Genomic DNA, 228,615 nt, shown 5'->3' on the forward strand with positions numbered 1-228,615 from the left:
CAGACCCATAAAGGTGATGGTTACAACGAACTGCGTTTCGAGGACGAACTGGGCAAAGAGGAAGTGTTCATCCATGCCCAGCGGGACAAGAACAATGTGGTCGGCAATGATGAGACCACGCGTGTGGGGCGCAATCGTGTCGAGCAGGTCGGCAATGATGAGCAACTGAGCATTGGCAACAACTTCCGTCAGGAAACGGCATACAACCATACCCAGGTTATTGGGCAAAACAGCCTGTTGGACATCAAGCGTGACCTGGTCGAGAACGTGGCCAACAACCGCACTGAGTCAACGGGTGGCAATCACCGCGTTCTCACTGGGAGCAACTGCGAGCTAGTGGTCAAAGGGGCTCAGTCGATAAGCGTCGGGCAGGGCGTGCAACAACGCACGACAGTATTCCAGTTGCTGGCCAGTGAGCGCATCGAATTGAGAAGCCCTGGCGGCAGCATCGTGCTGGATGCGCAGGGCATTACCATCAATGGCCTGACACTCGACTTGAAAGGGCAGACCAAGGCCGTTGCGAAAGGGGATGGCGATAGCCCGTCTTTTGAGCTTACGCCTGACGCCAGCAGCAAGTGCGAGGTCAAGGCATGAATGTCGAGAGCCTGATCAGCCGCATCGAAGGGCATCATGCGGCGCACCTGCATTGCCATGTATTGGTCGACCCGCTCGCGATAGCTGGCCAGAGTGACCATGCCTTGCTTGCACACCTGCGCGAAGCGTTGGGCGAGGCGGCATTGATGCGCGTGGACAGGGCCGATCTGGCCCATGTGCCCCACCTGCATCCCGTGTTGGCTTGCCTGGCTTCACCCGGAACGTTGCCCAGCCGTGAGTTGCTGGCGCTGACTGCGCGCGCAGCGTATAGAGGGCTGCACCACCCTCGGCGCTACCTGAGTGGCTGGCTGTTCAGTGAAGCAGCTTCGGCCACGGTAGCCGCCCATCTCACGGCCATGTGCCGAATACCCGATGCCAAACGGGCGTTCAGCTTCTATCCGGTGTACGAGCCGGTTCGCCTGGAGCTGCTCGCGGCGACGTTCAAGCAGGTCGAGCATGGCCCATGGTGGCCGATCAACGACTGGTTGTTCCTGAGTAGCGGTGGCAGGTTGGCGCACCTGAAAGGGCAGAGCGGGCAGCGGCATGCTTTGCCGGAGCCTGCCCAGCGTATTCAGGAAGATGTGGCGTTGATCGAGCGCGTGCTGGCTGTCTGGAGAGTGCTGCGTGCGGCCTCGGAGGACGCGAGACAGTGCCAGATACCGCCGTTTGCCGCCGTGCGGGTCTCCAACCATATCGACGATGCACGAGCGTTGGGCTTGAGCGCAGAGGAAGACATCACGGTTTTTGCCCTGCATCACCTGTGCATCCACCCCAGGCTGAATACCGTTGCTGCGGTGCGCAACATGGTTGATGCGGCCGTCAACGATCACCGTCCTCTCGCCCCGATGCTCACTCGCTATTCCGAGGAACACTGGTGTCGCCTGATCGATCCCCTTCCAAGAAACGAGAGGCGCCTATGACCCTCAGTCAACGTATCGCCATTGCGACAGCCGAAGCCGGGCTCCCTTCTGACCAGTGCATGGCCTGCGAACGCCAAGGCCTGCCGATCCTGCCCCTGCGTCGCGCCCTGGTGCCGGACACACGCCCACAGGGCCTCAGCACCGTGGCCGGCAGCCTGCATGTCTCGGCGAAGCTAGGCGTGCGCACCTTGCGCATGGGCTACCTGTACGTGCTGCTCGACCAGCAGGTCTGGCATGCCTACGAAGTGAGCAAGCAGGGCCACCTGCGCCGCTTCAACCCCTACGAGCCGTCGGAGGGCCTCCCCGCATCACTGCCCGAAAAATGCGTGAATGAAAACCACGACATTCCTTCGTCCTTCCTCAACATCGACACCGACCGCTATGGCAGCGCTTGGCTGGCCTTCTCCAGCGACCCTTGGCCGGTCAGCGTGTTGAATGCCTACAAGAAGGGCCAGGCGCCTGCCCATCGCTTCGAAGGGCTGGACCTGACTCAGGCGCGCAACAACCCCGAGTTGCTGGGCATCGCCATGACGCCGGACAATTTGAGGGTCGACAAGGAGGTGCTCGAGTACGCGCAGCATGGGTGTTCGCCGTTCGACAGTGCGCATGGCTTTCACACCCGCTGGCTGCGCCGGTTTGCCCTGAAGGGGTATCTGGTCAACGCGATGAACCGGCACCAGCTGGAGCACGGTGTGCTGGCGGTAGTGCTGGACGATACCGTGGGTTTGATTCAGGAGTTCAACCATCAGCGGTTGAGCTGGGTGGTGAAGCGCCAGGTCTGGCGCGAAGAGCCCATGCGGGCCTACCAGCTGCAAACCTCGCAGATCCTGCAAGTCATTCGCGCCACGCACCGGGAGTGGGCGGCGCAGAAAGTGCCGTCGCTGGAGCCCATGACCGGCGACGGACCACCGGTGTTCACCGACCCGGCGGTGGAGCGCCAGCGGTTGGTAGAGCGAGCACAGCTGGAGAGTGATGAGCGGCTGGAGGAACGCTACGACGAAGCGAAACGGGCAGCGTTCCAGGCCGAGTATGACCAGCAGGAAGCGGAATTTCGGGGTTACATCGACAAGAACGCGCGTGCTTATGTTGCGCTGTTCGACACACCCATGTTCAAGGTGGCCGAGCAGTACGACTACGACGGCGATCACCGCGAGTCTGGCGTGGCCTATGCCAAGACCATGGCGCTGTGCCTGGGGGGTGGCATTACCGAGGCGGTGGCGCCCGGAACGAGTCCCACGGCCGGCACCAGCGAAACGCTCTGGCTGAAATGGCTGCAGGATCCTGATAGTCCCCCTTACCGCGCGTTGCTGATGCGCGACCGTGCGTTGTTGGCCGGTTTGCTGCCCAGCTTTTCCGCCACCGACGTTATCAACTGGAATGACAGCGACAAGTTCTACGGCATGCTGAGCAAGATCATCGCCAGCGACGACGCCGGCTTGCGCATGCGCAACACCCTCAAGCAGGCCATCGCCGAAATCCAGGGTGCCCTCAACGCCGCCAGCCAGCGCTTGGCGCCCAGCCTGCCGTCAGGCATTCAGAACGCCGTGCGGCACCTGAACAGCGCGACGCAGTATCTGTACAACGGTGTGCACCTGATCGAGCTGGAAGTGAAGATGAAGCTGGGTGAGTACTACGCCTTGCAGAGTGCCCACTTGCGCGAGTTGCAGCACAAGGCCAATGCCTCGATTGCCGAAGCCAGGGACCGGATGCATCGCAATGTCGATGACTTCGACCTCCATTCAACCAAGGCCTGGAACAAGGTGCGGCCGATCATGCAGCACGGGCTGATGAGCCTGGCCGTGCTTGATCCACGGTTTACCCACACCATGATCAGCGTAACGGTGTGGGTGGAGGGTACGGCTGAAGAGGTGCGTGGTTGGCTGCTTGAGGGAGCCAGCATGAAGGTGACCCAGGCGAGCAGTGCGGCACAGATTGCCTTGGTGGATATCTCGGTGGCGGCGGGGACGCTGGAGGCGAATGCGCGCAAGTTGCTCCAAGGGATGAGGATCACTGCGCAGCAGGCGGCGAAGCTTGTGCGGACCGGCTTTAGCGGCTTGCGGGGTGTGGCAGGTAGCTGGGAGTTACTGTTGGCGATAGGCGGGTTGTATTTGCAACACGACAGCCTGAGCAGAAACCAGGATAAAGCAGAAACCGAGATTGGGCCCAAGGCACATGAGGCCAAGCTGGCGCTGCAAGGGTCGCAATTGGGATTGTTGGGAGGGCAAATTGAACTAGTTGGGCTTGTGATTAGATCAAGTGCTGGCCACATGGGAACGTCTTGGGCTAAGGGTGCGACGGGGGCAGGCGTCTCGTTTATAAAAATCGGTGCCATGATTAGTGCAATGGCCGGTATGTTTGATGCGGTACAGGCATTTGTCGCAGCAAAGCGCGCGTTGGCAGCAGGAGACAATAAGGCGGGAGCAGCTTATGTTGGCGCGGGTTTTGCGTATACCGTTTCAACCGGGGCGTTCGTGTATGCAGTGTTCAAGCCCCTAATAATAGGGCCTTTAGGTGTCGCAGTGATACTGGCGCTCACGGCGTACGCAGTAAGCAAATGGGCTGAAGGAAATGAGCCTACAGCTTTGGTGCGTTGGGCTCGACGCTGTTGCTTTGGAAAGGCTGACGAAAAGCTGGTTGTATATTGGGGGAGTCCTGAATATGCGGATATTGCGTTTGCAGAGCTTAACGCAGCTGCGTTAGGTGTTTGCACGGCGGTCAATTTCGAATCCAGGCTGTTAAGTGATCAGTCCGGCCCCAAAATAGGAGGGTTGGTCAGCTTGGAGTTGGAGCATAAACTCAAGTTTAAAGTCGTATTGCCTGGCTATAGTGATGAACGCTCGGCTCTTCGTGTGACCCTCATAGTGCATCGGAGTGGTGATGGTGAATTCCCCGATTTCATTGGCGGGGAGACTGTGTTTGTAGATGAATATCAAGCCCTCCCGATCGAGGCTCTCACTAAAGCGGTAAAATTCCCTGGTTTTTCTCAGCCAAAATTGCCCGACTATAGACGTAAAGTTTCAGTGGGTAGAAAACGTAAGTCGCCAAGCTTAGAGGGGGCGACAATATCCTGGCTGGAAATAACTGGATCTGTAGAGTTGCTGGCGACTATCGGACCACACACAATTTGTGCTGCGACGCTGCTAGTAATGTACTGGCCCGATAGATCGCTGGTGAATGCTTATGCTGAAGCTTGTGTCAGGGAAGTTAATGAATGAAAGTCAGAACTGGACCTCTTTGGAAGCGAGCTTTATTTTGGAGTTATGACCTGCCAGGTGTCAGTTCTCAGGAAGTGTCACGTTTCAGTGTGGAGGATATAAAGCCAGCGCCAAATTATTTTAATGACGTGTATCTAGAATTGCCTCGGTCTACGGTCAGTTTGCGTGGTGTGGCAGCGCTGGTAGGAGGGGCGACTTTGGTCCTGTCTTTTGGTGCGGCTATATATCTGTATTCGCTCTTACTGAATTTTAGCTGGTCGCGTGATTGGTTTATGGGTCTTGTTCTGTTGCTCCTGCCACCATTCGCTATGTGGGCTGTTGCGTGCCATGTAAAAATTGACCTAATGCTCCCAAGAGATGAGCCAATCCGTTTCAATCGCCAGCGACGAAAGATATATTTCTATCAATACAGATTCCATTACGTCTACCTGTTCAGCCGAAAACACTGGGGCGTCAAACCGGTCGCCTACAACTGGGACGACGTAACCGCGGAGGTCTACCGCGTCTACGCCCCCGGCCACGGCGGCCTGATTGAAAACGTCATGCTGTCAGTCCGTAGTCCCGAAACCGGCGAAGTCATTGATCGTGTCTTCTTCACGCATACCCTGCACCAAGGTGAAGCCTACTGGGCCATCGCCCGTCTGTTCATGCAACAAGGCCCCGAAGCCTTGCCAAAATTCGTGCACCCACCCCGCGACTGGAACGACGACGACGGCCTCAGCCACATGCATTGCTTGGCCCCAAAGGTTGTGTGGCCAGCAGACATTGACCGTGAATCCCGTACAGCACCGTCTGAAGGAGAAACCCAATGAAGCCGGTTGTACTTGTAGGCCACCGACATGAATGCCCGCTGCATGGCGTCAATCAGGTAGAGAGCGGCAGTGCCACCTATACCTTCAACGGCAGGGCAGTTGCGAGGGTAGGTGACCGCACCACGTGTGGTGCGGTTATCGAGAGTGGGGCAGAGCATTTCCTGATCGAAGGCGCGGCGGTGGCGCGCAAAGGCGACCGAACGGATCATGGCGGTGTGCTGGATGAGGGCGATGTCGGGTGGTTGCTGTAGGACTGTGTGGGTTTACTGATCTGTTTGCCGGCCTGGGAGGCCACTTCAAGGGCTTGGCCGTCCCGTTGCTTGCCTTGGCGAGCAAGGCCTTCAAGCTGCGGTATCAGCATGCCTTCCGGCAAATGCCGCCAGAAACGCCCGGGCATGTGCAGGCGCAAGGCATCCGGGTTGAGGCGGGCAGGGTTGAAGGTATGGCGATAATAGGTGCGCCACAGTTCGGCGCCAGGGTCGTCGGCGTTGCGTGCCCATTGCTGCCAATCCTCAGGGCAATGGCGTTGGTAATCGAACTGCTGGCCGTCAAAGCGAATGCCATCCTGTGGGGTGGCGATCAACCAGCGTAAACGCCCCAGACGGTCGGCAAAATGGGGGCTGGCACTTTCCAGAACGTCATGCGCCGGTTCGTGATAAGCCACCAGATCAAGTTGCAGGCGATCGGCCAACGCCTCTGGCAGCGGTACGAAGCGCACAAAGGCATGCAGGTGATGCGCCTCCCGGGTGACTTGCTTGATGCGCCGTTGCAACTCACTGCCCAATCGGTCACCTGCCAGCATCGCCGTGCGGTCGCCATGGGCAACACGCCAGAGCACTTCATACAGCAGGTTCCAGCGCTGTTCGCCACGATAACGGGCAGCCTGCTCCAACTGGCTCAGCAGCACGGCCGGGACTTTGGCACGAAAGGGGCCTGGGCCTTCCGGGGGCGCTGCCGGTGCTGCCAGCAGGTCGGCCATCGGGCCTTGCGACCAGGTGACCTCGGCGGGGTCGATGCCATGCCCCAGCAACACCCGGGCCTGATCCCGCCAAGTGGCGAACTGGTCATCACAATCGAGCGCGATCATCCCCACAACCCCATCTGCACGGGCGCCTGCGGCTCACGCAAACGCGCCCTTAGCAGGCCGCTGCGCAGCTCGGCCTGGGCCGGGCGATAATCGCTGGTGACGATGAACGGCCGTGCCTTGTCCAGCACGCAGCGCAGCTGAATGAGGTCGTCATAGCGAATGCGCCGCTCTCGGCGCAGTGCGACCAGGCGTTGCACGCTACGCAGGCCAATGCCGGGAATACGCGCCAGCAGCGCGGGCTCGGCGCGGTTCACGTCCAGCGGGAATACCTCCCGGTTGGCCAGCGCCCAGGCCAGCTTTGGGTCGATGTCCAGCGCCAGGTTGCCGCTCTGGCCCAGCAGTTCACCCGCCTTGTAGCCGTAGCCACGCAGCAGGAAGTCGGCCTGGTACAGGCGGTGCTCGCGCAGTAGCGGCGGGGCAGCCAAGGGTACGCTGCCCGGGCTGTCTGGGATCGGGCTGAACGCAGAGTAATACACGCGTTTGAGGCCATAGCCTTGATACAGCGACTCGGCATTGCGCAGCAGGGTGCTGTCGTCGGTGCTGTCGGCACCGACGATCACTTGGGTGCTTTGGCCGGCAGGGGTGAAGCGCGGGGCCTTGGGTTCATTGGCCACCGCTTGCTGGCCCAGGTGAATCACGCCCATTGCCTGGCGGATGGTATGCGCCTGTTTTTCCGGTGCCAGGCGCTTGAGGCTGGCGTCGGTGGGCAGCTCGATGTTGACGCTGAGTCGGTCGGCCAGGCGGCCGGCTTCTTCGATCAGCAGGGGGTCGGCATCCGGGATGGTCTTGAGGTGAATGTAACCGCGGAAGTTGTGTTCTTCGCGCAGCAACCGGGCTACGCGGATCAACTGCTCCATGGTGTAGTCCGCCGAGCGGATGATGCCGGAGCTAAGGAATAGGCCGCTGATGCAGTTCCGCCGGTAGAAGTCCAGCGTCAGGCGGACCACCTCTTCGGGGGAAAAGCGCGCGCGAGGTACGTTGCTGGAGCGGCGGTTGACGCAGTACTGGCAGTCGTACAGGCAGAAGTTGGTCAATAGCACCTTGAGCAGCGACACGCAGCGGCCGTCGGGGGTGTAGCTGTGGCAGATTCCCATGCCGTTGGTGGCGCCCAGGCCATCACCGCCGCGTGAATTACGCTTGGGCGCGCCGCTGCTGGCGCAGGAGGCGTCGTACTTGGCGGCGTCGGCGAGGATGCCGAGTTTGGCGATGAGCTGCATGTGACTGACTCGCGATACTGAATATTCATACAGTATTTTGAGAATTCATGAATTGCAAGGGGCACGAAGCTCCGCCTTGAACATACCCGAGTAAATCCATCAGCTAAGCTTGTGCCGGACTAACGGACAGCAACGAGGCACGGGAGAGGTTATGAAGATCACCATCAAGCCGGAACTGGCGCTGGCCGGGCTGGCGCTGGCATTGAGCATGCTCAATGCCCAGGCAGCGGAAACCAGAAAGGTGGACGTGATGCTGGTGGGCGGCGGCATCATGAGTTCCACGCTGGCCGTTTGGCTCAACGAGCTGGAGCCAGGCTGGTCGATGGAGATGGTCGAGCGCCTGGACAAGGTGGCCGAAGAAAGTTCCAACGGCTGGAACAACGCCGGCACCGGCCACTCGGCCTTGGCCGAACTCAACTACACGCCGGAAAAAGACGGCAAGATCGACATCAGCAAAGCCGTGGAGATCAACGAGTCGTTCCAGGTCACCCGCCAGTTCCTCGCCTGGCAGGTGAAGCAGGGCGTGTTGAAGAACCCGCATTCCTTCATCAATACCACGCCGCACATGAGCTTCGTGTGGGGGGACGACAACATCCGCTTCCTGAAAAAGCGCTATGAGGCGCTGCAGGCCAGCCCGTTGTTCAAGCCCATGCAGTACTCCGAAGACCACGAGCAGATCCGCAAGTGGGTGCCGTTGATGATGGAAGGGCGCGATCCCAACCAGAAACTGGCCGTGACCTGGACGCCAATCGGCACCGATGTGAATTTTGGCGAGATCACCCGGCAGTACGTGGGTTACCTGCAGACTCGGCCCAACTTCGACCTCAAACTGTCCACCGAGGTGCAGGACATTACCCGCAACGGTGATGGCTCCTGGCATGTCGAATACAAGAACCTGAAAGACGGCAGCAAGGCGGCCACTGACGCCAGGTTCCTGTTTATTGGTGCCGGTGGTGCGGCGTTACCGCTGCTGCAGAAGTCGGGTATCGACGAAGCCAAGGACTATGCCGGCTTCCCGGTCGGCGGCTCGTTCCTGGTCACCGACAACCCGGCCATCGCCCAGCGCCACATGGCCAAGGCCTATGGCATTGCCGCGACCGGTGCACCGCCGATGTCGGTGCCGCACCTGGACACCCGGGTGCTCGATGGCAAGCGGATGATTCTGTTCGGGCCGTTCGCCACGTTCTCGACCAAGTTCCTCAAACAGGGCTCGCTGCTTGACCTGCTTGCCAGTACCAGTGTGCACAACGCCTGGCCGATGGTGCGGGTGGGCGTACGCGAGTTTGACCTGGTGCAGTACCTGATCGGCCAGGTGCTGCAATCCGACAATGACCGCTTCGAAGCGCTGCGCACCTACTTCCCCGGGGCGAAGAAGGAAGACTGGCGGCTGTGGCAGGCCGGCCAGCGGGTGCAGATCATCAAGAAGGACGAAGCATTGGGTGGCGTGCTCAAGCTCGGTACCGAGGTGGTGACATCCAAGGACGGCAGTATCGCCGGCTTGCTGGGGGCTTCGCCGGGTGCCTCGACCGCACCACCCATCATGCTCGATGTGCTGAACAAGGTGTTCAAGGACAAGGTGGCAACGCCGGAATGGCAGGCCAAGATCAAGCAGATCATCCCGTCCTATGGCATTCGCCTCAATGACCACCCGGACCAGGTACAGAAGGAATGGGCATACACCAATGAGGTGCTGCAGCTCAATCCGCCAGGCAGTAATGCTGCACCGTAAGTGGCTATGGCCGGCTGCTTGAAAGCGGCCGGCCAAGGTTCACTGCTGGCTGGCTGGCGGCACTTGGCCACGTCCAATACCGTAGTATGTCAGGCCTGCAGAGGCCATGTGGTCAGGCTCGTAAAGGTTGCGGCCATCGAATACCACTCGGTCTGCAAGCAATTGGGGCACCGTCTCCAGGTTGAGCACACGGTAGTCTTGCCATTCCGTCACGATCACCAAGGCATCAGCGCCTTGCAGGGCAGCTTCCTTGGAAGGCACAAGCTGCAGGTCGGCGCGTGGGCCGTAATGCCGCAGAATTTCCGGCATCGCCTGAGGGTCGTGCGCCTGTACTCGTGCCCCGGCAGCCCACAGCGCCTCAAGTACCACCCGGCTGGAGGCTTCGCGAATGTCGTTGGTATTGGGCTTGAACGACAGTCCCCACAACGCAAAGACCTTGCCACGCAGTCCGCGTGAGTAGTGACGCTGGATCTTGTTGAACAGCCGGCCTTTTTGCTGTTCGTTGATCGACTCTACCGCGCGCAGCAGCAGCGGCTCGAAGCCTTCGGCTTCGGCGCTGCGGCGCAGGGCTTGCAGATCCTTGGGGAAGCACGAACCGCCGAAACCGCAGCCGGCGTAGATGAAGTCGTAGCCAATGCGCGAGTCTGAGCCGATCCCGCGACGTACCATTTCGATGTCGGCACCTAAATGCTCGGCCAGATTGGCGATTTCGTTCATGAAGGAAATCTTGGTGGCCAGCATGCAGTTGGCTGCGTATTTACTGAGCTCGGCGCTACGCGCATCCATGACCATGAATTTTTCGCGATTTCGGTTGAACGGCAGGTATAGCTCGCGCAGCAACTCTACCTCGGCTGGCGTGGCGCCACCGATAATGATGCGCTCCGGGCGCATGCAATCGTCCACGGCCGAGCCTTCCTTGAGGAATTCGGGATTACTGATTACCTGAAAGCGGTTGGTGTCGGCCACAGCCTGTGCAATACGCTCCTTTATACGGTGCACGGTGCCAACTGGCGCGGTAGATTTGTTGACGATTAACTTGGCACCTTCGGCATGTTTGAGAATGTTGTCGACCACGGTGAAAACCTGTTTCAGGTCAGCACTGCCGTCGGCCTGTGCAGGGGTTCCGACCGCAATAAACAGCACTGTGGCGAAATTGGTGGCTTCGTCGGTATCGGTGGTGAAGCGCAGGCGTCCGCAGGCCAGGTTTTTTTCCAGCATCGGTGCAAGGCCTGGCTCGAAGATAGGGCAATGGCCTCTATTGAGTGTGGCGACACGCTCGGCGTCGACGTCCATGCACAACACCGAATGCCCCACATGGGCCAGGCACGCTGCCTGGGTGAGGCCGACATAGCCAGTACCGAAAACCGTGACTTTCATCTGACAGCTCCTTGGCAAGAACGCTGACGAAAAATGTCACAGTGGTATTTAGATTTTGTTACCTGAACGGGCTGCTACTTCCTGCGCGACTGCCCATAGTTGCTGGCGGAACCACTGGCGCAAGGGATCGGCATGGGTGCGTTCGTGCCAGATCTGCATTACCTCGATTGCAGGCAGTACCAGCGGAAGTGGGTACATGAGCAGGTCGTCATCACGTTTGACTGCTTCAATAGCCAGCGAGCGCAGGCAGGTAAGCAGAAGGTCTGTGCCTTGTATCATGCGCATGGGGGCTATGAAACTCGACAGGCCTGCCACTACTCGCCTGTGCTTTCCTTGGGCGCGCAAGGCGCGGTCGACCAAACCATCAAGGTCGCCGGTGAGGGTGGTGAGCAGGTGGTCGCATGCCAGGAAGGTGTTGAGGTCCAGGCCATTTCCAAGGCGAGGATGACTGCGAGAGGCCAGTACTACGAAGTCATCGCTGAGCAGGCGCTGCTGGTGGAAGCTATCCGCCAGGTCAGTGAAGAATCCGGCGACGGCAAGGTCGCAAGTACCTTTCTCCAAGGCTTCCCGCGGGAGCTGGCCACGGGTGTTATGGGTGACCAGTGTCAAGTTTGGCGCCTGGTTACGCAGGATCGGGAGCAGCCCAGGTAGTAGCGTCTGCTCTACATAATCAGTGCTGTACAGGTGCAGGCGGGCAGGGCGTAAAAGAAAATCCTGCCCTTCGCAGCGTTCGTAGAAACTTTCCAGGCCCATGATCAAGCGCTCGACTTCGGCAGCCAATTCGTGAGCGCGTGGCGTGGGCGTCAAGCCCCTCGGGGCGCGTACGAACAATGGATCACCGAACTGATGGCGCAGCTTGTTGAGCTTGTGACTGAGTGCAGGCTGGCTCAGGGCCATGCGCTGCGCGGCGAGGGTGAGGTTGCGCTCTTGATAAAGCACATGAAACAGATGCAGCAGATTGAGATCCTTGCGGGTGATATTCATTTTATGGATCACAGGTATGCGAGCATTCGAATTATCGAATTCTAGCCTGGTCGTTAGGATGTGCCCATCCCGCCAATGTAAGACGGCGCTTAGATCAGGAGATTGATGCATGACCAGGTTGTCCTCGCTCGCCCTCACTATTGCCACCGCCTTACTGACCAGTGGCGCCCATGCCTCGTCCAAGGGTGAAGTTCTTGTGCTGCTCTCCAGCGAGAACCAACTGGCGCTACAGGACGGCAAGCCCTATGCCACCGGCTATTACCTCAATGAGTTCGGCGTGCCTGCCGACCAGTTGCTCCAGGCCGGTTACACGGTGGTGCTGGTGACACCCAAGGGTAACGCCCCGAGCGTTGACCCACTTTCGATCGATCCTCAGTACTTTGCGGGTGATGCGAGCGAAATGCGGAGGATCGAGAAGGTGGTCCAAGGCTTGGCGGACATTGGCGATACCTTGTCGGTGAAAGAGGTGCTCGCCAGTGACATGGGGCGGTACGCCGGTTTGTTCATTCCCGGCGGCCACGCCCCCTTGATCGACCTGGCCAACAACCCGGACGTCGGTGCCTTGCTGCGGCATTTTCATGAGGCTGGCAAGCCTACGGCCGCTATTTGTCATGGCCCCATCGCCTTGCTCTCGGCGCAGCGGGACCCGGGAAGCTATCAACGGATGTTGGCTCGTGGTGAAACACCGGCCGCCACCGACTGGTTGTACAAGGGGTACAGGATGACTATTTTCTCCGACCCGGAAGAGCAAGTGTTCGAAGGTTCGCTCAAGGGCCAGCGGCTGTTGTTCTACCCGGCCAAGGCCATGGCGACGGCCGGTGGCGATATGGCTTACGCCAAGGCCTGGCAGCCCAATGTGGTAGTGGACCGCGAACTGATCACGGGGCAAAACCCATTTTCGGACAAGCTGCTGGCCAAAGCGCTACTGGAAAAGCTTACTGAGCAGGCCCAAGGCGCTGAGCAAGCCAACTAGACTTACACAGGGTCTGTTTTGCGAGCGTTATGGCAGGCCCATCCAATAACCCCGACCACCGCCTCCCCGGAGCGGATGTCCCTCGCTGGCGATGGCCTTCTTGCAGAGGAGGGCAGGTCATGGACGAGGCAAGGCTTCATGATTTCATGGGCAAGCTGGTGGGCGACATGGGCGCCGCAGCGACGCTGGCAAATGTCATCCTGGGTGACGAGCTGGGCCTGTACCGGGCCCTGGCCGACAGCCAGCCGACCACGCCCGAGGCGCTGGCGGCCAAAACCGGCTGCCACCCTCGGTTGGTGCGCGAATGGCTGAACGCCCAGGCGGCATCGGGCTACATGACGCACGACAAGGGCCTTTTTGTGTTGCCCGAAGAGCAGGCCATGGCTTTGGCGCTGGAGGACTCCCCGGCTTACATGGCGGGTGGTGCTGCAGTGATCGCGGCATTGTTCCATGACAAGGACAAGCTGGTCGCGGCCATGCGCGGCGATGGCGGGCTGGCCTGGGGCGACCACCACCCGTGCATGTTCAGCGGTACCGAACGGTTCTTCCGGCCGGGTTATCGGACGTTCCTGGTGGCTGAGTGGCTGCCGGCGCTGGAGGGTGTGGTGGCCAAACTGCAGGCGGGCGCCAAGGTGGCGGATGTGGGGTGTGGGCACGGCGCCTCCACGCTGGTCATGGCCCAGGCATTTCCGGCGTCGACTTTTGTAGGTTATGACTACCACGGTCCCTCTATCACCACCGCCAACGAACGGGCGCGCGAAGCGGGGCTGTCGGAGCGGGTGAATTTCCAGCAGGCAAGTGCCAAGGATTACCCGGGGCATGACCATGACCTGGTGTGCTTTTTCGACTGCCTGCACGACATGGGCGACCCGGTGGGGGCCGCCAGGCACGCCTACCGTGCATTGAAGCCTGACGGTACGGTGATGCTGGTAGAGCCTTATGCCGAGGATTCGCTGGACGGCAACCTGAACCCGGTCGGGCGGTTGTTTTATGCCGCGTCGACATTTATCTGCACGCCGAATTCGTTGTCGCAGGAAGTGGGCTTGGGGCTGGGCGCGCAGGCCGGGGAGGGGCGGTTGCGGGCGGTGTTCGAAGCGGCGGGGTTCAGCCGGTTCCGGCGGGCGACGCAAACGCCGTTCAACCTGATTCTGGAGGCCCGGAAGTAGAGGCCTGGCCTGGAAAAGCAGAAGGGGCGCCATGTGGCACCCCTTCTGTTTGCTACTTAGGCTTCAGCGTCCCAGGGACGATCACCTTTTTCATCTTTAACGCGGGTCGGCAGGCCCATCACGTCCAGCGCCTTGAGGAACGGCTCGGCTGGCAGCTCCTCGACGTTGACCATGCGCTTGGCATCCCACTCGCCACGAGCTACCAGCAGGGCGGCAGCCACTGGCGGTACGCCGGCAGTGTAGGAAATACCCTGGCTGTCGGTTTCGGCGTAGGCCTCTTCGTGGTCAGCCACGTTGTAGATGAACACTTCGCGCGGCTGGCCATCCTTGGTGCCTTTGACCAGGTCACCGATGCAGGTCTTGCCGGTGTAGCCTGGGGCCAGCGAGGCTGGGTCCGGCAGCACGGCCTTGACCACTTTCAGCGGTACCACTTCCAGGCCTTCGGCGGTTTTCACCGGTTGCTCGCTGAGCAGGCCCAGGTTTTTCAGCACGGTGAACACGTTGATGTAGTGCTCGCCGAAGCTCATCCAGAAACGCACGTTCGGCACGTTGAGGTTCTTCGAGATCGAGTGAACTTCATCGTGACCGGTCAGGTACAGGTTTTGCGAACCTACCACCGGCAGGTCGTCAGTACGCTTGACCTCGAACATGGTGTTGCTGGTCCACTGGCTGTTCTGCCAGCTCCACACTTGCCCGGTAAACTCGCGGAAGTTGATTTCCGGGTCGAAGTTGGTGGCAAAGTACTTGCCATGCGAACCGGCATTGACGTCGAGAATGTCGATCGAATCAATGCTGTCGAAATACTGCTGCTGCGCCAGTTTGGCGTAGCTGTTCACCACACCCGGGTCGAAACCGACGCCGAGAATGGCAGTGATGTTCTTTTGTTGGCACTCTTCGAGGTGTTTCCACTCGTAGTTGCCGTACCACGGCGGGGTTTCGCAGATCTTGCCCGGCTCTTCGTGGATGGCGGTGTCCAGGTAGGCGACACCGGTATCGATGCAGGCGCGCAGCACCGACATGTTGAGGAAGGCGGACCCCACGTTGATCACGATCTGCGATTCGGTTTCGCGGATCAGTGCCTTGGTTGCCTCGACATCGAGGGCGTTGAGCGAGAAGGCCTGGATGTCGGCGGGTACCTTGAGGCTACCCTTGGCCTTGACGCTGTCGATGATGGCCTGGCATTTGGAGATGTTCCGTGACGCGATAGCGATACGACCCAGTTCGTCGTTATGCTGCGCGCACTTGTGGGCCACCACCTTGGCGACACCTCCTGCACCAATGATAAGAACGTTCTTCTTCAATTTACCCTTTGCTCCTTACTTGAGTAGCCAGTCTTACGACAGGCTGGAAACGTAGTCTTCGAAACCGAACTCGCGGACGACTTCGACGCTGCCGTCGAGTTGCTTGACCACGATGGAAGGCATTTTCAGACCGTTGAACCAGTTTTTCTTGACCATGGTGTAACCCGCCGTGTCGACGAACGACAGGCGATCACCAATGGCCAACGGACGATCGAATTGGTACTCGCCGAAAATGTCGCCGGCCAGGCACGACTTGCCGCAGACCATGTAGGTGTGCTCGCCGTCATTCGGGGCCATCTTGGCGTTGAGGCGGTAGATCAGCAGGTCGAGCAGGTGCGCTTCGATGGAGCTGTCGACCACGGCCAGGTGCTTGCCGTTGTACAGGGTGTCGAGCACGGTCACTTCCAGCGAGGCGCTGTTGGTGATGGCCGCTTCGCCCGGCTCCAGGTACACCTGTACGCCGTATTTCTCCGAGAAGGCCTTGAGGCGCGCGCAGAAGGCGTCTACCGCATAGTCTTCACCGGTGAAGTGGATGCCGCCACCCAGGCTGACCCACTCGACCTTGTGCAGCAGGTGGCCGAAACGTTCTTCGATATGCGTGAGCATCTTGTCGAACAGGCCGAAGTCGCCGTTCTCGCAGTTGTTGTGGAACATGAAGCCGGAGATCTGCTCGATCACCTGTTCGATCTTGGCCGGGTCCCATTCGCCCAGGCGGCTGAACGGGCGCGCCGGGTCGGCCAGCAGGTAGTCGGAGCTGCTGACTTGCGGGTTGACGCGCAGGCCGCGTACCTTGCCTTCGGACTGTTCGGCAAAGCGCTGCAGTTGGCCGATCGAGTTGAAGATGATCTTGTCGCAGTTCTCCAGCATTTCCTCGACCTCATCGTCGGCCCAGGCCACGCTGTAGGCGTGGGTTTCACCGGCGAACTTCTGGCGGCCGAGCTTGAGCTCGAAGAGGGAGGACGAGGTGGTGCCGTCCATGTACTGCTGCATCAGGTCGAACACCGACCAGGTGGCGAAGCACTTGAGGGCAAGCAGCGCCTTGGCACCGGAGTGTTCACGCACGTAGGCGATCTTCTCCATGTTGCTGAGCAGCTTGGTTTTGTCGATGAGGTAATACGGCGTCTTGATCATTTAAAGGCCCCCGGCCAGGCCGGCCAAAAAAAGGACACGCATTGTGCCTTCACTTGCCGCAGACCGAAAGGGTGCGATACGCATTTCGTCAGGGGTGACGCCGTTGCGAGGGCATTTTTCCGGTTGCGGCGGGCTCAGTAGAACAGACGCATGTGACTATCGTAATCACCACCGACAGGTGGCAGCCTCAATCAGCTTGCTGCAACCACGCCTTAATCTGCGCCAGCGTTGCGGTAGCACCGCCACAAACCACCACCAGCACGCTCTGGTATTGCGCCAGTGCGCCCGGCGCATACGCCAATGCCAACGCGGCCCCGCACGCCGGTTCGACCAGCAGGCGATGGTCCAGCAGGAACCGCTCGCAGGCCTCCAGCGCTGCGCGATCGCTGACCAAGTGGCTGTGCACCGGGTGCTGCTGCGCGCAGATCAGCGCCTGATTTGCGACGCGCTTTGCCCCCAGCGACGTTGCCACGGAAGCAATACGCTCCAGTTCAACCGAATGCCCCGCCTGCATGGCCGCATGCAGCGAAGCTGCACCGTTGGTTTCCACTGCCAGCACCGGTACCTCGCCCCACCCGTTGCGCTGCAACCCTTCGACCACGCCGCTGAGCAAGCCGCCGCCACCTACCGACAGCACCACAGCGTCGGGCTTCACGCCGGCTTCGGCCACTTCATCGATCAGGCTGGCATGCCCGGTCCATAACAGCGGGTCGTCAAACGGGTGGATAAAGGCGTCATCCGGGCCGACGAGGGTCTGTGCCAGGGCGTTGGCTTCTTGCCAGGAGCTGCCATGCACCACCACCTTGGCGTCTTCCAGACGCAGCAATTCCTTGGCTCGCTCAGTGGTGGTTTCGGGGACTACTACGGTTACCGGTACGCCCAGCTTGCGCCCGGCGTATGCCACCGCCAGGCCGGCGTTGCCCCCCGAGGACGAGATGAACTGTTTGGCGCCGCGGGCCTGATGCACTTCGCAGGCATGGCCCACCCCGCGCAGCTTGAACGAGCCGCAAGGTTGCAGGGCATCGAGTTTGAGCCAGACATTGCAGCCGGCGGCCAACGACAGCGGTCGGGATTCGATCAGGGGTGTTTGGATATGCAAGGTCATTGGCTGGCTCCGCGCAATTGTTCAAGGTAGTTGTAAATGGTGTAGCGGGTCACGCCGAGGGCACTGGCAGCCTTTTCCACGCCGCCTTTGACGATGAACAAGCCACGCTCCTGCATGACTCGAACAGCCTCGACTTTGGCCTGTTTGTTCATTCGCCCCTGGCCGCTGCGCTGAAGCGAGGCCTGGATGATTTCACTCATCAGCAGTTCCATGTCGGCAGGCTCGCTTACCGCGGGTGTGGCACCCAACGGTTGCAACTGCTGGAGAAAGCTCATGGCTGCGTCCAGGCCGGTGATGTCGGTGTTGACACAGAGGCTGGCGAAGGGGTGGCCGGTGCTGTCTCGAAAGATAGCGGTGGCGCTGCGCAGGGTGCGGCCCTTGAGCGTGGTGGGGTAGTCGGGGAGTACCACGGGCTCGCAGCCGCGCTGATCGGCCGAGGCCTGCATCAATGCTTTGAAGCCTTGGTCCTGTTCCGGGGCTGCAATAATCGGGCTGCCGACGCTACGGCCGGACAGGTGGCCGTTGACGATCGCCACCACGGAGTGCTCCGGGTGGTCGAGGTCGTGCAGGAGGATTTCCATGTTGCGTGCGGCAACGCTACCCAAGGCCTGGATGGCGGCCTTGAGCACAGAGAGGGTGAGGTGGCGTTCTTCGCTGGGGGAGATGGGCATGGCAGATCGCACAATTCAACTTTTTGTGTATTTTTACACATTAAGTTGAATTGTGCGATCTTCGCTGCAAAGCAGCCCCAATAATCAGCTCAGGGCTGGGGTGCGTGGCGGGATCATGCGGCGCGAGCCGGTCGCCTCGAAGGCTGCACCGAAGCTCAACAGCGCATTGTCGCTGTAAGCCCGCCCGGCAAAGGTCAGCCCCACCGGCATGCCGATGTCGGCCATCACGCCCATCGGCACGGTGACGGTTGGCACACCCAGGTGACGGATCGCCAGGTTGCCGTTGGCCACCCAGATACCGTTGCTCCAGGCGATGTCGGCCGAGGCCGGGTTGACATCGGCGTCGGCCGGGCCCACATCGGCAACGGTCGGGAACAGCACCGCGTCCAGGCCCAGATTGTCCATCCAGTCTTCCAGGTCCAGCTTGCGGGTCTTTTCCAGGCCGCGCAGGCCGTCAGGCAGGGTCTCGATCTGGTCCCAGGTTTTCAGACCACGCTTGGCCATGTTGACGTATTCGTCCATGCCGGCAGCCAGGTCGTCTTCACGGTTGGGCAGGGTACCCGGGTCGTGGGGGAAGATCTGTGGGCCATCGACATCGGCCAGGCGGTTGAGCTTGGGGTCGTCGTTGGCGCGCAGGAAGTCGTCGAAGGCCCAGCCCGAAAGCTCCCACAGTTCGTCGTGCAGGAATTCCTTGCTGACAATGCCACGGTTGTAAACAGTCGGGGCACCCGGGCGGTCGCCCTCGCAGTTGGACACCAGCGGGAAGTCCACTTCCAGTACTTCGGCACCGGCCGCTTCCAGGGCCTGGCGCGCCTGCTGCCACAAGGCGATCACCGTGGCGCGGGTGTTGATGCGCTGGCCGGTCGGGCCGCCGATGCCCGGCTTTTCGGAGGTGCCAGCTTCGGCATCCGCATTGATGTACATGCGTGGCACACCAAAGCGCTTGCCTTTGAGGGCACCGGCATCCACGGCCAGATCCAGGTAAGACGCAGGGCGCACCGTCGACGCTGCCGGAATCGGCACCCAAGGCTGCAAGCGCCACAGGTCGCCGCGCTTGTCAGCGTCATCGGCTACCACCACATCGAGGATTTCCAGCAAGTCGGCCATGGTGCGGGCGTAAGGCACCACCACGTCCATGGTCGGGGTCAGCGGCCAGTTGCCACGCACCGAAATCACCCCGCGCGATGGGGTATAGGCGCACAAACCGTTGTTGGACGCCGGGCCACGGCCACTGGACCAGGTTTCTTCAGCCAAGCCGAAGGCGCTGAAGCTGGCGGCGGTGGCGGTGCCGGCACCGTTGGAGGAGCCCGAGGCGAACGGCGCGGTCAGGTAGTTGGCGTTGTACGGGCTTTCGGCGCGGCCATACACGCCGCGCTGCATACCACCGTTGGCCATGGGCGGCATGTTGGTCTTGCCCAGGCACACGGCACCGGCGGCGCGCAGGCGCTCGATGGTGAAGGCGTCGCGCTGGGCGACCAGGTCCTTGAAGGCAGGGCTGCCGGAAGCAGCGGTCAAGCCTTTGACCAGGTAGCTGTCCTTGGCGGTGTAGGGGATGCCGTCCAGCGGGCTCAGCACCTGGCCCTGTGCGCGGCGGGCGTCGGAGGCCTCGGCTTCTTTCAGCGCCTCCGGGTTGCGCACCACCACGGCGTTCAGGGCCGTGGCGGTGTCGGCGCCATCGTAGGCGTCGATACGCGCCAGGTAGGCCTTGACCAGCTCGACCGCCGTCGTGCGGCCCGATTCGAGCGCGTCGCGCAGCTCGGCAATGGAAACCTCGGTTACCTCGATCATGCGTTCACCAAAAAAATGTGCAGGTGGGGGCTAATGCGAGGAGTGTACAAGAAGGGCTTGACGGACGCAGGTTTGCGCGCGGGCAAACGGTTTTATGCAGGCGGGCATTGTTGGGGTCGCGTAGCGACCCCGGCTAGCCCTCAATCCAGGTCCGCCGCGCAATGCCGCTCGGGCACCTGGCTGTCTTCATCTCCCCAGGTCCGGTTCACCCGGGTGCCGCGCTGCACCGCCGGGCGCTGGGCAATTTCTTCGGCCCAGCGCTGCACGTTGGGGTATTCGTCAACCGCCAGGAACTCCGCCGCGCCATACAGGTTGCCGCGCACCAACTGGCCATACCATGGCCACACGGCGATATCGGCAATGCTGTACTCGTCGCCGCCCAGGTAGCGGCTTTCGGCCAGGCGGCGGTCGAGTACATCCAGCTGGCGCTTGGCTTCCATGGTGAAGCGGTTGATGGCGTACTCGTCCTTCTCTGGTGCATACACGTAGAAGTGGCCAAAGCCACCACCCAGGTAAGGCGCTGCGCCCATCTGCCAGAACAACCAGTTCAGGCTTTCGGTGCGTGCAGCCGGCGATTTCGGCAGCAGGGCACCGAACTTGTCCGCCAGATACAGCAAGATCGATCCCGATTCGAACACCCGCACAGGTGGCTCGACACTACGGTCGAGCAGGGCAGGGATCTTCGAGTTGGGGTTTACCTGGACGAAGCCACTGGAGAACTGGTCGCCCTCGCCGATGCGGATCAGCCAGGCATCGTACTCGGCACCGCTGTGGCCCAAAGCAAGCAGCTCTTCAAGGGCAACGGTGACCTTGACGCCATTGGGCGTGGCCAGGGAATACAACTGCAGCGGGTGTTGGCCCTGCGGCAGGTCCTTGTCGTGCGTCGGGCCTGCAACCGGGCGGTTGATGCTGGCGAACTGGCCGCCGGATGCTGCGTCGTTGCGCCAGACCTTAGGTGGCACATAGGCGGGCTTGCTCATGCATGAATCTCCTTCAATGGCGCGAAACGGTCACGTAAAGACGTGGACCTGCATCTATGCCACGGGTTCGATGCCATGCGCAAATGCATAGGGCGCGCACGCCACATGCATGACGACGGTTTCATCCAGTTTTCATGCTGTGCCGGCCAGGCCGGTTCTATGCTGGGCTATCACTTCGCCCTGCAAGGAACCGCCGGCCGATGACCCTTCCACGCTGCATGTTGGCACTGGCCCTGCTCGCCGGCCTGCTGGCCCACGCCGAGGCTGCGCCATGGGTGGCCGGCCTGCACCACATGACACTGGCCGACCCGGTCGATAACCGGCCAATGCAAGCCCTGGCTTTTTATCCGGCCGTTGGGTCAACCCATCGCAGCCGTATAGACGGCTACCCAGTCGAGGTGGCTGAAGAGGCACCCGTTGCCATGGGCCGGTTCCCGTTACTGGTGTTGTCTCACGGCAACACCGGCAGCCCGTTGGCCTTGCATTACCTGGCCACGTCCCTGGCGCGCCAGGGGTTCGTGGTGGTAGCTGTCGTGCACCCGGGGGACAACGCCCGCGACCACACTCGCCTGGGTACCCTGAGCAATCTTTATGGCCGGCCACTGCAAGTCAGCGCTGCCATTGGTGCTGCCCGTGACGATGCATTGCTCGGGCCTTACCTGAATGAAGGCAAGGTCGGTGTGATCGGCTATTCGGCCGGCGGCGAAACCGCGTTGATACTGTCTGGCGCGCGCCCCGACCTGGACCGCCTGCGCCAGTACTGCCTGGAACGTCCGAACGACGCCGACGCCTGCAAAACCCACGGGATTCTGATTGCCGACCGCAGCGAGCTGGCGCCCCAGGCAGACCAGCGGGTGGGGGCGGTGATGCTGATGGCCCCGTTAAGCTTGCTGTTCGGGCGCCATGCCCTGGCCGGAGTGCAGGTACCCGCCCTGATCTACAGCGGAGACAGCGATCAACTGGTGGCCGTGGACCGCAACGCCGAAGCACTGGCCCGCAAACTGCCGGTCACACCGGATTACCGCTTGCTGGCCGGCGCCGGCCACTTTGTGTTCATGGCCCATTGCGACGCCGAGCAATACACGCGAATGCCCGTACTGTGCAAAGATGCCGAGGGCGTGGATCGACGCCATATTCATCATTCGCTGGAGCGCGAAACGGCGGCGTTCTTCAGCCAGGCGCTGGGTGCACCGCAACCGGGCGAGCGGTCAGCCGAGGCGGGCGCGCCGCGACAGCAACAGCGTTAGGCCCACCCCGGCCAGGGCCAACAGGGCCGCCACGCAGAAGATCGAGGCATAGCCGAAGTGCACGGCCACTGCGCCCATTACCGGCCCGGCGATGGCCAAGGCCATGTCAAAGAACACCGCATAGGCGCCTAGCCCCGCGCCACGGCTGCTGCTGGGGACCTGCTTGATTGCCTCTACGCCCAGCGCCGGGTACACCAACGACAGCCCGAAACCGGTAAGCCCAGCGCCGACCAGCGCCCAGGCCGGGGAAGGTGCCAGCCATAACAAGCTCAGGCCAAGCACTTCGGTGGCCATGCAGGCGACCGCCACGTTGTAGCCACCAAAGCGGTTGACCGCATTGACGAACAGCAGCCGCGAAATGATGAAGCACACACCAAACGCACTCAGGCACCAGGCAGCACCGGCCCAGCCGCGCTCCAGGTAGTAGAGGGTGACAAAGGTGGTCAGGGTGCCATAGCCGATCGAGGCGAGGGTCAGGCCCAGGCCACACGGGGCCACACGGCCGAACGCGGACCAGAAGGGCAGGCGCTTGCCGCGCACCACCACCACGTCAGGACGTTTGCGCAGCACCAGCAGGGCAGCCACGGCCAGCACCAGCAAGGCGGGCCCCAGTACGCTGAAGTCCAGCCCGTCCACGGCCAGTACGCCCAAGGGGGCGCCTATCGCGATAGCACCATAAGACGCAATCCCGTTCCACGAGATCACCCTGGCGGTGTGTTCGGGGCCGACCTGGCTGATGCCCCAGCTCAAGGTGGCTACACCAATCAACCCCTGGGCGATGCCCAGCAGCAAACGGCCTGCGAGCAGCAACGCGAGGCTCAGCAGCGGCAGCGTCAGGGTCCAGGCCGACAGCAGGGTCAATACCCCGCAGCTGGCAATCCCCAGCAGGCCGAAGCGGATGGCCCGCTTGCCCCCAAGCGTATCGGCAACGCGCCCGGCAAACGGGCGGCTGAGCAAGGTGGCCAGGTATTGCAGGCCTATGGTCACCCCGGCGATCACCGCGCCAAAGCCCAGCTGGTCGTGCACATAGCCGGGCAGTACCGCAATCGGCAGGCCGATGCAGAGGAAGGCAATGAAGGTGTAGAAAACGATCGACAGGATCTGCAGGGTGATATGCAGGGTATTGCGGGTGGGGGCGGGTTGTTGAGCGGTCATGGGCTCTTTCGCGGGCGGGCGTTTGGGCGTAGTTCCATGATGGCTGTTACAGGAGGGAAATGAAAGCAGGCTAACGAATTATTCGTCGGGGAATGCCAGCCTGAGAGACTGGCGGTGGATTCTTCGCGGGCTCGCCCGCTCCCACAGCTACCGCACAGTATTCAAGGCCTGCGCAGTACCTGTGGGAGCGGGCATGCCCGCGAAGAGGCCGGCTCAGCCATGTAGATGGCCATGCCGCCCCATCAGTCAGACCAGCACACCCTGGCTACGCAGGTAGTCGTCATAGGTACCGCTGAAGTCCACCACGCCATCGGCCGACAGCTCGATGATGCGCGTGGCCAGCGACGATACGAATTCGCGGTCGTGGCTGACGAACAGCAGGGTGCCCGGGTAGTTTTCAAGCGCCAGGTTCAGCGCTTCGATCGATTCCATGTCCAGGTGGTTGGTCGGCTCGTCCATCACCAGTACGTTCGGCTTCTGCAGGATCAGCTTGCCGAACAGCATGCGGCCTTGCTCACCACCGGAAATCACCTTCACCGACTTGAGAATCTCGTCGTTGGAGAACAGCATGCGCCCCAGGGTGCCGCGGATTACCTGCTCGCCAGAGGTCCACTGGCCCATCCAGTCGAACAGGGTCATGTCGTCTTCGAAGTCGTGGGCGTGATCCTGGGCGTAGTAGCCCACTTCGGCGCTGTCGGTCCACTTGACCGAACCTGCATCCGGGGTCATCTCGCCGACCAGGGTGCGCAGCAGCGTGGTCTTGCCAATGCCGTTGGGGCCGATGATGGCGACGCGCTCGCCCGCTTCGACGGTGATGTCGAAGTTCTTGAACAACACCTTGTCGTCGAAGGCTTTGGCCATTTTTTCGACGACCACGGCCTGGCGGTGCAGTTTCTTGGTCTGTTCGAAACGAATGAACGGGCTGACACGGCTGGACGGCTTGACCTCGGCCAGCTGGATCTTGTCGATCTGCTTGGCGCGCGAAGTCGCCTGCTTGGCCTTCGAGGCGTTGGCCGAGAAGCGGCTGACGAAGGTCTGCAGCTCGGCGATCTGGGCTTTCTTCTTGGCGTTGTCCGACAGCAGTTGCTCACGCGACTGGGTGGCTGCGGTCATGTACTCGTCATAGTTGCCCGGGAACAGGCGCAGTTCGCCGTAATCCAGGTCAGCCATGTGGGTGCAGACGCTGTTGAGGAAGTGTCGGTCGTGGGAAATGATGATCATGGTGCTGTTACGCGCCGTGAGGATCGTTTCCAGCCAGCGGATGGTGTTGATGTCCAGGTGGTTGGTCGGTTCGTCGAGCAGCAGCACGTCCGGGTCCGAGAACAGCGCCTGGGCCAGCAGCACGCGCAGTTTCCAGCCTGGTGCCACTTCGCTCATCGGGCCGAAGTGTTGCTCCAGTGGGATACCCAGGCCCAGCAGCAGTTCACCGGCGCGGGATTCGGCGGTGTAGCCGTCCATTTCGGCGAACTCGGTTTCCAGCTCGGCGACGGCCATGCCGTCTTCCTCGGTCATTTCCGGCAGCGAGTAGATGCGGTCGCGCTCGGCCTTGACCTTCCACAGTTGACCGTGGCCCATGATCACCGTATCGATCACGGTGAATTCCTCGTAGGCGAACTGGTCCTGGCGCAGTTTGCCCAGGCGGGTGTTCGGCTCGAGCATGACCTGGCCACCGGATGGCTCCAGGTCACCGCCGAGGATCTTCATGAAGGTCGACTTGCCGCAACCGTTGGCGCCGATCAGGCCGTAGCGGTTGCCGTTGTTGAATTTGACGGAAACGTTTTCGAACAGCGGCTTGGAGCCGAACTGCATGGTGATGTTAGCGGTGGAGATCAAAGGGCTTACCTATCAGTAACTTACGACGCTGGGCTTTCAGCTGATACCGATTTGATACCAATCTTGAGTTTTTCCAGCTCGCTCCAGTCGGAGCTTGAGTTAAGCCAACGGGCATACGTCGACAGCAGCATCTGCACGCTGTGACCCAGCTGTTGGGCGATAAATGCGGGGTTGAGGCCGGACATTAAGCATATTGTCGCATAGGTGTGACGGCAGTTATATGGGGGGCGACGCCTGATCCCCAATTCATTCAGCACCGGCACCCACTGTTTGTGTAGATCGGAGGTCTGTTTCACGTACTCGGCGTTCTTCGACGGCGGGAACACGAATGGTGTTTCGGTTACCGCTCCCTTGCCATCCCGGCGGCGATCCGCGTACTGCCTGGCAAACTGGATCGCCCGCAACGCCCGATCGTTGAGCAGCACAAAACGATCCCTCCCAGTTTTCGTCCTTTCTTCAACCTCGCCCAGGGCGACGGTCCGCTTGACGTGTACTGTCTTCCTTTCCAAGTCGATTACGTCCCACCGCACCGCTAGGGCCTCCAACAGCCGGAGCCCGGTGAAGAACATGAATTCGAACAGAGCGGCGTAAATCAGGCTCGGCCAATGCTTGTGCTGGTACAGCTTGTCGATGATGGTATTGGCTTCTGCCAAGGTGAATGGATCGATCTCCTTCTTCGATCGCTTCGGCAGGTCAATCAGTTCGGCGGGGTTCTTCGAAAGCAACCCCTCTCGGGTCGCGGCTGCAAGGATGGTCGACAACCTAGTGATTGCATTGCGCTTCACATTCGATGAAGCCCATTCAGTTTCGGCGATGACGCGACGCAGCAGGTTGGTCGTGATCAAGTCGACACGGACCATGGCCAGTCGGGGTACCCAGTAGAGGTTCAGGGCGCTTTTGTAGTTGTTGTGCGTGCCCTGGGTGATTTCCCGGCCGTCGAGCCAGAGCTGGGCATACTCGCCGAAGGTCGGCTTACCGCCGACTGCAGGGAACAACTCTGCGTACTTGTCCTGGTCAAGGAGGCCGAGCTTGTTGAGGCTGGTTACCTGATCGCGAAGGTTGGATGCAGCCTTGATCCCTTTTTGTGTCGGGGGATAGGGGAGCGTTTCGCATCGACGGATACCGTCCCATGTGAAACGAATGCGGAGGGAGTTGCGGAAGATTTCGACCCCACGGGGTAAACCCATTGGCTTTCCAGCCATTCGTCATACCTCTTTTTGCTGTAGATGATCCGGCCGCCATGCTTCATCCAGACGCCCTCGGGAATCTTCCCATCCAGGCGCCGATGCTCCAGGGAGCGTTTAGTGCAGCCGATCAGTTCGGCTAGTCGTTGCTCGGTGACTTTGTCGACGTCACCGGTGGTTTCGATATCCATGGGATGGTCTCCACGCCGCCGGTGGCGGCAGGTTGGTAGTCAGTCGACCTGGTAGTAGACGTAGCAGTCGACGCCTTGGTCCTTCAGCGACTTATGCATGGCTTGCACGCCGGCGCTGTGCTGATTTCCCTGTCCCGGCCAAGGCGTGTCCAGATGGATGCCTTGCTGGTGGTAGCGGCTTTTCTTCTGCACATAACCCTACAGGCCGGGCAACTGGTTAGGGCGCAGGCCCGGTACCGGAATAACAACCCGATCCAGGTTTGCACTGCCGCCGTCATCGGTGCAGGCAGCTGCTGCGGCCTTTCCAGCTTCTATGGCAATGCGCACCTTCGCCGGCAGGCCGGCCAGTTCTTCTTTCGTCATGGCAATAGCTCTCCATGTCCGCGCATTTCGGCGGGCTTGAGTTATGTGGATTGGATCTTTGCTTCAGCTTGGAATAGCGCTTTAATGCCCCCTCACCATATGAAGAGGGATCTTGACGTGAATGATTGGGTAGATTTTTTTGAGGATTATCCGGAATACAACCCGGCCAACTCCGACCCGAGGGGCAACGACAAGAAGCCTGCTTTGGATCGAGAACAGCTCCAGCAAAGGAAAAAAGCGAGGGATGAGATTCAAGCAATGCTGAATGCTGCTCTTCTTCAGAATCCTCTGAAGAAACGACGTTAGTTCGACTTGGTCGGCTGAATTAACCACTACGGCCGCGTCGAGCGTTTCTTCGTTCAGCACCAAGTTGTCTGATGTTATGCCAGCGAAAACTCCGCCTTGACTGATGGTCTCTAGATTCCGAGGCGCAGCCACCGGTAACGCTCAGCATCCTTGCGCAGCGCCTCGTTCTCGGTCTTGAGCTGTTCGTATGCCTCAGCCATCACGACAAAAGGGCCGTGAGGGTCGTAGCTGATGCGGCTCCCGCCTCGGAAAGCATCTTGACAGCTTTGTAACGGTGAATTTCGGTCATGACATCAGCTCCTTCGGCACCTGGACGGTATCGCCGAGCGTCAACGCAACCACCACTCCGCAGGCCGCTATGGTTTCAGTGACCCCGCCCATGAGCACGTCCTTATCATCGATCGTTCTCCAGGCTGCCCAGCAGTCCGAACCGTGCTGAGGGGCGTGGAGGCTGATGTTGTGCTTGCGTATCAGGGCGCCGGCCAGCGACCAGTTCTCGTGTGGGTCATATCGCACATCGCGGATGGTTACCTCGCCGGTGTACCGGACGAACACCCGCCACGGGTTGCCGTAGATGGGAGGTGCGAGCAATACGTCCAAGCCCTCAGCCTTGCCCACCGCCCAAGCCAGTTGCTCGCCGACCAGGTCAGCAGTCTTCACTTCGATCAGGTCGGTCATGGCTGCACCTCCTGCGCGGCGAGTCGCTCCCTTCGTTGTTCCTGGCCCTGTCGCTCGCGCGCCGCGTAGACCCGCAGGCACTTCTTGCAGGTCACCTCTTTCGGGCGGTCAGAGCCGTCCATGTCTTCGCCGGCCTGGTTGCATGCGATCTGGCAATCGTGATCGTCGAAGCAGCCAAAGTGCGAGACCAAGTGAATTACCTTGCTCACAGCTGATACCTCTCATCAATCCAGCGCCCAGGCGCCAGAGCGGGTGTAGGTTCGGGTTTGGTTTCGTGCGGGGAGAGCTGGCGCTCGTTGCCGGCCTGCAGCTGGCTGTCGGGGATGCAGTCGATAGCGGCGCCACTGCCGGCAAAAATCACCCAACATGTAACGTTGCGCTTATCGTCATGAACGACCCTGACCCAGTCGCCAATGGTTTCCCCCGCGCTGGCGCCGGTGGCCAGCAGCAGTAGGCAGAGGGCGAAGCGGGTCATAGCTGCGCCGCCGGGCTGTCCTTGTCGAGTTGGCAGCCTTTGGTACAGCCACCACAGGCGCCACATTCCTCGGGTTCCGGTTGAGTGCCAGGCGCCGGGAACTCAATCAGAGTCGTGCTTCCTTCCTCCGGGTATTCATCGGTCGCGATGTGCAGCCCGTGGACTTTGTTCCCATCGTCGTCCAGCACGTAGCCGACCCACAGTCGGCCATCAGTGTACTGCCCGAACTGGCCACCTTCTTCCTGGTCGGTGTCGCCGCAGTGGAAATTGATAACGCCGATGACGTCCTTGCTGAGCAACATGCTTTTCGGCACCAAAGCGAAGCCGTCCGGTACTCGTGGCTGCTGCAGCATTTGGCGCAGGTTTCGTACCTCTTCGATCATGGACAGAACCACGACCGGATCGGCCAGGACCAGGTAGCGTTCATCGGTTCCCAGCAGGTCGGCGTCTTCGACCATTCCCTTCCAGCCGTGGGAGCGGATCACATCCTCGGCTGCGGCCTTAGCGGCGACCTGCAGGGCGTCCAGATCGGTGGAGTCGAGGGCAGATTTTTCTACAGGCACGGTCGTTCCTTGGCCGCCATATCGCGGCAGTGAATAGAGGGGAGAGGGGTTGAAGCTGGTGGAGTACAGGTGTACTCCCCCTGGATCTTGAGCATCAACGGCTGAGGACGGTAAGCAACAGCCAAGCCTGGGGTAACGGCATTGGACAGCAGTGATGCCAAATTGATATCTTTTGAAACAATTACCCTACGCGCTAAGGAAGCTCTATGGCTGTCACATGTCCCAAATGTGGTTCCGACAAAACCCAAAAAAGAAACACTGGAACGAAAGTCGCGGCAGGTGTTGGCGCCGTCGCGGGCGGGGTCGGTGCTGTTGCTGGAGGAGGCGAAGGGGCAGCAATGGGGGCCGCTATTGGTAGTGCTCTTTTTCCTGGTGTCGGGACAGTGGTTGGGGGTGTTATTGGCTTCCTAGGTGGATTGGCAACCGGGGCCGCTGTTGGCGCGGCAGCAGGTAAAGTTGTCGATGAAACAATCCTAGACAACCACCTATGCCACGATTGCGACCATACGTTCAGCATCTAGCCGCTTGGGGCTCAGAATTCAAAGCGGCTTCTACAGCGCGAGTTCGGTCTGTGTCTCGCGCTGCCAAGTCGGTGCGCTGGTATGTGCTTCGATCCGATCTGCAATCACGCTTGCGCGCTGACCGGCCGATGGCGGGGTGTACATGCCGAAGCGGCTGACGCAGCCGCCGTTTACCGCAGCGTTCGTGCTGTCGGCAGATGCCAGTGGCAGATTCTGGAAGATCGTCGGGTCAAGCATGCGCAGGCCGTGCAAGCGGCACAGTGGGCGCCCTTGGTCGTCGCAGATGGCATCCATCGCGGCGCCCATGCGCTTCCACCAGGCTGCGGTGCCGGGTGATCGCCACTGACCGGAACTGCCCAAGGCGACCGTTCGCCAGGCCTGGGCCAGGCGCTGCAGCCGCTCAATCGACTCATGCATGTGCCAGACCGGTACGCCCGCCAGGTGGCTGGGCCATTGCTCTAGCAAGCGATCGTTGGCGTCTTCGTCGCCGTCGATCACGTCAGGTATTAGCGCCCAGTCGAAGCCCGGATGCCGGTGCCAGTCATCCACCCAGCGGGTGTATCCATCGACATCGACCCGGCCGCCTTTCTTCCAGACCGTGAACGCGCCGTTGTCGAAGACGAAGGACTGACAGGCCTCGGCGACGATGCCCATGTCGTCCTGACGTGGGAACGGCACCAAGGCATGCCGGCCTGCCAGCAACCGCGCTGCATCCTGCCGGGCGCCGCCGATTGGCGTGCCGTGGTAATGGATCATCCGCTAAGCCTCGATGTTTCCAACTCAACCGGTGCGCTTGGCTCTGCGCTGGCGGATAGGGCGGCGTCGATTTCTGCCATCAGCGGTACAGGCAAGTCGAATTCGGCTTCGTCTTCGGCGCAGTGCTGCTCACGAACAGCCATCAGGCATTTGCGCAGCAGCGCGTCTCGCGCGGCCAGCTGGGTGCGCTGATTCGAAATGCGCATGCTCTGCCGCATGATCTGTCCGTCAGAGTGCTTGATGACCTCGCGCAGCTGCCCAACCTCGGCGCTACCAGTCAGCGGGCCAACCGGAATCATCGGCAGCCCAGTCGCCGCCGCATCCCTCTCAGCCTCTTCTTTGGTCCACCAGAAGGCAGTACCAACCATCCAGGCAATAGGCTCGGGGTGTTGTGGCGCTGGTCCGGCTGCTGGGTGGTGCCAGCTATCGACTTCAAACTCTGCCGGGCGTAGGCCAAGGCGGGTGCCGTCCTGCATTACCGCTGTGACGGCGCCGTGGCTATTCGTCCACACGGGGTAGGTTTGACCCTCCTTAGCAACCGGCGCAGCGCCCTCGACGTAGGCGATCCCGATGCCTGGCATTGGGTCGGCGGTGACAGTCTTCAGCATCCGGACCGTGCGCGGCACCCGGTCGCCAAACGAATAGATATCGCTGCGCTGGTGGAGCGCTGGGTAATCGATTTTGTTTTCTGTGGGCATGGGGATACCTCGCTGCCTATACTTGGCGGCAGAAAATAGGGGGTTAGATGCTTAACGATTATGGTAAAAGCCTGCTAAAGCCGTGGTTCTCAGTCCAGAATGTGGTTTGGTTGATCGCTCTTACATTTGTCATTTTCTTAGTCATAAGGACGAATGACATGAAGAGTAGCGATATCGCTAGTTGGGTCCAAGCTATCGGCTCCATCGCAGCCATTATCGGGGCGCTTGCAGTAAGCCGAGCACAAGTGTCAGCTCAAAATGCTTTGGCTTTCGATCAAATACAACATCAGATAGAAATGAAGAGTGAGTCTGATCTGAGGCGGGCAGAGGCATTCTTAGCAGTTGTCGACTGCGCTGCGAAAACATGTGATGCGATCTACGTGACGACAGAAAAGGATAAATCAATAGTTGGCTTGAAGGGCGGCTGGTCGTCTCACATGCGTGAGGTCTGCCAGGCTAGCTTGGCAGCTCTTAGAAATCTTCCTGTTCATGAGTTAGGGTCTTATGAACTGGTGGTTGCTCATGGTACGGTATTAGCAGCATTTGTAGAGTTTGTCGCGGAAGTTGATTTGGTGGTAAACGACGAGAGAAGTGTAAAAGTACCCGAGTCTCATGGGATATTGGGGGGTATCAAGTTTCAGAATGACCTACTTCAAGGAGGGTTTGCAGTCTTCGAAAAGGCACATGTGGACCGGTATGGCCCCCTACGCGAGCACCAATGATTGCTCCAGGCGCCGCCCTCGCCGGGGAGGCGTTATCGTTGAATAGGGGAAGGCGCTGGCTGATGGCACGGCGCCACGTTTTGCGGGAGGGGTGGATCTTTGTTATAACGCCCGGCCATTTCACAGGAAGGAACCTCATGAAACGAGCCATTGCTCCGTTCTTCGTTGCCGCACTCGCCATTGGCTTGCCCGGCTGTAAAGAAGACGCCGCCGACACTGCGGCCTACGAGCCCACTGCAGAACACTGCCAGCCCGACTACCTCAAAACGCTTCCAGACAACAAGGCTCGCGAAGACCTGGTCGAGAAGTGCATGACCGGTGGTTCGTACAAGAAGTCAGAGCCGAAGACCTGGTAGCACTTGCTGTCAGTCGTTTAGCGCCGCCGATCAGGGCGGCGTTTTCGTTTGCGGGGAAGGCGCTGGCGGGCAGCGCCGAATTGGGCTATTTCTTCGATCTCGGTCAATCCGCTCAAGGAGCGTTGGATGAAGCGACTAATGATTGGTGCTTTGCTGGCGGTGTCGGGCGCGGCTCAGGCTGGTATTCCGCTGGTGAATGCCACGTGCCCAGGCAACATCGAGGTACACGCCGACAAGGGCGGCCCGATTTACATCAATGGCAAGGAAGGCAAGCTGAAGAAGTTCAACGAAAACTACTTCGAAGCCAAAGGCAGTGGGGTGACAATCTCATTGTCGATCAACCCGGATGGCTCGCCTGATGTCTCGTATACCGGGAAGAACCGGGCCAACGGGATTTGCCAGGTGAAAAGCGAAGGCTCCTGAGGCGCTGGCGGGCAGCGCCAGTTTGTTCAGGTAGTTGGGGTGTGCTATTCCGATATGGTTGAACCAGGAGAACTCCAATGAGATTTCTCATCGTTTTCGGAATTGCTCTAGCAGCCGCCCAGTTGGTTGGCTGCGGTGAAAAGGTGGAGGCGCAGCCGCAGGCCAACGTTGCTCCTAGTGCTTGCGGATGTTCTGACCAGGCAAACCTGATTGCGAATAAGCACGCCGTGTACAATTGCAATTGTGGTGCGATGCAATGCGTCGTCGCATTTTCAGCAAATGGAACTGGCGGCCCCTTGGGAGAAGTGGCCTTGCAGTGTAAGTAGATCGTTATTGTGCCGCTGATTGTCCGGCAGCGCCGGAGGGTCAGGCTGCAAGGCGCTTCTTATCGGCGCGGCCCTTGGCTTGGTGCAGCCGAAGCGCTTCTTTGTAGCTGGCCTTGGCCGCTTTCATGGTCGGCGCCCACTCACCGGCGACCTCAAGAGTTTCGTAGGGCGACCAGTGCGCGAAACGTGTAGGCCGGCGATGCTCGCGGTAGGCACTTCCGCGTGGGTATCTGACCATACGGTATTCGTAGTTCCCCCAGTTGCCGCGCTGCTGGATTTGCGGTTGGTTGACGCCGAGGAAGTGGGCGAAGCCGTCGTAGTACTCGCACTCGTCCAGGTAGGCGTCGAACTTGGTGCGCTTAGCCGGCGGAGGGAGCGGTGGCAGCTTGTCCAGGGCGAACAGCTTTCCCTCGTCCGTGGCGCGATACACCACCTCGTCCTCGGAGCAGAAGGCCGGGGCCTTGCCGCGTGTCATCAGGCCGGCCGCCACCAGCAAATCCAGGTTGTTCGAGTCATCGTAGCCTGGACTAGTGAGGAAGTAGTTGCGACTGATGCTGCGGCGGTCAGAGCGCTCAGCCCACAGGCCCAGAGTGTGCCAGAGCAGGTCGAGCTGCTTCTCGGTGGCTTCGATCATGGCTTTCTCCATGCATGCGCCGCCCTCCGTGCTGGTGGCGGCATCGTGGCAATTTGGGTTGGGATGGTGTTTCATTCGCCTCGATTTCATTCGAGGACTGTTAAATGCGCTACGCAATAGCCGCTGTATGGATCGCACTGTCATTCATCACTTCAGTGAGCGCGGCTGAAAGCAACAAGGCGCAGCGGGAAAAGATTGATCGGTGCTCAAACGCGGCCTTTCTCGCAGTTTCTGTGATTGAAATGAATGCTGATGCCAGCAAGCACCCTGACCTCCTGCTGGAAGCCTTCAAAGCGCTTAAGGCGAACCCTGCTCTCGGAGGCACAATGCCCTATGAGGGTGAAGTAGTTGGGGCCTACACGGTTGCACTGAAAGTGGCCGAGGGGATGCAAAGACCATTCGATTCCCGCAAGCATGATTGGCTCATTGCGCAATCCGCTTCAGCCTGCACCTTGTGGGTTCCTTACCCGAAGGAAGGCTGAATCAGCTCATCACCCGGATCCTGCTGAATCATCAGCATGCTCTTCCGGTCGAAGGCCAGGGCCAGGCGCGGCGATATGCTGATCTCGTGCCGCGGAGGAGTGAGAAACTTCGCCGCGTGCAGCCGGCCCAGGGCGTGAATGCCGTGGATCAGCGCTTCAATCATCTGGCTGGCCGAGGCGTCTGCCCAACCGCAGATCGCTCGCAGGTGCTGGCCGGTTCGCTTCCTGGCTGACAGCCGCAGCGGCTCAGTCCGCGCCACAGATCGGTGAGCTTCGATTTCGTGGCGCGGGATCCTGAATAAGGCGTGATACCCGAGCGCTTCTACGTGATGAATCATAAGCGTCATCGCCTCGCCCTTTTCCTCAATCCCGGCCCACTCCATAAGTTCCAGCAGGGCCTGCTTATTCCCTGGTCGAACCTTCAAGCGCAGGTCCTCTTCCTGCAGGCGTTCGGCCTTTGCCCTGCGCTTCTCGTCGCGGGCCTGCTGAGACATCGCCAGTCGTGGTGGTGCAGAGCAGAATGATGGCCGGGATACCGCAAGCATGGATCGATGAACTGAACGACCGATTTGCCTTGGTTACAGATCCCGATGGGCGCGCTGCCGTGCTCGACCAGATGGCCTATGCCGCCCATCGTCGTCGAGAGGTTGGCGACGATAACCTGGTCGATATGCTGGAGCTGGCGGAATCGGCACGGGCGTGGGCGCTGCTCGAGCACGAAGAAGCTTGGCACTTGGGCCTTTTCGAGTATGAGGGTTGGGTTGAGCGCGAGCCAGGAAGGATCGCCGTCGGCAGAACGCCGGGAAGGGGTTAGAACGCTGTCTAAAACTTAGCTTATATATCTCGGTTTTGCTGGGCGAAAGTCGGTGAAAATGGCCGAACCGTATTAGACAGTTGCGATCCGCAGGCCACTAGCGGCGCGGCCTACGAATCGATTCTCACGCTACTGCTGCAGTACTGGAAGGACAAGAGCCTGTATTTGATCCGGTATCAACTGGTTTCAGGCGCGCTGCGGCGTTTTGCATTTCGCTTTTTCTTCGATCTTGAATAAAGCTGCGCGGCGCTATTGAGTGCGGCGGCACCAGCCACCACGGCCAGGATCACCGGTAGGGCCCTGACGAGGAAGGGAGGGCTGACCACACCAAGGTATACACCGACTGCTCCTAGGCCGGTAGGTATTGAAAGCCAGAAACCAATGGTCGCCAAAAACGACAAAACCCTCGTCGTATCGGCGACGGTTGCTGTCTTTTCTGCAATCAGCTCATGCTTGTCGCTGGCAACTTGTATCGCTTTTATGCCCAGCGACTTTGCCTGCTTGGCTTTCCGGAAGATCGTTTTTTTGAGTAGTTTCCAAACCACCAGTAGGAAAACTGCGGTGCACAGCATCAGGACCAGTATGTTCATGTTGTCCTACAGAAGGGGCAGATCCAGTAAAGTCTAAGGGATGATAGCAGCATGCCTTCCCTGTCCGCGAGAGCCTGAGATTGCTCGCTGAAACGGCCGTCATAGAGTGTGAAAATCGATTCCAAAAACTGAAACGGCCCCCCTTTTGGTATACGGCCTGTAGCCGTGCCGTTTCGTCTTTGTTCTGGAATCGATTTCGCCCCTGACGCCGCATGGATAGGGCGCTTGTACCACGGTCTTGAAAACCGCTGCTAAGAAAATGATTTCCCGGCGTATCAGGGAAGTTTCACCACCCGATACTCCAACGGCAATTCGAAGCGAGTACGCAGGTAATTGAGATAGGCCCGATCCACTTCATTAAGCGCAATCCTACCTACTATGACCAGCCTCAAGGTCCGTTTGTCTTCGACCGGAGCCCGGAATGCGTATTCTAGCAATTGCCCAATTGCTAATCGCATGACCGCCTGCGCTGAGAGGTCTGACTTAATCTCATATAGGACTCGTTCCTCGTCGGTTAATAACATGACGTCTATGAAATTTGACTCAACCAGAACCTCACCCAGCGGAAACTCCCGCCTAAGCTGACTGGCCAAGAGGTTTTGCATCATCTTGTGTTCAGGTGTGCACTCTCTACCCTCTGAGCCGCCGCGGTGATAGCTCTGAGTATTTAGGTCTCCCGCGCTAGGTTTTCTCTTGGAGAGTTGGCGTCCTGGATTGGGAACAACGATGTCTGTTGGGACCGTGTTCATCTGGTAGCGTTTGAGATTGTGAATATAGTCGTCAGCGCTCGCGAAGCTTTGTGGTGGGAACCATTCCACCTGGGCAAGACGGAAGCGAACATTTAGCCATTCATAGGAGGCGATCCCCGCATTTAAGCCGCCCGCTTCCTCGACTTCCTTTTGCATCTGCGCGATCCACCCCCTTTTCTCAAACTCACCGAAAACGGCCTCGGATTGTTGAAGGCTCAAGCACTCAAGGTCCCGAATCACTGCCACATAGCGGCGGCCTTCTGGGGTTAAGGTAAACAGAGTCACGTCGTTGAGCTCATCACTGCCCTCGAAGCGTGCACGGCTGTTATTGACGCCCTGAAGGAACCCGTACTGCCAACCGCCTAACTGCCATTCGCTGCGGAATAACCACTCTTCGTGACCGTGACCGTGTTCAGCGTAGAAGGTATTGATCTCCATTCCTGCGGCGCTGCCGTCTGGGCGGGTCCAGCCGCTTTGGTTGAAACAGATTCTAGAAAGGTAATCCATGGCTTCGCCCGCTCGCTCCATCGAAATAAGAAGGCATTAGGCTACCATAGGGAATGCAATGAAAGCTGCGCTCAAGGTTGGCAGCTATTCTCACTCAGCGGACAGTGAGCGGCGATACCAATTCTGATACCACTGACGGGGAAATGAGGGGGCAGGAGGGGTGTTTTGCCGAATAAACTCAACCCCTTAGCACCGCCAGACACCCCTAGGAAACCGCATGGTGATGTTAGCTGTGGAGATCAAGTGCTTGTCCTGCGGGGGGGCCAGAGGTGTATTTAGGCCCTCTCGTCATTCTTGGGCCAATTTTGGACCAATTCGACGCGGGGCGGCAGCTTCTCCAGCTCCCTCCAGTCCGAGGAGGAGCTGATCCATTTCGCGTAGGTAGAGAGCAACATCTCAACGCTGTGGCCGAGCTGGTTCGCGATGAACGCGGGGTTCATCCCAGGCATCAAGCACATGGTTGCGTAGGTGTGGCGGGTGTCGTACTGCCGGCGTTCACGGATGTTCAGCGCCTTGAGCGCCGATTTGAAGTGGCGGATTGTAACACTTGGCTCGTTGATCCACAGCCCACCTTTGCTCGGCTGGAACACAAAAGGGCTCACAGGGTGCGCAGACCTTGATGCCATGCGCCGAATTTTCGACATTCGCTCGGCCTGGTGCGCCCGTAGAAAGGATTTGCTGCCTCTTCACCGAATCGGCCTTATCAACTCGGCGCCCTGATTGCGTACATTCCCCACTGCCTTGCCCACCGGGTACCACCTGAAATCCTCAGCCTGGCGGCATCCCGTTTCCACGATCGCTGCAGCGCGCTCAGGCGATGTGGTAGGGGCCAACCACTCTAGAGCGGTCTTTGGCGTGAGCACTAAGGGCTTTCTGTCATGGATGTCGATCAGCCCCTCGTCCGCCGGCGCCGTGATGATCACGAACCCGTCGCGCTCATCCGGTTCGAGGCTCTGGTGCACCTCAGCAAGTGCGGCGAAGTAAAGCGGGGCTCCGTCGGCGCCTGTGATGTAATACGGCTGCTTGCGCTTTGGATCTGTTGGGTCAGGTATCCATTCGAACCAGCCATTGGCAGGCGCTAAAGCCCTACCTCCTGGCCACAACCCCTTGAAGAACTTTCCCGTCACCACTGTCTCGGCCCGAGCATTGATTGGATCAGGACGTTTCCCCTTCGCCCATAACGGCGACCATCCCCACTTGACCCTATCCACAGTCAGCTCATCACCGCTCTGGCGAATGACCTCGACTCGGGTCGATGGCGCCACGTTGTATCGGTTTATTGGCTCGTGGTCATAGCCATTTATCACGACCAGATCCAACGACAGCTGGCGCAAGTAGTGATCCATCGACGCGTAGATCGAGTACCGTCCGCACATTTTCCACCTCTCGCCCGTCAGAATTTTTACCGGTCAGGATTGACCGGGCAACCGATGCCAGATCTACTGTATATGCATACAGCTTGCATTGGACATTCCATCATGACCATCACATTTTTGGGCGCGCCAACCGGCGGAACCGAACTACTTCCTCTGTATTCGTTTCACGTTCCGGCCGGTTTCCCTTCACCCGCTGCGGACCATCTGGAAGGTCATATCTCCCTTGATGAGCTATTCGACCTCCGCGCGCCCCATGTGTATCTGGTGAAAGTGGAGGGCGACAGCATGCAAGGGGCAGGGATCTACTCGGGTGACATCGTCATCGTAGACCGCGGGCGTGAAGCGGAGCATGGGGACATTGTCATCGCTGCGGTCAACAGCGAGCCCGTTTGCAAGCGTCTGCACCGCCGTGAAGGGGTGGTGATTCTCAAGTCGGAGAACCCGGCATATCCACCACGGTACATCATGGAAGGCGATGAGCTCGTCGTTTGGGGCGTTGTCCGTTACAGCGTTCGCGACCATGCGCAGTGACCAGGTCTTCGCGCTGATCGATTGCAACGCGTTCTACGCGAGCTGCGAGCGCGTCTTTCGGCCCGACCTGGCCAAGACCCCTATTGTTGTGTTGAGCAACAACGACGGCTGCGTGATCGCCAGGTCATACGACGCGAAGCCCTTTGTGAAGATGGGCGAGCCGTACTTCCTGGCGAAGGACAAGCTACGCCGCCATGGTATCAGGGCCTTCAGTAGTAATTACGCGCTGTACGGCGACATGAGTGAGCGCGTCATGACCTTGATCGAATCAATGGTTCCGGCCACCGAGATCTACAGCATCGACGAATGCTTCGCTGAATTGTCCGGTATTCAGGAAAACCTGACCCAGTTCGGGCGGAAACTTCGGTCCAGAATCTTTCAATGCACCGGCATCCCCGTGGGTGTCGGGATCGCCGGCACCAAGACGCTCGCCAAGCTGGCCAACCACACCGCCAAGCGCCTGCAGGCGCAGACGGGCGGGGTGGTCGACATTACCGATCCGTTCAAGCGCGATTGGGTGCTGCGCAATACTGGAGTGAAAGAGGTGTGGGGTGTGGGCCGCCGTATGACTGCCCACCTCGAAGCGATGGGCATTCACACGGCGATGGATCTGGCCAAGGCGGATGCCTGGACGCTGCGGCAGAAATTCAGTGTGGTGATCGAGAAGACTGCCCGCGAACTGGCTGGCACGCCATGCCTGGAGCTGGACGAGGCCGAGCCTGCGAAACAGGAGATCTGTTGCAGCCGGATGTTCGGCAAGCGCCTCACTGAGCTGGCGCCCATCAAACAGGCAGTGGCCACCTACGTTGGCCGGGCTGCAGAAAAGCTTCGGGCCCAGGGCTCAGTATGCAAGCGTATGCGCGTGAGCATCCGCACCGGCATGTTCAACCCGGACGAGTCACACCACGCCCAGGGCGCATTGGTAGAACTGCCATACCCTACCTGCGATACGCTGCTGATGACCCGGTTGGCCGCAGAAGCGGTCGACCGAATCTTCAGGCCCGGTTTTCGGTACAGCAAGGCTGAGGTGCTGCTGATGGACTTGCGGCAGCCAGGTGAGTTTTCAGAGGACTTGTTTGCGCTGAAGCAATCGGTGGCATGTGACCGACTGATGCAGGTGATGGATGACATCAACGTGCGCTGGGGGAGGGGGACAATGCGCGCCGCCAGCGTGCCGGCTACACCGGACTGGGGTATGAGGAGGGAGATGATGAGTCAATCCTATACGACGCGGATTGACCAGCTGTGGACGGTCAGATGTTGAGCCTTCGAGCCGTCCGGTATGACGCAATCATCATGCGTCGATGAACACAAAGAAAAATGGAGCTTTTGGTCGTGAAGCCAGGCCCGGCGAATCGATGTACCGGTCGCAGGCCTGGGGCATTGACCGAGCGCGTCAAGTTGTTGATGGGTACGCCCACACTGCGAACCCTGATGTGGCTTCTGAATAATCCAGCCTTCGGTCTGCAGGGAAGGTAATCTGCCAGGCAGGCTACCCACCGGGTGCTTCAGAGCTTGTACTGAATGGTGTAGGACGCATCGGTCCTCGGCTCTATCGCAATCGGAATGCCAAAGAGCTTCCCCCGGCAATCACTGACAACACAGCGATAGACTGTCCCCTGCCGGAGCTGGGCCCACAAGCCTTCGTCATGTATCGCAATCCGCAACACACGGTTGTTCGGATCCTCTCTGACCTGAGCAATGTGGTAGTCCAGGTCGCAGCCAAAGTCTGCACTGGTAAATTCCGGGTCGTAGCCGATCAGCACACCGTGCCTTTTCAGATCGTCCCGTATACGCTCAATCACGTCGTCTGCTTCTTGTTTTAGCATGATCGTTATCTCGCGGTGCTTGTACCCAATAAAACTCTAGCTGACCCTGAGTGTTTTCGTGGATTATCGGTATTACCACTGCCTTCCCCTTGTTCCTCTCGTTCCCCGCTTGCCTACCGGGTACCGCCAGTAAGGTACGAGCAACCAACGCAGCATGGCTTTACCTCTGCACTGGAACAGGAATTGCTGAAGCCCTGAGACATTGATCATGCGGGGTACGCAGAAATGACTCAGGATGACCGCTATTACATGATTTTCAGCGTGGTGGCTGTGCTGGTACTGGACCTGGCGGCGACTTATGTGTTTCTCAATGCCATATCCTGACCCCGATTGTGGGGCACGCCATACGCGTAATCGGGCCAGCCGCTACATGAAACCTGGCGGGGAAGATGACCAGCGGCGTGCGCCAGCCTGAACATCCCGATTGAGTGCGGTCCAACGTAAGCAAGCCTTGGCTTCGCTTGTCGGAGGTGCGCACATGAAACGCAAGACTGCATGGGTTGTGGTGTTGTCCGGTTCGCTGCTGTTCAGTGGCTGCTGGCCATACTGGCATGACGGGCGGCATCATCGCCATTATTACGACGGTGATCATGGTGGGCAGGAGTATCGTCGCTACTGATGGCGGGCGCGAGAAGGCGCCCCGAGGTCCATATAGCCAATAAGCCTGATACCGGGTTGCCTTCAAGCAGTAACATGGGCACACGAGGTTGCTGGACGCCGCACTGATGTGTTCCAAGGCATGAGGGTTAGCACTGGAAAACACAAAAAGCCCGCTGTTGAGAGCGGGCTTTTTGCATTTGCTGGCCACGGCCGCAATAATCCGCCTATTTAGAAGGAGAATCTCGGGTGCAAGCAAGAAGCGTTGTCGCCGAAATGTTCATTGGGATCCCGACGCATTTCTGGGTGTTGCCCGTTGCCGGCCTGGTTGCGTACTACGGCTTGAAGTGGTCTGCCAAATCCAGGAATCGCGCTACCTTACTGCAAACCTTGACTTACCTGTTGCTGCTGGCGCTGGCGGTGCTGCCCAACGGTTTTTATGCGCTGTTTCCCCCGGCGCCCGACCCGGATGTGTTGTTGAATAACGCGCCGTTGCCCAACTATGCAGGGCGCCTCTACCTGGATGTGTTCTACGTCTTCGGGGGGTGGGCGCTGAGCAAAGTGGTGAAGCTCAAGTTCAGCTGAGTCGCTGCCCGAATATCTGATGCGCCGACTGGAACGCATATTGCTCTTACCCTTTCAAACCGGCGCATTTGGGGGATACGGCAATGCTTCCTGAAGACCTGTATGTCATGTTTCTGTTTGTCGCCATCGTGCTGGCCCTCGATGTAGCGGCCATCGTGCTGTACCGGGGAGCCAAACCCTGACCCCCGTTTTGGGGGGGCTGGCACCCTGAACCGGGTATGTAGTCGCGGTCAGGAATGGATTAGCCAGGCAAACCAAGGCGATTTCCAGACCGTGAAGTCAGTCAACAAGCGCCTTCCATGTCGTCGATTCTTGCGGCGACAGAGCGCAACTCGTCCGCAACCACATCGATGGACTTGATGTGCGCAGCAACATCCACCTCGCTTTGCGAACTACCGCGCGCCGCCATGAACCTGGCATGACCACTCATGGCCTGACTGAGCTGGTCCAGGTGATCGGCTGTTCTGACCAGGTCTGACTTGATGCTATGAAGGGTTTCCATGGTGTTAAAGGCCTTCCTTGTCAGTTGCTTCAACGGGCCTGTGAGCATCGCCGCAGGGCAGGGTGAAACGCAACCGATTTGTAGAAGGCGCTTTCTCGCCCAAACCCGGAAGAGCTTACGCGATCATTGCTCGGGCGCCGGAGAGTGCCCAGGTTTTTCAGCGGTCTGTTTCCACCTGAAGTACCGAACCTTTATCGTCCGTTACCAACAATCCGATGGACTGGTTACCGTCTGATTGTTGCTCGGCAAGTGGCACGTCCGAGTGGCGAAAAATGCTACGGTTCTGTTCACCGGTTTTAAGGGTGATGAGTTTGCCATTCTGGTAGAAAAGAAGGGTTTTGTTGGCGTTATTTTGCATTGTGGAATTCCTTGCCGACTGGTGGGTTGACACCTTTACTGTCGCAGCCTCCACCTGCTCACGCTACTGGCAGAATTATCAGGTGCCCCAGCGCCTATGGCCGTGTCAATTGCGCGAAAACTGCAGCCAGACCTTGGTTGATTAGTAACTCGGCGCAACCCCCGTTAGAATGCAGCGTATCCCTAATGGCCAATTGCAAATGCCTACCTTTCGTATCCTTATCACTTCTGCGTTAGTTGCCAGCCTTGCCGGCTGCGCAACCCCCGGCAAACCCACGGCCAGTAAACTGACCAAAAAATCGCCGCAGCAGTACGCCGCGTGCGTCCTGCCTAAGTGGCAGGCACTAGCGCCCCAGGCTACGCAGAAGTCGATAGCCCACGGTTATCGGCTGACGGCGCCCAGTGCCGTAGCGAGCGACGATGTGCTGGACGTGGTCGATTCTCGCGATGGCAGCCGCGCTACGTTCTACAAGGGCAGCTTCCTGTCGGGCGACAAGTTGCGCCAGGCTGCCAGAGAGTGCCTGGACTGAGTCAGTAACCCGAGCCGCTCGAACCGCCCATGCTGGGCAGGCGGGCCTTGTGCTCGCGAAGCAGGGTCACTGCCACGGAGACCGCTTAGGGCTTGGCATATTGATCAACCCACGTCCCCGCGCTTGTTCATCTGCTCGCACTGAACCTGCGCATCCGTCCTGCTCGGGTAGCTCGGTTTGAGCCGCTCCTTCACCTGGTTATCGTAAATGTCGAACCCTCCACAAACGGTAGCGGCGTAATAGCGGCTGCCCATGCGGAACGACTCCTTTTCGATCGGCACAGCGGGAACGATAACGAATCTTGGTTGCATGTTTCGTGCCTCCCCAGGCAGAGACTTAAGTATTAGTCTCGCCATGGATAAGCATCAAGCAGGCTCATCAATAAAACAGCGTTCATGCAGGGCAGGGTGCCGATCGCGCTGTCATCAAATGAAAACCCGCTGTCGTCCGATGCGAAGCATCCTGAAAGCCAAGGGCATACAGTCCAGTCATCCAGAACTGACGCTAGGCGTCCAGATCGATGAGTGGAGAGACAAGCATGTCCAAAGTCGTACGTTTCCATCAGACCGGTGGCCCCGAAGTGCTGCGCTACGAGGATGCCGAGGTGGGCGAGCCTGGCCCGGGCCAGGTGCGTTTGCGCCAGGTGGCGGTGGGCCTGAACTACGCCGACACCTACTTCCGCAATGGCACCTACCCGATTCCGTTGCCCAATGGTATCGGCGTGGAAGCTGCCGGGGTGGTAGAGGCCGTGGGCGAGGGCGTGACGCAGGTGAGGGTCGGTGACCGTGTCACCTATACCGGCTTCCTCAATACCCTGGGTGCTTATTGCACCGAGCGGCTCATACCCGCCGCGGCACTGATAAAACTGCCGGAAACCATTGCCTTCGAGACCGCTGCCGCCATGACCATGCGCGGCCTGACCTCGGCCTACTTGCTACGCCGGCTCTATGACTTCAAGCCCGGTGACAGCGTGCTGCTGCATGCCGCTGCTGGCGGGGTGGGCCTGATTGTCGCGCAGTGGGCGAGGCTGTTGGGGCTGAACGTGATCGGCACCGTATCCACCGAGGCCAAGGCTGAAGTGGCCCGCGCCCATGGCTGTAACCACATCATCAACTACAGCGTCGAGGACGTGGCCAGCCGCGTGCGTGAGCTGACCGACGGGGTAGGGGTGAACGTGGTGTTTGACAGCGTTGGCAAGAACACCTTCATGGGCTCGCTCGATGCGCTCAAACGCCGTGGCCTGATGGTATGCGTTGGCACGGCTTCGGGCACCATCCCGCCATTCGACCCGCAATTGCTGGCGATCAAGGGTTCGCTGCAGCTCACCCGGCCGGCACTGGCCGACTTCATTGCCGACCCGGCAGAAAAGGCCGACCTGGCCGGTGAACTGTTCGACCACGTCAGCAGCGGGCGCATCCGGATCGAAATCAACCAGCACTACGCCTTGCAGGATGCCGCTCAGGCCCACCGTGACCTGGAAGCTCGCAAAACCACCGGCTCGTCGATCTTCGTCATCTGAAGAGGGCAACAGCATGCACATCGAACAACTGACCTGCGCGATCGGTGCCGAGGTAAGTGGCGTCAACCTGGCCGACGCGATTCACGATGATGACCTGTTCGCCCAACTGCGCCAGCAGCTGCTTCAACACCGTGTGCTGTTCCTGCGCGACCAGCACTTCAGCCGTGCCGAGCATGTGGCCTTCGCCCGTCGCTTCGGCGAATTGGAAGACCACCCGGTGGCCGGTAGCGATCCTGAGCACCCAGGGCTGGTGCAGATCTACAAGCGCCCGGACCAGCCCAACGACCGTTATGAAAATGCCTGGCACACCGACGCCACCTGGCGCGAGGCGCCCCCCATGGGCTGCGTACTGCGCTGCGTCGAATGCCCTCCGGTGGGCGGCGATACGATGTGGGCGAACATGGTGCTGGCCTATGAAAACCTGCCCAGCGACGTAAAGGCCAAAATCGAAGGCCTGCGCGCCCGCCACAGCATCGAGGCCAGCTTCGGCGCCGCCATGCCGCTGGACAAACGCCTGGCACTGAAGGCGCAGTTCCCCGATGCCGAGCACCCGGTGGTGCGCACCCACCCGGAAACGGGCGAGCAGGTGTTGTTCGTCAACGCCTTCACCACCCATTTCAGCAACTACCACACCCCGCAACGGGTGCGTTTCGGCCAGGACGCCAACCCAGGTGCCAGCGACCTGCTGCGTTACCTGATCAGCCAGGCGTACCTGCCCGAGTACCAGGTGCGCTGGCGCTGGAAGCCTAACAGCGTGGCGATCTGGGACAACCGCAGCACTCAGCATTACGCCGTCATGGACTACCCGCCGTGCCACCGCAAGATGGAGCGCGCCGGGATCAAGGGCAGCCGCACGTTCTAAGCCTGTTGCCGTCACTGGCGGCAACCGCACAATAACAATAGCGAGGACTACAGCATGCAATTCTTCGACGATTCGTTGCACCCGGAAAACATGGAAAAGGTGGTGATCACCGTGGCTCCCTATGGCCCGGAGTGGATGCCCGAAGACTTCCCTGAAGACATTCCACTGACCATGGACGAGCAGGTGCAGAAGGCCGTCGACTGTTACGAGGCAGGCGCCACCGTGCTGCACTTGCATGTGCGTGAACTGGACGGCAAAGGCTCCAAGCGCTTGTCCAAGTTCAACGAGCTGATCGCCGGTGTGCGTGAGGCGGTTCCGGACATGATCATCCAGGTGGGGGGGTCTATTTCCTTCGCGCCGGAGGGCGAAGGCGAGGCGGCCAAGTGGCTGTCGGACGATACCCGACACATGCTCGCCGAACTGACGCCGCGCCCCGACCAGGTGACCGTGGCGATCAACACCACACAGATGAACATCATGGAGCTGTTGTACCCTGAGTATCTCGAAGGCACCTCGCTGGCCAGCCCCGCAATCCATGCAGCTTACAGCGAGATGACCGTGCCGGCCGGCCCGGCCTGGGTCCGCGAACACCTGCGCCGCCTGCAGGCCAGCAATATCCAGCCGCATTTCCAGCTGACCGGCATGCATGCCCTGGAAACCCTTGAGCGCATTGTGCGCCGGGGTGACTACATGGGCCCGCTGAACCTGACCTGGATCGGCATTGGCGGCGGTTTTGACGGCCCCAACCCGTTCAACTTCTTCAACTTCATCCACCGCGCACCGGACGGCTGCACGTTGACCGCCGAGTCGTTGCTGAAGAACGTGCTGCCGTTCAATACCATGGCCTTGGCCATGGGCCTGCACCCGCGCTGTGGCAACGAAGACACCATCATCGACCAGCACGGCAAACGCTTCACCTCGGTGCAGCAGGTCCGGCAGACCGTGCGCGTGGCGCATGAACTGGGTCGTGAGATTGCCACTGGCAAAGAGGCCCGCGCCATTTACCGCATCGGCCAGCAGTACGACAGCATCGAGCAGACGCTGAAGGCCAACGGCATGGCGCCAAACCGCCAGTCGGGTGTGAAGGGGGTGCCGCAGCGTACCTGAAAGGCAGGCCCGACCCTTTCGCGGGCTTGCCCGCGAAGCGGCCCGCAAGCGCAACATCAGTTCTGGCTGTTACCCATAACAACAAAAACAACACCCAAGCCCTACACCCAAGGAGGCAACATGGCCACCTACCTCGCCAGCGCCGAAGACGCCGGCAGCGAATCCGCCCACAGCGTGCCCCGGCGTTATGCCTGGGTGGTCTTTGCCCTGACCTTTGGTCTGTTGATCTCCGACTACATGTCGCGCCAGGTACTCAACGCGGTGTTCCCGCTGCTCAAGGGCGAATGGGCGCTCAGTGACAGCCAGTTGGGCCTGCTCAGCGGCATCGTCGCGCTGATGGTCGGCCTGCTGACGTTCCCGCTGTCACTGTTGGCCGACCGTTTCGGCCGGGTACGCAGCCTGGTGTTGATGGCGGTATTGTGGAGCCTGGCGACGCTCGGCTGCGCCTTGGCAGAAAATTACCCGCAAATGTTCATTGCGCGTTTTCTGGTCGGGGTCGGAGAGGCCGCTTACGGCAGTGTCGGCATTGCCGTGGTGGTCGCCGTGTTCCCCCGCGACATGCGCTCGACCCTGGCCGGGGCATTCATGGCCGGTGGCATGTTCGGCTCGGTGCTGGGCATGGCCCTGGGCGGCGTGTTGGCTCAGCACCTGGGTTGGCGCTGGGCATTCGCCGGCATGGCACTGTTCGGCCTGGTGCTGGCGATGCTGTACCCCATGATCGTCAAGGAGGCACGCATTGCGCCCAAGTGCGCGCAGCAGGCGCTGGGCAAAGTCAGCCGCCCGCTGGGCAGCTTGTACAGCAGCCGCTCGGTCATCGCCGCCTATGTCGGCAGCGGCCTGCAGTTGTTTGTTGGCGGCACCTTGATTGTGTGGATGCCTAGCTACCTGAACCGCTATTACGCCATGGGCACTGACCGCGCCGGTGCGGTCGCCGCTGTCATCGTGTTGTGCAGCGGCGTCGGCATGATCCTCTGCGCCATGCTCTGCGACCGCCTGGGCCGGCAGCGCCCGGACCGCAAGATCAGCCTGGCCATCGGTTACTGCATGGGCAGCTGCGTGCTGCTGAGCATGGCCTTCGCGTTGCCCGCTGGCACCGCACAACTGGTGCTGATCTGCCTGGGCATGATGATTGCCGCCGGCACCAACGGCCCGTCCAGTGCCATGGTTGCCAACCTTACCCACGCCTCGGTACATGGCACCGCTTTCGCCACCCTGACCCTGGCCAACAACCTGCTGGGCCTGGCGACCGGGCCGCTGATTACTGGCCGGGTATCCGACCTGATCGGCCTGCAGGCCGCATTACAGCTGGTACCGCTGACAAGCATCGCGGCGGCGGCTGTGTTCTTTTTCGCTAAACGTCATTACCACCGCGACATGGACTGTCTGCGCTCCAGGAGTTGAAACCGTGAAACAGCTGTTGTCCGTCGAGGTGTTCTTCGATTTTGTCTGCCCTTGGTGCCTGATTGGGCAGCGGCACCTGCAGGCGGCCCTGTTGTGGTTGCAACGTGAGCAACCTCAGGTAGAGGTGCAGGTGCACTGGCAGGGCGTGCAGCTGTTGCCTGGGCTGCCTGCCAATGGGGTGTCGTTCAGTACGTTTTACCTGCAACGCCTGGGCAGTGAACAAGCCGTACGCGAGCGCCAGGCCCAGGTGCGCGCCGCTGCCAGCGTGGTGGGCGAGGATATCGATTTCTCGCGCATACGCCGCATGCCCAATACCGGCAATGCTCACCGGTTGATGCAACGGGCCGGCAGCCTGCTCGGTGCACCGCAACAGGAGGCGTTGCTGGCGCAGTTGTTCATTGCCTATTTCCATCAGGGCCGTGACCTGGGGGACAGCGGCACCTTGCTCGGTATTGCCCAGAGCTGCGGGCTGCAGGCCGCACAAGTGGTCGACTGCCTGCGTGACGACGGTAGCCCGTTTCTCGATGGGGCAGGGCGCGCAGGCAGTGCCGTGCCGCGCTACCGCTTCAATCAGGGGCCGTTGATTGCAGGCGTGCGGCCGGCCGAGGCACTGTTCGCGGCCATGAAAGACGCCTTGCAGGAGGTGGTGCAGGCATGAAACGACGTATGGCACTGGCCCCCGATCAAGTACCCGAACGCAACGGGCGGGTGCTGTTGGACCTTGAAGGCCACAGTGTGGCCTTGTTCAACATTGCCGATTCGTTCTATGCCGTCGATGACAGTTGCCCGCACCAGGGGGCATCGCTGTGCGGTGGTCGCCTGGAGGGTCGCGTCATCCAGTGCTGTGCCCACGGATTGCGTTTCGACCTGGCCAGCGGTTATCTGCAGAACTCCACCGCGCTCAAGCTGAACACGTACCCTGTCGAGCACGAGAAGGGTGAGGTGTTTATCGTCATCGATGAGCCCGCAACGGGCGGTTAATGCAACTGCCCATTGTGCTGTGCGCGCCAGTTTGCCGGCGGCATGCCGTACTGGGCAATGAACCAACGGGTGAATGAGCTGGGCATCGAATAACCGAGCATGTCGGCAATGCGCCCCAGCGAATAGCTGGGGTTTTCCAGGTAGCGCATCACCAGGTCACGGCGCACGCTGTTGATCAGGTCCTTGAAGGTCAGCGCGTTCTCTTCCAGCCGCCGCTGCAGGGTGCGCACGTTCATGCCTTGGGTCTGCGCCACTTGCTCGATGGTGGCACGGCCCATGGGTAGCAGCAGGTAGATGGTCTTGCGTAGCTCCAGTTCCAGCGACGGCACGCCGCTGGCCGGCAGCGTGTCCAGGTAGCGCCGCGCCAGCCGGGCCATGGCCTCGTTGGCCTGCGGGCTGGCGCTGTCGAGGTCGGCGGCGGGGCAGACGATGCCATTGAATTCGCTACCGAACACCAGTGTGCAACCGAAAATGCGCCGGTGAATGGCGGGGTCGGCAGGGGCCGCGTGGGTGAAGTTGGCACTGATCGGGTGCCAATGGGCACCCAGCAGTGCCGCGCACAGGCGCATCATCACGCCGATGGCCAACTCGGTGGCCTGGCGGCTGCACGGCGCTCGCTCGTTGATCACCTCTTCACGAATAACCACGGTCTTGCCGGCTTCCTCGATATGGATGGCCAGCGCGTCGTTGAGCAGGTGGCGGTACTGCACGATCACTTGCAGCGCATCGCGCAGGTTGCGTTGGTGGCTGAGCAGCAGGCTGATTTCGCCGAAGTCCGACAACTGACGCAATTCGGCCATGCGCAAACCGAAACTTTCGCACTTCGTGGCGCTGGCAGAGGCCTCCAGCAAGCTGATGACGCTGGCCACCGGGATACGCCGGTTGGGGTCGTCGAGCAGCGCGGCGCTCAGGCCAACCTGTGCCAGCAGTGCATGGGGATTGAGGCCCAGGTGGCGGGACACTTCCAGGTAGTTGGTCAAACTGGCGGCACGGACTAGAGCAGGCATTTTTTATTGTTGTCCCTGAAGTACGGGGGTTGCAGGTCCACTGGTTTTATAGCGTGCGTGTCATCAATTGAAAAGCAAAGCCCTGTTTTGACCGTTGTCATCAAATGAAAAGCGCCTGACGCCCAATGTAAAGCACCCGGGGGGAGGCCTGTTTACTGTGACCTTCAAGCGCTACATCGCACATGAGGTTCACCGTGGAAAAATTGCAAACCACAGCCACCGTGCTGATTGTCCCTGGCCTGCGTGACCACGTCGCCGAACATTGGCAAACCCTGCTGGCCGGCCGCCTGGCCAAGGTGCGCAGCGTACCGCCGTTGCAGGTTGACGGCCTGTGTTGCAACGCCCGGGTCGAGGCGATCCAGCGCGAGCTCGATCAGCTCGAAGGTGAGGTAATCCTGGTCGCGCACAGTGCTGGCGTACTGATGGTCGCCCATTGGGCGGCACGCTACCGGCGGCCGATCAAGGGGGCTTTGCTGGCGGCCCCGCCAGACCTCAATGCCCACTGGCCGGCGCATTACCCAAGCCCGGCCAGCCTGGCCGAGAAGGGTTGGTCACCGCTTCCGCCGACGTCGCTGCCATTCCCAAGCATTGTCGCGGCCAGCAGTAACGACCACCTCGCCAGCTACGCCGCCGCCGGTGAACTGGCCCGGCGTTGGGGCAGCGAACTGGTTGGCCTGGGCGCTGTTGGCCACCTTAACCCGGCTTCCGGTTTCGGCCCTTGGCCGCTGGCCGAGGCCCTGATCCGCCGACTGGACGGCGCAAACCTGCAGTAACGCATGGACGCCCCAGCCACGCCCGCAGCAGACGGGCGGCGAAAAAAACAATAACAATACGTGGAGCCATCGTAATGCCAGAACACCGCATTCACCGTGCTGTGAAGCCACAGCGCTGCCTGCTTGCCTGCGCCATCGGCCTGCTCACGCTGCCTGCCGCCCAAGCCTTCGAAGTCGATACCGGCAACGAAGACTGGGCCGTGCGCTTCGACAATACCGTCAAGTACAACTACGGCGTGCGCACTGAAAGTGCCGACAAGCGCCTGCTGGGCACGCCCAACAGCAACGACGGCGACTACAACTTCCGCAAGGCGGGCACCAACGTCACCAACCGGGTCGACCTGCTGACCGAGCTGGACGTGGTGTACCAAGGCAACACCGGTTTTCGCGTCAGCACTGCCAGCTGGTACGACAAGGCCTACGACAACACCGGCTCCAACAGCAACCCGTTCGTCAACGGTAATGGTGACCAGTCAGGCATCAACCCCAGCCTCAATGGCCTGCCGGGCACCGGCATACCGCTGGGCAGTCCGCACCTGAGTAACTACGCCCAGCGTTACTACAGCGGCCCCTCGGGCGAAGTGCTGGATGCCTTCGTGTTCATGAGCCGTGACGTGGGCGAAGCATCACAGGTCAGCGCCAAGCTGGGCCAGCACAACCTGTTCTGGGGTGAAACCCTGCTCAACCCGGTGCATTCGTTGAGCTACGGCCAGTCCGGCCTGGACCTGGCCAAGCTGGCGGCATCGCCGGGCACCGAGGCCAAGGAGCTGTTCGTGCCCCGTAACCAGCTGTCCACTTCGTTTCTGGTCAATTCCGAGCTCACCCTGGGCGCTCAGTACTTCTTCGACTGGGACGCGGCCCGACTGCCCGAGGCGGGTACCTACTATGGCGGCTCCGACGTGGTAGGCGAGGGCGCGCAGAGCTTACTGCTGGGCCATACCGGCACCCCGGGGCTGATCCCGGTGCGTGGTGCGCTGACCACCCTGCGCCGTGGTCATGACCTTACCCCTGGCAAAAGCGGCGACTGGGGCGTCATGGCCAAGTGGTCGCCGGAGTGGCTGGGCGGCACCCTGGGTTTCTACTACCGCAAGACCTCCGAAATCCTGCCCCAGGCCTGGCTCGATGCGCGTGGCATGACCGTGGCCAACGGTCCGTTCGGCAACCCGCCGGGCAGCCGCCAGGGCGCGGTCGGCAACCTCTACAACTCACTGCAAAGCACCACCTACCAGTTCGCCTATGCCGACAACATCGACATCTATGGGCTGAGCCTGTCCAAGGATGTGGCGGGCATCAGCGTCGGCAGCGACTTGAACATCCGCCACAACATGCCGCTGGCGAGCATCCCGGCAATCGTCAGTGCCCCCGGCCAGGCAGGCCTGGGGGGCGGCTTCGGCCTGCTGCCGGCGCGCCTGCCCAGCAGCGGGGTGATCTACGACGTGCCCAAGGATGGCGACAGCCTGAGCGCCACTGGTGACACCCTGCACTTCACCCTCAACGGGCTGATGACCATCGGCGACACGCCGCTGTTCGACTCGGCAACCCTGCTCGGCGAGCTGTTCTACAGCAACTTGCTCAAGCTCGATGGCCACAACGAGGCCTTGTACAAGGGCAAGAGCAGCTACCGCGGTATCGACAAGGCCACCCGCGATAACTGGGGCATTGCCGTCAACTTCACCCCCACCTGGTACCAGGTGGTACCGGGCATGGACTTGAGTATGCCGCTGTCGGTCAACGTCGGCATCGACGGTGTGTCGCCGGTGCAGGGCGGCGGTGCCGAAAACACCGGCAACTATGCGCTGGGCGTAAGCGCCGCGATCTACAACCAGTACTTCGTCGACCTCAAGTACGTCGACAGCTTCGGTGAGACCAAGGCCTGCAAGGATGGCCAGACCGACGGCAGCACCCCCAATGCCCTGGACGGCGAACAGGATTACACCTGCTACGGCGGCGGCTATGCCTCCTTCTCCGGTGGTGGTGCCACCACCGAGGACCGTGGCGCCCTGTACCTGACCGTCAAGACGACCTTCTGACTCATGTTTCCTACCGCCTACACAGGAAGACAACCATCATGAATTTCGTACGTACCCTGCTGGCCTCGTGCCTGTCGCTGGCCGCGCTCAACGCCGCCCAAGCCGCCGTTTCCCCTGACCAGGCTGCCCGCCTGGGCACCAACCTGACCGCCATCGGTGCCGAAAAGGCCGGCAATACCGACGGTTCGATCCCGGCTTACCAGGGGGGCCTGCAGACGCCGCCTGCCAACTTCCAGAGCGGTGCCAGCATGCGCCCCGACCCGTTTGCCAGCGACAAGCCGCTGCTGGTCATCGATGGCAAGAACGCCGACCAGTACAAGGGCCTGCTGACTGCCACCACCCTGGAACTGCTCAAGCGCTATCCCAGTTACCGTGTCGACGTGTACCCGACTCATCGCAGCGTAGCGCTGCCGCAGGCGGTGCTGGACAACACCCGCAAGAACGCCACCGCTGCCAAAAGCCTGGAGGGTGGCACGGCGGTGGACAACGTGCTGCCCGGCATCCCGTTCCCCATTCCGCAAAACGGCGCCGAGGCCATGTGGAACTTCCTGCTGCGCTACCAGGGCGTGAGCATGACCGCCAAGTACGACTCATGGAACGTCGATGCCGCCGGCAAAGCGTCACTGTCGACCACCGGCCAGGCCAATATCAGCTACCCGATCTACGAAGACATGGCCAAGCCGATCGGTGCCAAGGACACCTATTACCAGATGAAGCTGGTGTACACCGGGCCTGCGCGCCGTGCCGGCGAAGCCATGATGCTGCGCGATGCCGCCAACCCGCTGGTGCAGCCACGCAGCGCCTGGCAGTACCTGCCGGGGCAGCGCCGGGTCAAGCTGGCACCCAACCTGGCCTACGACACGCCCAACCCGGGCACGTCGGGCTCGGGCACCTACGATGATGTGTTCGTCTTCAATGGCGCCCTGGACCGCTACGACTGGACCTTGGTCGGCAAGCAGGAGATGTACGTGCCGTACAACACCTACCCGCTCACTTACAACACCGACGTCAAGCAACTGATCACCCCCAACCACCTGGCCCCGCAGTTCGTGCGCTGGGAAAAGCACCGCGTGTGGGTGGTGGAGGGCAAGCTCAAGGACGGCGCACGCCACATCTACCACAAGCGCCGCTTCTACCTTGACGAAGACAGCTGGATCGCCCTGGCCTCGGACCAGTACGACGCCCGTGGCCAGCTTTATCGCGGCTCGTTCGCCTTCCTCACCCAGAGCTACGACAAACAGACCCCGGACGCCACGCCTTTCATGATCTACGACCTGATCGGCGGCACCTACAACCTCAACGGCGTTGTGGGTGCCTACGGCGGTATCCGCTACATCGACCCATTGTCGAAAACCCAGTGGTCGCCCGAGTCGCTGGCCGGCAATGGCATTCGCTGAGCGCACGGAGCAGAGGTTGCCAATGTCTGTCTTCAAACGATGCAGCGCAGTGATGCTGGCCCTGGCGGCGCTGCAGGGCACGGCGCACGCCGTGCCCTTCACCGACGTACTGGAGGTGCCCGCCATGCCCAGTGCCCTGGCCAGCAGTAGCGCCCTGCGTGACGTGACCTTGGCCGGGCCGCGCCTGGTCGCGGTCGGCCCGCGCGGGCACATCCTGTATTCCGATGACCACGGCGCACACTGGCAGCAAGCCCAGGTGCCCGTCAGCGCCGACCTGAATGCGGTGAGCTTCGCCACGCCCGAACTGGGCTGGGCGGTCGGCCATGACGGTGTGGTGCTGCACAGCCGCGATGGTGGCGTGCACTGGCACAAACAGCTGGATGGCCGCGCGCTGGCCGAGCAGTTGCCCGCGGCGGCCACCGACAATGCCTTGCTCGACGTGTGGTTCAGCGATACCCGCAACGGCTATGCGGTGGGCGTGTTCAACCTGCTGTTGCGCACCACAGACGGCGGCGAGCACTGGCAACCCTGGCTCGACCACAGCGACAACCCGCAAGGCCTGCACCTGACCAGCCTGGCGGCGGTGGGTGACGACCTGTACATCACCGGCGAGCAGGGCCTGCTGCTGAAGTGGAGCGGCGCACGCTTCAGTCGCGTCGACACGCCCTATGCCGGCACCCTGTTCGGTGCCGTCGGCAAACCCGGTGTGCTGCTGGTCTACGGCCTGCGCGGCCACGCCTACCGCAGCACCGATGGCGGCCAGCAGTGGCAGCCGGTGAATACGGGTATCAACACCAGCCTCACCGCCGCCGGCATCGACCGTGACGGCCAGCTGTGGCTGGCCAGCCAGGCCGGCGACCTGCTGCTCAGTCGGGATGACGGTGCCAGTTTCAGTCAGGTGCCGCAAAGCGCCCGTGGCCCCGTGACCGCGCTCGTCAGCGACACCGGCAATGGCCTGGTGCTGGTGGGCGAGCGGGGCGTGCGCAACCAGGCCGGTAACCCCACGCAACACCCATAACAAGAGAAGACCCTGATGGCCGCTACCCGCCAAGATACCCTTCCGGTAATCCGCAACCTTGCCGACTTCGATCCACATTCGGGCAACGGCCTGGAGCGCCTTGTGTTCAACCACCGCCTGCCATTTCTGCTGTGCATGCTGGTGGCGACGCTGGTGCTGGGCTTCATGGCGCTGACACGCCTGGAACTGCGGCCCAGCTTCGACAAGATGCTGCCGCAGAGCCACCCCTACATCCAGCATTACCTGGAAAACCGCGCCTCGTTGCGCGGCCTGGGCAATGCGGTGCGGGTAGTGGTAGAGCACACTCAGGGCGACATTTTCGACCCGGGCTACCTGCAGGCCCTGCGTCACATCAACGACGAGCTGTTCCTCAGCCAGGGGGTGGACCGGGCCTGGGTGAAGTCGCTGTGGAGCCCGGCGGTGCGCTGGACCGAGGTCACCGAAGAAGGCTTCCAGGGTGGCCCGGTCATGCCTGACGGCTATCAGGGTGCAGCCGGCGACATCGAGCAGCTACGGCAGAACATCGAACGTGCCAACATCGTCGGCAGCCTGGTGGCGCGCGACTTCAAGTCGAGCATGCTGGTGGTGCCGCTGCTCGACCAGGATTCGGCCACCGGCAAAGGCCTGGACTACCATGCCTTTTCGCAAAAGCTCGAACAGCTGCGCAGCCAGTACCAGGCCAGCGGCCAGTACCGTATTCATGTGATCGGCTTTGCCAAGCTGATGGGCGACCTGATCGACGGCCTGATCGAGGTAATGGCGTTCTTTGCCCTGGCGGTGTTGACCAGCCTGGTGATCATCTACTGCTATACCCGCTGTATACGCAGCACTTTGCTGGTGGTGCTGTGTTCGCTGACGGCGGTGGTATGGCAACTGGGTATCGTCGCCTGGCTGGGCTATGCCATCGACCCGTATTCGATCCTGGTGCCCTTCCTGATCTTTGCCATCGGCGTGTCGCATGCGGCGCAGAAGATGAACGGCATCCTTCAGGACATCGGTCGCGGTACTCATCGGCAGATCGCCGCTCGCTATACCTTCCGCCGCCTGTTCGTGGCCGGGGTGACCGCCTTGCTGGCCGATGCAGTGGGCTTTGCCGTGCTGATGATCATCGATATTCCGGTGATTCAGGACTTGGCGATTACCGCCAGCATTGGCGTGGCAGTGCTGATCTTTACCTCATTGCTGTTGATGCCGGTGGCCCTGTCCTATGTCGGGGTAGGCCGCAAGGCCGCCGACCGGGCGCTGCGTATCGATGCCCGCGCGGCTCGGCACCGAGGCTTCGGTCGGCTGTGGGACCTGCTCGACCGCTTCACTGAACGCAAATGGGCCAGCGCCGCTGTGCTGGCAGCCCTTGCCCTGGCCGCCCTGGGCATCTGGGGCAGCTTGCAGCTGAAAATCGGCGACCTCGACAGTGGCGCCCCCGAGCTTCGCGCTGATTCGCGCTACAACCTCGACAATGCCTACATCACCCAGCATTACGCACTGTCCAGCGACACCTTCGCGGTCATGGTCAAGACCGCCCCCGAAGGCTGCCTGCAGTACCCGACCTTGATTCTTGCCGACCGCCTCGCCTGGGAGCTGCAGCAACTGCCGGGTGTGCAGACCACTGTGTCGCTGGCCAACGCTGTGCGCCAGATCACCGCTGGTACCTACGAAGGCAACCCACGGCTGAACAGTCTGCAGCGTAACCAGGACGTGCTCAATTACGCCGCCCAGCAGGCTTCGGTCAACGCCCCGGAGCTGTTCAACAACGACTGCTCGCTGATGCCGGTGATCGCCTACCTCAAAGACCATCGCGCCGACACGCTGGCCGAGGTGGCTGCCGTGGCCGAACGCTTTGCCCAGGCCAACAGCAGTGCCGAGCACCAGTTCCTGCTGGCCGCCGGCAGCGCCGGTATCGAGGCCGCCACCAACGTGGTGGTACGCGAGGCCAACCACCGTATGTTGTTGCTGGTGTACCTGGCGGTCACGTTGTTCTGCCTGGTCACCTTCCGCAGCTGGCGCGCAACGCTGGTGGCGATCCTGCCGCTGATGCTCACCTCGGTGCTGTGCGAGGCGCTGATGGTGGCCATGGGTATTGGCGTCAAGGTTGCCACTTTGCCGGTGATCGCCCTTGGCGTGGGCATTGGCGTGGACTATGCGCTGTACCTGCTTAGCGTGCAGCTGCACTACCAGCGCGCCGGCCTGAGCCTGGCTCAGGCCTACCAGAACGCCGTGGCCTTCACCGGCCGGGTAGTGGGGCTGGTCGGCATTACCCTGGCCGCCGGTGTGGTTGGTTGGGCCTGGTCGCCCATCAAGTTCCAGGCCGACATGGGCCTGCTGCTGACCTTCATGTTCCTGTGGAACATGCTCGGCGCGCTGGTGCTGATACCCGCGCTGTCGCACTTCCTCCTGCGTGGCCAGGGCGCCCCGGCGGCTGCCGGAACCCGGGCCGTAGCACTTTCGCAAACCCAAGAAACCGAGTGTTCGCCTCATGTCTGATTACCTTCCGCCACTGCGCGACATGGATTTTCTGTTCAACGACGTGTTCGACATCCCCGCCTGGTGGGCGCAAACGCCCGCACTGGCCGACGTGGTCGATGGCGACACTGCCCGGGCCATACTCGAGCAGGCCGGCAAACTGATTGCCGAGCAGGTGGCGCCGCTCAACCGCAGTGGCGACGAGCAGGGATGCCGTTGGGAGGCTGGCCAGGTTCGGACACCCGACGGTTTCGCCGATGCCTACCGGGCATTCGCCGCTGACGGCTGGGTCGGGGTGTCCGGTGCGCCGGAATACGGCGGCATGGGCATGCCGAAAGTGATCGGCGCCCAGCTCGAAGAAATGCTCAATGCCGCCAACCTGTCATTCGGTTTGTACCCGATGTTGACGGCCGGCGCCTGCCTGGCACTGCTGAACCATGCCAGCGAGGCGTTGAAGGCGCTGTACCTGCCGCCGATGTACCAAGGGCGGTGGAGCGGATCGATGTGCCTGACCGAGCCCCACGCCGGCACCGACCTGGGCCTGATCCGCACCCGCGCCGAGCCCGTTGCGGATGGCGGCTACCGCATCAGCGGCACGAAGATTTTCATCACCGGCGGCGAGCAGGACCTGACCGAGAACATCATCCACCTGGTGCTGGCGAGGCTGCCGGATGCCCCTGCTGGCCCCAAAGGTATCTCGCTGTTCCTGGTACCCAAAGTGCTGGTTGGCGCCGACGGCACATTGGGCCAGGCCAATGCGGTGGGCTGCGGCTCGATCGAGCACAAGATGGGCATCAAGGCGTCGGCCACCTGCGTGATGAACTTTGACGGTGCCATCGGCTACCTGGTCGGTGAGCCGAACAAGGGGCTCAATGCGATGTTCACCATGATGAACTACGAGCGCCTCGGCGTGGGTATCCAAGGCCTGGCCTTGGGCGAGCGTTCGTATCAGGGGGCCATCGCCTATGCCCGCGATCGCCAGCAAGGCCGCGCACCGACGGGGGCTGAAGAGCCGGCGCAGCATGCCGACCCGATTATTGTCCACCCGGACGTACGCCGCATGCTGATGACCATGAAAGCGCTGAACGAAGGTGGTCGGGCATTTTCCACCTACGTGGCATTGCAGTTGGACCTGGCCAAATACAGCGGCGACCCGGTTGCGCGCGCCCAGGCCGACGCCAAGGTGGCGTTGCTCACGCCGGTGGCCAAGGCCTTCCTCACCGACATGGGGCTGGAGACCACCGTGCACGGCCAGCAGGTGCTGGGTGGCCACGGCTACATCCGTGAATGGGGCCAGGAGCAGTTGATCCGCGACTGCCGCATTACCCAGATCTACGAAGGCACCAATGGCATCCAGGCCCTCGACCTGGTGGGGCGCAAGCTGTTTGCCGATGGTGGCGAAGCGTACCTTGCTGTGTCCGCTGAACTCACCACCTTCGCCGAGGCGCTGCCGGCCGCATTTGCCGAGTTCAGCGCACCGTTGCTCGCTGCCGTGCGCAACCTTGACGAACTCAGTGCCTGGCTGCTCGACCGTGCCCAAGGCAACCCGCGCGAGCTTGGCGCGGCGGCGGTCGAGTACCTGCAGGTGTTTGGCTACACCTTCTACGCCTACCTGTGGGCACGCATGGCCGTGGTGTGCCAGCGCCAAGCGGCACTAGAGCCGTTCCACGTGAGCAAGCTCGGTACCGCGCGCTTCTTCTTTGCACGCCTGCTGCCGCGCATCCATTCGCTCAGTGCCAGTGTCAGGGCCGGCAGCGACAGCCTGTACCTGCTCGAGGCCGGGCAACTGTGATGGCCGCGAACATGACCTCGACCCGCATCATGCCTGCGGCCGAGCAGGCGTATGCCTACCCGCTGCTGATCAAGCGCCTGCTGCTGTCGGGGGTGCGCTACCAGCCCAATCAGGAAATCGTCTACGCCGACCGGCTGCGCTACACCTACACGACGTTGCTGGCGCGCATTCAGCGGCTGGCCAATGCGCTCACCGCCGCCGGGGTGAAACCCGGCGATACCGTGGCCTTGCTCGACTGGGACAGCCATCGCGCACTGGAGTGTTTCTTTGCCGTACCGATGCTGGGGGCGGTGCTGCATACGGTAAACGTGCGGCTGTCCACCGAGCAGGTGAGCTACACCATGAAACATGCCGAGGACCGGTGGGTGCTGGTGCATGACGACTTCCTGCCGCTGATGCAGCAGCTACAGGCCGACCTGCCGACAGTCGATGGCTTCATCCGCCTCAGCGATGGCGCCCCTGCCGCGCAGGTGGTGCCTATGCTGGGCGAGTATGAAGCCATGCTGGCGGCTGCCGAGCCCCAGTTCGAATTCCCGGACTTCGACGAGAATTCCCTGGCCACGCTGTTCTATACCAGCGGTACCACCGGCAACCCCAAAGGCGTTTACTTCAGCCACCGGCAACTGGTGCTGCACACCTTGGTCGAGCAGGGCACCCTGGCCGCGTGCGGCGACCTACCGCTGCTGCGAACGGGCGATGTGTACATGCCGATCACGCCCATGTTCCACGTACATGCCTGGGGCGTGCCCTATGTGGCCACCGCGCTGGGCATCAAGCAGGTCTACCCCGGGCGCTACGAGCCCAATCGCCTGGTGCGCCTTTATCGCGACGAGGGTGTGACCTTCTCCCATTGTGTGCCCACGGTGCTGCAGATGATGCTCGACAGCGAGCAAGGGCGCTGCACCGACCTGGCTGGCTGGAAGATGCTGCTGGGCGGCAGCGCGTTGACCTTGGGTCTTGCCCAGCGGGCCAGCGAGCGGGGCATCAGCGTGCATTGTGGCTACGGCATGTCGGAAAGCTGCCCGCTGCTGAGCATCACCCACCTGAGCGCCGACCTGCTGGCACAACCCATGGCGCAACAACTGCCTCTGCGCATCGATGCCGGCGTGCCGATTGCTTTGGTGGACCTGCGTATCGTCGACAATGAGGGCAGGGCGGTGCCGCACGATGGCGAAAGCCTGGGCGAAGTGGTAGTGCGCGCGCCGTGGCTCACCCAGGGCTACCTGCACGAACCGGAGCAAGGCGCGGCGCTGTGGCTGGGGGGCTGGATGCACACCGGTGACCTGGCCTGCATCGACGCAGCCGGCGTGGTGCGCATCCGTGACCGGATCAAGGATGTGATCAAGACCGGTGGCGAGTGGGTGAGCTCGGTGGCGCTGGAAAACCTCATCAGCCAGCACCCGTCCGTCGCCTCGGTGGCGGTCATCGGTATTCCTGACCCACAGTGGGGGGAACAACCGTTGGCGCTGGTGGTCTGTTGTGACGGTGTGCAACTGGACCAGCCAGCATTGGCCAGGCACCTGCAGCCGTATGTCGACAGCGGGCACCTGAACAAATGGGCGATACCACGGCAGCTTCGTTGTGTGGACGAGATCCCCAGGACCAGTGTCGGCAAGATCGACAAGAAGCGCATTCGCCAGGCTGAAATCTAGGTTTGGCGTGCGACTTTCAGGGGCGCAAAGCGCCCCAAATCCCCGCCAGGCAAGGGAACGGCGGTTTGCTCATGTTCAGCCAGGTAAAGTTAGGTAAAAGCGGCCACGGCATATACACGGATCAGTATTGTGGTTTGTACTGTTCGGTCAAAGATGCCAAAGATGAACACACTTCCGTCGCAGCCAAGCGCTGAACGCGGGGCGTTCTCCAGTTTCGAGGCGTGTCGCAACACCCAGCAGGGCCCCGTGGTGATCCTTGCCTCCGGCGCTTCTGCCAGGCATTTTCCGTTGGGCGAGTTCGCACATTTGCCCATCATTGCCATGAACGGCTCGGTCGCCATGACCGCCGAACACGGTATCCACCCCTTCTTCTACGTGTGCACCGACAAAAGCTTTAGCCAGCAGCAGCCGGCCTTGTTTGCCACTGCCTTGCGCGACAGCGAACGCCTGGCACTCTGGCCCGAGCAGTACGAAGGTGCCGATGTGCCGGCGAGTACCGAGTGTTATGCCCTGCACAAAGCCGACACACCGGGCCTGCTGGACGGTTTGCGCGGCCATGGTGACAGTTGCGTGTGCAACCGCGCGCTGTGGAGCAAGCGCAGCCGCTCGATTGCCTTCAGCAAAGACCTGACACATGGTTTTTTCGATGCCCGCACAGTGGCCTATGTGGCCTTGCAGCTGGCGTATCACCTGGGCTTTGAAGAAGTGCTGCTGGTCGGGGTGGACCTGGACCAGACCGTGGGGCGCTTCTATGAAAACGGGCAGGGCCAGTGTTCGCCGTGCGGGCTCGACCAGCACTGGGACAGCCGCATCCTGCCGTCGCTGACGCTGATGGCGCGGGAGGTGGTGAGCGCGCATTTTCACGTCTACAACCTGTCGGCCACCTCACGCATCCCCGCCGAACTGATCCCCAAGGTCAACCTCAACGAAGCGCGGCGGATTGCCGGTTGTGCCATTACCTGAGCAAGAAAGCGGATGCGCACGGGGCTGTGGATGCGTACAGTACGCCCATCGCAAACAGGCAGGTTCACGCTTATGTCCAGCGCATTCACCCTCATGCAGTCGCCCGTCGGCACCTTGACCCTGGTGGCGCGCGGCGAATGCCTGGCAGCCGTATTGTGGGAAGAGGAGCGGGAAAACCGCGTTCGCCTCGGCGAGGTGTACCGTGACGACCAGTGCCCGGTGCTGCGGGAAACTGCACGACAGCTGGGTGAGTACTTTGCGGGTAAGCGGCAGCGCTTCGAATTGGCGCTGGATTTTGCCGGCACCGAGTTCCAGCGCCAGGTATGGGCCGCGTTACTGGCGATACCCTTCGGTGAAACCCGCAGCTACAGTGACATCGCCCGGCAGATCGGCAACCCCGACGCGGTGCGCGCAGTAGGCGCCGCCAACGGCCGCAACCCGATTTCGATCATTGCACCGTGCCACCGCGTGATCGGTGCTTCAGGCAGCCTTACCGGCTTTGCCGGCGGCCTGGCGGCCAAGCAGTACCTGCTGGCGCTGGAGGGCCGGCAAAGCCTGGCACTGGACCTGTAACGCGTCAGCTGAACCAGCTGGCGACCACGCAGGCCAGTATGGCCAACACCGACCCGGCCATCAGGGTGTAGTGCCGGTGGGCCCGCCGTGCATGGGGCTTGACCTCGCGCAGGTACTCGCCGGGTGTCGGCGCGTGCGGCCTATGGCGTAAGCCTTCGGCCACATCGGCAAGCTGGCCCTGGATCAGCAGGCCGACCAGGTAGTAGGTGCAGGCGTAGCTCAGCAGCGCCAGTAACAGGTAGATCATGCCGGGTGTAGGTCCAAGGGCAGGGCCACGGCGCTGGTGTTGCCGGTGTCCAGCAGGATCAGCCCTTCACTGTGGTCATCCAGGCTCGCCAGCAAGCGCCCCTGGCTGTCCCACGCCGCCGAGCCGCCGGCGCCGATGAACGTGTCGGCCGGCCCCACGCAGTTGGCCATCAGCACCGGCATGCCCAGTTCACGCGCCACTGCCGGGTAATGCAGGTAGCCTTCGCGGATGCCCTTGGCGGTTTTCGCCACACTGACCAGATACAGGTCGGCGCCGTGCTCGCGGGCGGCGGCAGCGTGGGCCATGAACATCGACTCGTAGCAGATTGCCGGTGCCACTCGGTGCTCACCGACCTGCAGCAGCAATGCCTGATCGCCCGGAGTGAAGTAAGGCAGCTCGTCTTCATGAAGGCGCCGTTTGGCATAGGCCTGGCGCGCAGCCATGGGGCTGAGAATCGGCATGCCGATGCGGATACCTTCGGGTGTCGGCAACGGCAAGCCAGCCGCAATGGTGATGCCCAAGCGGTCACAGGCGGCTTGCAGCGGGTCCAGCCGTGCGGAGCTGACCGGCAGGGCGGCCTGGCGCGCCAGGGTGGGCTCGTAGCCCGTCAGCGAGAGTTCGGGGAAGACCACCAGCTCGGCACCCAGTGCCGCCGCCTGCTCGATGCAGGCCAGGTGACGTTGGACGTTGCCTGGTACATCGCCCTTGAGCGACGCCAGTTGTACGGCACACAGTTTCATCTAAACCCTTCCCTGGTAAAGGTTGAAGGGCCGAGCATACTACCGGCACCAACACCTGCACCAGTGAAGGGTTTTTCAGGTTGCGGGGTGCGCGGCGAAGCGTTGGCGGAACCAGTCGTCGAGCATGGCCTTCTCGGCATACAGGCGGTCGTTGCTGCTGGTGACCCGGCCCGGGCGGCTGAGGTACATCTTGTCGCTGACCCGTTCCTCCGCTTGCCGGGCGGGTTTGCCTGGCTGGTTGAGGGTGTAGGTCAGGTCAATCGTCGGCCAGGTGATCTCGCGCATGAAGCGCACATCGTAGGCCTGGCGGTGCCAAGGCTCGAAGCGCCCGGCCAGGTCGATGTCGCGGATGTCGATGACCAGTTGCTGGCCCGGTTGCAGGTAGCGTTGGCCGAGCTTCTGCAAGTACTGGGTGAGGGTTTTCATCACATAGTCATCGGCGCCACGCTCATAACCGTGGCTGTCCAGGCTGGCATCGCGGAATTTTTCAGGGTGGTCGAAACGCACCTTGACCTGAGCGGGCGGGGCACCTTGTGCCATGCTGTCCAGTGACAGCGCCATGAGCACGGCACACACGAGGGCGGTACGCATGATGCACCTCCGGGGTAGAGTGGGGGTGCTTCCATTTTACGCCTGCCATGGCGCCACCAGCAGAGGAAGATTTTAATGGGACGGTTTCGGCGGTTGCTCGCCAACATCCGAGGGCGGGACCTGGCAGTGGGCGATATCCATGGTCACTTCCAGCGGCTGGAGAAGTGCCTGGAAGCGGTAGGGTTCGACCCGGCCGTGGACCGCCTGTTCAGCGTAGGTGACCTGGTGGACCGTGGGCCGCACAGCGAGGCTGCTCTGGAATGGCTTGCGCAACCATGGTTTCATGCGGTGCAAGGCAACCATGAGGCGCTGGCAATCACCCGCGTGCGAGGGGGGCGGCTTGACCTGGAAATGTACCGTGCAGCGGGTGGGAGCTGGTTCCTCGACCTGCCGCGGGCCGAGCAACTTCGCTACGTGGAGCGCTTCGAGCAGTTGCCGATTGCGATAGAAGTGGAAAGCGCAGATGGCCTGGTAGGCCTGCTGCATGCCGACAGCCCGTTTGCCGACTGGGCAGCCTTGAGGCGTTGGCTGGAGCTGGAACTGGATGACGACCCCAAAGTGCGGGAAGTGTGCCAGTGGTCGCGGCGGCGGCTGAAGGAAGGCAATACCCAGCCGGTGCAAGGCCTGCGGGCCTTGCTGGTGGGGCACACGCCGGTGCTGGAGCCCAAGCTGCTGGGCAATGTGTGGCACCTGGATACCGGCGGTTGGGCCAGCGGCCACTTCAGCTTGATGGACATGCGGACGCTGAAACTGCTCAGCGCCGCGCCAGATGCAGCAGCAACGCCAACGCCAATGCCACCAGCATGACGCCCGAGGCTCGCTCCAGCCACGGCAGGCTACGGGCGAAACGCCGCAGTACCCGCTGGTTACCGATGGCCACGGCAACCAGCAAGTCCCAGAGCAGCACGATGCTGAACATCCACAAGGCATACGCCGTTTTCCAGCTGCCGCTGGCACTGGCGACCATGCTGGCCAGGCTGGCATAGAACAGCGCGTTCTTGGGGTTGAGGATGCCGGACAAGAAACCCATGCCCAAGCCCCGCCACCAACCCGGTACCGCCGACTCACCCGCGACTGCGCCCAGGCGGGTTCGCCCGGCATGGCGTAAGAACAGTACGCCGATGTACAGCAGGTAGCTGGCCCCGGCCAGTTGCAGGGCGGTGAACAGCAGGCTGCCTTCCTGCAGCACCGACAGGCCGGTGAACGCCATGGCGATGAACGCGCCATTGGCCAGGGCGATGCCCAGGCAGGCACCGCTGGCGATGCGCCAGCCGCTGTTGATCGAGGTACGCGCCACCAGGAAGAAGTCCGGGCCAGGTGATAGCAATGCGAGGAAGTGGGCGAGGGCGATGATCAGGAACTGTTGCATGGGTGGGGCTGCTCTGCGGAAAACCGCAGTCTGCTGCAGGGCCTGTCAGGCGTATTGAACAATATTGCAAGCCCAGGCGGCGGGCGTTCAACGCCCTCGGTACTGCCCCGGCGTCACCCCCACATGGGCCTTGAACACCCGCTGGAAGTGGCTCTGATCGGCAAACCCGAGCTGGTAGGCCACCTCCGCCAGCGCTGCCCCTTCAGCCAACAGCTGCCGCCCGCGATTGACCCGGGCATTGAGCAGGTAGGCATGTGGTGTAAACCCGGTGGCCGAACGAAACGCACGGATCAGCTGATAGCGCCCAAGCCCGGCCTGATGGGCCAGTGCTTTCAGGTTCAAGTGCGCCGGGTCCTGGCCTTCGATGCGTGCGACCAACCCGCTCAGCGCGCTTGCCTCCAGGGCGGGGGCTGCAAATAGTGGCGGCTGTGCCGAGTAGTCCAGGTCCCCCAGAAAGGCAATCAGCGCTGCATCCTTCTCCCCGTTGCTGGCGCAGGAGAACAACAGGCTGTTCAACTCGCAGAATTGCCGATACACCTGTGGTGCCCGGCAGATACGCGCCGGTTCGCCTGCCCCGGCACCGCTCAGCCCCGACTCCAGGCGCAACTGCGTCAGCCAGTCGGCGTCCACATGCAGCATCTGGTAGCTCCAGGCTTGCCCGGGTGCGGGGTTGCAGGCATGTACGCGGTGGGCCGGGACAAACACCAGCGTGCCGGGCCTCAGGCGTTCCTGCCCGTCGGCAGCCCCGGTGAAATGGCTGTGGCCAGCATCCACCGCGCCGATGGAAAACGTGGGGTGGCTGTGGGCCTTGTAGCAAGCCCGGCTATGGCAGGCGCGGCGACTTTCCACAGGCGCAAGTGCCGGGTCGCGCCATAGCGCGGTGTGGGGGCGGGGCATCACAAGGTCCTCGGTTTTGCCAGCAGGGTAACAATTGCTGCGTACCCGTACAGTTTTTAACGCTGACTGTAACTTGACCGCAAGGCCCGGCAGCCGCCGAAATAGACGCCTGTTACCAAAGGAAAACAACAATGGACCTTTCCAGCCTGCTGCTTTTCATCCCCGCCTGCTTCGCCTTGAACATGGCACCCGGGCCAAACAACCTGCTGTCGCTTCATAACGCCAGCCGCTACGGCCTGCGCACCGCCTGCGTGGCGGGTGGCGGGCGTATCCTGGCCTTCAGCGGTATGATCGCCCTGGCGGCCATGGGCCTGGCGGTGGTGCTGCACACCAGCGAATACTTGTTCCTGGCCATCAAGGTGGTGGGCGCGGCCTACCTGTTCTACATCGCCTGGCAATTGTGGCGCGCACCGGTGGGCGAAGCCGTGGTGGCAACTGACCACCCCAGTGGCACGTGGCGCCTGGCGCGCCAGGAGTTCTGGGTGGCGGCCGGCAACCCCAAGGCGATCCTGATCTTCACCGCCTTCCTGCCGCAGTTCGTCACGGTCGGTAGCGCCACCCCGGTGAGCGAGCAGTTCCTCTGGCTGGGCGTGTTGTTCCTGCTGCTGGAGTGGGCGGCCATTGCCATTTATTCAGGCCTGGGCGCCTACATGCAGCGTTGGTTCAGCCAGCCTGGCCCGCGCCGCCTGTTCAACCGGGTCAGTGCCTCCCTGCTGGGCTGCGCCGGCCTCGGCTTGCTGGCGGCACGCCGCTAGAACTGCCAGCGCACGCCCAGGTTCACGCCGCTGGCTTCCTGCTGGCGGCTGTCCAGGTTGGCGGTGTACTGCACGCCGCCATGCAGGCTCAGCGCCCCACTGACCTGCGCCACCACGCCGCCTTCCAGTTGTGCCGAGGTGTAGCGGTAGTCGGTCTTGATCTTGTCGACATCATCGAAGGTCAACGTATCGCGGCCACCGTCGCCGTGCCACAGGTTGACCTGTGCATAGGGCTGCAACAAGCGCCCGCTGCTACCCGTAAACGCACCTTCCAGGCGTACCCCCAGCCGGCCGGTCAGTTCAACCTGTGCGTCATGACGGATGCGCGAGACACTGTCGCTTGCGCTGTCGAGCGAGACCTTCTGTGCAATCAGCTGGGCTTGTGGCTCCAGGGTCCAGCGCTCGGACAGGGCGATGGGGTAGCCGGACTCCAGCGAAGCCGTCCAGGCATGGCCGTCGATGTTCAGCTTGTCGCCACGGTCCGAACGGGCACGGCCATCGAGGCGGGTGTACTGCAACACGGTATCCAGATAAGCACCTTGTGGCCCGACCAGCGTCCAGTAGGTGCCGACGCTATCGCCATCAAGCCTCAGATCGCCGACGCTTCGGTTCTCCTCGGCCAAAGCGAATCCCTTGACGTCGGCCTCCAGGCGGCTGTGACTGACGTAGAGGCCAACATGCTGCCGATAACCGTGGTCGCCAACCTTGGCGTACAAGTCCTGCCCAACCTTGAAACCGTACAGATCGCCATCCAGGCTCGGGCTGACCGTGCCGCTCCATTGCTGGCGTAGCGCGCCGCCGTAGGCCTGGCCCCAGCTGGCGGGCAGGGCGCCTTCACCTTTGAGTAGCAGTTGGTCGCCCTGGCGCTGGTGGAATGTGCCCAGTGCCTGGCGGGCGATGATCGCAGCGCCACGTGGAGCGGCGGCATATACGGGAACTTCCGGGCGATACAGCGGCAGGCTTTCACCTTGCACCGGGGCCGGCAGATCCACCTGACCGGGTGCCGGTGCCGCAACAGGTGGGGTTGCAGCCGGGGTAATGACTGGCGGCTCGCCAGGTTCGGTTGGCTGCGTCGGCTCGCCTGGTTGCGGTACAGGGGCCGGAGCGGGTGGCGCGACCACGGTTGAACGCAGGAACCAGCTGTTTTCGCTGCCAGCGGTCACGCCACCTTTGAACAGGCGATAGTCGTAGGCGCCAACCGACAGCGTCTGTGTCTGCACGAAGGCAGTGGCGGTACTGGTGGCGCCGTCACGGGCTTCGACGACCTGGATGCCATTCAGAGCGGTCGCTGCACCCGCGCCATTGAGGTTGTTGATGAGCAATTGGGTAGAACCGCTGATGGCACCACGGCTGACCACCAAACGGTCGGAGGCGGCGCCATCACCCGCCAGCACGCTGTTTAGGCGCAGGTTACCGTTGTTGCCGGTGTAATCGCCCTGTATGGTCAGGCGGCCCTGGGCGTCGTTGCCACGGCTCAGGTCGATGGTGCCGGCGTTTACAACCGATACCATGTTGCCACTCTGGATACTGACGATGCTGCCCTGGCGGCTGATCAGCGAGCTGCTTGCATCAATTTGCAAGGTGCCGGTGCCCGTGGCAGGGATTACGCGTGGTTGGTCGGCGCCCAGATCTCCCAGGGTGAGGGTATCGTCGAGGGTCAGCTGGCTGCCTTGTTTGAGGTTGATGCTTTCCCAGTTGGCGTACAAGGCACCTTTGCCGACCTGACTCTGCTCGAACGAAAGCGTGTCCGTGCCGGTGCCGCCGTCCAGGATAACGGCCGAGTTGCCGAGGTCGAGGGTGCGGACAGTAGCCGTGTCATTCCCATTCTCCAGGATGACTCGTTTGCCGATCTGACCGCCAGTCCAGGTAAACACATCATCGTCATTGCCAGTGCGTATTTCGCCTTTGAGCGTGCCGCCACTGAGGGTGATCTTGTCTACGCCGCTACTGGTGCTGATGTCACCGCCGATGGTGCCACCGGTCATGGTGATCGTGTCATTGCCAAGCCCACTGACGACATTGCCGACAACGAGGGTTTCAATCCCGAGACTTTGGGAAATATTGAGAATGTTGTCAGCAAGCTTGAGATCTATCCGGCCAATGCTGCCGCCCTGGAAGTCGGCGATGTCACCATCTTCAAACGCGCCCGTAATAGTTCCGCCGGTCATGGTGAACGTGTCCATGTCACCGCCCTGGTTCAGCGAGCCCAACGTACCGCCAGACATGGTGTACGTGTCTTGGCCATTGCCTTGCTGCAATGACAGAACCGTGCCGCCACCGATAGTGAACGTGTCAGCCGCATTTGTCTGCACGAGGGCACCCAGATTGTCACCGGGTGAAACGGTCAGGGATTCAGCGTGAGCCAGCAAAGGCAGGGTAAGCAGGGGGAATGCGGCAGGCAGCAGCAGGCGAGGGCAGCGCATAGGCAGGTCTCCGTGTCCATTGAAGGGTCCACTACCTGAAGCGTCGCTTCGGCCCTGCCTGTGTTTTATGTAATGCGCAGTGACGGGACAACTGGCAGAAATGTCAGGTGGCCCGCTGCCATCAATCGCGGTAGAAGGTTTGCACCAGGTGGTAGCCGAACTTGCTCTTGATCGGCCCGTGCACCACGCGCAGCGGCTTTTTGAAGATTACCTGGTCAATGGCGCCGACCATCTGGCCCGGGCGGATTTCGCCCAGGTCGCCACCGCGCTTGCCTGATGGGCAAATGGAGAACTTTTTGGCCAGCACGTCGAAAGCCTCGCCGTTGGCGATGCGCTGCTTGAGCTTTTCGGCTTCGTCAGCGGTCTTGACCAGGATGTGGCGGGCTTGGGCTTTCATGGGGTACCTGTGCTTCGGGGAAAAGGGCGGCATTATGCCTGCTCGCGCAACTCCACGCGATCTCGAAACTGCTCCAGCGCTTGCGGGTTAGCAAGCGCGTCGGTGTTCTTCACCGGTAACCCATGCACCACATTGCGAACCGCCAACTCCACAAGCTTGCCGCTGATGGTACGTGGTATGTCACTGACCTGGGCAATCACCGCCGGCACGTGGCGGGGGGTGGTGAATTGGCGTATCACCTGGCGAATGCGCTGACGCAGGGCTTCATCGAGCAGCAGGCCGTCTTGCAGGCGTACGAACAGCACCACGCGCACATCGCCTTGCCAGTCCTGGCCGACGACCACGCTTTCCAGCACCTGTTCGACTTTCTCCACCTGGCGGTAGATCTCCGCCGTGCCAATGCGCACGCCGCCCGGGTTGAGCACGGCATCCGAGCGGCCGTGAATCACCAGGCCGCCATGGGTGCGCTGTTCGGCATAGTCGCCTTGGGCCCAAACCCCCGGGTACTGGCTGAAATAGGCGTCGCGGTAGCGGCTGCCGTCCGGGTCGTGCCAAAACCCCAAAGGCATGCTGGGAAAGTTGCGGGTACACACCAGCTCGCCTTTTTCGTCCTGCACCGGCTGGCCGTGCTCATTCCACACTTCCACCGCCATGCCCAGGCCCTTGCACTGGATTTCGCCACGGCGCACTGGCAGGGTCGGGTTGCCCAGCACGAAGCACGAGACAATGTCGGTACCGCCGGACATGGACGCCAGGCACAGGTCAGCCTTGATCTTGCTGTACACGTAGTCATAGCTGTGGGGTGACAGCGGCGAGCCGGTAGACAGCAGCAATCGCAGGCTGGCCAGGTTGTGGCTGGCTGCAGGCTCAAGGCCCGCCTGTTCCAGCGCTGCCAGGTACTTGGGGCTGGTCCCGAAGGCGTGGATGCCCTCGGCGTCGATCAGGTCCAGCAGCCGTTCGGGGCCGGGGTGAAACGGCGAGCCGTCGTACAGCACCAGCGTGGCGCCTATTGCCAGGCCGCTGGCCAGCCAGTTCCACATCATCCAGCCGCAGGTGGTGTAGTAGAACAACACGTCATCGGCTTTCAGGTCGTTGTGCAGGCCGTGTTCCTTGAGGTGCTGCAGCAACACGCCACCGGCGCGGTGGACGATGCACTTGGGCACGCCGGTGGTGCCGCTGGAGTAGAGGATGTACAGCGGGTGGTCAAACGGCAGCGGGGTGAAGCGCGGTTCGCCACCGGGCTGGTAGACGTCATCCCACAGGCTCACCCGGGCTGCATGGAACTCGTCGAGGCGAGTGCCGCTGCGGGTATGAGGCACTACGATCAGTTGCTCCAGGCTCGGCAGCTGCTCGCACACCTGGTTGATCTTGACCACCTGATCGATGTCTTTTCCAGCGTATTGATAGCCGGCACAGACGATCAGCAGTTTGGGCGCAATCTGGCCGAAACGGTCGATGATGCCATGCACGCCGAACTCGGGCGAAGAGGTCGACCAGATCGCGCCCAGGCTGGTGCAGGCAAGCATGGCCACCAGTGTTTGCCAGGTATTGGGCATCACGGCAGCCACACGGTCGCCTGCGACGATGCCTGCGGCCTTGAACGCCGCTTGCAACCCCGCTACATGGGCGGCCAGCTGGGCGTGGGTGAACGCCTGGCGGTGGCCATCCTCGCGTATGGAAACGACGGCCGGGCGGTCGTCGCGACGGCGCAGCAGGTGTTCGGAGAAGTTCAGGCTGGCGTTGGCGAACCACTGCGCTTCGGGCATTTGTGGCCCTTCACTCAGCACTTGGCTCGGCGGGGTGTGCCAGCGCACGTGGAAATAGTCGGCAAGGGTCTGCCAGAAGGCGGCCCGCTGTTCGATGCTCCAGCGGTGCAGCGCCTGGTAGTCGGTGAGTTGCAGGTTGTAGCGCAGGTTGACCCGTCGGCGGAAGGCATCCATCCGGCTGGCCTCGATCTGCGCCGTGGAGGGGCGCCAGAGCACATCGTTCATGCGGTTCCTCCCGTTACTGCCAACTGCGGGCTTGTTCTTTGTGGGACAGGTATCCGCTATCCCCTGTGGGAGCGCAAGCTTTCAGATGCCGAGCAAGGCCGTGCTTACTCTACTTTAGCCTTTTGCACGTCCTGCGATGCCGACCACACGCGGTAGCGGACTTCGACATCCTTGGGCACATACACCACCACTGGCAATTTGCTGTTGTAGCGCAGCAGGAAGCCGTCACCGACCACCGGCACGAAGGCCTCGGTCTTTTTGCCATCCGGGCAGGCCATCAGCGTGCTGGCCGGGCCGCTGACCTTGTCCAGGCGGTAGTAGTTGTAGCCCCAGCCTTCCAGGGTGCGTTCTTCCAGGTTGCCGCCCAGGCGTTGGCGATTGCAGTCCACCTGCAGCGTCATGCCGGCGAGGATTTCCAGTTTATAGGCCGACTCATCGGCCTGTGCCGGCAGGTGGATCACCTGCCGGGTGAAGCCTTTTTCTGCCTCGGGGTAGGGGGCGACGTCCTTCAGGCTGGCAGCCATCACAGGGGCTGCGGCAGCCAGGGTCAGGGCCAGAATCGCGGTCATCGGGGTAGGGCGCATAAGGCCTCCTTGCAAATAATCGAATGCGAGACCACCGCCAGGCCCAGGCTGCCCGTCACTGGGCCAACCAGCCACCATCGACGTTCCAGGCGGCGCCGCGAACCTGGCTTGCGGCCTCGCTGCACAAGAATAGTACCAGCTCACCCAGGTGTTCGGGGGTGACGAACGCCAGCGATGGTTGTTTCTCGGCCAGCAGATCATGCTGTGCCTGCAGCGGATCGCCACCGTTGGCAGCACGGTCGTCGATCTGCTTCTGCACCAGCGGGGTCAGCACCCAGCCTGGGCAGATGGCATTGCAGGTGACATTGCTGGTGGCCGTTTCCAGCCCGACCACCTTGGTCAGGCCGACCACACCATGTTTGGCCGCCACATAGGCTGCCTTGCCAGTCGAACCGACCAAGCCATGTACCGAAGCGATGTTGATGATGCGCCCCCAGTTGCGCGCGCGCATGCCCGGCAGCGCCAGCCGCGTGCCATGGAACACGGCCGACAGGTTGAGGGCGATGATCTTGTCCCAGCTTTCCTGCGGGAACTGCTCCACCGGCGCTACATGCTGGATGCCGGCATTGTTGACCAGAATGTCGACACCACCGAATTCGCGTTCGGCCAAGGCGAACAACGCTTCGATCTGGGCCACGTCCGACAGGTCGGCCGGGTGGTGAACGGCCTTCACCCCGTGCCGGCTGATCTCGGCCAGCGCCGGTGCCGGGTCGCCAAAGCCGTTGAGCACGATATCGGCGCCCGCGCGGGCCAGCACCTGGGCGATGCCCAGGCCGATGCCGCTGGTGGAACCGGTGACGAGTGCAGTCTTGCCTTTGAGGGTCATGCATAGCTCCTTAGACGATGCCAGTGGCGTAGAACGTGGCGATGACCACGAACACCGCCAGGGTCTTGATCAGGGTAATACCGAAAATGTCCTTGTAAGCCTCGCGGTGGGTCAGGCCGGTCACCGCCAGCAAGGTGATCACCGCGCCGTTGTGTGGCAGGGTGTCCATGCCACCGCTGGCCATGGCGGCCACCCGGTGCAGTACTTCGAGCGGGATGTTGGCGGCATGGGCGGCGGCGATGAACGTGTCGCCCATGGCCGCCAGGGCGATGCTCATGCCGCCCGAAGCGGAGCCTGTGATGCCGGCGAGCAAGGTCACGGTGATGGCTTCGTTGACCAGCGGGTTGGGGATGCCACGCAGGGCATCGGCCAGCACCAGAAAGCCTGGCAGCGAGGCGATCACTGCACCAAAGCCATATTCAGAAGCGGTATTCATGGCCGCCAGCAAGGCACCACCCACTGCGCTTTTGGTGCCTTCGGCAAGGCGCGCGCGGATGGCGCCAAAGGCACACACCAGCACCATGAGGATGCCCACCAGCAATGCCGCCTGCACTGCCCAGATGGCCGTGAGCTTGGCCACGTCGCTTTGCACTGGCGCGTTCATGCCGGGCAGTTGCAGGCTGTGGCTGGGGCCGTACCACTGCGGGATCCAGTGGGTGAACAGCAGGTTCATCACCCCCACCAGCAGCAGTGGCGCCAAGGCCAGCCAGGGGTTAGGCAGGGCCAGGTCGGCAGCGGTTTCCGGCTCATTGCGCAGGTCGGTGCCATAGCCTTCACCCGCACGCTGGGCTTTGTTGCGTTGGCGTTGCAAGTAGGCCATGCCGGTAAAGAACACGAACAACGTGCCGATCAGGCCCAGCCATGGCGCCGCCCAGGCGGTGGTGTTGAAGAAGGTGCTGGGGATGATGTTCTGGATTTGCGGGGTGCCCGGCAGGGCGTCCATGGTGAACGAGAACGCGCCCAAGGCGATGGTGGCGGGGATCAGGCGCTTGGGGATGTTGCTCTGGCGGAACATTTCGGCGGCGAACGGGTACACCGCGAACACCACCACGAACAGCGAGACACCGCCATAGGTGAGCAGGGCACAGACCAGCACGATTACCAGCATCGCCTGACGGGTGCCAAGCAGGCGGATGGCGGCGGCGACGATCGATCGGGAAAAGCCGGACAGTTCGATCAGCTTGCCAAATACTGCGCCCAGCAGGAACACCGGGAAATAGAGTTTGATGAAGCCCACCATTTTCTCCATGAACACCCCGGTGAACGCGGGGGCCACGGCAGAGGGGTCGGTGAGCAGGACGGCGCCGAGGGCGGCGATGGGGGCAAAGAGAATTACGCTGTAACCGCGATAGGCAGCCAGCATCAGCAGGGCCAGAGCGGCGAGGGCGATGAGCACGGTCATCGGGGTGGGTCTCCTGGGTGAGTCTTGTTTTTATCGGTGTGCAGGAGATAGCGGGAATCGTGCCAACATTTAAGTCATTGATTTATAGATGTTTTTTGTTTTTTCTAAAATATTTGTCTCTAATTCGAGATTTTTTTTCGCTTTGCGTCACTTCGAGGCACAAGGGCAAAGCCCTTGCCATAGTCTCAATATAGAAACTAGAGTCTCTAATCAGAGACTGAGTGCAACCATCTTCTTGTACAGGGTCGACCGTCCTAGCCCCAACGCCTTAGCAGCCTGCGGTACATTGCCCTCGCATTCTGCGAGTGCCTCGCCAATCAGCTTGCGCTCGAATGCCTCGCAGGCCTCCCGGTATGTCTGTCGCACCGGCCCGCCCGCTACCGGGCTCAACGGCCCCAATGCCGCACGCAAGTCCGCCCCCCCCAACCGTGGCTGATCCGCCAGCAATGTCGCGCGCTCCAGCACATTGCGCAGCTCGCGAATGTTCCCCGGCCATGCATGCCGCGCCAGCAGTTGTTGCGCTTCGGCCTCCAGCTCGTACTGGCTGCCCAGTTCACCCAGTATGGTCTCGCACAGCGCTGGCAAATCCTCCAGTCGCTCCCGCAGCGGCGGCACGTCGATCGGCAGCACATTCAGCCGGTAATACAGGTCGGCGCGAAACGCCCCACGGGCCATGGCCGCCTGCAGGTCGATGGAGGTGGCGGCAATGATGCGCACGTCGCTGCGCAGCATCTGGTTCGAGCCAACCGGCTCGTATTCCTTTTCCTGCAGCACGCGCAGCAGCTTGCTCTGCAGGGCTAGCGGCATGTCGCCGATCTCGTCGAGGAACAGCGTGCCGCCTTCGGCCAACTGCAGCTTGCCACTGCGGCCCTTGCGGTCGGCGCCGGTAAACGCACCCGGCGCGGTGCCGAAAAATTCGGCTTCCAGCAGCGTTTCAGGGATCGCTGCACTGTTGATGCTGACGAAGGCTTTGTGCGCCCGCGCCGAAGCCGCGTGGATGGCATGGGCCAGTAGCTCTTTGCCCGTACCGGTTTCGCCCAGCAACAACACCGGCGAATCGCTGCCCGCACCGCGCCGGGCGCGGCGCTTGGCTTCCAGGCTGGCAGCGCTGCTGCCCACGAACTGGGCGAAGCTGTACTTGGCTTGGCGGGCGCGCAGTTGCGAGCGGGTCGAGGCCAGTTCCTGCTGCATGCTGGCGTAGCGTTTAAGCAGTGGCGACAGGCTGCGCAGTTCGTCGAACAGGGCAAAGCCGATGGCACCGATCAGAGCGCCCTGGTCGTCGTGGATCGGCAGGCGCATCACCACCAAGGGCTCGTTCGGGGTGTCGAGCATGTCCAGCAGGATTGGCCGGCCATTGCTCACCACCTCGCGCATCAGGCTGCCCGGGATCACCGCTTCGCACGGCTGGCCGATGGCACTGGCGGCATCGGCCAGGCCAAAGCGCCGGGCGTAGCGTTCGTTCATCCAGACGATACGTGCATTGCGGTCAACGATGACCGTGCCTTCGCTGGACTGCTCGATAATCTCGAACAGCGAGTGAATTGCCAGTTGCCGTACCTGGGGGTAGTTCTTGAGGCTGTCGCTGTCGTGCATGGGGCAAATTCCGAATCATGTGAAGGCCGGGCCTGTAAAACCTAACCTCTGGGGTCGAATGCTTCGCGCAAGGCGTCCCCGATAAACACCAGCAACGACAAGATCACCGCCAGCGCGAAAAACGCGGTAAAGCCCAGCCATGGCGCCTCCAGGTGTTGCTTGCCCTGGGTCACCAACTCACCCAGCGAAGCACTCCCGGCCGGCATGCCAAACCCGAGGAAATCCAGTGCGGTCAGGGTCGTGATCGCCCCGGTCAGCATGAATGGCACGTAGGTCAGCGTGGCATTCATGGCGTTGGGCAAAATATGTCGCAGCATCACCTGGCTGTCCGGCAGGCCCAACGCCCGGGCTGCCTTTACATACTCCAGGTTGCGCCCACGCAGAAACTCGGCGCGTACCACATCGACCAACGTCAGCCAGGAGAACAGCGCCATGATCCCCAGCAACCACCAGAAATCCGGTTCGACAAAGCCGCTGAGGATGATCAGCAGGTACAGCACCGGCAAGCCTGACCACACTTCCAGCAGGCGCTGGCCGAGCAGGTCGACCCAACCGCCGTGGTAGCCCTGCAACGCGCCGGCTATCACGCCAATGAGCACGCTAACGACGGTCAGGGCAAAAGCGAACAGCAGCGATACCCGCGTGCCGTACAGTACCCGCGCCAGCACATCGCGCCCTTGATCGTCGGTACCCAACCAGTTGCTTGCACTTGGCGGGCTGGGGGTGGGTACTTGCAGGTCGTAGTTGGGGGTGTCAGCGCTGAACGGGATGGGCGCGAACAGCATCCAGCCGCCTTGTTCCGCGATCAGTTGGCGCACATACGCACTGCGGTAATCGGGCTGGAACGGCAATTGGCCACCAAACTGCTGCTCGGTGTAGCGTTTGAGTGCCGGCATGTAGAGCTCGCCCTTGTAGCCCAGCAGCAGGGGTTTATCGTTGGCCACCAGCTCTGCGCCCATGCTCAACAGCAACAGGCCGGCAAACAGCCACAGCGAGACCCAGCCCAGGCGGTTGCGGCGAAAGCGTTGCAGGCGACGGCGCGAGACGGGGGAAAGCATCAGTGCGCCCTCGTATCGAAGTCGATGCGAGGGTCGAGCAACGTGTACGACAGGTCCCCGATCAGGCGGATCAATAGGCCCGCCAGGGTGAAGAGGAACAGTGTGCCGAACACGACCGGGTAATCCCGCGACACTGCTGCGTCATAGCTCATGCGGCCCAGGCCATCGAGCGAAAAGATCACTTCGATCAGCAAGGAACCGGCGAAAAACACCGTTATCAGTGCCTGCGGCAAGCCCGCTACCACCAGCAGCATGGCATTGCGCAATACATGGCCATACAGCACCCGGCGTTCACTCAGGCCTTTGGCCCGGGCGGTGACGACGTATTGGCGGGAAATCTCGTCGAGGAAGGCGTTCTTGGTCAGCAACGTGAGGGTCGCGAAACCGCCAATCACCAAGGCGCCGACTGGCAGCACCAGGTGCCAGAAGTAGTCGGCAACCTTGCCCAGCAGGCTGAGTTCGTCAAAGTTGTCCGAAACCAGGCCACGCACCGGGAACCAGTTGAGCGAGGTCCCTCCGGCGAACAGCACGATCAGCAGCAAGGCGAACAGGAACGAGGGCAGGGCATAGCCGACCACGATCAGCGCGCTGCTCCAGGCATCGAACCGGCTGCCGTGGCGCACCGCCTTGCGTATGCCCAGCGGGATCGACACCAGGTAGGTGATCAGCGTGGCCCAGAAACCCAGCGACAGGGTGACCGGCAACTTGTCCAGGATCAGGTCCGTGACCTTGGCACCGCGGAAGAAACTGTTGCCGAAGTCCAGCCGGGCATACTGGCCCAGCATGAGCCACAAGCGCTCGGGGGCGGATTTGTCGAAACCGTACTGGCGCTTGATCTCCTCGATCAGTTTCGGGTCCAGGCCTCGTGTGGCGCGGGACTCACCGTGCACCACTTCGGCCCGCGCGCCGGGTGCACCGCCGCCAAGGCCTTGCAGACGCGCCACGGCCTGTTCTACCGGGCCACCCGGCGCAGCCTGGACGATGGCGAAGTTGACCAGCAGGATCGCCAGCAGGGTCGGGATGATCAACAACAGACGGCGCAAGATGTAGGTGGTCATCGCAAGGCCTTCTGGCGTTCGGCCATTTGCGCGTTGGTCAGCGGAGTGGGGCTGATCTCCCACCAGGTGTCCAGGCCTTCGTCATAGGCCGCCTGGACCTTGGGCAGGCCAAAGCGGTTCCACCAGGCGGTGGAGCTACCTGGCGGGTAGTAGTTGGGAATCCAGTAGTAGTTCCATTGCAGCACCCGGTCCAGGGCGCGGGCGTGCTGCAGCATGTCGGCCTGGGTGTCGGCCCGCACCAGGCCGTCGATCAGGCGGTCCACGGCCGGGTCTTGCAGCACCATCAGGTTGCTCGAGCCAGGGTCGTGGGCGGCTGCCGAGCCAAAGTAGTTGTACAACTCGGCACCCGGCGACAGGGTAACCGGGTAGCCGGTGACGATCATGTCGTAGTCGCGCGCCATCAGCCGGTTGACGTACTGGGCAGCGTCGACATTGCGGATGTTCAGGGTGACGCCGATCTGGGCCAGGTTGCGCTTCCACGGCAGCAGCAGGCGCTCCATGCCCGCCTGGCCGTTGAGGAAGGTGAAGGCCAGCGGTGTGCCGTCGCTGTTCACCAGGCGGTCGCCTTCGGGGTGCCAACCGGCTTGTTCAAGCAGGGCCAGGGCCTGCAACTGTTGTTTGCGGATGATCCCGGACCCGTCGGTGACCGGGGCGCTGAACACCGTGGTAAAAACTTCGCCTGGTACGTGGCCGCGCAACGGCTCCAGCAGCTTCAGTTCGCCGGCATCCGGCAACTTGCGGGCCGCCAGCGGGGTGTTGGAGAACACGCTTTGTTGGCGGATGTACATATTGCGCATCATCTGCCGGTTGCTCCACTCGTAGTCCCACAACATGCCCAGCGCCTGGCGCACCCGGCGGTCCTTGAACTGTGGCTGGTCGAGGTTGAACACGAAGCCTTGGGCCACTTGCGGTTTGGCCGGGCCAAGGTGGGCGCGTTGCAGGCGACCATCCTCCAGTTGCGCACCGTTGTAGCCCAGGGTGTAAGCGGTGGCGGAGAACTCACGGTTGTAGTCGTACCCCCCGCCTTTGAGCACCTGCCGGGCCACCTCGGTATCGCCGAAGTACTCGATGCGCAGCTTGTCGAAATTGTAGCGGCCACGGCTGGCGGGCAGGTCGCGCGCCCACCAGGTGGGGTCGCGTTCGAAGGTGATGCTGCGGCCGTTGTCGATGCGCCCGATGCGGTACGGGCCGCTGCCGACTGGCTTGTCAAAACCGGCACCGTTGACGAAGTCGCGTTGCTGCCAGTCGTGTTCGGGCATTACCGGCAGGCTGGCGAGGTCAAGGGCCAGGGTGCGGCCGTGCCCGGGCTTGAAGTCGAAGCGTACGCTGTGCGGGTTTTCCACGGTCACACCAGTGACGTCGGCGAACTGGGTGCGGTACTTGAGGCTGCCCTTGTTCATCAGCAGCTCGAAGGTGAAACGTACGTCTTCGGCACGCACCGGTTTGCCATCGGCGAAGGTGGCACGCGGGTCGATATTGAAACGTAGCCAGGCATCGTCGGGGCCGCGCTCCATGCTGTGGGCGATCAGGCCATAGACGGTATAGGGTTCATCGAACGAGCGCACGGCCAGTGGCGCATACAACAGGCCATCGACTTCGCTGACGCCAATGCCTTTGTCGATGTACGGCAGGATATGGTCGAACTGGCCGATCTCGATGGCCGAGCGGCGCAGGATGCCGCCCTTGGGGGCGTTAGGGTTGACGTAGTCGAAGTGCTGGAAGCTGGCGTTGTAGCGGGGAGCTTCACCGTAGACGGTGAGTGCGTGGGTGGGGGCGGCTTGGGCATTGAAAGCCAGACAAAGCAAGAGCAGGCCCCACAAACCCTGTGGGAGCGGGCGTGCCCGCGAATGCGTCGGCTCAGGCAACGAGGTTGTCTGGTCTGGCCTATTCGCGGGCACGCCCGCTCCCACACGGACTTTCATCGGCTGCGAGGACTTAGTCCTGGCGGCTGGTCACTTCCAGCAGGTGGTAGCCAAACTGGGTTTTCACCGGGCCTTGCACGGTGTTGACCGGAGCGCTGAACACCACGGTGTCGAATTCCTTGACCATCTGGCCTGGGCCGAACGAGCCCAGGTCACCGCCCTGACGGCTGGACGGGCAGGTGGAGTTGGCTTTGGCGATTTCAGCGAAGTCGGCGCCTGCTTCGATCTGGGCTTTGAGTTCGTTGCATTTATCGATGCTGCTGACCAGGATGTGGCGGGCGGTTGCACGGGCCATGGGTACTGCTCCTTGGGGTAAAAAGGCAAGCCTAGCGCACTTGCTTGGGGTATGTCTCGCCAGGCTTGCATCCTTCGTCTTACAGTTTTTGTGCCGCTTCGCGCAACAGGGTTTCGGTCGAGGTCCAGCCCAGGCAGCCGTCGGTGATCGACACGCCGTACTTCAGTACACCCTTGCCCAGCGCCTGACAGCCATCGAACAAATGCCCCTCGATCATCACGCCAACGAGCGAGCGGTCGCCGGCCAGGCGTTGCGCCAGCACATCGTTGAACACCGCTGGCTGGCGAGCCGGGTCCTTGCCGCTGTTGGCGTGGCTGCAATCGACCATGATTCGCGCCTGCACGCCAACCTTGGCCAGTGCCTGGCGGACCATGGCGATGCTGTTGGCATCGTAGTTGGGGCCTTTGTGGCCACCGCGCAGTACCAGGTGAGTGTCCGGGTTGCCCAGGGTTTCGATGATCGCCGGGTGGCCCTGCGCATCCATACCGAAGTGGCGGTGTGGGTGGGCGGCGCTGCGCATGGCGTCGCTGGCGATGGCGATGCCGCCGTCGGTGCCGTTCTTGAAGCCGACTGGCAGCTCCAGGCCGCTGACCATTTCCCGGTGAATCTGCGATTCGGTGGTGCGTGCGCCAATCGCGGCCCAGGCCAGCAGGTCGTCGAAGTAGCCGGCGGCCATCGGTTGCAGCAGCTCGGTGGCGATCGGCAGGCCGCGTTCGATCATGCTCAGCATCAACCCACGGGACAACGCGATGCCCGAGTGCATGTCGTCACTGCCATCGAGGTGCGGGTCGTAGGCGAGGCCTTTCCAGCCCACGGTAGTACGGGGTTTTTCGACGTAGGCGCGCATCACCAGCAGCAGCTTGTCGCTGACTTCACGGCTGAGAGCTGCCAGGCGGTCGGCGTACTCCAGGGCTGAACGAGGGTCGTGGATCGAGCAGGGGCCGACAATCACCAACAGGCGCGAATCGCGGCCTTCGAGGATGTCGCGGATGGCCTGACGGTGGGCATGGACTTGCTGGGTGAGTTCGCTGGACAGCGGCATTTGCTGCTTGAGCAGGTGCGGGCTGGGCAGGCGCTTGCTGACGGTGGTGTTGGCCGCTTGCGGCTGGGTCAGGGGCAGGGCGAGGCTGGAAGCTTGCATGGCGTTTTTCCCTGGGCGGACGGCGGGTTCTGGCCCGCGAGGTCGGCCCTATCGAGGTGTTCGACAGATCGTTGAATTCGTATTGGCTGTTGCATTGCCACCTGTGGAAGACCGGACGGAGGCGGCAGGCTGGCCCGAACGGGATTGGCTAAATCGCCAGGCATAGGTGTTTGCGTAGTAATAAGTGGCGTAGTTCATGAATCTGTCCTCAATGTGAATCGGTGTTGTTCAAAGGCCTGAAAAGCAAAACCCCCGGTCGGGGAGCCGACCGGGGGTTTGAGTATTCTCATGTTCGGCGGCCCCTCGAAGGTGGGCGCCGTGTGGGTATCGGCGCCTAGTGGCTAAACCAATACCCAAAGTAATAGCTGGCAGGTGCCACGCAGCCGGCAACGGCCAGCACAGGGCGCAGGGTGCGACCGGTGTGGTTGGCGTGGTTGCGGGTGTGTTTCGGCATGTTGCTCTCCAGTGAATGAGCCCGAGCTTACTTCAGTTCGGCCGGGCCATTCAATGGATGAATTAAATCTTTTGACTCAGAGTCGCTGCAAGCCCCGTAAATCAAGGGTTTCAGCCGTATATGAGGCATTTGCCCACACCGTGCGCATCCGACGTGTGGTACATCCAGAACGCCTTCAGGCCTCCAACTCGTATTGCTCAGCCCCGGTGCACAGGGCTTGCTCAGTCCCCAACAAATCCAAGGGTGTTCGCTCTGCGCTAGCACGTCCGCATTGCCTCGCCCGGTGCACAGTGGTGCGGGTGTCGGGCGGGGCGTGCACGGTCGTTTACGTCATGGCATCAGACAGGTGAGCCCGCTACCGCATTCCAATGCCGCTTCACAGTAGCGAGGCTGATACCTAGCGAGGCTGCTGCTGCCGATTGACTCAAGCCTTCGGCCTTTGCTGCCTGAACTTGTGCGGTCGTACCGGTAGCGGCGGGGCGCCCCAGCTTCTTGCCTTGAGCCTTGGCACGTTCCAGGCCTGCGGCGGTGCGCTCTATGAGCAGATCGCGCTCAAACTCAGCTACGGCACCCAGCACCTGCATGGTCATCTTGCCTGCTGCGCTGGTGAGGTCTACGCCCCCAAGGGCGAGGCAGTGCACCCGGATACCAGCCTGTGCGAGGCTCTCGACGGTCTGGCGTACGTCCATGGCGTTCCGCCCCAGGCGGTCCAGCTTAGTGACTATGAGTACGTCGCCACTCTCCATGCGCTCCAGCAGCTTCTTGAAGCCAGGGCGGTCGGCAGCCTGTGTACTACCCGATACTGTTTCAGTGATTACCCGCTGAGGCTCTACTGCAAAGCCAGCGGACCGTACCTCAAGGATTTGGTTATCGGTCGTCTGCTCTGCGGTACTCACTCGGGCGTACAGGAAGGTGCGGCTCATGGCGAATCCTCAGTGGTGTCATGTAACGTGGTGTCACTGCAGGATTGGCTCATAAACTCGTCAAGCATGTTTTATGATACCAGTAACGCTACCCGACCAGCGGTGTCATTTAACGGACGATTGATGACTCCTTGATGTTGGGCGTGGCAGGCACGCCCAATTGGTAGCCTACTTCTTACCCTTACCCTTACCTCCTTTGCCACCACCTGTAGGTTTCTTCTTATCCGTTTCCTTCACCGATTCCCGAGGGTTGCGCTTCGCCTGCTCCTCGGTGATGTATGTGCCGGATACTGCATCCCTATATCTCGTTGCCATACCTGCTCCTAGATCATTAAGCGCCACCATGGCGCCATCATTAAACCTAGACCAGAACGGGTGGTTCTTCATCCAGGCGCGGGCGCACGCTTGTGCACCCGCACGCGGGCAGGGGCACGGGGGCATGCGCGGGTGACAGTCACAGAGACCGCCTCGCCTGAGCACAATATTTTTAGGTTGCCAGTGCAGGCGGTGCGGCCAGGGCAGTGGGGCTACGCAGCAGGCAGAAAAGGGAAGCAGCCGCTAGGCCGCTTCCGATTCAGGGAGAATTCCCAGGTGCCGCTCCAGCGCTTCGATCAGCCGCACTTCCTCGGCATGCTCTTGCAGGATCTCGCGCAGCGTCCAGGCGGGAACACACTGCATGACCATATCCCACTTCGTGAACCCGCCGAGGTCTGTACCTTCCCAGTCAACCTGCACGTACACGCTGTAGTTCCGCGGCCAAATGCAGTGGTGCGCCATGCTCCTGTCATACGGCCAAGTCGGCTCGTTCGGGCTTCCGGCTGGCACGCTGGGGACGCCATTCACCAAGTGCCGCAGGCCACTCGCTGAGGTGTCACTGAGCACATACTCCTCATGCCATGGCTTGATCGCAGGCTTCGCATTCCGATCCACAACCGGTCTAGCGGCTGCGCCGCGTGCCCGGCTCATGACCGCGCCTCACGGTGGGCTGCTCGGTGTAGTGCCGCCATCGCTTCAGCAGCAAGGTATTTCTCGCCATTAAAGCCAATCACGTACACCCCTGCGTTGGTCTTGCTGCCAGCTACTTCGCCTGCGTCTCGACTGAACGTACCGCGCGCTCCATTCCACCGCTTCCAGCGCAGACCGCTAGGTGAGTCGAGGTCGAGGTAGAACGCCTCCTGCATTGCTGCCAGGACGGGCTTAGTGATCTTCGCTTTCATAATTCCTCCAGGCCCGCCCAGAGGGCAAGCATCAATGTTTGTTCGGTTTCAGATTCGATACGGCTTGGGCCACTGCCCGGACACACACGGCGAGGTCTCGGTCTTGCTGGAGCAGCGGGGCCATAACCTCACGGGCTTGGGCTGGATCACCGGACAGCAGTGCATCAACCGCCAGCATCAACGGCTCGGTGTCGAGCACCACGCTGCCAGCCCCGAGCACGCGACCGCCGACCAGGGTGTACCGGCCCACGGCGATGCTTCCCAGGCGTGACAAGGTGAGGGCTTGGTCTTGCAGACGCTGAGCTCGCAAATGTCGTTGCTGCCAGTTCTCCGATGCCGCTTCATCGGTGGGGATGTACACGGTGCCCACGCCAGGCACAGGCTTGAACACACGCTCAGGCCGCTGCACAGCGCAGCCGCGGCACGCAAGGTTCCGGGTGTACCGCTCGCTGCCACCGCACTCCGCGCACCGCCAATCGGCATCTGTGAAGGTCCTAGCGCCAGCCAGCACCGCCTCATATCGAGCAGGTTTCAGGCGCCGCATGCTGTCCAGCCGCCCTTGGTAGCCGGGATATCCGAGCCGCATCCGATCAAGGTCAGCTTGAGTTGGGTGCTGCCCACGCCGAAGCGCGGGCTTTTCGGTTCTCACAGTGCACTCCGAAGCTCATCAGCGAATACCACGCCGGTGTACGGGGCTGGCTTCGCTGCCTCCGACCGGGTGAGCATTACGTGGGCACGGGCAGCGATTGCGCGGGCCTTGCCCTTCTCGGATGCCTGGATCGGCAACCATTGCTGATCGACGTACACGCTCAGCACCCAGCCTTCATCAGGCTGCACGTCCAAGCTGTAGCTGCACCAGCCCGCTGCGTTCTTCCCGGCCTCGAATGTCACAGCGCCACGGGTGCGGCAGGCACCGGCCCAAGCATCAGCCAAGGCACGCCAATCGGTGCCACGGCCTTTGGCCAGCGCGGACACATCCACCTTATCCCCGGCGAGGTTCTGCGCCATTCCGCAGCGGTTCGAGTCCACCAGTTCCAGCAAGAACTTGAACTCCTCGCCGGTCAGTTGGCCCGCAGCCTGGATCGCTGCCACTTCACCCTGTACAGCGGTCAGCACGTTGCCCTGCCATTCGGTGTGTGCTTCCTCAGCTGCAAGGCGCTCTTGTGTCATCAGGTTGCGGAAGCGGTTGCCGATCAAGCTATCTACGGCATGGGCGGCAAACACCCGCAGGGAATAGCGCAGGTCATCGGCGGTCTTGATGTGTTCGCCCACGGCGTCATACAAGGCTCTGCTCAATCGCCCGCCGTTGCTGCGCAGCAGACCGGATACAGACTCGTCGGCAGGCACACCGCCCACACGGTACTGGCGAGCAGGCAGGGCGGCAGTGCTATCAATCCCGGCGATGCTGTCGGCCTGCGCCAGCAGCGTGTCCAGATCGGGCAGAACAACTGTCGGAGCCAGGGGGGCGGTGATCGGTAGCGCTGGAGTTTCATCCAGGCCCGACTCATCAAGGGCCAGTGGTGCCAGCAAGTCAGCATCGGACAGGTTCGCCAGTACGGCGAGGTGTGCAGCGGATGGGGTGAAATCAGTCATGGTCGTTCTCCTTTAAGCGGTTCGGGATTACTCGGCGGGTGTGGCGCGGTACAGGTCAGCGAACTCTTGACCTGTCGCCTGCGCGTCAGCATCGATGCCGGAGTTCCTGAAGTAGTAGGCAGCCAGCGCAATGTCGCCACGGGTCAGCTCTTTGCCTTCAAGCAGTTGCGCAATCTCTTGTTCGTACCGTGCCTTCACGGATGGGCGTGCGCCGCTGCGCAGATGCGAGGTCAGGAACTCCAGGCGCTGGCGGTCCTGATAGGTAAAGCTGGTTTTCTTGGCCATGGTTGGGCCTCCTGTTCTGATTCTGGATGGGTCTCGGACTACGCCGAAATCGAGGTTTCGGCCCACGGAATACGCGGGCTACAGAGGTGCGAAATTGGTGACTGGTACATATGCCTCAATCACCACTTTCATGCGCTTGGAGAGGCCATTACAGGCGCTGTGCGTGCCGGTCGAGGTACGCCCTGGCAGCGGTAGTACCGCATTGGAACTGCTCGTGCAGGTCGTGAACACCTGCGCCGGGATGCTCGGTGATGAAGGCTGCGATTGCCGCAGCACGGTCAACGGGCTGGGCTGGGGCTGGCTCTCGATACCGGTGGTTCAAGTTATCGGTGCGAGGCTTCGACTGGGGTTTACGGGTGCCGGTGATGAAGTCGAGCACAGCCGCACTACGGGCAGCTATCTCGCCCAGGTCTGGGCACAGGCCGGGGTTCTTCTCGCGCCAGTTGTAATACGCGCCCAGCGCCTTGGCGCTCGCTGGGATAAATCGAACGTTGCCGGTATCGCTGGGCGTGCAGCTGCATGCGATTACGCGATGCACGAGATTGGATGCTCGGTGGATGGTCAGAAAGTTCATGCAGTCCTCCTTGAGGTTGAACCGCAGGCACGGGCGAGCGCAGCCGGACACCGGAAGGTGGGCTGTCGCTGTACTGGGTTCGGGTTGAGGTGATCAGCCGGACGGCTAATCGCGGAGTAGGTGCTGGCGCCCAGCGAAGGAGAGGCGCTGTCGCCAGCGGCCATAGGCGGGGACCAACCAGCCTATGGCAGGGAAATCAGCCGATGCTGTCGGCGGGTTATTCTTCGTCGTCGAGGTGGGTGCCAGCGTGGTATCGGCGCAGCCAGTACGCCTCGGGCGATTCATACGGGACTTCCAGCCACCGCTGCACATCCTCCAGCGGCACCTCCAAGGCTTCGGCTATCTCGACTGCGGTGCTGCCTTCGTGCGCCATGCGCCGGGCTTCGAAGTCCGGATTCAGCTCGGAGTCGTCGATGATGAAGGTGCCGTCTGGCAGGGTGATGGTGGTCATGCTGGCTCCGGGTAGGCTGGCGTTGTTCAGAATTACAGTAGCAGGCTGATTCACCCAGTATGTTTTACCCTTAGGTTTTTTATTCGATTCAGGGGGTACATGTACCCCTTTCTGTACCCCGTCAGCGGCTTCGCTTGATGAACTGTTTAACAGTGTTCAGCTTCTGGCCGGTGGCATTGGCAATGGCAGTTGGGCCATCCCCATCGGCACTCATGCGCAGGGCGATGTCGTGCCAGTGCTCTCCAGTCTCAGTAACCGTCTGACGAGTTTCCAGCGCGGCCACCTGGGCCTTGAGTTTAGCCACCTCATCTTCCACCGCACTCAACCGCTGCCGGTCTTTTGTGTGGTCTGCGAGGCTGTATAAAGCGGCGACGGTTCCGGCAAGGGTGCCACCTGTAGCGGCATTTTCTTTGCGACGGGTCAGCACGCCTTGCTCGCGCATTGCTGCGCGGGCTGGGTGCTGCTCCTGTGCTCTCCATTCCGGGGCAATGTTCCGATTACTCTTGCTGGCAAGGCGGGTCGCTTCTCTGGCCGGGACACCAGCGTCACGCAGCATGGCTGCTGCACTTGGTCTTGTCCCGTCCAACATACAGGCGTCGTGGGCTGTCTTCATAACGTGGCGCACCTCGGGGACTGTGGCATAACGGGGTTTGAATCCAGCTGCTTGGAACACGGCCTTACGTTTGGCGGCAGCTTCTCGGTCGATACGGGCAAGATCAGAACCGACCGCATGGCGTTTGGGGCTCCAGCCGTCAAGGGTGCCGTGTTTCTCGAAGTGAGCCTGGGCGCTTTTGAGGGTGGCCGTAGGTACATTGCCGTTCATGCTGGGGAACGCATCTTGGGCTATCTTGATCGCTCGCATCTGCATCGCCCCGGACCACACTGCACTGCCCGGCTGGGCGAACTGCTCTGGCAAGTCGTCCACGTTTATTGAGTGGGTCCGATCTTCAAATATCGGTTCGCCATCAAACATTGGCTCCAGTACATCCAAGGCGTCTGATAAATCTGTCATTGGTCGTCTCCTTGTTCGTCGCCCTCCAATAGGCTATTAGCGGGAAGCTCCGCATCCTGTGCCGTTAGCCTCTCCCCCTCCTGCGCCAAGTGTCCTTCTATTACTCACCGGCACGGGTTCCCAGAGAAAGGTCATTGCGGGTGCTTGCCTGAGCAGGCACAGCACTGGCGTCTCTCCTTTCACATAAGTGTCTTTCTATTGCAGATTCACCTATTCACTAAGGGCGGAACTATTGCGAAGGCTCTAGATCAATGGCTCAAAGGGTGCTGTTTCGGCGCTGAGTTACCCCGGCAAGAATTCCCGAACCTTCGCCAGCAGTTCACGCGGGCGGTCCAGCGGTTGGCTCCCGCCGTAGATACTCGTGGCCTTCGATCCGGCAGGGGCGTGCCCAAGGATGCCGCCCACTTCCTCAGTGGTGGCGCCAACCGCTCGCAGCAGGTCCGCGCATGAATGCCGCTGGCTGTACAAAGTGAGGGCAGGGGTGTCGCCCAGAAATCGACGAAACACACGGGATAGCTGGTGTACACGAAGCCGTACACGCCTATTCCGGACAGTGCGCGAGCAGTCCGCTGCAAGGTCGAGGCCTGCCAGCACTGCCTTGAACAACGGCGCGTCGTCGGGGTGTACTGGCAGGTCGCGCCGGGATGCAGCGTTCTTACCGCCGCTCAGTGCCGCTTTAAACACAAGCTCCCGCTTACCCAGGATATCCACGCGCTCGCACAACGCGGCAGGCCCTTCCTGTAGTAGCTCGCCAGGGCGCAGGCCGTACCGGGCAAGGAGGATCGCAGCAGGGTAATGCGCTGGCACCTGCTCTTTGATGGCCTTGTGGATTTCTAGCATCTGTTCAAGTGGGATTGGGTCGCGCTGGTCTTTGCTCATCCCAGCGCCTGCACGTACAGCTTTGGCTACGGAGCCAGTCTTGGGCAAGGCCAGCCCACTCCAACCGGGCAGGCGTTTCAGCACCGTTACCAGCGCTGCGGCATCGACATGCACCGACGATGCGCGGCCACCTGCGGCTAGCTTCTCCGCGCAGTGCTGCATAATCCGCTCTAGCTGGGCATCGGAGGTGCTGGGCCACGCGAGCACACGTACGGCGAGCCCTCGCACTTTGCTGGCGCGACCAGGGCCAACTCCGGTGCAGTATTCTGTTAGGACTTCTTCAAAGGCCTCAGCAGTATGACTGCCGTCCTGCGATGTGGTGTCCGCTACCGGGGTTGGAGTGGGAACGCGCTCGACTCGGACGGGCATCGGGTCGCCCGCTAGCACGCGCTCCACTGCGTTTAGAGCGGCTTTCGCTACCATAGGGTGCATCTGGACGCCCGGAGGCATTCTGCCTTGTACATGCGCTCTCAGAGCTATCTGCTGCGTCTCAGCGTGGGCCTGCCAACCCGGCCTCTGCATCCTTTCCACGAGGTCTAGCGTCACAGTCCGCACTACAGAGTCCAGGCTGGCCAGTACATCGGTGGCGGTGGGCTGGCCCGGTGCAGGGGTGGGGACGCCCTCGGTTTCTCGGGATGCGCTCGATGCCAGTGCCTCTTCGCAGATACGGTCGAACTCGACGGACAGCACCCGTGCCAGCTTCGATGCCTCGGTGCGGTCGGCAGTGCCCAAGGCTTTACGGTACTCAGATCGGCCAATCAGGCTCGCTACTTCGCTGGGGAATCTTCTGCGGTAGCTGTACCTGCCGTCGCGGCGGGATAGGTAGGACATGCTTGTAGCTCCGGGGCACGTGGCACAGGCACGAGTACGCTGCACAGGGCAGGGAAACGTGCATGAGCAGGGGCGCGTGTGTCACAAGGGAACACGCTGTAAGGCCCTGAATATAGGGCCCCGGAGGCTGGGCCGCTAGATCAGTGTGTCACGCGGCTTCAATGGATAAATGCTATAGGGTTGATCATTTGTTTTTGTACTGGCTGGTTCAATGACCGTAACGCCCGACCTAGTGGCTGTCTTGGTCCTCTGCAGTGCCTCCGGTGTGCCCCGCACCGGAGCCGGTAGCCTCGCCGGTGCTGTTGGAGCCGCCGCTGGCGCCGTCGGCGGCATCGGTGTTGTTGCCGGCGTCGCTGCTGTCGTTGCTTTTACCACTGCCGGGGCTGTTGACGCTGCTGCCCTCACCAGCCGTCTTGCCGCCAGACTGATCGGTCTGTGGGCGACTGTCGGTGTTGGTGTGTGTGTCGGTGTTGGTGGCAGCGAAGGCGGTGCCGGTGAGGCTGGTCAGGGCCAGCGCGAGGTACAGGGAAAGCGGACGAATGCGGATCATGGGAAGTCTCCTTTGCGGATGATCTGTCATTCGTTTGGCCAAGTGCGGGGAGCGGGGTGCGCTTTGGGCGACGAGCGGTAACTTCAGGGGCCGCACTGCGGCCCCTGGGATCAATGAGATTCCGAGCGCTGTGCTGGTGCCGGGTTTTCTACCGGCTCCAGCGGCGGATGCTCCTGCGCGGCGTGCATCAGGTCTTCGGTCACGCGCAGCTCGGCGCCGGTTGGCGAGAAGGTGGTCGAAGCCGTAAACGGTGCCGGGTGCTCCGCCGCCGGGCGTTTGCCACGGCGCCACATGAAGAAGCACACCATGCCCAGGTTGACCACGGCAAAGGCCCAGAACAGGCCGGCTTCGCCAAACTCGGTCATCATCGGCGACATGGCGACCGGCGCCATGGCAGAGCCCAGCGAGTTGATCAGCAGCAGGCCCTGAATCATCGGTACCAGCGCATCGGACGGCGCCCGGTCGGCGGCATGGCTGACCGCCACCGGGTACAGGGTGAACACGCCACCACCCAGCAGGAACAGCATGGCTGGCAGCAGGAACGAGTCCGACGGCAGGAACACCGTGACCAGCGACAGCACCACACACAGCGCAGCCAGGGCGATCAGCACATCCTGGCGGTCCTTGCGGTCGGACCAGCGCCCGACCGGGTATTGCAGCAGCATGGCGCCGAGGATCACCCAAGCCATCATGTTACCGACCTCGCCCACCTCCAGGCCGATGCGTTGCAGGTACAGCGGCAGCAGGGAATAGATCCCGGCAATGGCCACACCCGAACCGAAGCAGCCCACCAGGCCCGACGGTGCTACACCCAGCAGCTGGCGGGGTTTGAGCGGTTCGACCTGGTCCAGCAGGGGCGATACCCGCGGCAAGATCACGATAGGCAGCACCGACAGCGCAGCCAGTACGCCAGCCAGCATGAAGGGGGCGGTGTCACCCAGTTGGGTGATTTCGCCAAGGCCGGCCTGGGCGATTACCCCGGCGCCGTAGAAGGCGATCATGTACAGCGCGAGCAGGCGCCCGCGAATCTTGGCGTCGCCGGCCAGCAGCAGCCAGCTTTCGATCACCAGGAACACGCCGACCGCTGCCCAGCCGTTGATCAGGCGCAGCACAGACCACCAGGTGACGTCGTAGAACAACCCTTGCAGCAGGATGGTCGCGGCGATCAGCGAAGCGAAGCTGGTGTAGGCGCGGATGTGGCCGATGCGCAAGATCAGCCGGTCGTTGAAGATTGCACCCAGGGTCAGGCCGATGAAGTAGGTCGACGAGACAATGCCGATGGTGGTGGCTGATTCACCGGCAGCGCCCAGGCGCAGGGTGGTCAGGGAAGACATGAAGCCGTTGCCCAGGGCAATGATGAACAACCCGAGCAGGGGCGCCAGCGCCATGGCCAGCAAACGCGGAGACATACGTACCTCTAGTTGGATGAGCGGAATGAGCGCCTTCTCGGACGCGCACGCCGGCCCGACCCGGCAAGGGGCGAGTGGCTACACGGATGCGACCTGGGCAAGACTCAACCGCTGGGCCCTTTGGGAAATGGGCCGTGCGGGGAGGGTTGAGCCTATTTCACATGTGCGTTCATGTGTTCAGGCACGGACTCTGTCATTGCTGCCGGTTGCCACCGTTCAAGGCGACGGGCGAAAAGGAGGCGCGATTCTACGGGCTTGCGCGGTTTTGCCCAAGGGGCATTGGCGTGCGACGAGACGCCGCAGTCTGTGGGCGACATGAATGTGTCTTTGGCAGACAAGCCAGTGCTGCAGGGCAAACCCGGTAATCCACTATCTGTCCCGCAGTTGCCATCCTTGATGGGTCAGCACCATGGCCCGGGTATCTTTGAGCGGCGTCGCATGACTGGCCACAGCCTTGCCCAGTTCGGCAATGCTGGCTTTGACCTGTTCATCACCGGCCCATGCCGGTAGCTCGGTAATTGTGTAGGCATAGGTCACATTCGATGTCTTTTGTCCCGTGGCTTCGCTTGGCGCGCTGAACTGTTCGATCGCTGTTACCTGCGCCTTGCCAAAGCAAAGGCCGTGGTCCGCCTTGTAATACTTGCGGCCTTCGTCGGTAAGCGCATAGGCATAGTAAATGTCCGTACGTGCCGGTTGCCACAGCCGGGCAGGCACCTCGGTGCGCGAGATTTCCTTCTCACTGACCACGCCCACCTTGGCCAAGGCATGCAGCGCCTTGTTGGTGCCGTGCAGGTCGAAGTCCTGTGTCTTGGTGGGGAATGAGCTGATGACGAAGCAGTGCGGATACTGGGTGTCGAGGTAGGCCTGGGCGGCTTTCTTGAAACTGGCCTCGGAGGTGTCGTTGCTGTCGGAGCAACCTGCCAGGGTTGCCAGCAGCGCCAGCGGCATGATCTTCCTGTACATGGTGAAACGTCCTTGAATGGCGAAGATAAAACCGATGGCTGCAGATTAGAACCCACGGGTTAGAGCGGCGCAATCGTGGCAAGACGGCATCGCTATGGCTCACCTCGGGTATCGATACTGACGACCACCGACATGCCTGGGCGCAGTCGCCTGGCGTCGTCCTGGCCGGCATCCACAGTAATGCGCACCGGAATCCGCTGGGCGATCTTGACGAAGTTGCCAGTGGCATTGTCTGCCTGCAGCAGGGCGAACTCCGAGCCGGTGGCTGGCGATATCTGCTGCACGTGCCCCTGCAACTTCAGGTGGTTCAGGGCATCCACGGTGAACGTCACCGGCTGGCCGATGCGTACATTGGCCATTTGGGTTTCCTTCATGTTGGCGATGACCCACAAGGTGTCGGGTACCAGCGCCATCAACTGCGCGCCAGAGTTCACATAAGCCCCCAGGCGTGTGCCGATTTGCCCCAGCTGGCCGTCGCGCGGGGCAGTGACGCGGGTATTGTCGAGGTCGATGCGCGCCAGTTCCACGGCCGCCTTGGCATTCTCTACCGATGCTTCCAGCGCTGCCCGGTTGACCACCACCGTTTCACGGTCCTGGCGGGCGATTTCCAGCGCTGCCTTGGCCTGGGCCAGGCTGGCGACCGCTGCCGCTTCGCTGGCACGGGCCAGGTCCAGGTCGCGCCGCGACACCGAGCCGTCGTTGACCAGCGCCTGGTTGCGGCTCAGGTCGGCTTTGGCCTTGATCGCCTGGGCCATCGCATCGCCGATGGCCGCCTGGCGCTGGGCGATGGTGGCTTCGGCACTGTTGCGCTGCTGCAGGTTGTTGGCCAGGGCTGCCTGTTGTTGCTGCAGTTGGGCGATGGCCTGGGCCAGGCGCTGTTTGTAGATGCGGTCGTCCAGTTGCACCAAGAGGTCACCGGCCTTGACGAACTGGAAGTCGTGCACCGGCACGTCGACAATGTAGCCACTCAGTTGTGGGCCGATGATAGTCACCTGGCCGCGTACCAGCGCATTCTCGGTACTTTCGATGGCGCTGCCGAACGGTGGCAGGCGCCAGGCATACAGCACCAGCAGGATGCCGGCCAGGACCACGCAGGCGAAACTGATTGACGAGAGGATGCGTACCCGCCGCGAACGTACCGGGCTGGTCGGCTCGCTGGGCGGTGTGGCACCTTCCGGGGTTTCGGCAATGGCAGTGGTGGTCGTGGTGCGGGTGTCGTCGGTCATCGGTTGGGCGCGCCGGGGGTGGAGTCGGTGAGGGTGGCCTGGCGTTTTGCGTACCAGAGCCAGGTGCTACGGATGCAGATCCAGACCATAGTCAGGATAGCGATACTGCCAATCAGCACGAACACGTCGTTGTACGCCATGATGTTCGCCTCGCGGGTGGCGGCGCTGGCCAGCAGGCGCATGCCGGCTTCGCTACGCAGGGCCGGGTCGGCGATGATGCCGCCGTAACCGCTGCCGCCGCTCTGCACACGCGCATTGACCAGGGGTTCGAGGTAGCTGAGGCGGTCCAGCAGGTGGCTGGAATGGAATTTTTCCCGCCAGATCTGGAAGGTGCCCAGCAGCGCCGCGCCAATCAGGCCGCCGAGGTTGTTGCAGATGCCGAACAGTACCGAAAAGCTCACCAGGTTGCGTGGGTTGGCGCGCACATGGCTGATGCCCAAGGCCATCGACGGGCCAAGAAAGAAGGTGCTGCCAAAAGCCAGCAGAAACTGGCTGAAGTACATTTGTGCCGGACGCGTGAGGTTGCTGGAGCTGCTGTCCATGAAGGCGCCGGCAGCCATGGCCAGCAACGAGACGAACAGCGGAATCACCAGGTGGTTGGGGTTGATGGTGAGGGCGCTGCTGGCCAGGCCTGCCACGGCACCCAGCAGCATGACCCAGTACAGCGTGCGCATTTGCTCGCTGCCCATGTTCAGCGCCTGCAAAAAGCCGACTGCGCCCGTTGACTGTTCGGATGTGACCATGCGGATCAACACCACGCACAGCGCCAGGCGAATGACTGCACCGCTGCCCAGCCAATGGGTCATCAACAACGGGTTCCGCCGGTTGTGCTCGATGGCCAGGCCGCTGAAGAGCAGGCCGATCGAGGCCGCCAGCGCCACGCCGATCCACGGCGCCTCCAGCCACCAGTCGATGCGCCCCAGCGACAGCACGGCGCAAAGCAGGGCTGTGCCACTGGCGATCAGGGTGAAGGTGAGGAAGTCCAGGGGCTCGAAGGTCTTGAAGCGGTCACCGGGTGGCAACTTGAGCATCAACACGCAACCCAGCGCGGCCAGCGCCAGGCCCAGCTCGAACAGGTACAGGCCACGCCATTCGGCGATTTGCAGCAGGTCTTCGGAAAAGATGCGTGCCAGCGGCAGTGCCAGCTGCGAGGCGCCCAGGCCCAGCACCATCGCCTTGAGCCGCCATTGCGCCGGGAACGCCTGGATCATGTAATACAGCCCCAGCGAGCTGAGCGCGGCGCCGACCATGCCGTGGGCCGCCCGTACCGCGATGGCCGAGTTGAGGTCGTTGACCAGCAGGTGGGCGAAGGTGACCAGGGCATACAGCACCAAGAACACCTCGGTGAAGGCCCGCAGGCCGAACTGTTGGCGAAACTTCACCAGCAGCAGGTTGATGGACACGTTGGTCATGACGTAGGCGGCAGGCAGCCAGGCCATTTCTGCCGTGGTCGCGCCCAAGGCGCCTTGCAGGAACACCAGGTTGGCGGTGACCAACGCGTTGCCAAGGCCGCCGGTGATTGCGACCAGCAGGCCGACCACGCCATAGGCCAGGCGCTTGGCTGGCGAATGCAGGGGCGTGGAGGGGGAGCCCGGCAGGCTGGGCTTTTCGTGGGGAAGCCACTGGCGTGGGGCGTACTTGTCCATGGGCAGACTGTACTTGAGCGGCGGTTGCTGCTGCTAGGTGCATGCCTTGGTTTTTGTGGTGGCATTGAGATCGTGTGCATGAACATCGCACCGGTCAGCAGCCGCAGGCCGTCCACCGGCTCACCGAACACATTCAGCTCCACCCCCTTGTTGACCTGTTCGCCGTCCATGTTGAAGGTGTCCTGCTGCGAACGACACATGTTCCCAGGGCTTGATCACCAGGCCATACACCGGGGTAGTGATGGATTCGTCGTAAGGCGTGTTGCGCGCACCGGTGCCGGTCGCCCAGCTGTCGACGCTGATCGATTGCCGCCGTACGCCCACGGTCAGCGGTGCCCTACTGCAACTGCCCTAGCCAACCCTGCAGCCAGCCGTGGTGCTCGGTGTACAGCGTCTGGACCTGCAGGTTGAGGGTAGGTCGGCGGGCGGCATGGCAGGCGCGAGGTTCCGGGAGAGGGGTGCAATCAAGAATTGATCGCAATCTGTGGCCCTGCCTGGAACCTGGCAATGCGCGCTTTTACAGGGCCTTGGCCAAAAACGCTGCTGTACGGCTTACCGCACACCCAGCCACCACCTGCGGCGTGCCACTGACCACCACCTTGCCCCCGGCATCGCCGGCACCCGGCCCGATATCGATCACCCAGTCGCTTTGCGCTACCACACGCATGTCATGTTCAACCACCACCACGCTGTGCCCGCCGTCGACCAGGCGGTTCAGTTGCACCAGCAATCGGTCGATGTCTTGCGGGTGCAAGCCGTTGGTGGGCTCGTCCAGCACATACAGCGTTGCCCCGCGGGCCGTGCGTTGCAGCTCGGTCGCCAGTTTGATCCGTTGCGCTTCACCACCGGACAGTTCGGTAGCCGGTTGGCCCAGGCGAAGGTAGCCCAGGCCGATGTCCTGCAACACTTGCAGGCAACGCCGCGCCGGTGGCTGTTCGGCAAAGACCTGCAGGGCTTGCTCGACAGTCAACTGCAGCACTTGCGCAATGTTCATGCCTTGCCAGCTCACCGCCAGGGTTTCAGGGTTGTAGCGGTCGCCATGGCAGGTGGGGCAGGGGGCGTAGACACTGGGCATGAACAGCAGCTCAACGCTGACGAAGCCTTCGCCTTCGCAATTGGCGCAGCGGCCCTTGGCAACGTTGAAGGAAAAGCGCCCCGCGTCGAAGCCCTGTGCCTTGGCCTGCTCAGTGGCCGCGAACAGCTTGCGCACGTGGTCGAACAGGCCGGTGTAGGTGGCCAGGTTGGAGCGAGGCGTGCGACCGATCGGCTTCTGGTCGACCTGTACCAGGCGCTTGATGCTATCCAGGCCAGTGCTGACATGCCCACTGCCGGTCTGCTCAGGCGCGTCCTCCAGGCTTGGTTCTTCGGGCTCGCTGCGTTGCTCGGCATGGCCCAGGTGCGCACCGACCAGCTCCAGCAGGGCCTGGCTGACCAGGCTGGACTTGCCCGAGCCGGAAATGCCCGTAACGGCGGTAAAGCAGCCCAGCGGGAATGCGGCGCTAAGGTTGTTGAGGTTGTTACGGGTAATGCCTTCAAGCGTGAGCCAGTTTCGGGCCTGGCGTGGCGCACGTGTGGCCCGGGACTGTGCATTGAACAGATAGGTGCGGGTGCAAGATGGCTCGACCTCGGCTAGGCCTGCGGGCGGCCCGCTGTAGAGTATGGTGCCACCATGCTCGCCGGCAGCCGGCCCTACATCCACCAGCCAGTCGGCGCGGCGCATGGTGTCCAGGTCGTGCTCCACCACATATACCGAGTTGCCCGCGTGCTTCAGGCGTTGCAGGGCTTCCAACAACGCCTCGCTGTCGGCCGGGTGTAAGCCGGCCGAGGGCTCGTCAAGCACGTAGATCACACCGAACAGCTGTGAGTTGAGCTGGGTGGCCAGGCGCAAGCGTTGCAGCTCACCCGAAGACAAGGTGGGGGTGCTGCGCTCCAGGGCCAGGTAACCGAGGCCAAGGTCGAGCAGCGTGTCGATGCGCTCCAGCAATTCCTTGGCGATGCGTTGTGCCGCCAGGCGCTTTTCCAGGGTCAGGTCGTCTTGCGGGTGCGCCAGATAGTCAGCTGCCGACACTTTGCGGAACACCTCGGCCAGCGCCTGCAGCGACAAGTGCGACAGTTCGGCGATATCCATGCCGGCGAAGGTCACGCCCAGCGACTCGCGCTTCAAGCGCTTGCCTTGGCACAGCGGGCAGGGGCTGGGGCGCATGTACTGGGCCACGCGTTTACGCATCTGTGCGCTCTGCGAGTGCATGAAGGTATGCAGCACGTAACGCCGGGCACCCATGAACGTGCCTTGATAGCTAGGCTCCTGCTTACGCTTGAGTGCGGCGCGGGTCTGCGCGGGCGTCAGGCCGGCATACACCGGCGCGGTGGGCGTTTCTTCGGTGAACAGGATCCAGTCGCGTTGCGCCTGGGGCAAGTCGCGCCAAGGGATATCGACGTCATAGCCCAGCGTTACCAGAATGTCGCGCTGGTTCTGGCCCTGCCAGGCCATCGGCCACGCTGCCACCGCGCGTTCGCGAATGGTCAGTGACGGGTCGGGGACCATGGTCGCTTCGGTCACCTCGAAGACCCGGCCCATGCCATGGCACTCCGGGCATGCGCCCTGGGGCGTGTTTGGCGAAAAGTCTTCGGCATACAGCATCGCTTGCCCGGCCGGGTAGTGGCCGGCGCGTGAGTAGAGCATGCGGATCGAGCTGGACAAGGTGGTCACGCTGCCCACCGAGGAACGCGCGCTGGGTGTGCCACGTTGCTGCTGCAGGGCCACGGCTGGAGGCAGGCCTTCGATCGCATCTACGTCTGGCACGCCAACCTGGTCGATCAGGCGCCGGGCATAGGGTGCCACTGATTCGAAATAGCGGCGCTGGGCTTCGGCATACAACGTGGAGAAGGCCAGTGACGATTTGCCTGAGCCGGATACGCCGGTAAACACCACCAGCGCATCGCGGGGGATATCGACATCGATGTTCTTCAGGTTGTGCTCGCGGGCACCCCGCACACGGACGAAGCCGTTTGGGGTGGTTGGGCGTGGAGGCATGACGCAGTCCTTGGCTGTTTCGGAACAGTGCGCCCAAGGTAACAGCAATTGCAGCCATCGTGTGTGGGGGATGTTTCCGCTCAGCAAATCTGCGAGTTATTGATTAAGGGTGATGGGGTTAGTGTGAAGGGGCAAGTAACACTAACAGGAACTGAAAAACATGCGAACTTCATATTTATTGGCCATTGACCAACAGGCCTCCGTGCACGCAAGTAATAACTTCCCGTTACAGCCCTATACACCCTATGGCTATCAGGGGGGCAAGGGCTGCCCGCTGTTGGCCTTTGCCGGAGAGGCCGGCGCGCTTCTGCCGCAGGGTTATCTACTTGGCAACGGCAAGCGTGCCTATCACACCGGGACAATGCGCTTTCACAGCCCGGACGTATTCAGCCCGTTTGGTCGTGGAGGGCTTAATGCCTATGCCTACTGCATGGGGGACCCGATTAACAAGGTCGACCGTGATGGTCATTCGCCCACACGGGTAGTCGGGCAAGCAACAGGACTTGTTTGGGGAACGGTAGGCATGTTGTCTTCACTGAACAAGGCATCCAAAGCAATCTTCAAACGTTCAATTGCCAAGGCTAACGGAACGCCAATACCCAAGGAGTTCAACAATTCAAGCCGTACCAATAATGCAATGATATTTATGGGCGGCCTGGCGGGTACCATCGTCAAGGCACCCAGTGCGGTGTTCGCTTTTTCAGCGCCCTTTGAGTCAGTGGGGGCTGAACTGGTGACCGGGGCCGGAATAGCCGCAGGGTCTCTCGCCGGAGTGGGCAAGCTGAGGCAGCTGTTCAACGATGTAAAATCGACTTATCAGGAAGCCACAGCGAATAGATTGCCACTTGGCAAGTTGGTAATAGAGTCCATCAAGGAAGCCACCGGCTGGAACCGATTACGCGGCCGGGAATCGGCCATTCTCGAACCCTTGCCAGAACAAATATTATTGGTTCGCCTCCCCGCCATGAAGTAGTGCTTGCCGTTGCAAGCAATGGCGGCCCTGATCGGCGCTTTCGGTTCCACGCTGTGAAACCAGATTCGATTGTGCTTCATCGCTCCTCGCGCTTATCTGTTCGCAAGCACGACCTGCCTCAGCCGTCGTGACCTCAAGGCGAACAACAAGAACGGGAAACCACCCGCGCGAGGAGACTCCACATGTCCCGACATCAGCACATCCTGGCCTGGCTTGACGATGTGGCCAGCGAGCTGCACGCGATCCGTCACGATATCCACGCTCACCCGGAACTGGGTTTTGAAGAAAACCGCACGTCTGCACTGGTCGCCCAGTTGCTTGAGGCGTGGGGCTATGAGGTGCACACCGGCATCGGCAAGACTGGCGTGGTCGGCGTGTTACGCAATGGCAGCAGCTCACGCCGTCTGGGCCTGCGCGCCGACATGGACGCGCTGCCCATCCACGAGGCCACGGGCGCGACGTACAGCAGCCAGCACCAGGGTTGCATGCACGCCTGCGGCCATGACGGTCACACCACCATGCTGCTCGGCGCCGCGCGGTACCTGGCGGCGACCCGGCAGTTCGACGGCACGCTGACGCTGATCTTCCAGCCGGCCGAGGAGGGCCAGGGCGGCGCCGAGGCGATGCTGGCCGACGGCCTGCTGGAGCGCTTCCCTTGCGATGCCCTGTTCGGCATGCACAACATGCCGGGCCTGCCAGCCGGGCACCTGGGTTTTCGCGAGGGCCCGATGATGGCCTCGCAAGACTTGCTGACGGTGACAATCGACGGGGTTGGCGGCCATGGTTCGATGCCGCACCTGACCATCGACCCGCTGGTGGCGGCGGCCAGTGTGGTGATGGCACTGCAAACCGTGGTGGCGCGTAATATCGATGCGCAGGAGGCGGCTGTTGTCACGGTGGGTGCGCTGCAGGCCGGTGAAGCGGCCAACGTGATCCCGCAGCAGGCGTTGCTGCGCCTCAGCCTGCGCGCTCTGAACGCCGAGGTGCGGGCACAGACCCTGGAACGGGTGCGGGCGATCATCGTCAGCCAGGCCGAAAGCTTTGGCTGCAGTGCCAGCATCGAACACCGTCCGGCTTACCCGGTGCTGGTCAACCATGGCGCAGAGAACGCCTTCGCCACGCAGGTCGGGGTGGAACTGCTGGGTGCCGAGGCGGTGGATGCCAACACCCGCAAGCTGATGGGCAGCGAAGACTTCGCCTGGATGCTGCAACGTTGCCCGGGTGCCTACCTGTTCATCGGCAATGGGGTATCGCGGCCGATGGTGCACAACCCGGCCTACGACTTCAACGACGACATCCTGCTGACCGGCGCCGCCTACTGGGGCGCGCTGGCAGAGCGCTGGCTCGCACCCGCCTGACTTTCCCATTTACGACTGCCGCTGGAACCCGGGTGCGACCGTGCCCGGGTGATCACCCAATCATTGTGTGGAGTGTTCCCCTATGCAGACTTCGAGCACTGGCGTGTCGCGTACCCGGCAGGTGGTCGCTGCCGTTATCGGCAACGCCCTGGAATGGTATGACTTTATCGTGTATGGCTTTCTGGCCAGCATCATTGCCCGGCAGTTTTTCCCGTCCGACGATGAGTACGCCTCGCTGCTGATGGCCCTGGCCACCTTTGGCGTCGGCTTTTTCATGCGCCCGGTGGGTGGTGTGTTGCTGGGCATGTATTCCGATCGCAAGGGCCGCAAGGCGGCCATGCAGATGATCATCCGGCTGATGACCGTGTCGATCGCCATGATCGCTTTTGCCCCCGATTACCTGGCCATTGGCATGGCCGCGCCGATGCTGATCGTGGTGGCGCGTATGCTGCAGGGCTTCGCTACCGGTGGCGAATACGCCAGCGCGACAGCGTTTCTGGTGGAAAGCGCGCCGGCCCACCGCAAGGGTCTGTATGGTTCGTGGCAACTGGTGGGGCAGTGCCTGGCGGTGTTTTCCGGGGCGGCAATGGTCGCCCTGGTGACGCACCTGTGTTCGCCTGAGGCACTGGACAGCTGGGGCTGGCGCATTCCGTTCGTGCTCGGCCTGCTGATCGGCCCGGTGGGGCTGTGGATTCGCAAGCATATGGAGGAGCCGGAAGAGTTCGTCGAAGCGCGCCGCCAGGCCAAGGGCCACTCGCCCAGCCTGTGGCAGGTGTTGCGTGAGCACCGGCGCAGCCTGCTGGTGTCGATGGGCCTGGCCTGTGGCGCGACGGTGTCGTTCTACGTGGTGCTGGTGAACATGCCGACCTTCGCCCACAAGAACCTCGGGCTGCCGCTGGACCAGGTGCTGCTGGTGCAGATGCTGGCCGTGGGGCTGATGACCGTTGTGATTCCGTTGTCTGGCGCGCTGTCGGACCGGCTGGGCAGGCGCCCGGTTCTGATGGCCTTCACCTTGGCGTTCTTCGTGATGGTCTACCCGCTGTATGTTTGGGTGGCCGCAGCGCCGTCCGTGGAGCGCCTGCTGATCATGCAACTGCTGCTGTGCACCACCATCGGCGGCTTCTTCGGCCCGGCACCCACTGCATTGGCCGAGCAGTTCCCGGTCGAGGTGCGCTCCACCGGTGTGTCGGTGGCCTATAACGTGGCAGTGATGGTGTTCGGCGGCTTTGCCCCGTTGATCGTGACCTGGCTGAGCAAGGTGCTTGGCACCCCGGTGGCGCCTGCGTTCTATGTGCTGTTCGCCTGCCTTCTGACACTGCTGGGTACCTACTGCCTGAAAGAAGCACCTCGGGTGGCCAAGTCTGCCAACTTCAACCTTGGAGTGAAACCGTGAAGCCGCTAGCCATCGACCCCATCGTAGCCCTCGATGCCGATGCATTGTCCCAGGCTATCCATGCCCGCCAGGTGTCGTGTCGGGACGTGATGCAGGCCTACCTGCTGCACATTGAACGCTGCAACCCTGTAGTCAATGCGCTGGTGTCACTGCGCCCGGCCGAAGCGCTGCTGGCCGAGGCCGATGAGCGTGACCGTGAACTGGCCCGTGGCCATTCACGAGGTTGGATGCATGGCATGCCGCAGGCGATCAAGGACCTGGCAGCCACTGCCGGGCTGCGCACCACCCTTGGCTCCCCCTTGTTTGCCGAACAGGTACCCGAGCAGGACGCGATCAGTGTTGCGCGGGTGCGGGCGAGCGGGGCGCTGATCGTGGGCAAGAGTAACGTGCCCGAGTTCGGCCTCGGCTCGCAAACCTACAACACCCTGTTCGGCACCACCACCAATGCCTACGACCCGCAGCGTGTGGCCGGTGGCAGCAGTGGCGGGGCGGCAGCGGCGCTGGCCATGCGCCTGCTGCCGGTCGCCGACGGGAGCGACATGATGGGCTCGCTGCGCAACCCGGCGGCGTTCAACAATGTGTTCGGCCTGCGCCCCTCACAGGGCCGAGTGCCCCATGGGCCGGCGCCCGAACTGTTCGTGCAGCAGCTGGCCACCGAGGGGCCCATGGGCCGCAGCGTGGTTGACGTGGCGCGGTTGCTGTCGATACAGGCTGGCGTCGACGCACGGGTACCCCTGTCGCTGAGCGAAGGTCGGCGGGATTTTGCTGCCGGTTTGCAGCGTGATTTCCGGGGTGTACGGGTCGGCTGGCTGGGTGATTACAACGGCTACCTGCCCATGGATGACGGGGTGATGAGCCTGTGCGAGTCGGCGCTGGCCGACTTTGCCGAACTGGGCTGTCGGGTGGAGGCTTGCCAGCCGGCATTCGACCTCGCGCGGTTGTGGCAATGCTGGCTGACCCATCGCCACTTCCTGGTGCACGGCAACCTCGGCGTGGCCTATGCCAACCCGAACAAGCGCGCACGGCTCAAGCCTGAGGCACAGTGGGAAGTGGAAGGGGGTTTGCAACTGAGTGCGGCAGCGCTGTACCAGGCTTCGCTGGACCGCAGCGACTGGTACCGAGCTTTGGCCCATCTGTTCGAACGTTACGATTTTTTGCTGTTGCCATCGGCCCAGGTGTTCCCTTTCGATGCACGCCAGCCATGGCCGACGGTGGTTGGGGGGCGGGCGATGGACACCTACCACCGCTGGATGGAGGTGGTGATCGGACCGACCCTGGCCGGCTTGCCGAGCATCAGCGTACCGGTCGGGTTCAGTGCTGCCGGGTTGCCCATGGGCCTGCAAATCATAGGCCCGGCCCAGGCTGACCATGCGGTGTTGCAGTTGGCGTATGCCCACGAACAGCTCACCCGGTGGGTGGAGCGTTGCCCACCCCAGTGCCTGCAGGCGTCATGAATGCACCGGGCAGGCGCGGATCTTGCTGGCTATGCTGACCATCCCGCTACAAGGAGGTCAAAACCATGGGCATCACGGCAGACAGTGGCGGCGTGCGTTCCGTGGAACGGGCGTTGGCCATTGTCGACCTGTTGGGCGAACACCAGGCGCTGGGCCTGGAGGAACTGCATTACCTGACGGCGCTGCCCAAGGCCACGGTATCGCGCATGCTTGCCACCTTGCAGGAGCAAGGCTGGGTGTACCGTGGCCTGAGCGACCGGCGCTACCGGCTGTGCGCGCGGCGCCTGTTCGGCGACCGCCAGTTGCGTTTCAAACGACGCCTGGTGGAAAGCGCTGCGCCCATGCTGCTGGAGCTGAGCGAACGCACCGGGCTGGTAGCAGACCTGTCGTGCTTTGACGGCGAACGGCTGGAGGTGATGGAGAGTGCCATCCCCCAAGTGTTGCGCAAGCGCTACCCGCACACCTGCCAGATTGTTGGGCACCATGCCAGCCTGTTCCATTCGGCGATGGGGCGGGCCTGCCTGGGTGAGCTGGCGGAGGACGAAGTGCAGCGCTTGGCGGCCCATGAGCGGCTGCGCGATGACACGGTGCTGCGCAATATCGAGGAAGACGCACACAACGGCTTTGGCCAGCGGACTGAAGGGCACTGGGAGTATCCGGTGCGGTTGCCGTTCCTGATTCGCGCCATCGCCTTGCCGGTGCATGCCGAAGGGCGCCTGGCCGGGAGCATTGCCTTGCACTGGCCACTGGACCAGGCGCCGGTCGAGCGGGTGTTGAACCTGCACCTGAACAGTCTGGCGACTACCGTGGGCGAGGTGCAGCGGGCATTGTCGGTTTGAGGTTTCGGCGTTGGTGCCGTGGCAGCAAGGTCGGCATGCCGCACACTGGCTTATCGCTCCAGGCTGTACATCCGGCACTCCGCCAGCAACGCCAGCAGGTTCGGCTCCCGCTCCCGGGCTTTCAGAAACACCACACCGATATGCTGCTGCAAGCGATATTGCGGCTTCAAGGCAATCAACCTGACGCGGTTCTCGTATACCGCGGCGATGCGCCCGGGCAGCAGGGCAAAGCCCACTCCCGAGCTGACCATGCTCAGCAATGTGAAGATATCGTTCACCTGCATGGCCACCTTCGGTTCAAAGCCGGCCTGCTGGAACACCCGTGCGCCATCGCGGTGGGTGGCGAAGCCCTGGGTCAGGGTAATGAACGTGGAGTCGGCCAGGTCGGCCAGGTCCACCTCGGCTTGCTCGGCGAAAGGCGAGTCGGTGGGGACCGCGAGGAAGATATCGTCGGAGAACAGCGGCAACTGCTCGCAGGCCGGGTCGCTGACGCTTTCATCAAGGGAGACCAGAATGGCCTCCAGTTCGTGGTTCTTCAGGCGTTGCAGCAAGTCGATGTTAGAGCCCAGGGTCAGGTCTATGTTCAGTTCGCTGCGGCGCAGTTTCAGGCCCATGACCAGCTTGGGCACGGTCTTCACGGTTAGCGAATAGAGCGCGCCCAGGCGGAAGCGCTCTGCATAGAAGCCGGCGGCCTCACGGGTCTGGCGCACCATCTGCTCAGCGTCCTGGATCAGCTGTCGGGCCTTCTTTTCCAGCACGTAAGCACTTTCCAGCGGGATCAGTTGGCGGCCTTCGTGCTTGAACAATGGGCAGCGCAGGGCGCTTTCCAGTGAGTGGATGGCGCGATGCACACTGACCGCACTGGTGGACAGCTCGGCAGCGGCGCGGCCGAGGTTGCCGCTGCGCATGAAGGCGAGGAAGGTTTCCAGCTTTTTGAGGGTGAGTTCTTCGTCGATCAGCATGGGCGGCCTTGGGCGGTCACTGCATGGATTCGATCAATGCCCACAACGCCGGGTCATCGAAGTCATTCACAACCAGCCTGGCACCCGCCGCGAACAAGCGCTCCGGCGTCTGCGTCGTGGCCACGCCTACGGTGAAGATGCCTGCGCCACTGGCCGCAGCCACGCCTGGTAATGAATCCTCGAAGGCCAGTGCTTGCGTGGCTTCGGCGCCCAGCCGCTGCAGCCCGGTAAGGTAGGGCAGCGGGTCTGGCTTGGGCCGCGCCAGTTCCTCGGCCACCAGCACATGCGCGAAGCGCTGGCCAAGGCCCATGGCATTCAACATGTGCTCGGCATTCAGCCGTGGTGCGTTGGTGACCACGCACATGCCGATGCTGCGCGCCTGGGCATGTGCCAGCAAGCGCAGCAGGCCCGGCATTGGTTCAAGGGAAGGCGACATGTTGCGGAACAGCGCTTCCTTGCGGTCGGCCAGCGCCTTGCACTGTTCGGCGCTGGCGTCGCTGAACAGCTCGGCGAACAGCTCGCCGTTGGCGCGGCCGCTGACCTGGGCATCGAACTGCGCCTGGCTAAGCTCGCGGCCATCCTGCTCACGCAGCAGCTGACGGAAGGCCTGCAGGTGCAGGGTATCGGTGTCGGTGAGGGTTCCGTCGAGGTCGAACAGCAGGGCGGTCAGCATGAAATATCCAGATCAAAAAACACAAGCCAGGGCAGTCATCTTAGCTAAATCTTGCAATGTCTGGGCTGGGATGCTCGGCGTCCGCCATCAGGGTTGTTTTAGCCAAGCCTTCACAGCACCTTACCCGAGAGACCGAAGCTTCGCGATATCTCGGCTCGGTGGGGCCCCAAACATCCGGCTGTATTCACGGCTGAATTGTGACGGACTTTCATAGCCCACCTTGAATCCGGCTGTAGAAACATCCAGACCCTCTGAAATCATCAACCTGCGTGCATGCTGCAGGCGAAGTTGTTTTTGATACTGCAAAGGACTCATTGCGGTGACAGCCTTGAATCGGTGGTGAAGCGTCGAATTACTCAAATTGACATAGCTCGCTAGCTCATCAATGTGCAATGGCTGTGCATAATTGTTGTTCAGCCACTCAATGGCCCGAGTAACGCGATGGGTCTGGCTATCGGTAATGGCTATCTCATGTAAACGCTGACCCTGCTGGCCTTTGAGCAGTCGGTAGAAAATTTCTCTTAGTGCTAGCGGCGCCAACGCTGGGATATCCGATGGCACATCCAACAGACGTACCAATCGCAGCACTGCATCAAGCAACGAGCTGTCGATCTTATCCAGATATAGTCCTCGGTGGGGCTGTTGGCTCGGCACGCCGATAGGACTGACGTCTGCGACGAGCTGAGCGATTTCTGCTGGATCGATATCCAGGCGGATGCAGAAATAGGGCGTTTCTGAGGATGCCTCTGTCACTTGACCCGCTAGAGGCAGGGTTACCGAGACGACCAGATAGTTCAAAGGGTCGTAGACATAGCTTTCTTCCCACAACTGCACCTGTTTACGGCCCTGCACAACGATGCATAGCCCCGGCTTATGTACAGTGTGGATCACATCGGTGGGTGTATCACTGCGTATGAAATGCAGCGGAGCAATGCCCGTCTGAAACACACCGTAGGTGGGAGCATAACGATGCATGGTTGATGCTAGCTCGGCCCTCAGACGCGTCAGCTCTTCGTCCCTATCATCCACTGCCATTACCTCCCGTCAGGCTTGTTCTATTGCAGAGAATAAATGGGTCTGCAGCCTTTTGGGTAGATGCTAATGGACACCCTTCAAATGCGAGAGCCCGCCGGGCCGGGCTCTCGGTAGGGTGGTTTACGTTCGATGAGATAGATAAGCATGTTTGCCTTTTGCCCGCTGACATCGCATGACCTCTACCGCCGACCGCTTACGCAGGATCGTGCATGTTGACCGCAGGAATCGGATAACCCAGCCCAGCCAAGGCTTCTTACTCTTGCTTCACCACCTGCCTGTCGGCGGTGGCCCCCTCAAGCCAGAAACAGGAGTACGAAAATGCACGGCATCGAACAAAAAGTCATCGTGATCACCGGCGCCAGCAGTGGTATCGGCGAAGCGACAGCCCGCCTGCTTGCCAGCAAAGGCGCTCGCGTGGTCCTGGGCGCCCGCCGCACCGATCGCCTGGAAACGCTGGCCAGGGAGATTCGTTCAGCAGGCGGTGTCGCTGATGTCCTGGCGCTGGATGTTACCAACCTGGATGACATGCAGTCCTTTATCGACTTCGCTGTCGAACTGCACGGACGCGTCGACGTGCTGATCAACAATGCCGGCGTCATGCCGCTTTCGAAACTCGAAGCGCTCAAGGTAGATGAGTGGAATCGGATGATCGATGTGAACATTCGCGGCGTCCTGCACGGCATTGCCGCAACGCTGCCGCTCATGCAAGAACAGCGCGCCGGTCAGATCATCAATATTGCCTCGATTGGAGCCTACGCGGTGAGCCCGACCGCTGCGGTGTACTGCGCCACCAAATATGCCGTACGAGCCATTTCCGAGGGCTTGCGTCAGGAGGTGGGCGGTGACATCCGGGTCACCGTCATTGCCCCAGGCGTCACCGAGTCCGAACTGGCCGACAGCATTTCCGATGAGGGCGGGCGTGCCGAGATGCGCGAGTTCCGCAAGATCGCGATTCCAGCCTCGGCGATTGCCCGGGCGATCGCCTACGCCGTAGAACAGCCTGCGGATGTCGATGTCAGCGAACTGATCGTGCGTCCAACCGCAAGTCCATTCTGAATGTCCGGTCGACAGCGAGGAAATGCCATGGGTGAACCACTTGGAGATCAGGACAAATACGTTGGCATGTGGGTGACGGCTGACGGACGCATTCGCCATGAGCTCCTGCCTGGCGGCCGCTATGACGAAGCCCGCGGAGCACAACAAAGCGCGTACCAAGGTCGATACTGGCTAGAGGGTGATCACATCGAGTATGTGGATGACACCGGATTTACTGCCGACGGGGAGTTTCGAAGCAACGTGCTGTATCACGCAGGGATGATTCTCTATCCCGAGCGTTGAGGGGCCGGCCGGAATGGAGACATTCCGGCTTTTTTTTCGACATTTACCTTTCAGAGCACGCAGCCAGAGCGGATTTTTACATCCCCTACGGGGCCGTGAACGGCCTTCACTGTTGAAAGCCCAGGCTTGAACTTCAAGTCCACCCTGTGAGACCAATGCCCGAGATGGCTCGTGTGTGCCGGCGTACTGACTGAGGTGACGATTCCCATGGATGTCATAGAGCGGACTTCAGCCCACGGTTTGGAGGCTTACATTCGGGGTGAGCGGCTTGCCGCCTCGGACGTTCTGGCCGATAGGGATATGTTGGTGCAGATCTTTAACCGGGAGCGTAAGGAAGAGAGCTTTATCGTGCCCGCCGTAGCTGAGCCCTTGCTCGTGTGGATCATCTCCGGGAATGCTGCCGTTCAGGAGCGTGAGCTTGACGGCGACTGGCAATGTAGCCAGGTGTCCAAAGGTGATTTCTTCTTGACTACCTCGGCACAGCCTTACGAGATGCGCTGGAACGTAGTCGGTGCAGAACCATTTGAAGTCATGCATATCTACCTCGGCATCCCGCTTTTGGAAAAAGCCATCCATGAGGTGTTGGGCGGGTCTGTGGAAGCGGTTCGACTACGTGAGGTCTCAGGCGGGCGTGACGATGGGTTGTCCGTTCTACTGGAGCAAGTTCGCCTGGAGCTGACGGGGCACAGGGCTAGTCCTCTTTATCTGCAAGGTCTGGCCCAGTGCATCGCCATTCACCTTGCCCGCAGCTACCTGGACAGCTCAGCGGACGATATCGTGTGCCGCAACGCATTGCCTGCTTACAAGCTGCGCCGCGTGCTGTCGGCGATGGAGGCGAATCTGGCTGAGGAATTCAATCTCGGGCACTTGGCCGAAATAGCTGGGATGAGCGAGTACCACTTCAGCCGGCTGTTCAAAAAAGCCGCTGGTTATTCCCCGTCGCAGTTCTTTATCAGACTGAGGATGGCACGCGCCCGGCAGCTCCTGGTCGAAACGGATCGGAGCGTGATCGATATAGGCTTGGAGATCGGATACAGCAGCCCAAGCCATTTTTCGCAGGTGTTCAAACGTGAGGTTGGCGTCACGCCCACTCAATACCGTAAATAGTGAGTGGGCTACGCCAGTCAGAGGTTCTGGGGACGAAATTGCTGGCGAAAATCCAAGGTTTCCCCAGCCACCATGAATTGACCGCCTCCCCTGTAGTGCAGCGTTCTGGGCTGCTCCACGGAGCGATCTACGTGCGCTTTGACGACTTCCCAGATGAACAAGCCGTAATCGCCAATCAGCTTCGAGTCGTACAGCTGGCATTCGAAGCTGGCATAACATTCGCCTATCAACGGCGCTGCAACCCGCGTCGCTGCTGTCGCGGTAAGACCGAACTGACCAAACTTGTCCACGTCACCGCCCGTACTGTTGCCCACCGCGACTACCTGATCAACCAGCTCCAGAGTGGGTACGTTGATCACGCATTGCTGGCTGTTGCGAATCAGTTCATAGCTATGGTTCCCCGACCAGATGTAGCAGCCAAAAAGGGCTGGATCGAATTGCATCATCATGTGCCAGCCCATGGTCATGATGTTGCTTTCGCCGTTCCAGGCTGAGGTCACGAGCACTATGGGCCCGGTTTCAAGATGCTGGCGAACGTCGATGAGAGGGAAGTCGGATTTTCGAAGTGCGGTCATGACGGCTCCGTTGAACAGGTCTGGTAGCAAGAAAACGCGTTGTGCTGCCAATGCAGCACAACGCGGACAAGGCGAAGGATTAACCTACCGGGACGCTCATGCCGCCATCGGCCATGACCACCGAACCGACAATAAAGCTGGCGCGCTCGGAAGCCAGGAAAGAGACTATCTCGGCGATCTCTTCCGGTGCTGCAGCTCGACCGATCGGCGCGGACTTGCCATGCTCTTGCAGGAACCCTCGACCGTCTTCCATGAAGTGGTTCAACAGGTTGGTAACCACATCCCCCACGCCAATGGCATTGACCCGGATGCCGTGCTCAATCGCTTCGAGCGCCTGGGTACGAGTCAACTGTGCCAAGGCGCCTTTGGACGCGGTATAGGCCGCGATACCGGGAAATGCGAAGTAGGACGCGTAGGAGGCGATGTTCACGATCGCGCCGCTCTTGTTCTTCATCATCTCCTTCATCGCCTCTCGGGAGTGAAGAAACGCCCCCGTCACGTTGGTTTGCATCTGCCATTCCCAATCTTCACGGGTCATTTCGACGAGCGGCTTGTACAGGATGCGACCGGCGTTATTGACCAGGACGTCCAGCTTGCCAAACTTCTCTACCGCCAACGCCACCGCTTGCTCGGCAGAACCGTCAACGGTGATATCGGCGACGAAAGGAACCAAGCCGGGACGCTCAAGCGCGTTGACTTTCGGGTCGATATCCTCGGCAATGACTTTCGCTCCACGGCTGTGAAGGAGCTCGGCGATGGCCTTGCCGATGCCGCTAGCCGCGCCGGTTACCAGCACCACTTTGCCTGCCACTTCGTTTGGGGTTGGGATGAAGTCACTCATTTTGATGTCTCCAAGTCAGGAATTGGTTGTCGCTTTCGACGGTGCCAATTTCTCTCTTTTTGACATGCGACTCTTTGGTGACCTTGCTTTGCCTGTCGGAGTTTTGCTTCTTTCGTGCAATCGGCAGCGCGGTAGCCTGTCGCAACACCCGAAATGCCATTTCGCTATTGCTAAAGAAGGGTGCGCTAACGCACTGACGGCTGCCCCAATTGCTGACAAAGTACCTACTCCGACCGCTACGAGTACGGTGTGTACCGGTTCCACCATCCAGCGGCCGTTCATTCTCGTTACCGTTGGCGCGTGCCCCATGAACGAAGATCAAGTGAAAGGCAAAGTCAAACAGGTTTCCGGCCAAATCAAGGAAAGCACTGGGAAGCTGCTCGGAAACAGATCGCTGGAGAACAAGGGCAAGATGCAAAAGGTGATCGGAGAGTTCCAGGAATGTACTGGTGACATCAAGGAGGAAATCAAGAAGGGAGGCTAGCCATGACTTTATGGCAGGAGCAGGCCAGCAGGTATGCGATGAGGTAACGAGCAGGTTCCGACCCGCGCCCCATGATCCCTGTGGGGCGGAGGTCGTCAAACACCCTATAGCGCGCTTGGTGAGGCACAACAGTGCCACATCCGAGCGACCAGGAAATCAGCCCATGATCACTCACTTCAAAGTCGACGGCCACTTGGCCTGCGGCCGCCATGGCACCAACCTCCTTTGCACTGACCAGCCCGGCCGCGTGAAGTGCCGCAACTGCAGAGTCACCGAGGTATTCCAGAGTGCCCGTAAGGACATGCGAAACGCTGCGCGCAGAGCCGCCCGGAAGTTGCTGAAACCCCATGAGAAGCTTGGCTGGCGTGCTTTTTGGTTGGAAAGACTTGCTAAAATGCCCGGCCTGCAGCGCCTCCCAAGAGGCTTCAGTGGCCAGCCGTACATCTAGTCCATGAGTACAGCGCAGCCAGGCCTGGCTACGCTGTACTGGCTTACCTTGCTTTTCACGTCGGCTCAGTTCGAAATCCCCGGATCCATGATCTTGCTCGCAAGCCATGACGAAGCGTCACACTGCTCAGCGCTTGATTCTGGATATCTTGGTTCCCTCGATGCTGACTCCGGCCATAAGCCCCTGCTGGTCGAAGATGAAGGCATAGGCGTCACCCCGCCGAGACGAGCGAGAAGAAGGCAAGCATGATTTCCCGCGGACAGGGTTTGCCGACGGCGGCCTCGCTGTTGTCACGGAAGGAATAACGTTCAGCAGCCGATTCACGTCGCTGTGCCAGAGGAATACGCGCCGCCGCGTCGGTGCCCGGGCGCACAGACGCAGGCCCACCGCCGGCTGTCAAATGGCAGGGGGCTCGGGCGACAGGTAGGGCAGCAGCCGTTCAGTTTCTTTCTTCACCACGGCATAGCATTCGCAACTGAGCCGCTCCAGGTGTGCTCTGTCCAGCACCCTGATGTTTCCCCGGCTGTACTCGATCACACCTAGACGCTGCAATTTGCCCGCAGCATCGGTCACCCCTTCACGGCGTACGCCTAGCATGTTGGCGATGAGTTCCTGGGTCATGCACAGGCGGTCTCCCGGCAGGCGATCTAGCGACAGCAGCAGCCAGCGGCACAGTTGCTGGTCGATGGAATGATGGCGGTTGCACACCGCTGTTTGAGCCATCTGGGTAATCAGTGCCTGGGTGTAGCGCAGCATAAGCATCATAAGTTCGCCATGGCGATTGAACTCGTCCTTGAGTCGCTGCCCCGGCAGGCGATAGGCATGCCCTGCGCTTTGCACGATCGCTCGGCTGGGCGTGCTTTCACCGCCCATGAACACCGCAATCCCGACCAGTCCTTCATTGCCCACTACCGAGATTTCGGCCGAGGCGCCGTTCTCCATGACATAAAGTAAAGAGACAATTGAGTCGGTAGGAAAGTAGACATGGCGCATTGCGTCGCCAGACTCGTAGAGTGCCTTGCCCAGTGGCAGGCTCACCCGTTCCAAGTGAGGCTCCAGCCGGCTGAACGTCTGCACTGATAATGCAGCCAGCAGATGATTCTGTTGTGGGGGGGGCGAGGGTTGCATGTTCGGGACCGTCGAGGGCAGGTTTTGTCAAAACAAGATTAGCCCAGCAGGACTGCAGTTTCTCACCCAGGTCCGCGCGCTGTCGAACGGTTCAGTTCGTAGGCAAGAGGCAGCTTTGGCACTGGGCGATTACCTGATGCAGCTTTCCATCATCCTTCAGTTGCAGTGTGGCATGGGCAAGCAACTGGCCATCCAGGCGGAGGGTCCGTTCGGCGCTGGCGCTGTTGCGCACTTCAATGCGGTAGTAGGTATTTCCATAACGGTAGTGCAGTACACAACCTGGCCAGCCTGCCGGTAACAGCGGGCGTAGCCGCAGGGTGTCACCGCTACGTTGCAGGCCCAGCAGGCTTTCGGTTATTAGGCGATACATCCAGCCCGCGGAGCCCGTGTACCAGCTCCAGCCTCCCCGCCCTGCGTGGGGGGTTATGGCGTAGACGTCGGCGGCCATGACATAGGGTTCTACTTTGTAGGTATCGATCAGTGCGCTACAACCCTGGCGTATTGGGTTAATCAAGCGCAATAGCTCCCAGGCCCTGTCTGCGTCTCCTAGGTGGGCATATGCCATGCTCGCCCAGATCGCCGCATGGGTGTATTGTCCGCCATTCTCACGCACGCCAGGCAGGTAGCCCTTGATGTAGCCAGGGTCCAGATCGCCCTGGTCGAAGGGAGGATCGAGCAGTTTCACGATACCGATATCGCGTCTTACCAGGTGGTGATCCAGCGCCCCCATGGCGGCGCGTGCGCGCTCGGCCGACGCGACCCCGGACAGCACCGCCCAACTTTGTGCGAGCGAGTCTATGCGGCACTCCTGATTGCTTGCCGATCCCAGTGCCTGGCCATCGTCGAACCATGCGCGGCGGTACCAACCGCCATCCCAAGCGTGCTGCTCAAGGTTTTCGGCAAGGACGGCGGCTTGCCTGGTGCAGTGCACTGCGAAGCCAGTGTCACCATGGCGTAGAGCGAGGTCGCCGAACGCCCGCAACACCTCATGACCGAAGAAGCCCAACCATACACTTTCCCCCCGACCTTGTTCGCCGATGCGGTTCATACCGTCATTCCAGTCGCCGCTGCCTATCAACGGCAGGCCATGGACTCCACACTGTAGGGCGTGCCCGAGGGCACGCTGGCAATGCTGGTACAGGCTCTCGACCAGGTGCGAGTGGGCTGGCAGGTCGTAATAGGATTCTTCGCCGACATTGAGTTCACGCCCTTCCAGGTAGCCGACCGGCTCGTCCAGTACCGCTTGGTCTCCCGTGATCTCCACGTAGCGGCTGGTCGCCAGCGGCAGCCAGAGCAGGTCGTCCGAGCAGCGGGTACGGACACCGCGCTGCATGGGTGGGTGCCACCAGTGCTGGACATCGCCTTCGACATACTGATGCGCGGCACACGCAAGGAGGTGCTCGCGCGCCGCCGCCGGGGCAGCGTGCAGCATTGCCATACTGTCCTGTAACTGGTCGCGAAAACCGATGGCACCACCGGACTGGTAGAAGCCGCTGCGCGCCCAGAAACGGCAGGCAATTACCTGGTACATCAACCAGCCGTTGGCCAAGACATCCAACGAGGGTTCGGGGGTTTCGATCCGCAGGGCGCCCAGGGTCTGGCGCCAGTAGATCTGAACCTTTTCGAACGCTTCCATGGCTGCCCGTAGGCCGCGGTATTGCTGCACACACCGGGTAGCGGTCTTGGCATCCTGCTCGGCCCCCAGGCGGAACACCACCTCACGGCTTTCGCCGGCCTCCAGCAGCACGCTGACCCGCAGCGCCGCGCAGGGATCCAACCCTCCGCCCGTGCGCCCCGACAACCGCGCCTGGCGCATGCCGGCCGGCGCTTGAGAATCGCCGTTGCGGCCGAGGAACTCGCTGCGATCGCAGGTGATGCTATCAAAAGGCAGGTCGCAGTCGAGAAACGCCACATGTCCGCAAAACTCTACGGCATAGGTATTACGGGCGAACAAGGCACCGCTGACCGGGTCGGTCTCGCTGACCACATGCATAGCAGACTTGCTGCGCAGGTCGCCAAGAACCCACTCGGCGAAGCAGGTCACAGATAACCGTCGTACTCGCCTAGAGTGGTTGTGCAATTTGAGTCGGCTGAACTTGACCGGGGCATCCAGCGCTACATGCACCCAAAGCTCACTGCGCAGGTCATCCTCGGTATACTCGAACACGCTGTAGCCAAAGCCATGCCGGGTGCAATAACGGCCAGGGCCAGGACAGGGCTGCGGAGTCGGCGACCAGTAGTGCCCGCTGTCCTCGTCACGCAGGTACAAGGTTTCGCCGCTGGGGTCGGTGACGGGGTCATTGTGCCAGGGCGTCAACCGATACTCGTGTGCGTTCTCGTACCAGGTGTAGGCGCTGCCAGCCTCCGAGACCACGCTGCCGAACCGTGGGTTGGCCAGGATATTGACCCACGGTGCCGGTGGCGGCTTGTCGGGGATCAGAGGGATGACGTACTCGCGACCATCGGCACTGAACCCCCCGTAGGAGTTGGCAAGCATCAGCGCGAGCTGGCCCGTTGGCAGGTGGTTGGCGGGCTCGGGTCGGGTGTAGGCCGGGTTCGGCTGGAAGGCGGGTGGTACAGGAGGCTGACGGCGCCGATGCAGTTGCTCGGCCAGCGTGCCATGGCTGTCGTTGAGCACCAGCCGCGCTACCGAAAGCGTCAGGATCCTGTCCTCTTCGGACAACTGTTGTGCAGGGCGTACGAATATCCCACCGGGGCGATCGAGCAGGGCTGCCTCGCTGCCGGAGGCGACAATACCCATGATCAGCTCCTGCAACTGCTGACGGTAGCCGGCCTGGTCTTCGTTCCAGATCACCAGGTCGAGTGTCAGGCCCTTCTGACGCCAGTAGGCATGGGCAAGCACCATCTGCTTGACCAATTGAAGGTTGGCGAGGTCGCCAATCTGTACCAGCACGATTGGTAGATCCCCCGACAGTCCCTGGCTCCACAGGCCGGACTGGTTGCGCCCGTTGCTGGCCAGCAGGGCCCCGCTAGCGCGTAGGCCGGCATTGGGGTAGATCACCGATGCGGCCATTTGCTCGAACAGTCGCGCATCGGCCACCGAACCATTGAGTTGGCGCAACAGGACCTGGCTATGCGGCCAGGCGAGGTCGAAGGCCCGGTCGGCCAGGTGGCGGTCGCGGTACTTGGCGACTTGCTGAAGGCAGGCGTCGCGGCTGTCGGCGACGCCAGTGACCAGGTCGACTGTTACTGTCTGGCCTGGCGTCAGGGTTATGCGGCAGCGGATCGCCACGATCGGATCGAGCACCGCCCCCGCACTGCCGGATAACGTCTCAGTGTCATAGTCCAGTGCTGCCGGTGCCACGAGGGTACGGCCGCGGCCTATGAAGCGGGCCCGATCTGTCTCATAGGATACGGCATCGATATCGGCGCCATGCACGGCCAGAACATGACACATCCACGGCACGGCGTCCTGCAGCGAGCGGGGCCGCCGGGTGCAGAGGATGGCCTGCAACGGCTGAATCAGTTCGGTCTGGATGAACAACTTGCTGAAGGCCGGGTGCAACGCATCGCTCAGTGCCGGCGCCAGCACCACTTCGGCATAACTGGTCAGTTCCAGGATGCGGCGCTCGTCGCCATGGTTGGTCAGGTGCAGGCGACGTAATTCGATGTCGTCTTCGGGGGAGACGGCAATTTCAGTATGGCAGTCGAAGTTTCGTTCGCGAATGCGGAATTCCGCCCGGCCGTCGCTGAAAATTGCCTCCTGGTTTCTGGTTCGGTGGTGGGTCGGCTGGTAGGTGTTGGACCAGTACGCGCCGCTGGCGACGTCGCGCAGATAGCAGAAGTTTCCTAAGTCGTCGTGGCTGGCGTCCTCGCGCCAACGGGTGACCGCCAGGTCGTTACGCCGACTGTAGCCACTACCCACGTGATTGACCATTACGTGGTAGTGGCCATTGGAGAGCAGTTGGACGGCGGGGTGTTGCCGGTTCGGTTCGCTGAATAGGCGCAGTCGTGTTTCGGCGGTGCAGTCTGCGGCCACCACGGCCGATGCCTGAAGTGAATGAAGGTACGGGGCTGCCGTTTTCGGGACTCGCTCTTGCAACAGCAGCATGCTGGCCTGGAACTGTGGGTCCGAGGCGAAGCGCCGTTGCATGGGCTTGCCAAGTAGTAGGGAGGTCAGGGCGAGAAAGCTCATGCCTTGGTGATGGGCCATGAACGAGCGGATCACCACAGAGTCCTGCCCGGGGGGTAGCCGTGTCTCGCTGTAGTCCACCGCCTCGTACAGCCCGAAACGTCCGGCAAGTCCGAGCCTGCCAAGGCGCTGCAGGTTATGGCAGGCGGCAGTGGGCGCCACCATCAAGGCGAGCGCGCTGGCGTAAGGGGCAACCACGTGCTCTTCGCCCAGACCGCGCTTCAGGCCAAGGCCGGGAACACCGAATGCACGGTATTGGTAGTTGAAGTGAGCATCCAGCGCATTGTAGGCCGACTCTGAAACCCCCCAAGGAATGCCCAACAGGTTGCCATGTTTGATTTGCCGGTCGACGGCGGCCTGGCAGGTTTGGTCGAGCAAGGTCCCCTCATAGCTGGGCATCACCAGCAGAGGCATCAGATACTCGAACATCGAACCGGACCAGGACAGCAGAACCGGTACGCCAGCATTGCTGGTGAGTAGTCGGCCAAGGGCGAACCAACTGTCCTGGGGTACCTGTCCCTGGGCGATGATCACGAAATTGGTCAGGCGCATCTCCGACGCCAGCAGGTCGTAGAATGCTGAATCCAGTCGATGCTCATCGGCGTTGTAGCCGATGGCGAAAAGATCCCGGTGGGTGTCGTAGAGAAAGGTGAAGTCCATGGTGGCCAAGGTTGTAATGCGCCTTGCCAAGGCTTGCGCTTGAGCGATGCGCTGGCGGGCCAGCGCTCGAACGTTGGTCACTGCCAGCTGTTCGGAGAGCGGCCATTGGCCCGGATCGAGCTCTGCCAATTGTCGCCAACTCAACGGTGTCTGGGGCGCTAGGTTGTTGCCAGGGGGTAATTGGAAACCCTGCAACTCCGTGCACAGGTCGAGGCACTGCGTATGCAGGGCCTGCAACCAGAACACACAGTCATCGGTTTCCTCGGCCCCAGGTGATGGGGGAATCAAACCTGGCAGTTGCTCGGCCAGCAGCGACATCTGGGTGACTGGCAGGTTGCCTGATCGCTCATGGGCTTGCTGCACCTGTTCACGCAAAGCTTCTATCTCCCTTGCGTCACGGCCTGAGCGGCTGAAGGCGTCGAGCAGGGTGTCGAAGGTGTCGAGCAGCCCCAGGGTCAGGCGCTGGTCCAGCATGGGGGTATCTGCCATTTCCAGAAGCCCGGGTCTCAGCGTCAGGAGCAGAGCGGCCAGGTTGCCGCTGTCCACCGCCGAAACATACTGTGGTGACAGTGGTTTGAGGGTCTGGGTGTCGTACCAGTTGTAGAAATGCCCCCTGTAGCGCTCCAGGCGGCTCATGCTGTCGAGTATATGCGCCAGGCGTTCGAACAGGCGGCCGGCACTCAGATAACCGAAGTCATGGGCCGCCAGGTGTGAGAGCAGGGCCATGCCCATGTTGGTCGGCGACGTGCGGTGAGCGATGCTGGCGAAGGGCGGCTCCTGGAGGTTATCGGGCGGCAACCAGTTATCCTCAGGGCCGACATGACGGTCGAAGAACGCCCAGTTGCTGCGGGCCAGCCGATGCAGAAAGCGCAGATCCTCAGCCAACGGTGTGAACGTGACCTGACCACGCGGACGGCTGAGCCACCAGGCCAGTGCCGGCCCGAGCAGCCAGAGGGCGAGGATGGGTGATGCAAGCAGCAACACCCTAGGCTGCATCGACAACACGCTGGCCAGCACCAGTACCAGGGCTGGTTGCATCCATTGCTCGCGATAAACCGCCTGGAGCGTATCGGCGCTTGTGCGCTCCTCCTCCCGCGAGGGGTTCCATTGAAGCAGTCGATGTTTGCTGACGACCAACCGCCAAAGGGTGCGCAGGATGGCATCCAGGCTGTAGTTGGTCTCGAACGGTAACCAGGCCAGTGACAGACCGGCACGAACGAAGAAGGTGCCCGAGGTGCGCAGGGCCGCAAGCAAGTGTTCGGAAAATGGTACATCGGTAGTTTTGCGCAACACCTCGAGCAATGAATCCAACAGTGGGCGAGTCAGCAGCAACCCCAGCAGTGCAAGCGTCCAGGGCAATGCCGAGGCGCTGGCCAGCCAGCCCCACAGCAGCACCGTTAACAGGGCTGCCGGCTCCAGGCTGCGGCGCAGATTGTCGAGGATTTTCCAGCGCGACAGTGCGCTTAGCGGACTTTGCGCGAGACCGTGGGTGCCTGTGCGCAGCCACGGTACAAGCCACGGCAGCAGTTGCCAGTCCCCCCGTATCCAGCGGTGGCGGCGCTTGATATCGACGCTGTAGCGCGCCGGATATGCTTCGAATAACTGCACGTCGCTGAGCAGGCCGGAGTGGGCATAGCAGCCTTCGATCAGGTCATGGCTGAGCACGCGATTGTCGGCAAAGCGGCCATCCAGTGCCTGTTCGAAGGCATCCACCGCGTAGATGCCTTTGCCGATGAAGGAACCGCTCAAGAACAGGTCTTGGTAGACGTCAGAAACGGCCTGGGTATAGGGATCGACACCGGCCTCGCTGCCGAACAGCCGAGCGTAGGTCGAGCGCGACACACTGGGTAGGCTGATACCTACCCGCGGTTGCAGGATCGCGTACCCAGAGCGCACGCGACCGGTCTGTGCGTCGAAGCGTGCGCGGTTCAATGGATGCTGCATGGCCCCGACGAGCTTCTGGGCTACACCGCGCGGCAACTGGGTGTCAGTGTCCAAGGTGATGACATAGCGCACGCGCTCGAGCTTTTGCAGATCGCCGACGATGCGCATGAAGCACCCGTCCCCGTGGCCACGCAGGAGGGCATTGAGTTCGGCAAGTTTGCCGCGCTTGCGCTCACGCCCCATCCAGCACTGTTCGGTTCCGTTCCACGCGCGTGGCCGATGCAACAGAAAGAAGCGTTCGCAGCCTGGGCTTGGGTATTTGTGGTTCAGCGCCCGGATACCTTCGCTGGCCAGGTCGAGGAGGGCCATGTCTTCAGGGCATGTCTGTTCAGGGGCATCCATGAAATCGCTCAACAGCGCGAAATGCAGGTGCTCATCACGGTTTGCCAGAAAGCGCACTTCCAGCCCCTCGACCAGTTCTTCTGCATCGCTGGCAGTGGCTAGCATGGTGGGCACCACGACCAATGTCCTGGCGTCAGCAGGAATCCCGGACGAGTAGTCCAGCCGTGGCAGGAAGGAAGGTTTCACGGTCAGGGTCACCAGCCAGTTAACAAGGCCAATGGCCAGGCGGCTGGTCGTCAGCACTATCGGTAGGGCCATGACCGTGAGTACCCATGTGGGCCAGCCCTCAACGTCAATGGACCGTATGAAGCCCCAGGCCAACAGGCACGACAGCAGAATCACAGGCACCAGGTAGAATACCAGCGGCGCTCGGTGCAACAGGCGTTGCCACCGCTCGGCAAGTGGAATATGGGCCGCGAGCCGTCGCTCCAGCGATGGCAGGCCGCCCCCTGCCAGGTAGAAACCAACATGCTCGGCCTGGTCTCCAGGCCGGGGGGCTGCGGCCTGAGCGAGCTCGATAGCCGCCTGCGCCACTTCTTTCTCATTGAATGCGCTATGGCGTGCCACCTGTTCGACCACATGCCGATAGTGATCACGGCTGGCAAAGTCCATCGCTGGGTATACCGAGGCCGGGTCCTGACGCAGGATCTGTTCGACATGACTCAGGTTTTCGACGAACAGCTTCCAATCGATGGTCGACAACAGCCGCAAGCTTCCAATGCTGTTGCTGATGGACACTTGGTCGATGGCCTGCTGCTGGGCATCGAGTTGCACATTGCGTTCGATGCTGAGTGCTGACTCGCTGAGCATCTGTTCGACCCAGGCAAGCGGTTGCGTCAGTAGAGTGCTGTGGCCTTGAAGACGCCTTGCCAGTTCGGCAACAAAGGCGGGGGTCATCGGTGGTTCCGAGCGGGCCATGTCCGCCACCACCAGCACTACGCTCTTGGCGTCGCGCTCGGCGGTTTCCCCGAGCTGGTCGGCCCAGGCATTGGCCAGATCGCGGTCAGCCCAGTTGGCCATGACCCGTGCTGCCACCCGGCGCAGATTTTCGATCAGCGCCAGCCGTAACATAATCGGGATTGCCCAGAGTTCTCCAAGGGTCAGTGTCCCGACCTGCTGATAGGCCTCGACAAAAAGGCTGAGACTCTCGGCGTCGACCCGGCCATCGCCGTGGGAGATGGTTTCCAGCGCGATGTCGTAGACCCGTGGCAGGCCGGCCGAGGGGCCGTTGTCCAGCCGCGGCAGTTGCAGGCTGTAGTCTGTCGGCAGATGACGTTTGGCGATGCGGATATGGGTCTCGACCAGGTAGAAGTTGTCGAGCAACCATTGCGCCGCTGGCAGCGCTGGGCGCGAGCTGGGCAGAGCGCCAGCAAGGGAGGTACAACAGGTGGAGAGCATCCGCTCGTTGTCAGCCAGACGGTCGAGCAGCGAATCATCTGCGGGCAGTTGGCTCAAACGATGCTGGCTAGCAAGCCAGGTGCCGTGTTCCGCCATTTGCTTGGCGCTATACAGCTCAGACCGGAGCAGGCTCTCGTAGGTGAACGAATGGCGGGGCGATCGCCAGGGTCGCGCATGGCCAGGCAGGCGTTTAACGAAGGCGAGCGCGCGAAGCCAAGGATTGTCCATGGTGTCCTGGAGTACCGAGATCTGGCCGGTCAGCACTCAGTTTGAGGGGAGGCGCAAAGGAGGTCTGTTCGGTAGCGAACAGACCTGTCATGGCATCGCGCTCATCCTGCTCCTATGCACCGCTCCAAAACCTGGAAGGGTGCTATCACCCCTCCCTATCCGGCAGGGGCGTGGTGTTTGATCGCAGGAGCTTGAGTATTGAACACTCTTTGGAACCCTACCGCTATATCGACCTGCAGAAAGAGCCCTGACCTTGCTTCGCAAATATATTCGGACGAATCCGATCATGGCGTGCTGTTGACGGCAGAAAGCGGGCGCATCGAGAGCGCCAACCCTACGTTTTGTCGGTGGATCGGTTACACATTCGAAGAACTCCACGGTATGCGAATTCAGCAACTGTTGAGTGTGGAGGCCAGGACCTTTCATCAGATGTACTGGCAACCCTTGATGGCGCTCCAGGGGGCGGTGGCGAATGTCAAGTTCGATCTCGTGCACCATGCGGGCTTCATACTGCCGATGATATCGAGTGCCATTACCTGCACGCATTCAAAGGCCATCGTTCATGAGCTGACCTTGTTCAACACCGAGGAGCAAAGGTACATACGTGAGCTGCTCACTGCCCGGCTGCTGGCTTATCCAGTCTGGGCGAGGTGTTCCCATTCACCCTACAGTCTCGGATCTACCGAGCGCCGTGGAAGGATGCCTGGAGGAATTACGTCTGGTATTTCCCCGTCATCAATTAACATACAATCACGTTGGCCAGCGTCTCGCCCTGTTCGATAAGGACCGCCTTTTCCAAGTCATTGGAAACCTTGTCGCCAACGCCATTGCGTATGGCGACCCACAGTCACCGGTGAGTGTGAAATCTTGTAACCAAGATAAGATCGTCGTCATCACCGTCCACAATATGGGCGCTCCAATTCCCGCTGAACTTTTAGAGCGTTTATTCGAGCCTCTGGTACGTGGGCAGAAACAGCCTGTTGAAATGCGTCATGCAGGGCTTGGGTTATTCATAGTCAGCCAAATAGCAAAGGCCCACGCGGGAGGCGTATCAGTCATTTCGACACAACAGGATGGCACCACTTTCAGTGTGACATTTTCTCAAATCTATGCAGGCACGAACCCAGATCACCCTCTATCAAACACCTTTGCTTGCGCTTTGGACTTTCTGAAGGCGCAAGCGCGACCGACCAGCTAGGCCTATCGACGCTCAGCTACCTTCTCGAAGGCCAGATGATTCACCGCGACAGTGAGGGGCATACGGAGAAGCATAAGCGACGCAAGCTGCCATCGAAACCGCAGATGCAAAAGCTTCGCAAGGTGTTCCGCTCGGCGTGGTGGGTTCGATCTCACATGCCCAGAACCTCGCCCTAGCCTGTGCTACAGATGCCCAGTACTACGCAGGTGTTGGCGTAGATGCCGAGCCATAGCCTTGTATCCGGAGTTATGGGGGATGGCCGAGCAGATCGTGACGAGCCACGAACGGGCATGCCTGGAGGGCGTGTTAATCACAATTTGCATGGCTATTTGCAATTAACGAGCGTAATGATGCGGCTCACCCCTTACTGGGGCTGGAGAAAAACCCTTGAATACCGAACCGACCAATCAAGAAGTCGCTGCAGCAGTTGGAATTGGCGAGGCTCAAGTTGAGCGGTACCGAAGGGAAACGGTTCGACTTAACGAGGGCGCCTGGCTTGTTCACTTTTCCTATGAAATGCCCAGGGAGCTTCGTTATGGCTTTACCGGCAGCTTCACAGCGCTGATAACGGATACACGTCAGCGTAACGACGCTAACCCTCGTGGCTAGATGCTTTACCCAGCGTGTGTCGCACGCTTTCTTCATCCTGAATGAGGACGATGAGTGAAATCTCTCTATCGAGCAGCTGACGCGCACCCAATCAAAACTCAGGAGCGCTGGAGGAGAGACATCCTGCGCGCTCTGGAGCTTGAGGTAGAGGCCGCGTTGCTGGAAGCGCAGCACATTCTCGACCATGAAGGCCATTGGGTCGCAAATGTCGGTTGACTGCGACTGAACCAATAAGCCAATGTGCGTTCATCCTGTCATTCCTGCGCATGTTGAGGCGTGATAAACAAAACCCGGCCACCGAGCCGGTTTTTTTGCCCGAAGAGGGGCTCAAGCGTCCCAACGCTGCGCCAGTCTTATTAATTGTCCCGGTGGTCTGGTATTTCACCCTGTGGCAAACTTAGGGCGCATACTCGATTTAGCTCAGATTTTCTGAGTTATTGAGAGGTACTTATGTCTAGTGACACTACCAAGCCAGATGGATCTCCGGGGCTTGAATGGGAAGTTGAATCAGGTACAGAAAAGCGTGAGGGGTTGGATAAAGCTAGCCCAGAGGATAGGGACGATTATATCGATCCCGACGCTACGCCTGAACAAAATCCTGAGCCCCCTGAACGTCAAAAAGCTTCAAATAAGGAAACGTTCAGTAATCAGCAGGCTGGTTGGACTTATCCTGGGCGTCGTTGGTAGAGGCGCCCAACCAAAGACCGCTCTTCCGCCCCATACGCGCATTGAAGCTGATGATCCTCTGGGCTAGACCCCAGATGATGACGAGCCAGGCCTTGATAAAGGTCCGGAGAGTGACCGGAGGCAGAGGCGTACACATGATGGATCATTCGCTGAGTAATTCATTTATTTGAGCTCGGATACCGGGCTCATCAGAGGTTTATATGACAGATAAAACATCGCACCAAGGTGAAAGAAGTTCTGGCGAAAATACACCTCCCCAAGGCCCAAGGACGGAGGGTAGTAAGGGTGCCAACACCGAGCGGGCTTCAAAGGCAGAGCTCTATAGTCGGCACGACAAGGTTGCTGAGAAAGATGTCAAAAATGATCCGCGAAAGTCGTGAAGTAGAACATTTGAGCTGATTGAAGCGCCCAATGAATTGGGGAAGCGCTCATAAATCACTGGCTAGCCGCCTTCGGGCGGCTTTTCTGTTCAGGTCACTCAAAGCTGGCGACAAAGGGGGCTGTTCAGCGTGCTCCGAAAGGAGTACAAATGTGCTCCATGGACAATCTAACCCCCAAACGCCGCGCCATTTTCGAATTCATTCGTGAGCGCATTGCCGACCATGGCCAGCCGCCAAGCCTGGCCGATATCGCCACGCGCTTCGGTTTTGCCTCGCGCAGCGTTGCGCGCAAGCACATCACTGCCCTGTGCCAGGCCGGCTATATCGATGTCACGCCGAACCAGGCGCGGGGCATCCGCCTGGCTGAACCGTTGCGCCGGCCCGAAATCCTCGAAGTACCGGTGCTGGGCCAGGTGGCAGCAGGTGCTCCCATCGGCCCGGACCTGGGCATTCACGAACAATTGCTGCTCGACCCCAGCCTGTTCCGCCGTACACCGGATTACCTGCTGAAGGTGCGTGGCGACTCGATGATCGACGACGGCATTTTCGACGGTGATCTGGTCGGCATTCTTCAGCAGGCCGACGCCCGCGATGGCCAGATCGTGGTTGCACGCCTGGACGGTGAAGTCACCATCAAGCGCCTGCAACGCAAAGGTAGCCATTACCGGCTGTTGCCCCGCAATCCGGCCTACGCGCCCATCGATGTTAAGCCTGAACAGGAGTTCTTCATCGAAGGCGTGTTCTGCGGCCTGCTGAGGCGTGACTGATGGGCGCGGTGGTCGACCTCGACAGGCTGCTCGACCAACGCCGGGTATGGCGCGGGCGGCAGGCCCAGGCGCGGCCACTCGGGTTGCAGCCCACCGGCCATGCGGCCCTCGACGAGCGCTTGCCGGAAGGTGGCTGGCCAGCGGCCGCACTTAGCGAGCTGTTGCTGGCCAGCCCCGGTTGTGGCGAATTGCAGTTGCTGTGGCCAACCCTGGCCCGGCTAAGCGCTGACGCCAGCCGCGTGGTGCTGGTGGCACCGCCGTTCATTCCGTATGCACCGGCCTGGCAGGCGGCGGGGGTGGACCTGCGCTGGCTGGTACAGGTGGATGCCGAGCCCGCCGATGCCCTGTGGGCCGCCGAACAGTGCCTGCGCTCGGGCAGTTGTGCGGCGGTGCTATGCTGGCCTGAACGTGCCGATGACCGCGCCCTGAGGCGCTTGCAGGTGGCTGCTGAAACCGGTCAGGCACTGGCATTCGCCTGCAGGCCGCAGCAGGCGGCGCACAACCCTTCACCTGCAGCATTGCGCATTGCCGTTGACACGCGCCCGGCGCAATGGCGTGTGCTGAAGAGCCGTGGCGGCATGCCGCCAGCGCTGCCCATCGCCTGCCCGGGCCGGGGCTGATGCACCATGCTCTGGGCCTGCATCCTGCTGCCGCAGCTGGCGCTGGACACCGTCCTGCGTGAGCGTGACGACCCTGATACGCCGCTGGTGCTTGTTGGCGGGCCTACCCAGCGGCGTGTGGTGCAGGCCGTCAATCCGGCTGCCGCGGCACTTGGCTTGCGGGCCGGGCAAACCCTGACCGCAGCGCGTGCCCTGGCGGATGGCTTCATCTGTGTCGAAAGCGACCCCAAGCGCATCGAGCAGGTGCAGCAGTTGCTGGCGGCCTGGGCCTACCGTTTCAGCGCCCAGGTCAGCGTGCATTACCCTCGGGCGCTGTTGTTGGAAGTAGGCTCCAGCCTGCAACTGTTCGGCCCGTGGCCCTTGTTCGAGGCGCGTCTGCGCCAGGAACTGGCAAACCTGGGCTTGCGCCAACGCATTGTCCTGGCCAGCAACCCGGTGGCGGCGCGTATGCTCGCCAATGGCCACGACGGTTTGGCGGTGAGTGATGCCCAAGCAACTCGCGCAGCGTTGCTGGCCATGCCCATCACGCGAGTCGGCTTGCCGGCAGAGGCTGCCGAAGCCTTTGCCCGCATGGGCTTGCGTCAGTTGGGCCAGGTACTGGCCTTGCCGCGCGATACCTTGGCCAGGCGCTTTCCGGCCCAGGTACAACTGCACCTCGACCAGTTGCTCGGCCTGCGCAACCTGGGGCTGGACTTCTACCAGCCACCGGACCGTTTCGAAACCCGGCTGGAACTGAATTTCGACGTTGAATCACACCAGGCGCTGCTGTTCCCGCTGCGGCGCATGCTCAACGACCTGGCTGCATTTCTCGCCGGGCGCGACTGTGGCGTACAGCGCTTTTGCCTGCATCTGGAACATGCCGAAGGGCCGGATACCCTGCTCAAGGTGGGCCTGCTGGCGGCTGAGCGCGATGCCGCGATGCTGTTCGAGCTGGCCCGTGGGCGCCTGGAGCCACTGCGTATACCTGCACCGGTGCGCAACCTGCGGTTGGTCGCCGAAGACCTGCCGCCCTTCGTGCCGCAGCATCAGCCTTTGTTCGACCCGCGTGCTCAACAGGCGCAGCCCTGGGCGCAATTGCGTGAGCGGCTGCGCGCCCGCCTGGGTGATGAGGCCGTCAAGGGGCTGAGCGCGGCTGCAGATCACCGCCCTGAATGCGCCTGGCAACTGGCAGAGCAGGGCGCACAAGGCAACATGCCGGTTGCCCCGGGCAGCCGCCCAGGCTGGCTACTGCCTGCACCGATGGCGCTGGATGATGCCGGCTATCGGATGCAGGGGCATGCCGAACGCATCGAATCGGGTTGGTGGGATGGCGGCGATGTGCGCCGCGACTACTACCGCATCGAAACCCGTGAGGGCCTGCGTGGCTGGGCCTACCGTGACTTGGGCCAGGCCGGCCCGCTGTGGTTGCAGGGCTGGTTTGCATGAGCACGCCGGGTTATGCCGAGCTGCATTGCTTGTCCAACTTCAGCTTCCAGCGCGGTGCCTCGAGTGCCGAGGAGCTGTTCCGCCGCGCAGCTGAACAGGGTTACCAGGCGTTGGCGATCACTGACGAATGTACCCTGGCCGGTATCGTGCGCGCCTGGCAGGCCGCCAAGGCGCATGGGTTGCGGCTGATCGTCGGCAGCGAGGTGCAGTTGCACGACGGCCCCAAGCTGGTGCTGCTGGTCGAAAACCTGGCCGGCTACCAGAACTTGTGCGCACTGATCACCCGTGCCCGTCGGCGGGCAGAAAAGGGTGAGTACCAGCTTTTTCGTGACGACCTGCAGCTGCACGGTCAGGGCCTGCTGGCCTTGTGGGTGGCCGATGACAGTGACGATACGGCCACCGGAAAGTGGCTGCGCGATGTGTTCGATGAGCGCCTGTGGCTGGCGGTGCACCTGCATCGGGGCCACGACGATGCCATGCGCCTGCAACGCTTGCGGGCACTGGCGGCTGATGTGGGGATCCGCGCCGTGGCCTGTGGCGACGTGCACATGCATGTGCGCGGCCGCCGTGCCTTGCAGGACTGCATGACTGCCATCCGCCAGCATTGCCAGGTGGCCGAAGCCGGGCGTTTTCTGTTTGCCAATGGCGAGCGGCACTTGCGTAGCCTGGCGCAACTGGGCGAGCTGTACCCGTTCGACCTGTTGGCCGAAACCCTGGCCATTGCCCAGCGCTGCCAATTCGACCTCAGCGAGTTGAAGTACCAGTACCCCCGCGAATTGGTGCCCCAGGGCCACACCCCGGCAAGCTGGTTGCACGCGCTGTGCGAGCAGGGCTTGCCGTTGCGCTGGCCGCAGGGGCCCAGTGACAAGGTACGTGATGTGCTGGCCAAGGAACTGGCGCTGATCAAAGCGCTGGGTTACGAGAGTTACTTCCTGACCGTGCACGACATTGTCGCCTTCGCCCGCAGCCAGCGCATCTTGTGCCAAGGGCGTGGCTCTGCTGCCAACTCGGTGGTGTGTTTCGTGCTGGGTATTACCGAGCTCGACCCCATGGAGCACCACCTGTTGTTCGAGCGTTTCCTGTCGCGCGAGCGCAACGAGCCACCCGATATCGACGTGGACTTCGAGCACGACCGGCGCGAAGAAGTGATCCAGTACGTATTCCGCCGCTATGGCCGGCACCGTGCCGCACTGACTGCGGTGGTCAACACTTACCATGCAGCGGGTGCGGTGCGGGATGTGGCGCGGGTGCTGGGTTTGCCGATGGATCAGGTGGATGCCCTGGCCAAATGCTGTGGCCGCTGGAGCGACCGCATACCCGACGACCAGCGACTGGCGGAAGCCGGCTTCGAGGCCGGCAGCCCTTCGCTACGCCGGGTGCTGGTGCTGGCGGGTGAGCTGATCGGCTTCCCTCGGCACCTGTCGCAGCATCCGGGTGGTTTCGTCATTTCCCAGCAGCCGCTCGACCAGCTGGTGCCGGTGGAGAATGCGGCAATGGCCGAACGCACGGTGATCCAGTGGGACAAGGACGACCTGGACATGGTCGGTTTGCTCAAAGTCGACGTGCTGGCACTGGGTATGCTCAGTGCCTTGCGCCGTTGCTTCGACCTGCTGCAACACCACCGTGGCCGGCAGCTGACCCTGGCGACCATCCCCAGCGAATGCCCGGCCACCTACGCGATGATCAGCCGCGCCGAGACCATGGGGGTGTTCCAGATCGAGTCGCGTGCGCAGATGGCCATGCTGCCTCGGCTGCGGCCCCGAACGTTCTATGACCTGGTCATCGAAGTGGCCATTGTTCGCCCCGGGCCGATCCAGGGTGACATGGTGCATCCCTACTTGCGCCGGCGCCTGAAGCAGGAGCCCGTGACCTACCCGTCGCCGCAGCTCAAGGCAGTTTTCGAACGGACCTTGGGCGTGCCGTTGTTTCAGGAACAGGTGATGGAACTGGCCATGGTCGCAGCCGACTACACGCCGGGCGAGGCCGACCAGCTACGTCGCAGCATGGCGGCCTGGAAACGCCACGGTGGCCTGGAGCCGCACCGCGAGCGGCTGCTGCAAGGCATGCTGCGCAATGGTTACGAACTGGCGTTCGCCGAGCGCATCTTCGAACAGATCAAGGGCTTTGGCAGTTATGGTTTCCCGGAGTCGCACGCGGCCAGTTTTGCCTTGCTGTGTTATGCCAGCAGCTGGCTGAAGTGCCATGAGCCGGCAATTTTCACCTGCGCGCTGGTCAACAGCTGGCCCATGGGCTTCTACAGCCCGGACCAGTTGCTGCAGGAGGCGCGCCGCCAAGGTATCGAGGTGCGACCCGTCGACGTTTGCCACAGCGACTGGGACTGCACCCTCGAACCTGATGCTCAAGGTGCGTTGGCCATTCGCATGGGCTTGCGGCTGGTGCGTGGCCTGGCCGAAGCCGATGCCAGGCGCGTGCAGCAGGCGAGGGCGCAACGGCCGTGGCGCGACGTCGAAGACCTTTGCCTGCGTGCTGGCCTCGACCAACGCGCCCGTGCCCGTCTGGCTGATGGCGGGGCGTTGCGTACCTTGGCCAGCGACCGCCATCAGGCACGCTGGCAGGTGGCGGCGGTGCAGCCGCAGCTTCCCTTGTTCGCAGAGGTGGAAGCGGCGCCTGAAGCCGCAGTTGATTTGCCTGTGCCAAGCGTGGGGGAGGACCTGATGGCCGATTACCAAACCTTGGGCACCACGCTCGGGCCGCATCCGCTGGCCTTGTTACGTTCACGCCTGAGGGCGTTGGGGTGTCGCAGTTCGAGTGAGCTGCAAGGTGTCGCGCATGGCGACACGATTGCCGTAGCCGGGTTGGTAGTCGGGCGCCAGCGGCCGCAGACGGCCAGTGGGGTCACCTTCGTCACGCTGGAGGATGAGCACGGGATGGTCAACGTGGTCGTGTGGCGGGAGCTCGCCGAGCGGCAACGGCGGGCGCTGGTGGGGTCGCAGCTACTGAAGGTCAGTGGGCGGCTGGAGCAGGAGGAGGGCGTGAGGCACCTGATTGCGCGGCGACTGGAGGATGTGAGCCCACTGTTGCAGGGGCTGGATGTGCGCAGCCGCGACTTCCATTGAATGATCGGGGCCGCAAAGCAACCCCAGGATGCTCAAGGCTGGCTGCTTACACCATCGCCAACCGCTGCTTGCGCGTCGGTGTCGGGAACGCCCGGTCTATCGCTCGCAGGTCTTCACTGTTCAAGGTCAATAAACCCGCAGCAGCATTCAGCCGCACATGCTCAGGTGTCACGGCTTTGGGGATGGCGATCACCCCGTCGTTGCGGGTCACCCAGGCCAGGCTGACCTGGGCGGGTGTAGCACCATGGCGCTCGGCGATTTCTGCCAGCACGGGGTGCTGCAACAGGCGCCCGGCCTGAGCCAGCGGGCAGTAGGCCATGGTCGGCAGCGCACGTTTTTCGCACCACGGCAGCAGGTCGAACTCGATGCCACGCTGAGCCGGGTTGTACAGCACCTGGTTGGTGGCACAGTCAGGGTTGTGCAGTTCGCGCAGGTCGTCCACGTCGAAATTGGACACGCCCCAGCGTTTGATCTTGCCTTGCTCGCGCAAGCGCTCGAAAGCATCGACCGTTTCTTCCAGTGGGTGCTGGCCACGCCAGTGCAGCAGGTACAGGTCAATGCAGTCAGTCCCCAAACGAGTGAGGCTGCGCTCACAGGCAGCTGCCATACCGCGCGCACTCGCATTGTGCGGGTATACCTTGCTGACCAGAAACACCTGATCGCGACGCCCCGCAATGGCCTGGCCAACCACGGCTTCTGCCCCGCCTTCGGCATACATCTCTGCCGTGTCGAGCAGGGTCAGGCCCAGCTCGATGCCCTGTTGCAAGGCCGCCACTTCTGCCGCTTTGCGGCCAGGGTCTTCCCCCATATACCAGGTGCCTTGGCCAATGGCCGGAACGCTCGAACCTGCCAGTTTCACGTAACGCATGTCACCTCCGGGATCCGGGTATTGGAATGCAGAACCTCAAGCAGCGCCTGCGCTGCGGTGGAAAGCTTGTGTTCGCTAAGGGCAATCACGCCGATACGCCGCTCGACCGTGGGCTCCACCAAGGTCACGCAACGGGCGCCCAGCTCTTGCATCTGGTTGATGCACAGCGCCGGTACGGCACTGACTCCCAGGCCGCTGGCGACCATGCGGCCGATGGTCGCCAACTGGTGGCTTTCGAAGGCCACGGCCAGTTTGCCGTGCTGGGGGGCCACATTCTGCTCCATCAGCAGGCGCACTGCCGAAGGACGTTGCAGGGCGACGAAGTCTTCGGCCATCAGCTGTGCCCAGCTCACCTCCGGCAGCAGTGCCAAGGGCGAGTCGGCAGGTACCACCGCAACGAAACGGTCCATGTACAACGGGTGGAAGTCCAGCCCGTCGATGTTGTCCGGCTCGAAGCCGATGCCCAGTTCGACGCGGCGATGGCGCACCAGTTCCTGCACCTGTTCATTGATCACGTCATGCACGGTGACGTTGACCTTGGGGTAGCGTTGGCGAAACACCTTGAGCGAGTGGGGCAACAGGTTGCCGGCGAAGGCCGGCATGGCTGCCACCGCCACGCGGCCCAGTTGCAAGGTGAAGCGCTGGCGGAGCATCTCCTCGGTGTCGTCCCAATCGGCCAGAAGCCGCCGTGCCAGTGGCAGCAGCACTTCGCCTTCGGCGGTCAGGCTGACACTGCGCGTGGTGCGGCTGAGCAGGGCACCGCCGAGGTTTTCTTCCAGGGCCTTGATAGTCAGGCTGAGGGCGGGCTGTGAGACATGCAGGTGCTCTCCGGCCTGGGCAAAGCTCTGGTACTTGGCCACGGCGACAAAAGCACGCAGTTGCTTGACGTTCATGACGGGCCTATTTTTTGTTTTGTAAAAGTTATCAATCGATGACGAAAACAAAATTAACAAATCAGTCGCTTGCGGTGAAGATGTCTGCACACGCTCACCGACAGCTTCGTCGGTTCAACAACTACAAAAGGCGGATCAGCATGGCCGGACTGGACAAGCGCGTTGCAACCTATGAACAGGCCCTTGAAGGCCTGACCGACAACATGACGGTACTGGCCGGTGGTTTCGGCCTGTGCGGCATCCCGGAAAACCTCATTGGCGAAATCAAGCGGCGCGGCGTCAAGGGCCTGACCGTGGTTTCCAACAACTGCGGCGTCGACGGCTTTGGTCTGGGCGTGCTGCTGGAAGACCGGCAGATCCGCAAGATGGTCGCTTCCTACGTGGGCGAAAACGCCGAGTTCGAACGCCAGCTGCTCAGCGGCGAGCTGGAGGTGGAGCTGACTCCGCAGGGCACCCTCGCAGAGAAAATGCGCGCAGGAGGTGCCGGTATTCCGGCGTTCTACACCGCCACCGGGTACGGCACCCCGGTTGCCGACGGCAAGGAGGTGCGCGAGTTCAAGGGCCGCAAGTACATCCTTGAAGAGTCCATCACAGGCGACTTCGCCATCGTCAAGGGCTGGAAGGCTGACCACTACGGCAACGTGGTGTACCGCAACACGGCGCAAAACTTCAACCCGCTGGCAGCCACCGCCGGCAAGATCACCGTGGTCGAAGTGGAAGAAATCGTCGAGCCAGGCGTCCTGTTGCCCAGCGAAATCCATACCCCGGGCATCTATGTGGACCGGGTTATCGTCGGCACCTTCGAAAAGCGTATCGAAAAGCGCACCGTCAAGGCCTGAGTGCCATCCACCAGAACAACAAAGAGATCCTGATCATGGCACTGACCCGCGAACAGATGGCGCAACGCGTTGCCCGCGAACTGAAGGACGGCTACTACGTGAACCTGGGTATCGGCATTCCGACCCTGGTGGCCAACTACGTCCCCGCCGACATGGATGTGATGCTGCAATCGGAAAACGGCCTGCTCGGCATGGGCGAATTCCCGACCGAAAGTACGATTGATGCCGACATGATCAACGCCGGCAAGCAAACCGTCACCGCCCGCCGCGGTGCCTCGATCTTCGATTCGGCGCAGTCGTTCGCCATGATCCGAGGCGGCCACGTCGACCTGACCGTACTGGGGGCCTTCGAGGTGGACGTGCAGGGCAACATCGCCTCGTGGATGATCCCGGGCAAGCTGGTCAAGGGCATGGGCGGTGCCATGGACCTGGTGGCTGGCGCCGATAACATCATCGTCACCATGACCCACGCCTCCAAGGACGGCGAGTCCAAACTGTTGCCGCAGTGCAGCCTGCCACTCACCGGCGCTGGCTGCATCCGCAAGGTGCTGACCGACCTGGCCTACCTGGAAATCGAAGACGGCGCCTTCATCCTGCGCGAGACCGCACCAGGGGTGAGCGTGGAGGAAATCATCGAGAAAACCGCCGGCAAGCTGATCGTGCCGGATGATGTGAAGGAAATGACCTTCTAATCACTCGCTTTACACCGCCCCCTGTAGGAGCGGCCTTGTGTCGCGAAAGGGCTGCAAAGCAGCCCCGCGATTTCGGCCTCGACGCTGAGATCAGGGGCCGCTTTGCGGCCCTTTCGCGACACAAAGCTGCTCCTACAGGGGTTTTGTGTTTTTGCTGTTTTATCCGATAAAACCAATAAAAGGAATTCAACTGTGGCCGCTGAAATCCAAGACAGCCGCTCCGCCCGCTTTGCCTTGCGTTGTTCCAACTGGGCGGAACGCTGGTTCCCCGATTCCTGGGTGTTCGCCGCGCTGGCGGTGCTGCTGGTGTGCATCGGCGCGCTGGCCATGGGGGCCAAGCCGACCGACACCGCCAAAGCCTTTGGCGATGGCTTCTGGAGCCTGATTCCGTTCACCATGCAGATGGCCTTCGTGGTTATCGGCGGTTATGTGGTGGCCAGCTCGCCGCCTGCTGCACGGCTGATCGACCGCCTGGCGCGCATCCCTGGCAATGGTCGCTCGGCAGTGTGCTGGGTCGCGCTGATCTCGATGTTGGCCTCTTTGCTCAACTGGGGCCTGTCGCTGGTATTCGGTGGCCTCCTGGTACGCGCCCTGGCACGGCGCACCGAGCTGAAAATGGACTACCGTGCCGCAGGTGCTGCTGCCTACCTGGGCCTGGGCGCGGTATGGGCTTTGGGCCTGTCGTCATCGGCTGCTCAACTGCAAGCCAACCCGGCCAGCCTGCCCCCTTCGATCCTGTCGATTACCGGGGTCATCCCGTTCACCGAAACCATTTTCCTCTGGCAATCCGGCGTAATGCTGGCGGCGCTGGTGGTGGTGTCGCTGGTGATTGCCTACGCCACGGCCCCTGGGCCAAACAGTGCACGCAGCGCCGAAGACTGCGGTGTCGACCCCAGTTTCACCGCGCCACCGGCACCGCAACGTACGCGCCCGGGGGAGTGGCTGGAGCACAGCCCGATCCTGATTCTGCTGCTGGTGGCCCTGGCTGCTGGCTGGCTGTACCAGGAGTTCGCCACTAAACCTGCGATCACGGCGATTTCCGGGCTGAACACCTACAACCTGTTGTTCATCATGCTGGGTGCCTTGTTGCACTGGCGCCCGCGCAGCTTTCTTGACGCCGTAGCGAGAGCGGTACCGACCACCACCGGGGTGCTGATCCAGTTCCCGCTTTATGGCTCGATTGCTGCCATCCTTACCCAGGTCAAAGGTGTGGATGAGCAGACCCTTGCGCACCACATCTCGCTGTTCTTCACCCAGATCGCCACCCATGACACCTATGCGGTGCTGATGGGCGTTTATTCGGCGGTGCTGGGCTTCTTCATCCCTTCGGGCGGTGGCAAGTGGATCATCGAAGCGCCTTACGTGATGCTGGTGGCCAACGACCTGCAGTACCATCTGGGCTGGGCGGTACAGATCTACAATGCTGCCGAAGCCCTGCCGAATCTGATCAACCCGTTCTACATGCTGCCGCTGCTGGGCGTGCTAGGGCTCAAGGCGCGCGACCTGATCGGTTTTTCCTTCGTCCAGTTGCTGGTGCATGTGCCGCTGGTGCTGGTGTTGCTGTGGGCGCTAGGTACGACGCTGCAGTATGTGCCGCCGGTAATGCCGTAGTTAAAGGGGCTCTCAGGCTTGGCGTCAGCTTTCAGACGCGTATCATGGCTGCCTCAGCCTGGGAAACCCGCGTCACATGTCTATCCGATTGAAACTGCTGCGTAAGAAACTGGGGATGACTCTGGAAGTGCTGGCCGAAAAGACCGGCATGACCAAAAGCTACCTGTCCAAGGTCGAGCGTGGTCTCAACACACCCTCGATCGCAGCCGCGCTGAAGCTGGCGCGGGCGCTGAACGTCAATGTTGAAGAGCTGTTCGCCGAAGAACAGACAGGGCCGAGCCGCTACAGTCTGGTGCGCCATGGCGAACGCCAGGCTTTGGTCGGCGATGGGCGAGGGCCGGGGTACGCGGCCCTCACCAGCCAGGTGGGGCAGCGCAGCCTGTTGCCGTTCCTGATCCAGCCGCCTTCCGAATTCAGTGACCCCACGTTCAAGGAGCATCAGGGCGAGGAGTTCCTGTTCGTGCATGCCGGCCAGGTCGAGGTGGACTTCATGAACGAGCGGGTGCTGCTGGCACAGGGCGATGCCCTGCATTTCAACGCCCAGACACCCCACCGACTGCGCTCGGTGGGTGCGCAACCGGCGCAGCTGCTGGTCGTGGTTCACCACGCGGACGAATGAAAAGCCAGGGGCGTGTGGCACGACCCCATGCCTTCTCGACCGTGATGCACAGCCTCCATTCCGACAGTGTACGGTTGCACATTCTGCATGTCGGTATTTTGACGATAGCGCCCATCGTCCATTGAATTTTATTATGGTGTCGGATCATTGACGTAGTGTCATTGTGCCCATAAGCTCAATTCAACAGCGAAACAACTCCCGCCACACCACGCAAATAACTAATTGATTTTCCTGTTTTTTGGAGGGGCGTATGCGCACGACTCTGATTATCAAATCGATGTTTTTGCTGGTGTTGCTGAGTGGTGCCGCTCGCGCAGCAGATTCGTATGTAAATCAAAACAGTATCATTCCTGTTTCAACCGCAGGCTGGTTGTTGGCTTTTGCTGTTGTGGGTTTTGTGCTGGTGGCTAACAGAAGAAAGATTTGAACCTGCTCGGCACGTTTATAAAGTACAACGCGTTGCCCCAAGCCTTGGGCCTGGCTTGTGAATTCCCCAACCGTTGCTATATTCCCATTAGCCCATGAGGCCCACGGTTGCAGCACCTTGCAGCCCTCGTATACAGCGTCAAGGTAAAGGCCTCCAGGAAGGTAGGGGCCATCGCGGCGGATGTCGGTCGCGAAGCGGAGCGAGAGTTGGTGTGCTGTTCTCATTCAGTGCTCTTTGTCGGGCCATTTGGCCGGAGGGACCCTCATGAAGCGTTCGTTGATTGCCGCATTCTGCATGCTGACTGTGTGGTCTGGCGTGGGCAACGCCGACCAGAGCAGTGCGACTTACCTGCTCAGCCCCGGCGATGTCGTCATGGTTTCGGTGTGGCAGGAAGACAGCCTGCGTCAAGAAGCCACCGTACTTCCGGATGGCAGTATTACCTTCCCCCTGGCCGGGCGCATCAATGTTGCCGGGCTGGATGTCACGGCGGTTGAAAAGCAAGTCGCTGCCAAACTCGAAAAGTTCCTCCCCGACCCGAACGTCAGCGTTGTCGTCAAGAGCATCGCCGGCAACCTGGTCTATGTCCAAGGCAAAGTGATCAAGCCGGGCCCTGTACAAATGGCAGGTCCTACGGCGGTGCTTCAGGCCCTGAGCATGTCGGGCGGCCTGGACAAGTTTGCGGACGAAAGCGAAATCAAGGTGGTCCGTGGCACTGGCGCTTCCCAAAAGATCCTGCCCGTGCGATATAAGGACCTGGTGTCTGGGCGGGACATGTCCACCAACATCCAACTTCAGGCTGGCGACACGCTGGTCGTTCCTTGATCTTGCCTTTAATAAGAACATTTAATGCATCTTCTTAAAACAACACGCATTGCAACGGCAATTCTGGTGTTGCCGTTCACGGACGCGGTCCTGGCGGCAAATTGGCAGTCCACGGTGGTGGTACCGACATCCGTCGAATACGACAGCAACCCTTTGTTGCTCACGTCGGGGGAAAAGGGCATAACGCGCACGATCATTGCGCCGGACTACACCCTGATCGGTACCTTCGACCGCGACGAACTGAGGTTGGGCTTGGGCATGCATGTGTTGCGCTCATCCGACACGGACATAGTCGATGACCGGGAAGACCCTGACCTGAGCCTGGGCTGGCAGCGCACGACCGAGCGTGGGCGTTTTGGCCTGGTGGCACGCTATAACGAAAGCTCGACCCTGTCGGGAACCGTGCTGGACACTGGCGTGATCACCACCGACGGTACGCAAAAGCTGTATACGCTGACCGGCAACTGGAGCCAGGCGGTTACCGAACGCAGCACCCTGAGTAACGAAACCACGTACAGCCGCGCCCGTTATGACATCAGTACGCTGACGGGTTACGACGAATTGGCGAACGTCTTTACCTGGACGTACGCCTGGAGCGAGCGGGCCGACCTGTACACCCGTTTCGGCGCGCGGCGGTATGAGCCCGAGCAAGACCTTACCGCGACAGCCTCCAACAGCTACACCCCGGCGGTGGGGATCAAGTACCAGCTTTCGGATCGCCTGAGCGCCGACGCGCACGTAGGCGTCAACGAAGTATCCGGTGATGAAGGCGGCCGGCGCGGGGAGGGTGGCGTGTCGCTGCTTTACACCGGTGTGCGCGCAGATGCCAGTTTTACTGCCGAACGCAGCACGGTGGCCAGCGCCGAAGGTGGCTTCGCCGAGTTGGACCAGGTGCGCGGTGTGTGGAGTTATGCGGTCAGCGAGCTGAACCGGGTGGGCGCGGACGCGGCCTGGCAAGACAGCAAGGGGCAGAGCCCCAACACGTTACAGACTTACAGCGTATGGGCCAGCCGCCAGTTTTCGCCGTACTGGGACCTGCGCCTGTCGCTGATGTACAAGGAACGGCAGCAGGACCATGTAGCGGATGCAACCGCGACGATCGTTGGTTTGACGTTGACGTACAGGTACCCCGACATCTGAACTTCAGGCAGGTGGCCCCATGAAGTCTGACTACGAACTCTCCCTCAGGGATTACATCGCCATTATCAAGGACAGGGCCCTGGTGTTAGGGGTGAGTGCCGCAGTCATTCTTGCCGCGACCGTGGCCGTCGCGTTGATGGTGCCGCCGATCTACCAGTCGACCGGCACTATCCTGGTGGAGTCGCAGCAGATTTCGCCCGAGCTGGTGTCTACCAACAACACCAGCTTTGCCGATGAGCGCATCGAAGTGATCCGCCAGCGGGTGATGACCCGTGGGAACCTGCTGCGCATCATCGGCAAGTACGACCTGTTCGCCGACAAGCGCCTCAGCGAAAGCGACAAGATCGACCAGATGCGCAATGCCATCGTGGTCGAAACCCTCACCACCTTCGTGCGCGGGCGGGGTGAAGCCACCGTGGCGTTCAATGTGTCCTTCGAGCACAAGCAGGCGCAAGTGGCCAAGGAAGTGGCTGACGAACTGGTGACGCTGTTCCTCAACGAGAACCTCAAGCAGCGCACCGAACGGGCCAACGAAACCACCGAATTTCTCACCCAGGAGGCCAACAAGCTGGGCGCCGAGTTGGCCAGCCTGGAAAACCAGCTGGCCGACTTCAAGCAAGCCCATGCCAACGCCTTGCCCGAGCACCAGACCCTGCGCATGAACATGCTGTCGCGCTCGGAGCTGGAATTCCGTGAAGTCGACCGTGACTACAAGGCTGCCCAGGAAGAGCTGCGCTACCTTGAGCTGGAATTGTCCGCCGCCAATGCTGGCCTGGCCACCAAGGCAACCGAAGGCAGCAAATCAGCGAGCGCCGACCAGCCCGAGGACCTGCCGAGCCTGAAGGCTGAATACGCCCGCTTGCTGACTCGCTACAAAGACGCTCACCCGGATGTGGTGGCGATCAAACGCAAGATTCAGGCGCTCGAAGCCACGGGCGGTCGCACGGCAGCGGCTTCCACGGTGGGCCTCGATGTTGCCCGCGTGCGCGCCAAGATGAGTGCAGCCCAGGAACGTATCAGTTCGCTGGCCGAGCAGAAGCGCGAACTGACCAAAAAGATGGAAGGCTATGAGGCCGAGATCCTCGAAGCACCGCAGGTCGAACGTGGCCTGGTGACCTTGATGCGCGACCACGACAACGCGCGCAAGAAGTACGAAGAAATCCGCGCCAAGGAAATGGGCGCGAAGATTACCGAAAGCCTGGAACAGGAAAACAAGGCCGAGCGCTTCGTGCTGCTGGAGCCACCGTTGATGCCAGAGAAGCCGATCAAGCCCAACCGCAAGAAAATCGCGGCTCTGGGGCTGGTGCTGGCGCCGGCAGGCGGTGGTGCGCTGGTGATGCTGCTGGAAATGCTCAACCAGCGTGTGCGCGGCGTCGGTGCCCTGGAAAACCTGCTGGGCAAACGCGTGTTGGTGGCGGTGCCGTACATCGATACCAAAGCGGATGTGGCCAGGCGTAAACGCTGGCGGAACGGGTTGATCCTGGCGGCACTGGCACTGGCGGCTATCATGGTAGTGCTGGTGCACGTGTTCTACATGCCACTGGATGTGCTGTTGTTCAAAGTCATGTCTCGGTTTGCATAGGGAAAGCAGTGATGGACAGGATCAAGCCGGCTATTGGCAATAACGTTCACCCGGTGACACCGGGAACTCCCCAGGCCTTGTCACCTGCCCCGGGGACGGCACTGGCGGAAGTGCCTGGCCAGTTCGACTACGTGAACACCAAGGTAGTGCCGCTTCGCGCGGAGCACCTTGAACGTCACCGCATCGTGGCCTACAACAAGAACTCCAGCATGAACGGGCCGATCGACCTGCTGCGCACGCAGGTACTCAGGCTTATGGACGAAAACGGCTGGCGCACCTTGGCCATCACCTCACCCACACCTGAAGCGGGCAAGACGGTGCTGGCGATCAACCTGGCCATGAGCATCGCCCACCACACCACCAAGACTGCGCTGCTGGTGGACTTCGACTTGCGCCGGCCCAAGGTCGGCAGCAGCCTGGGCCTGCCCATGGAACAGGCGCTGAACGAGTTTTTGACGGACAAGGCCGAACTGCAGGAGTGCCTGGTCAACCCGACCCTGCCGCGTTTTGTAGTGTTGCCTACGCGGGTACCTGTGCCGTTGTCGACCGAGATGCTGTCGTCGCCCAAGGTGAACAACCTGATCAGCGATTTGCGCAACCGCTACGAGTCGCGCATCTGTATTTTCGATTTGCCTCCGTTGCTTAGCTCTGATGATGCGATCACCGTGATACCCAAGTTCGACTGTGTATTGCTGGTGGTGGCCAACGGGATGAACAACAAGAAGGAAATCGAGGATTGCCTGCATCACCTGGGGCAGGTGAACCTGATCGGGACCGTGCTGAACAAGGCTGACGAGCAACCGCGGACCTATTATTGAGGCCTGAAATCCAACCATTGGGGCTGCTACGCAGCCCCGAAGATGTCAGCCTTGCCGCGTAGTCCAGGGATACTGCAACTCCCAATGCCACGCATGCCTCACAATCTGCTCCAGCGATACAAACTCCGGCCGCCAGCTCAACACACTCAGCGCCTTGCCGGCATCAGCCACCAGGCGGGGCGGGTCGCCGGCGCGGCGTGGTGCGTCGAGTACGTGAATCTGCCGCCCGGTCACTGCGCGTGCAGTATCGATCACCTGCTGCACTGAAAACCCATGGCCGTTGCCCAGGTTGAATGCCGTACGTTCCCCACCCGCCAGCAGATAGTCCACAGCCAGCGCGTGCGCCGTCGCCAGGTCGGCCACATGGATGTAGTCGCGTATACAGGTGCCATCCGGCGTGTCGTAATCCCGGCCAAACACCGTCACCGCCTCACGTCGGCCCGCGGCAGCCTGCAGGATCAGCGGGATCAGGTGGGTTTCGGGCTCGTGGCGCTCTCCCAGCTGGCCTTCCGGGTCAGCGCCTGCTGCATTGAAATAGCGCAGGCAAACCGATTTCAAGCCATAGGCCCGGTCGAAGTCCTCGAGAATCTGCTCGACCATCCACTTGCTCAGCCCATACGGGTTGATTGGTCCTTTGGCATGCGCTTCATCGATTGGAATATAGAGCGGATTACCGTAAACGGCCGCGCTGGAAGAAAACACCAGATGCTTGATGCCGGCATTCACCATGGCCTGCAGCAGGCTAAGGGTGGCCGCGACATTATTCTGGTAGTACTTGCCAGGCGCGCTGACCGACTCGCCTACCTGAATGAACGAGGCAAAGTGAAAGACGGCATCAAAGCGGCACACACCAAACAACACATCCAGTGCGGCCTCGTCGGCGATATCCAGCTTGGCCCATTGGACGCCAGGTGCAGGTGCAACCAGGTCAGCCACCACCACCTCGTGGCCTGCAGCGATCAAGTGCTTGACCATATGCGAGCCGATGTAGCCGGCGCCACCGACAACCAGGAACTTCATCCGCACCTCCTGTGACCTGCTGTTTTACAAACGCGGTGAACCGTCCCTGAAAAGTTCAGGTGAATTGGCCAGCTACAGGTGACTTGAGCGTAGATGGCCAGATGCCCTATTTCAAGAACAGCCAGTTGGACATGTAGTTGCCGTCGAACGTAATCACGTAATGCCCGTCCTTGTACGTTGCCGGCAGGGGCTTGAGTTGGATCTGCGCATCGTGTGCGAACAGCTTCAGCCCGGCAGGTGCCTCGATGGTCAGGCTGCCCTCGAAGGGTTCGACATTAAATGGCGTCTTGTCATCGGCCTTGGGCATGGCGCGGGTACCCAGTGACAGCAACAGCTCCCGTGACTGGCCCAGCGGTTTGCCGTCCAGGCTCTGTACTGCGACGCTGGCGTAAGGCGTTTTCGTTTGCAGCTGAATGGCCCCCAGGCTGATCGAACGACCTCCCAGCCAGCCGGTGGCGGCCTGGCTCAGCGGTGTATCGATGGTGTAGATGCCTTGTTGCCAGTTGCGCTTGAGCTCGCCGGTGTCGGTCACCGATTCGGTAGCATCGGTGGCCAGCAGCGATTGCCCTGGGTCTTGCAGCACTTGCGCACCTGCGGGAATGGCGGCCGGTTTCAACCACGGCAACTCCGGTGTTTGCGGCAGGGCAATCTGCAGTTGGCCCTTCTCCATGGCTGTGCGCAACAAAGGCGAATTTCGTGGGGTGATCTCTTGGTTGTAAAGGGTGGTGGGCGTCGGTGCGAAAACGTAATGGGTGGTTGCAGGCTTCACATCGGCACGGCGATAGAGCAGGGCAGCAGCGGGCAGCGTGGCGATCATCGCGGGGTCGTTGTAGGCGTGCCAGTTGTCCGCCGTGCGCCAGCCCGGGTTGAAGGCCTGCTGGCTGTAGGCATATTGCATCAGTGCGTCCCAGCCCTGGTGGCTGGCAGTGCCGGCCACGTACAGCGGCAGCGAGTGGCGGTCGGGCAGTGGGAAAGGCTCGGCGTTCCATTCGGTGACGGTCAGCGGTTTGCCCACGACCTGGGCGGCGGCGATCCAGTCGATCATGCCGTCGCTGGTCAACGGGTTCTTCTCCAGTTGGCCGATGGCGCCGTAGCTGTGGGCATCGACGACGTCGCCTGCGGTCAGGGCCGGCAATGCGCTCAGGCCATTGCCGCCCCAGGTGCTGGTGGTGGCGATCGGCACCTTTACCCCCACGCTGCGCAGGTGAGTGATCATGTCGACGTTGAAGCGCTGTTCCAGGTCGTTGAGGAGCAGCTTCGACGGGCCGTGCTCCCACGCACGCCAGGTTTGGTCGACGGGCAGGTTGTACTGCCTGGCGAAGGCTTTGGCCGCTGCCATGTAGCGCTCACTGTGGCGCGGTACATCCTTGTTCGGCATCAGGGCGTTGCCGTAATGCTGGGTAAGGTCGTTCTCGTTGGTGATCAGCACGGCGGCGATGGCCGGGTCGTCCTTGTAAGCAAGGCCCGTGTACTCGTTCACATGGGTCAGGTACTGCTCGGCAAAGCGCTTCATCGCCGCCTGAATACTGTTGTTCACATAGGCATAGCCCTTCAGGTCGACGCGGTCATCCTTCTTGGGCAGCTCATCGAAATCGTCTATGTTGTCGTTGGCGGTAAGTGCGCGCTGTACGTGCATGTCCAGCCAGATGTAGATGCCTTCGTCCTTGAGCGCCTTGATCCACAGGTCGAGCTTGCGCAGGGACTCGGCACTGAGCTGCTGGGTGTCGCGCACCAGGGTACCGTCGCCGAACACGTTCGGGCTGACCCAGGGCGAGTCGTGGTGGTGCAGGCGCACCAGGTTGAACCCCAGTGCGGACAGGCGCTTGGCCTGTTGGCGAATTTCGTCGTCTGGGCTTTTGAACAGCGAATAGGCAGACAGGTTGGTGCCCCAGAAACGCACGGGGGTGTTGTCTTCGAACATCAGCTGTTCACCGACCGCCTTGACGAACCCACGTTTGCCGGCGGGCTTTTCCGCCGCGTTGAGGAACGACAGGTCCACCGGTGAAGTGCGCCAGTCGAGCTGATCATCGGGCCAGCTGGCGGGATCGGCCAGGCCGAAGCGCTCAGTGGGCGTGGGCCCCAGCTCGATGTCGCCGGTCACGTTGAGTACAGCCTTGAGTTGTTGCTTGCCGGCGTTGATCGGGTCTTTGTACAGGAACGCACGCAATTCGGACGGGTTGCCACGCTCGAAATACACCTTGGCCAGTGGCGGGTCGAAGCGCATTTCGATGCGCCGGCCTTGGTCAGCCTTGCCCCAGGACCAACCGCGATTGTCGGCCAGCAGTTGTGGCGCACCCATATCGCCGGCGATTTGCGCCGGGTCGAACTGGAACACCATGCCGCCACCCATCACCCCGGTCTGGCGGCTATGGGCGTTCAGGTCGAAGGCCCAGCTCAGGGTTTGTGCTTGCGCTTTGCGGATATCAGCCGCCAGGTCGAAGTCCAGCTCTTTGTTCTTGCCCCGCAGTGTGTACTGATAGGGGCCATTGACCTTGAAGTCGGTATAGAAGCCGGTCCAGCTCCAGTTGGCAGCCCAGAAGTCGAACTTGGCCTTCATCACCGGGCCACCGCCGTGTGTCACGGTGGGCAGCCCATTCTGTTCATCGACACTGACCTGCCAGCCGGAGCCCCAGCCGGCCAAGGGCAGCAAGGCCAGGCCGGCAATGGCCCAAAGTCGTACGAAAGGACGCAGGGATAGCACGTTCATGTACATTACCTGGGTTGTAGGCCGGGTTCGGCCAGTTCCATGGCCTGGCTGTCGTGCAGCCGGCGAACCATCTGGATGTAGGCCACACCCAGCCCCGCGATGGACCAGTAGACCACCGGGATGAAGGTGATGCTGCTGACGGTGAAGATGATCACCAGAATGCCCATCAGTGTCGCCAGCAACACCCGGCCGAGTTGTCGTCGTTCATCATCCTTGTCAGCGAAGCTGAGCATGGCCCTGCGGATCCCGTGCAGCACCACGGCAAAGAACGCCACAAACAGCCCGAGCCCCACCAGCCCGACCCGCAGCGCCAGGTTGATGTAGGTGTTGACGATGTCGATGATGCCTTCGCCCTGGATCATCGACTGCATTTCAGGTGTGTTGCGGAAGTCGAATGAGCCGAACAGCGGGTTGCGCTGGATGACGATCCAGGCGTTGTCCATCAGCCGCTCGCGGTAGGTGATGTTCTCTTTTTCCAGGTTGCCAATGAAGGGCAGCAGGTCCAGTACCTTTTCACCGCCGGGCACGATCGTGAGCAAGGGCAGGGCCAGCATGCCGGCTGCCCCCAGTAGCGCCAGGCGCTTGACGGCTCCTTTGCCCAGGGCAATGAACACCACCACGATGACCACGACGCCGATCCACGGGCCGCGTGACAACGGTGCGAACAGCCCGGCGGCCAGTAGCAGGGCGCCCAGGGCTTTGTGCAGCGGGCGTTGCACATAGCCCTGGACGAACAGGAACAGGCCGATGGCCACGCTCATCACATAGCCCAGGGCAATTGCCTGGCCGGTGGTGACGCTAGCCCGCAGCGCGCCGCCGCGGCTGAGGTAACCCGACATGCTCCAAGGCACGCCCATGGCATCGACCAGGGCGCTGTACAGCAGCCAGTGGCGTACATATTCGGCCACGGCGATCAGTGCCATGACGAAGGCGGTGAGCACAAAGGCCAGCATGGCATCCTTGAAGTCGCTTATCTGGCGCAGGCCGCGGCTGGCCACGTAATACGGCAGGAAGACGTCGACATACAAGTACAGCGCCTGGCGCAGGGTGTCGGTGGGGGTGGTTTCGCGCAAGTACAGCACACTCATCAGCACCAGGCCGGCCGCCAGCAGCTTGTCGGCCCAGGTGCGGCCAAAGCGCAGGGTGCCTGCCTGGCGGCTTAGCTGCAGCGCGGCGGGCAGCAGCACACACAGGGTAAGCAAGCGGATATGGTTCAGGTCGACCAGGTAGTTGACCACGCCAAATCCGGGCACCTGCACCGACGCAGGCGGGATGAGGAACAGCAGCATGTAGAACAGTGCCATGGGGTTGTGTTCGCGGCGCCCGGCAATCAGCAGGATGACCGCGCCCGCACCCAGATACAGCCAGAAGCTGTGCGAGACGAAAGCCAGCACAGTCAGCAGGAACCACAAGTTGCGCCGGCGCTTGAAGTCAGCGAGCGGAATCAGCTCGGTGGCAGGGCGCCGCGCAAGCAGGAAGACCACGCTCGCCAAAAACAGGATGACGATCAACGCACGAAAATGTTCAGGCATCGGCTATGTACACCTTTCCCTCGGTGGGCAACGGCTAGCATCGTGGCTAATTGAAACTATAGTGACTTTTAGCCAATCAGTCAGAGATTGAAGTCATGCCGTCGATTGATGTGTCAGCCACCGCAAGCCTGCGCCAGCGGGCCATGAGGGCCGGGTCCTGGAACCTGGTGTCGCAGGTGGCGTCACAGGTCATGCGCCTTGGCGGCAACCTGATCATGGCCCGCTTGCTGCTGCCGGAAATGTTCGGGGTGATGGTCATTGCCACCACCGTTTCGGTACTGCTGCACCTGCTGTCCGATGTCGGCCTGCGCCAGAACATCATCCAGAGCCAACGGGGTGACGACCCGGATTTTCTCAATACCGCTTGGACCGTGCAGATCATCCGCGGCTTCGTGCTGTTCGGCCTGACCCTGTTGCTGGCTTTGTGTGCCTGGGTGGCGCAGTTCGAAGAACTGTGGCCGGCAGACTCCACCTATGCCGCGCCCATATTGCCGATGGTGCTGGCGGTTACCGGGCTGTCGGCGGTCATCTGGGGGTTCCAGTCCACCAAGATAGATGTGGCGGTACGCACTTTCCAACAGAAGCGTGTGGTACTGGTGGACCTGGCGTCACAAGCGGCCGGCCTGGTGGTGATGCTGGTGCTGGGCTTGCTGACCCATTCCATCTGGGCCTTGGTCATTGCCGGCCTGGTGTCTGCCGTGGCCTGGACTGTGCTGGGCCACACGGCGTTGGAGGGGCCGCGCAACCACCTGCGCTGGGACCGTACGGCGCTTACCGAACTGATCGTGTTTGGCCGCTGGATCCTGCTGTCGTCGATGGTGGGCGTGCTGGCCATGTACGGCGACCGCATCCTGTTCGGTGCCAGCATGTCGGCGGCGCAGCTGGGGGTGTATTCGATTGCCGTGCTGATCCTGGGCGCGGTGCAGACCGCACTGATGAAGATTGTGGGCGCCGTGGCGCTTCCTGCTTTCAGCGAAGCGGCCCGCGCCGACGACAAGGCGCGGCTGAAAGCGCTGTATCACCGTTTCCGCCTGCTGGTCGACCTGCTGGTGCTGTTCATCTGCGGTGGCTTCCTGACCGCCAGCCCTCTGCTGATCGGCTGGATGTACGACGAGCGATACAGTGAGGCAGGCTCGATGCTGGCGATTCTTTCGCTGTCGTTCATCGTATTGCGCTATACCTTGGCTCATCAGGTGTGGATCGCCTTGGGCCTGACCAAGTATCAAGCCATGGACAACATCATCCGCCTGGTCTCGCTGTGGGGGCTGCTACCGCTGCTGTTGGCGATTGGCGGTGTGGAATGGGCCATCTGGGGTGTTGCCCTGCATACCGTGCCCACGCTGGTGCTGGTTGTGTACGTGAATTGCAAGCTAGGTATCTTCAGCCTTAAACGTGAGCTGGTGGTGCTACCGATGCTACTGGTCGGGGCGCTGTGCGGGGCGCTGTTGACGGCCTTTTTCAACTGGCTGTGATGCAGCGTGCTGGGTGTAAATTCAACGGGTACAGGTCACGGGATCATGGGGAAGCTTACTTTTTGTAGTGCGCAGCTGGGGCGTAGGGGCTTTCTCCAGAGTTGTGTCTTGCTGGGCGTCGGTGGCGCTGTATTCGGCGCTTTTGCCCCCGTTGCTGGCAAACCTGTCGAAAAGCCCGGGTTCGTGGTGATCAACGGCTGGGTATTGCCGTCCCGTTACTTCCGGAACGAGCCAGCATGATCAAGGACTATCAGCAGCAGAAGGCGCTGCGCGATCATTACGATTTTTGCATCATTGGCGCCGGCCCGGCAGGTATTACCCTGGGCCTGCGCTTGGCCGCTGCGGGCTGGAGCGTGTTGCTCGCCGAGGGCGGCGGGCGTGAGTATGCGCCGCACTCGCAAGGCTTGTATGCTTGCGCGTCCACGGGCCTTGAACTGTACGCCGAGGAAACCCGCCTGCGTTACCTGGGCGGCACTTCCAACCATTGGGCCGGCCGTTGTCGCCCCTTCACGCCCTCCGACTTTTCTATCTCCCCGCCAGGCGACCTGCCTGGCTGGCCCATCGCCTATTCGGAGATCGAGGGTTACCTGCCTGCAGCCATGGAGATCGTAGACCTGCCGGCCGGGTCGGATTTTCGTGCGATGAATACCGGCCTCAAAGGCGGCGATTTCGAACCCGATCGTTTCCTGCTGAGCACACCCACGCGCTTTGCGCAGAAATACGCCACGGCCCTCGAACAGACCAAAGGCCTGGACGTGTTCATCAATTGCAACTGCGTGGACCTGGAGTTCGACAAGGCGTCCGGGCACCTGGCCGCCGTGATCCTGTCCGACTACGAACGCAATCGGCAGCGCCTGGTGGCAGGCAACTTCATTCTGGCCACCGGTGCCATCGAGAATGCCCGGCAATTGCTCAACAGTGAGACCTTGGTGGGCGCGGGCGTGGTGAACAAGGACGGGCTGGTTGGCGGGTGCTTCATGGAACACCTGAACATCGACCTGGGGACCTTCATCCTCAAGTCCGGGCAGGACCCGGAGCCACGCCAGTACTACACCACCGATGCCTTCGTCGATGAGTACAAGGCCGGCAAAGGCAACGTCACCGCCGCCTTGCTGGCCGATGTGCAAACTTATGGTCGTACCGCCGAGGTCAAACATTTTCTCGAAAACCTGGCCTGTGATTGGGGCTTCGCCAGCAAGGTAGCGTTCGTTGCCAAGTTCAGCTGCCCCGGTGATGGCGTGATCAGTACGATGATCGAGCAATTCCCGAACCTGCACAGCCGTATTTCGCTGCTGGACGAGAAGGACGCACTGGGCGTTGCCAAGGTCAATGTCAACTGGGCACTGACTGCCGATGACCGGCACACCATCAAGTGCATTGGCAGCGAGCTGGCCAAGCAGTTCGCCAACATGGACCTGGGCTTCGTCAAGCTCAACGACTTTGTCTACGACACGTCGATCCCGCTGAAGATGGCCCCGCATGCCCATCACATGGGCACCACGCGCATGGCCGCCTCGCCGCAGTACGGCGTGGTCGATACCAACTGCAAGGTGTTTGGTACCGAAAACCTGTACATCGCCGGCAGCAGTATTTTCGCCAAGGGCGGCGCCTCCAACCCGACCATGCCGCTGCTGCAGTTTGCCGTGCGGCTGGCCGACCACCTCAATGCCAAGATGACGGCGGCCAGGGGCGCCGTGGCGTGACGCTTGTTGTACATGGGTTGAGTGCGCTGCGGTCAGCAACCAGAAGAACGAGACCGGAACGCCTCAGGAACATTCCAGACGGATTTGATTGCGAGGCCAGGCAGTATGAAGGGATGGATACGCAAGGCAGTGGCGCATTATGCACATGCAACCGGGCGGGGCGGCACGTTCTACAGGCGGTTCTGCAGGCCTTCAGGGCTTGAATGGGGCGCCTACCTCACCCGTTGGGGCAACTTTCACTCGGTCGGCACCAACTTCTTTGTCAATACAGGCTGCAAGTTCCTCGACCCGTCGCTGGTGCGCATTGGCAACAGTGTGGGCCTTTCCGACTGCACGCTGATCGGTCATGACGGGGTGGTATTGCTGATCGAGCATCGCTTCGGCAAGCACCTGGATTCAGTCGGGTTCATCGATATCAAGGACAACTGCTTCATCGGCCACGGTGCGATCATCATGCCCCGTGTGACCATCGGGCCGGAATCGATCGTGGCTGCCGGCGCGGTAGTGACCAAGGATGTACCGCCTGGCACAGTCTACGGTGGCAACCCGGCTGAATTCATCTGTACCACCGAACAGCTGATCAAACGGGTCGAGGCGCGTTGCGAAGCGTACCCGTGGATCGACCTGGTCAAGCAGCGCAATGGCGCCTACGACCCGGAAGTGGAGCCGCTGTTGATGGCGCAAAGGCGTCAGTATTTCTTCGGGGACAGCAAAAATGGCTAGCAAACCTGTGGATGTCATGGTGGTCAACTTCAATACCGCCGGGCTGCTACAGCCGATGTTCGACGCCCTGCGCCGCGCCGACGGCGAGCGGCTGGCCAGCTACCTGGTGGTGGACAATGCATCACGCGATGACTCGGTGCAGCGCATGGCCCAGGTGTGTCCCGAAGCACTGCTGTTGAGCAACAAACAGAATGTGGGCTTCGGCCGGGCCAACAACCAGCTGCTGGCACACCTGAAGGGCAAGTACGCCTTGCTACTCAATACCGATGCCTTTGTCGCCGCCGACTCCTTGCAGAAAACCCTCGACTACATGGAGGCCCACCCGGAGTGCGGTGTGCTGGGGGTGCGCCTTGAGGGCCGAGACGGTGACCTGCAGCCCAGTTGCCGCTACTTCCCCACACCGCTCAACGTTTTTGTCGCGCGTACCGGGTTGGGGCGGTTTTTCCCCGGGCTGAAAATGGTCGACGAAATGAACTGGGACCACGCATCGGTTCGCGAGTGTGACTGGTTGCCCGGCTGCTTCTACCTGGTACGCCGCGAAGTGCTGGACAAGGTAGGCCTGTTCGACCCTCGCTACTTCCTTTATTACGAAGAGGTGGACCACTGCAAGCGGGTGAAGGAGGCGGGCTGGAAAGTGGTGTTCTATCCGCATACAACCGTGGTGCACATCGGGGGTGAAAGCTCCAAATCGGTGGCCGAGCTGGAGGCGGCAAGCCGGCAGATCTCGGCGTACCAGATCGAAAGCGAGTTGCTGTACTTCCGCAAGCACCACGGGCTGGCGGGGCTAGCCCTGCACATGCTGCTGGTCACCTTGGGTGACCTGGTGCTGGCACTCAAGGCGCTGTTGAAACGACGCGGCTGGGGCGCGATACAGGCCTGCTGGCGTCATTGCCAGGCAACCTGGTCATTGTTGTTCAAGACCCGGTACGCCAGCCAGGCGACAAGGTAGGTGGAGCCATGTTCGAGAATATTCGTGCTGACCTGCGGGCCCACGGCGGTGACTGGGGCGCCCAGGGGTTCTGGGTACTGCTGGTGTATCGCTTTGGCCGCTGGCGCTATACCGTGCGCCCGGCGCTGCTGCGCAAGCTGTGCTCGTTGATCTACAAGGTGCTGTTCAAATTCGTGCAAATCATCACCGGCATCGAACTGCCGTGCGAAGTGGTGATTGGCCGCAACTTCGTCATCGACCATTTTGGCGGCATCGTTGTCAGCGGCTATGCCCGCTTTGGCGATGATTGCCGCATCCGCAACGGCGTGGTGGTGGGCTTGAAAAATGTCGACGAGCCGATTGCCCCGGTGTTCGGCAACAACGTCGATGTCGGCACCGGCGCCAAGGTGCTGGGGAGTATTCGTATAGGCAACAACGTGATCATCGGCGCCAATGCCGTGGTACTGGTGGATGTGCCGGACAACTCGTTGGCGGTAGGGGTGCCGGCCACCATCAAGACCAGGCAGCCGGCTAGCACCGCGCCCGTTGAGTGAGGCTTATGGCAACGGTAATCGGTGTGGTGGTCATCGGCCGCAATGAAGGCACACGCCTGGAGCGTTGCCTGCGTTCGCTGATGCAGGGTGTGGGCAAGGTCATGTACGTCGACTCGGGCTCCACCGACGGTTCGCCGCAGCTGGCCCGCAGCCTGGGGGTGGAGGTTCTGGCGTTGGACATGCGTGTTCCGTTCACTGCCGCGCGCGCCCGCAACGAAGGCTTTAGCGCCTTGCAGCGGCTGTTGCCGTCGATGCAGCTGGTGCAGTTCGTCGATGGTGACTGCGAGGTGGATGCCCGCTGGCTGGCTACGGCGCAGGCATTTCTCGACCACCATCCCGAGGTGGCAGTGGTGTGCGGCCGCCGCCGTGAGCGCTTCCCGGAACGATCGGTGTACAACCTGTTGTGCGATCTGGAATGGGACACCCCCATCGGTGAAGCCAAGGCTTGTGGCGGCGATGCGTTGATGCGCGCAGACGCCTTCGCTGGCGCTGGCGGCTTCCGCGCTGACCTGATCGCTGGCGAGGAGCCCGAGCTGTGCGTGCGCTTGCGAGGCAATGGCTGGAAAGTCTGGCGCCTGGACGCCGAGATGACCCTGCACGACGCGGCCATGACCCGCTTCAGCCAATGGTGGCGGCGCAGCCTGCGGGCCGGCCATGCCTATGCCGAGGGGGCTTACCTGCATGGGCAGCCGCCAGAGCAGCACTGGATACGCGAGTCACGCCGGGCCTGGCTGTGGGGTTTGGGCATTCCTGTTGTGATTGTGCTGGCTTGCCTGCTGCTGGGTGGCTGGGGCCTGTTACTGCTATTGGTTTATCCGCTTCAGGCTGTGCGCCTGGCCCGTCGTGGTGCCAAATCGGCGCGCGAGAACTGGCTGCAGGCGGTGTTCCTGGTGCTGGGCAAGTTCCCGGAAATGCTCGGCCAGCTGAAATTCATGCGCCACCGCTTCGCGGCCGGCAAATCGGCTTTGATCGAGTACAAGTGAGAAACCCCATGATGCTCGGCGCCCTCGTCAAAAGCGTGTTTACCCTGCAACCGGGCTACTCGTTGCGGGCATTGAACAACAAGTACAAGTTGACCCGAGAGATTGTCAGGCAATGGCCTGAGCTGAATGCCTTCATGCAGCGCATGACGGCGGCGCTGGGCCAGCAGGGGCTGCAGCGGCTGGGTGTGGATTGCATCGGCGTGGTGCAGTGGCCTTACCTCAGCAAATGCTGGGAGGCCCCGCAGCGCCTGGAGGTGGTGGCTTCGCACTTTGAAGTGCTGGCCGGGCAGTTTCCGGCGCTGTTGCTACTGGGGCGGGACGAAAGCCTGACGCTGTGCGAGCTGGCCAGTTATTCGCCGGGCTGCCGCCTGGTGCTGGACCGGCCGATCTGGTTCAAGCGCGAAGGTGAACTGGTACTGAACCTGTTCCAGGGCGACCTGCGCGTGGCGTCGTTGGCGTTTAGCCTGTGCCGTGATCAGGGGGGGCTGTCGATGTTCATCGGTGCCGTCCAAGGCATTCACAAGGGCATCGACAGTGACACCTCGCTGGCCATCTACCGTGACCTGACCAAGGACTTCGAGGGGCTGCGCCCGCGCAGCCTGCTGCTCGAAGCGTTGAAGTGCCTGGCACGCATGCTGGGCGTTGCGCACCTGTATGCCGTCAGCGATGCCTGCCGGCACCATCGCCACCCGTACTTTGGCAGCGACAAGGCCCAGGATCTGGCGGCCAATTACGACGTCATCTGGCAGGAAAATGGCGCTACGGCGTCGAACCGCGACGACTTCTTCACTATCCCCTTGGCACCGGCACAACGGGCCGAGCAGGACATCCCGGCCAAAAAGCGCGCGATGTACCGCCGCCGCCAGGCGCTGCTCGACGATGTTTTTATTCGCCTGCAGGCCGCATTGCCGGGCAGCGGTCACAACCTTGGACTACAAGGAAAACAGGGGGATGCATTTGCTTTGAGTGCATCGGCAGTAGACAGACCACCGGTAGTCGACAGCCTGAAGTGAAGGTTGCCAGGGCAGGCCGGTCATCAAGCGGGTTGGGATCTGGATTCGTATGCGCATTGCTTACTTCATCAATCAGTACCCGAAGGTCAGCCACAGTTTCATCCGCCGCGAGATCCTGGCGCTGGAGCGTCAGGGCGTAGAGGTGCAACGCATCGCCCTGCGGGGATGGGACGCCGAGTTGCAGGATGCCGAGGATACGGCCGAGCGCGACAAGACCCGCTATGTGCTGCGGGCTGGTGTAAAGGGCTTGCTGAGGCCCACGTTACAGGTGCTGCGAGCACAACCCGGGCGGTTCTTCCAGGCCCTGTGGCTGGCCATGCGCCTTGGCCTGCGCGCCGACCGCGCCTGGCCCTACCACTTGGTCTACCTGGCCGAAGCTTGCCTGGTGCTGCAGTGGCTACAGGCCAGTGAGGCGAAACACGTGCATGCCCATTTCGGCACCAACTCCACCGAGGTGGTCATGCTGACCAACCAACTGGGCGGACCGGCCTACAGTTTTACCGTGCATGGACCGGAAGAGTTCGACAAACCGCAGTTCCTGCACATGGGCGAAAAGGTGCGGCGAGCCGCCTTTGTCGCAGCGGTCAGTTCCTACGGGCGCAGCCAGCTGTTCCGCTGGGTGGCGCACGAGCATTGGCCCAAGGTAAAGGTGGTGCATTGCGGCCTGGAGCGGGGTTTCCATGAGGTGGCGCCGGTCGATGTACCGTCAGTAGCACGGTTTGTTTGCGTGGGGCGCCTGTGTGAGCAGAAAGGCCAGCTGCTGTTGCTTGAGGCGGCGCGTCAGCTTGCTGCACAGTCGATTGACTTCGAACTGGTGTTGGCGGGTGACGGTGAAATGCGCCAGCAGATCGAGGCCCTGATTGCCCGGCATGGCCTGCAGCAGCACGTGCGCATCACTGGCTGGATCAGCAGTGCACAGGTGCGCGAAGAAATCCTCGCCGCCCGTGCGCTGGTATTGCCCAGCTTCGCCGAAGGCCTGCCGGTGGTGATCATGGAGGCCATGGCCTTGCGCCGGCCCGTGCTGACTACCTATGTGGCGGGCATCCCCGAGCTGGTGCGCCCGGGTGAGAACGGCTGGCTTTTCCCCGCTGGCGCCGTCGACGAGCTGGCTGAAGCCATGGCGGATTGCCTGTGCCAACCGGCCGACGTATTGCAGCGCATGGGCGAGGCAGCCTACCAGCGTGTGCTGCAGCGGCATGATATCGACACCGAAGCGGCCCGGCTGGCCGCTTACTTCAAGGCATCCGCATGATAAGTGTATTGAGTTGGTCGCTGGGCCTGCTGACGTTCATCGTCCTTGTGCCTGTGTCGATTTTTTTTGTACAGATGCTGCTGGCGTGTCTGCCACCACGCTCGCAGTACCTGGGCCATAGTCTGCGCCCCCGGGTGGCGGTGCTGGTACCTGCCCACGATGAGGCTGCGATCATTCGTGCAACGCTGGCGAGCATTGCCCCGCAATTGCTTGACGGTGACCGCTTGCTGGTGGTGGCAGACAACTGCACCGATGATACGGCGCAGCTGGCCCGCGACGCCGGCGCCGAGGTGGTGGAACGCTTCGACGCGGTGTTGCGTGGCAAAGGCTATGCGCTGGACTTCGGCGTGCGTCACCTGGCCGAACAGCCACCCGAGGTGGTGATTGTGGTGGATGCCGATTGCCAGGTGGGTGAGGGGGCAATTGACTGCCTGGCGCGTCGTTATCACCAGACCCGGCGGCCGGTACAGGCGCTGTACCTGATGCGTGCGCCCGTGGGTACCGGGCTGAAAGTGCAAGTCGCCGAGTTTGCCTGGCGGGTGAAAAACCTGGTGCGCCCGCGTGGCTGGGCGCGGCTGGGCTTGCCCTGTCAACTGATGGGGGCGGGCATGGCATTCGGTTGGCACGACCTGACCTTGATCAACCTTGCCAATGGGCACCTGGTAGAGGACGTGAAACTGGGCCTGGACCTGTGTCAGCAGGGCAAGCCTCCCGTGTTCTGCCCTGAGGCATTGGTCACCAGTCAGTTTCCTGCCAGCCAGCAAGGCCTGAACAGCCAGCGCACCCGCTGGGAGCATGGCCACCTGGGCTTGATGCTGGCCGATGCGCCCAAGCGTGCGTTGGCCGCCGTGACCCAAGGCAATGGTAGCCTGCTGGCGATGACCCTCGACTTGCTGGTACCGCCTTTGGCGTTGTTGGTACTGACCCTGCTGGGGCTCAATCTGGTGGCCTGGCTGGCGTACTTGCTGTTCGATGTTGCCGCGCCAGCGTGGATCGCCCTGATAGCCTTGGCCATGCTCAGCCTTGCGGTTTTGCTGGCTTGGGCGCGCTTCTGCCGTGAGCTGATCCCGTTTTCCGTCTTGCTTTACGCACCGTTCTACGCGGCAAAGAAAATCCCTTTGTACCTAGGGTTCCTGATCAAGCGCCAGGTTGAGTGGGTGCGCTCAAAACGGGATGATGACTGATGGCACTGTGGCAATGGCAGAATCGCTGGCAACGCATAATCGATGCGCTCGAGGTGGTGCCCGACAGCGGCGCGGCACAGCGCCTGCTCGACAGGCTGGCAGCCCCGCAAGCCGCGACCGTGCTGGGCTTCGTCAATGCCCATGCGATGAACCTGGTGGTCCGTGACGGCGCCTACTGCCAGGCACTGTCGGCAGCCGACGTGTTGCTGCGCGACGGCTCCGGCATGGCCATCCTGTATCGGCGTCTGGGCCTGGCACCCGGGCTTAACATGAACGGGACTGACTTCATTCCCAGGCTCATGGCCGCATACCGTGGGCGCAAGGTCGCATTCTGGGGCACCCGACAACCCTACCTGAATCAGGCTGTGCAGCGGTGTGAAACCGATTTTGGTGTAGTACCCGTGTCGGTACATGACGGCTTCGCCAGCCTCGAAACCTACCTGCAGCTGGCCCGTGAGCAACAACCCGAGCTGATCGTTCTGGGCATGGGCATGCCCAAACAGGAGGCGGTGGCGGCCAGGCTGGCAGCCGTTGGCGGGCCGTGCCTGATCGTGTGTGGTGGGGCAATTCTGGACTTTCTCGGCGGCAAGGTCAGCCGGGCACCGCCTTGGCTAAGGCGGCTGGGGGGAGAGTGGGCCTACCGGCTGTTGCGCGAGCCAAAACGTCTGTTCATGCGTTATGTAGTGGGCAACCCGCTATTCTTGCTGCGCACGCTGCTTTACCGCAAGGCAGCCGATTCGGCCAGGGGCACTGTATGAATCGGCCAAAATCCGCGCTGATGGCGGGTGGCTGCTACAGTGAGAGCAGTGGCTTGGGGGCTGCTTATCTGGCGTTGTACACGCTGTTTTCAAGACTTGATGCTTGATGGAAGGCACTGGCTACGCTGACACAGATGAGGTCTGAAATGGTTTTCGAACCCAGAAGCAGTCGTTCCTTACTCCAAAGAAGAAGCAGCGTAAGTAACGCCATTCAGGCAGGGCTCGATGGCATTGCAGTCACCGGTATTGCCTGGTATCTCATCTACGACCAGTTTGGTTACATTACCTCCGATTATGTAATCATGCTGCTGTTGCTGATTGGCGCACTGGCCGTCATTTACGACCATTATGCGATCTACCGCACCAATGTCGGGCTTTCGATCAAAGCCTTCCGCCTGTTCAAGGCCTGGTCGGCAACGTTCTGTTTTCTCGTGGTCATGGCCTTCCTGACCAAGCAGAGTGAAACGTACTCGCGTTTGTTGGTGGTGCAGTTGTTCATCATTGGCTACATCGCGCAGTTATTCCTGCACTTTGCCGTTCGTGAACTGCAAAAGCGTTTTACCGCCCATGCACGCCTGGATAACGCGCTGATTATCGGCGACGGCGACCTGGCGAATTTTCTTTATCAGAAAATCAGCAACAACCCCTGGTTTGGTGAACGGGTATTGGGGTGCGTACTGCTCGACAAGGGCGACGGCCAGGGGCGTGACAACGGCGAGGGCAAGCAGCGCCTGCCTGTGCTGGGGCACATTGCAGACCTGGATGAAATCGTCGCCCAGCATGGCATACGCACCGTTTACCTGGTCACGCCGCTCGGTGGCTCCGAGGTCATCAACGATGTGTACTTCAAGTTGCTCGACAAGTGCATCGCGGTGAACTGGGTGCCGGATATCTTTTCGTTGCGCCTGATCAACCACAGTGTGCGGGAAATTGCCGGGATTCCTGTGCTGACCTTGTCGGAAACGCCCCTGACGGGCATGAGCCTTTTCCTGAAAAACCTTGAGGACAGGGTGCTGGCAGCGGTGATTCTACTGTGCGCTTCGCCTGTGTTGCTGACGGTTGCACTGGCCATCAAACTCACCAGCCCCGGGCCGGTGTTCTTCCGCCAGGAACGCACGGGCTGGACCGGGGAATCGTTCCGGATCTGGAAATTCAGGAGCATGCATGTCCACCAGCCCGAAGGTGGTGTGGTCAAGCAGGCACAGAAGGATGACCCGCGGCTCACCAAGATTGGCGCCTTCATTCGACGCACCAGCCTGGATGAATTGCCGCAGTTGTTCAATGTACTGACCGGGGAAATGTCGCTGGTCGGGCCGCGACCGCATGCGTTGCAGCATGACACCTTGTATTCGCAGGACATCGTTGATTACTTCGCCCGCCACAACATCAAACCAGGCATGACCGGCTTGGCCCAAGTACGTGGCTTCAGGGGAGAGACCAAGGATATCGAGCAGATGATCCAGCGGGTGGACTCGGACATCGAGTACATCAACAACTGGTCGCTGTGGCTGGACTTCGTGATTCTGGTGCGTACCCTGAACGCCTTTACCGGCAAGCAGGCTTACTAGTCATAAAGCTGGCGAGACCCTTGTAGGAGCGTACAGGCTGGCTATTCCTTGTTTAGCGGGTGCAATTCCCGGAATCCTCGCGCTTCCTCCACCAGCCAGTCATGCACCGCCCGCGCCCCAGGCTGGTTCAGCCCGCCTGGCGGGTAATGCACCACGTAGCGTTTGTGGTTGGCGATCGGAACGCCGAACGGCACGATCAATGCGCCGCGCTCCAGCTCGTCATTCAACAGTGTGCGACGGGCGATCGCTACGCCGATACCGGCGATGGCCGCTTCGATGGTCAGGTGGTTGCGGTTGAAAGTGTGCCCACGCCGCACATCCAGGCCAGCGGCGCCAATACCCTCCAGGTAGAACTCCCACTCCGCATACTCCGAACTGCCACGCCACGCCGTGATGTCGTGCAGCAGTGGGTAGTGCGCCAGGTCTGCCGGCCCATGCAGCGGCGGGCGCCCGCGTAGCAGGGTAGGTGAGCACACCGGAAAGATCTGCTCGTCCAGCAGCGGTGTCGAGAGCATGCCAGGGTAGCTGCCATCGTTCAGGTCGATAGCCAGGTCGAAATCGCCTGGGGTCAATGCCTGGGCACTGTCCTCGGCCACCAGGCGCAGCTCGATGTCCGGGTAACGCTGCTGAAAGCGCGGCAGGCGCGGGGTAAGCCATTTGGCCAAAAAAGACGGGATCGAGCGCACCCGCAAGGTGCCGCGGATTTCTCCGGCATCCAGGCGCAACAATTCGGCCTCGATGCTGCCGTAGGCTTCTGCCACTGTCTGGGCCAGGCGTTGCCCTTCGGCGCTCAGCTCCACACCGCGTGCCCGACGCAGGAACAGCCGGTAACCCAGGCGTTCTTCCAGCTGGCGCATCTGCTGGCTGACAGCACCTGGGGTGATGTGCAGCTCTTCGGCGCAGCGGGTGAAGGACAGGTGCCGGGCTGCGCAGGCGAATACATGCAGCCAGACGAACACCTGACCATTGAGTTGTCGTCGCATCGTTTAGTACCACTAAAGCCTTGCTTAGAAAGATTCGTTGGTCATTCGTGAATGAGCGCGTCAGTATCGCGCAAAATCGCAATACCGCTCAATTTCTTCAGATAACCGTGCCGTGGATTCATCTCAGGGTACGGTCAGGCATTAGCATGGCTATCAGTGTTTTCGACCTTTTCAAAATCGGCATCGGGCCGTCCAGCTCTCACACCGTCGGCCCGATGCGGGCAGCAGCGACGTTCGCCCAGGCCCTGCGTGAGCAGGGGGTGCTGACGCGGGTGACGCGCGTTGAAGTGCGGTTGTATGGCTCGCTGTCGGCTACCGGGGTTGGCCATGCCACCGACCGCGCCTGCCTGCTGGGCCTGATGGGCCAATGGCCAGACCGGATCGACCCGGCCACCATCGATTCGCGTATCAGCCAGGTGCTGCAGGAGCGTTGCCTGATATTGGATGGCAGCCACCCGCTGGACTTCGAGTATGGCCGTGACATGTTGCTGCTCGACGAAAACCTGCCTTATCACCCCAATGCCATGAGCCTGGAGGCGCTGGACGGGCAGGGCAGCCTGCTGTGCCAGACCTACTATTCAGTGGGCGGTGGGTTTATCGTCGAGCAGGCCGAAATCGATGCCCCTGCCGCCGAAAGCAACGCAGTGATCTTGCCGTATGAGTTCGACAGTGCGGCCCAGCTGCTGACCTTGTGTAAAACCCACGGTTTGAGCGTTGCGCAACTGATGATGGCCAACGAACGTGCCTGGCGCCCGGAAGCCGAAGTGCGTGAAGGCTTGCTGCGTATCTGGGCGGCCATGCAGGAGTGTGTTCAGAACGGCCTGCGCAACGAAGGCATTCTGCCGGGTGGGCTGCATGTCAAGCGCCGCGCCGCGCGTTTGCATCGTAGCTTGCAGGAACTGGGCAAGCCCAACGTGATTGGCTCGACCCTCAGCGCCATGGAGTGGGTGAACCTGTTCGCCCTGGCGGTCAATGAAGAGAATGCGGCCGGTGGGCGCATGGTCACTGCACCAACCAACGGTGCGGCGGGCATTATCCCGGCGGTGATGCACTATTATATGAAGTTCAACCCCAGTGCCAATGACGCGGATGTGGTGGACTTCCTGCTCGGCGCCGCAGCAGTTGGTATTCTGTGCAAGAAAAACGCGTCGATCTCCGGCGCCGAGGTCGGTTGCCAGGGCGAGGTGGGCTCAGCGTGTTCGATGGCCGCTGCCGGCCTGGCCCAGGTGCTGGGTGCGACCCCGCCACAACTTGAGAACGCCGCCGAAATTGCGCTGGAGCACAACCTCGGGCTGACCTGCGATCCGGTCGGTGGCCTGGTGCAGGTGCCGTGCATCGAGCGCAATGCGATTGCTGCGGTAAAGGCGATCAACGCCGTACAGATGGCGTTGCGTGGGGATGGCGAGCACTTCATCTCGCTTGACCGGGTGATCCGCACCATGCGGGATACCGGGGCGGATATGCATGCCAATTACAAGGAAACTTCGCGCGGCGGTTTGGCGGTTGCATTCGTAGAGTGCTAACAGGCTAGATCAGGTTTAGGGCCGCAAAGCGGCCCTAAACTTAACGAGCCTTCTGCTTCGCTGCTAAAAAGCTGGCACGCATGTCCTTCGCCCAACCATCCAGCACTGGCTTTACGTCATTCAAGGTCAGCTTCTGGGTATCGTTCTCCAGTTCCTGCCCCGTGCCTTTGCGCAGCACCTGGGCCAGCACCTTCTGGCTGGCACCATCAAGGAACGCTGCCTCCACGCCGACATCCACTTCCTGATCACGGCCACCCATGGCCGTGTTCACGCCCGCCGAAATCAGTGCGATAGGGATGACTTCGTAAGGCTTCAGGCCTTCGTTGCTGGTCGACACCGCTGTAATGGCGGGGCGCACCACGATCACTCCCGGGCCTGGCCCCTTGGCCAGCGGTATCACGCTGCCCATTTCACGGCGCAAGGCTTCATTGAAGTAACGCGTGATTTCTTGCAGCGTCTGCTGCGAAATCACCGCCGTTGGCTGTGGCTTGGGGTAGAACTGGCTGGGCTCGATGAACACCTGGCTGTACTGGTTGACGTTAACGTTGGGGTCGATCCAGCGCATCACCGGGTCACCCGAAGGGCTCTTGGCTTCCTGCAGGCGGCTGTAATCCTTGAGGAAGCCGGAATAGTCCTTGGGGTCCACGCTTTTGCTGGAGCAGGCGGCCACGGCAAGCAGCGCGGCGCACAACAGGGTAATGCGAGGCAGTGATTTCATGATGGAGGTGCATCCATGAGAGGTCGGCCAGAACAACGCTAGCAGGTGCGCGGCAGTTGGCCAGTGGGGGCGTTCAATCTGGACAATGAATTGCGGTGCCTGGTCTGTCTGGCGCCGCAATTCATGTGCTGGACTCACCCCAACGCTTCGCGCAACCGGTACCACAACATGCCCAGTGCCAGTAGCGGCGAGCGCAGTGCCTTGCCGCCGGGGAAGGTCAGGTGTGGCACGGCGCTGAACACATCCAGGCCATGGCTATGGCCGAGGGCGATACTTTCGGCCAGCAGTTTCGCCGTCCAGTGCGTCACGTTCAGCCCATGCCCGGAGTAGCCTTGGGCGTAGTATACGTTCTGGTGGTGGCTCAGGCGCCCAACCTGGGGGAAGCGGTTGGCGGTGATGCCGATCATGCCGCCCCACTGAAAATCGATGCGCACATTGGCCAGCTGGGGGAACACTTTCAGCACCTTGGGCCGCATATAGGCCGCGATGTCCTTGGGGTCGCGCCCGGAGTAGTGGCAGGCGCCGCCAAACAGCAGGCGGCGGTCGGCGGTGAGGCGGTAGTAGTCCAGGCCGACCTTCTGGTCGCACAGTGCCATGTTCTGCGGAATCAGGCTGCTGGCCAGTGCTTCGGGCAATGGTTCGGTGGCCACCACGTAACTGCCGGCTGGCAGCACCTTGCCGCTCAGTCGCGGCTCCAGCTCGTCGAGGTGGGCGTTACAGCCGAGTACCAGGCTACTGGCCCGCACCTTGCCGCGAGCCGTGTGCAGGGTGACGCAAGGTCCGTGTTCGATGCGCAATACCGGGCTCTGCTCGAAAATGCGCACACCCAGGCCGTGCGCGGCACGGGCTTCGCCCTGGACCAAGTCGAGGGGGTGCAAGTGGCCCGAGCCCATGTCGACCAGGCCGCCGGCGTACTGGTCGCTGGCGACAATCTCGTTCAACTGCCCCGCACCGACCAGGCGTGTTGCATGGCGATAGCCCAGCGCCGCGAGGTCGTCCTGTTCATCCTTGAAGGCAGCGAACTGGGCAGGTGTATTGGCCAGCTCGCAGAAACCCCAACGCAGGTCGCAGGCAATACCGTAGCGGGCGATACGCTCGGCCACCAGCGCCACCGAATCGATGCCGGCCTGCTTCAGGTAACGCACGCCGTCCTGGCCAACATGCCGGGCGAAACCGCTGACATCGTGGCCAATACCGCGAATCAGCTGGCCGCCATTGCGCCCACTGGCGCCCCAGCCGATGCGCCGGCCTTCCAGCAGCACCACCGAAAGGCCACGCTCGGCGAGCTCCAGGGCGGTATTGACCCCGGTCAGCCCGCCGCCGACCACGCATACGTCAGCCGTCAGTTCGCCGTCCAGGCTGGGGTAGGGGGCCGCATCGCGCGCCGTGGCGGCGTAGTACGAAGCGGCGTGTTGAGTAGTGAAAGACATGGGCGTTCTCGACTCAGCGGTTGGACTTGATCTTGCTCCAGGAGCGGGTCATGACGCGCATGATCTTCGGGCTCGGGGTGCTGGAGATGTACAGTTTGTCCAGCACGTCCTGGGGTGGGTAGATTTCGGGATTGCCGACCAGCGATGCATCCATGTAGGCCTTGGCGTCCGGGTTGGCATTGGCATAGCCGACGGTTGCGCTGACCTTGGCGATCACTTTGGGGTCGAGCAGGTAGTTGATGAATGCCAGGGCCTGCTCGGGGTTGCTGGCGTCCTTGGGGATGGCCAGCAGGTCGAACCACAGGTTGCTGCCTTCCTTGGGAATGCTGTAGGCCACTTTCACGCCGTTCTTCGCTTCCACGGCACGGTTGGCGGCCTGGAACACGTCGCCGGAGTAGCCGAAGGCCACGCAGACATCGCCATTGGCCAGGTCGGAGACGTATTTGGAGGAATGGAAGTACGTGATGTAGGGGCGCAGCTCCAGCAGGCGGGCTTCGGCCTTGGCGTAGTCGGCCGGTTTTTCGCTGCGCGGGTCCATGCCCAGGTAGTTGAGGACAGCCGGGAACAGTTCATCGGGCGAGTCCATGAAGGCCACGCCGCACTGTTTGAGCTTTTTCAGGTTTTCCGGCTCGAACAGCACCGCCCACGAGTCGATATGGTCCACGCCTAGAGCCGCCTTGACCTTGTCGACGTTGTAGCCGATGCCATTGGTACCCCACAGGTAAGGCACCGCGTACTGGTTACCTGGGTCGTTCTGTTCAAGCTGTTTGAGCAGCTTGGGGTCCAGGTGCTGCCAGTTCGGCAGTTTGCTGCGGTCCAGCGGCAAGAAGGCACCGGCCTGGGCCTGGCGGGCGAGGAAGTGGTTCGACGGCACCACCACGTCATAACCGGTGCGCCCGGCCAGCAGTTTGCCTTCGAGGGTTTCGTTGGAGTCGAACACGTCATACACCACCTTGATCCCGCTGCTGGCCTGGAAGTCGGCCAGGGTGGTGTCACCAATGTAGTCGGTCCAGTTGTACACGCTGACCGAAGGGGTGGCGTGGGTGGTGGTGGCGAACAGCAGGGTGAATGCAGCGGGTATCAGGGCTTGCAGATGACGCATGGGGACACCTCGTTGGTCTTGTTCTTCGAATTCGGTGCAGGGGGCTTCAAGCCCCCCCTGTGTGGGTCAAACGCTGAGCATCAGGAACTCGCGCTCCCACGAGCTGATCACGCGCTTGTAGTTCTCGTGCTCGGCCCGCTTGACCGCCACGTAGCCCTGGACGAACTGCTTGCCCAGGTACTGCTGCACGGTTTCGCAGTCTTCCATGTGCTGCAGCGCATCCTCGATGGTGATCGGCAAGCGCAGGTTGCGCCGTTCGTAGGCACGGCCTTGTACCGGCGCGCTGGGGTCGATTTGCTCGACCATGCCCAGATAGCCGCACAGCAGGCTGGCGGCAATCGCCAGGTACGGGTTGGCATCCGCACCCGGCAGGCGGTTTTCCACGCGCATCGCCTCGGGGCTGGACGTGGGCACACGCAAGCCCGCGGTGCGGTTTTCTTCGCCCCACTCGACGTTGACCGGTGCCGAGGTGTCCGGCAGGAAGCGGCGGAACGAGTTGACGTTGGGCGCGAACATCGGCAGCAGCTTGGGGATGTACTTCTGCAAGCCGCCGATGTGGTGCAGGAACAGCGGGCTCATGCTGCCGTCTTCATTGGCGAAAATCGGCTTGCCGGTGGCGATGTCCACCACGCTTTGGTGCAGGTGCATGGCGCTGCCCGGCTCGTCGGTGATCGGCTTGGCCATGAAGGTAGCGGCGACGTTGTGCTTGAGGGCTGCCTCACGCATGGTGCGCTTGAACACGGTGATCTGGTCGGCCAGGTCCAGCGCGTCTCCGTGGCGGAAGTTGATCTCCATCTGCGCCGGGCCGTCTTCGTGAATCAGCGTATCCAGGTCCAGGCCCTGGATCTCGCACCAGTCGTAGACGTCTTCGAACAGCGGGTCGAATTCGTTGGCGGCATCGATCGAGAACGACTGACGGCCGCTTTCGGCACGGCCAGAGCGCCCCAGCGGGACCTGCAGTGGCAAGTCCGGGTCTTCGCAGCGCTTGGTCAGGTAAAACTCCATTTCCGGCGCGACGATCGGCTGCCAGCCTTTGTCGGCGTACAGCTTGAGCACCTTCTTCAGCACGTTGCGCGGCGACAGCTCAATGGGGTTGCCTTGTTTGTCGAAGGTGTCGTGGATCACGATCGCAGTCGGCTCGATCGCCCACGGGATCTGGTACACAGCGCTTGGGTCGGGGCGGCAGACCATGTCGATGTCGGCGGCGTCGAGCAGGTTGTAGTAGATGTCATCGTCAACGTAGTCGCCGGTGACCGTCTGCAGCAGCACGCTTTCTGGCAGGCGCATGCCACGTTCATGGAGGAACTTGGCGGTGGGCGCGATCTTGCCACGGGCAATGCCGGTCAAGTCGCTGATCACGCATTCGACTTCGGTGATGCGGTGTTCTTTCAGCCAGGTGTACAGCTGATCGAAGGGGGCGTTCATACAGACCTCTTGGTTGGGTTTTAGTGTGGGAACGCGGAAGCCCGAGAAAGCCGTCGCAGGGTTTCCGGGGCATCACGCTTCCCAGGTGACGCGCTGGAGACTATCTTGGTCGCAGCTCCCCGGGGCAATCTATCCACTTTCTTCAGTAACGAATGCACCAAAAGAGTGCATACAGGACAATGCGTGACAACCGCCAATGCGTTGCAGGTCCAGGCTTTTCATACCACCGACGTTACCGAGCAAGTGCGCGCCACCCCTGGCTGGCAGCAACAGTATCGGCAGATGTCACCCGGGCATTTCAGCGGTGAACTGCGTTGCCTGGGGCTCGATGGCGTGGAGGTGTACGAAGAGCGGCTGAATACCCGGGTGGAGCAGTTTTTCCGCGCGCCGAGCGGTTCGCTGGCGTTCTGCTTCGACCGTAGCGAGAACAGCCTGTACCTGCTGAACGAGCAAAGCCGCAATATCTGGATCACGCCGGAGAACTACCAGGAGGTGGCGGTGGTGTTCGATCAGGCCTTTCTGGCCCGCCATGGGCTGGACCCGCAGCGCCTCGAAGGTTTATTCATGGTGCCATTGGGCAGCGGGCAGAATGCCTTGTTCGGTAGCTGGCTGAGCGCCACGCTGACGCGCCTGGGCGACGCGGATTGCCGGCTGCAGGGGCAGGCCTTGGCCGAGCAATTGCTGGAGGACTGCCTGTTCATTCTCGACAATGCCTGTCAGCGCTTGCAGGGTGTGGCGTTGGGGCGCCGTGACGAAGAGCGCGCGATCATGCGCCGGGTCAGCGAATGGGCGGCCGACTGCCCGGAAGAGACGCTAAACCTGATGGAGTTGGCGGGGGTTGCCGGGGTTTCCCTGCGTCAGTTGCAGCAGGCGTTCAAGGCATTTACCGGCATGCCGCCGGCGCAGTGGCTGCGGTTGCGCAGGCTGAACGGTGCGCGGCGCGACTTGTTGCGCGGTGGTGGCGTAACGGTCGCCGAAGTAGCGATGCGCTGGTCATTTTGGCATTTGGGAAGGTTTTCAGAGAGTTACAAACAGTTGTTCAAGGAGTTTCCCAGCGAGACGTTGAAGCGGCGCAGGGGTTAAACCCAGCATTCCCTACCGAAAGTTGCTATCGTGCCGCCCTGTTTCCACCCGAGGTGCCGATGTTTTACCTGCCTTTGCCCAGCGACCAGGCCGATCGCCTCGCCAGCGAACCCAACACTGACTTTTTCACCACTGCCAGCGTGCTCGACGCTGCCGCAGTGCTGTTCGTGCAAAACCTCCCACGCCAGCCCGGCACCGCATCGGCCGACGCGCAAGAGCGCCGTTTCGCCGGAATCGTGCGCATCGCCAACGAAGTCGAAAGCGTCGCGCCCGGGCGTTTCCAGGGCCAGGTGGCGCAGCACTTCGATCGCGAAGCTTTTGCCATGGGCCTTGGCATGCTGGGTGAAAACGGCATTGCCCTGTTGTCGGCCGAGGTGGAGTACACCGCAGACGAGCTGCTGGATGCCGAAGGCCAGTGGAGCTTCCAGTTCGCCGACACCTACCGCCAGCGGGCCACACCGCTGCACCCGGTGTACTTGCCGTCCCTGGCCAGTGACCTGATGCTCAGCGATCAGCAAAACCGCCTGCTGCGCGAGTTTCTCAGTGGCATAGACGAGTCGGTGGCCGTGCAAGGCTTCGCCGGCACCGGCAAAACCTTCCTGATTCACCAGTTCGCCCGGCTGCTGGAGCCACAGCGCACGTTGCTGCTGGCACTGACCGAGGGCCAGTTGCGCGCCCTGCAGGCGCGGGTGAAGGACGCTGCCGCCTACACCGCGATGACCTTCGGCCAGCTGGCAGACGAGCTGCTGAACCGCGACCTCACCAGCAATGGCTGGCGTTTGCGCGACCCGTACCGTACCAAGCTGTCGTGGCGCCCGCAGGACGCACAGGTGGTGCGCTGGCTGGCCATTCCCGACATCGGCCCAGTTGCTGCACGCGATGTGGTTGCCTTGTGCGTGCGCGCCGTGCGCACGTTCTGCCACAGCGCCGACACCCAGCTGCAATTGCACCATTTGCCATGGGCCGGGCCGGGCACCTCGCCGCTGGACCAAGAGGTGCTGCTGGAAAAGGCGAGGTCGTACTGGCAGGAACTGATTCGCCCGTCGGCACGAGAAATCCAGCTACCGGTGCGCGACTACCACCGGGTAAAGCTGCTGTCACTGACCGACTATGTGATCGACAGCCGTTATACCCACGTCATCGTCGACGAATCCCACGAGCTGTCCGCACCGATGCTTGCCGTGCTTGATCGCAGCCCGCAGTCGATCATTGCCCTGGGGGACGAGCTGCAGAACCTCAACGGTCTGAGTCCGCACCATGGCGGTTTTATTCGCCAGCGCTGCATCGACCATTCGCTGCGTGCCGGGCCGGCGATGGACAACGTGCTGAACCCGCTGATTCAGGCGCACCCGGCCTCGATTCAGGCCGCTTTCAGTGGCAGCGCCGAGCACTACACCCGGGTCAGCTTCTTCGATGCCGTGACGGTGCCGGAACAGCCCACGGCGCTGATCGTCGATGACGAATGGGGCCTGTTTGGCTGGTTCCAGCGTCTGACACACCAGGGCGTGCCGTTCGTGCTGCTCAAAAGCGCGCGCAAGGACTTCGAATTGTTCGTCGAAGACTGCATCGAGTTGTACCGTTACGGCACGCGGCCCCGGCACCCGATGCTGTTCCGCTATGCCAGCTGGCAGGCGTTGGAGCAGGACAAGGGCGATGACAAGGCCTTCGTTGCCGTGGCCAACATGCTGCGCAAGGGCTACACGCCTGAGCACTTTGCCAAGGCCAAGAGCCGTTACCGTTGGGACAAGGCACCCAAGTTGTTCCTGGGGCGGGTAAGGGACGTGAAGAACATGGAATTCGCCCGGGTGATGGTGTCGCCGGAGCTGATGGTGGCGCCTCAGGTGGCGGGTAACCGCAATGAGCGGGCGCGGATGCTGGCGGGGTTGTACACCGCCTGTTCGCGGGCGCGGCATGAGTTGATCGTGCCGGGAGGGATGCTGGACTGGGTCAAGGACCAGGTTCGCGATTGAGATTGTTGGGGGCCGCAAAGCGGCCCCCATTTACACAATCAGTTACGGTCCAGCCACACCGTCTGGGCATTGGTGAACTCACGCACACCAAAGTGCGAAAGCTCACGCCCGAAACCGCTCTTCTTCACACCGCCAAACGCCACGCGGGGGTCCGAAGCGCAGTAACCGTTGATGAACACGCCACCGGTATCCAGTGCTGCGGTCATGCGCTCAGCCAGCGCATAGTCGGCGGTGTAGATGGTCGCGGCCAGGCCGAACTCGCTATCGTTTGCCAGCTCCACCGCATGGTCGGCATCACGGGCAGTGATGATCGCGGCCACCGGCCCGAACAGCTCCTGCTTGAACGCCGTCATGCCCGGCGTGACGTTGGCGAACACGGTCGGCGCGTAGAAGTTGGCCACGCCCTCGACTTTGTTGCCGCCCAGCAGCAGGGTGGCGCCTTCGGCGAGGGTCGCTTGCACCTGGCCGTCCAGCTCATCGCGCAGGTCGTAACGGGCCATCGGGCCAATGTAGGTGTCGTCGTCCAGTGGGTTGCCCACTTTCAGTTCACGGGTGGCTTCAACGAACTTGCGGGTGAATTCGTCAACGATGCTTTCTTCGACGATCAGACGCTTGGCCGCGGCGCAGACCTGGCCGGTGTTCTGGTAGCGGCCGATGACCGCAGCCTTGACGGCGGCATCCAGGTCGGCGTCGGCCAACACGATGAACGGGTCGGAACCACCCAGCTCCAGCACGCACTTCTTCAGCGCGGCACCGGCCTGGGCACCGATCGCCATGCCGGCACGTACGCTGCCGGTCAGGGTCACGGCGGCAATGCGCGTGTCGTTGATGGCACGGGTGACGCCATCCGGGGTCACGTTCAGTACCTCGAACACGCCCTCTGGCAGCCCGGCATCCTTGAACAGCTCGCCCAGCAGGTAGGCGCTGCCCATCACGTTCGGCGCATGCTTGAGTACATACGTGTTACCCGCCAGGATCGCCGGCACGGCGCCGCGCAATACCTGCCAGACCGGGAAGTTCCAAGGCATCACGGCCAGGATCGGGCCAAGCGGACGGTATTCGATACGGGCTTTTTCAACCTGGGTAGGCTCCGGCGCGAGCATGGCCGGGCCGTGCTCGGCGTACCAACGGCACAGGCCAACGCACTTGCTGACTTCGCCACGGGCCTGGGCGACTGGCTTGCCGATTTCGCGGCTGATCATCTGGGCGAAGGCTTCGGCTTTGGCTTCGAGGGTGCTGGCCAGGGCGAGCAGGTACTCGCTGCGCTGACCCAGCGACACTTGGCGCCACTGGCGGTAGCCAACCTTGGCACGTTGCAGCGCCGCTTCCAGTGCGGTGTCGGTGTCGAACGGGTAGGCGCCGATCTGCTCGCCGCTGTACGGGTCGAGGGAGATGGCGTGGGTCAGGCTGCTGATCGCGCTCATGGCGGACACTCTCTTTGTTGTTAATCAGTGACGCCAGACTAGTGGGCTATGGCTTTAATGAAAACTGAATAATAATGAGTGAAACATTCACGTTTGGAGAAAGACTGTGGACCTGGTGCAACTGGAGATGTTCAAGGCCGTGGCAGAGCAGGGCAGCATCAGTGCCGCCGCGCAGCACATCCACCGGGTGCCGTCGAACCTGACCACACGCATCAAGCAGCTGGAGGAAGACCTCGGCGTTGAACTGTTCATTCGCGAAAAGAGCCGCCTGCGCCTGTCGCCTGCCGGTTGGAATTTTCTCGAATACACCCGGCGCATTCTCGACCTGGTTCACGAGGCGCGTTTGACCGTGGCCGGTGAAGACCCGCAGGGCACCTTCGCCCTGGGCTCACTGGAAAGCACCGCGGCCGTGCGCATCCCGGCGCTGCTGGCGGCCTACAACCAGCGCTATCCCAAGGTCGACCTGGACCTGTCTACCGGCCCTTCGGGCACGATGCTGGAAGGCGTGTTGTCTGGTCGCCTGGTGGCGGCGTTCGTCGATGGCCCGGTGCTGCACCCGACACTGGAGGGCATGCCTGTGTTCGAGGAAGAGATGATGGTGATCGCGCCGCTCAACCATGCCCCGGTTACCCGTGCACAGGACGTGAACGGGGAGAGCATCTACGCCTTCCGTGCCAACTGCTCCTACCGCCATCACTTTGAAAACTGGTTCGTGCAGGACCAGGCGGTGCCGGGCAAGATCCACGAGATGGAGTCTTACCACGGCATGCTGGCCTGCGTCAGCGCTGGCGCAGGCCTGGCCATGATGCCGCGCAGCATGCTCGACAATATGCCCGGGTGCAGCACCGTCAGTGCGTGGCCGATGTCGGAGGATTTCCGCTACCTGAAAACCTGGCTGGTGTGGCGGCGGGGCACGGTATCGCGCAGCTTGAGCATGTTTGTAAAACTTCTTGAAGAAGCGCGTACAACATCCTGATATTTATATAAATTTACGTTCGCTTCATGCGTTAGTGCCGAATATCACGAGGGTAACCACACATCGGCACGAACACCGATACGCCTGAAGGATCAGATACTAGGTAAGCCATCCTCTGAAGGAGGGTCGTACCATGCGTAACCATCACTATGCCCTCGGTGCGGCACTGCTGGTCGCTTTTGCCATGCCATGGACCTTGGCAGCCGCCGCCAACCTCAATGCCCCCATCGATATGCAGGCCGTTCAGTTACAACCACAGGAACAGAACGGCGTGCGCTTTCTGCAGGGAGGTATCGGCCAGGATGAGGCCAACGCCCTGCGCAAAACCCCAGGTTACGACTTGCACGTAGAGCTTTCCACGGGGCCGGAAGGCAAGTTCCAGAGCGGGGCCAATATCGATATCCAGAACGCCCAGGGGCAGCCCGTGCTCAGCGTCATGGATGCCGGGCCGCTGCTGTATGTGCAGTTGCCGCCTGGCAAATACAAAGTCACCGGTAACGCTCAAGGGCAGACGGTGCAGCAAATGGTGACTGTTAACGGCAAGGCCCCTACGACCGTGAGCCTTAACTGGCGTTAAGGGATAACGGGCAGGAGTACATGTGTACTCCTGCCGGGTCGGAGCATATCGCCATGAGCCTGAGCCTTCAACTGGAGATGGTGGACGAGCGGGGGTATGTATTGATCCCGGATGTGCTCGAACCCCTGAGGCGGAATACAACTGCAGCCCTGCGCACGGCGAGGCACATCTTGAAGAAGCGAATTAGCCAATAGTGGCAATTCACTTTCAACTTTCTGATTATTTGGACAATAATAAAAAAAATATTACTTCGTGTGACCGGCCTGGAAGGGCCGGGCACCGCATAAGATCGAGGGGCTCAAGCCCCCGCTTGCCGTGTAGACCATCAGGAGAGTCGTTGATGAAAACCCGTCTAGCAGCATCGCTGGCCGCTGCAGTGCTGGCCTTTGCAGGGGCCAACCTGGCCCAGGCCGCGCAGGTGTCCGGTGCCGTTGGCGCCACCGGCCAAGGCGACATGACCTACCGTATTGGCATGTCGTTCGACTGGGACAAGAAATGGCTGGAAAGCAGCACCGGGTATCTGAGCGGATACTGGGACGCTGCGTACACCTACTGGGAGGGCGGGGACGCCAGTGGCGCACATTCGCTGTCGTTCAGCCCGGTGTTCACCTATGAATTCAGCGGTTTCACCTACACGCCGTACATCGAGGCCGGCATTGGCCTGGCGGCGTTCTCCAAGACCGACGTGGGCGATCAGCGTCTGGGTTCCTCAGTCAACTTCGAAGACCGCATCGGTTTTGGCTTGAAGTTGCCGGGGGAACAGAAGGTGGGCATCCGCGCGATGCATTACTCCAACGCGGGCATCAAGCAGCCAAACGACGGGATCGAGTCGTACTCGCTGTTCTACAGCAAGGGTTTCTAGCAGTTTGGGGCCGCCAGGCGGCCCCACACCCGTCAGAAGGTATACGAAACCCCAGCCTGCACTGTCCGAGGCGCCCCCGGGTACACATAGCTGTTGAACGCCCCTTCGTCATAGCCTTTGTTGAACACGTTCTTCACATCCAGGTTCAGACGGACGTGTTCGTTGACCTGGTAGAAGCTCAGCAAGTCGACCACGGTGTATTGCTCCATGGTGTAGGTCGTCGCGGCGGTCTGGCCTTGACGGTCATCCACATACTTTACGCCAACGCCCAGGCCCAACCCCTTGGCCACGCCATCCTGGAATTCATACGTGTTGAGCAGGCTGAAGCTGTTGCGCGGGATGTTTGCCAGGCGCGTGCCGGTCGGCAGGCTGGTGTCCTTGGTGACTTGGGCATCCACGTACGAATAGCCACCAATCACCCGCCACTCAGGCGTGATGTTGCCGGCAACGTTGATGTCCAGGCCACGGCTGCGCACTTCGCCGGCTGCGATTTTGTAGGTGCCGGTAGGGTCGCTGGGATCGTTGGCCAGCACGTTTTCCTTGACGATGTGGTAGATCGCCGCGTCAACGCTCAACTGGCGATCAAGTGCCTCCCATTTCACACCCAGTTCGTAGGACTTGCCTTTCTCGGGGTCGAAACCACGCCCTGTTGCACCGGCAGGCGCGCCACTATTGGGCTTGAATGAGCGTGCGGTGTTGGCATAGACCGCGACGGTATCGGTCAGGTCAAACAGCAGGCCGAACCGCGGGGTTACACCGTTCTCGCCTTTATCGAAGTCACCCGCACTGTTGAGCTTGTTGACATAGTCATGTTCAAAGCGTTCGAAGCGCACACCTGCCAAAGCTTTAAGGCGCTCGGTCAGGGCAACCTGGTCCTGAACGAAAAATGCCCAGGTTTTTAGGTTTTCCTTGTCATGGGTGGTGGGTGTACTCAATAAGGCTGGGCGCGACTGGTCATACACCGGATCGAAAAGGTCGATTGGATAGGACGTTGGAGTGGTAGCCGAACGCTGGATGATCGAGTTGTAGTCGTAGTCTTCGTACTCGACACCTGTAAGCAACGTATGGCTGAAACCACCGGTGTCAAAATGCCCGGTCAGGTTGAGCTGGTAGTCGCGGTCCCGCCATTCCAGCTTGCGGTAGTTGAAGTTACGCCCCAGGGTCCGGCCATCGGCCTGCAAGCGGTTGGCCTCGATGGCGTTGCCCTTGAGGGTACCGTCCAGCCACTGCATGCCGCCGCCCAGGGTCCAGTCATCATTGAGCGCATGCTCGAAACGCAACTGCGCCATGTTGTTATCGTTGTGCAGCATGTTGTCGCTGCCTTTGCCCCAGATGTTGGTATCGCGCGAGGCGCTGCCAGCCTGGTTGGTGTAATGCGTCAGGCCGCGGTCAAGCGGGTGGTTGTTACGCATGAAGTCGCCTTCAAAGACGATTTTGGTCGCATCGTTCACCTGCCAGCTAAGCACCGGCGCGACGTCGTAGCGTTCGCTTTCGACGTTGTCGCGGAAGCTGTCGCCACCTTCGCCCAACACATTCAGGCGATAGGCCAGGCTGCCGTCCTGGTTCAAGGCACCGGTGGCGTCGAGGGTGGCGCGGTGCATGCCCTGATCGTCGAGCTGGCTGCCCAGGGTTACCTGCTGTTCAGCCTGCGGCTGCTTGGTAACCACATTGAAGGTGCCGCCGGGGTCGCCACGGCCGTACAGGGTGCTGGCCGGGCCACGGATCACTTCCAGACGCTCGACGCTGTTGGCATCAGGCGCATTCGGGTAACCGCGGTTCATCGGGAAGCCGTTGCGGTAGTACTCGCCAGTGGTGAAACCACGGACAGTGACCGTGGTCAGGCCCTGCCCGCCAAAGTTGTTGGCGCGGCCCACGCCACCGGCATAGTCCAGGGCGTCTTGCAGGCGGGTGCTGGCCGTATCGGTCAGCACATCCTTGGGCACCACGCTGACCGACTGCGGCGTTTCGTGCAGCGCCGTGTCGGTGCGGGTGGCGCTGGCCGAGCGGGTGGCCTTGTAGCCAAAGACCGGGCCGTCGGCGCGTTCGCTGTCGGCGTTGCTGGTGATGTTCAAAGCCTGGAGTTCAATCTGGGCAGGGTCGCTGAGCGGTTCGGGCTCGGCAAAGGCCAGCGGGGAGACAGCATGAAGCACACAAAGCGAAACGAACGTGCGACGCATCGACGGTACGATCCTGGGTGGGGCGCTGAGGGAAAGGGTAGGGAAGCGCCGCGAAATTACTACGAATCATTATCAAATGCATTCTTTTTGTGTGGCACTGGTGTACCAAATACCAACCGGTGAAATACACGCCGGTCTCTACGCAGGTAAACCGCTCCCACCTTTAATATCCCTAAGGTAGCGGGTTATCCCGGGAAGCGGCCGGTTCAGATATGCCAGAACTCAGTGAACGGCCTTGATCGCCAGCACATTACACAACGGATGCTCCAGTACATGGGCCGTGGTCCCGCCCAGGAACGTCTGCATCGCGTCATGCCGGTGGCTGCCCATGACAATCACATCGGCCCGGCTGTGGCCGACAAACTGGGCAATCGCCCTGATCGCTGCTCCTTCCAGGAAGTGCCTGCGCTCCAGCGGAATCTGATGATGGTCACCCAGGCGGTTGAACGCTGCCCGCTGCGCGGTACGCACGCTGCTGTCGAAGCCAGGCATGGTTACCGTACCCGCACCAAAGTCGGCGATATGGGTCTTGGCTGCATCGCACACATGCAGCAGATGGAGCTCGCCGTTGCATTGCAGCGCCAAGGCATGGGCAGTCTGTATGACCTGTTCATCCAGGTGTTCACCTGCGCCGTGGCTGTTCAGGTCCACCGCTGCGGCAATCTGCCGGGGCAGGGGCAGGCGGATGTCGCTCACCAGGTGCACGGCGACCGGGCTGTCCTTGAGCAGTTGCCAGTCCAGGGGCGTGACCAGCAGGCGTTTGAGAATCGGTTCGTGCTGCACGTCCTTGACCAGCAGGTCGCAACCCAGCCGCTCGACCCGCTCCAGCACACTGCCCAGCGGGTCGCGGGTCAATAACAGCTCGGTGGACACGTCCAGGCCTGCATCGCCCAACTGTTCGGCCTCGTCCGCCAGCCACTGGCGGTTGTCGCTGAGCAGCCGCTCACGTTCGCGACCATCGCTCATCAAGCCAAAGGTGTCGACATCATCGACGAAAACGTTGATATCCAGCAGTGCGCCGCTGGACTCCGCCAGCGCCGCTGCGCGTTGCAGCGCGGGCGTATGGCGCATTTGCGGGCCGAGCATGACGAACAAACGCTTGAACTGGCTCATCTCACACCTCCACGTGTGGCAGCCCCCCGGTGCTCTGGTCTTGTTCAGTCTAGTTCGCTTCAGGCTGCATGAGCAGCAGGCTGGCGATCAGGTATGATGCTGCCCCTAATCATTGTCCTGAGGCCGTCCCATGTCCCTGAGTGCTGAACAGATCGGTGAATTGCGCACCTTTGCCGAGCAGTTGGCCGATGCTGCCGCTGTGGCGATCCAGCCTTATTTCCGTGCCAGCCTGGCTGTCGAGGACAAGGGCGGGCGTTTGTACGACCCTGTCACCGTAGCCGACAAGGCGGCGGAAGACGCCATGCGTGAGCTGATCCAGGCCCGTTACCCCGACCACGGTATTCTGGGTGAGGAAGCGGGTGTCGCCGTCGGCAGCAGCCCGTTGACCTGGGTGCTCGACCCAATCGACGGCACTCGTGCCTTCATCACCGGCCTGCCGCTGTGGGGAACGTTGATTGCCCTGAACGACGGCACGCGCCCAGTGGTTGGCGTGATGAACCAGCCGTTCACTGGCGAACGCTTTGTCGGCACCCCTGAAGGTGCGTGGCGCAGCGGTACGCCGCTGCAAACCCGTGCCTGCACCGACCTGGCCTCGGCCACACTGATGTGCACCACCCCCGACATGTTCGATACCGCCGAGCGCAAGGCTGCGTTCGAGGGCGTTGCCGGCCGGGCGCGGTTGATGCGTTATGGCGGTGATTGCTATGCCTACTGCATGCTGGCTTCGGGCTTTGTCGATGTGATCGTAGAGGCCAGCCTGCAGCCGTATGACGTGCAGGCATTGATGCCGATCATCGAGGGAGCAGGTGGGGTGATTACGGCTTGGGATGGTAGCTCGGCGCAGCATGGTGGTTGCGTGGTGGCGTGTGGTGACCCGGCGTTGCATGCGCAGGTCGTGGAGATGTTGCGCCACGCCATGTAGTTGAAGCGTCGCCCGCAAATCCCCAACCACTGCACTTTTTCCGTTTTCGAGGCTCTATGCTTGGCCAGGCTGCCTTGACCCCCAAGGCAGCCGCCGAATATCGACCCGGTGCCGATGGTTGCAAGCTACCCAAGTTTCTTCTCCCGCCTGTTGCTGGCAGGCGCCCTCACATGCCTGTGCGCCTGCACCCAGGAGCAAGGCCGTGACATCGTTAATCAGTTCGGCAACGGCAAGCCCAGCGAGCTGTTCCAGACCAGCGTCGACCGCATGGCCACGCTGTCCATGCGTGACAACCTGCAAAGCCTGTACCTGCTGATGAACAAGCTGTACCAGCGCAATCCCAACCAGTGGAAGATGTCTGGCTACATCGACGCCGCCACCGCCGAGCGACAGATCCGCATCGCCATCGAGCAACGCCAGCCATTGCCGCAACTGGGCAACCGCCGCGACCTGGCGGCATTGAGCTACGCCCTGAGCCCGGAGTTTCGCGGTGATCGTGTTGGCGCCTTCATTTACGCCATCGGCAGCATGCTGATTACCGCGCATGGTGGGCGTACCGATTTCTACATGACCGATACCATCGACCCGCTGTTCGTCAACAACGCGGCGCGCAATATCGAGAAGGCGACCTGGATGCTCAGCCAGCGGCAGGACGCGAATGGGGTGCTGCTGCTGTTCTCCAACGAGATCTCCGAAGAGGGCAGTAACCTGAGTTTTGCCGTGGAGTTTGGCAAAATCGTTGCGCGGCTGGATCTGCTGGCGGAGTTGCTGGATGAGCGTTATCGGCGGATTGGCCTGAATTACGCGCAAAGCCTGCTGTTGATGAATTTTCTGCCGGTGCAGTAAAAGATCGTCAAATCATACTGATATTTTTGCTAGTTACACAATTATCTTGGTGTGCCATTGCTATGTGGTATTCCATGCTCAGGATGTTGTAATTACCGTTCGATAAACGAACACTGGTTTCACTCGGCATGTCCGCTATCCGCCCATCCAATCCCTTCTCCACATTGCCCAACCCCCACCTTTTTGCTGTAGTGTGGCTATCCGCCGGTTGTCGCCTGCCCCCGCGACCCGCAACCGGCCCGATAGAATGACCGTGACGACCGCGACCACTGCCCACAAGGCGGTAGGAGGCGGCGACCAGAACAATAACGATACCGAGTGCCTTGCCTATGGAAAGCCGCCTGCTGAGCGAGCGCAGTAGCGTGTTTCATCACGCCGACCCTTATGCTGTGTCCGATTATGTGAACCAGCACGTAGGCCAGCATTGCATCGGTCTGTCGCGCACCACCCACCCTCAAGCCAGCCTCAGCCACCGCAAGTTCGCCGAACTCGACCTGTGCCGCATCAGCTACGGCGGCAGCGTGCGCGTTACCTCGCCAGCGCTGGAAACCATCTACCACCTGCAAGTGCTGCTCAACGGCAACTGCCTGTGGCGCGGGCACAAGCGCGAGCATCACCTCGTGCCGGGCGAGCTGTTGCTGATCAACCCCGACGACCCGGTTGACCTGACCTATTCGGAAGACTGCGAGAAGTTCATCCTCAAGGTGCCCACCCGGCTACTGGATTCGATCTGCGACGAACAGCGTTGGCATCGGCCAGAAGGCGGTGTTCGGTTCTTGCGCAACCATTACCGGCTGGATGAACTGGACGGGTTCGTGAACCTGCTGGCCATGGTTTGCCACGAGGCGGAAGTGAGTGATTCGCTGCCGCGCGTGCAGGGGCACTACAGCCAGATTGTCGCCAGCAAGCTGTTGACCCTGATGAGCACCAATATCCGCCGGGAAAGCCTGAGTGCGCCGCAAGCTGGTCTTGAGCGCATTCTCGACTACATCGAGCGCAATCTGAAACTGGAGCTGTCGGCCGAGGTGCTGGCGGAGCAGGCCTGTATGAGTTTGCGTTCGTTGTATGCGCTGTTTGACCAGCATTTGGGCACCACGCCCAAGCATTACGTGCGCCAGCGCAAGCTGGAGCGGGTGCATGCGTGCCTGAAGGACCCGACTTGTGGTGTGCGCAGCGTGACAGAGCTTGCTCTGGATTATGGCTTCCTGCATCTAGGCCGGTTCTCTGAGGTGTACCGGCAGCAGTTTGGTGAGCTGCCTTCGCAGACGTTCAAGCGGCGGGGATGACACGCGCCAGCTTGGGCACCTGATATTTCTGCCAGTTGTTTGCATTTCATGCGCAAGCCACCCTTGGGTTTATCTCGGGTAAAGGGTGGCAATCATGCCGACTTCATTGCAGTACACCGTTTATGGGCACGATGGATGTGATCAATTCGCGCGAGTGCTGCGCTTCAGCGGGCAGAGAAAAGAATCTGCCACAGGATACTACCTGCTGGGGAATGGATACCGTGCGTTCAATCCGGTTTTGATGAGATTCCACAGCCCTGACAGTTTGAGCCCAATGGGTGCTGGAGGATTAAATTGCTACGCCTACTGTGGCGGGGATCCTGTTAATAATACTGACCCAACCGGTCACATTCGGCTGCCGAGTATCAGGCTCAAGGCAGGAAACGCTAAAGGCGGATATAGCTTCAATCCAGATTTCAAGACCAGCACTCTTGAGCGCCGTGTGGTGAGCCCGAGCACGGTAGCTACAGTGAATGCATTAGGCCGTGGTTACGGCTCTCAAATTGAGCCGATTATTAACGCTCCTGTCTGGACTGATCCGGAAAAATTACTGGTGCAAGGAACGACACTCAAGGTGTCTAGCAATTATGGCGAAAATTTGAAGCGGGCTGCCGGTTTGAGCGTTCATTCAGCTGCAACCCCAATAGGGTCTCAAAGCGATTTGATGGAGGCGCTCAACCTGCTCGCTCCGCTCAACGATAAAATGCAAGCAGCCGAAACCCACTTTCCACGAGTCAGTTGGCTTCATGATCCCAAACGAATTGTTCCCGCAGTAAGAAGGCCGCATACCGCTGGATAGCACTCTGCACAATCCGGATAGTCCCCCGCCAGTCGTCTCCCTAACCTGACCAGGTCTAAACAATAACAAGGGAGACCCTGGCCATGTCCCTGGGATTCGACTACCTCAATGCCATGCTCGAGGACGACCGTGAAAAGGGCATCTACCGCTGCAAGCGCGAGATGTTCACCGACCCACGCCTGTTCGACCTGGAGATGAAACACATCTTCGAGGGCAACTGGATCTACCTGGCCCATGAAAGCCAGATCCCCGAAAAGAACGACTTCCTCACCCTGACCATGGGGCGCCAGCCGATTTTCATCGCGCGCAACAAGGACGGTGAGCTCAATGCCTTCCTCAACGCCTGCAGCCACCGCGGCGCCATGTTGTGCCGGCACAAGCGCGGCAACCGCTCCAGCTACACCTGCCCGTTCCACGGCTGGACGTTCAATAACAGCGGCAAACTGCTGAAGGTGAAAGACCCTAGCAACGCCGGCTACCCCGACAGCTTCAACTGCGACGGCTCCCACGACTTGACCAAGGTGGCGCGCTTCGAGTCGTACCGGGGCTTTTTGTTCGGCAGCCTGAATGCCGATGTAAAACCGCTGGTAGAACATTTGGGTGAATCGGCCAAGATCATCGACATGATCGTCGACCAGTCGCCAGAAGGCCTGGAAGTGCTGCGCGGTGCCAGCTCGTACATCTACGAAGGCAACTGGAAGCTCACCGCCGAAAACGGCGCCGATGGCTACCACGTCAGCTCCGTGCACTGGAACTACGCCGCTACCCAGAACCAGCGCAAGCAGCGTGAAGCCGGTGACGAGATCAAGACCATGAGCGCCGGCGCCTGGGCCAAGCAAGGCGGGGGCTTCTATTCCTTCGACCATGGCCACCTGCTGCTGTGGACCCGCTGGGCCAACCCGGAAGACCGCCCGGCCTACGAGCGCCGGGACCAGCTGGCTGCCGACTTCGGCCAGGCCCGTGCCGACTGGATGATCGAGAACTCGCGCAACCTGTGCCTGTACCCGAACGTGTACCTGATGGACCAGTTCAGCTCGCAGATCCGCGTTGCGCGGCCGATTTCGGTGAACAAGACCGAAATCACCATCTACTGCATCGCGCCCAAAGGCGAGAGCGCCGATGCCCGCGCCAAGCGCATTCGCCAGTACGAAGACTTCTTCAACGTCAGCGGCATGGCCACCCCGGACGACCTGGAAGAGTTCCGTTCCTGCCAGACCGGCTACGGCGGCGGCACTGGCTGGAACGACATGTCCCGTGGCGCGAAGCACTGGGTCGAAGGCGCCGATGAAGCCGCTAAAGAGATCGAGCTCCATCCGCTGCTGTCTGGCGTGCGCACCGAGGACGAAGGCCTGTTCGTGCTGCAGCACAAGTATTGGCAGGACACCATGATCCAGGCCCTGAAGGACGAACAGCAGCTGATCCCTGTGGAGGCCGTGCAATGAGCCTGTATGAAACCGTGCGCGACTTCCTCTACCGCGAAGCGCGCTACCTGGACGACGCCCAGTGGGACCAGTGGCTGGAGCTGTACGCCAGCGACGCCAGCTTCTGGATGCCGAGCTGGGATGACGATGACACCCTCACCATCGATCCGCAAAGCGAAATCTCGCTGATCTGGTACGGCAACCGTGGCGGCCTGGAAGACCGCGTGTTCCGTATCAAGACTGAGCGCTCCAGTGCGACCGTGCCGGATACCCGCACCTCGCACAACATCAGCAACATCGAGATCGTCTCGCAGTGCGAGGGCAGCTGTCAGGTGCGTTTCAACTGGCACACCCTGAGCTTCCGCTACAAGACCACCGACAGTTACTTCGGTACCAGCTTCTACACCCTCGACCTGCGCGGCGAGCAGCCGCTGATCAAGGCCAAGAAAGTGGTGCTGAAGAACGACTACGTGCGCCAGGTCATCGACATCTACCACATCTGATACAGGGTTTTGCGAGCATTGCCCGGTGCGTCCTGCGACGCGCCGTGGGCCGGCTCGCCCGCGAGGTGCAACATGAGCTACCAGATCGCACTGAATTTCGAAGACGGGGTTACCCGTTTCATTGAAGCCACCGGCCATGAAACCGTGGCCGACGCTGCCTACCGCCAAGGCATCAACATCCCGCTGGACTGCCGCGACGGCGCCTGCGGCACCTGCAAGTGCAAGGCCGAATCTGGCCGCTACGACTTGGGCGACAACTTCATCGAAGACGCCCTGAACGAAGACGAAATTGCCCAAGGCTACGTACTGACCTGCCAAATGCGCGCTGAAAGCGACTGCGTCATCCGCATTCCGGCCTCGTCGCAGTTGTGCAAGACCGAACAGGCCAGCTTCGAGGCGGCCATCAGCGATGTACGTCAGCTGTCGGCCAGCACCATTGCCCTGTCGATCAAGGGCGAGGCCCTCAGCCGCCTGGCCTTCCTGCCGGGGCAGTACGTCAACCTCAAGGTGCCGGGCAGCGAGCAGAGCCGTGCCTATTCGTTCAGTTCGTTGCAGAAGGACGGCGAAGTCAGCTTCCTGATCCGCAACGTGCCGGGCGGTTTGATGAGCAGCTTCCTGACCAACCTGGCCAAGGCCGGCGACAGCATGAGCCTGGCGGGGCCGTTGGGCAGCTTCTACCTGCGGCCTATCCAGCGCCCGCTGTTGCTGCTGGCTGGCGGCACTGGTCTGGCCCCGTTCACCGCGATGCTGGAAAAGATCGCCGAGCAGGGCAGTGAACACCCGCTGCATCTGATCTATGGCGTGACCAACGATTTCGACCTGGTTGAACTGGATCGTCTGCAAGACTTTGCAGCGCGTATCCCCAACTTCACCTTCAGCGCCTGCGTAGCCAACCCGGACAGCCAGTACCCGCAGAAGGGCTATGTGACCCAGCACATCGAGCCGCGCCACCTGAACGATGGCGATGTGGACCTGTACCTGTGCGGGCCGCCACCCATGGTGGAAGCGGTCAGCCAGTACGTACGCGAACAGGGCATTACCCCGGCCAACTTCTACTACGAGAAGTTCGCGGCAGCGGCCTGACGGATCAAGCAGGAGAAACACATGAACAACCGATTCCAAGGCAAGGTCGCCCTGGTCACCGGTGCCGCTCAAGGCATCGGCCGTGGCGTGTGCTGGCGGCTGAAGGCCGAAGGCGCGCAAGTGGTGGCGGTAGACCGTTCCGAACTGGTCCACGAGCTGGCAGGCGAGGGCATGCTCACACTCACCGCCGACCTCGAACAACACGCCGACTGCGCCCGTGTCATGGCCAGTGCAGTGGAAACCTTCGGCCGCCTCGACATCCTGGTCAACAACGTCGGCGGCACCATCTGGGCCAAGCCTTTCGAACACTACGAGGTGGAGCAGATCGAGGCCGAGGTGCGCCGCTCGCTGTTCCCCACCCTGTGGTGCTGCCATGCCGCGCTGCCTTACATGCTCGAACGCGGTAGCGGCGCCATCGTCAACGTCTCGTCCATCGCCACCCGTGGCGTTAACCGGGTGCCTTATGGCGCGGCCAAGGGCGGCGTCAACGCGCTCACCGCGTGCCTGGCCTTTGAAACCGCTGGCCGTGGCATCCGCGTCAACGCCACCGCACCCGGCGGCACCGAAGCGCCACCCCGTCGCGTGCCACGCAACAGCGCCGAACAAAGCGAACAGGAAAAACACTGGTACCAGCAGATCGTCGACCAGACCCTCGACAGCAGCCTGATGCACCGCTACGGCAGCATCGACGAGCAAGTGGGCGCGATTCTGTTCCTTGCCTCTGACGAAGCCTCATACATCACCGGCGTGACCTTGCCGGTAGGAGGCGGCGACCTCGGCTGAGCAGCAACCTCAAGGCAACAGCTTTCCCTCACAACAAAAACAAGAGCGACAGATGCCATGCGAACCCTTGACGTACACCCGATCATCGATAACGCGCGCTTTACCCCGTTCCACTGGATGGTCATGGCCTGGTGTGGCCTGCTGCTGATCTTCGACGGCTATGACCTGTTCATCTACGGCGTGGTACTGCCGGTCATCATGAAAGAGTGGGGGCTTACCCCGTTGCAGGCCGGTGCGCTGGGCAGCTACGCGCTGTTCGGCATGATGTTCGGCGCCTTGGCATTCGGCAGCCTGGCCGACCGTATCGGGCGCAAGAAGGGCATTGCCATCTGTTTCGCCTTGTTCTCGGGGGCAACCATTCTCAATGGCTTTGCCAGCAGCCCGAGCGAGTTCGGCATCTACCGTTTCATCGCTGGCCTGGGCTGCGGCGGCCTGATGCCCAACGCCGTGGCACTGATGAACGAATATGCGCCCAAGCGCCTGCGCAGCACGCTGGTGGCGATCATGTTCAGTGGCTACTCGCTGGGCGGCATGCTGTCGGCAGGCGTGGGCATCTTCATGCTGCCGCGCTTTGGTTGGGAGTCGATGTTCTTCGCCGCTGCCGTACCATTGCTGCTGTTGCCGGTGATTCTCTACTACCTGCCTGAATCGATCGGTTTCCTGGTGCGCCAGGGCCGTACCGAAGAAGCTCGCAAACTGTTGAAACGGCTGGACCCAGAATGCGATGTACAGGCGGATGAAGTGTTGCAGGCCGCTGACCGCAAAGGCAGCGGGGCATCGGTACTGGAGCTGTTCCGCAATGGCCTGGCCATACGCACACTGGCGCTGTGGCTGGCGTTCTTCTGCTGCCTGTTGATGGTCTATGCACTCAGTTCCTGGCTGCCGAAACTGATGGCCAACGCGGGCTACAGCCTGGGTTCGAGCCTGTCGTTCCTGCTGGCGCTGAACTTTGGCGGCATGGCCGGGGCAATTCTGGGCGGCTGGCTGGGCGACCGCTACAACCTGGTCAAGGTGAAGGTGGCATTCTTCATTGCCGCTGCGCTGTCGATCAGCCTGCTGGGGGTGAACAGCCCGATGCCGGTGCTTTACCTGCTGATCTTCATTGCTGGCGCCACCACCATCGGCACGCAGATCCTGCTGTATGCCGGCGCTGCGCAAATGTATGGGCTGTCGGTGCGCTCCACCGGCCTGGGCTGGGCCTCGGGCATTGGGCGTAACGGCGCCATCGTCGGCCCGCTGCTGGGCGGCGCGCTGATGGGCATCAACCTGCCGCTGCAACTCAACTTCATCGCCTTCGCCATCCCTGGCGCAATCGCTGCGCTGGCCATGGCTGTGCACCTGGCCAGTGGCCGTCGGCAAGCTCAGGCCCTTGCGGCGCAGGCATAACCCGAAGAACAAGCGCCGGGCACCGCGCCCGGCCGATGCCTTGCCAGAGGTCCCATGAAAACCCTGATCAAGGACAGCTCGCTGTCCGCCATCGTCGCCGGCTGCATCGCCACGCTGATCTCCTACGCAGGCCCGTTGGTCATCATCTTCCACGCCGCCGAAGCCGCCGGCCTGTCCCACCAACAGTTGTCATCCTGGGTCTGGGCCGTGTCCATGGGCAGTGCCGTGCTCGGCGCACTGCTCAGCCTGCGCTACCGGGTACCTGTGGTGATCGCCTGGTCGATTCCAGGTTCCGCGCTGCTGGTCACCGCCTTGCCGCAGCTCGGCCTGGAGCAGGCCGTGGGGGCTTACCTGGTGGCCAATCTGGTGCTGCTGATGATCGGCATCAGCGGGGCCTTCGACCGCATTATCGCCCGCCTGCCCGGCTCCATCGCTGCCGGCATGCAGGCGGGCATTCTGTTCAGCTTCGGCATCGAAGTGTTCCGCGCCCTGCCAGTGCAGCCGCTGCTGGTGCTGACGATGTTCGTTACCTACGTGCTGATGCGCCGGCTACAGCCACGCTATGCAGTGGCGGCGGTGCTGTGCGTGGGCACCCTGGTGACCGTTGGCAGCGGGGCGTTTCGCAGCGATGCACTGGTGCTGGAGCTGGCTTCGCCACAGTGGGTCACGCCGCAGTTCAGCCTTTCGGCGGTATTCAGCCTGGCCTTGCCAATGGTGCTGGTGGCGCTCACCGGGCAGTTCATGCCAGGCATGGCGGTACTGCGCAACGCCGGCTACGCCACACCCGCCAGCCCGTTGATCAGCGCCAGTGCCCTGGCTGGAGCGCTGCTGGCGCCGTTCGGCTGTCACGGGCTGAACCTGGCGGCGGTTACCGCCAGCCTGTGCACCGGCCATGAAGCCCATGAAAACCCTCGGCGGCGTTATGTAGCGGCGGTGGCTGGCAGTGCGCTGTACCTGCTGCTGGGCATTGCCGGCGCCACGTTGATGTCGCTGTTCGCCGCCTTTCCAGCCGCACTGATCGCTGCCCTGGCCGGCTTGGCCCTGTATAGCGCCATCAGCGAGGCCCTGGCCCGTAGCCTGGCAGAGCCGGCCGAGCGCGACGCCGGGCTGTTCACCTTCCTGGTCACCGCTTCGGGGGTGGCGTTCCTGGGGCTGTCGGCGGCGTTCTGGGGGCTGCTGTTCGGCCTGCTGGCCCATGCGCTGCTCAGGTTGCATCGGCCACGTGCCCGGGAGGTGCTGCGCCGTACCCCATGAACTGCCGTGTTCCCAACGCTTTACCCATAAAAACAAGATCAAGAGAGCTTCGGAATGAATCACACCCCTCGTGTCGCCCTGGGCCTGACTTTGCTCAGCCAACCGCTGCTGGCTGCCGAAGGCGGCTTCTTCGAGGATTCGAAGGCCACCCTGAGTGCCCGCAACTACTATTTCAGCCGCGATTTCTCTGACATCGTCGGGGCCAACAAGCAGTCCAAGGCCGAGGAGTGGGCCCAGGGCTTCATCCTCGACTTCAAGTCGGGCTACACCCCCGGTACCGTCGGTTTTGGCGTGGACGCGCTGGGCCTGCTGGGTATCAAGCTCGACAGCAGCCCCGACCGGGCCAATACCGGCCTGCTGCCGGTGCATGGCGATGGCCGTGCCGCCGACGAGTACAGCCGCCTGGCGCCCACCTTCAAGGCCCGCCTGTCGAAGACCGAACTGCGCGTCGGTGAACTGCAACCCAACCTGCCGGTACTGACGTTCAGTGATATCCGCCTGTTGCCGCCGACATACCAGGGCGCCAGTTTGAGTTCGTCGGAAATCGACGGGCTGACCTTGCAGGCCGGCCACCTGAAAAGCACACACCTGCGTAATGAAGGCGGCGACGGCAAGATGAACGCCATGCTCGGCCATGTGCCGATGCGCCAGGCTGAAAGCGATGCCTTCAACTATGTGGGCGGGGACTATGCGTTCAACGCCAACCAGAGCAGCGTCAGCCTATGGTACGGACAGTTGGAAGACATCTATGAACAAGGGTTTATCGGCCTGAAGCACAGCAAGCCAGTAGGGGACTGGGTGCTTAGCGCAAACCTGGGCTATTTCACCGCGCGTGAGGATGGCGATGCGCTGCTGGGCAATATCGACAACCAGGCGTTCTTCTCGATGTTCACCGCCCGGCATGGCGGGCACAGCTTCCATGCTGGCTACCAGGGCATCTATGGCGATAGCCCGTTCCCTCGGGTATTCGCCAACATTTCGCCGTTGGGTAACGAGGTGCCGACGTATGAGTTTGCCTACACCGATGAGCGCTCGTACCAGGTACGCTACGACTACAACTTCGCCGCCCTGGGCGTACCCGGCCTGACGGCCACCGTGCGGTACATAACCGGTAACAATGTCGATACCGGGCTGGGTTACGAAGGGCGGGATCGCGAACGTGACCTGGACATTGGCTATGCCGTGCAGAGCGGCGTGCTGAAGGGGCTGGGGATTCGGGTGAGGAACGCCATGGCACGCTCCAATTACCGCAGTGACATCGACGAAAACCGCCTGACGTTGGTGTACACCTGGCAGCTGTTCTGAGCCAGCCAAGGGAATTGCGCACCGAGGTCGTATGAAGGTAGCTTGCGCAAATATCCCTTTCAGGAGCGCGCCCCTTGGATTCCATCACCCAAGCCGTACTCGGCGCGGCCCTGCAGGGTACCGTGCTTGGCCGCATCCAGGGGCGGCGCGCGTTGCTGTATGGCGCTGCGCTGGGCACGCTGCCCGACCTGGACGTGATCATCCGCTACGCCGACCCGGTGTCGCAGATGACCTACCATCGCGGGTTCTCCCACTCGCTGTTCGTGCTTACCGGGCTGGCCTTGCTACTGGCCTGGCTGGTCCACAAATGCTGGCCTGGCAAGGCTTACACCTTGTCCAGGTTGTTCGTGGCGTTCTGGCTGGTACTGGTTACTCACCCGTTGCTGGATGCCTTCACGGTTTATGGCACGCAGTTGTTCTGGCCACTGCAAGTCACCCCGCAAAGCTGGGCGGCGGTGTTCATCATCGACCCGGTCTACACCTTGCCGCTGCTGGCGGCGGTTATCTACGCCATCTTCAAGGGGGTGACCGCAAAGGCGACACGTCTGCTGACCCTGGCGCTGGTGTTCAGTACCGCTTACCTGGGTTTCGGCCTCGCCGGGCGTATGGCGGCGGAGCAGCGCTTCCAGGCGGCGCTGGATCAGCAAGGCATTGTCGCCAGTGAAGTGCGCGCCGTGCCGATCGCTTTCAATAGTCTGGTCTGGCGAGTACTGGCCAAGACCCCGGAGGGTGATTACTACGAGGGCATCAGCAGCGGGTTCGACCGGCAAGCGCCTGAAATGCAGCGTTTGCCGCGTAATCTGCAGCTGGCGAAAGCACTGGCAGGAAGCCCTTTGCACCAGCGTTTGCGCTGGTTTACCGATGACTGGCTGCGCTACGACCAGGTGGGCGACGCGCTGGTGGTGACCGACTTGCGCATGGGCATCCCTGGCAACTACACCTTCCGTTTCAGCATGGCCCACCGTGACCGCCAGGGACACTGGGTTGCCGACGTACCTTCGCGGTGGCAAGGCAGCGGGCCTGGCTCGATGTTCAACGGTAATGACCTGCGTTTGATCTGGCGGCGTATTGTCGACCAGCAGCCACCACTGCCGTTGGCCGCCTGGACAGACGCGTACATGAGGCCAGCCCCGAACACGCCCTAGCCAGCCTGTGGCCTTGCATTAGCTGGCTTCGGCCCCATTTATGCCGGTTCGATGTCTCCAGGAACCCGCTCATGGAACCCAACCGCTTCGGCGACATTGCCGCCTTTGTCAGTGCCGCCAAGGCTGGCAGCTTCACCGCTGCCGCCGCCAGCCTTGGCCTGACGCGTTCGGCGGTGGGCAAAAGCATCGCCCGCCTGGAAGCGCGCATGGCTGTGCGCCTGCTTAACCGCACCACGCGCAAGCTGAGCTTGACCGACGAAGGCTTGGTGGCCTTTGAGCGCTGGCGGCAGATTCTGGATGACCTGGATGAGGTGGAAAGCACCATGGCCCAGCGCCGCGGAAAGCCCACAGGCACCCTGCGCCTGACCGCGCCGCTCTCGTTCGGCCAACGTCACGTGCTTCCGATCCTGGATCGCTATCTCAAGCAGTGGCCGGAACTGCGCGCAGACATCCGTTTCACCGACCGCTTCGTCGACCTGGTCGAGGAGGGCGTAGACGTTGCGGTGCGTATTGGCGCACCCAAGGAAGACTCACAGTTGTTGACCCGCACGGTGGCTTGGCAGCAGTTTGTTACCTGCGCCGCACCGTGTTACCTGGAAGCACGCGGGGTACCCCGGGTGCCAGCGGACCTCTATGGTCATGACAAGATCGCGTTCCTGGCAGGTGAAAAGGCCATGCCCTGGCGTTTTCACACCGAAGCGGGGCTGCACCTGTGCGAAGACCCCGGCCGTTTGAACATCGACAGTTCCGAAGCCATGCTCGACGGCGCCCGCGCAGGCTTCGGGCTGATTCACCTGCCCACCTACATCACCGGTGACGACTTGCGCGCCGGCACGTTGGTAGAAGTGCTGCAGGCGTATCGGCCGCCGGCAGACCCTATTCGAATCGTGTACCCGAGCAAACGCCACTTGTCCCCACGGGTGCGTGGGTTCATCGACTTGCTGGTAGCCAGTTGGGAACCGGGCGTGCCTTGGGAGTACTGATTGGGGAATGCCAGGCCCCTATACCGGGCCTGAACCTGGGTTTATCGCTAGCGGCGCAGCAGGGAAACTGGCAGCCACTGATAATCCCCCTGGAGACCCCATGACTGCACTGTCCGTACTGGATCTGGTCATGATCGGCGAAGGCAAGACCTTCGCCGACGCGATCGAAGAGTCCCGCCAGCTGGCGCGGCATGTCGAGCAACAGCACTACAGCCGCTACTGGATTGCCGAGCACCATGACATGCCAGGCATCGGTTCGGCGGCCACTTCGCTGGTGATCAACGAAATCGCCAACGCCACCCGGCAGATCCGTGTTGGCGCGGGTGGCATCATGCTGCCCAACCATGCGCCGTTGCTGATAGCCGAGCAGTTCGGCACCCTCGATACCTTGCACCCGGGCCGTATCGACTTGGGCCTGGGCCGTGCGCCAGGCACTTCCGGGCCGACCGTACGTGCCTTGCGCGGTGCCGCGCCAGAACGTGACTTCAGCCAGGACATCGCCGAACTGCGCGACTACCTGGCCGACAACGGCAAGCGCCGGGTGCGTGGCGTGCCAGGCAGCCACGAGGTGCCGGTGTGGATCCTTGGCTCCAGCCTGTTCGGCGCCGACCTGGCGGCGAAGCTGGGCCTGCCGTACGCCTTCGCTTCGCACTTTGCGCCGCGTTACCTGCTGCAGGCGATTGCCCATTACCGGGCCAACTTCCAGCCCTCGGCGCAGTTGGCCAAACCTTATGTGATGGTGGGCATGAATCTCTTCGCCGCCGCCAGTGATGCCGAGGCAGATTACCTGGCCAGCTCCCATCGCAAGTGGATGCTGGACCTGCATGTGGGGCGTTATGGTCTGTTGCCTAAGCCGCAGGAGGGTTATGTGCAACGCCTGCCTGAGCACGAGCGTGCAGTGCTGGAGCAGGTGATGGCCTGCACCGTGGCGGGTGGGCCTGAGCGAGTGAGGGAAGGGCTGCGCTCGCTGATCGAGCAGACCGGGGCGGATGAGCTGATGATCGATTGCCGCATCCATGACCCGCTGGCGCGGCAGCGGTCGCATGCCTATGCGGCGCAGGCGCTGGCGGAACTCGGTTAAAGCTACCGGCCTCTTCGCGCGCTTGCCCGAGAGGAGGCCGGCATTGGCAACAAAAAACGGGAGCCCTTATGGGCTAATGCCAGTCAGTTAAGCCGCTTAGGCTGCAATGGGGCTTTTGGGCCTGCATGCGCCTGCCTTGAGTCATGTGGGGCTGCTGACATCGAGCGCCGCCCGCGCGGCGCTCGATGTCACAGGCGAAAAACCACCAAAGCCGAACACGTGCAAGCCAAAAACCTTACCGGACTGGCACTAGCCCATATGGGCTCCCGTTTCTGTATCAAGCCTGCTTCAGGAACGGATAATCCGTATACCCTTCAGGCCCATTGGCATAGTCGAACTGCGCCCGGTGCTCGTTCAACGGCGCCTGGAGCCGCAGCCGCTCGACCAGGTCCGGGTTGGCGATGTAACTGCGCCCGAACGCCACGGCATCGATCAGGCCACGCCCGATCAGATCTTCGCCTTTCTCGGCGGTGTAAGCACCGGCCGCGATGATTACGCCCGGGTAAGCCGCGCGGATTGCCTGGCGGAATTCGTCACGCAATGGCTTGCCACCGGCCCAGTCAGGCTCGGAGAGGTGCAGGTAGGCGAGGTTGCGCTTGGCCAGCTCGCGGATCAGATACAGGCCGGCGGCTTCCTGGTCTTCGCCATTGTCCACGCCATTGAAACCACCCAACGGGAACACGCGGATGCCGACGCGCTCGGCGCTCCAGTTGGCAACGGCCGCGTCCACCGCCTCCAGCACAATACGTGCGCGGTTTTCGACGCTGCCGCCGTAACGGTCTTCGCGCTGGTTGGCACTTGGGGTAAGGAACTGGTGCAGCAGGTAACCATGGGCCGCATGCAGCTCGATGAAGTCGAACCCGGCTTCACGGGCGTTGATCGCGGCCAGGCCGAAGTCGGCGACAATACCGGCAATTTCCGCTTCGCTGAGCGCCCGCGGCGCGGATGTTTCTACGCGTATCAGGTCGCCTTGCTCGTCACGCAGGGTAGTGCGCGCACCTGCCGGAAGTGCCGAAGGGGCCACTGGCGCTTCGCCGCCAGGTTGCAGAGAAGTGTGTGACACCCGCCCGGTGTGCCAGACCTGCACGGCGCTGTGGCCGCCATCGGCATGAATGCCTTCGTTGATGTGCTTCCAGGCAGCGATCTGTTCGGCGCTATGAATGCCGGGCGAGCCAGAATAGCCCTTGGCCTGGAAGGAGATCTGCGTGGCTTCAGTGATGATCAGGCCCGCACTGGCGCGCTGACGGTAGTACTCGCCCATCAGCGTGGTGGGTACATCGCCCGGCTCCAGGCTGCGCAGGCGGGTGAGGGGCGCCATGAAGACACGGTTGGGCAGGGTTAGGGGGCCGATTTGCAGCGGTTGCAAGAGTTTCATTGCAGCTCCAGAGGTGGAAAACCAATGGTGCGCACGATACCGGGGTGATTGGGGAAAGGGGGGACCGGGAGCCCGGCGCAGGGCTCCCCAATGAACATGTATGAACGAAAACTTAAGCGAACTGGCATTTCTGACAGTTACCGGGGGGGGCAGTCATCACTTATCATGAAGCAGCCAAACCGTTAAATAGTGTATTTTTATGAGGAATAAACTATGAAAAAATCAGCCGAGGTAACAACGCCGCCTCATGAATACCGCCTCCATGAGTCAACCAGCATCACTGGAGTGCGAGCTTATAGTGCTTATGGTCATTCAAATAGCGAAAGCGCAGCGATATTACTGGCATTTAACGGGCAGGCGCTTGAGCCACTCATTCAAGGCTATCTTTTAGGCAATGGCGTTCGTCTTTACTGCTGCGCTCTCATGCGCTTCACGACTCCGGATAGTTTCAGCCCATTTGGTAAAGGCGGGTTAAATAGTTATGGATATTGCTCGGGTGACCCCATAAACCATGTCGACCCCAGCGGTCATTCGTATGCCAAGGTTTCAGCCTACCGACGCGATCAGAATTTGCGTTCTGGTGCCCGTCGGCTGCCTCGCCACGTCGCAGTAGAGTCTATCGATGACCCGACTTTGCTGGCAACCACTTCGCGGGTAGAGCCACGCAGTTCGACCCGTCGTGTCAAAACGAAAACGCCGGCGCTATCTGCTGAACAACCTTGGGATGGCGGTGCAGACAAAAAACACTGGGATGCTTTTTCCGAAACCCTTGGAATTAAGGAAATGACGTCAGAAAAGAGAGCGAAGGTTGTTTACGAGCTTGTGCAGCATCAGGTTATAAAAGAACTAGGGAGTGATGGTGTAGACATCAAACAAAAAATGGCGCTGAGCATGCTCTGGCAGTTGGGGTACGGTGCCAATGTAACCAAAGCATGGGGGGAACGTATTGCAGCTGATATTCTAGCGCGTAACAATGAAGCTGTGAGAGCATTTGTAGGCACCTGAGTCAGTGATGATTACGCCGACACTCGCTTACCAGCCTCAAGCAACCAGCCGTGTTGTCAAGACCGTGCACGCCGCCCGCTCACGTAATGCGCCACATCATTGAACCCCGGCGTGGATGCATGCCCCGGCGTCACCAGTGAGTCGATGAACGCCTCATCCTCCGCCGTGACCTTCACCGCCAATGCACCGCCATAGGTGTCCCACTGTTCTTCGGTACGCGGCCCGACAATCGCCGAGCTCACCAGCTGGTTATTCAGCACCCAGGCAATGGCGAACTCAACGATTCCCACGCCCTTGGCCTCGACGTAAGCCTGGATCTGCCGGGCGATGGCCAGCGACTCCTGGCGCCACTCCACTTCCATGATGCGCTTGTCCTGGCGCCCTGCGCGGCTGCCGGCATCCGGCACGGCCCCCGGCGCATACTTGCCACTGAGTACACCACGCGCCAACGGGCTGAACGGCACGACGCCCAGGCCATGGGCGGCAGCAGCGGTAAGCTGCTCCGGCTCGGCCTGACGGTTGACGATGTTGTACAGCGGCTGGCTCACCACCGGCTTGGGCACCCCGAGGCGCTCGGCAATGTGGCAGACCTCGGCAATGCGCCAGCCACGGAAGTTGGACACGCCCCAGTAGCGGATCTTGCCCTGGCGCAGCAGGTCGCCGATGGCCTGCACGGTCTCTTCCAGCGGCACCTTGTGGTCTTCGCGGTGCAGGTAGTAGATGTCCAGATAGTCCATGCCCATGCGGGTGAGGGTGGCCTCCAGGGCATTGAAGATGTGTTTGCGCGACAGCCCGCTGCGGTTGGGCAAGCCATCGGCCGGGCCGAAGCCGACCTTGCTGGCGACGATCCAGTCCTGGCGATGGCGTGCCACCGCTTCACCGACGATTTCTTCCGAGCGCCCGGCGTTGTACACGTCGGCAGTGTCGATGAAGTTGATGCCTTGGTCCCAGGCCTTGTCGATGATGCGCAGGGCGTCCTCGGTACTGGTCTGCTCGCCGAACATCATGCTGCCCAGGGTAAGGGCGGAAACCTGCAGGCCACTGTGGCCGAGGGGGCGGTAGATCATGCGCTTGGGTCCTTATCAGTCGGCTGATCCAGCTGTTTTACACACAACCGGGGCGCATTGAAAGGCGGACCTCAGCCAATTAGCGCCAACGCCTCTTGCAGGCTCAAGGGGCGTTTCATGCGTTGCGACAGCGTTGCCATGGCATCGGAATAACCCTTGGCGACCACGGCCTCAACCCGATCATCCATACACTGCAGCGCAATGAAATCGCCTTTTTCCGGCTCACCGACGAACTCGACCCGGTTCCAGTCCCGGGCGTGGCCAAGCACTTCATAAGTGCGGCCGTGCTGGTAAGTCCAGAAGAACGGCACATCGGCATAGCGGCGCTGCTCGCCAAGCATGTTGGCTGCAGCGATTACCCCGTGTTGCTGGGCCAGGCGCCAGTGCTCGATGCGCACAGGTCGACCGGTGAGCGGGAAGGTGGCGATATCTCCCGCCGCCCACAGGCCATCGGCAGCGCGCATTTCTGCGTCGACCCTCACAGACTTGTCCTCGGTCAGCGGCACGCCTTGGAGGAAGGCAGTGGCCGGCTTTACCCCCGTGCCGAGCAGCACCAAGGGTGTTTGAAGCCGTTCTCCATTGGCCAGTTGCACGGCTTCGACTTTGTCCTGGCCCTCGATGCGCTGAACTTCAGTAGGGCCGTGGAAGGTGACACCCTTGCGCTCATGCAGCTCACGGATGCTGCGGCCTATGCGTTCACCCAGCTGCCGGGCCAGGGGGACTTCGTGGCGGGTGACCACGTGCACCTGTAGGCCGTACTTGCGCAATGCCGAGGCGGCTTCGAGGCCGATGAAACCGTCACCGATGATGACCACCGGTTGGCCGGGTTCGGCTGCATCGAGCAACTGGGCGGCATCCTCCCGTGAGCGCAGGGTGAACACCCCGGGCAGGTCGGCGCCGGGGATGTCCGGGCGCAGTGCTTTCCCGCCGGTGGCCAGCAGGCAGGCGTCGTAATCGATCTGTTGGCCGTCGGCGAGCGTAAGCTGGCGTTTCTGGCTGTTGAGTGTGCGCACCTTGCCGTGTTTGCGCTCCAACTGGCCCTTGCGCAAGGCGTCGGCATCAAGCAGGGCGGGGACTTCATCGGGCGGCATCTGCCCGGCAATCACGAATTTGCTCAGGGCCGTGCGGTCGTAGGCGGGCTGGCGTTCCTGATCGACCCACACCAGCCGGCCGGCGAAGCCGTGGGCCAGCAACGTAGCGACTGCAGCGCTGCCAGCGGCGCCAGCACCCACCACGACGAAGCAGCGGGCATCGCTGTGCCGTGGCGGCTCGATGGCTGGCAGGGGCTGGTCATCGACCCAGACTTCATCGCCCTTGACCCAGGTTTTGTAGCGGCGCAGGTCGGCCAGCGCCGGGGGCTCGCAGACCACGCCATCGTCCACGGCGAAGGCGGCTTTGTGCCAAGGGCAGACCAGCAAGCCGCTGCAAACCACGCCTTCATTGAGTGGCGCACCTTCGTGGGGGCAGTTGCCTTGGTAGGCACGAACCTGGTCGCCCTGGCGGATGAGGACAAGTTCTTCGCTACCGGCCTGAACACGCAGAGGACGGTGTTCGTCGAGCTGGCTAAGGCGGGCCACGGCGTGCTGGGTCATGGGGGTTCTCCAAAGGGGCCTTTGGAACCATTTGACGCCTGAGGTGGGGAGGGGATGCGTTGAGCTGACGATCGGTGGAGGGTGTGGATTGTGTGTGGCCTGGGCTGGCCTCTTCGCGGGCTTGCCCGCTCCCACAGGATTACCACGAGCTCGAACACTGTGGCGGTCCTGTGGGAGCGGGTGAGCCCGCGAATGGGTTCAACTGGCCTTTGCAGTACTCAGCGCACCTGCCCGCGTTACCCGCAAGGCTACCAGGCTACCCAGCACGATCAGCGCCGCCAGCGAATACAGTGCGGCATCGGTTGAACCGGTCTGGTCCTTGATGAACCCCACCAGGTACGGGCTGAGGAACCCCGCCATCTGGCCCACCGAGTTGATGATGGCCAAACCGGCCACAGCGGCACCGGCACTGAGCAGCGCGGTAGGCATTGGCCAGAACATCGGCAGGCCGGTGAGCGCGCCCATGGTGGCAATCGACAGGCCAAGAATGGCAATGGTCGGGTTACCCGCGAAGTTCACCGCGATCAGCAGGCCGATAGCCCCCATCAGCATCGGCACCACAAGGTGCCAGCGGCGCTCGTTGCGCAGGTCGGCCGAGCGCCCGCACAGGATCATGAACACACCCGCAAGCAGGTACGGAATGGCGCTGAGCCAGCCGATCAGCAGCGGGTTGTCGAAGCCCATGTTCTTGATGATCGATGGCAGCCAGAAGTTGATCGCGTACACACCGCTCTGGATGCAGAAGTAGACGAAGCCGAAGGTCCAGATCAGCGGGTTGGTCAAAACGGCCAGTACGCTGTCGCCGGTAGTGTTCGGTTTGCTGGCAGCATCGGCTTCCAGGTCGGTTGCAACCAGCTGGCGCTCCGCCGTACTCAGCCAGGGTGCTTTCTGGTAGCCGTCACTGAGCAGAAACACCGCCAGTATGCCCAGGGCAACGGTTGGCAGGCCCTGGATCAGGAACATCCACTGCCAGCCGGCCAAGCCGTGTTGGCCGGCGGCGAAGTGCTGCAGGATCCAGCCGGAGAACGGCCCACCGAGCAAGCCCGACACCGGGATCGCCGACATGAACAGGGCCATGATGCGCCCGCGACGGGCCGCCGGGAACCAGCGCGAAAGGTACAGCACCACACCCGGGAAGAAGCCGGCTTCGGCGGCGCCGGTGAGCAGGCGCAAGGTGTAGAACTCGGTGGGGGTGGTGACGAACAGCAGGCAGGTGGAGAGGCTGCCCCAGGCGATCATCATCAGTGCAATCCAGCGCCGAGGGCCAAACCGGTTGAGCGCCAGGTTGCTTGGCAAACCGCACAGTACGTAACCGATGAAGAAGATGCCGGCGCCGAGGCCGTACACCGTTTCGCTGAACTTCAGGGCGTCGAGCATCTGCAGTTTGGCAAAGCCGACGTTGACGCGGTCCAGGTAGTTGAACAGGTAGCAGATGAAAATGAACGGAATCAGCCGCAGGGTGATGCGCCGGTACAGCGCGTTGCGGGTGGTGTCCGTGCCTTGGTCAGGGGCGGGGCTGTGTGCCATGATCGGGTTCTCTGTTGTTATGGTTGTCGCCGCGTCGCCTGTGTCGGCGCTCGCCCTGACGAGTCTCGGGGACTGTGGCCGGCCTGTCTTTGTGCTTTTGCACAGTACCCGGCCCAGGCTGCTGTGCCCGAGCCCAAAAGCCTGACTCCTAAAGGACCCCGCAATGTTCGAACTCGACCATGACCTGGCTCAGGATATCGTTGACCGGGCGATGGCCATTCTGCCGTGCAACGTCAATGTCATGGACAGCCAGGGGTTGATCCTGGGCAGTGGTGAGCCGGAGCGTATCAACACCCGACATGAAGGCGCGCAACTGGTCCTGGCCAATGGCCGGATCGTCGAACTGGATACTGAAGCGGCCAAATGCCTCAAGGGCGTGCAGCCCGGGGTGAACCTGCCGCTGATGCTCGATGGCCGGCTGATGGGCGTACTGGGCCTGACGGGTGACCCGCAACAGGTGCGCACCTATGGCGAGCTGGTACGCATGACCGCCGAGATGCTGCTGGCCCAGCGCCATTTGCAAGACGACCAGCAATGGCGACGGCAGCGTTGTGATGACCTGCTGGCGCTGTTGCTAGGCGGCAGCGGCGACTCGCCACGCTTGCTCGACGAAGCCCGGCAACTGGGCCTGAAGCCGCAGTTGCCAAGGGTGCCTTGCCTGTTCGAGCTGACCTCGGGGCCACCCGCCGAGGCACTTGCTGCGTGGTTGCTCAGCCGCTACCCGGACAGCTGGTGTGTCAGCCCGGCGCGGCAGTCGTTGTTGTGGTGTCGGCCCGCAGGTGTGACGCTGGATGAGCCACGCCTGCTCGAACGCCTGCAACGCCACGGTTGGGGCGTGGAGCGCCTGGCTTTGGGCAGTACCGCGCAAAGCCTGGAGCAACTGCGCCGAGGTTATCGCCGGGTGCGAGACTTGCTGGCCTATGGGCGCGAGGTACTGCCCGCCGAGCGTTTGCTCAGCCTGCAACGCTACCGGCTACCGGCACTGCTGTGGCGGCATCGCAACGATGACGCGCTGGATGAACTGCTGGAGCCGTTGCAGCGCATTCGCGCCAAGGACAACAGTGGGCAGTTGCTCAGCACCCTGCGCGCGTGGTGTGCCCATGACGGCCAAAGCCAGGCCTGTGCCGATGCCTTGGGCATCCACCGCAACAGCCTGCGCTATCGCCTGGAACGGATTGCCGAACTGGGTGAGGTCGACCCGCTGCGCATGGAGGGGATGCTTAGCTTGTACCTGGGGTTGCAGCTGTTGCCTGCTGATTGACGCGGCGCCTGCAGGCACCGCCACGAAGGCATCTGCCCAAACAACCCGCCCGGCGTATTGTGCATTTGACCGAGGCCAGCCTGGCGGGCACCTGTCAGCATGCCGCTCATCAGGACAGGAGAATCCCCATGAAGATCGTCATTGCCCCCGACTCGTTCAAGGACAGCCTCGATGCTGCCGGTGTCGCCCGCGCCATCGCTGCTGGCCTGAGGCAGGCGTGGCCGGACGCAGCCTTGGTCGAGTGCCCGATGGCCGACGGCGGCGAAGGCACCATGGAGGCGATCCTGGCCGCCAGCCACGGCGAACTGCGCCGGCAAGCGGTGCGTGGGCCGTTGGGGCACAGCGTCGAAGCCGGTTGGGGGTGGCTGCCGCAAAGCCGTACGGCCATTATCGAAATGGCCCAGGCCAGTGGCTTGCAGCTGGTGCCTACCGACCAGCGTGATGCGTGCCGCAGCAGTACCTGGGGCACCGGCGAGCTGATTGCCGCCGCCTTGGCCGCCGGCGCACAGCGGGTGGTGCTGGCCATCGGTGGCAGCGCCACCAACGATGCGGGCAGCGGCATGCTGCGCGCGCTGGGCCTGCGCCTGCTGGATGCCGACGGGCAAGCGCTGGAAGAAGGTGGCCTGGCACTGGCGAAGCTGGCGCGGATCGACGCCAGTCACCTGGACCCGCGCCTGGCGGAGGTGCAATTCGAAGTCGCGGCGGACGTCGACAACCCGCTGTGCGGCGCCAACGGTGCATCGGCGATTTTCGGCCCGCAGAAGGGCGCTAACCCGCAGCAGGTGCAGGCGTTGGACCAGGCGCTGGGCCATTTTGCCGACCACTGCGTACAGCTGCTGGGCGACGATGTGCGCGACTACCCTGGGTGCGGCGCTGCCGGTGGTATGGGCTTCGCCGCCCGTGCGTTCATGGGGGCACAGTTCCGCCCGGGGGTAGAGGTGGTGGCCGAACTGGCCGGGCTTGACGCCTTGGTGCAGGGCGCGGACCTGGTGGTGACGGGTGAGGGGCGTTTCGATGCCCAGACACTGCGCGGCAAGACGCCGATGGGGGTTGCCCGGGTCGCCAGGCGCCACGGTGTGCCGGTGGTGGTGCTGGCCGGGACACTGGGTGAGGGCTACCAGCAGTTGTATGCCCATGGGGTCGATGCTGCATTTGCGTTGGCCAGCGGGCCGATGAGCCTGGAACAAGCATGTGCCAACGCGGCAGAACTGCTGCAGGCTCGGGCTTGTGACGTGGGCCGGTTATGGCGCTGCGCAGCGCGCGCCTGATCAAAGCGTTTTTGCGTCTTCGAACAGGGCGATGAAGTTGGCCAGCGCAGGCGAGGCATTCTGGGCGTTCCATTTCATGTACAGGCCAATGCCTGGGGTGGCTTGCTCGTCTATCGGGCGGATCGCACAGAACTGTACGCGCTCGCGTGGGGTCGATTGGGCGAATGAGGACGGCACCAGGGCCACACCGAAACCACAGGCGACCAGCCCCAGCAGGGTATGAATCTGTGCGGCTTCCTGCACCACCCGAGGGTAGAAGCCGGCCGACTCGCACAGGGCGACCAGCTGGGCATGGTAGCCGCCGCCCAACGCTTGCGGGGTAAACACAAAATCCTCATTGGCAAACTCGCGCAGGTCGACGTCGCCTTGCTGCGCTTTCACGTGGCCGGCGGGCAGCGCCATGACAATCTGCTCGTCAAGCAGCAGCCGTGACTCCAGCGTACCCACCGGCAGCGGTAACCTGCGCATGAAGCCGATATCCGCCTCGCCGGCCAGCAGCGCCTTGGCCTGCGTCGCCGATGGCATCTCGCGCAGGGTCAGCTGCACGTTCGGGTAAGTCTCGCGATAGCGCCGCAAGCTGGTGAGCAACGAGTCGTAATAGGCGATGGAAATGGCCGTGATGGTCAGTTTCCCGCTGACACCCGCAGAGACATTACGGGCGTACTCGATACCCTGTTCCAGCTCGGCAAGCACGCGGTAAGCCGTATCGCGAAAGGCTGTGCCGGCCGGGGTCAGACGCACCCCGCGCGTATTGCGCAAGAACAAGCTGAAACCGAGCTTTTCTTCCAGGCGGCTGATCGCCTGGCTCAGCGGCGGCTGTGCCATGTGCAGGCGCTCGGCAGCCTTGTGAAAGTGAAGCTCTTCTGCCACGGCGATGAACTGCCTGAGCAAACGTGTTTCGATCAATCAAGCATTCCTTCAGTGCGGCGACTCGGTGGTGATATCCATGAGATATCAAAGTTGCATGCTTTTAATATTAAGTCATTGATTTTTTTGTTGTTATCGTAAAAAGGAAAATCGAAGGTAGCCAGAAATGCCCGTTACAGAGCCTTTCCACAACGAAGTTGCGGCCGTCACCGATGCCGCACAGGGCCTGGTCTTGGCCTATGGAATGGGGCTGGCCGGACGATCGCCCCGCATCAAGGAATGCAGCTGCGTACCAGTCAAGGTCGCCAATACCCGCGCCGACCTGGGCGAAAGTCTGGTCTGGGATGAGCGTAACGGCGCATTGTACTTCATCGATATTTCTGGCGGGCGCATCAACTGCCTGACGCCAGACGGCGAAGTCGAGAACCTTTACGCGTCAGCCGCGCGCATTGGCGCCCTTGCGCTGACCGACCGGGGCAACCTGATTTTCACCGAAGATGCCAGCGTAGCCATTTTCGATGTGCCGGCGCGCAAGGTATGCCAGCATTCGGCATCGGTCCATCCGCGCTCCACTTACCGATTCAACGACGGCGCCTGTGACCCGCAAGGGCGCTTCGTTACCGGGTTGATGGACGATGCCCTTAGCGGCAATACCGGGGCGCTGTTCCGTTTTGACGGGCAGTTGAGCGACGAGGTCATCCACGATGACATGGCCTTGCCCACTGGGGTTGCCTGGTCGCAAGACGGCCAGACGATGTACTTCGTCGATTCGGCGGCGCGCGCCATCTACCGTGCCGAGTACCTCATGGAGGGCCGGCTGGGCACTGTTACGCTGTTTGCCGAAACCCCTGCCGAACTGGGGCGGCCAGATGGCCTGGCGCTGGACCGCGAAGGCGGGCTGTGGGTGTGCCAGTACCATGGCAGCTGCCTGCTGCGCTACGACCGCCACGGCCACCTGACCGATCAGGTACTGATGCCGGTACCGTGCCCCACCAGTTGCTGCTTTGGCGGGCCCGGCATGAATACCTTGTTCATCAGCACCGCGCGTTTCGACATGAGCCCTGAAGACCTGCTCCATTACCCGGATGCTGGCGACCTGTATGCCATCCACCCGACAATTGGCGGTGTCGCCCGGCACAGCTTCAAGGAATAAGCGCTTGGGCTTGGCTGGCCGGTAACACGGCCAGTTCGCCAAAACGCTGCGCCGAGTCGATGTAGCGCAGCGCCGACTTGGCATCTTTCCAGCCCACGTAGCTCATCAGTGATTTCAGTTCCCAACCATTGGCTGTGGCCCAGGTGGCAAAGCCACGCCGTAGCGAGTGGCCGGTATACAGCGCCGCCGGTACCCCGGCACGTTCCAGCATGCGCCGCAGCAGGCCGACCAGGCTGTTGCTGTTGAGCGCGCTTTCACCGAGGTTGCCCCAGCGGTCAAGCTTGCGAAACACCGGCCCGTGGGCAATGCCGGCAACTTCCAGCCATTGCAGGTAGGCCGTTACCGGGCACAGGGCCTTGAGGGCAGGGGTCCGGTGCTGCACGCCCAAGGCTTCGCGGTCGCCCTTGCTGCGCGGCAGGAACAGCGTGATGCCGACACCGGCTTCGGCCTGGATATGTTCGATGCGCAAGCGTGCCAGTTCATCACCGCGAAAACCTCGCCAGAAGCCCAGCAACAGCAACGCAGTGTCGCGGCGTGCCCGGCGCAGGGCGGCCAGGTCGTGGTGTTCGTGGGCCTGGCGAGCCTCCTCTTCAAAACACGCCACGGCGGTTTGCAGGTGTTGCAGCAACAGCGGGGCGGCCTGCCTGGGCGGCGTCGGGTGCAGGGTGCGGATGCCGCGTAGAACCTGGCGTACCAGCGGTGCCTTGGTCGGGTCGGGGAAACCTTGGGCGACGTGCCATTGACTGAGCGCGGCCAGGCGCTGGCGCAGGGTATTGACGGCGTGGTGTTCGGCATGCTCGACCAGGTAGCGGGCGATACTCTCGGCGGTGGCCGGGAGAAAGCCGCCCCAGTGGCTTTCGAAGTGCTCGATGGCGGCCTGGTAGCTGCGCCGGGTGTTGTCACGGGTGGCGGCGCGAAGGTAGCGCTCGATATCGGTCATGGTGCGGCTGTCGGTGGGTGATGGGCACACGATAAACCGAAATCGCAAGACAAGCACCTAATGCGGCACCGGGGCAACGCCATCCTGCAGGGCCGGCACCAGCACCATCGTATCGTGCGAGGGCTCAATGCCGTTGAAGTGTGGGTAGTCGCGCAACTGCGCCGGCGACAGCGGCCGGCTGAAGTGATAGCCCTGGGCTATATCGCAGCCCGCCAGTTTCAGGCACACCACTTGCTCACGGGTTTCCACACCTTCGGCCACCACTTCCAGGCCCAGGCGTTTGGCCAGGATGATGGTGGAGGACACGATCGGGCTGTCGTCATGGCTGTTGGACAAGGGGGCGATCAGCGAGCGGTCGATTTTCAGCTTGCTCAGCGGCAGCGAATGCAGGTGGGCGAAGCCAGCGTAGCCGCGGCCGAAATCGTCCAGGCTGATGCCCAGGCCCGCGCTGCGCAGGGTGTGCAGGTGCGCCACAGCGGTACTTTCCGGGTCGAGGATGGTGGTTTCAGTGATTTCCAGCTCCAGCCGCTGCGGCGCAATCGCATACTGCTGCAGTTCGTTCAGCAACCGCGTAGCGAAGTCGCCCTGGCGCAGTTGCAGGGCGGAGACATTGACAGCCAGCCGTGTCTGTCGGCCTTGGGCGTCCCACTCCGACAGGGCCTCGCAGGCCAGGCGCAACACCTCCCAACCCAGCTCGACAATGAAACCACTGCGTTCGGCCAGGTCGATGAAGCGGTCCGGGTACAGCAGGCCGAACTCGGGGTGATCCCAGCGCACCAGCGCTTCGTAGCCCAGCACTTGCTGGGTGTCGAGGCGAATCTGTGGCTGGTAGTGCAGCACGAACTGGCGCTCGGCCAAGGCACTGCCGAAGGCCTGTTCAAGGGTGAAGGCCTGAATGTCGGCCAGGTTCAGCGAGGGGTCGAAGAAGCGATATTGCGCGCGCCCGGCCTGTTTGGCCGAATACATCGCCGCGTCGGCACTGCGGACCAGGCTGTCGATGTCCTGGCCATCGCGGGGGCAGATGCTTACGCCCACGCTGGGGCTGGTGTTGACCTCCTGGCCATCCAGGTCATAGGTGGCCGACAACCGCTGAACCAGTTCGCGAACCCAGGTATTGATCTGTTCCTCGCTGCGTTCGCCTGCCAGCAGCACCACGAATTCGTCGCCGCCAAAGCGCGAAGCCTCGTCGCCGGGCTCCAGAAGGCGCTGGATACGCCCGGCCACAGCCTGCAGCAGCAGGTCGCCAATCTTGTGCCCGAGCGAGTCGTTGATCGACTTGAAGCGGTCCATGTCGATGAACAGGATCGCCATCAGCCGGCGCTTGCCCCGTTGCCGGGTAAGCGCCTGACCCGCCACCTCGACGAACTGGCGGCGGTTGTGCAACCCGCTGAGGTGGTCGGTGGCGGCGGCATGGCTGCTGCGCCGGTGTTCCTCCTCAAGGCGCCCGATAAGTTGCTGGTTGACCTGTTGGGCCTGCTCCAGAGCATTGAAAGCCTCCTGGTGCTTGCGCAGCAGACGCAAGGTGCACAGCAAACTGCCGAGGATCAGCAGGGTCATGCTCAGGTTCAGCCAGAACTGCCGACAATGGGGCAATGCCGAGGGTGTAGGCAGGCCAAGGCCGCACGCCGGGTGGGCGGCGGTTACGGAGGGGATGTGCAGCCCCCAAAGAAAGGCCAGGGTGGCTGCGCACAGCATCAGGATCAGCAGCCGTAAAAGGCTGGTGGACGAAAGCGAACGGCGAATCACTGCTGATGGTTCCCGACCCTGGGTGATGCTCGAAAAATACGACAATAAGATGACAGACTGATGACTGATAGCTAATTGCCTTTAAGGGTTCCCCGTATCCGCCAAGGGCGCCTGCAGGCGTGCGGTTTCCTCTTCGATGTAGCTCATCAAGGCGCTGACTTCGGCATCACCCAACCGCATGTTGGGCATCGCCAGGCGGTTGTACTGCTCGTACAGCAGCATGGCCAGGGGGTCTTTCTCTGCCAGCATGCGGTCGGGTTCTTTCAACCAGCGGGTCAGCCAGTTGGCATCACGCTGGCGGGTCACACCCAGCAGGTCGGGGCCTATACCCGGTTGCCCCGGCTCGGTGTTACCCAGCGTGTGGCAGGATGAACAACGGGTGCGGAAGATCTGCTCGCCACTGCTTGGCGGACGTACTTCGGGCGCTTGAGCGTAGTCATTGTTCTTGGCGCTGGCCTGCTTCCAGTTGTGCAGGCTGTTGCCCAGGCGATCGGCGAGGATGTACGGGCTTTCGAAGGGCGAAGCCTTCATCCAGCGGCCGGTGGCCTGGTTGCCGATGATCAGGCTCAGGTTGTGGTCCTTGGAACGGCCGTTTTCCAGGCCGTCAATCCACAGCCCCAGGCTACGGCGCAACCGTTCGATGTCGTCAGGTTCACCGGTGAGCAGCGTCCAGCCGGGGCCGATGCCGAACTTTTCAGCGTAGCGTTTGAGGGTGGCTGGCGTGTCGTTGTAAGGGTCGATGCTGATGGAGTACAGGAAAATGTCGTTGCCGACGCGGTCGCCAAGAATCTTCTGCACCTGGCGCAGGCGTGCGGTTTCAACCGGGCAGGAGTCGGAACAGCCGGTGAAAATGAAGTTGATGGCGACAACCTTGTCTTTGATCAGGTCGTCGAAGAAATGCACTTGCTCCCCGTCCTGGGTGAGCAGGGGGATGTTGGGGAAGTAGTCGGCACCCCAAGGGCTTTCAGCGTCTTTGGCCACCGGTTGTTGCGGCAGCAACGGCCAGAACGGGATGCTGGCGGCGAACAGCGCGAGCACCAGCAGGAAACGCCATGAGCCGGACATGATGCGGTCCTCATCGGTTGGCAGTGGGGGCCGCAAAGCGGCCCCCGCCTTGCACTCACTGATACCTGACTGGCGCCGTCACGGTCTGCCCCAGCGCCGACTTCGCGGTAACCGTCGCCGGTGTGGCCGGGCCGAAGCCGGTGGTGGTCACCGACACGCGCCAGCGCGCACCAGTGGTCGTGGCGGTCAGCGTGGCGTTACCCAGGCTTACCGGGCCACCAGTGGTCGCCGCAGTCACGCTGATGCTGTTGCCCGTGGCCACTGTGGTCGTCCCTTGCACATCCCAGGTGAAGCGGTTGCCGCTGCGCACCTGCACCGTGGCACTGGTGACCTGGATCTGGTCGACCGCTGCAGCCGGGCTGACCGCGATGCTGACCGTGGCCGGGTTCACCGACTCGGCCCCTTTGGCATCCCGCGCCGTGTAGTTGAAGCTGGCGGTAAACGGCGTGGCGACCGTGGCCGGCGGGGTGTAGGTCACCGTGGTGCCATTGGTGCTGACGCTACCCTGGCCGGAGTCGGGCTGGCTGAGGCCGACGACATTCAATGGCAGATTACCTTCCGGGTCGGTGTCGTTGGCCAGCACGCTCAGGGTGATCGGCTTGCCAGCAGTGGTTGCCGCACTGTCGTTGGCCGCGACCGGTGGCTTGTTGGCAGCATCATCGTTGTCGTCCTTGCCTTTGGTGCGGAAGGTCGGCAGGCCCACCGACGCCATGTATTGCACGCCATCCCAGCCTGGCAGCGGGGTCGGCATTACCTGGAACTGGCCTGGGTGTTCAATGTCCCAGCGCAGCAGCATCGAAGAGTCTTCATGCTGGGTGTTGTGGCAGTGCTCCATGTAGGTACCGGCGAACTCGCGGAAGCGGATAGCCATTTCCACTTCTTCCGACGAATCGGCATCCGGCCCGATGCGGTAGACGTCCTTGCGCGCCCATTTCTCCCATTCTGGCGGCGCCTTGCCGTCGCGGCTAAGAATCACACCTTCCTCGAAGTGCACATGCACCGGGTGGCTCCAGCCATTGCCGCCGTTGACGATTTTCCACACTTCCAGGGTGCCGTCGCCGCTGAAGCCCCCGTCGGTGGACTGTTGGGCCAGTTGTGGTGCAGCACTGATGCGCCGTGGGTCCATGCTGTAACCGAAGCCCCCGTCAGTCTTGATAGTCCAGGGTTTGGTATCGGTACCGTCAGAGCGGCCAAAGATGAACTCGCGGTGGCGGGCATCCTTGATCTTGGCCTGGTCGGCGGCCGAATTGCGGTCAATGGGCAGCGGGAGCATTTTCAGGCCTGCGGCCTTGCCGGGTTTGGCCGGTTCGTAGGCCACCGGGTCCATGCTCACGTCCTGGCCGCTGTACGGCTGCACGATCAACTGCAGGAACTTGCCGACCAGCGGGTCGCCGTTCTCCCACAGCGGGCCCTTGCTGGTCTGTTTGATCACTGCCTTGTACTTCTCCGACAGCACGTCGGCCAGCGAGATGGCACCTTCCGGGCCCTTGCCGGTGCGGTGTTCCTCCAGGTTGACGAAGTACAGCTTGTCGCCCACCTTGATGCCGTTCTTGGCGAAGTTGATGATGATGTCGTAGCGCTCGGCAATACCTTGCAGCGGCAGGATACCGTTGTTGTCCTGCAGGTTGCCGTCACCGTTGAGGTCCATGGTGCCGTCGAATGGCACGGCGTGCTCCATGATGTTGCCGTCGTTGGCGATCATGTGGAACGGCACCCGCGCATACGACACGTTGGAGCCGGATGGCCCCTTGAATTCGCCGCTGGTCCCGGCGATTTCACGCACGACTGCGAATTTGAAGTAGCGGGATACCGAGCCATTGAGCAGACGGAAGCGATAACTGCGCGCGCGCACCTTGAGCTTGGGCTGGTACTGCCAGTTGACCAGCATCTGGTCGCCAAGGAAGCCATCGGTGTTGAACGGGTTGAACCACAGCTGGCCGTTTGCATCCCAGGCCTTGTCGGCCATCACCAGGTTGACGTCGTAGTCGCGGTTGCCCCAAGGCATGCCCGAACCGCTGGGGAAGCGCAGGTTCACGCCATCCTGCAAGGCCTCGTTGCCGCGGTCCAGGGCGCTGTAGTAGTTCATCATCACGGCGTTGCCCTTGTAGACGTTCTGCGCCGTGAAATCCATCATGTGGTCGTGGAACCAGTGGGTACTCATGGTTTCGCGCCAGTCGCCACGAATCTTGATGCTGCCGTTCTGGCAGGTTTTCAGCCCGGGCGAGCCGTCATTGACGAACAAGGTTTCACCCGGTGAGCAAGGGAACGCGGCACGCGGGTCTTGTGCGCGGGTGTTGATGGTGTCGTAGCCGGCCAGCTGCACCGGCCAACGGTAGTCGTAGTACTGGCCGGGGAAGAAGTAGGCGTTGGCATAGCCGTCGCTTTCGGCGGGGGAGTGGCCGTTGTGCTCGTGGGTCGAGATGGTATGCAGGCCAAAACCGCCGTTGGCCGAAGGGTCGATCGGCAGGGCGTTGTAATGGCGCATCAGCACCGGCTGGCCATAGCGCACCATCAGCAGCTTGACCGGGAACGTGCCATCGAACGTCCACAGCGACTTGTGGTTCTGCAGCGGCATGTTCGGGTGGAAGCGGGTGTCGATGCCCTTGGTCGTGCCCAGCGTATTCGGGATGTCGGAGGTCTGGTAGTACAGCCCGCCCGGGCCGAATTCACCGACCGCATAGTTGTGCAACTGCTTGCGGTCGCGCAGGCCCTGGTTGATGCGTGCACCGGCTTGCGCGGTCTTGAATGCAGTCTGCGGGTAAAACTCGTTCCAGCGCTGGTGTGACCAGCCTTTGCCTGGTGGACGGCCTTCAGCCGGGGAGCCGACCGGCTTGCGGTTCAGGAACATCTCGATCTGCGCCTTCCATGGGTTGCGGTCCAGCACGTTGGCGTACTGGGTCGGGAACGGGTAAAGCCCGGGTTGCTTGAGGAAAGCTTCCAGCGCGGTGCCACTGGGGCCGCTGCGGGCAACGACGTTGGGGTCCTGCGCCGGGGCGGCCCCCAGGGTGGGAACCGGGAAGGTCAGGCTGGGCGGTGGCAGGGTGGGGTCGAGTTTTTCTGTGCCGAACTCTTCGAACAGCAGCAATTGTTGGGTGAACGGCTGCGCACCGAACAGCGGGCTGGGCTTGCCGTTGGTAGGGTACCTGTCAGAGGTTTGCAGGGCAGGCGGTAGTACGTTGTCGGTGCGCACCGTGTTGCGGTCGCCATACATCCCATTGGTCAGCTCCAGCGAACCTTGGTTGGCTTCGGGCAATGTATTGAGGTTCAGCAGGGCCGGGGTCGGATCAGCCGGTTGGTCGGTGTAGGCGGAAGGATCGGTTGGCGGCGGCAGGCCGTTATCGTCGAGGGGGGCCGCTGTAACCGTGATCAGCCCGAGGCTGAGCATCAGCGCGGTGACGGTGGACAGCTGGAATGCATGCCTAGCAGGGTGGATCACGGCAGATGTTTTCATTGCCTTATGCCTCGCTCGCGGCTTTATGGCTTAAAGCCATCAATGGCGTTTTGCCCGGTAAAAAGCCCTGAGCAACGGCTGTGCCAACCGATATTTCGGTAATGCTCTATTAAACAAATCGTTGTAGCGCCTGATGTGCGCTAGATAACAGAGCGTCAAAAATGGGGATATGTCCCCACTAGCGGGTCACCCAGTGCCCAGTCTTTGGGGGATGGGTAGTGACAGCACTGGCTCACTGGGGTATACCTGAGCGCCACCAAGGGGAGCCCGGCAACGGGCTGAGAAACCGCTGAGCGTTGCAGCGCGGTGACCCTTCGAACCTGATCCGGATCATGCCGGCGAAGGGATGGGATTCGTAACCTGCCTTTTTGCCGGCCTCACTGCGAGGCCCGTCCATGCTCACTGCCAAGGTCTCGCTGTCACCCCCATCAAGGACAGCAACATGACCGAACGTTTCAGCCAGTCCCTGCGCCGCCAAAGCGAGCCGACCTGGTCGGCGGCCGTGGGCCACCGTTTCGTGACCCAATTGTGCGACGGCAGCCTGCCAGACCCGATCATGGTCGACTACCTGGTGCAGGACCACCGTTTCCTCGACAGCTTCCTCACCTTGCTGGGCGCGGCCATCGCCACCGCTGACACGTTCGAGGCGCGCCTGCGCTTCGGCCGCTTCGCCGGGATGATTTCCAGCGACGAGAACACCTACTTCCTGCGCGCTTTCGACGCTCTGGATGTAAGCCCGGCGCAACGCACTGAACCGACCGACACTGTGCCAACCGCAGGTTTCAAGGCGATCATGCGTGAAGCGGCGGCAACCCGTTCTTATGCGGCGGCGCTGGCAGTGCTCAACGTTGCCGAAGGCCTGTACCTGGACTGGGCGCTGAAGGCGCCCAAACCCATGCCGAACAATTTCGTCCATGCCGAGTGGATCACCTTGCACGATAACCCGGCCTTCCAGGCCTTCGTTGCCTTCCTGCAATCCGAACTGGACCGCGTCGGCCCGCAGGAAGCTGCACTGGCCACTGACTTCTACCAGCGCACCGTAGCGCTAGAACTGGCCTTCTTCGATGCCGTTTACCCGGAGGGCAAATGAGCATGGACGTCTTCGAGCGCCTCAAGGCTGCTGCCTCGCTACAGTGGAACAGCTATGTCGACCATGACTTCGTGCGGCAGATGGGCGAGGGCACGTTGAGCGAAGAAGCATTCCGGACTTACCTGGTGCAGGATTACCTGTTCCTTATCCAGTTTGCCCGTGCCTGGGCGCTGGCGGCTTACAAGAGCCGCCGCCCGGCCGACATCCGCGCTGCGCAGGCCGGGCTGGCGGCGATCCTGGATGAAACTGAACTGCACCTGCGCCTGTGCGCGCGCTGGGGGCTGACCCAGGCCGATATCGAAGCTGCGCCCGAGCACCAGGCCACGGTGGCCTATACCCGCTATGTACTGGATTGCGGTGCCGCCGGCGATCTGCTGGAACTGCATGTGGCACTGGCGCCTTGCGTGATCGGCTATGCCGAAATCGGCCGGACCCTGGCGGAACGGATCGGCGATTTGAGCAAGCACCCGTACCGCGAGTGGATTGGTGAATATGCCGGGGAAGGCTATCAAGGCGTGGCGGCGGCAGCGCGCAAGCATCTGGATGAGCTGGCGGCGCGGAGCATGACCGAGCAGCGCTTTGCAGAGTTGGTGGGGATTTTCGGGCAAGCTTCCAGCCTGGAGGCAGACTTCTGGCAGATGGGGTTAAACGGAGGCTAATCTGCACCTTTGAGCGAAGCCCTCGACAAGGAGAAACACCATGAACATTGTCAACGCACGGCTGCGCGGCAAACCTGGCCTGTTCCGGATCGAACTCAGCGGCGAGTACATCGGCGCCATTGTGCCTCAGGCCGATGGAGTGGCACTGTGCGCGGGTGATGATCTGGACGCCGGGCAAAACCTGGTGGTGGCGCCTTTTGTCGAGCCGCACATTCACCTGGACGCCACGCTGACCGCGGGCGAGCCGAAGTGGAACATGAGCGGCACCCTGTTCGAAGGCATTGAGCGTTGGGCCGAGCGTAAGGAAATCACCACACACGATGACATCAAGACCCGCGCGAAAAAGACCATCGGCATGCTGGTGGACCACGGTATCCAGCATGTACGCACGCATGTCGATGTGACCGACCCGAAACTCACTGCGCTCAAGGCCATGGTCGAGGTGCGAGACGAAGTGCGCGCACGGGTCGACCTGCAGATCGTCGCCTTCCCGCAGGAGGGTATCGAGTCGTACGCCAACGGGCGGGCGCTGATGACCGAAGCGGTGGCCATCGGTGCCGATGTGGTGGGCGGTATTCCGCATTTCGAGAACACCCGTGAGCAGGGCGTTTCGTCGGTGAAGTTCCTGATGGACCTGGCCGAACGTACCGGCTGCCTGGTGGACGTGCACTGCGACGAGACCGACGACCCGCAATCGCGCTTCCTTGAAGTGCTGGCCGAAGAAGCCAGGGTGCGCGGTATGGGCGCCCGGGTAACCGCCAGCCATACCGTGGCCATGGGTTCGTATGACAATGCCTACTGCTACAAGCTGTTCCGCCTGCTGAAACTGTCGGGCATCAACTTCGTGTCGTGCCCGACCGAGAGCATTCACCTGCAAGGGCGCTTCGACAACTACCCGAAACGCCGCGGCGTCACTCGCGTGGCCGAGATCGACCGCGCCGGCATGAACGTGTGCTTTGGCCAGGATTCCATCGTCGACCCTTGGTACCCGCTGGGTAATGGCAACATCCTTCGCATTCTCGAAGCGGGGCTGCACATCTGCCACATGCTCGGCTACGAAGACCTGCAGCGCTGCCTGGACCTGATCACCGACAACAGCGCCCGCACCCTGAACCTGGGCGAACGCTACGGAATTGGGGTGGGGCGGCCGGCCAACCTGTTACTGCTGTCGGCGCCTGATGATTACGAGATGGTGCGTAGCCAAGGGCACGCGCTGGTGTCGGTGCGAAACGGCAAGGTGTTGATGCGTCGCACGCCCGCGCAGGTTGAGCGCATGCATTGATACACCCGCCACTTTGAAGCCCGTAACGCCCCGCCGGCCTTGAGCCGGACGGGGCGTTTTGCTGTTTGCCGTACGGCTGAACGCATGCTTCGAGCGGATTTTTGTCGGTCACATGCGATAAGCCGTGATTATTCTTCCTGAGGAAACGTTTGCAGGAGCGCGTTGTTATCGCCATAATCAGTACGTAATTACATGTTACATAACACAGTACAAAATCGTAGGAGCAGGCATGGCCCGGGGCGGTATCAACAAGGTGGTGGTTCAGCAGGCACGTCAGGCGTTGATTGCCCGCGGCGAGAACCCCAGCATCGATGCCATACGTATCGAGCTGGGCAATACCGGATCGAAAACCACGATTCACCGCTACCTCAAGGAATTGAACGGCCAGCAACCCGTGGCCTCCGAAGGGGGCGCGGCGCTGAGCGATGTGCTAAGCCGCTTGGTCGGGCAATTGGCCACTCAGCTACAAGATGAGGCCGACCTGAAGATCGAGCAGGCCGAAAGCACCTTCACTCAACAGCGAGAAGCGCTTGAGGCTCAGCTCGACATCGCCCAGCAGGCCCTGGCGGCGGCGCTTCAGCAACATAAGATCGATGCAGCGGCTTTGGCCGACGAGACGGAAAAACGGCTGACCACACAGAGCACGCTGCAAGCCGAACAGCTGCGCAGCGCCAGCCTCAACCAGTCGCTAGGTGAATTGCAGGTGCGTCTGGCCGACAAGGACGAACAGGTGAAGTCACTGGAGGACAAACACCGACATGCCCGCGATGCCCTGGAGCATTACCGCAATGCCAGCCGTGAACAGCGCGAGCAGGAGCAACGCCGCCACGAAGCACAACTGCAGCAGATGCAGGTGGAAGTACGTCAACTGCAACAAGGCATGATCGTGAAGCAGGACGAGCTGACCCGCTTGCACCGCGATAATGAGCGTTTGTTGGGTGAGCACCGCCAGGCCGCCAGCGCGTGCCGGGCGCAGGACGAGTTGCTGGAGCAACGCGATGCGCAGATCCAGGGCTTGCGGACGATCCTGGCCCAGGCACAAGGTGCCAGCGAAGAAATGCGCCGGCAGCTGGATGTGCAAGCGCAGCATCTGGAAACCAGGCGCGACGTGTGCGCGGAACAGGCGCGGCAGTTGCTGCGGTATGAAGAAGAGCTAAAAGAACGCGATGTGGCGTTGGCGCAATGCAGGGCACACCTGCCTGCACATGCCGAGTGACGGGCCCGTCTAATGATCGACGTAACGGCGCATTGCACAACGCTCAGTGAGGCCGTGTGCACGTTCATTGGCCAGGGTTTCCCGTAACCGCGGGCTCAGCAGCCTCTCATCGAGCACCTCGAACCCGAACCGTGCATAGAAGGGCGCATTCCAGGGCACATTGGCAAAGGTGGTCAACGTGAGCTCGCGCAGGCCCGCGTCACGCGCGGCATCAGCCACTTGCTGCAGCAAACGCCGCCCCACGCCTTGCCCTTGAACCTCCTGGCGCACCGATATTTCATAAAGGTGCAGCGCCTGCCCTTCACGGCGGGCACAAGCAAAACCGGCAAGGCACCCATTATCGTCCTCGGCCACCCAGCTACCGCCCGCGTCGACGAAAGCCCTGTGCGCAACGCAATCCATCACATCACCTTGCGCCAGCCAGGCCAGCGTCGGCCAGCCGGCAAACGCCTGGGCCGCCGAACGCTCTAGGTCTGGCAGGTGTTGAATATCGCGCTCGAGGGTAGGGCGGATACGCATGAATCACTCCTGTTTCAGTAATCCGCCGCCAGTACTTGCGGCTGTAATTGCCAGCGCACCGAGCTTACACCTTTCTCCAGGCTCACCCGGCTGACCAGCCGCTCCAGTTGCGCGGGTGCCTGCGCGGTGCCCAACAGCTCGGCGCGTACTTCCAGGCGCGCCGGGCTGTCCAGATCCTGGCTTTGCAGTGACTGCAGCCGCAGCTGCGGATCGCCCAGGCTATGCAGCATCAGGCTGCGCACCTGGATTTCGTCCTCGGCGCGGCAGACGATTCGCACTTCGAAGTGCTGCTCCACCTCGCTGGCCGGCACCACGTCCTGACGGTCCAGGCGCTGGGCGATGTCACGCAGCAGGATATTGGCACATAGCACCACCAGGCTACCCAATGCCGCCTCCAACAGCAGCCCAAGGCTGCACAGCACACCCACTGCCGCCGTACACCACAAGGTGGCTGCAGTGTTCAGGCCTCGTACGTTGAAGCCGTCACGCATGATCACACCACCCCCGAGAAAGCCGATGCCCGACACCACATAGGCGGCGACGCGCGACGCATCGGCAGGTGCCATGCCTGGCACCGCCTGGGTCATCAGCACGAACAGGCAGGCACCGGTGCTGACCAGCGCATTGGTGCGCAGCCCGGTCAGGCGTTGGCGCAATTGCCGTTCGGCACCGATCAACGCCCCCAACAGCAAGGCAATGCTGGCGCGCAGCAGAAATACTTTCCAATCCATAGCAAACCTCTTGCGCAGGCATACGCCCGCATGAACGCCATCAGTTGGCGTGGTTGAAAAACCAGATCAATGCGCAGGATCACGAGGAAGGGAGGAAAAGCGGGGGTTACAAGAAACCACCGTCTTGCCAGGGCGGCCAGACAGTGCAGGACACTGCCGGGCTAGTGCGCCACGCGGGCCTGTCGCAAGCGACTGGGGCTACTGTCCAAGGCAGGTCTCCTGTTTAGGAAGGCAAAATTGCGTCGCGGACCATACGCCCGGTGGCAGAGCAGGTCAAGGGCGAAACATGACAATGGCTTCATCCTTGAATGGCGTGCAGCCGCTCACGCCCACATGGAAAAAAACCTGGGCAGCCGTTAACCTTGCGCCTCTCTTTGCCATCACCCGGACCGTTCCATGCTGTTCAATCTCGCCGTACTGTTCGGCACCCTGGTGGCCATGGAGGGCGTTGGCACGCTGGCTCACAAGTACATCATGCATGGCTGGGGCTGGTGGCTGCACCGTTCGCACCATGAGCCTCACCTGGGCATGCTCGAAACCAATGACCTGTACCTCGTGGCCCTTGGCCTGATCGCCACGGCACTGGTAGCGCTTGGCAAAAGCGGTTATGCGCCCTTGCAGTGGGTGGGCGGTGGGGTGGCTGGGTACGGGGTGCTGTATGTGGTGGCCCATGACGGATTTTTTCACCGGCACTGGCCGCGCAAGCCTCGGCCAGTCAACCGCTACCTCAAACGCTTGCACCGGGCGCATCGGTTGCACCATGCGGTGAAGGGGCGCAAGGGAAGTGTTTCGTTCGGTTTCTTCTATGCGCCCCCATTGAAGGTGTTGAAGCAGCAGCTGCGCAGCAAGCGCAGCCAGCAGTGACAACCTGAACGGGCCTCAATTCGCCGCTTCGCCTTCGGGCTGCGCCGCCACATGCCCACGGCTCACCCACCAGCCAAACCCCGCTGCCGTAAAGAACATGATCAGGCTATACAGTGCCGCCGGTACTGCCATGGTCGCGTTGTTCAGCAGCGAAGGGCTCAGCGCCAAGGCAATGGCCAAGGTCCCGTTATGGATGCCGATTTCCATGCCAATGGCAATTGCCTGGCGCTTGGGAATATTCAGCAGGCGCGGCACCCAGTAACCCACTGCCAGGCTCAACAGGTTGAACAGCAGCGCCGCCAGGCCCACCACCGGCGCATACTCGACCACGGTCTGCCAGTCCTTGGCCAAGGCCAGGACGATGGTGAAGGCGAGGAAAAGCGCGGCCACCAGCTTCATCGGTTTTTCCATGCGCGCGGCGAAAACCGGGGCGAAATGGCGTATCAGCATGCCCAGTGCCACCGGCAGCAGCACAATGGCAAACACCTGCATCACTTTGGCAAACTGCAGCGCAATGGCTTGATCCGAAGCCATGAACCAGCTTAACGACAGGTTCACGAGCAATGGCATGGTCAGGATTGCGATCAGCGAATTGACCGCCGTGAGTGTGATGTTCAACGCCACATCTCCATGGGCCAGGTGGCTGAACAGGTTGGCCGTGGTGCCGCCTGGCGAGGCCGCCAACAGCATCATCCCTACCGCAAGGGCCGACTCCAGGCCAAAACCGTTGGCGATCAGGAAACACACCAACGGCAGCAGCAGGATCTGGCAGGCCAGGCCGACCATCACCGGTTTGGGGTATTTCACAACGCGAGCGAAGTCCGCCAGGGTCAACGACAGCCCAAGGCCGAGCATGATGATGCCCAAGGCTAGCGGCAGAACGGCGGTGAGCAAGGGCGAGGCTGTCATGGGGGGTCTCTTGGGCGAAGGATCTCGAGGAGTGTAGGCAGGCGCGGATTGATAGCTCATTGCAAAGGGCCAGCTATTGGTAACCATTTGTTACCAAGCGCAGCGGCTGGCCAGGCTGCATGCCGCGTTGCAGTAGGCCTGCAGGCGCAGTAGCATTCCCGCTTTTACCAAGGATTAGCCTGTCATGCCGTTCCAGCAAGGTCTGCTTGCCAACCCTGTGCCGGCCCACGCCCGTCACCTGTTCTTCACCCTGCAGTCACCCGAGGCGTTGCCTGCTGTGCTCGATGCCTTGCTGCCGCAGGTCGATGGAGAACAGCTGCTGCTCGGTGTCGGCGCCCCGCTGGCCAAGGCCCTGGGCCGCGAAGTGCCCGGCCTGCGCGCCTTCCCGCTGCTAGATGCCGCCGTAGAAAACCCGAGCACTCAGCACGCCCTGTGGCTGTGGTTGCGCGGGAACGAGCGCGGCGACCTGCTGCTGCGCGCCCACGCCCTGGAACAGGTGCTGGCACCGGCCTTGCGCCTGGCGGACAGCGTTGATGGCTTCCTGCACCGTGGCGGCCATGACCTGACAGGCTACGAAGACGGCACCGAAAACCCGGTGGACGAAGATGCGGTGCAAGCGGCCATTGCCAGCGACGGTTCCAGCTTTGCCGCGTTCCAGCTGTGGAAGCACGACCTGGAATACTTCAAGTCGCTGCCCCAGGCCGATCAGGACAACATTATCGGCCGTCGCCTGAGCGACAACGAAGAGCTCGACGACGCGCCCGAGTCCGCACACGTCAAGCGCACCGCCCAGGAAAGCTTCGAACCCGAGGCGTTCATGGTGCGTCGCTCGGTGGCCTGGGCCGACCAGCGCGGTGCCGGCCTGGCCTTTGTCGCCCTGGGCCACAGCTTCGATGCATTCGAGGTGCAACTGCGGCGTATGAGCGGACTGGAGGACGGCATCATCGATGGCCTGTACCGCTTCAGCCGGCCACTCACCGGTGGCTATTACTGGTGCCCGCCGATGGGTGACGCGGGGGTCGACCTGCGCCAGCTGCTGCAGGCCTGATCACTAAACATCCAGATACAGAAACACCTGCTGGCGCGGAGCAGAGCGACTAGCCTTGAAAGTTTCCGATTCATGACGGGAGCTTTCCATGTACGCACGTCGTGATGTCCTACGCGCCAGTGCCGCATTGAGCTTGCTGGCGGCGGCCCCTTGGCTGCATGCCGCCAGCCCGGCCGGCCTGCTGACCCGTAAAGTGCCGTCCACCGGTGAAGCGTTGCCGGTTATCGGTGCCGGTACCTCGGGCAGCTTCGAAGTGGACGCTGGTTCGGCTCAGTACGAGCAGCTGAAAATCGTGCTCAAGGCCTTTTTCGAAGGCGGTGGCCGGGTGATCGATACGTCGCCCAATTATGGTGGCGCCGACAGCATACTCGGCCAGTTGCTCGAGGAGGGTGGCTGGCATCGGCAGTGCTTCATAGCCACCAAGATCGCTGCCAACAGCCGGGCCGAGGCCGAAGCACAGTGGGCCGGCAGCCTGAAGAGCCTGCGTACCGACAAAGTCGACTTGCTGCAAATTCACAATCTGCGTGAGTGGCAGACCCAGCTGCCCTATGCCCGTGAGCTGAAGCATCAGGGCAAGGCCCGTTACGTCGGCATCACCCATTACCTGAACAGTGGCCAGGACGAAGTCGCCCGAATCGTGCGCAGCGAGCCGCTGGACTTCATCCAGATCAACTACTCGGTCAACGCCCCCGACGCCGCCCGCGCACTGCTGCCGCTTTGCCAGGACAAAGGTGTTGCGGTGCTGATCAACCGTGCTTTCGACGATGGCCGCCTGTTTGCGCGGGTCAAGGACCAGGCGTTGCCCGGCTGGGCCGCAGAAGCAGGCATCGGCAGCTGGGCGCAGCTGTTTCTGAAGTTCGCCATCAGCCATCCGGCGGTGACCACGGTCATCCCCGCCACCGGCCGGCCCGAACGCCAGCTCGACCAGCTGAAGGCCGGGCATGAACCCCTGCTTAGTCAGGCGCAGCAACAGGCGCTGATCAAGCAGTTTGCCTGACACCATGCAAGCGTGGCGGCAGCGTCTCGATCAAGGGCTGAACATCAAGCCCGGCGAGGGGCCGGCGGTCATCGCCGGCTTGCTGCTGTTCTTCCTGCTGTTCACCGGTTACTTCATGCTGCGCCCGGTGCGCGAAACCATGGGTATTGCCGGTGGGGTGGACAACCTGCAATGGCTGTTCACCGGCACCTTCATTGCCACCCTGGCGTGCCTGCCGCTGTTCGGCTGGCTGGCGTCCAGGGTGCAACGCAGGCTCATCCTGCCGTGGACCTATGGCTTCTTTGCCAGCAACCTGCTGCTGTTCGCCGCCCTGTTCGCAGTTGCCCCTGACGACGTGTGGGCGGCCCGGGCCTTCTACATCTGGCTGTCGGTATTCAACCTGCTGACCATCTCCCTGGCCTGGAGCGTGCTTGCTGATCTGTTTTCCACCGCCCAGGGCAAGCGTTTGTTCGGCCTGCTGGCAGCTGGGGCTAGCCTGGGCGGGCTAAGTGGCCCCCTGCTAGGCACCTTGCTGGTGGCGTCGCTGGGCCATGCCGGGCTGCTGGTGCTGGCGGCGGTATTGTTGCTGGGCAGCAGTAGCGCGGCCCTGTTCCTGCAACGCTGGCGAGCACGCGAACCTCTACCGGCACAAGCCCAACGCTCGGGATCGCGACCTTTGGGCGGCAACCCGTTTGCCGGTGCCACCGCCGTACTGTGCTCGCCGTATCTGCTGGGGATCGCGCTGTTCGTCGTGTTGCTGGCCAGCGTCAGCACCTTCTTGTATTTCGAGCAGGCACGCATCGTCAGCGAAACCTTTGCCGATCGCACCCGGCAAACCCAGGTGTTCGGCCTGATCGACACCGTCGTGCAGGCATTGGCCATCCTTACCCAGGTATTCCTCACGGGCCGCCTGGCGCGTCGGTTGGGCGTGGGGGTGTTGCTGGTAGCGGTGCCGCTGGTGATGGCTGTGGGCTTTGTGTGGCTGGCGCTGGCCCCGGTGTTCGCCGTGTTCGTGGGGGTCATGGTGGTGCGCCGAGCTGGCGAATACGCACTGGTGCGGCCTGGGCGGGAAATGCTGTTCACGGTACTGCCGGCCGAGGACAAGTACAAGGCCAAGAACTTCATCGACACGGTGGTCTACCGGGGTGGCGATGCCTTGAGCGGCTGGGTCAAGCGGGCACTGGACGTGATGGGCGAGCACCCGCAACTGGCGATGCTCATCGGCGCATTGATTGCCTTGGGCTGGGCAGTGACCGGTGGCTGGCTGGGCCGCCGACAAGCTCGCCTGGATAGCCCGCCGCACGACTGACAGGCGCCCCAAATATGGCGTTGTCGCTTATTTAACGCCACCGGTCCGAACCCTTCGCAATAAACCGAATCCCCCGAGGGAGCCGTACTCACAACCTGTGTACGGCAACGTGCCGTGCACACCCAAGTCATACGAGGTTTCAAGACCATGGCCAACAAAGAAAACAGCCGCACCGGCAATCAACAAGGCAGCCAGGGTGGTAGCAAGAACCCGGGCAACTTCGCCAACGATCGTGAAAAGGCCTCCGAAGCCGGACGCAAGGGCGGCCAGTCTTCGGGCGGCAACATGCCCCACGATAGCGAGTCGGGCCGTAAGGGCGGCCGCTCGTAAGTGACCTGATGGCAGTGCCGGGGCGACCTGGCACTGCAATGAACCGGGGGTTTGCAATTAGCCAGGGTTGGCCGACAATGGCGGCGCCCTTTGCAGCCACCCGGAATCATCTGCTCCATGATGCTGATCAAGCAATTCCCTGACATTTCCCTGGATGACACGCTATTCGTCTTCGCCCTCGAGGCCGAGGCGGGCGATGTATTCACCGAGGTGCGCACCGTGTTCACGGGTATTGGCAAGGTGAATGCTGCCATCGCCCTGACCAAAGCCATTGCGGCGCACCGCCCGAAGCTGATCGTGAACCTGGGCTCGGCGGGCAGCCAGCGCCATGGCAAGGGCGAGGTGGTGTGTTGTAGCCGCTTCGTGCAACGCGACATGGATGTGACGCCATTGGGCTTTGCCCGGTATGAAACGCCGCTGTCGGACATACCGGTGGTACTGGAGCACGGCACCGCTATCCCCGGGCTGGCGCAGGAAACCTGTGGCAGTGGCGACAACTTCGAGATCAACCATGGCGACGCGCCTTATGACGTGGTCGACATGGAAGCCTATGTGCTGGCTTTGATCGCACGCGACGAAAACATACCTTTTGTTTGCCTCAAGTACATTTCCGACGATGCCGGCAGCGATGCAGCGGATGACTGGGCGGTGCAGGTTCACTTGGCGGCCGAAGCGTTCAAACGGGTGTTGTTCAGCCACGTGTAACCTGTGTCGTAATGCCAGGCCAGACGGCCTCTGCATGGCGTTGCGCCAACAGGGTGAGGCCGGGTTGAACTTTGCGGCGGTTGACGTTTCCACCGCATACACGCCAAGTCCAAGGAGTGACCTGCCAACCCTGGAGGCAAACATGGCACGACATATCATCCATTTCACCGGGCCTATCAACTCGTCAACCTGCGGCAACCTGGTCAATACCTGTTCACGGGCGTTGCAGCAGGGGGCCGAGGTACTGCAACTGAACATCGCCACCATGGGGGGCGAGTGCAGCTACGGGTTTACCCTGTACAACTTCCTGCGTGCGTTACCGATTCAGGTGCAGACGCACAACCTGGGCACGGTGGAGTCCATGGGTAATATTCTGTTTCTGGCCGGGGAGCGGCGTACGGCATGCAGTTACAGCAAGTTCCTGTTCCACCCGTTTCATTGGACCTTGCATGGCTCGGTGGACCATTCAAGGATGGCCGAGTACGCCATGAGCCTGGATTACGATTTGCGCTTGTATGCGCAGATCGTCGCCGAACGCACCAAAGGCGCCGCTGAGGTACTGGATGTGCCGCGGTATCTGATGGCCTATCCGCGCATATTGGGGCCACGGGAGGCGCTCGAGAACGGGATGATCCATGCCATTGATGAAATGCCGATCGACGTGGATGCGGTTCAGTGGAGTGTTCACGCTTGACGGTCCAAGGCCGGCAGCTTTGCCGCGCAAACATTTTGCCCGTAACAGTTTCGTGCCGCTCGTCACCTGCGGGCAAAACGATTGAGCAGACCGTGCAATTGGCGGCTCGGAATTAGGGCATGGTACTGGCCATGCAACCCGCCAAATCCTCGCAAGGAGTAACGACATGGCACAGGATCAAGCGCAAACCGGCCAACGTGGTGGCACCAAGGAAACCAACCCAGGCAACTTCGCCAACGACAGAGAGCGCGCCTCCCGCGCCGGGCAAAAGGGAGGGCAGGCTTCTGGCGGCAATTTTGCCAATGACCGCCAGCGGGCATCGGAAGCGGGCCGCAAAGGGGGGCAGAATAGCCACGGGCGCAGCCGCAGCCAGTGACTGAACATCCCCACCTTAGGGTAACGGGTTCTAATTGTTCGACATTTTTTTGAATTATCTGGCCATGCCCGGATCAATCAGGTTGTCATCCATGGAGAAGAGGAGGCCCCTTGCGATGCCTAGCCCACAACTGTACATCATCGATTACCAACTGCATGGCCAGCCGCGCAGTTTCATCATTCGTCTGGAGCGGTTGGACAATGCCGAGGCCTGGCATTGGGCAAGTTGCGATGCGGGCATCGGCATCATTCCCAAGTTCGGGCGCGAAAAAATTCGGAAGATCAGCCGGCCCATGGCCGAGCGCTACGGGATTACCGAAGTGACCTGGCGAATTTCGGGGAGCAAGCCGAACCAGTCGGCGGTGGATCCGGCGGCAATGCGTTGATGCCACACCTGAAGCTGCCGGCCACTTCGCGGTTGAACCCGTGAAGTGGCCGGCGAGGTCAAACCATCACTCCGGCTGCTTCAACACCAAGGTCAGGATGTCATAGCTGGCCACCAGCTCCCCCAGTTGGTTAGTGACTTCGACATCCCACGCCACCACACCCTGCGGCTGGCCCAACGGGCTGGTCTTGCCTTGGTCGATTTTGCGCTTGCAGGTCAAACGCGCTTGGATGGTGTCGCCAATGCCCACCGGGTTGATGAAACGCAGAGTATCCAGGCCATAGTTGGCCAACACCGGCCCGGCACCCGGCGACACGAACAGGCCGGCTGCCGCCGACAGCACGAAGTAGCCATGGGCAATGCGCTTGCCAAACTGCGATTCCTTGGCTGCGATTTCGTCGAAATGCATGTAGAAGTGGTCACCCGACAGGCAGCCGAAGTTGACCAGGTCGGCTTCGGTCACCGTGCGGCGGTGGGTCAGCAGCGACTCGCCAATGCGCAGCTGCTGGAAGTAGCGGCGGAACGGGTGCACTTCGGTTTCGATCACTTCGCCACCGCGCACGTATTCGCCGGTGACTGCCGTGAGCATGCTCGGCGAACCCTGGACAGCGGCACGCTGCAGGTAGTGCTTGACCGCACGCAGGCCACCCAGCTCTTCACCACCACCGGCCCGGCCAGGGCCGCCGTGCTTGAGTTGCGGCAATGGCGAGCCATGACCGGTGGACTCCTTCGCGGCCTCGCTGTCGAGCACCAGCAGGCGGCCATGCCAGGCAGCCGCCACCGGAATGGCCTTGGCCGCCACGCTACGGTCGGCGGTGACCAGGGTTGCCACCAGGCTGCCTTTGCCCCGCGCGGCCAGCGCCAAGGCTTCGTCAAGATCATCGTAGGCCATCAGCGTGCTGACCGGGCCGAACGCCTCGATGTCGTGGGCGCCGCCTTCGGCGTGCGGGTCGCGGGCTTGCAGCAGGGTCGGGGCGAAGAACGTCCCTTCGGCCACACCCTCGCCGCGCGGCGCAAAGCCATCGCTGGCGCCGAACAGCTGGTCACAACTTTGCAGCAGGCTGCGTACCCGCTCGGCCACGTCGTGCTGCTGGTCGTGGGAGGCCAGTGCACCCATGCGCACGCCTTCCAGCGAGGGGTCGCCAACCACGACTTTGCTCAGGCGCTCGCGCAAGCGTGTGGCAACGGCATCGATGTGCCTGGCCGGCACAATGGCCCGGCGGATGGCGGTGCATTTCTGCCCGGCCTTGGTGGTCATTTCACGCACCACCTCCTTGATATACAGATCGAACTCTTCGCTGTCCGGGCTCACGTCCGGCCCGAGGATGGCACAGTTCAGCGAATCCGCCTCTGCGGTGAAAGGTACCGAATTACGTATCAGGTTCGGCGTGACGCGCAATTTGGCAGCGGTATCGGCGGAGCCGGTGAAGGTCACGACATCCTGACCCTGCAGGCGGTCGAGCAAGTCGCCTGTGCTGCCGATCACCAATTGCAGGCTACCTTCCGGCAGCAAGCCGGAGGCGTTCATCAGGCGCACGACGGCTTCGGTCAGGTAGCTGGTGGAGGTCGCAGGCTTGACGATACAAGGCATGCCGGCCAGGAAAGTCGGCGCGAATTTTTCCAGCATGCCCCAGATGGGGAAGTTGAACGCGTTGATGTGCACCGCAACGCCTGCACGCGGCACCAGGATGTGGCTGCCGGCGAAATGGCCTTGTTTGCCCAGCGCAATGGCAGGGCCTTCGTGAACCAGGTTGCCCGACGGCAACTCACGGCTGCCAATGCCCGCGTACGAGAACAACGTGGCGTTACCACCCTCGATGTCGATCCAGCTGTCGGCACGGGTAGCGCCGCTGTGGTGCGACAAGGCGTAAAGCTGTTCCTTGCGTTCGGCCAGGTACAAGGCCAGGGCTTTGAGGCGCTGGGCGCGCTGCTGGAAGTCCATGGCCATCAAGCTGGCAAGGCCACGGGCTCGGGCGTAGTCCACGGCTTCGGCGAAGTCCGGGCGCTCTTCATGGCTGTAGGCAAGCACGTGGCCGTCGAGGGCACTGCGCAGGGCCTGAGCGCCATGCTGGCCCAGCCAACGGCCGGCAATGAAGCTTTGCAGGGTAGGGGCGGCAGACATGCTGTTCTCCATGCTGTTCAAATGTAGGGGCGCGCTGTTACCACAGCGCCAGGGTGTAGCCGATGATCAGTCGGTTTTCGTCCACGGCATTGGTCAGGCCATTGCCGGAACGGAAAGTGACATTGCGCCAGCGCAGGCTCACGTCTTTGAACGGGCCGCTCTGGATGACGTAGGTGATGTCGGTGTCGCGTTCGCGCTCGCGGCCATTGCTGACGGTGGCGGTTTCGGCGTGGCGGCCGTCGGTGTAGCGGGTCATCAAACTCAGGCCGGGGATGCCCATCGCCACAAAGTCGTAGTCATAGCGCACTTGCCATGAGTCCAGCCCGGCACGGGTGAAGGTGTTGTAGGTGACCAGGTTGACCGTGAACGGGTCGCCGCCGTTGACGAACGGGAAGGCGCTGTCGCCGGACATCTGCTGCCAGGTGGCGGTGAACTTGTGCGCCCGCACGCCGAGCGTGAACATGGCGTTGAAGTTGCGGTTGTCGATGTTGCCGGCACGCTCGGCGCCGTCGTTGCGGCTGTCGAAGTAGCGCAGGTCGCTGCGCAGGCTCACACCTTCGCTCAACGGACGGGTATCGATCAGGCCCACGAACTGCTGGCGGTAGATGTCTTCGAGTTTGGCGTAGTAGTAGCTGACGCTGGTTTGCGGGGTGATGGCATAGCTGCCACCGCCGAAGTCCAGGTGGTCGCTGGTCGCAGCGCCATAGCCGATGTCGTCCCGGCCCGAGGAATCGCGCAGGTTGGCCTTGGTCAGGCGGCCGGCGTTGAAGGTGAAGCCATCAAGGTCCTGGCTGGTCAACAGGCCACCCTGGAAGGTGGACGCCAGCAGGCGGGTGTCGTTGTAGACCACCACCGGCAAGATGGGTTGCAGCGTGCCCAGGCGCAATGTGCTTTTGGACACGCGCAGCTTGCCGGTCAGGCCCAGTTCGCTGTAGTCATCGACCGGTTCATGGCTGTTTGGTCCAAAGGGCAGCAAGCCGGTGTTGCGGCGGTCGCGACTGGAGTCGAGCTTGATACCCAGCTGGCCCATGGCATCGACGCCAAAACCGACCGGGCCTTCGGTAAAGCCCGACTCCAGCTTGGCGGTAAAGCCCTGGCCCCATTCCTCGGACTTGGCCTGCGGGGCATTGCTTTGGCGGAAGTCGCGGTTGATGTAGTGGTTACGCAGCTCCAGCCGTGCGTGGCTGTCGCTGATGAAGTCTGCCATCGCTGGCAATGGCAATGCGAGGGTGGCCAGCCAGGCAGCTGACATGAAGTGCGTGCGGTTCATTGTTGTTGTTTTACCCGACATGATTGTTCGTCCTTGAAGTCAGTGCTTGCTGGCGCCGGCGGCGCCGATACCGGTCATGGAGCGGATGAACTGGGCCAGGTAGCGGCCGCGCTCTTCAGTGGCACGCTCAGAGCTGTCGGTGACCGAGAACACCCAGGCACTGAGGAACGCCAGGCTCATGGAGAACAACGCCGGGTTGCTGTAAGGGAACAAAGCTTTTTCGTTGTGCAGCACGTTGACCCACACCGCCGGGCCAAGCACCACCAGCAGCACTGCCGTAACCAGGCCAGCCATGCTGCCGCATACCGCGCCACGGGTGGTCAGCCCCTTCCAGAACATCGAGAGCAGCAGCACCGGGAAATTCACCGAGGCAGCCACTGCCAGTACCAGGCCGGAGAGGAAGGCGATGTTCTGCGACTCGAACAGCAGCCCAAGGATCACCGCCAGCAGGCCTATCAGCAGGGTGGCGATACGCGACACACGCATTTCTTCCTGCTCGGTGGCCTTGCCTTGACGGAACACGCAAGCGTACAGATCGTGGGACACGGCCGACGCGCCAGACAGCGCCAGGCCAGCCACCACGGCCAGGATGGTGGCGAAGGCCACGGCGGAGATGAAACCAAGGAACAGGTTGCCGCCCACGGCCTGGGCCAGGTGCACGGCGACCATGTTGCCGCCGCCGATGATGGCGCCGGTGGCATCGCGGTAGGACGGCTCGGTGCCAACCATGACGATGGCGCCAAAGCCAATGACGATCAGCAGCAGGTAGAAGTAGCCGATGAAGCCGGTGGCATAGAACACGCTCTTGCGTGCTTCCTTGGCGTCGCTGACGGTGAAGAAGCGCATTAGGATATGCGGCAGGCCAGCGGTGCCGAACATCATGCCCAAGCCAAGGGAAATGGCATCAATCGGGTTGGACAGCAAGCCACCCGGGGCCATGATTGCCTGCCCCTTGGCATGCACGGCCACGGCGCTGGCGAACATGGCTTCGGTGCTGAAGCCAAAATGCTTGAGCACCATGAAGGCCATGAAGCTGGTGCCCGACAGCAGCATGACTGCCTTGATGATCTGCACCCAGGTGGTGGCAAGCATACCGCCGAAGGTGACGTAGGCAACCATCAACACACCGACCAGCATGACCGCGTACAGGTAGCTGATGCCGAACAGCAGCTCGATCAGCTTGCCGGCGCCGACCATCTGCGCGACCAGATACATCAATGCGACGACCAATGTGCCGAATGCCGATGTGAGGCGCACCGGCGTTTGTGCCAGGCGGTAGCTGACCACGTCGGCGAACGTGTACTTGCCCAGGTTACGCAGGCGCTCGGCGATGAGGAACAGGATGATCGGCCAGCCGGCCAGCACGCCAAGGGCATACAGCAGGCCGTCGTAGCCGTTCATGAACATCATGGCCGAGATGCCCAGGAAGGAAGCGGCACTGATCATGTCGCCGGCGATCGCCAGGCCGTTCTGCATGCCGGTCAGCCCCCCGCCGGCGGTATAGAAGTCGCTGGCCGAGCGGGTGCGCAGGGCAGCCCAGCGGGTAACCAGCAGGGTGAAGCAGACGAACACCATGAACATCGAGATGGCAGTCCAGTTCATTGTGCGCACTCCTGCTTGACCTTGTCGTTGAGCGGGTCGAGCACGTTGTTGGCGCGGTGCACGTAGATGCCGGTCAGGGCGAAGGACAGCAGCACCATCAGCACACCCACCAGCATGCCCACGGTGGTCACGCCGCCGCTGAGGGACTGGCCGAGGGTGCTGGGCGAAAACGCGACCAGCAGGACGAAGCCGTAGTAGATCACCAGCATGGCCAGGGTCAGGCTGCCGTTGAGGCGGCGTTTGCGCCGTACAAGGTGCTGGAAGTCGGGGTGTTTGGCGATGCTTTCTATGCGTTCGGGTGTCATGGCAAGCGATCTCTTGGTGTTGTAATTGTTTTGTTGAGGTCACGCGGGTGTTGCGGTGTCGCTGATGGCCTCTTCGCGGGTGCGCCCGCGAAGCAGGCGACTCGGTCTCAGAGTTGGTCGAAATCGAGGACCACTTTGTCGCTCACCGGGTAGGTCTGACACGACAGCACATACCCGGCCGCCACTTCGTAGTCTTCCAGTGCGTGGTTGCTGTCCATTTCCACTTCGCCTTCGATCACCCGGCACTTGCAGGTAGAGCACACGCCGGCCTTGCAGGAGTAGGGCAGCTCGGCGCCGATGGCGTTGCCGGCGTCCAGCACGTTCTGGGTGTTGCGTGGCAAGTCGAAGGTGAGCGCGCGTCCGTCGCTGATCACGGTGATGTGGCTGAGCGCCGCGTCCACCTGGCGCGCGGCTTCGCGGGCCTCACGTCGTGCTTCGTTACCGGCAGCGGCGAACAGCTCGAAATGGATGCGCTCCTTGCCCAGGCCGTTGGCCTGCAAGCTGTCGCGTACGGTCTCAGTCATCGCCTGGGGGCCGCAGATGAAGGCCGCGTCCAGGCCTGGAACGTCCAGCCAGCGCGAAAACAGCTGGCCGCACTTGTCAGCGTCGATGCGACCGTTGTACAGGTCGACATCCTGCTGCTCGCGGCTAAATACAAAAATCAGGTTCAGGCGGTCGAGGTACCGGTTTTTCAGGTCTTCGAGCTTGTCGCGGAACAGCGCGCCAGAGCTGGAGCGGTTGCCGTACAGCAAGGTGAAGCGGCTGTGTGGCTCGCTGGCCAGGGTGGTGCCAATGATCGACAGGATCGGGGTTATGCCGCTGCCGGCGGCCACGCCCAGGTAATTACCCTGGCGGGCAGGGTCCAGCGGTACGAAGAAGCTGCCCGATGGCGGCATCACGTCCAGTTGCTGGCCAGCTTTGAGCCTATCATTGGCAAACGCCGAGAAACGCCCGCCGGGCACGCGCTTTACGGCCACGCGCAGCTCACCGTCCTGTACGGCGCTGCAGATGGAGTAGGAGCGGCGGACTTCTTCGTTGTCCAGCTGGGTACGCATGACCAGGTACTGCCCCTGGGTGAAACGGAACTGCGCTTGCAGGTGCTCGGGCACGTCGAAGGCAATCGACACCGCGTCACGGGTCTC

General features: G+C 61.7%; 207 protein-coding genes, 6 pseudogenes and 1 riboswitch (1 of these 214 only partly in view). Of the genes and pseudogenes, 111 read left to right on the top strand and 102 right to left on the bottom strand.

Annotated elements, in window-relative coordinates:
• The 5 genes from FHW75_RS22475 to FHW75_RS22495 all read left to right on the top strand — a co-directional run.
• A partial coding sequence (locus FHW75_RS22475) for a bacteriophage T4 gp5 trimerisation domain-containing protein (protein ID WP_033693755.1) occupies window positions 1-594 on the top strand: 594 nt, incomplete at its 5' end.
• The gene (locus tag FHW75_RS22480; protein ID WP_027609942.1) at window positions 591-1,514 is read left to right on the top strand and encodes a hypothetical protein; all 924 of its coding nucleotides are present in this window, start codon (window positions 591-593) and stop codon (window positions 1,512-1,514) included. The genes FHW75_RS22475 and FHW75_RS22480, both read left to right, overlap by 4 nt.
• Window positions 1,511-4,729, top strand: a complete 3,219-nt coding sequence (locus FHW75_RS22485) for a T6SS effector BTH_I2691 family protein (protein WP_183674618.1) — start codon at window positions 1,511-1,513, stop codon at window positions 4,727-4,729. Before FHW75_RS22480 ends, FHW75_RS22485 begins: the two co-directional genes overlap by 4 nt.
• A complete protein-coding gene (locus tag FHW75_RS26875; RefSeq protein WP_232104751.1) occupies window positions 4,726-5,541 on the top strand; it encodes a DUF6708 domain-containing protein in 816 nt (271 codons plus the stop codon). The genes FHW75_RS22485 and FHW75_RS26875 overlap by 4 nt, the downstream gene beginning before the upstream one ends.
• Window positions 5,538-5,792 (top strand): PAAR domain-containing protein, encoded by a 255-nt coding sequence (locus FHW75_RS22495; protein ID WP_019096770.1) that lies wholly within the window; start codon window positions 5,538-5,540, stop codon window positions 5,790-5,792. The genes FHW75_RS26875 and FHW75_RS22495 overlap by 4 nt, the downstream gene beginning before the upstream one ends.
• Here the strand turns inward: FHW75_RS22495 and FHW75_RS22500 are convergent.
• Both FHW75_RS22500 and FHW75_RS22505 read right to left on the bottom strand, forming a co-directional pair.
• Complete coding sequence (locus FHW75_RS22500) at window positions 5,747-6,634, bottom strand: TIGR03915 family putative DNA repair protein (protein ID WP_025754190.1); 888 nt, start codon at window positions 6,632-6,634, stop codon at window positions 5,747-5,749. The two genes, FHW75_RS22495 and FHW75_RS22500, sit on opposite strands and share 46 nt — an antisense overlap.
• On the bottom strand, window positions 6,625-7,845 hold the full coding sequence (locus FHW75_RS22505) for a putative DNA modification/repair radical SAM protein (RefSeq protein WP_019096772.1): 1,221 nt from the start codon (window positions 7,843-7,845) through the stop codon (window positions 6,625-6,627). Before FHW75_RS22505 ends, FHW75_RS22500 begins: the two co-directional genes overlap by 10 nt.
• 151 nt (window positions 7,846-7,996) lie before the next feature.
• On the opposite strand from FHW75_RS22505, the gene mqo reads away from it, so the two are divergent.
• Entirely contained in the window at window positions 7,997-9,574 is a 1,578-nt protein-coding gene (gene mqo, locus FHW75_RS22510; protein WP_025754189.1) for a malate dehydrogenase (quinone), read from the top strand.
• Between the two features lie 39 nt (window positions 9,575-9,613).
• On the opposite strand, the gene FHW75_RS22515 is transcribed toward mqo, so the two are convergent.
• Together FHW75_RS22515 and FHW75_RS22520 are read right to left on the bottom strand one after the other, a co-directional pair.
• Window positions 9,614-10,951: a UDP-glucose/GDP-mannose dehydrogenase family protein gene (locus FHW75_RS22515; RefSeq protein WP_183674620.1), complete on the bottom strand. Its 1,338-nt coding sequence runs from the start codon at window positions 10,949-10,951 to the stop codon at window positions 9,614-9,616.
• Between the two features lie 48 nt (window positions 10,952-10,999).
• Window positions 11,000-11,935 carry a LysR family transcriptional regulator gene (locus FHW75_RS22520; RefSeq protein WP_019096775.1) on the bottom strand — a complete coding sequence of 312 codons (936 nt, stop codon included), beginning with the start codon at window positions 11,933-11,935 and terminating at the stop codon, window positions 11,000-11,002.
• 109 nt (window positions 11,936-12,044) lie between these two features.
• Between FHW75_RS22520 and FHW75_RS22525 the strand changes: the two genes are divergently transcribed.
• Window positions 12,045-12,908, top strand: coding sequence for a type 1 glutamine amidotransferase domain-containing protein (locus FHW75_RS22525; RefSeq protein WP_019096776.1), 864 nt, complete (start codon window positions 12,045-12,047; stop codon window positions 12,906-12,908).
• A 119-nt stretch (window positions 12,909-13,027) separates the two neighbouring features.
• Window positions 13,028-14,074: a class I SAM-dependent methyltransferase gene (locus FHW75_RS22530; RefSeq protein WP_019096777.1), complete on the top strand. Its 1,047-nt coding sequence runs from the start codon at window positions 13,028-13,030 to the stop codon at window positions 14,072-14,074.
• Between the two features lie 56 nt (window positions 14,075-14,130).
• Here FHW75_RS22530 and FHW75_RS22535 read toward each other — a convergent pair whose 3' ends face one another.
• From FHW75_RS22535 to yghU, 6 genes are all read right to left on the bottom strand, one after another.
• Window positions 14,131-15,375 carry a saccharopine dehydrogenase family protein gene (locus FHW75_RS22535; protein WP_016394970.1) on the bottom strand — a complete coding sequence of 415 codons (1,245 nt, stop codon included), beginning with the start codon at window positions 15,373-15,375 and terminating at the stop codon, window positions 14,131-14,133.
• Window positions 15,376-15,408: 33 nt separating this feature from the next.
• Entirely contained in the window at window positions 15,409-16,506 is a 1,098-nt protein-coding gene (gene nspC / locus FHW75_RS22540) for a carboxynorspermidine decarboxylase (protein WP_016715639.1), read from the bottom strand.
• A gap of 187 nt (window positions 16,507-16,693) precedes the next feature.
• The gene (locus tag FHW75_RS22545) at window positions 16,694-17,611 is read right to left on the bottom strand and encodes a pyridoxal-phosphate dependent enzyme (RefSeq protein ID WP_027609383.1); all 918 of its coding nucleotides are present in this window, start codon (window positions 17,609-17,611) and stop codon (window positions 16,694-16,696) included.
• Window positions 17,608-18,282 carry a transcriptional regulator gene (locus tag FHW75_RS22550; protein WP_016715637.1) on the bottom strand — a complete coding sequence of 225 codons (675 nt, stop codon included), beginning with the start codon at window positions 18,280-18,282 and terminating at the stop codon, window positions 17,608-17,610. The genes FHW75_RS22545 and FHW75_RS22550 overlap by 4 nt, the downstream gene beginning before the upstream one ends.
• 84 nt (window positions 18,283-18,366) lie before the next feature.
• On the bottom strand, window positions 18,367-20,070 hold the full coding sequence (locus tag FHW75_RS22555; protein WP_025754184.1) for an amidase: 1,704 nt from the start codon (window positions 20,068-20,070) through the stop codon (window positions 18,367-18,369).
• Window positions 20,071-20,210: 140 nt separating this feature from the next.
• Window positions 20,211-21,050 carry a glutathione-dependent disulfide-bond oxidoreductase gene (gene yghU / locus FHW75_RS22560; RefSeq protein ID WP_019097584.1) on the bottom strand — a complete coding sequence of 280 codons (840 nt, stop codon included), beginning with the start codon at window positions 21,048-21,050 and terminating at the stop codon, window positions 20,211-20,213.
• A 200-nt stretch (window positions 21,051-21,250) separates the two neighbouring features.
• Between yghU and FHW75_RS22565 the strand changes: the two genes are divergently transcribed.
• On the top strand, window positions 21,251-22,297 hold the full coding sequence (locus FHW75_RS22565; RefSeq protein WP_027609382.1) for a dienelactone hydrolase: 1,047 nt from the start codon (window positions 21,251-21,253) through the stop codon (window positions 22,295-22,297).
• Here FHW75_RS22565 and FHW75_RS22570 read toward each other — a convergent pair.
• The 4 genes and pseudogenes from FHW75_RS22570 to FHW75_RS27030 all read right to left on the bottom strand — a co-directional run bounded on the left by FHW75_RS22570 (window position 22,259) and on the right by FHW75_RS27030 (window position 27,023).
• A complete protein-coding gene (locus FHW75_RS22570; protein ID WP_019097582.1) occupies window positions 22,259-23,452 on the bottom strand; it encodes an MFS transporter in 1,194 nt (397 codons plus the stop codon). The genes FHW75_RS22565 and FHW75_RS22570 overlap by 39 nt on opposite strands.
• A 246-nt stretch (window positions 23,453-23,698) precedes the next feature.
• Window positions 23,699-25,285, bottom strand: a complete 1,587-nt coding sequence (locus FHW75_RS22575) for an ABC-F family ATPase (protein ID WP_016715632.1) — start codon at window positions 25,283-25,285, stop codon at window positions 23,699-23,701.
• Between the two features lie 20 nt (window positions 25,286-25,305).
• The gene (locus FHW75_RS22580) at window positions 25,306-26,487 is read right to left on the bottom strand and encodes a tyrosine-type recombinase/integrase (RefSeq protein ID WP_019097581.1); all 1,182 of its coding nucleotides are present in this window, start codon (window positions 26,485-26,487) and stop codon (window positions 25,306-25,308) included.
• A 212-nt stretch (window positions 26,488-26,699) separates the two neighbouring features.
• Window positions 26,700-27,023 (bottom strand): annotated as a pseudogene (locus FHW75_RS27030) (hypothetical protein).
• A gap of 117 nt (window positions 27,024-27,140) precedes the next feature.
• Between FHW75_RS27030 and FHW75_RS27035 the strand changes: the two are divergent.
• Window positions 27,141-27,329: a hypothetical protein gene (locus FHW75_RS27035; RefSeq protein ID WP_311650634.1), complete on the top strand. Its 189-nt coding sequence runs from the start codon at window positions 27,141-27,143 to the stop codon at window positions 27,327-27,329.
• Between the two features lie 285 nt (window positions 27,330-27,614).
• Here the strand turns inward: FHW75_RS27035 and FHW75_RS22590 are convergent, their stop codons facing one another.
• From FHW75_RS22590 to FHW75_RS26880, 6 genes are all read right to left on the bottom strand, one after another.
• A complete protein-coding gene (locus tag FHW75_RS22590; protein ID WP_019097575.1) occupies window positions 27,615-28,007 on the bottom strand; it encodes a phage protein NinX family protein in 393 nt (130 codons plus the stop codon).
• The gene (locus FHW75_RS22595) at window positions 28,004-28,216 is read right to left on the bottom strand and encodes a hypothetical protein (protein ID WP_019097574.1); all 213 of its coding nucleotides are present in this window, start codon (window positions 28,214-28,216) and stop codon (window positions 28,004-28,006) included. Before FHW75_RS22595 ends, FHW75_RS22590 begins: the two co-directional genes overlap by 4 nt.
• Complete coding sequence (locus tag FHW75_RS22600) at window positions 28,213-28,482, bottom strand: hypothetical protein (RefSeq protein WP_019097573.1); 270 nt, start codon at window positions 28,480-28,482, stop codon at window positions 28,213-28,215. Before FHW75_RS22600 ends, FHW75_RS22595 begins: the two co-directional genes overlap by 4 nt.
• Window positions 28,479-29,045 (bottom strand): hypothetical protein, encoded by a 567-nt coding sequence (locus FHW75_RS22605; RefSeq protein ID WP_019097572.1) that lies wholly within the window; start codon window positions 29,043-29,045, stop codon window positions 28,479-28,481. The genes FHW75_RS22600 and FHW75_RS22605 overlap by 4 nt, the downstream gene beginning before the upstream one ends.
• A 551-nt stretch (window positions 29,046-29,596) precedes the next feature.
• Entirely contained in the window at window positions 29,597-30,322 is a 726-nt protein-coding gene (locus FHW75_RS22610; protein ID WP_019097570.1) for a hypothetical protein, read from the bottom strand.
• The gene (locus FHW75_RS26880; protein WP_019097569.1) at window positions 30,319-31,020 is read right to left on the bottom strand and encodes a hypothetical protein; all 702 of its coding nucleotides are present in this window, start codon (window positions 31,018-31,020) and stop codon (window positions 30,319-30,321) included. Before FHW75_RS26880 ends, FHW75_RS22610 begins: the two co-directional genes overlap by 4 nt.
• 158 nt (window positions 31,021-31,178) lie before the next feature.
• Here FHW75_RS26880 and FHW75_RS22620 point away from each other — a divergent pair, with 158 nt between their 5' ends.
• From FHW75_RS22620 to FHW75_RS22630, 3 genes are all read left to right on the top strand, one after another.
• A complete protein-coding gene (locus FHW75_RS22620; RefSeq protein WP_157222989.1) occupies window positions 31,179-31,742 on the top strand; it encodes a hypothetical protein in 564 nt (187 codons plus the stop codon).
• A 137-nt stretch (window positions 31,743-31,879) separates the two neighbouring features.
• Window positions 31,880-32,098, top strand: coding sequence for an entry exclusion lipoprotein TrbK (gene trbK / locus FHW75_RS22625; protein ID WP_019097567.1), 219 nt, complete (start codon window positions 31,880-31,882; stop codon window positions 32,096-32,098).
• Window positions 32,099-32,224: 126 nt separating this feature from the next.
• Entirely contained in the window at window positions 32,225-32,521 is a 297-nt protein-coding gene (locus FHW75_RS22630) for a hypothetical protein (protein WP_026020376.1), read from the top strand.
• 366 nt (window positions 32,522-32,887) lie between these two features.
• Here the strand turns inward: FHW75_RS22630 and FHW75_RS22635 are convergent, their stop codons facing one another.
• Complete coding sequence (locus FHW75_RS22635) at window positions 32,888-33,493, bottom strand: hypothetical protein (RefSeq protein ID WP_026020375.1); 606 nt, start codon at window positions 33,491-33,493, stop codon at window positions 32,888-32,890.
• A 92-nt stretch (window positions 33,494-33,585) separates the two neighbouring features.
• Here FHW75_RS22635 and FHW75_RS22640 point away from each other — a divergent pair, with 92 nt between their 5' ends.
• Window positions 33,586-33,963, top strand: a complete 378-nt coding sequence (locus FHW75_RS22640; RefSeq protein WP_019097564.1) for a hypothetical protein — start codon at window positions 33,586-33,588, stop codon at window positions 33,961-33,963.
• Here FHW75_RS22640 and FHW75_RS22645 read toward each other — a convergent pair.
• Window positions 33,945-34,463: a hypothetical protein gene (locus tag FHW75_RS22645; protein WP_026020374.1), complete on the bottom strand. Its 519-nt coding sequence runs from the start codon at window positions 34,461-34,463 to the stop codon at window positions 33,945-33,947. The two genes, FHW75_RS22640 and FHW75_RS22645, sit on opposite strands and share 19 nt — an antisense overlap.
• 20 nt (window positions 34,464-34,483) lie before the next feature.
• On the opposite strand from FHW75_RS22645, the gene FHW75_RS22650 reads away from it, so the two are divergent.
• Window positions 34,484-34,777 carry a hypothetical protein gene (locus tag FHW75_RS22650; RefSeq protein ID WP_019097562.1) on the top strand — a complete coding sequence of 98 codons (294 nt, stop codon included), beginning with the start codon at window positions 34,484-34,486 and terminating at the stop codon, window positions 34,775-34,777.
• A gap of 176 nt (window positions 34,778-34,953) precedes the next feature.
• On the opposite strand, the gene FHW75_RS22655 is transcribed toward FHW75_RS22650, so the two are convergent.
• From FHW75_RS22655 to FHW75_RS22670, 4 genes are all read right to left on the bottom strand, one after another.
• The gene (locus FHW75_RS22655; RefSeq protein ID WP_019097561.1) at window positions 34,954-35,367 is read right to left on the bottom strand and encodes a hypothetical protein; all 414 of its coding nucleotides are present in this window, start codon (window positions 35,365-35,367) and stop codon (window positions 34,954-34,956) included.
• 275 nt (window positions 35,368-35,642) lie between these two features.
• Window positions 35,643-36,623 (bottom strand): hypothetical protein, encoded by a 981-nt coding sequence (locus tag FHW75_RS22660; protein ID WP_019097560.1) that lies wholly within the window; start codon window positions 36,621-36,623, stop codon window positions 35,643-35,645.
• A 275-nt stretch (window positions 36,624-36,898) separates the two neighbouring features.
• Window positions 36,899-37,267, bottom strand: a complete 369-nt coding sequence (locus FHW75_RS22665; protein ID WP_019097559.1) for an integrase — start codon at window positions 37,265-37,267, stop codon at window positions 36,899-36,901.
• Window positions 37,268-37,309: 42 nt separating this feature from the next.
• Window positions 37,310-37,999: an SOS response-associated peptidase family protein gene (locus FHW75_RS22670; RefSeq protein WP_183674623.1), complete on the bottom strand. Its 690-nt coding sequence runs from the start codon at window positions 37,997-37,999 to the stop codon at window positions 37,310-37,312.
• Between the two features lie 102 nt (window positions 38,000-38,101).
• Between FHW75_RS22670 and FHW75_RS22675 the strand changes: the two genes are divergently transcribed.
• Together FHW75_RS22675 and FHW75_RS22680 are read left to right on the top strand one after the other, a co-directional pair.
• Window positions 38,102-38,530, top strand: a complete 429-nt coding sequence (locus FHW75_RS22675) for a LexA family transcriptional regulator (RefSeq protein WP_019097557.1) — start codon at window positions 38,102-38,104, stop codon at window positions 38,528-38,530.
• Complete coding sequence (locus FHW75_RS22680; protein WP_019097556.1) at window positions 38,520-39,794, top strand: Y-family DNA polymerase; 1,275 nt, start codon at window positions 38,520-38,522, stop codon at window positions 39,792-39,794. The genes FHW75_RS22675 and FHW75_RS22680 overlap by 11 nt, the downstream gene beginning before the upstream one ends.
• Before the next feature lie 244 nt (window positions 39,795-40,038).
• On the opposite strand, the gene FHW75_RS22685 is transcribed toward FHW75_RS22680, so the two are convergent.
• Window positions 40,039-40,359: a hypothetical protein gene (locus FHW75_RS22685; protein WP_019097555.1), complete on the bottom strand. Its 321-nt coding sequence runs from the start codon at window positions 40,357-40,359 to the stop codon at window positions 40,039-40,041.
• Between the two features lie 478 nt (window positions 40,360-40,837).
• On the opposite strand from FHW75_RS22685, the gene FHW75_RS22690 reads away from it, so the two are divergent.
• Window positions 40,838-40,978, top strand: a complete 141-nt coding sequence (locus tag FHW75_RS22690; RefSeq protein ID WP_177325484.1) for a hypothetical protein — start codon at window positions 40,838-40,840, stop codon at window positions 40,976-40,978.
• A 254-nt stretch (window positions 40,979-41,232) separates the two neighbouring features.
• Entirely contained in the window at window positions 41,233-41,541 is a 309-nt protein-coding gene (locus FHW75_RS22695) for a hypothetical protein (protein WP_019097553.1), read from the top strand.
• 283 nt (window positions 41,542-41,824) lie between these two features.
• Here the strand turns inward: FHW75_RS22695 and FHW75_RS22700 are convergent, their stop codons facing one another.
• Together FHW75_RS22700 and FHW75_RS22705 are read right to left on the bottom strand one after the other, a co-directional pair.
• Window positions 41,825-42,043 carry a hypothetical protein gene (locus FHW75_RS22700; RefSeq protein ID WP_019097552.1) on the bottom strand — a complete coding sequence of 73 codons (219 nt, stop codon included), beginning with the start codon at window positions 42,041-42,043 and terminating at the stop codon, window positions 41,825-41,827.
• Window positions 42,044-42,200: 157 nt separating this feature from the next.
• The gene (locus tag FHW75_RS22705; protein WP_019097551.1) at window positions 42,201-42,401 is read right to left on the bottom strand and encodes a hypothetical protein; all 201 of its coding nucleotides are present in this window, start codon (window positions 42,399-42,401) and stop codon (window positions 42,201-42,203) included.
• A 169-nt stretch (window positions 42,402-42,570) separates the two neighbouring features.
• Here FHW75_RS22705 and FHW75_RS22710 point away from each other — a divergent pair, with 169 nt between their 5' ends.
• A complete protein-coding gene (locus tag FHW75_RS22710; protein ID WP_019097550.1) occupies window positions 42,571-42,930 on the top strand; it encodes a hypothetical protein in 360 nt (119 codons plus the stop codon).
• 104 nt (window positions 42,931-43,034) lie between these two features.
• Here FHW75_RS22710 and FHW75_RS22715 read toward each other — a convergent pair whose 3' ends face one another.
• Window positions 43,035-43,241 (bottom strand): hypothetical protein, encoded by a 207-nt coding sequence (locus FHW75_RS22715; protein WP_020371287.1) that lies wholly within the window; start codon window positions 43,239-43,241, stop codon window positions 43,035-43,037.
• A 227-nt stretch (window positions 43,242-43,468) separates the two neighbouring features.
• Between FHW75_RS22715 and FHW75_RS22720 the strand changes: the two genes are divergently transcribed.
• The 6 genes from FHW75_RS22720 (at window position 43,469) to FHW75_RS22745 (ending at window position 48,800) form a co-directional block, all read left to right on the top strand.
• On the top strand, window positions 43,469-44,449 hold the full coding sequence (locus tag FHW75_RS22720) for a quinone oxidoreductase (RefSeq protein WP_016715624.1): 981 nt from the start codon (window positions 43,469-43,471) through the stop codon (window positions 44,447-44,449).
• 13 nt (window positions 44,450-44,462) lie between these two features.
• Complete coding sequence (locus tag FHW75_RS22725) at window positions 44,463-45,311, top strand: TauD/TfdA family dioxygenase (RefSeq protein ID WP_019097549.1); 849 nt, start codon at window positions 44,463-44,465, stop codon at window positions 45,309-45,311.
• A gap of 54 nt (window positions 45,312-45,365) precedes the next feature.
• Window positions 45,366-46,418: a 3-keto-5-aminohexanoate cleavage protein gene (locus FHW75_RS22730; RefSeq protein ID WP_019097548.1), complete on the top strand. Its 1,053-nt coding sequence runs from the start codon at window positions 45,366-45,368 to the stop codon at window positions 46,416-46,418.
• A gap of 120 nt (window positions 46,419-46,538) precedes the next feature.
• Entirely contained in the window at window positions 46,539-47,819 is a 1,281-nt protein-coding gene (locus tag FHW75_RS22735; protein ID WP_183674626.1) for an MFS transporter, read from the top strand.
• Window positions 47,820-47,823: 4 nt separating this feature from the next.
• On the top strand, window positions 47,824-48,477 hold the full coding sequence (locus FHW75_RS22740) for a DsbA family oxidoreductase (RefSeq protein ID WP_019097546.1): 654 nt from the start codon (window positions 47,824-47,826) through the stop codon (window positions 48,475-48,477).
• Complete coding sequence (locus tag FHW75_RS22745; protein WP_026020371.1) at window positions 48,474-48,800, top strand: Rieske 2Fe-2S domain-containing protein; 327 nt, start codon at window positions 48,474-48,476, stop codon at window positions 48,798-48,800. The genes FHW75_RS22740 and FHW75_RS22745 overlap by 4 nt, the downstream gene beginning before the upstream one ends.
• Here the strand turns inward: FHW75_RS22745 and FHW75_RS22750 are convergent.
• A complete protein-coding gene (locus tag FHW75_RS22750; protein WP_016715618.1) occupies window positions 48,797-49,807 on the bottom strand; it encodes an AraC family transcriptional regulator in 1,011 nt (336 codons plus the stop codon). The genes FHW75_RS22745 and FHW75_RS22750 overlap by 4 nt on opposite strands.
• Before the next feature lie 194 nt (window positions 49,808-50,001).
• On the opposite strand from FHW75_RS22750, the gene FHW75_RS22755 reads away from it, so the two are divergent.
• From FHW75_RS22755 to FHW75_RS22795, 9 genes are all read left to right on the top strand, one after another.
• Window positions 50,002-50,580, top strand: a complete 579-nt coding sequence (locus tag FHW75_RS22755) for an alpha/beta hydrolase (protein ID WP_019097544.1) — start codon at window positions 50,002-50,004, stop codon at window positions 50,578-50,580.
• A gap of 74 nt (window positions 50,581-50,654) precedes the next feature.
• Entirely contained in the window at window positions 50,655-52,610 is a 1,956-nt protein-coding gene (locus tag FHW75_RS22760) for a DUF1302 domain-containing protein (RefSeq protein WP_025754179.1), read from the top strand.
• A gap of 38 nt (window positions 52,611-52,648) precedes the next feature.
• A complete protein-coding gene (locus FHW75_RS22765) occupies window positions 52,649-54,007 on the top strand; it encodes a DUF1329 domain-containing protein (protein WP_027609300.1) in 1,359 nt (452 codons plus the stop codon).
• Between the two features lie 22 nt (window positions 54,008-54,029).
• On the top strand, window positions 54,030-55,025 hold the full coding sequence (locus FHW75_RS22770) for a YCF48-related protein (protein ID WP_183674629.1): 996 nt from the start codon (window positions 54,030-54,032) through the stop codon (window positions 55,023-55,025).
• 15 nt (window positions 55,026-55,040) lie between these two features.
• The gene (locus FHW75_RS22775) at window positions 55,041-57,506 is read left to right on the top strand and encodes an RND family transporter (RefSeq protein WP_025754176.1); all 2,466 of its coding nucleotides are present in this window, start codon (window positions 55,041-55,043) and stop codon (window positions 57,504-57,506) included.
• The gene (locus FHW75_RS22780) at window positions 57,499-59,277 is read left to right on the top strand and encodes an acyl-CoA dehydrogenase C-terminal domain-containing protein (protein ID WP_183674633.1); all 1,779 of its coding nucleotides are present in this window, start codon (window positions 57,499-57,501) and stop codon (window positions 59,275-59,277) included. Before FHW75_RS22775 ends, FHW75_RS22780 begins: the two co-directional genes overlap by 8 nt.
• Window positions 59,278-59,288: 11 nt before the next feature.
• Entirely contained in the window at window positions 59,289-60,929 is a 1,641-nt protein-coding gene (locus tag FHW75_RS22785; RefSeq protein ID WP_260308835.1) for a fatty acid--CoA ligase, read from the top strand.
• A gap of 162 nt (window positions 60,930-61,091) precedes the next feature.
• Complete coding sequence (locus FHW75_RS22790) at window positions 61,092-61,892, top strand: LPS biosynthesis protein (RefSeq protein ID WP_016715611.1); 801 nt, start codon at window positions 61,092-61,094, stop codon at window positions 61,890-61,892.
• A gap of 72 nt (window positions 61,893-61,964) precedes the next feature.
• Window positions 61,965-62,465 (top strand): methylated-DNA--[protein]-cysteine S-methyltransferase, encoded by a 501-nt coding sequence (locus tag FHW75_RS22795; RefSeq protein ID WP_016715610.1) that lies wholly within the window; start codon window positions 61,965-61,967, stop codon window positions 62,463-62,465.
• Window positions 62,466-62,469: 4 nt separating this feature from the next.
• Here the strand turns inward: FHW75_RS22795 and FHW75_RS22800 are convergent, their stop codons facing one another.
• From FHW75_RS22800 to FHW75_RS22810, 3 genes are all read right to left on the bottom strand, one after another.
• Window positions 62,470-62,712: a hypothetical protein gene (locus FHW75_RS22800; RefSeq protein ID WP_025754172.1), complete on the bottom strand. Its 243-nt coding sequence runs from the start codon at window positions 62,710-62,712 to the stop codon at window positions 62,470-62,472.
• Window positions 62,709-63,452, bottom strand: a complete 744-nt coding sequence (locus tag FHW75_RS22805) for a carbon-nitrogen hydrolase family protein (protein WP_027609297.1) — start codon at window positions 63,450-63,452, stop codon at window positions 62,709-62,711. Before FHW75_RS22805 ends, FHW75_RS22800 begins: the two co-directional genes overlap by 4 nt.
• Before the next feature lie 75 nt (window positions 63,453-63,527).
• Window positions 63,528-64,043, bottom strand: coding sequence for a DUF3016 domain-containing protein (locus FHW75_RS22810; RefSeq protein WP_183674639.1), 516 nt, complete (start codon window positions 64,041-64,043; stop codon window positions 63,528-63,530).
• Between the two features lie 75 nt (window positions 64,044-64,118).
• Here FHW75_RS22810 and FHW75_RS22815 point away from each other — a divergent pair, with 75 nt between their 5' ends.
• Complete coding sequence (locus tag FHW75_RS22815; protein ID WP_019097536.1) at window positions 64,119-64,850, top strand: metallophosphoesterase; 732 nt, start codon at window positions 64,119-64,121, stop codon at window positions 64,848-64,850.
• On the opposite strand, the gene FHW75_RS22820 is transcribed toward FHW75_RS22815, so the two are convergent.
• Both FHW75_RS22820 and FHW75_RS22825 read right to left on the bottom strand, forming a co-directional pair.
• Complete coding sequence (locus tag FHW75_RS22820) at window positions 64,798-65,412, bottom strand: LysE family translocator (protein ID WP_019097535.1); 615 nt, start codon at window positions 65,410-65,412, stop codon at window positions 64,798-64,800. The two genes, FHW75_RS22815 and FHW75_RS22820, sit on opposite strands and share 53 nt — an antisense overlap.
• Window positions 65,413-65,499: 87 nt before the next feature.
• Window positions 65,500-66,309, bottom strand: a complete 810-nt coding sequence (locus tag FHW75_RS22825; protein ID WP_183674642.1) for an AraC family transcriptional regulator — start codon at window positions 66,307-66,309, stop codon at window positions 65,500-65,502.
• Window positions 66,310-66,440: 131 nt separating this feature from the next.
• On the opposite strand from FHW75_RS22825, the gene FHW75_RS22830 reads away from it, so the two are divergent.
• Window positions 66,441-67,064 (top strand): LysE family translocator, encoded by a 624-nt coding sequence (locus FHW75_RS22830; RefSeq protein WP_019097533.1) that lies wholly within the window; start codon window positions 66,441-66,443, stop codon window positions 67,062-67,064.
• Here FHW75_RS22830 and FHW75_RS22835 read toward each other — a convergent pair.
• From FHW75_RS22835 to FHW75_RS22970, 28 genes and pseudogenes are all read right to left on the bottom strand, one after another.
• Window positions 67,061-69,487 (bottom strand): autotransporter outer membrane beta-barrel domain-containing protein, encoded by a 2,427-nt coding sequence (locus tag FHW75_RS22835; protein WP_183674646.1) that lies wholly within the window; start codon window positions 69,485-69,487, stop codon window positions 67,061-67,063. The two genes, FHW75_RS22830 and FHW75_RS22835, sit on opposite strands and share 4 nt — an antisense overlap.
• A 121-nt stretch (window positions 69,488-69,608) precedes the next feature.
• Entirely contained in the window at window positions 69,609-69,884 is a 276-nt protein-coding gene (locus tag FHW75_RS22840) for a peptidylprolyl isomerase (protein ID WP_016715601.1), read from the bottom strand.
• A gap of 32 nt (window positions 69,885-69,916) precedes the next feature.
• Complete coding sequence (locus tag FHW75_RS22845) at window positions 69,917-71,875, bottom strand: acetoacetate--CoA ligase (protein WP_183674649.1); 1,959 nt, start codon at window positions 71,873-71,875, stop codon at window positions 69,917-69,919.
• A gap of 104 nt (window positions 71,876-71,979) precedes the next feature.
• On the bottom strand, window positions 71,980-72,459 hold the full coding sequence (gene eco, locus FHW75_RS22850) for a serine protease inhibitor ecotin (protein WP_159266235.1): 480 nt from the start codon (window positions 72,457-72,459) through the stop codon (window positions 71,980-71,982).
• 55 nt (window positions 72,460-72,514) lie between these two features.
• Window positions 72,515-73,285 (bottom strand): 3-hydroxybutyrate dehydrogenase, encoded by a 771-nt coding sequence (gene hbdH, locus FHW75_RS22855; RefSeq protein WP_019098693.1) that lies wholly within the window; start codon window positions 73,283-73,285, stop codon window positions 72,515-72,517.
• A gap of 10 nt (window positions 73,286-73,295) precedes the next feature.
• Window positions 73,296-74,687 carry a GntP family permease gene (locus tag FHW75_RS22860; RefSeq protein ID WP_183674652.1) on the bottom strand — a complete coding sequence of 464 codons (1,392 nt, stop codon included), beginning with the start codon at window positions 74,685-74,687 and terminating at the stop codon, window positions 73,296-73,298.
• Window positions 74,688-74,897: 210 nt separating this feature from the next.
• A complete protein-coding gene (locus tag FHW75_RS22865) occupies window positions 74,898-76,280 on the bottom strand; it encodes a sigma-54-dependent Fis family transcriptional regulator (RefSeq protein ID WP_027615532.1) in 1,383 nt (460 codons plus the stop codon).
• Between the two features lie 41 nt (window positions 76,281-76,321).
• Complete coding sequence (locus FHW75_RS22870) at window positions 76,322-77,338, bottom strand: ABC transporter permease (protein WP_016715595.1); 1,017 nt, start codon at window positions 77,336-77,338, stop codon at window positions 76,322-76,324.
• The gene (locus tag FHW75_RS22875; RefSeq protein ID WP_183674655.1) at window positions 77,338-78,396 is read right to left on the bottom strand and encodes a microcin C ABC transporter permease YejB; all 1,059 of its coding nucleotides are present in this window, start codon (window positions 78,394-78,396) and stop codon (window positions 77,338-77,340) included. The genes FHW75_RS22870 and FHW75_RS22875 overlap by 1 nt, the downstream gene beginning before the upstream one ends.
• Window positions 78,393-80,192, bottom strand: a complete 1,800-nt coding sequence (locus tag FHW75_RS22880) for an extracellular solute-binding protein (RefSeq protein ID WP_183674792.1) — start codon at window positions 80,190-80,192, stop codon at window positions 78,393-78,395. The genes FHW75_RS22875 and FHW75_RS22880 overlap by 4 nt, the downstream gene beginning before the upstream one ends.
• 139 nt (window positions 80,193-80,331) lie before the next feature.
• Window positions 80,332-80,613 (bottom strand): peptidylprolyl isomerase, encoded by a 282-nt coding sequence (locus FHW75_RS22885; RefSeq protein WP_016715592.1) that lies wholly within the window; start codon window positions 80,611-80,613, stop codon window positions 80,332-80,334.
• Between the two features lie 79 nt (window positions 80,614-80,692).
• Window positions 80,693-81,754, bottom strand: a complete 1,062-nt coding sequence (locus FHW75_RS22890; RefSeq protein WP_183674658.1) for a 3-deoxy-7-phosphoheptulonate synthase — start codon at window positions 81,752-81,754, stop codon at window positions 80,693-80,695.
• Between the two features lie 792 nt (window positions 81,755-82,546).
• Entirely contained in the window at window positions 82,547-83,131 is a 585-nt protein-coding gene (locus tag FHW75_RS22895) for a recombinase family protein (RefSeq protein ID WP_183674661.1), read from the bottom strand.
• Between the two features lie 962 nt (window positions 83,132-84,093).
• On the bottom strand, window positions 84,094-84,348 hold the full coding sequence (locus FHW75_RS22905) for a hypothetical protein (RefSeq protein WP_183674667.1): 255 nt from the start codon (window positions 84,346-84,348) through the stop codon (window positions 84,094-84,096).
• Between the two features lie 31 nt (window positions 84,349-84,379).
• Window positions 84,380-84,739, bottom strand: coding sequence for a hypothetical protein (locus FHW75_RS26885; RefSeq protein ID WP_311650650.1), 360 nt, complete (start codon window positions 84,737-84,739; stop codon window positions 84,380-84,382).
• A gap of 254 nt (window positions 84,740-84,993) precedes the next feature.
• Entirely contained in the window at window positions 84,994-85,941 is a 948-nt protein-coding gene (locus tag FHW75_RS22915) for a hypothetical protein (protein ID WP_183674673.1), read from the bottom strand.
• A 27-nt stretch (window positions 85,942-85,968) separates the two neighbouring features.
• Complete coding sequence (locus FHW75_RS22920) at window positions 85,969-86,226, bottom strand: hypothetical protein (protein WP_085664151.1); 258 nt, start codon at window positions 86,224-86,226, stop codon at window positions 85,969-85,971.
• Window positions 86,227-86,374: 148 nt separating this feature from the next.
• Window positions 86,375-86,800: a hypothetical protein gene (locus FHW75_RS22925; protein ID WP_183674676.1), complete on the bottom strand. Its 426-nt coding sequence runs from the start codon at window positions 86,798-86,800 to the stop codon at window positions 86,375-86,377.
• A 217-nt stretch (window positions 86,801-87,017) separates the two neighbouring features.
• Complete coding sequence (locus FHW75_RS22930; RefSeq protein ID WP_183674679.1) at window positions 87,018-87,251, bottom strand: hypothetical protein; 234 nt, start codon at window positions 87,249-87,251, stop codon at window positions 87,018-87,020.
• 121 nt (window positions 87,252-87,372) lie between these two features.
• Window positions 87,373-88,263 carry a helix-turn-helix domain-containing protein gene (locus FHW75_RS22935; protein WP_260308837.1) on the bottom strand — a complete coding sequence of 297 codons (891 nt, stop codon included), beginning with the start codon at window positions 88,261-88,263 and terminating at the stop codon, window positions 87,373-87,375.
• 282 nt (window positions 88,264-88,545) lie between these two features.
• Entirely contained in the window at window positions 88,546-89,973 is a 1,428-nt protein-coding gene (locus FHW75_RS22940; protein WP_183674682.1) for a DUF6538 domain-containing protein, read from the bottom strand.
• Between the two features lie 229 nt (window positions 89,974-90,202).
• Window positions 90,203-90,523 carry a hypothetical protein gene (locus FHW75_RS22945; RefSeq protein ID WP_019098697.1) on the bottom strand — a complete coding sequence of 107 codons (321 nt, stop codon included), beginning with the start codon at window positions 90,521-90,523 and terminating at the stop codon, window positions 90,203-90,205.
• A gap of 110 nt (window positions 90,524-90,633) precedes the next feature.
• A complete protein-coding gene (locus tag FHW75_RS22950; RefSeq protein ID WP_016715588.1) occupies window positions 90,634-91,932 on the bottom strand; it encodes an MFS transporter in 1,299 nt (432 codons plus the stop codon).
• Window positions 91,933-92,301: 369 nt separating this feature from the next.
• Window positions 92,302-92,895, bottom strand: a complete 594-nt coding sequence (locus FHW75_RS22955; RefSeq protein ID WP_183674685.1) for a hypothetical protein — start codon at window positions 92,893-92,895, stop codon at window positions 92,302-92,304.
• 92 nt (window positions 92,896-92,987) lie between these two features.
• Window positions 92,988-94,121 (bottom strand): HlyD family secretion protein, encoded by a 1,134-nt coding sequence (locus FHW75_RS22960; RefSeq protein WP_183674688.1) that lies wholly within the window; start codon window positions 94,119-94,121, stop codon window positions 92,988-92,990.
• Complete coding sequence (locus tag FHW75_RS22965) at window positions 94,118-95,767, bottom strand: MFS transporter (RefSeq protein WP_183674690.1); 1,650 nt, start codon at window positions 95,765-95,767, stop codon at window positions 94,118-94,120. Before FHW75_RS22965 ends, FHW75_RS22960 begins: the two co-directional genes overlap by 4 nt.
• 71 nt (window positions 95,768-95,838) lie before the next feature.
• Window positions 95,839-96,106: pseudogene (locus tag FHW75_RS26890) on the bottom strand (TonB-dependent siderophore receptor); the annotation flags it as partial.
• A gap of 178 nt (window positions 96,107-96,284) precedes the next feature.
• Complete coding sequence (locus FHW75_RS22970; RefSeq protein WP_183674693.1) at window positions 96,285-98,801, bottom strand: excinuclease ABC subunit UvrA; 2,517 nt, start codon at window positions 98,799-98,801, stop codon at window positions 96,285-96,287.
• Window positions 98,802-98,961: 160 nt separating this feature from the next.
• On the opposite strand from FHW75_RS22970, the gene FHW75_RS22975 reads away from it, so the two are divergent.
• The 5 genes from FHW75_RS22975 (at window position 98,962) to FHW75_RS22995 (ending at window position 104,818) form a co-directional block, all read left to right on the top strand.
• Entirely contained in the window at window positions 98,962-99,774 is an 813-nt protein-coding gene (locus FHW75_RS22975; RefSeq protein ID WP_183674696.1) for an RHS repeat-associated core domain-containing protein, read from the top strand.
• 182 nt (window positions 99,775-99,956) lie between these two features.
• Complete coding sequence (locus FHW75_RS22980) at window positions 99,957-101,132, top strand: M20 aminoacylase family protein (protein WP_084297350.1); 1,176 nt, start codon at window positions 99,957-99,959, stop codon at window positions 101,130-101,132.
• A gap of 82 nt (window positions 101,133-101,214) precedes the next feature.
• The gene (locus FHW75_RS22985) at window positions 101,215-102,525 is read left to right on the top strand and encodes a citrate-proton symporter (RefSeq protein ID WP_019099097.1); all 1,311 of its coding nucleotides are present in this window, start codon (window positions 101,215-101,217) and stop codon (window positions 102,523-102,525) included.
• Window positions 102,522-103,979, top strand: a complete 1,458-nt coding sequence (locus FHW75_RS22990) for an amidase (protein WP_159266230.1) — start codon at window positions 102,522-102,524, stop codon at window positions 103,977-103,979. The genes FHW75_RS22985 and FHW75_RS22990 overlap by 4 nt, the downstream gene beginning before the upstream one ends.
• Before the next feature lie 65 nt (window positions 103,980-104,044).
• Window positions 104,045-104,818, top strand: a complete 774-nt coding sequence (locus FHW75_RS22995; RefSeq protein ID WP_019099095.1) for an IclR family transcriptional regulator — start codon at window positions 104,045-104,047, stop codon at window positions 104,816-104,818.
• A 50-nt stretch (window positions 104,819-104,868) separates the two neighbouring features.
• Here FHW75_RS22995 and FHW75_RS23000 read toward each other — a convergent pair whose 3' ends face one another.
• The 3 genes from FHW75_RS23000 to FHW75_RS23010 all read right to left on the bottom strand — a co-directional run bounded on the left by FHW75_RS23000 (window position 104,869) and on the right by FHW75_RS23010 (window position 107,488).
• On the bottom strand, window positions 104,869-105,780 hold the full coding sequence (locus tag FHW75_RS23000; protein WP_025754161.1) for a LysR substrate-binding domain-containing protein: 912 nt from the start codon (window positions 105,778-105,780) through the stop codon (window positions 104,869-104,871).
• A gap of 16 nt (window positions 105,781-105,796) precedes the next feature.
• Window positions 105,797-106,453, bottom strand: a complete 657-nt coding sequence (locus FHW75_RS23005) for an HAD family phosphatase (RefSeq protein WP_019099093.1) — start codon at window positions 106,451-106,453, stop codon at window positions 105,797-105,799.
• 120 nt (window positions 106,454-106,573) lie between these two features.
• Entirely contained in the window at window positions 106,574-107,488 is a 915-nt protein-coding gene (locus tag FHW75_RS23010; protein WP_019099092.1) for an AraC family transcriptional regulator, read from the bottom strand.
• A 318-nt stretch (window positions 107,489-107,806) separates the two neighbouring features.
• On the opposite strand from FHW75_RS23010, the gene FHW75_RS23015 reads away from it, so the two are divergent.
• The 3 genes from FHW75_RS23015 (at window position 107,807) to FHW75_RS23025 (ending at window position 109,933) form a co-directional block, all read left to right on the top strand.
• Complete coding sequence (locus FHW75_RS23015) at window positions 107,807-108,544, top strand: SDR family oxidoreductase (protein ID WP_019099091.1); 738 nt, start codon at window positions 107,807-107,809, stop codon at window positions 108,542-108,544.
• Between the two features lie 27 nt (window positions 108,545-108,571).
• Window positions 108,572-108,826 carry an Atu4866 domain-containing protein gene (locus FHW75_RS23020; RefSeq protein WP_019099090.1) on the top strand — a complete coding sequence of 85 codons (255 nt, stop codon included), beginning with the start codon at window positions 108,572-108,574 and terminating at the stop codon, window positions 108,824-108,826.
• Between the two features lie 207 nt (window positions 108,827-109,033).
• Window positions 109,034-109,933, top strand: a complete 900-nt coding sequence (locus FHW75_RS23025) for an AraC family transcriptional regulator (RefSeq protein ID WP_019099089.1) — start codon at window positions 109,034-109,036, stop codon at window positions 109,931-109,933.
• A 17-nt stretch (window positions 109,934-109,950) separates the two neighbouring features.
• Here FHW75_RS23025 and FHW75_RS23030 read toward each other — a convergent pair whose 3' ends face one another.
• Together FHW75_RS23030 and FHW75_RS23035 are read right to left on the bottom strand one after the other, a co-directional pair.
• On the bottom strand, window positions 109,951-110,508 hold the full coding sequence (locus tag FHW75_RS23030; RefSeq protein ID WP_019099088.1) for a flavin reductase family protein: 558 nt from the start codon (window positions 110,506-110,508) through the stop codon (window positions 109,951-109,953).
• Between the two features lie 79 nt (window positions 110,509-110,587).
• Window positions 110,588-111,349 carry an SDR family NAD(P)-dependent oxidoreductase gene (locus tag FHW75_RS23035; RefSeq protein ID WP_019099087.1) on the bottom strand — a complete coding sequence of 254 codons (762 nt, stop codon included), beginning with the start codon at window positions 111,347-111,349 and terminating at the stop codon, window positions 110,588-110,590.
• Between FHW75_RS23035 and FHW75_RS26895 the strand changes: the two genes are divergently transcribed.
• Both FHW75_RS26895 and FHW75_RS26900 read left to right on the top strand, forming a co-directional pair.
• Complete coding sequence (locus tag FHW75_RS26895) at window positions 111,336-111,833, top strand: CsbD family protein (protein ID WP_232062809.1); 498 nt, start codon at window positions 111,336-111,338, stop codon at window positions 111,831-111,833. The genes FHW75_RS23035 and FHW75_RS26895 overlap by 14 nt on opposite strands.
• 163 nt (window positions 111,834-111,996) lie before the next feature.
• Window positions 111,997-112,281, top strand: coding sequence for a hypothetical protein (locus tag FHW75_RS26900; RefSeq protein WP_019099085.1), 285 nt, complete (start codon window positions 111,997-111,999; stop codon window positions 112,279-112,281).
• 126 nt (window positions 112,282-112,407) lie between these two features.
• Here the strand turns inward: FHW75_RS26900 and FHW75_RS26905 are convergent.
• The 3 genes and pseudogenes from FHW75_RS26905 to FHW75_RS23050 all read right to left on the bottom strand — a co-directional run.
• Window positions 112,408-112,500: pseudogene (locus FHW75_RS26905) on the bottom strand (twin-arginine translocation pathway signal protein); the annotation flags it as partial.
• 177 nt (window positions 112,501-112,677) lie between these two features.
• Window positions 112,678-113,409: a Crp/Fnr family transcriptional regulator gene (locus tag FHW75_RS23045; RefSeq protein WP_025754158.1), complete on the bottom strand. Its 732-nt coding sequence runs from the start codon at window positions 113,407-113,409 to the stop codon at window positions 112,678-112,680.
• Between the two features lie 91 nt (window positions 113,410-113,500).
• Complete coding sequence (locus tag FHW75_RS23050) at window positions 113,501-122,134, bottom strand: GH36-type glycosyl hydrolase domain-containing protein (protein WP_183674699.1); 8,634 nt, start codon at window positions 122,132-122,134, stop codon at window positions 113,501-113,503.
• Window positions 122,135-122,425: 291 nt separating this feature from the next.
• On the opposite strand from FHW75_RS23050, the pseudogene FHW75_RS27040 reads away from it, so the two are divergent.
• The 7 genes and pseudogenes from FHW75_RS27040 to FHW75_RS23080 all read left to right on the top strand — a co-directional run.
• A pseudogene (locus tag FHW75_RS27040) lies at window positions 122,426-122,524 on the top strand (PAS domain-containing protein); the annotation flags it as partial.
• A 214-nt stretch (window positions 122,525-122,738) separates the two neighbouring features.
• A complete protein-coding gene (locus FHW75_RS27045) occupies window positions 122,739-123,332 on the top strand; it encodes a sensor histidine kinase KdpD (protein ID WP_244734222.1) in 594 nt (197 codons plus the stop codon).
• A gap of 663 nt (window positions 123,333-123,995) precedes the next feature.
• Window positions 123,996-124,157 carry a hypothetical protein gene (locus FHW75_RS23060; protein ID WP_155951173.1) on the top strand — a complete coding sequence of 54 codons (162 nt, stop codon included), beginning with the start codon at window positions 123,996-123,998 and terminating at the stop codon, window positions 124,155-124,157.
• A gap of 1,000 nt (window positions 124,158-125,157) precedes the next feature.
• Entirely contained in the window at window positions 125,158-125,775 is a 618-nt protein-coding gene (gene lexA / locus FHW75_RS23065) for a transcriptional repressor LexA (protein WP_019099080.1), read from the top strand.
• Window positions 125,775-126,395, top strand: a complete 621-nt coding sequence (gene imuA, locus FHW75_RS23070) for a translesion DNA synthesis-associated protein ImuA (RefSeq protein WP_019099079.1) — start codon at window positions 125,775-125,777, stop codon at window positions 126,393-126,395. The genes lexA and imuA overlap by 1 nt, the downstream gene beginning before the upstream one ends.
• A gap of 6 nt (window positions 126,396-126,401) precedes the next feature.
• Window positions 126,402-127,820: a DNA polymerase Y family protein gene (locus tag FHW75_RS23075; RefSeq protein WP_183674702.1), complete on the top strand. Its 1,419-nt coding sequence runs from the start codon at window positions 126,402-126,404 to the stop codon at window positions 127,818-127,820.
• The gene (locus tag FHW75_RS23080; protein WP_159266224.1) at window positions 127,817-130,897 is read left to right on the top strand and encodes an error-prone DNA polymerase; all 3,081 of its coding nucleotides are present in this window, start codon (window positions 127,817-127,819) and stop codon (window positions 130,895-130,897) included. The genes FHW75_RS23075 and FHW75_RS23080 overlap by 4 nt, the downstream gene beginning before the upstream one ends.
• 46 nt (window positions 130,898-130,943) lie before the next feature.
• Here FHW75_RS23080 and FHW75_RS23085 read toward each other — a convergent pair whose 3' ends face one another.
• Window positions 130,944-131,765, bottom strand: a complete 822-nt coding sequence (locus FHW75_RS23085; protein ID WP_019099076.1) for an aldo/keto reductase — start codon at window positions 131,763-131,765, stop codon at window positions 130,944-130,946.
• A complete protein-coding gene (locus FHW75_RS23090) occupies window positions 131,753-132,658 on the bottom strand; it encodes a LysR family transcriptional regulator (protein WP_019099075.1) in 906 nt (301 codons plus the stop codon). The genes FHW75_RS23085 and FHW75_RS23090 overlap by 13 nt, the downstream gene beginning before the upstream one ends.
• Window positions 132,659-132,798: 140 nt before the next feature.
• On the opposite strand from FHW75_RS23090, the gene FHW75_RS23095 reads away from it, so the two are divergent.
• The 9 genes from FHW75_RS23095 (at window position 132,799) to FHW75_RS23135 (ending at window position 141,208) form a co-directional block, all read left to right on the top strand.
• Window positions 132,799-133,497 (top strand): CoA transferase subunit A, encoded by a 699-nt coding sequence (locus FHW75_RS23095; protein ID WP_016715303.1) that lies wholly within the window; start codon window positions 132,799-132,801, stop codon window positions 133,495-133,497.
• 35 nt (window positions 133,498-133,532) lie between these two features.
• The gene (locus FHW75_RS23100; protein WP_012272371.1) at window positions 133,533-134,189 is read left to right on the top strand and encodes a CoA transferase subunit B; all 657 of its coding nucleotides are present in this window, start codon (window positions 133,533-133,535) and stop codon (window positions 134,187-134,189) included.
• A 192-nt stretch (window positions 134,190-134,381) separates the two neighbouring features.
• Entirely contained in the window at window positions 134,382-135,800 is a 1,419-nt protein-coding gene (locus FHW75_RS23105) for a short-chain fatty acid transporter (RefSeq protein WP_016715302.1), read from the top strand.
• Window positions 135,801-135,876: 76 nt separating this feature from the next.
• Window positions 135,877-136,419: a helix-turn-helix domain-containing protein gene (locus FHW75_RS23110; RefSeq protein WP_019096223.1), complete on the top strand. Its 543-nt coding sequence runs from the start codon at window positions 135,877-135,879 to the stop codon at window positions 136,417-136,419.
• Between the two features lie 250 nt (window positions 136,420-136,669).
• On the top strand, window positions 136,670-136,846 hold the full coding sequence (eppA, locus tag FHW75_RS23115; RefSeq protein WP_016487266.1) for an EPS-associated small membrane protein EppA: 177 nt from the start codon (window positions 136,670-136,672) through the stop codon (window positions 136,844-136,846).
• Between the two features lie 264 nt (window positions 136,847-137,110).
• Window positions 137,111-137,668 (top strand): polysaccharide biosynthesis/export family protein, encoded by a 558-nt coding sequence (locus FHW75_RS23120; protein WP_019096225.1) that lies wholly within the window; start codon window positions 137,111-137,113, stop codon window positions 137,666-137,668.
• 24 nt (window positions 137,669-137,692) lie between these two features.
• Entirely contained in the window at window positions 137,693-138,808 is a 1,116-nt protein-coding gene (locus FHW75_RS23125; protein ID WP_019096226.1) for a hypothetical protein, read from the top strand.
• A 19-nt stretch (window positions 138,809-138,827) separates the two neighbouring features.
• Window positions 138,828-140,390 (top strand): Wzz/FepE/Etk N-terminal domain-containing protein, encoded by a 1,563-nt coding sequence (locus FHW75_RS23130; protein WP_019096227.1) that lies wholly within the window; start codon window positions 138,828-138,830, stop codon window positions 140,388-140,390.
• An 11-nt stretch (window positions 140,391-140,401) separates the two neighbouring features.
• Complete coding sequence (locus tag FHW75_RS23135) at window positions 140,402-141,208, top strand: CpsD/CapB family tyrosine-protein kinase (RefSeq protein WP_016715296.1); 807 nt, start codon at window positions 140,402-140,404, stop codon at window positions 141,206-141,208.
• Between the two features lie 45 nt (window positions 141,209-141,253).
• Here FHW75_RS23135 and galE read toward each other — a convergent pair whose 3' ends face one another.
• The 3 genes from galE to FHW75_RS23150 all read right to left on the bottom strand — a co-directional run bounded on the left by galE (window position 141,254) and on the right by FHW75_RS23150 (window position 146,467).
• The gene (gene galE, locus FHW75_RS23140) at window positions 141,254-142,228 is read right to left on the bottom strand and encodes a UDP-glucose 4-epimerase GalE (protein WP_019096228.1); all 975 of its coding nucleotides are present in this window, start codon (window positions 142,226-142,228) and stop codon (window positions 141,254-141,256) included.
• Between the two features lie 106 nt (window positions 142,229-142,334).
• On the bottom strand, window positions 142,335-144,935 hold the full coding sequence (locus FHW75_RS23145) for a cellulase family glycosylhydrolase (protein WP_183674705.1): 2,601 nt from the start codon (window positions 144,933-144,935) through the stop codon (window positions 142,335-142,337).
• A gap of 5 nt (window positions 144,936-144,940) precedes the next feature.
• The gene (locus tag FHW75_RS23150; protein WP_019096230.1) at window positions 144,941-146,467 is read right to left on the bottom strand and encodes an O-antigen ligase family protein; all 1,527 of its coding nucleotides are present in this window, start codon (window positions 146,465-146,467) and stop codon (window positions 144,941-144,943) included.
• Window positions 146,468-146,562: 95 nt separating this feature from the next.
• Between FHW75_RS23150 and FHW75_RS23155 the strand changes: the two genes are divergently transcribed.
• The 11 genes from FHW75_RS23155 to FHW75_RS23205 all read left to right on the top strand — a co-directional run bounded on the left by FHW75_RS23155 (window position 146,563) and on the right by FHW75_RS23205 (window position 158,605).
• Window positions 146,563-147,939: an oligosaccharide flippase family protein gene (locus FHW75_RS23155; protein WP_016715292.1), complete on the top strand. Its 1,377-nt coding sequence runs from the start codon at window positions 146,563-146,565 to the stop codon at window positions 147,937-147,939.
• A gap of 236 nt (window positions 147,940-148,175) precedes the next feature.
• Entirely contained in the window at window positions 148,176-149,642 is a 1,467-nt protein-coding gene (locus FHW75_RS23160) for an FAD-dependent oxidoreductase (protein WP_025754150.1), read from the top strand.
• A gap of 105 nt (window positions 149,643-149,747) precedes the next feature.
• Entirely contained in the window at window positions 149,748-150,365 is a 618-nt protein-coding gene (locus FHW75_RS23165; RefSeq protein WP_016715289.1) for an acyltransferase, read from the top strand.
• Window positions 150,358-151,314 (top strand): glycosyltransferase family 2 protein, encoded by a 957-nt coding sequence (locus FHW75_RS23170; RefSeq protein ID WP_025754149.1) that lies wholly within the window; start codon window positions 150,358-150,360, stop codon window positions 151,312-151,314. The genes FHW75_RS23165 and FHW75_RS23170 overlap by 8 nt, the downstream gene beginning before the upstream one ends.
• Before the next feature lie 8 nt (window positions 151,315-151,322).
• A complete protein-coding gene (locus tag FHW75_RS23175; RefSeq protein WP_019096278.1) occupies window positions 151,323-151,847 on the top strand; it encodes a serine O-acetyltransferase in 525 nt (174 codons plus the stop codon).
• A 5-nt stretch (window positions 151,848-151,852) separates the two neighbouring features.
• A complete protein-coding gene (locus FHW75_RS23180; protein WP_084297360.1) occupies window positions 151,853-152,830 on the top strand; it encodes a glycosyltransferase family 2 protein in 978 nt (325 codons plus the stop codon).
• An 8-nt stretch (window positions 152,831-152,838) separates the two neighbouring features.
• Window positions 152,839-153,843, top strand: coding sequence for a VirK/YbjX family protein (locus FHW75_RS23185; RefSeq protein WP_027609271.1), 1,005 nt, complete (start codon window positions 152,839-152,841; stop codon window positions 153,841-153,843).
• A 49-nt stretch (window positions 153,844-153,892) separates the two neighbouring features.
• Window positions 153,893-155,095, top strand: a complete 1,203-nt coding sequence (locus tag FHW75_RS23190; protein WP_084297361.1) for a glycosyltransferase — start codon at window positions 153,893-153,895, stop codon at window positions 155,093-155,095.
• Complete coding sequence (locus FHW75_RS23195; RefSeq protein ID WP_025754145.1) at window positions 155,092-156,279, top strand: glycosyltransferase family 2 protein; 1,188 nt, start codon at window positions 155,092-155,094, stop codon at window positions 156,277-156,279. The genes FHW75_RS23190 and FHW75_RS23195 overlap by 4 nt, the downstream gene beginning before the upstream one ends.
• A complete protein-coding gene (locus FHW75_RS23200; RefSeq protein WP_019096273.1) occupies window positions 156,279-157,037 on the top strand; it encodes a WecB/TagA/CpsF family glycosyltransferase in 759 nt (252 codons plus the stop codon). The genes FHW75_RS23195 and FHW75_RS23200 overlap by 1 nt, the downstream gene beginning before the upstream one ends.
• A 146-nt stretch (window positions 157,038-157,183) precedes the next feature.
• Complete coding sequence (locus FHW75_RS23205; RefSeq protein ID WP_019096272.1) at window positions 157,184-158,605, top strand: undecaprenyl-phosphate glucose phosphotransferase; 1,422 nt, start codon at window positions 157,184-157,186, stop codon at window positions 158,603-158,605.
• 41 nt (window positions 158,606-158,646) lie between these two features.
• Here FHW75_RS23205 and FHW75_RS23210 read toward each other — a convergent pair whose 3' ends face one another.
• Window positions 158,647-159,588, bottom strand: coding sequence for a LysR substrate-binding domain-containing protein (locus FHW75_RS23210; protein WP_016715280.1), 942 nt, complete (start codon window positions 159,586-159,588; stop codon window positions 158,647-158,649).
• A gap of 146 nt (window positions 159,589-159,734) precedes the next feature.
• On the opposite strand from FHW75_RS23210, the gene FHW75_RS23215 reads away from it, so the two are divergent.
• Window positions 159,735-161,111, top strand: coding sequence for an L-serine ammonia-lyase (locus FHW75_RS23215; RefSeq protein ID WP_027615547.1), 1,377 nt, complete (start codon window positions 159,735-159,737; stop codon window positions 161,109-161,111).
• Window positions 161,112-161,151: 40 nt separating this feature from the next.
• On the opposite strand, the gene FHW75_RS23220 is transcribed toward FHW75_RS23215, so the two are convergent.
• From FHW75_RS23220 to FHW75_RS23235, 4 genes are all read right to left on the bottom strand, one after another.
• Entirely contained in the window at window positions 161,152-161,829 is a 678-nt protein-coding gene (locus tag FHW75_RS23220; RefSeq protein WP_183674708.1) for a DUF3313 domain-containing protein, read from the bottom strand.
• A 134-nt stretch (window positions 161,830-161,963) separates the two neighbouring features.
• Window positions 161,964-163,259, bottom strand: coding sequence for an FAD-binding oxidoreductase (locus FHW75_RS23225; protein ID WP_019096269.1), 1,296 nt, complete (start codon window positions 163,257-163,259; stop codon window positions 161,964-161,966).
• A 13-nt stretch (window positions 163,260-163,272) separates the two neighbouring features.
• Window positions 163,273-164,361 (bottom strand): polyamine ABC transporter substrate-binding protein, encoded by a 1,089-nt coding sequence (locus tag FHW75_RS23230; protein WP_027609269.1) that lies wholly within the window; start codon window positions 164,359-164,361, stop codon window positions 163,273-163,275.
• 66 nt (window positions 164,362-164,427) lie between these two features.
• Window positions 164,428-165,786: a glutamine synthetase family protein gene (locus tag FHW75_RS23235; RefSeq protein WP_016715275.1), complete on the bottom strand. Its 1,359-nt coding sequence runs from the start codon at window positions 165,784-165,786 to the stop codon at window positions 164,428-164,430.
• Between the two features lie 183 nt (window positions 165,787-165,969).
• Here FHW75_RS23235 and FHW75_RS23240 point away from each other — a divergent pair, with 183 nt between their 5' ends.
• Both FHW75_RS23240 and FHW75_RS23245 read left to right on the top strand, forming a co-directional pair.
• The gene (locus FHW75_RS23240; protein ID WP_019096267.1) at window positions 165,970-166,869 is read left to right on the top strand and encodes a helix-turn-helix domain-containing protein; all 900 of its coding nucleotides are present in this window, start codon (window positions 165,970-165,972) and stop codon (window positions 166,867-166,869) included.
• Between the two features lie 59 nt (window positions 166,870-166,928).
• On the top strand, window positions 166,929-168,839 hold the full coding sequence (locus tag FHW75_RS23245) for an AAA family ATPase (protein ID WP_027609268.1): 1,911 nt from the start codon (window positions 166,929-166,931) through the stop codon (window positions 168,837-168,839).
• 38 nt (window positions 168,840-168,877) lie between these two features.
• Here FHW75_RS23245 and FHW75_RS23250 read toward each other — a convergent pair whose 3' ends face one another.
• On the bottom strand, window positions 168,878-170,263 hold the full coding sequence (locus tag FHW75_RS23250; protein WP_025754141.1) for an aldehyde dehydrogenase family protein: 1,386 nt from the start codon (window positions 170,261-170,263) through the stop codon (window positions 168,878-168,880).
• Window positions 170,264-170,369: 106 nt separating this feature from the next.
• Here FHW75_RS23250 and ptrR point away from each other — a divergent pair, with 106 nt between their 5' ends.
• The 3 genes from ptrR (at window position 170,370) to FHW75_RS23265 (ending at window position 172,678) form a co-directional block, all read left to right on the top strand.
• Window positions 170,370-171,239 carry a putrescine utilization regulator PtrR gene (ptrR, locus tag FHW75_RS23255; RefSeq protein WP_019096265.1) on the top strand — a complete coding sequence of 290 codons (870 nt, stop codon included), beginning with the start codon at window positions 170,370-170,372 and terminating at the stop codon, window positions 171,237-171,239.
• A 133-nt stretch (window positions 171,240-171,372) separates the two neighbouring features.
• Entirely contained in the window at window positions 171,373-171,816 is a 444-nt protein-coding gene (locus FHW75_RS23260; RefSeq protein WP_019096264.1) for a hypothetical protein, read from the top strand.
• A 340-nt stretch (window positions 171,817-172,156) separates the two neighbouring features.
• A complete protein-coding gene (locus FHW75_RS23265) occupies window positions 172,157-172,678 on the top strand; it encodes an acyloxyacyl hydrolase (RefSeq protein WP_019096263.1) in 522 nt (173 codons plus the stop codon).
• A gap of 32 nt (window positions 172,679-172,710) precedes the next feature.
• Here the strand turns inward: FHW75_RS23265 and FHW75_RS23270 are convergent, their stop codons facing one another.
• Together FHW75_RS23270 and FHW75_RS23275 are read right to left on the bottom strand one after the other, a co-directional pair.
• Window positions 172,711-174,855 (bottom strand): TonB-dependent siderophore receptor, encoded by a 2,145-nt coding sequence (locus FHW75_RS23270; protein ID WP_027609267.1) that lies wholly within the window; start codon window positions 174,853-174,855, stop codon window positions 172,711-172,713.
• A gap of 222 nt (window positions 174,856-175,077) precedes the next feature.
• Window positions 175,078-175,968: a universal stress protein gene (locus tag FHW75_RS23275; protein WP_019096261.1), complete on the bottom strand. Its 891-nt coding sequence runs from the start codon at window positions 175,966-175,968 to the stop codon at window positions 175,078-175,080.
• 130 nt (window positions 175,969-176,098) lie between these two features.
• Between FHW75_RS23275 and hisN the strand changes: the two genes are divergently transcribed.
• The 14 genes from hisN to FHW75_RS23345 all read left to right on the top strand — a co-directional run bounded on the left by hisN (window position 176,099) and on the right by FHW75_RS23345 (window position 190,765).
• The gene (gene hisN / locus FHW75_RS23280; RefSeq protein ID WP_183674711.1) at window positions 176,099-176,890 is read left to right on the top strand and encodes a histidinol-phosphatase; all 792 of its coding nucleotides are present in this window, start codon (window positions 176,099-176,101) and stop codon (window positions 176,888-176,890) included.
• Window positions 176,891-177,004: 114 nt separating this feature from the next.
• Window positions 177,005-177,736, top strand: a complete 732-nt coding sequence (locus FHW75_RS23285; protein WP_016715264.1) for a hypothetical protein — start codon at window positions 177,005-177,007, stop codon at window positions 177,734-177,736.
• Between the two features lie 329 nt (window positions 177,737-178,065).
• Window positions 178,066-179,022: a benABC operon transcriptional activator BenR gene (gene benR, locus FHW75_RS23290; RefSeq protein ID WP_183674714.1), complete on the top strand. Its 957-nt coding sequence runs from the start codon at window positions 178,066-178,068 to the stop codon at window positions 179,020-179,022.
• A gap of 94 nt (window positions 179,023-179,116) precedes the next feature.
• Window positions 179,117-179,821: an RHS repeat-associated core domain-containing protein gene (locus FHW75_RS27290; RefSeq protein ID WP_080587326.1), complete on the top strand. Its 705-nt coding sequence runs from the start codon at window positions 179,117-179,119 to the stop codon at window positions 179,819-179,821.
• An 83-nt stretch (window positions 179,822-179,904) separates the two neighbouring features.
• Window positions 179,905-181,263, top strand: coding sequence for a benzoate 1,2-dioxygenase large subunit (gene benA, locus FHW75_RS23300; RefSeq protein WP_019096258.1), 1,359 nt, complete (start codon window positions 179,905-179,907; stop codon window positions 181,261-181,263).
• The gene (benB, locus tag FHW75_RS23305; protein WP_027609266.1) at window positions 181,260-181,745 is read left to right on the top strand and encodes a benzoate 1,2-dioxygenase small subunit; all 486 of its coding nucleotides are present in this window, start codon (window positions 181,260-181,262) and stop codon (window positions 181,743-181,745) included. Before benA ends, benB begins: the two co-directional genes overlap by 4 nt.
• 72 nt (window positions 181,746-181,817) lie before the next feature.
• Window positions 181,818-182,828 carry a benzoate 1,2-dioxygenase electron transfer component BenC gene (benC, locus tag FHW75_RS23310; RefSeq protein ID WP_183674717.1) on the top strand — a complete coding sequence of 337 codons (1,011 nt, stop codon included), beginning with the start codon at window positions 181,818-181,820 and terminating at the stop codon, window positions 182,826-182,828.
• Window positions 182,829-182,849: 21 nt separating this feature from the next.
• A complete protein-coding gene (locus tag FHW75_RS23315; protein ID WP_019096256.1) occupies window positions 182,850-183,611 on the top strand; it encodes a 1,6-dihydroxycyclohexa-2,4-diene-1-carboxylate dehydrogenase in 762 nt (253 codons plus the stop codon).
• A gap of 57 nt (window positions 183,612-183,668) precedes the next feature.
• On the top strand, window positions 183,669-184,997 hold the full coding sequence (locus FHW75_RS23320) for an aromatic acid/H+ symport family MFS transporter (RefSeq protein WP_183674720.1): 1,329 nt from the start codon (window positions 183,669-183,671) through the stop codon (window positions 184,995-184,997).
• Between the two features lie 54 nt (window positions 184,998-185,051).
• Complete coding sequence (locus FHW75_RS23325; protein ID WP_183674723.1) at window positions 185,052-186,251, top strand: benzoate/H(+) symporter BenE family transporter; 1,200 nt, start codon at window positions 185,052-185,054, stop codon at window positions 186,249-186,251.
• A 54-nt stretch (window positions 186,252-186,305) separates the two neighbouring features.
• Entirely contained in the window at window positions 186,306-187,556 is a 1,251-nt protein-coding gene (locus FHW75_RS23330) for an OprD family porin (protein WP_183674726.1), read from the top strand.
• A 74-nt stretch (window positions 187,557-187,630) separates the two neighbouring features.
• Complete coding sequence (locus tag FHW75_RS23335; RefSeq protein WP_025754134.1) at window positions 187,631-188,701, top strand: metal-dependent hydrolase; 1,071 nt, start codon at window positions 187,631-187,633, stop codon at window positions 188,699-188,701.
• Window positions 188,702-188,772: 71 nt separating this feature from the next.
• Window positions 188,773-189,684, top strand: coding sequence for a LysR family transcriptional regulator (locus tag FHW75_RS23340; RefSeq protein ID WP_019096251.1), 912 nt, complete (start codon window positions 188,773-188,775; stop codon window positions 189,682-189,684).
• A gap of 100 nt (window positions 189,685-189,784) precedes the next feature.
• Complete coding sequence (locus FHW75_RS23345) at window positions 189,785-190,765, top strand: LLM class flavin-dependent oxidoreductase (protein WP_027609262.1); 981 nt, start codon at window positions 189,785-189,787, stop codon at window positions 190,763-190,765.
• Between the two features lie 277 nt (window positions 190,766-191,042).
• Here FHW75_RS23345 and FHW75_RS23350 read toward each other — a convergent pair whose 3' ends face one another.
• Window positions 191,043-192,140: an alkene reductase gene (locus FHW75_RS23350; RefSeq protein WP_019096249.1), complete on the bottom strand. Its 1,098-nt coding sequence runs from the start codon at window positions 192,138-192,140 to the stop codon at window positions 191,043-191,045.
• Between the two features lie 213 nt (window positions 192,141-192,353).
• Between FHW75_RS23350 and FHW75_RS23355 the strand changes: the two genes are divergently transcribed.
• A complete protein-coding gene (locus FHW75_RS23355) occupies window positions 192,354-193,145 on the top strand; it encodes an RHS repeat-associated core domain-containing protein (protein WP_080587325.1) in 792 nt (263 codons plus the stop codon).
• A 56-nt stretch (window positions 193,146-193,201) separates the two neighbouring features.
• Here the strand turns inward: FHW75_RS23355 and FHW75_RS23360 are convergent, their stop codons facing one another.
• The 3 genes from FHW75_RS23360 to FHW75_RS23370 all read right to left on the bottom strand — a co-directional run bounded on the left by FHW75_RS23360 (window position 193,202) and on the right by FHW75_RS23370 (window position 197,331).
• Window positions 193,202-194,212 carry an aldo/keto reductase gene (locus tag FHW75_RS23360; RefSeq protein WP_027615554.1) on the bottom strand — a complete coding sequence of 337 codons (1,011 nt, stop codon included), beginning with the start codon at window positions 194,210-194,212 and terminating at the stop codon, window positions 193,202-193,204.
• A 71-nt stretch (window positions 194,213-194,283) separates the two neighbouring features.
• Complete coding sequence (locus tag FHW75_RS23365; protein ID WP_183674729.1) at window positions 194,284-195,804, bottom strand: apoptosis inducing factor family protein; 1,521 nt, start codon at window positions 195,802-195,804, stop codon at window positions 194,284-194,286.
• Window positions 195,805-196,002: 198 nt separating this feature from the next.
• Window positions 196,003-197,331, bottom strand: a complete 1,329-nt coding sequence (locus FHW75_RS23370; RefSeq protein WP_183674732.1) for an MFS transporter — start codon at window positions 197,329-197,331, stop codon at window positions 196,003-196,005.
• Between the two features lie 163 nt (window positions 197,332-197,494).
• Between FHW75_RS23370 and FHW75_RS23375 the strand changes: the two genes are divergently transcribed.
• Entirely contained in the window at window positions 197,495-198,592 is a 1,098-nt protein-coding gene (locus FHW75_RS23375; RefSeq protein ID WP_183674735.1) for a sugar diacid recognition domain-containing protein, read from the top strand.
• A gap of 128 nt (window positions 198,593-198,720) precedes the next feature.
• Entirely contained in the window at window positions 198,721-199,860 is a 1,140-nt protein-coding gene (locus FHW75_RS23380) for a glycerate kinase (protein ID WP_025754131.1), read from the top strand.
• Here the strand turns inward: FHW75_RS23380 and FHW75_RS23385 are convergent, their stop codons facing one another.
• Complete coding sequence (locus FHW75_RS23385) at window positions 199,861-200,766, bottom strand: LysR substrate-binding domain-containing protein (RefSeq protein ID WP_183674737.1); 906 nt, start codon at window positions 200,764-200,766, stop codon at window positions 199,861-199,863.
• A 205-nt stretch (window positions 200,767-200,971) separates the two neighbouring features.
• Here FHW75_RS23385 and FHW75_RS23390 point away from each other — a divergent pair, with 205 nt between their 5' ends.
• Window positions 200,972-201,880 carry an SMP-30/gluconolactonase/LRE family protein gene (locus FHW75_RS23390; RefSeq protein ID WP_232062866.1) on the top strand — a complete coding sequence of 303 codons (909 nt, stop codon included), beginning with the start codon at window positions 200,972-200,974 and terminating at the stop codon, window positions 201,878-201,880.
• On the opposite strand, the gene FHW75_RS23395 is transcribed toward FHW75_RS23390, so the two are convergent.
• From FHW75_RS23395 to FHW75_RS23410, 4 genes and pseudogenes are all read right to left on the bottom strand, one after another.
• Complete coding sequence (locus tag FHW75_RS23395) at window positions 201,870-202,820, bottom strand: site-specific integrase (RefSeq protein ID WP_027609256.1); 951 nt, start codon at window positions 202,818-202,820, stop codon at window positions 201,870-201,872. The two genes, FHW75_RS23390 and FHW75_RS23395, sit on opposite strands and share 11 nt — an antisense overlap.
• A gap of 57 nt (window positions 202,821-202,877) precedes the next feature.
• Window positions 202,878-204,422: pseudogene (locus FHW75_RS23400) on the bottom strand (putative bifunctional diguanylate cyclase/phosphodiesterase); the annotation flags it as partial.
• A 225-nt stretch (window positions 204,423-204,647) separates the two neighbouring features.
• Complete coding sequence (locus FHW75_RS23405) at window positions 204,648-205,631, bottom strand: SCO family protein (RefSeq protein WP_019098389.1); 984 nt, start codon at window positions 205,629-205,631, stop codon at window positions 204,648-204,650.
• A 55-nt stretch (window positions 205,632-205,686) separates the two neighbouring features.
• Window positions 205,687-209,082, bottom strand: coding sequence for an Ig-like domain-containing protein (locus FHW75_RS23410; RefSeq protein WP_183674743.1), 3,396 nt, complete (start codon window positions 209,080-209,082; stop codon window positions 205,687-205,689).
• Between the two features lie 249 nt (window positions 209,083-209,331).
• Window positions 209,332-209,446, top strand: a riboswitch (TPP riboswitch).
• Between the two features lie 78 nt (window positions 209,447-209,524).
• Between FHW75_RS23410 and FHW75_RS23415 the strand changes: the two genes are divergently transcribed.
• The 4 genes from FHW75_RS23415 (at window position 209,525) to FHW75_RS23430 (ending at window position 213,329) form a co-directional block, all read left to right on the top strand.
• Entirely contained in the window at window positions 209,525-210,172 is a 648-nt protein-coding gene (locus FHW75_RS23415; RefSeq protein ID WP_019098391.1) for a TenA family protein, read from the top strand.
• Window positions 210,169-210,831 carry a thiaminase II gene (gene tenA / locus FHW75_RS23420; RefSeq protein WP_019098392.1) on the top strand — a complete coding sequence of 221 codons (663 nt, stop codon included), beginning with the start codon at window positions 210,169-210,171 and terminating at the stop codon, window positions 210,829-210,831. Before FHW75_RS23415 ends, tenA begins: the two co-directional genes overlap by 4 nt.
• Window positions 210,832-210,871: 40 nt before the next feature.
• Window positions 210,872-212,113 carry a cytosine deaminase gene (gene codA, locus FHW75_RS23425; RefSeq protein ID WP_183674746.1) on the top strand — a complete coding sequence of 414 codons (1,242 nt, stop codon included), beginning with the start codon at window positions 210,872-210,874 and terminating at the stop codon, window positions 212,111-212,113.
• A gap of 229 nt (window positions 212,114-212,342) precedes the next feature.
• Window positions 212,343-213,329: a DNA-binding protein gene (locus FHW75_RS23430; protein ID WP_027609254.1), complete on the top strand. Its 987-nt coding sequence runs from the start codon at window positions 212,343-212,345 to the stop codon at window positions 213,327-213,329.
• 9 nt (window positions 213,330-213,338) lie between these two features.
• Here FHW75_RS23430 and FHW75_RS23435 read toward each other — a convergent pair whose 3' ends face one another.
• Both FHW75_RS23435 and FHW75_RS23440 read right to left on the bottom strand, forming a co-directional pair.
• Window positions 213,339-213,848, bottom strand: coding sequence for a GNAT family N-acetyltransferase (locus tag FHW75_RS23435; RefSeq protein WP_025754125.1), 510 nt, complete (start codon window positions 213,846-213,848; stop codon window positions 213,339-213,341).
• A 14-nt stretch (window positions 213,849-213,862) separates the two neighbouring features.
• Window positions 213,863-214,579, bottom strand: a complete 717-nt coding sequence (locus FHW75_RS23440; RefSeq protein ID WP_025754124.1) for an MgtC/SapB family protein — start codon at window positions 214,577-214,579, stop codon at window positions 213,863-213,865.
• Window positions 214,580-214,975: 396 nt separating this feature from the next.
• Here FHW75_RS23440 and FHW75_RS23445 point away from each other — a divergent pair, with 396 nt between their 5' ends.
• Window positions 214,976-215,443: a sterol desaturase family protein gene (locus tag FHW75_RS23445; protein ID WP_019099100.1), complete on the top strand. Its 468-nt coding sequence runs from the start codon at window positions 214,976-214,978 to the stop codon at window positions 215,441-215,443.
• A gap of 15 nt (window positions 215,444-215,458) precedes the next feature.
• Here the strand turns inward: FHW75_RS23445 and FHW75_RS23450 are convergent, their stop codons facing one another.
• Window positions 215,459-216,352, bottom strand: a complete 894-nt coding sequence (locus FHW75_RS23450; protein ID WP_183674749.1) for a bile acid:sodium symporter family protein — start codon at window positions 216,350-216,352, stop codon at window positions 215,459-215,461.
• A gap of 184 nt (window positions 216,353-216,536) precedes the next feature.
• Here FHW75_RS23450 and FHW75_RS23455 point away from each other — a divergent pair, with 184 nt between their 5' ends.
• The 8 genes from FHW75_RS23455 (at window position 216,537) to FHW75_RS23490 (ending at window position 222,175) form a co-directional block, all read left to right on the top strand.
• Complete coding sequence (locus FHW75_RS23455; protein WP_025754122.1) at window positions 216,537-217,400, top strand: Dyp-type peroxidase; 864 nt, start codon at window positions 216,537-216,539, stop codon at window positions 217,398-217,400.
• An 88-nt stretch (window positions 217,401-217,488) separates the two neighbouring features.
• Entirely contained in the window at window positions 217,489-218,397 is a 909-nt protein-coding gene (locus FHW75_RS23460) for an aldo/keto reductase (RefSeq protein ID WP_027615560.1), read from the top strand.
• A 4-nt stretch (window positions 218,398-218,401) separates the two neighbouring features.
• Complete coding sequence (locus FHW75_RS23465; RefSeq protein ID WP_183674752.1) at window positions 218,402-219,685, top strand: NTP/NDP exchange transporter; 1,284 nt, start codon at window positions 218,402-218,404, stop codon at window positions 219,683-219,685.
• Window positions 219,686-219,832: 147 nt separating this feature from the next.
• Complete coding sequence (locus FHW75_RS23470) at window positions 219,833-220,015, top strand: general stress protein (RefSeq protein ID WP_016715229.1); 183 nt, start codon at window positions 219,833-219,835, stop codon at window positions 220,013-220,015.
• Between the two features lie 117 nt (window positions 220,016-220,132).
• The gene (locus FHW75_RS23475; RefSeq protein ID WP_016715228.1) at window positions 220,133-220,720 is read left to right on the top strand and encodes a nucleosidase; all 588 of its coding nucleotides are present in this window, start codon (window positions 220,133-220,135) and stop codon (window positions 220,718-220,720) included.
• 142 nt (window positions 220,721-220,862) lie between these two features.
• Entirely contained in the window at window positions 220,863-221,414 is a 552-nt protein-coding gene (locus FHW75_RS23480; RefSeq protein ID WP_016715227.1) for an ATP-dependent Clp protease proteolytic subunit, read from the top strand.
• A 166-nt stretch (window positions 221,415-221,580) separates the two neighbouring features.
• The gene (locus tag FHW75_RS23485) at window positions 221,581-221,790 is read left to right on the top strand and encodes a general stress protein (protein WP_016715226.1); all 210 of its coding nucleotides are present in this window, start codon (window positions 221,581-221,583) and stop codon (window positions 221,788-221,790) included.
• A gap of 115 nt (window positions 221,791-221,905) precedes the next feature.
• Window positions 221,906-222,175 (top strand): DUF6555 family protein, encoded by a 270-nt coding sequence (locus FHW75_RS23490; RefSeq protein WP_016715225.1) that lies wholly within the window; start codon window positions 221,906-221,908, stop codon window positions 222,173-222,175.
• A 66-nt stretch (window positions 222,176-222,241) separates the two neighbouring features.
• Here the strand turns inward: FHW75_RS23490 and paaZ are convergent, their stop codons facing one another.
• The 5 genes and pseudogenes from paaZ to paaE all read right to left on the bottom strand — a co-directional run.
• Window positions 222,242-224,296, bottom strand: a complete 2,055-nt coding sequence (gene paaZ / locus FHW75_RS23495) for a phenylacetic acid degradation bifunctional protein PaaZ (protein ID WP_183674756.1) — start codon at window positions 224,294-224,296, stop codon at window positions 222,242-222,244.
• A gap of 37 nt (window positions 224,297-224,333) precedes the next feature.
• Complete coding sequence (locus FHW75_RS23500) at window positions 224,334-225,566, bottom strand: OprD family porin (protein WP_027615561.1); 1,233 nt, start codon at window positions 225,564-225,566, stop codon at window positions 224,334-224,336.
• 39 nt (window positions 225,567-225,605) lie between these two features.
• Window positions 225,606-227,174: pseudogene (locus FHW75_RS23505) on the bottom strand (cation acetate symporter); the annotation flags it as partial.
• Window positions 227,165-227,473, bottom strand: coding sequence for a DUF485 domain-containing protein (locus FHW75_RS23510; protein ID WP_016715221.1), 309 nt, complete (start codon window positions 227,471-227,473; stop codon window positions 227,165-227,167). The pseudogene FHW75_RS23505 and the gene FHW75_RS23510, both read right to left, overlap by 10 nt.
• 107 nt (window positions 227,474-227,580) lie before the next feature.
• On the bottom strand, window positions 227,581-228,615 hold the 3' portion of the coding sequence (gene paaE, locus FHW75_RS23515) for a 1,2-phenylacetyl-CoA epoxidase subunit PaaE (protein ID WP_019097403.1). 42 nt of this gene lie beyond the right edge of the window; 1,035 of the gene's 1,077 nt are visible here — the last part of the coding sequence; the start codon falls outside the window, past its right edge — the gene reads right to left on this strand; it ends in the stop codon at window positions 227,581-227,583.

Source organism: Pseudomonas sp. OG7, assembly GCF_014192825.1.
Lineage (GTDB): Bacteria > Pseudomonadota > Gammaproteobacteria > Pseudomonadales > Pseudomonadaceae > Aquipseudomonas > Aquipseudomonas monteilii.

Coding starts and splice junctions, on each gene's coding strand:
- FHW75_RS22480 (WP_027609942.1), top strand. CDS start 591: ATGAATGTCGAGAGCCTGATCAGCCGCATCGAAGGGCATCATGCGGCG.
- FHW75_RS22485 (WP_183674618.1), top strand. CDS start 1,511: ATGACCCTCAGTCAACGTATCGCCATTGCGACAGCCGAAGCCGGGCTC.
- FHW75_RS26875 (WP_232104751.1), top strand. CDS start 4,726: ATGAAAGTCAGAACTGGACCTCTTTGGAAGCGAGCTTTATTTTGGAGT.
- FHW75_RS22495 (WP_019096770.1), top strand. CDS start 5,538: ATGAAGCCGGTTGTACTTGTAGGCCACCGACATGAATGCCCGCTGCAT.
- FHW75_RS22505 (WP_019096772.1), bottom strand. CDS start 7,845: ATGCAGCTCATCGCCAAACTCGGCATCCTCGCCGACGCCGCCAAGTAC.
- mqo (WP_025754189.1), top strand. CDS start 7,997: ATGAAGATCACCATCAAGCCGGAACTGGCGCTGGCCGGGCTGGCGCTG.
- FHW75_RS22515 (WP_183674620.1), bottom strand. CDS start 10,951: ATGAAAGTCACGGTTTTCGGTACTGGCTATGTCGGCCTCACCCAGGCA.
- FHW75_RS22520 (WP_019096775.1), bottom strand. CDS start 11,935: ATGAATATCACCCGCAAGGATCTCAATCTGCTGCATCTGTTTCATGTG.
- FHW75_RS22525 (WP_019096776.1), top strand. CDS start 12,045: ATGACCAGGTTGTCCTCGCTCGCCCTCACTATTGCCACCGCCTTACTG.
- FHW75_RS22530 (WP_019096777.1), top strand. CDS start 13,028: ATGGACGAGGCAAGGCTTCATGATTTCATGGGCAAGCTGGTGGGCGAC.
- nspC (WP_016715639.1), bottom strand. CDS start 16,506: ATGATCAAGACGCCGTATTACCTCATCGACAAAACCAAGCTGCTCAGC.
- FHW75_RS22545 (WP_027609383.1), bottom strand. CDS start 17,611: ATGACCTTGCATATCCAAACACCCCTGATCGAATCCCGACCGCTGTCG.
- FHW75_RS22550 (WP_016715637.1), bottom strand. CDS start 18,282: ATGCCCATCTCCCCCAGCGAAGAACGCCACCTCACCCTCTCTGTGCTC.
- FHW75_RS22555 (WP_025754184.1), bottom strand. CDS start 20,070: ATGATCGAGGTAACCGAGGTTTCCATTGCCGAGCTGCGCGACGCGCTC.
- yghU (WP_019097584.1), bottom strand. CDS start 21,050: ATGAGCAAGCCCGCCTATGTGCCACCTAAGGTCTGGCGCAACGACGCA.
- FHW75_RS22565 (WP_027609382.1), top strand. CDS start 21,251: ATGACCCTTCCACGCTGCATGTTGGCACTGGCCCTGCTCGCCGGCCTG.
- FHW75_RS22570 (WP_019097582.1), bottom strand. CDS start 23,452: ATGACCGCTCAACAACCCGCCCCCACCCGCAATACCCTGCATATCACC.
- FHW75_RS22580 (WP_019097581.1), bottom strand. CDS start 26,487: ATGGCTGGAAAGCCAATGGGTTTACCCCGTGGGGTCGAAATCTTCCGC.
- FHW75_RS22590 (WP_019097575.1), bottom strand. CDS start 28,007: ATGACCGACCTGATCGAAGTGAAGACTGCTGACCTGGTCGGCGAGCAA.
- FHW75_RS22600 (WP_019097573.1), bottom strand. CDS start 28,482: ATGACCCGCTTCGCCCTCTGCCTACTGCTGCTGGCCACCGGCGCCAGC.
- FHW75_RS22610 (WP_019097570.1), bottom strand. CDS start 30,322: ATGATCCATTACCACGGCACGCCAATCGGCGGCGCCCGGCAGGATGCA.
- FHW75_RS26880 (WP_019097569.1), bottom strand. CDS start 31,020: ATGCCCACAGAAAACAAAATCGATTACCCAGCGCTCCACCAGCGCAGC.
- FHW75_RS22620 (WP_157222989.1), top strand. CDS start 31,179: ATGAAGAGTAGCGATATCGCTAGTTGGGTCCAAGCTATCGGCTCCATC.
- trbK (WP_019097567.1), top strand. CDS start 31,880: ATGAAACGAGCCATTGCTCCGTTCTTCGTTGCCGCACTCGCCATTGGC.
- FHW75_RS22630 (WP_026020376.1), top strand. CDS start 32,225: ATGAAGCGACTAATGATTGGTGCTTTGCTGGCGGTGTCGGGCGCGGCT.
- FHW75_RS22635 (WP_026020375.1), bottom strand. CDS start 33,493: ATGGAGAAAGCCATGATCGAAGCCACCGAGAAGCAGCTCGACCTGCTC.
- FHW75_RS22640 (WP_019097564.1), top strand. CDS start 33,586: ATGCGCTACGCAATAGCCGCTGTATGGATCGCACTGTCATTCATCACT.
- FHW75_RS22650 (WP_019097562.1), top strand. CDS start 34,484: ATGATGGCCGGGATACCGCAAGCATGGATCGATGAACTGAACGACCGA.
- FHW75_RS22655 (WP_019097561.1), bottom strand. CDS start 35,367: ATGAACATACTGGTCCTGATGCTGTGCACCGCAGTTTTCCTACTGGTG.
- FHW75_RS22660 (WP_019097560.1), bottom strand. CDS start 36,623: ATGGATTACCTTTCTAGAATCTGTTTCAACCAAAGCGGCTGGACCCGC.
- FHW75_RS22665 (WP_019097559.1), bottom strand. CDS start 37,267: ATGTCGAAAATTCGGCGCATGGCATCAAGGTCTGCGCACCCTGTGAGC.
- FHW75_RS22670 (WP_183674623.1), bottom strand. CDS start 37,999: ATGTGCGGACGGTACTCGATCTACGCGTCGATGGATCACTACTTGCGC.
- FHW75_RS22675 (WP_019097557.1), top strand. CDS start 38,102: ATGACCATCACATTTTTGGGCGCGCCAACCGGCGGAACCGAACTACTT.
- FHW75_RS22680 (WP_019097556.1), top strand. CDS start 38,520: ATGCGCAGTGACCAGGTCTTCGCGCTGATCGATTGCAACGCGTTCTAC.
- FHW75_RS22685 (WP_019097555.1), bottom strand. CDS start 40,359: ATGCTAAAACAAGAAGCAGACGACGTGATTGAGCGTATACGGGACGAT.
- FHW75_RS22690 (WP_177325484.1), top strand. CDS start 40,838: ATGAAACGCAAGACTGCATGGGTTGTGGTGTTGTCCGGTTCGCTGCTG.
- FHW75_RS22695 (WP_019097553.1), top strand. CDS start 41,233: ATGTTCATTGGGATCCCGACGCATTTCTGGGTGTTGCCCGTTGCCGGC.
- FHW75_RS22700 (WP_019097552.1), bottom strand. CDS start 42,043: ATGGAAACCCTTCATAGCATCAAGTCAGACCTGGTCAGAACAGCCGAT.
- FHW75_RS22705 (WP_019097551.1), bottom strand. CDS start 42,401: ATGCAAAATAACGCCAACAAAACCCTTCTTTTCTACCAGAATGGCAAA.
- FHW75_RS22710 (WP_019097550.1), top strand. CDS start 42,571: ATGCAGCGTATCCCTAATGGCCAATTGCAAATGCCTACCTTTCGTATC.
- FHW75_RS22715 (WP_020371287.1), bottom strand. CDS start 43,241: ATGCAACCAAGATTCGTTATCGTTCCCGCTGTGCCGATCGAAAAGGAG.
- FHW75_RS22720 (WP_016715624.1), top strand. CDS start 43,469: ATGTCCAAAGTCGTACGTTTCCATCAGACCGGTGGCCCCGAAGTGCTG.
- FHW75_RS22725 (WP_019097549.1), top strand. CDS start 44,463: ATGCACATCGAACAACTGACCTGCGCGATCGGTGCCGAGGTAAGTGGC.
- FHW75_RS22730 (WP_019097548.1), top strand. CDS start 45,366: ATGCAATTCTTCGACGATTCGTTGCACCCGGAAAACATGGAAAAGGTG.
- FHW75_RS22735 (WP_183674626.1), top strand. CDS start 46,539: ATGGCCACCTACCTCGCCAGCGCCGAAGACGCCGGCAGCGAATCCGCC.
- FHW75_RS22745 (WP_026020371.1), top strand. CDS start 48,474: ATGAAACGACGTATGGCACTGGCCCCCGATCAAGTACCCGAACGCAAC.
- FHW75_RS22750 (WP_016715618.1), bottom strand. CDS start 49,807: ATGCCTGCTCTAGTCCGTGCCGCCAGTTTGACCAACTACCTGGAAGTG.
- FHW75_RS22760 (WP_025754179.1), top strand. CDS start 50,655: ATGCCAGAACACCGCATTCACCGTGCTGTGAAGCCACAGCGCTGCCTG.
- FHW75_RS22765 (WP_027609300.1), top strand. CDS start 52,649: ATGAATTTCGTACGTACCCTGCTGGCCTCGTGCCTGTCGCTGGCCGCG.
- FHW75_RS22770 (WP_183674629.1), top strand. CDS start 54,030: ATGTCTGTCTTCAAACGATGCAGCGCAGTGATGCTGGCCCTGGCGGCG.
- FHW75_RS22775 (WP_025754176.1), top strand. CDS start 55,041: ATGGCCGCTACCCGCCAAGATACCCTTCCGGTAATCCGCAACCTTGCC.
- FHW75_RS22780 (WP_183674633.1), top strand. CDS start 57,499: ATGTCTGATTACCTTCCGCCACTGCGCGACATGGATTTTCTGTTCAAC.
- FHW75_RS22785 (WP_260308835.1), top strand. CDS start 59,289: ATGACCTCGACCCGCATCATGCCTGCGGCCGAGCAGGCGTATGCCTAC.
- FHW75_RS22790 (WP_016715611.1), top strand. CDS start 61,092: ATGAACACACTTCCGTCGCAGCCAAGCGCTGAACGCGGGGCGTTCTCC.
- FHW75_RS22795 (WP_016715610.1), top strand. CDS start 61,965: ATGTCCAGCGCATTCACCCTCATGCAGTCGCCCGTCGGCACCTTGACC.
- FHW75_RS22800 (WP_025754172.1), bottom strand. CDS start 62,712: ATGATCTACCTGTTACTGGCGCTGCTGAGCTACGCCTGCACCTACTAC.
- FHW75_RS22805 (WP_027609297.1), bottom strand. CDS start 63,452: ATGAAACTGTGTGCCGTACAACTGGCGTCGCTCAAGGGCGATGTACCA.
- FHW75_RS22810 (WP_183674639.1), bottom strand. CDS start 64,043: ATGCGTACCGCCCTCGTGTGTGCCGTGCTCATGGCGCTGTCACTGGAC.
- FHW75_RS22815 (WP_019097536.1), top strand. CDS start 64,119: ATGGGACGGTTTCGGCGGTTGCTCGCCAACATCCGAGGGCGGGACCTG.
- FHW75_RS22820 (WP_019097535.1), bottom strand. CDS start 65,412: ATGCAACAGTTCCTGATCATCGCCCTCGCCCACTTCCTCGCATTGCTA.
- FHW75_RS22825 (WP_183674642.1), bottom strand. CDS start 66,309: ATGCCCCGCCCCCACACCGCGCTATGGCGCGACCCGGCACTTGCGCCT.
- FHW75_RS22830 (WP_019097533.1), top strand. CDS start 66,441: ATGGACCTTTCCAGCCTGCTGCTTTTCATCCCCGCCTGCTTCGCCTTG.
- FHW75_RS22835 (WP_183674646.1), bottom strand. CDS start 69,487: ATGCGCTGCCCTCGCCTGCTGCTGCCTGCCGCATTCCCCCTGCTTACC.
- FHW75_RS22840 (WP_016715601.1), bottom strand. CDS start 69,884: ATGAAAGCCCAAGCCCGCCACATCCTGGTCAAGACCGCTGACGAAGCC.
- FHW75_RS22845 (WP_183674649.1), bottom strand. CDS start 71,875: ATGAACGATGTGCTCTGGCGCCCCTCCACGGCGCAGATCGAGGCCAGC.
- eco (WP_159266235.1), bottom strand. CDS start 72,459: ATGCGCCCTACCCCGATGACCGCGATTCTGGCCCTGACCCTGGCTGCC.
- hbdH (WP_019098693.1), bottom strand. CDS start 73,285: ATGACCCTCAAAGGCAAGACTGCACTCGTCACCGGTTCCACCAGCGGC.
- FHW75_RS22860 (WP_183674652.1), bottom strand. CDS start 74,687: ATGACCGTGCTCATCGCCCTCGCCGCTCTGGCCCTGCTGATGCTGGCT.
- FHW75_RS22865 (WP_027615532.1), bottom strand. CDS start 76,280: ATGCACGACAGCGACAGCCTCAAGAACTACCCCCAGGTACGGCAACTG.
- FHW75_RS22870 (WP_016715595.1), bottom strand. CDS start 77,338: ATGCTTTCCCCCGTCTCGCGCCGTCGCCTGCAACGCTTTCGCCGCAAC.
- FHW75_RS22875 (WP_183674655.1), bottom strand. CDS start 78,396: ATGACCACCTACATCTTGCGCCGTCTGTTGTTGATCATCCCGACCCTG.
- FHW75_RS22885 (WP_016715592.1), bottom strand. CDS start 80,613: ATGGCCCGTGCAACCGCCCGCCACATCCTGGTCAGCAGCATCGATAAA.
- FHW75_RS22890 (WP_183674658.1), bottom strand. CDS start 81,754: ATGCAAGCTTCCAGCCTCGCCCTGCCCCTGACCCAGCCGCAAGCGGCC.
- FHW75_RS22895 (WP_183674661.1), bottom strand. CDS start 83,131: ATGAGCCGCACCTTCCTGTACGCCCGAGTGAGTACCGCAGAGCAGACG.
- FHW75_RS22905 (WP_183674667.1), bottom strand. CDS start 84,348: ATGAAAGCGAAGATCACTAAGCCCGTCCTGGCAGCAATGCAGGAGGCG.
- FHW75_RS22915 (WP_183674673.1), bottom strand. CDS start 85,941: ATGACTGATTTCACCCCATCCGCTGCACACCTCGCCGTACTGGCGAAC.
- FHW75_RS22920 (WP_085664151.1), bottom strand. CDS start 86,226: ATGGCCAAGAAAACCAGCTTTACCTATCAGGACCGCCAGCGCCTGGAG.
- FHW75_RS22925 (WP_183674676.1), bottom strand. CDS start 86,800: ATGAACTTTCTGACCATCCACCGAGCATCCAATCTCGTGCATCGCGTA.
- FHW75_RS22930 (WP_183674679.1), bottom strand. CDS start 87,251: ATGACCACCATCACCCTGCCAGACGGCACCTTCATCATCGACGACTCC.
- FHW75_RS22935 (WP_260308837.1), bottom strand. CDS start 88,263: ATGACAGATTTATCAGACGCCTTGGATGTACTGGAGCCAATGTTTGAT.
- FHW75_RS22940 (WP_183674682.1), bottom strand. CDS start 89,973: ATGTCCTACCTATCCCGCCGCGACGGCAGGTACAGCTACCGCAGAAGA.
- FHW75_RS22945 (WP_019098697.1), bottom strand. CDS start 90,523: ATGATCCGCATTCGTCCGCTTTCCCTGTACCTCGCGCTGGCCCTGACC.
- FHW75_RS22950 (WP_016715588.1), bottom strand. CDS start 91,932: ATGTCTCCGCGTTTGCTGGCCATGGCGCTGGCGCCCCTGCTCGGGTTG.
- FHW75_RS22955 (WP_183674685.1), bottom strand. CDS start 92,895: ATGTACAGGAAGATCATGCCGCTGGCGCTGCTGGCAACCCTGGCAGGT.
- FHW75_RS22960 (WP_183674688.1), bottom strand. CDS start 94,121: ATGACCGACGACACCCGCACCACGACCACCACTGCCATTGCCGAAACC.
- FHW75_RS22965 (WP_183674690.1), bottom strand. CDS start 95,767: ATGGACAAGTACGCCCCACGCCAGTGGCTTCCCCACGAAAAGCCCAGC.
- FHW75_RS22970 (WP_183674693.1), bottom strand. CDS start 98,801: ATGCCTCCACGCCCAACCACCCCAAACGGCTTCGTCCGTGTGCGGGGT.
- FHW75_RS22975 (WP_183674696.1), top strand. CDS start 98,962: ATGCGAACTTCATATTTATTGGCCATTGACCAACAGGCCTCCGTGCAC.
- FHW75_RS22980 (WP_084297350.1), top strand. CDS start 99,957: ATGTCCCGACATCAGCACATCCTGGCCTGGCTTGACGATGTGGCCAGC.
- FHW75_RS22985 (WP_019099097.1), top strand. CDS start 101,215: ATGCAGACTTCGAGCACTGGCGTGTCGCGTACCCGGCAGGTGGTCGCT.
- FHW75_RS22995 (WP_019099095.1), top strand. CDS start 104,045: ATGGGCATCACGGCAGACAGTGGCGGCGTGCGTTCCGTGGAACGGGCG.
- FHW75_RS23000 (WP_025754161.1), bottom strand. CDS start 105,780: ATGCTGATCGACGAAGAACTCACCCTCAAAAAGCTGGAAACCTTCCTC.
- FHW75_RS23005 (WP_019099093.1), bottom strand. CDS start 106,453: ATGCTGACCGCCCTGCTGTTCGACCTCGACGGAACCCTCACCGACACC.
- FHW75_RS23010 (WP_019099092.1), bottom strand. CDS start 107,488: ATGGCAGTGGATGATAGGGACGAAGAGCTGACGCGTCTGAGGGCCGAG.
- FHW75_RS23015 (WP_019099091.1), top strand. CDS start 107,807: ATGCACGGCATCGAACAAAAAGTCATCGTGATCACCGGCGCCAGCAGT.
- FHW75_RS23020 (WP_019099090.1), top strand. CDS start 108,572: ATGGGTGAACCACTTGGAGATCAGGACAAATACGTTGGCATGTGGGTG.
- FHW75_RS23025 (WP_019099089.1), top strand. CDS start 109,034: ATGGATGTCATAGAGCGGACTTCAGCCCACGGTTTGGAGGCTTACATT.
- FHW75_RS23030 (WP_019099088.1), bottom strand. CDS start 110,508: ATGACCGCACTTCGAAAATCCGACTTCCCTCTCATCGACGTTCGCCAG.
- FHW75_RS26895 (WP_232062809.1), top strand. CDS start 111,336: ATGAAGTCACTCATTTTGATGTCTCCAAGTCAGGAATTGGTTGTCGCT.
- FHW75_RS23035 (WP_019099087.1), bottom strand. CDS start 111,349: ATGAGTGACTTCATCCCAACCCCAAACGAAGTGGCAGGCAAAGTGGTG.
- FHW75_RS26900 (WP_019099085.1), top strand. CDS start 111,997: ATGATCACTCACTTCAAAGTCGACGGCCACTTGGCCTGCGGCCGCCAT.
- FHW75_RS23045 (WP_025754158.1), bottom strand. CDS start 113,409: ATGCAACCCTCGCCCCCCCCACAACAGAATCATCTGCTGGCTGCATTA.
- FHW75_RS23050 (WP_183674699.1), bottom strand. CDS start 122,134: ATGGACAATCCTTGGCTTCGCGCGCTCGCCTTCGTTAAACGCCTGCCT.
- lexA (WP_019099080.1), top strand. CDS start 125,158: ATGTGCTCCATGGACAATCTAACCCCCAAACGCCGCGCCATTTTCGAA.
- imuA (WP_019099079.1), top strand. CDS start 125,775: ATGGGCGCGGTGGTCGACCTCGACAGGCTGCTCGACCAACGCCGGGTA.
- FHW75_RS23075 (WP_183674702.1), top strand. CDS start 126,402: ATGCTCTGGGCCTGCATCCTGCTGCCGCAGCTGGCGCTGGACACCGTC.
- FHW75_RS23080 (WP_159266224.1), top strand. CDS start 127,817: ATGAGCACGCCGGGTTATGCCGAGCTGCATTGCTTGTCCAACTTCAGC.
- FHW75_RS23085 (WP_019099076.1), bottom strand. CDS start 131,765: ATGCGTTACGTGAAACTGGCAGGTTCGAGCGTTCCGGCCATTGGCCAA.
- FHW75_RS23090 (WP_019099075.1), bottom strand. CDS start 132,658: ATGAACGTCAAGCAACTGCGTGCTTTTGTCGCCGTGGCCAAGTACCAG.
- FHW75_RS23095 (WP_016715303.1), top strand. CDS start 132,799: ATGGCCGGACTGGACAAGCGCGTTGCAACCTATGAACAGGCCCTTGAA.
- FHW75_RS23100 (WP_012272371.1), top strand. CDS start 133,533: ATGGCACTGACCCGCGAACAGATGGCGCAACGCGTTGCCCGCGAACTG.
- FHW75_RS23110 (WP_019096223.1), top strand. CDS start 135,877: ATGTCTATCCGATTGAAACTGCTGCGTAAGAAACTGGGGATGACTCTG.
- eppA (WP_016487266.1), top strand. CDS start 136,670: ATGCGCACGACTCTGATTATCAAATCGATGTTTTTGCTGGTGTTGCTG.
- FHW75_RS23120 (WP_019096225.1), top strand. CDS start 137,111: ATGAAGCGTTCGTTGATTGCCGCATTCTGCATGCTGACTGTGTGGTCT.
- FHW75_RS23125 (WP_019096226.1), top strand. CDS start 137,693: ATGCATCTTCTTAAAACAACACGCATTGCAACGGCAATTCTGGTGTTG.
- FHW75_RS23130 (WP_019096227.1), top strand. CDS start 138,828: ATGAAGTCTGACTACGAACTCTCCCTCAGGGATTACATCGCCATTATC.
- FHW75_RS23135 (WP_016715296.1), top strand. CDS start 140,402: ATGGACAGGATCAAGCCGGCTATTGGCAATAACGTTCACCCGGTGACA.
- galE (WP_019096228.1), bottom strand. CDS start 142,228: ATGAAGTTCCTGGTTGTCGGTGGCGCCGGCTACATCGGCTCGCATATG.
- FHW75_RS23145 (WP_183674705.1), bottom strand. CDS start 144,935: ATGAACGTGCTATCCCTGCGTCCTTTCGTACGACTTTGGGCCATTGCC.
- FHW75_RS23150 (WP_019096230.1), bottom strand. CDS start 146,467: ATGCCTGAACATTTTCGTGCGTTGATCGTCATCCTGTTTTTGGCGAGC.
- FHW75_RS23155 (WP_016715292.1), top strand. CDS start 146,563: ATGCCGTCGATTGATGTGTCAGCCACCGCAAGCCTGCGCCAGCGGGCC.
- FHW75_RS23160 (WP_025754150.1), top strand. CDS start 148,176: ATGATCAAGGACTATCAGCAGCAGAAGGCGCTGCGCGATCATTACGAT.
- FHW75_RS23165 (WP_016715289.1), top strand. CDS start 149,748: ATGAAGGGATGGATACGCAAGGCAGTGGCGCATTATGCACATGCAACC.
- FHW75_RS23170 (WP_025754149.1), top strand. CDS start 150,358: ATGGCTAGCAAACCTGTGGATGTCATGGTGGTCAACTTCAATACCGCC.
- FHW75_RS23175 (WP_019096278.1), top strand. CDS start 151,323: ATGTTCGAGAATATTCGTGCTGACCTGCGGGCCCACGGCGGTGACTGG.
- FHW75_RS23180 (WP_084297360.1), top strand. CDS start 151,853: ATGGCAACGGTAATCGGTGTGGTGGTCATCGGCCGCAATGAAGGCACA.
- FHW75_RS23185 (WP_027609271.1), top strand. CDS start 152,839: ATGATGCTCGGCGCCCTCGTCAAAAGCGTGTTTACCCTGCAACCGGGC.
- FHW75_RS23190 (WP_084297361.1), top strand. CDS start 153,893: ATGCGCATTGCTTACTTCATCAATCAGTACCCGAAGGTCAGCCACAGT.
- FHW75_RS23195 (WP_025754145.1), top strand. CDS start 155,092: ATGATAAGTGTATTGAGTTGGTCGCTGGGCCTGCTGACGTTCATCGTC.
- FHW75_RS23200 (WP_019096273.1), top strand. CDS start 156,279: ATGGCACTGTGGCAATGGCAGAATCGCTGGCAACGCATAATCGATGCG.
- FHW75_RS23205 (WP_019096272.1), top strand. CDS start 157,184: ATGGTTTTCGAACCCAGAAGCAGTCGTTCCTTACTCCAAAGAAGAAGC.
- FHW75_RS23210 (WP_016715280.1), bottom strand. CDS start 159,588: ATGCGACGACAACTCAATGGTCAGGTGTTCGTCTGGCTGCATGTATTC.
- FHW75_RS23215 (WP_027615547.1), top strand. CDS start 159,735: ATGGCTATCAGTGTTTTCGACCTTTTCAAAATCGGCATCGGGCCGTCC.
- FHW75_RS23220 (WP_183674708.1), bottom strand. CDS start 161,829: ATGAAATCACTGCCTCGCATTACCCTGTTGTGCGCCGCGCTGCTTGCC.
- FHW75_RS23225 (WP_019096269.1), bottom strand. CDS start 163,259: ATGTCTTTCACTACTCAACACGCCGCTTCGTACTACGCCGCCACGGCG.
- FHW75_RS23230 (WP_027609269.1), bottom strand. CDS start 164,361: ATGCGTCATCTGCAAGCCCTGATACCCGCTGCATTCACCCTGCTGTTC.
- FHW75_RS23235 (WP_016715275.1), bottom strand. CDS start 165,786: ATGAACGCCCCCTTCGATCAGCTGTACACCTGGCTGAAAGAACACCGC.
- FHW75_RS23245 (WP_027609268.1), top strand. CDS start 166,929: ATGTTTTACCTGCCTTTGCCCAGCGACCAGGCCGATCGCCTCGCCAGC.
- FHW75_RS23250 (WP_025754141.1), bottom strand. CDS start 170,263: ATGAGCGCGATCAGCAGCCTGACCCACGCCATCTCCCTCGACCCGTAC.
- FHW75_RS23260 (WP_019096264.1), top strand. CDS start 171,373: ATGCGTAACCATCACTATGCCCTCGGTGCGGCACTGCTGGTCGCTTTT.
- FHW75_RS23265 (WP_019096263.1), top strand. CDS start 172,157: ATGAAAACCCGTCTAGCAGCATCGCTGGCCGCTGCAGTGCTGGCCTTT.
- FHW75_RS23270 (WP_027609267.1), bottom strand. CDS start 174,855: ATGCGTCGCACGTTCGTTTCGCTTTGTGTGCTTCATGCTGTCTCCCCG.
- FHW75_RS23275 (WP_019096261.1), bottom strand. CDS start 175,968: ATGAGCCAGTTCAAGCGTTTGTTCGTCATGCTCGGCCCGCAAATGCGC.
- hisN (WP_183674711.1), top strand. CDS start 176,099: ATGTCCCTGAGTGCTGAACAGATCGGTGAATTGCGCACCTTTGCCGAG.
- FHW75_RS23285 (WP_016715264.1), top strand. CDS start 177,005: ATGGTTGCAAGCTACCCAAGTTTCTTCTCCCGCCTGTTGCTGGCAGGC.
- benR (WP_183674714.1), top strand. CDS start 178,066: ATGGAAAGCCGCCTGCTGAGCGAGCGCAGTAGCGTGTTTCATCACGCC.
- FHW75_RS27290 (WP_080587326.1), top strand. CDS start 179,117: ATGCCGACTTCATTGCAGTACACCGTTTATGGGCACGATGGATGTGAT.
- benA (WP_019096258.1), top strand. CDS start 179,905: ATGTCCCTGGGATTCGACTACCTCAATGCCATGCTCGAGGACGACCGT.
- benB (WP_027609266.1), top strand. CDS start 181,260: ATGAGCCTGTATGAAACCGTGCGCGACTTCCTCTACCGCGAAGCGCGC.
- benC (WP_183674717.1), top strand. CDS start 181,818: ATGAGCTACCAGATCGCACTGAATTTCGAAGACGGGGTTACCCGTTTC.
- FHW75_RS23315 (WP_019096256.1), top strand. CDS start 182,850: ATGAACAACCGATTCCAAGGCAAGGTCGCCCTGGTCACCGGTGCCGCT.
- FHW75_RS23320 (WP_183674720.1), top strand. CDS start 183,669: ATGCGAACCCTTGACGTACACCCGATCATCGATAACGCGCGCTTTACC.
- FHW75_RS23325 (WP_183674723.1), top strand. CDS start 185,052: ATGAAAACCCTGATCAAGGACAGCTCGCTGTCCGCCATCGTCGCCGGC.
- FHW75_RS23330 (WP_183674726.1), top strand. CDS start 186,306: ATGAATCACACCCCTCGTGTCGCCCTGGGCCTGACTTTGCTCAGCCAA.
- FHW75_RS23340 (WP_019096251.1), top strand. CDS start 188,773: ATGGAACCCAACCGCTTCGGCGACATTGCCGCCTTTGTCAGTGCCGCC.
- FHW75_RS23345 (WP_027609262.1), top strand. CDS start 189,785: ATGACTGCACTGTCCGTACTGGATCTGGTCATGATCGGCGAAGGCAAG.
- FHW75_RS23350 (WP_019096249.1), bottom strand. CDS start 192,140: ATGAAACTCTTGCAACCGCTGCAAATCGGCCCCCTAACCCTGCCCAAC.
- FHW75_RS23355 (WP_080587325.1), top strand. CDS start 192,354: ATGAAAAAATCAGCCGAGGTAACAACGCCGCCTCATGAATACCGCCTC.
- FHW75_RS23360 (WP_027615554.1), bottom strand. CDS start 194,212: ATGATCTACCGCCCCCTCGGCCACAGTGGCCTGCAGGTTTCCGCCCTT.
- FHW75_RS23365 (WP_183674729.1), bottom strand. CDS start 195,804: ATGACCCAGCACGCCGTGGCCCGCCTTAGCCAGCTCGACGAACACCGT.
- FHW75_RS23370 (WP_183674732.1), bottom strand. CDS start 197,331: ATGGCACACAGCCCCGCCCCTGACCAAGGCACGGACACCACCCGCAAC.
- FHW75_RS23375 (WP_183674735.1), top strand. CDS start 197,495: ATGTTCGAACTCGACCATGACCTGGCTCAGGATATCGTTGACCGGGCG.
- FHW75_RS23380 (WP_025754131.1), top strand. CDS start 198,721: ATGAAGATCGTCATTGCCCCCGACTCGTTCAAGGACAGCCTCGATGCT.
- FHW75_RS23390 (WP_232062866.1), top strand. CDS start 200,972: ATGGGGCTGGCCGGACGATCGCCCCGCATCAAGGAATGCAGCTGCGTA.
- FHW75_RS23395 (WP_027609256.1), bottom strand. CDS start 202,820: ATGACCGATATCGAGCGCTACCTTCGCGCCGCCACCCGTGACAACACC.
- FHW75_RS23405 (WP_019098389.1), bottom strand. CDS start 205,631: ATGTCCGGCTCATGGCGTTTCCTGCTGGTGCTCGCGCTGTTCGCCGCC.
- FHW75_RS23410 (WP_183674743.1), bottom strand. CDS start 209,082: ATGAAAACATCTGCCGTGATCCACCCTGCTAGGCATGCATTCCAGCTG.
- FHW75_RS23415 (WP_019098391.1), top strand. CDS start 209,525: ATGACCGAACGTTTCAGCCAGTCCCTGCGCCGCCAAAGCGAGCCGACC.
- tenA (WP_019098392.1), top strand. CDS start 210,169: ATGAGCATGGACGTCTTCGAGCGCCTCAAGGCTGCTGCCTCGCTACAG.
- codA (WP_183674746.1), top strand. CDS start 210,872: ATGAACATTGTCAACGCACGGCTGCGCGGCAAACCTGGCCTGTTCCGG.
- FHW75_RS23430 (WP_027609254.1), top strand. CDS start 212,343: ATGGCCCGGGGCGGTATCAACAAGGTGGTGGTTCAGCAGGCACGTCAG.
- FHW75_RS23435 (WP_025754125.1), bottom strand. CDS start 213,848: ATGCGTATCCGCCCTACCCTCGAGCGCGATATTCAACACCTGCCAGAC.
- FHW75_RS23440 (WP_025754124.1), bottom strand. CDS start 214,579: ATGGATTGGAAAGTATTTCTGCTGCGCGCCAGCATTGCCTTGCTGTTG.
- FHW75_RS23445 (WP_019099100.1), top strand. CDS start 214,976: ATGCTGTTCAATCTCGCCGTACTGTTCGGCACCCTGGTGGCCATGGAG.
- FHW75_RS23450 (WP_183674749.1), bottom strand. CDS start 216,352: ATGACAGCCTCGCCCTTGCTCACCGCCGTTCTGCCGCTAGCCTTGGGC.
- FHW75_RS23455 (WP_025754122.1), top strand. CDS start 216,537: ATGCCGTTCCAGCAAGGTCTGCTTGCCAACCCTGTGCCGGCCCACGCC.
- FHW75_RS23460 (WP_027615560.1), top strand. CDS start 217,489: ATGTACGCACGTCGTGATGTCCTACGCGCCAGTGCCGCATTGAGCTTG.
- FHW75_RS23465 (WP_183674752.1), top strand. CDS start 218,402: ATGCAAGCGTGGCGGCAGCGTCTCGATCAAGGGCTGAACATCAAGCCC.
- FHW75_RS23470 (WP_016715229.1), top strand. CDS start 219,833: ATGGCCAACAAAGAAAACAGCCGCACCGGCAATCAACAAGGCAGCCAG.
- FHW75_RS23475 (WP_016715228.1), top strand. CDS start 220,133: ATGATGCTGATCAAGCAATTCCCTGACATTTCCCTGGATGACACGCTA.
- FHW75_RS23480 (WP_016715227.1), top strand. CDS start 220,863: ATGGCACGACATATCATCCATTTCACCGGGCCTATCAACTCGTCAACC.
- FHW75_RS23485 (WP_016715226.1), top strand. CDS start 221,581: ATGGCACAGGATCAAGCGCAAACCGGCCAACGTGGTGGCACCAAGGAA.
- FHW75_RS23490 (WP_016715225.1), top strand. CDS start 221,906: ATGCCTAGCCCACAACTGTACATCATCGATTACCAACTGCATGGCCAG.
- paaZ (WP_183674756.1), bottom strand. CDS start 224,296: ATGTCTGCCGCCCCTACCCTGCAAAGCTTCATTGCCGGCCGTTGGCTG.
- FHW75_RS23500 (WP_027615561.1), bottom strand. CDS start 225,566: ATGAACCGCACGCACTTCATGTCAGCTGCCTGGCTGGCCACCCTCGCA.
- FHW75_RS23510 (WP_016715221.1), bottom strand. CDS start 227,473: ATGACACCCGAACGCATAGAAAGCATCGCCAAACACCCCGACTTCCAG.